This window comes from Pseudomonas sp. E1BtOHC1 (assembly GCF_058744285.1).
This window is the reverse complement of sequence record NZ_CP196023.1, coordinates 730,227-917,500: the sequence shown is the minus strand read 5'-3', so window position 1 is coordinate 917,500 and position 187,274 is coordinate 730,227. Positions and strand designations below refer to the sequence as shown.

185 protein-coding genes and 1 pseudogene (2 of these 186 cut by a window edge) are annotated in these 187,274 nt (G+C 62.2%); 103 read left to right on the top strand and 83 right to left on the bottom strand.

Going from position 1 to position 187,274, the window contains the following annotated elements; all coding sequences use genetic code 11:
* On the bottom strand, positions 1 to 182 hold the start of the coding sequence (locus ACSSVC_RS04325; RefSeq protein WP_492612011.1) for a CaiB/BaiF CoA transferase family protein. It extends 1,039 nt beyond the left edge of the window; only the first 182 of its 1,221 coding nucleotides appear in the window; the start codon lies at positions 180 to 182; the stop codon falls past the left edge of the window.
* Positions 183 to 195: 13 nt separating this feature from the next.
* The gene (locus ACSSVC_RS04320; RefSeq protein ID WP_077933165.1) at positions 196 to 1,377 is read right to left on the bottom strand and encodes an acyl-CoA dehydrogenase; all 1,182 of its coding nucleotides are present in this window, start codon (positions 1,375 to 1,377) and stop codon (positions 196 to 198) included.
* Between the two features lie 158 nt (positions 1,378 to 1,535).
* Between ACSSVC_RS04320 and ACSSVC_RS04315 the strand changes: the two genes are divergently transcribed.
* The 10 genes from ACSSVC_RS04315 (at position 1,536) to ACSSVC_RS04270 (ending at position 11,497) form a co-directional block, all read left to right on the top strand.
* The gene (locus ACSSVC_RS04315; protein WP_346634629.1) at positions 1,536 to 2,435 is read left to right on the top strand and encodes a LysR family transcriptional regulator; all 900 of its coding nucleotides are present in this window, start codon (positions 1,536 to 1,538) and stop codon (positions 2,433 to 2,435) included.
* A gap of 451 nt (positions 2,436 to 2,886) precedes the next feature.
* Complete coding sequence (locus ACSSVC_RS04310) at positions 2,887 to 4,008, top strand: Re/Si-specific NAD(P)(+) transhydrogenase subunit alpha (RefSeq protein ID WP_346634630.1); 1,122 nt, start codon at positions 2,887 to 2,889, stop codon at positions 4,006 to 4,008.
* 15 nt (positions 4,009 to 4,023) lie between these two features.
* Positions 4,024 to 4,347: an NAD(P) transhydrogenase subunit alpha part 2 gene (locus ACSSVC_RS04305; RefSeq protein ID WP_005783507.1), complete on the top strand. Its 324-nt coding sequence runs from the start codon at positions 4,024 to 4,026 to the stop codon at positions 4,345 to 4,347.
* Positions 4,347 to 5,783: an NAD(P)(+) transhydrogenase (Re/Si-specific) subunit beta gene (locus tag ACSSVC_RS04300; protein ID WP_296412596.1), complete on the top strand. Its 1,437-nt coding sequence runs from the start codon at positions 4,347 to 4,349 to the stop codon at positions 5,781 to 5,783. Before ACSSVC_RS04305 ends, ACSSVC_RS04300 begins: the two co-directional genes overlap by 1 nt.
* A 179-nt stretch (positions 5,784 to 5,962) precedes the next feature.
* A complete protein-coding gene (scpC, locus tag ACSSVC_RS04295) occupies positions 5,963 to 7,456 on the top strand; it encodes a succinyl-CoA:acetate CoA-transferase ScpC (RefSeq protein ID WP_346634631.1) in 1,494 nt (497 codons plus the stop codon).
* A gap of 319 nt (positions 7,457 to 7,775) precedes the next feature.
* Positions 7,776 to 7,991 carry a DUF1127 domain-containing protein gene (locus ACSSVC_RS04290; RefSeq protein WP_011058498.1) on the top strand — a complete coding sequence of 72 codons (216 nt, stop codon included), beginning with the start codon at positions 7,776 to 7,778 and terminating at the stop codon, positions 7,989 to 7,991.
* A 473-nt stretch (positions 7,992 to 8,464) separates the two neighbouring features.
* Entirely contained in the window at positions 8,465 to 8,782 is a 318-nt protein-coding gene (locus ACSSVC_RS04285; protein WP_123723799.1) for a DUF2388 domain-containing protein, read from the top strand.
* Between the two features lie 115 nt (positions 8,783 to 8,897).
* Entirely contained in the window at positions 8,898 to 9,191 is a 294-nt protein-coding gene (locus tag ACSSVC_RS04280) for a DUF2388 domain-containing protein (RefSeq protein WP_371826189.1), read from the top strand.
* Positions 9,192 to 9,218: 27 nt separating this feature from the next.
* Positions 9,219 to 9,539, top strand: coding sequence for a DUF2388 domain-containing protein (locus ACSSVC_RS04275; RefSeq protein ID WP_016963715.1), 321 nt, complete (start codon positions 9,219 to 9,221; stop codon positions 9,537 to 9,539).
* A complete protein-coding gene (locus ACSSVC_RS04270; protein WP_346634632.1) occupies positions 9,536 to 11,497 on the top strand; it encodes a DUF7844 domain-containing protein in 1,962 nt (653 codons plus the stop codon). Before ACSSVC_RS04275 ends, ACSSVC_RS04270 begins: the two co-directional genes overlap by 4 nt.
* Positions 11,498 to 11,520: 23 nt before the next feature.
* On the opposite strand, the gene ACSSVC_RS04265 is transcribed toward ACSSVC_RS04270, so the two are convergent.
* Positions 11,521 to 11,922, bottom strand: a complete 402-nt coding sequence (locus ACSSVC_RS04265; RefSeq protein ID WP_492612010.1) for a GFA family protein — start codon at positions 11,920 to 11,922, stop codon at positions 11,521 to 11,523.
* A 319-nt stretch (positions 11,923 to 12,241) separates the two neighbouring features.
* Between ACSSVC_RS04265 and ACSSVC_RS04260 the strand changes: the two genes are divergently transcribed.
* From ACSSVC_RS04260 to ACSSVC_RS04220, 9 genes are all read left to right on the top strand, one after another.
* Complete coding sequence (locus ACSSVC_RS04260) at positions 12,242 to 13,549, top strand: CitMHS family transporter (RefSeq protein ID WP_123723794.1); 1,308 nt, start codon at positions 12,242 to 12,244, stop codon at positions 13,547 to 13,549.
* Between the two features lie 67 nt (positions 13,550 to 13,616).
* Entirely contained in the window at positions 13,617 to 14,384 is a 768-nt protein-coding gene (locus ACSSVC_RS04255) for a TerC family protein (RefSeq protein WP_123723793.1), read from the top strand.
* 216 nt (positions 14,385 to 14,600) lie between these two features.
* Positions 14,601 to 16,259 (top strand): Na/Pi cotransporter family protein, encoded by a 1,659-nt coding sequence (locus ACSSVC_RS04250; protein ID WP_346634634.1) that lies wholly within the window; start codon positions 14,601 to 14,603, stop codon positions 16,257 to 16,259.
* Positions 16,260 to 16,315: 56 nt separating this feature from the next.
* Positions 16,316 to 17,701: a M16 family metallopeptidase gene (locus ACSSVC_RS04245; protein ID WP_492612009.1), complete on the top strand. Its 1,386-nt coding sequence runs from the start codon at positions 16,316 to 16,318 to the stop codon at positions 17,699 to 17,701.
* Between the two features lie 94 nt (positions 17,702 to 17,795).
* Positions 17,796 to 18,839: a DUF5924 family protein gene (locus ACSSVC_RS04240; protein ID WP_346634636.1), complete on the top strand. Its 1,044-nt coding sequence runs from the start codon at positions 17,796 to 17,798 to the stop codon at positions 18,837 to 18,839.
* 54 nt (positions 18,840 to 18,893) lie between these two features.
* A complete protein-coding gene (locus ACSSVC_RS04235) occupies positions 18,894 to 20,042 on the top strand; it encodes an ABC transporter permease (RefSeq protein WP_346634637.1) in 1,149 nt (382 codons plus the stop codon).
* Entirely contained in the window at positions 20,039 to 20,842 is an 804-nt protein-coding gene (locus ACSSVC_RS04230; RefSeq protein WP_346634638.1) for an ABC transporter ATP-binding protein, read from the top strand. Before ACSSVC_RS04235 ends, ACSSVC_RS04230 begins: the two co-directional genes overlap by 4 nt.
* 1 nt (position 20,843) lies before the next feature.
* Positions 20,844 to 21,782: an MlaD family protein gene (locus ACSSVC_RS04225; protein WP_346634639.1), complete on the top strand. Its 939-nt coding sequence runs from the start codon at positions 20,844 to 20,846 to the stop codon at positions 21,780 to 21,782.
* Positions 21,779 to 22,408: an ABC-type transport auxiliary lipoprotein family protein gene (locus tag ACSSVC_RS04220; RefSeq protein ID WP_346634640.1), complete on the top strand. Its 630-nt coding sequence runs from the start codon at positions 21,779 to 21,781 to the stop codon at positions 22,406 to 22,408. The genes ACSSVC_RS04225 and ACSSVC_RS04220 overlap by 4 nt, the downstream gene beginning before the upstream one ends.
* Positions 22,409 to 22,480: 72 nt before the next feature.
* Here ACSSVC_RS04220 and ACSSVC_RS04215 read toward each other — a convergent pair whose 3' ends face one another.
* The 5 genes from ACSSVC_RS04215 to ACSSVC_RS04195 all read right to left on the bottom strand — a co-directional run bounded on the left by ACSSVC_RS04215 (position 22,481) and on the right by ACSSVC_RS04195 (position 26,967).
* A complete protein-coding gene (locus tag ACSSVC_RS04215) occupies positions 22,481 to 23,710 on the bottom strand; it encodes a nucleoside recognition domain-containing protein (protein WP_123723788.1) in 1,230 nt (409 codons plus the stop codon).
* A gap of 177 nt (positions 23,711 to 23,887) precedes the next feature.
* Complete coding sequence (gltP, locus tag ACSSVC_RS04210; RefSeq protein ID WP_346634641.1) at positions 23,888 to 25,219, bottom strand: glutamate/aspartate:proton symporter GltP; 1,332 nt, start codon at positions 25,217 to 25,219, stop codon at positions 23,888 to 23,890.
* Between the two features lie 744 nt (positions 25,220 to 25,963).
* Positions 25,964 to 26,431, bottom strand: a complete 468-nt coding sequence (locus ACSSVC_RS04205; protein WP_404937995.1) for an inhibitor of vertebrate lysozyme family protein — start codon at positions 26,429 to 26,431, stop codon at positions 25,964 to 25,966.
* Positions 26,432 to 26,433: 2 nt separating this feature from the next.
* The gene (locus ACSSVC_RS04200; RefSeq protein ID WP_003170804.1) at positions 26,434 to 26,598 is read right to left on the bottom strand and encodes a DUF1328 domain-containing protein; all 165 of its coding nucleotides are present in this window, start codon (positions 26,596 to 26,598) and stop codon (positions 26,434 to 26,436) included.
* An 84-nt stretch (positions 26,599 to 26,682) separates the two neighbouring features.
* Positions 26,683 to 26,967: a hypothetical protein gene (locus ACSSVC_RS04195; protein ID WP_346634643.1), complete on the bottom strand. Its 285-nt coding sequence runs from the start codon at positions 26,965 to 26,967 to the stop codon at positions 26,683 to 26,685.
* A gap of 439 nt (positions 26,968 to 27,406) precedes the next feature.
* Between ACSSVC_RS04195 and algB the strand changes: the two genes are divergently transcribed.
* Complete coding sequence (algB, locus tag ACSSVC_RS04190; protein WP_346634644.1) at positions 27,407 to 28,753, top strand: sigma-54-dependent response regulator transcription factor AlgB; 1,347 nt, start codon at positions 27,407 to 27,409, stop codon at positions 28,751 to 28,753.
* 10 nt (positions 28,754 to 28,763) lie between these two features.
* Positions 28,764 to 30,548: a KinB sensor domain-containing domain gene (locus tag ACSSVC_RS04185; protein WP_346634645.1), complete on the top strand. Its 1,785-nt coding sequence runs from the start codon at positions 28,764 to 28,766 to the stop codon at positions 30,546 to 30,548.
* A gap of 4 nt (positions 30,549 to 30,552) precedes the next feature.
* Here ACSSVC_RS04185 and ACSSVC_RS04180 read toward each other — a convergent pair whose 3' ends face one another.
* The 7 genes from ACSSVC_RS04180 to ACSSVC_RS04150 all read right to left on the bottom strand — a co-directional run bounded on the left by ACSSVC_RS04180 (position 30,553) and on the right by ACSSVC_RS04150 (position 38,021).
* Positions 30,553 to 32,172, bottom strand: coding sequence for an EAL domain-containing protein (locus ACSSVC_RS04180; RefSeq protein WP_346634805.1), 1,620 nt, complete (start codon positions 32,170 to 32,172; stop codon positions 30,553 to 30,555).
* A gap of 76 nt (positions 32,173 to 32,248) precedes the next feature.
* On the bottom strand, positions 32,249 to 33,028 hold the full coding sequence (locus ACSSVC_RS04175; RefSeq protein WP_446439460.1) for an N-acetylmuramoyl-L-alanine amidase: 780 nt from the start codon (positions 33,026 to 33,028) through the stop codon (positions 32,249 to 32,251).
* Between the two features lie 101 nt (positions 33,029 to 33,129).
* Positions 33,130 to 35,367, bottom strand: coding sequence for a GGDEF domain-containing protein (locus ACSSVC_RS04170; RefSeq protein ID WP_492612008.1), 2,238 nt, complete (start codon positions 35,365 to 35,367; stop codon positions 33,130 to 33,132).
* Complete coding sequence (locus tag ACSSVC_RS04165; protein ID WP_346634648.1) at positions 35,364 to 36,242, bottom strand: endonuclease/exonuclease/phosphatase family protein; 879 nt, start codon at positions 36,240 to 36,242, stop codon at positions 35,364 to 35,366. Before ACSSVC_RS04165 ends, ACSSVC_RS04170 begins: the two co-directional genes overlap by 4 nt.
* Positions 36,243 to 36,253: 11 nt before the next feature.
* Positions 36,254 to 36,883, bottom strand: coding sequence for a thiol:disulfide interchange protein DsbA/DsbL (locus tag ACSSVC_RS04160; RefSeq protein WP_346634649.1), 630 nt, complete (start codon positions 36,881 to 36,883; stop codon positions 36,254 to 36,256).
* A gap of 196 nt (positions 36,884 to 37,079) precedes the next feature.
* Positions 37,080 to 37,685, bottom strand: a complete 606-nt coding sequence (locus ACSSVC_RS04155; protein ID WP_346634650.1) for a c-type cytochrome — start codon at positions 37,683 to 37,685, stop codon at positions 37,080 to 37,082.
* A 45-nt stretch (positions 37,686 to 37,730) separates the two neighbouring features.
* Positions 37,731 to 38,021, bottom strand: a complete 291-nt coding sequence (locus tag ACSSVC_RS04150) for a c-type cytochrome (protein WP_025132045.1) — start codon at positions 38,019 to 38,021, stop codon at positions 37,731 to 37,733.
* Between the two features lie 191 nt (positions 38,022 to 38,212).
* Between ACSSVC_RS04150 and yihA the strand changes: the two genes are divergently transcribed.
* Entirely contained in the window at positions 38,213 to 38,854 is a 642-nt protein-coding gene (gene yihA, locus ACSSVC_RS04145; protein ID WP_123723777.1) for a ribosome biogenesis GTP-binding protein YihA/YsxC, read from the top strand.
* 415 nt (positions 38,855 to 39,269) lie between these two features.
* On the opposite strand, the gene polA is transcribed toward yihA, so the two are convergent.
* A complete protein-coding gene (gene polA, locus ACSSVC_RS04140; RefSeq protein ID WP_404937993.1) occupies positions 39,270 to 42,062 on the bottom strand; it encodes a DNA polymerase I in 2,793 nt (930 codons plus the stop codon).
* Positions 42,063 to 42,136: 74 nt separating this feature from the next.
* On the opposite strand from polA, the gene ACSSVC_RS04135 reads away from it, so the two are divergent.
* Together ACSSVC_RS04135 and ACSSVC_RS04130 are read left to right on the top strand one after the other, a co-directional pair.
* Entirely contained in the window at positions 42,137 to 42,424 is a 288-nt protein-coding gene (locus tag ACSSVC_RS04135) for a DUF2782 domain-containing protein (protein WP_346634652.1), read from the top strand.
* A gap of 65 nt (positions 42,425 to 42,489) precedes the next feature.
* Positions 42,490 to 43,440: a homoserine kinase gene (locus ACSSVC_RS04130; RefSeq protein WP_346634653.1), complete on the top strand. Its 951-nt coding sequence runs from the start codon at positions 42,490 to 42,492 to the stop codon at positions 43,438 to 43,440.
* 84 nt (positions 43,441 to 43,524) lie between these two features.
* On the opposite strand, the gene ACSSVC_RS04125 is transcribed toward ACSSVC_RS04130, so the two are convergent.
* Positions 43,525 to 44,454, bottom strand: a complete 930-nt coding sequence (locus ACSSVC_RS04125; protein WP_346634654.1) for a zinc ABC transporter substrate-binding protein — start codon at positions 44,452 to 44,454, stop codon at positions 43,525 to 43,527.
* Positions 44,455 to 44,511: 57 nt separating this feature from the next.
* Here ACSSVC_RS04125 and zur point away from each other — a divergent pair, with 57 nt between their 5' ends.
* The 4 genes from zur to ACSSVC_RS04105 are packed head-to-tail and all read left to right on the top strand — an operon-like array spanning position 44,512 to position 47,317.
* A complete protein-coding gene (zur, locus tag ACSSVC_RS04120) occupies positions 44,512 to 44,994 on the top strand; it encodes a zinc uptake transcriptional repressor Zur (RefSeq protein WP_016963931.1) in 483 nt (160 codons plus the stop codon).
* Entirely contained in the window at positions 44,994 to 45,779 is a 786-nt protein-coding gene (gene znuC / locus ACSSVC_RS04115; RefSeq protein ID WP_123723772.1) for a zinc ABC transporter ATP-binding protein ZnuC, read from the top strand. The genes zur and znuC overlap by 1 nt, the downstream gene beginning before the upstream one ends.
* Complete coding sequence (gene znuB, locus ACSSVC_RS04110) at positions 45,772 to 46,560, top strand: zinc ABC transporter permease subunit ZnuB (protein WP_102862489.1); 789 nt, start codon at positions 45,772 to 45,774, stop codon at positions 46,558 to 46,560. The genes znuC and znuB overlap by 8 nt, the downstream gene beginning before the upstream one ends.
* 37 nt (positions 46,561 to 46,597) lie before the next feature.
* A complete protein-coding gene (locus ACSSVC_RS04105) occupies positions 46,598 to 47,317 on the top strand; it encodes a PA5502 family lipoprotein (protein WP_346634655.1) in 720 nt (239 codons plus the stop codon).
* Positions 47,318 to 47,375: 58 nt separating this feature from the next.
* Here the strand turns inward: ACSSVC_RS04105 and katE are convergent, their stop codons facing one another.
* Entirely contained in the window at positions 47,376 to 49,589 is a 2,214-nt protein-coding gene (gene katE, locus ACSSVC_RS04100; protein WP_404937990.1) for a catalase HPII, read from the bottom strand.
* Positions 49,590 to 49,785: 196 nt separating this feature from the next.
* Here katE and ACSSVC_RS04095 point away from each other — a divergent pair, with 196 nt between their 5' ends.
* From ACSSVC_RS04095 to ACSSVC_RS04085, 3 genes are all read left to right on the top strand, one after another.
* Entirely contained in the window at positions 49,786 to 50,793 is a 1,008-nt protein-coding gene (locus ACSSVC_RS04095; RefSeq protein ID WP_346634657.1) for a methionine ABC transporter ATP-binding protein, read from the top strand.
* The gene (locus tag ACSSVC_RS04090) at positions 50,793 to 51,467 is read left to right on the top strand and encodes a methionine ABC transporter permease (RefSeq protein ID WP_346634658.1); all 675 of its coding nucleotides are present in this window, start codon (positions 50,793 to 50,795) and stop codon (positions 51,465 to 51,467) included. The genes ACSSVC_RS04095 and ACSSVC_RS04090 overlap by 1 nt, the downstream gene beginning before the upstream one ends.
* A gap of 63 nt (positions 51,468 to 51,530) precedes the next feature.
* Positions 51,531 to 52,304 carry a MetQ/NlpA family ABC transporter substrate-binding protein gene (locus ACSSVC_RS04085; RefSeq protein ID WP_346634659.1) on the top strand — a complete coding sequence of 258 codons (774 nt, stop codon included), beginning with the start codon at positions 51,531 to 51,533 and terminating at the stop codon, positions 52,302 to 52,304.
* Between the two features lie 114 nt (positions 52,305 to 52,418).
* On the opposite strand, the gene ACSSVC_RS04080 is transcribed toward ACSSVC_RS04085, so the two are convergent.
* From ACSSVC_RS04080 to ACSSVC_RS04060, 5 genes are read right to left on the bottom strand one after another with little or no spacing between them, the layout of a single operon-like run.
* Positions 52,419 to 53,054, bottom strand: coding sequence for an SCO family protein (locus tag ACSSVC_RS04080; protein ID WP_346634660.1), 636 nt, complete (start codon positions 53,052 to 53,054; stop codon positions 52,419 to 52,421).
* Positions 53,051 to 53,953, bottom strand: a complete 903-nt coding sequence (gene cyoE, locus ACSSVC_RS04075; protein ID WP_404937989.1) for a heme o synthase — start codon at positions 53,951 to 53,953, stop codon at positions 53,051 to 53,053. The genes ACSSVC_RS04080 and cyoE overlap by 4 nt, the downstream gene beginning before the upstream one ends.
* Positions 53,941 to 55,020, bottom strand: coding sequence for a COX15/CtaA family protein (locus ACSSVC_RS04070; protein WP_346634662.1), 1,080 nt, complete (start codon positions 55,018 to 55,020; stop codon positions 53,941 to 53,943). The genes cyoE and ACSSVC_RS04070 overlap by 13 nt, the downstream gene beginning before the upstream one ends.
* A 10-nt stretch (positions 55,021 to 55,030) precedes the next feature.
* A complete protein-coding gene (locus ACSSVC_RS04065) occupies positions 55,031 to 55,621 on the bottom strand; it encodes a PA_0111/PP_0108 family redox-active disulfide protein (RefSeq protein ID WP_346634663.1) in 591 nt (196 codons plus the stop codon).
* Positions 55,587 to 56,327: an SURF1 family protein gene (locus ACSSVC_RS04060; protein WP_492612007.1), complete on the bottom strand. Its 741-nt coding sequence runs from the start codon at positions 56,325 to 56,327 to the stop codon at positions 55,587 to 55,589. The genes ACSSVC_RS04065 and ACSSVC_RS04060 overlap by 35 nt, the downstream gene beginning before the upstream one ends.
* A 70-nt stretch (positions 56,328 to 56,397) precedes the next feature.
* Here ACSSVC_RS04060 and ACSSVC_RS04055 point away from each other — a divergent pair, with 70 nt between their 5' ends.
* Positions 56,398 to 56,601: a twin transmembrane helix small protein gene (locus ACSSVC_RS04055; protein WP_346634665.1), complete on the top strand. Its 204-nt coding sequence runs from the start codon at positions 56,398 to 56,400 to the stop codon at positions 56,599 to 56,601.
* Positions 56,602 to 56,615: 14 nt separating this feature from the next.
* Here ACSSVC_RS04055 and ACSSVC_RS04050 read toward each other — a convergent pair whose 3' ends face one another.
* From ACSSVC_RS04050 to coxB, 4 genes are all read right to left on the bottom strand, one after another.
* Positions 56,616 to 57,503, bottom strand: coding sequence for a cytochrome c oxidase subunit 3 (locus tag ACSSVC_RS04050; RefSeq protein WP_346634666.1), 888 nt, complete (start codon positions 57,501 to 57,503; stop codon positions 56,616 to 56,618).
* A 33-nt stretch (positions 57,504 to 57,536) separates the two neighbouring features.
* On the bottom strand, positions 57,537 to 58,094 hold the full coding sequence (locus tag ACSSVC_RS04045) for a cytochrome c oxidase assembly protein (protein WP_346634667.1): 558 nt from the start codon (positions 58,092 to 58,094) through the stop codon (positions 57,537 to 57,539).
* A 99-nt stretch (positions 58,095 to 58,193) separates the two neighbouring features.
* The gene (ctaD, locus tag ACSSVC_RS04040) at positions 58,194 to 59,789 is read right to left on the bottom strand and encodes a cytochrome c oxidase subunit I (RefSeq protein ID WP_060836864.1); all 1,596 of its coding nucleotides are present in this window, start codon (positions 59,787 to 59,789) and stop codon (positions 58,194 to 58,196) included.
* Between the two features lie 82 nt (positions 59,790 to 59,871).
* The gene (coxB, locus tag ACSSVC_RS04035; RefSeq protein WP_346634668.1) at positions 59,872 to 60,999 is read right to left on the bottom strand and encodes a cytochrome c oxidase subunit II; all 1,128 of its coding nucleotides are present in this window, start codon (positions 60,997 to 60,999) and stop codon (positions 59,872 to 59,874) included.
* 372 nt (positions 61,000 to 61,371) lie between these two features.
* Between coxB and ACSSVC_RS04030 the strand changes: the two genes are divergently transcribed.
* Positions 61,372 to 62,022, top strand: coding sequence for a hypothetical protein (locus ACSSVC_RS04030; RefSeq protein ID WP_346634669.1), 651 nt, complete (start codon positions 61,372 to 61,374; stop codon positions 62,020 to 62,022).
* A 67-nt stretch (positions 62,023 to 62,089) separates the two neighbouring features.
* On the opposite strand, the gene ACSSVC_RS04025 is transcribed toward ACSSVC_RS04030, so the two are convergent.
* The 3 genes from ACSSVC_RS04025 to ACSSVC_RS04015 all read right to left on the bottom strand — a co-directional run bounded on the left by ACSSVC_RS04025 (position 62,090) and on the right by ACSSVC_RS04015 (position 65,752).
* A complete protein-coding gene (locus tag ACSSVC_RS04025) occupies positions 62,090 to 63,625 on the bottom strand; it encodes a SulP family inorganic anion transporter (RefSeq protein ID WP_404937987.1) in 1,536 nt (511 codons plus the stop codon).
* A gap of 91 nt (positions 63,626 to 63,716) precedes the next feature.
* The gene (locus tag ACSSVC_RS04020) at positions 63,717 to 64,451 is read right to left on the bottom strand and encodes a carbonic anhydrase (protein ID WP_102862473.1); all 735 of its coding nucleotides are present in this window, start codon (positions 64,449 to 64,451) and stop codon (positions 63,717 to 63,719) included.
* 242 nt (positions 64,452 to 64,693) lie between these two features.
* Positions 64,694 to 65,752 (bottom strand): PA0069 family radical SAM protein, encoded by a 1,059-nt coding sequence (locus ACSSVC_RS04015; protein WP_346634671.1) that lies wholly within the window; start codon positions 65,750 to 65,752, stop codon positions 64,694 to 64,696.
* A 193-nt stretch (positions 65,753 to 65,945) separates the two neighbouring features.
* On the opposite strand from ACSSVC_RS04015, the gene ACSSVC_RS04010 reads away from it, so the two are divergent.
* On the top strand, positions 65,946 to 66,302 hold the full coding sequence (locus tag ACSSVC_RS04010) for a hypothetical protein (protein WP_346634672.1): 357 nt from the start codon (positions 65,946 to 65,948) through the stop codon (positions 66,300 to 66,302).
* A 45-nt stretch (positions 66,303 to 66,347) separates the two neighbouring features.
* Here ACSSVC_RS04010 and ACSSVC_RS04005 read toward each other — a convergent pair whose 3' ends face one another.
* Genes ACSSVC_RS04005 through ACSSVC_RS03995 form a run of 3 tightly spaced genes read right to left on the bottom strand, consistent with a single transcriptional unit; the run spans position 66,348 to position 70,204 of the window.
* Positions 66,348 to 67,652: a c-type cytochrome gene (locus tag ACSSVC_RS04005; protein WP_404937985.1), complete on the bottom strand. Its 1,305-nt coding sequence runs from the start codon at positions 67,650 to 67,652 to the stop codon at positions 66,348 to 66,350.
* A 12-nt stretch (positions 67,653 to 67,664) separates the two neighbouring features.
* Positions 67,665 to 69,449: a GMC family oxidoreductase gene (locus ACSSVC_RS04000; RefSeq protein WP_346634674.1), complete on the bottom strand. Its 1,785-nt coding sequence runs from the start codon at positions 69,447 to 69,449 to the stop codon at positions 67,665 to 67,667.
* 2 nt (positions 69,450 to 69,451) lie between these two features.
* A complete protein-coding gene (locus ACSSVC_RS03995) occupies positions 69,452 to 70,204 on the bottom strand; it encodes a gluconate 2-dehydrogenase subunit 3 family protein (protein ID WP_346634675.1) in 753 nt (250 codons plus the stop codon).
* Between the two features lie 295 nt (positions 70,205 to 70,499).
* On the opposite strand from ACSSVC_RS03995, the gene ACSSVC_RS03990 reads away from it, so the two are divergent.
* Positions 70,500 to 71,159, top strand: coding sequence for a phosphatase domain-containing protein (locus ACSSVC_RS03990; protein ID WP_492612006.1), 660 nt, complete (start codon positions 70,500 to 70,502; stop codon positions 71,157 to 71,159).
* Positions 71,160 to 71,277: 118 nt separating this feature from the next.
* Here the strand turns inward: ACSSVC_RS03990 and ACSSVC_RS03985 are convergent, their stop codons facing one another.
* Together ACSSVC_RS03985 and prlC are read right to left on the bottom strand one after the other, a co-directional pair.
* Entirely contained in the window at positions 71,278 to 71,556 is a 279-nt protein-coding gene (locus ACSSVC_RS03985; protein WP_047290196.1) for a YheV family putative zinc ribbon protein, read from the bottom strand.
* Entirely contained in the window at positions 71,553 to 73,631 is a 2,079-nt protein-coding gene (gene prlC / locus ACSSVC_RS03980; protein ID WP_404937984.1) for an oligopeptidase A, read from the bottom strand. Before prlC ends, ACSSVC_RS03985 begins: the two co-directional genes overlap by 4 nt.
* A gap of 75 nt (positions 73,632 to 73,706) precedes the next feature.
* On the opposite strand from prlC, the gene ACSSVC_RS03975 reads away from it, so the two are divergent.
* The gene (locus ACSSVC_RS03975) at positions 73,707 to 74,252 is read left to right on the top strand and encodes a gamma carbonic anhydrase family protein (RefSeq protein WP_123723748.1); all 546 of its coding nucleotides are present in this window, start codon (positions 73,707 to 73,709) and stop codon (positions 74,250 to 74,252) included.
* A 27-nt stretch (positions 74,253 to 74,279) separates the two neighbouring features.
* Entirely contained in the window at positions 74,280 to 74,930 is a 651-nt protein-coding gene (locus ACSSVC_RS03970) for an HAD family hydrolase (RefSeq protein ID WP_346634678.1), read from the top strand.
* A gap of 27 nt (positions 74,931 to 74,957) precedes the next feature.
* Here ACSSVC_RS03970 and ACSSVC_RS03965 read toward each other — a convergent pair whose 3' ends face one another.
* Positions 74,958 to 76,025 (bottom strand): aminopeptidase, encoded by a 1,068-nt coding sequence (locus ACSSVC_RS03965; protein WP_404937982.1) that lies wholly within the window; start codon positions 76,023 to 76,025, stop codon positions 74,958 to 74,960.
* A 282-nt stretch (positions 76,026 to 76,307) separates the two neighbouring features.
* Between ACSSVC_RS03965 and ACSSVC_RS03960 the strand changes: the two genes are divergently transcribed.
* Positions 76,308 to 76,727, top strand: coding sequence for a PA0061/PA0062 family lipoprotein (locus ACSSVC_RS03960; protein ID WP_346634680.1), 420 nt, complete (start codon positions 76,308 to 76,310; stop codon positions 76,725 to 76,727).
* Between the two features lie 6 nt (positions 76,728 to 76,733).
* Here the strand turns inward: ACSSVC_RS03960 and ACSSVC_RS03955 are convergent, their stop codons facing one another.
* Both ACSSVC_RS03955 and ACSSVC_RS03950 read right to left on the bottom strand, forming a co-directional pair.
* On the bottom strand, positions 76,734 to 76,967 hold the full coding sequence (locus ACSSVC_RS03955; protein ID WP_102862463.1) for a DUF1161 domain-containing protein: 234 nt from the start codon (positions 76,965 to 76,967) through the stop codon (positions 76,734 to 76,736).
* Between the two features lie 151 nt (positions 76,968 to 77,118).
* Entirely contained in the window at positions 77,119 to 77,550 is a 432-nt protein-coding gene (locus tag ACSSVC_RS03950; protein WP_123723742.1) for an OsmC family protein, read from the bottom strand.
* 239 nt (positions 77,551 to 77,789) lie between these two features.
* On the opposite strand from ACSSVC_RS03950, the gene ACSSVC_RS03945 reads away from it, so the two are divergent.
* Positions 77,790 to 78,791, top strand: a complete 1,002-nt coding sequence (locus tag ACSSVC_RS03945) for an LLM class flavin-dependent oxidoreductase (RefSeq protein WP_346634681.1) — start codon at positions 77,790 to 77,792, stop codon at positions 78,789 to 78,791.
* A 66-nt stretch (positions 78,792 to 78,857) separates the two neighbouring features.
* Here ACSSVC_RS03945 and ACSSVC_RS03940 read toward each other — a convergent pair whose 3' ends face one another.
* Together ACSSVC_RS03940 and ACSSVC_RS03935 are read right to left on the bottom strand one after the other, a co-directional pair.
* Positions 78,858 to 79,082 (bottom strand): DUF1161 domain-containing protein, encoded by a 225-nt coding sequence (locus ACSSVC_RS03940; RefSeq protein WP_102862460.1) that lies wholly within the window; start codon positions 79,080 to 79,082, stop codon positions 78,858 to 78,860.
* A 134-nt stretch (positions 79,083 to 79,216) separates the two neighbouring features.
* Positions 79,217 to 79,432 carry a dodecin gene (locus ACSSVC_RS03935; protein ID WP_016965134.1) on the bottom strand — a complete coding sequence of 72 codons (216 nt, stop codon included), beginning with the start codon at positions 79,430 to 79,432 and terminating at the stop codon, positions 79,217 to 79,219.
* Positions 79,433 to 79,590: 158 nt separating this feature from the next.
* On the opposite strand from ACSSVC_RS03935, the gene ACSSVC_RS03930 reads away from it, so the two are divergent.
* Positions 79,591 to 79,917 carry an ElaB/YgaM/YqjD family protein gene (locus ACSSVC_RS03930; RefSeq protein WP_346634683.1) on the top strand — a complete coding sequence of 109 codons (327 nt, stop codon included), beginning with the start codon at positions 79,591 to 79,593 and terminating at the stop codon, positions 79,915 to 79,917.
* On the opposite strand, the gene ACSSVC_RS03925 is transcribed toward ACSSVC_RS03930, so the two are convergent.
* Positions 79,914 to 80,807, bottom strand: a complete 894-nt coding sequence (locus ACSSVC_RS03925; protein ID WP_446439452.1) for a LysR family transcriptional regulator — start codon at positions 80,805 to 80,807, stop codon at positions 79,914 to 79,916. The genes ACSSVC_RS03930 and ACSSVC_RS03925 overlap by 4 nt on opposite strands.
* A gap of 130 nt (positions 80,808 to 80,937) precedes the next feature.
* Between ACSSVC_RS03925 and trpB the strand changes: the two genes are divergently transcribed.
* Positions 80,938 to 82,158, top strand: a complete 1,221-nt coding sequence (gene trpB / locus ACSSVC_RS03920; protein ID WP_346634685.1) for a tryptophan synthase subunit beta — start codon at positions 80,938 to 80,940, stop codon at positions 82,156 to 82,158.
* Positions 82,158 to 82,970: a tryptophan synthase subunit alpha gene (gene trpA / locus ACSSVC_RS03915; protein WP_346634686.1), complete on the top strand. Its 813-nt coding sequence runs from the start codon at positions 82,158 to 82,160 to the stop codon at positions 82,968 to 82,970. The genes trpB and trpA overlap by 1 nt, the downstream gene beginning before the upstream one ends.
* A gap of 88 nt (positions 82,971 to 83,058) precedes the next feature.
* Here the strand turns inward: trpA and ACSSVC_RS03910 are convergent, their stop codons facing one another.
* Both ACSSVC_RS03910 and ACSSVC_RS03905 read right to left on the bottom strand, forming a co-directional pair.
* Positions 83,059 to 83,385, bottom strand: a complete 327-nt coding sequence (locus ACSSVC_RS03910; protein ID WP_346634687.1) for a DOPA 4,5-dioxygenase family protein — start codon at positions 83,383 to 83,385, stop codon at positions 83,059 to 83,061.
* Positions 83,386 to 83,546: 161 nt separating this feature from the next.
* The gene (locus ACSSVC_RS03905; RefSeq protein ID WP_492612005.1) at positions 83,547 to 84,497 is read right to left on the bottom strand and encodes a choline sulfate utilization transcriptional regulator; all 951 of its coding nucleotides are present in this window, start codon (positions 84,495 to 84,497) and stop codon (positions 83,547 to 83,549) included.
* Positions 84,498 to 84,611: 114 nt separating this feature from the next.
* Between ACSSVC_RS03905 and betC the strand changes: the two genes are divergently transcribed.
* The 3 genes from betC (at position 84,612) to ACSSVC_RS03890 (ending at position 88,755) form a co-directional block, all read left to right on the top strand.
* The gene (gene betC, locus ACSSVC_RS03900) at positions 84,612 to 86,126 is read left to right on the top strand and encodes a choline-sulfatase (protein WP_492612004.1); all 1,515 of its coding nucleotides are present in this window, start codon (positions 84,612 to 84,614) and stop codon (positions 86,124 to 86,126) included.
* 15 nt (positions 86,127 to 86,141) lie between these two features.
* Positions 86,142 to 87,059 (top strand): choline ABC transporter substrate-binding protein, encoded by a 918-nt coding sequence (choX, locus tag ACSSVC_RS03895; RefSeq protein WP_404937974.1) that lies wholly within the window; start codon positions 86,142 to 86,144, stop codon positions 87,057 to 87,059.
* A gap of 127 nt (positions 87,060 to 87,186) precedes the next feature.
* Positions 87,187 to 88,755 (top strand): SulP family inorganic anion transporter, encoded by a 1,569-nt coding sequence (locus tag ACSSVC_RS03890; RefSeq protein ID WP_346634691.1) that lies wholly within the window; start codon positions 87,187 to 87,189, stop codon positions 88,753 to 88,755.
* A gap of 117 nt (positions 88,756 to 88,872) precedes the next feature.
* Here the strand turns inward: ACSSVC_RS03890 and aroE are convergent, their stop codons facing one another.
* Entirely contained in the window at positions 88,873 to 89,694 is an 822-nt protein-coding gene (aroE, locus tag ACSSVC_RS03885; protein WP_346634692.1) for a shikimate dehydrogenase, read from the bottom strand.
* A 95-nt stretch (positions 89,695 to 89,789) separates the two neighbouring features.
* The gene (hemF, locus tag ACSSVC_RS03880) at positions 89,790 to 90,707 is read right to left on the bottom strand and encodes an oxygen-dependent coproporphyrinogen oxidase (protein ID WP_346634693.1); all 918 of its coding nucleotides are present in this window, start codon (positions 90,705 to 90,707) and stop codon (positions 89,790 to 89,792) included.
* Between the two features lie 168 nt (positions 90,708 to 90,875).
* On the opposite strand from hemF, the gene ACSSVC_RS03875 reads away from it, so the two are divergent.
* Complete coding sequence (locus ACSSVC_RS03875) at positions 90,876 to 91,853, top strand: NADPH:quinone reductase (RefSeq protein WP_492612003.1); 978 nt, start codon at positions 90,876 to 90,878, stop codon at positions 91,851 to 91,853.
* A 64-nt stretch (positions 91,854 to 91,917) separates the two neighbouring features.
* Here ACSSVC_RS03875 and tsaC read toward each other — a convergent pair whose 3' ends face one another.
* Together tsaC and dprA are read right to left on the bottom strand one after the other, a co-directional pair.
* A complete protein-coding gene (gene tsaC / locus ACSSVC_RS03870) occupies positions 91,918 to 92,475 on the bottom strand; it encodes an L-threonylcarbamoyladenylate synthase type 1 TsaC (RefSeq protein WP_346634695.1) in 558 nt (185 codons plus the stop codon).
* Positions 92,476 to 92,529: 54 nt separating this feature from the next.
* Positions 92,530 to 93,636, bottom strand: coding sequence for a DNA-processing protein DprA (dprA, locus tag ACSSVC_RS03865; protein ID WP_346634696.1), 1,107 nt, complete (start codon positions 93,634 to 93,636; stop codon positions 92,530 to 92,532).
* A gap of 399 nt (positions 93,637 to 94,035) precedes the next feature.
* Between dprA and def the strand changes: the two genes are divergently transcribed.
* The 5 genes from def (at position 94,036) to ACSSVC_RS03840 (ending at position 98,640) form a co-directional block, all read left to right on the top strand.
* Positions 94,036 to 94,542, top strand: coding sequence for a peptide deformylase (def, locus tag ACSSVC_RS03860; protein ID WP_102862442.1), 507 nt, complete (start codon positions 94,036 to 94,038; stop codon positions 94,540 to 94,542).
* A gap of 69 nt (positions 94,543 to 94,611) precedes the next feature.
* Positions 94,612 to 95,571, top strand: a complete 960-nt coding sequence (fmt, locus tag ACSSVC_RS03855) for a methionyl-tRNA formyltransferase (protein ID WP_404937972.1) — start codon at positions 94,612 to 94,614, stop codon at positions 95,569 to 95,571.
* Entirely contained in the window at positions 95,568 to 96,893 is a 1,326-nt protein-coding gene (rsmB, locus tag ACSSVC_RS03850) for a 16S rRNA (cytosine(967)-C(5))-methyltransferase RsmB (RefSeq protein WP_404937971.1), read from the top strand. Before fmt ends, rsmB begins: the two co-directional genes overlap by 4 nt.
* 22 nt (positions 96,894 to 96,915) lie before the next feature.
* The gene (gene trkA, locus ACSSVC_RS03845; RefSeq protein ID WP_011058408.1) at positions 96,916 to 98,289 is read left to right on the top strand and encodes a Trk system potassium transporter TrkA; all 1,374 of its coding nucleotides are present in this window, start codon (positions 96,916 to 96,918) and stop codon (positions 98,287 to 98,289) included.
* A 30-nt stretch (positions 98,290 to 98,319) separates the two neighbouring features.
* Positions 98,320 to 98,640 carry a tetratricopeptide repeat protein gene (locus tag ACSSVC_RS03840; RefSeq protein ID WP_167365710.1) on the top strand — a complete coding sequence of 107 codons (321 nt, stop codon included), beginning with the start codon at positions 98,320 to 98,322 and terminating at the stop codon, positions 98,638 to 98,640.
* A 17-nt stretch (positions 98,641 to 98,657) separates the two neighbouring features.
* Here ACSSVC_RS03840 and ACSSVC_RS03835 read toward each other — a convergent pair whose 3' ends face one another.
* The 3 genes from ACSSVC_RS03835 to tag all read right to left on the bottom strand — a co-directional run bounded on the left by ACSSVC_RS03835 (position 98,658) and on the right by tag (position 100,463).
* Positions 98,658 to 98,897, bottom strand: a complete 240-nt coding sequence (locus ACSSVC_RS03835; protein ID WP_346634699.1) for a PilZ domain-containing protein — start codon at positions 98,895 to 98,897, stop codon at positions 98,658 to 98,660.
* Between the two features lie 72 nt (positions 98,898 to 98,969).
* The gene (locus ACSSVC_RS03830; protein ID WP_123723722.1) at positions 98,970 to 99,857 is read right to left on the bottom strand and encodes a lysophospholipid acyltransferase; all 888 of its coding nucleotides are present in this window, start codon (positions 99,855 to 99,857) and stop codon (positions 98,970 to 98,972) included.
* Between the two features lie 42 nt (positions 99,858 to 99,899).
* Positions 99,900 to 100,463, bottom strand: coding sequence for a DNA-3-methyladenine glycosylase I (tag, locus tag ACSSVC_RS03825; protein WP_123723721.1), 564 nt, complete (start codon positions 100,461 to 100,463; stop codon positions 99,900 to 99,902).
* A gap of 81 nt (positions 100,464 to 100,544) precedes the next feature.
* On the opposite strand from tag, the gene glyQ reads away from it, so the two are divergent.
* The 4 genes from glyQ to ACSSVC_RS03805 all read left to right on the top strand — a co-directional run bounded on the left by glyQ (position 100,545) and on the right by ACSSVC_RS03805 (position 104,953).
* The gene (glyQ, locus tag ACSSVC_RS03820) at positions 100,545 to 101,498 is read left to right on the top strand and encodes a glycine--tRNA ligase subunit alpha (RefSeq protein WP_003177094.1); all 954 of its coding nucleotides are present in this window, start codon (positions 100,545 to 100,547) and stop codon (positions 101,496 to 101,498) included.
* Complete coding sequence (gene glyS / locus ACSSVC_RS03815) at positions 101,495 to 103,549, top strand: glycine--tRNA ligase subunit beta (RefSeq protein ID WP_123723720.1); 2,055 nt, start codon at positions 101,495 to 101,497, stop codon at positions 103,547 to 103,549. The genes glyQ and glyS overlap by 4 nt, the downstream gene beginning before the upstream one ends.
* A gap of 17 nt (positions 103,550 to 103,566) precedes the next feature.
* Positions 103,567 to 104,100, top strand: coding sequence for a D-glycero-beta-D-manno-heptose 1,7-bisphosphate 7-phosphatase (gene gmhB / locus ACSSVC_RS03810; protein WP_346634700.1), 534 nt, complete (start codon positions 103,567 to 103,569; stop codon positions 104,098 to 104,100).
* 82 nt (positions 104,101 to 104,182) lie between these two features.
* Complete coding sequence (locus ACSSVC_RS03805; RefSeq protein WP_102862434.1) at positions 104,183 to 104,953, top strand: lysophospholipid acyltransferase family protein; 771 nt, start codon at positions 104,183 to 104,185, stop codon at positions 104,951 to 104,953.
* 181 nt (positions 104,954 to 105,134) lie between these two features.
* Here ACSSVC_RS03805 and ACSSVC_RS03800 read toward each other — a convergent pair whose 3' ends face one another.
* The 3 genes from ACSSVC_RS03800 to ACSSVC_RS03790 form a co-directional block, all read right to left on the bottom strand.
* Entirely contained in the window at positions 105,135 to 107,453 is a 2,319-nt protein-coding gene (locus ACSSVC_RS03800) for a CHASE2 domain-containing protein (RefSeq protein WP_446439445.1), read from the bottom strand.
* 18 nt (positions 107,454 to 107,471) lie between these two features.
* A complete protein-coding gene (locus ACSSVC_RS03795) occupies positions 107,472 to 108,470 on the bottom strand; it encodes a FecR family protein (RefSeq protein ID WP_346634702.1) in 999 nt (332 codons plus the stop codon).
* Positions 108,471 to 108,870: 400 nt separating this feature from the next.
* Complete coding sequence (locus tag ACSSVC_RS03790; RefSeq protein ID WP_346634703.1) at positions 108,871 to 109,161, bottom strand: hypothetical protein; 291 nt, start codon at positions 109,159 to 109,161, stop codon at positions 108,871 to 108,873.
* A gap of 231 nt (positions 109,162 to 109,392) precedes the next feature.
* Here ACSSVC_RS03790 and ACSSVC_RS03785 point away from each other — a divergent pair, with 231 nt between their 5' ends.
* Positions 109,393 to 110,121, top strand: a complete 729-nt coding sequence (locus tag ACSSVC_RS03785) for a response regulator transcription factor (protein WP_446439444.1) — start codon at positions 109,393 to 109,395, stop codon at positions 110,119 to 110,121.
* A gap of 27 nt (positions 110,122 to 110,148) precedes the next feature.
* Here the strand turns inward: ACSSVC_RS03785 and ACSSVC_RS03780 are convergent, their stop codons facing one another.
* The 8 genes from ACSSVC_RS03780 to dnaA form a co-directional block, all read right to left on the bottom strand.
* Positions 110,149 to 110,469 carry an immunity protein Imm33 domain-containing protein gene (locus ACSSVC_RS03780; RefSeq protein ID WP_346634705.1) on the bottom strand — a complete coding sequence of 107 codons (321 nt, stop codon included), beginning with the start codon at positions 110,467 to 110,469 and terminating at the stop codon, positions 110,149 to 110,151.
* Entirely contained in the window at positions 110,466 to 110,951 is a 486-nt protein-coding gene (locus ACSSVC_RS03775) for a DUF4265 domain-containing protein (RefSeq protein WP_346634706.1), read from the bottom strand. Before ACSSVC_RS03775 ends, ACSSVC_RS03780 begins: the two co-directional genes overlap by 4 nt.
* 126 nt (positions 110,952 to 111,077) lie before the next feature.
* Positions 111,078 to 111,554, bottom strand: a complete 477-nt coding sequence (locus tag ACSSVC_RS03770; RefSeq protein ID WP_404937968.1) for a hypothetical protein — start codon at positions 111,552 to 111,554, stop codon at positions 111,078 to 111,080.
* Positions 111,555 to 111,576: 22 nt separating this feature from the next.
* The gene (locus tag ACSSVC_RS03765; protein WP_492612002.1) at positions 111,577 to 111,981 is read right to left on the bottom strand and encodes an Imm1 family immunity protein; all 405 of its coding nucleotides are present in this window, start codon (positions 111,979 to 111,981) and stop codon (positions 111,577 to 111,579) included.
* Positions 111,982 to 112,102: 121 nt separating this feature from the next.
* A complete protein-coding gene (gene gyrB / locus ACSSVC_RS03760) occupies positions 112,103 to 114,520 on the bottom strand; it encodes a DNA topoisomerase (ATP-hydrolyzing) subunit B (protein WP_123723708.1) in 2,418 nt (805 codons plus the stop codon).
* Between the two features lie 4 nt (positions 114,521 to 114,524).
* Positions 114,525 to 115,628 (bottom strand): DNA replication/repair protein RecF, encoded by a 1,104-nt coding sequence (gene recF / locus ACSSVC_RS03755; RefSeq protein WP_123723707.1) that lies wholly within the window; start codon positions 115,626 to 115,628, stop codon positions 114,525 to 114,527.
* Between the two features lie 20 nt (positions 115,629 to 115,648).
* Positions 115,649 to 116,752, bottom strand: a complete 1,104-nt coding sequence (dnaN, locus tag ACSSVC_RS03750) for a DNA polymerase III subunit beta (RefSeq protein ID WP_011058392.1) — start codon at positions 116,750 to 116,752, stop codon at positions 115,649 to 115,651.
* 38 nt (positions 116,753 to 116,790) lie between these two features.
* Positions 116,791 to 118,329 (bottom strand): chromosomal replication initiator protein DnaA, encoded by a 1,539-nt coding sequence (gene dnaA, locus ACSSVC_RS03745; protein ID WP_346634710.1) that lies wholly within the window; start codon positions 118,327 to 118,329, stop codon positions 116,791 to 116,793.
* Positions 118,330 to 118,895: 566 nt separating this feature from the next.
* Between dnaA and rpmH the strand changes: the two genes are divergently transcribed.
* The 30 genes and pseudogenes from rpmH (at position 118,896) to ACSSVC_RS03595 (ending at position 149,194) form a co-directional block, all read left to right on the top strand.
* Positions 118,896 to 119,030 carry a 50S ribosomal protein L34 gene (gene rpmH, locus ACSSVC_RS03740; RefSeq protein WP_003213577.1) on the top strand — a complete coding sequence of 45 codons (135 nt, stop codon included), beginning with the start codon at positions 118,896 to 118,898 and terminating at the stop codon, positions 119,028 to 119,030.
* Positions 119,031 to 119,046: 16 nt separating this feature from the next.
* Positions 119,047 to 119,448, top strand: a complete 402-nt coding sequence (gene rnpA / locus ACSSVC_RS03735; RefSeq protein ID WP_197662869.1) for a ribonuclease P protein component — start codon at positions 119,047 to 119,049, stop codon at positions 119,446 to 119,448.
* Positions 119,441 to 119,686 (top strand): membrane protein insertion efficiency factor YidD, encoded by a 246-nt coding sequence (gene yidD, locus ACSSVC_RS03730; protein WP_003213574.1) that lies wholly within the window; start codon positions 119,441 to 119,443, stop codon positions 119,684 to 119,686. The genes rnpA and yidD overlap by 8 nt, the downstream gene beginning before the upstream one ends.
* Positions 119,687 to 119,688: 2 nt before the next feature.
* Positions 119,689 to 121,389 carry a membrane protein insertase YidC gene (gene yidC / locus ACSSVC_RS03725; RefSeq protein ID WP_041120515.1) on the top strand — a complete coding sequence of 567 codons (1,701 nt, stop codon included), beginning with the start codon at positions 119,689 to 119,691 and terminating at the stop codon, positions 121,387 to 121,389.
* Positions 121,390 to 121,468: 79 nt separating this feature from the next.
* Positions 121,469 to 122,839, top strand: a complete 1,371-nt coding sequence (gene mnmE / locus ACSSVC_RS03720; protein WP_346634711.1) for a tRNA uridine-5-carboxymethylaminomethyl(34) synthesis GTPase MnmE — start codon at positions 121,469 to 121,471, stop codon at positions 122,837 to 122,839.
* 331 nt (positions 122,840 to 123,170) lie between these two features.
* Positions 123,171 to 124,583, top strand: a complete 1,413-nt coding sequence (locus ACSSVC_RS03715) for an amino acid permease (RefSeq protein WP_404937966.1) — start codon at positions 123,171 to 123,173, stop codon at positions 124,581 to 124,583.
* Positions 124,584 to 124,587: 4 nt separating this feature from the next.
* Positions 124,588 to 125,409, top strand: a complete 822-nt coding sequence (locus ACSSVC_RS03710; RefSeq protein WP_404937965.1) for a phytanoyl-CoA dioxygenase family protein — start codon at positions 124,588 to 124,590, stop codon at positions 125,407 to 125,409.
* Between the two features lie 238 nt (positions 125,410 to 125,647).
* Positions 125,648 to 126,346 carry a DUF2167 domain-containing protein gene (locus ACSSVC_RS03705; protein WP_404937964.1) on the top strand — a complete coding sequence of 233 codons (699 nt, stop codon included), beginning with the start codon at positions 125,648 to 125,650 and terminating at the stop codon, positions 126,344 to 126,346.
* A 566-nt stretch (positions 126,347 to 126,912) separates the two neighbouring features.
* Positions 126,913 to 128,805: a tRNA uridine-5-carboxymethylaminomethyl(34) synthesis enzyme MnmG gene (gene mnmG / locus ACSSVC_RS03700; RefSeq protein WP_170001381.1), complete on the top strand. Its 1,893-nt coding sequence runs from the start codon at positions 126,913 to 126,915 to the stop codon at positions 128,803 to 128,805.
* 5 nt (positions 128,806 to 128,810) lie between these two features.
* Positions 128,811 to 129,446: a 16S rRNA (guanine(527)-N(7))-methyltransferase RsmG gene (rsmG, locus tag ACSSVC_RS03695; protein WP_492612552.1), complete on the top strand. Its 636-nt coding sequence runs from the start codon at positions 128,811 to 128,813 to the stop codon at positions 129,444 to 129,446.
* A gap of 18 nt (positions 129,447 to 129,464) precedes the next feature.
* Positions 129,465 to 130,262 carry a ParA family protein gene (locus ACSSVC_RS03690; protein ID WP_317070754.1) on the top strand — a complete coding sequence of 266 codons (798 nt, stop codon included), beginning with the start codon at positions 129,465 to 129,467 and terminating at the stop codon, positions 130,260 to 130,262.
* A 9-nt stretch (positions 130,263 to 130,271) separates the two neighbouring features.
* Entirely contained in the window at positions 130,272 to 131,144 is an 873-nt protein-coding gene (locus tag ACSSVC_RS03685; RefSeq protein WP_047306723.1) for a ParB/RepB/Spo0J family partition protein, read from the top strand.
* A 148-nt stretch (positions 131,145 to 131,292) separates the two neighbouring features.
* Positions 131,293 to 131,700, top strand: coding sequence for a F0F1 ATP synthase subunit I (locus tag ACSSVC_RS03680; protein ID WP_016964883.1), 408 nt, complete (start codon positions 131,293 to 131,295; stop codon positions 131,698 to 131,700).
* A 16-nt stretch (positions 131,701 to 131,716) separates the two neighbouring features.
* Positions 131,717 to 132,589: a F0F1 ATP synthase subunit A gene (gene atpB / locus ACSSVC_RS03675; RefSeq protein ID WP_102862414.1), complete on the top strand. Its 873-nt coding sequence runs from the start codon at positions 131,717 to 131,719 to the stop codon at positions 132,587 to 132,589.
* 133 nt (positions 132,590 to 132,722) lie between these two features.
* Entirely contained in the window at positions 132,723 to 132,980 is a 258-nt protein-coding gene (gene atpE / locus ACSSVC_RS03670) for a F0F1 ATP synthase subunit C (protein WP_002555987.1), read from the top strand.
* A 57-nt stretch (positions 132,981 to 133,037) separates the two neighbouring features.
* Entirely contained in the window at positions 133,038 to 133,508 is a 471-nt protein-coding gene (locus tag ACSSVC_RS03665) for a F0F1 ATP synthase subunit B (RefSeq protein WP_011064385.1), read from the top strand.
* Positions 133,509 to 133,520: 12 nt separating this feature from the next.
* A complete protein-coding gene (locus ACSSVC_RS03660) occupies positions 133,521 to 134,057 on the top strand; it encodes a F0F1 ATP synthase subunit delta (RefSeq protein WP_346634715.1) in 537 nt (178 codons plus the stop codon).
* A gap of 21 nt (positions 134,058 to 134,078) precedes the next feature.
* Entirely contained in the window at positions 134,079 to 135,623 is a 1,545-nt protein-coding gene (atpA, locus tag ACSSVC_RS03655; RefSeq protein WP_102862412.1) for a F0F1 ATP synthase subunit alpha, read from the top strand.
* Positions 135,624 to 135,673: 50 nt separating this feature from the next.
* Entirely contained in the window at positions 135,674 to 136,534 is an 861-nt protein-coding gene (atpG, locus tag ACSSVC_RS03650) for a F0F1 ATP synthase subunit gamma (protein ID WP_011064382.1), read from the top strand.
* A gap of 27 nt (positions 136,535 to 136,561) precedes the next feature.
* Positions 136,562 to 137,938, top strand: coding sequence for a F0F1 ATP synthase subunit beta (gene atpD / locus ACSSVC_RS03645; protein ID WP_011064381.1), 1,377 nt, complete (start codon positions 136,562 to 136,564; stop codon positions 137,936 to 137,938).
* Between the two features lie 45 nt (positions 137,939 to 137,983).
* Positions 137,984 to 138,409 carry a F0F1 ATP synthase subunit epsilon gene (locus ACSSVC_RS03640; RefSeq protein WP_011064380.1) on the top strand — a complete coding sequence of 142 codons (426 nt, stop codon included), beginning with the start codon at positions 137,984 to 137,986 and terminating at the stop codon, positions 138,407 to 138,409.
* Between the two features lie 115 nt (positions 138,410 to 138,524).
* The gene (gene glmU / locus ACSSVC_RS03635; protein WP_346634716.1) at positions 138,525 to 139,892 is read left to right on the top strand and encodes a bifunctional UDP-N-acetylglucosamine diphosphorylase/glucosamine-1-phosphate N-acetyltransferase GlmU; all 1,368 of its coding nucleotides are present in this window, start codon (positions 138,525 to 138,527) and stop codon (positions 139,890 to 139,892) included.
* 163 nt (positions 139,893 to 140,055) lie between these two features.
* On the top strand, positions 140,056 to 140,823 hold the full coding sequence (locus tag ACSSVC_RS03630; RefSeq protein ID WP_102862410.1) for a DeoR/GlpR family DNA-binding transcription regulator: 768 nt from the start codon (positions 140,056 to 140,058) through the stop codon (positions 140,821 to 140,823).
* 10 nt (positions 140,824 to 140,833) lie between these two features.
* On the top strand, positions 140,834 to 142,666 hold the full coding sequence (gene glmS, locus ACSSVC_RS03625; protein ID WP_102862409.1) for a glutamine--fructose-6-phosphate transaminase (isomerizing): 1,833 nt from the start codon (positions 140,834 to 140,836) through the stop codon (positions 142,664 to 142,666).
* A gap of 99 nt (positions 142,667 to 142,765) precedes the next feature.
* A complete protein-coding gene (locus tag ACSSVC_RS03620; RefSeq protein ID WP_346634717.1) occupies positions 142,766 to 143,086 on the top strand; it encodes a hypothetical protein in 321 nt (106 codons plus the stop codon).
* A 70-nt stretch (positions 143,087 to 143,156) separates the two neighbouring features.
* Complete coding sequence (locus ACSSVC_RS03615; protein WP_492612001.1) at positions 143,157 to 144,059, top strand: LysR family transcriptional regulator; 903 nt, start codon at positions 143,157 to 143,159, stop codon at positions 144,057 to 144,059.
* A 126-nt stretch (positions 144,060 to 144,185) separates the two neighbouring features.
* Positions 144,186 to 144,815 (top strand): glutathione S-transferase family protein, encoded by a 630-nt coding sequence (locus ACSSVC_RS03610; RefSeq protein ID WP_404937961.1) that lies wholly within the window; start codon positions 144,186 to 144,188, stop codon positions 144,813 to 144,815.
* 25 nt (positions 144,816 to 144,840) lie between these two features.
* A pseudogene (locus ACSSVC_RS03605) lies at positions 144,841 to 145,716 on the top strand (FAD-binding oxidoreductase); the annotation flags it as partial.
* 156 nt (positions 145,717 to 145,872) lie between these two features.
* Positions 145,873 to 147,075 (top strand): DUF3142 domain-containing protein, encoded by a 1,203-nt coding sequence (locus ACSSVC_RS03600; protein ID WP_492612000.1) that lies wholly within the window; start codon positions 145,873 to 145,875, stop codon positions 147,073 to 147,075.
* Complete coding sequence (locus tag ACSSVC_RS03595) at positions 147,062 to 149,194, top strand: hypothetical protein (protein WP_492611999.1); 2,133 nt, start codon at positions 147,062 to 147,064, stop codon at positions 149,192 to 149,194. The genes ACSSVC_RS03600 and ACSSVC_RS03595 overlap by 14 nt, the downstream gene beginning before the upstream one ends.
* Positions 149,195 to 149,246: 52 nt before the next feature.
* Here the strand turns inward: ACSSVC_RS03595 and ACSSVC_RS03590 are convergent, their stop codons facing one another.
* A complete protein-coding gene (locus tag ACSSVC_RS03590) occupies positions 149,247 to 149,888 on the bottom strand; it encodes a LysE family translocator (RefSeq protein ID WP_492611998.1) in 642 nt (213 codons plus the stop codon).
* Positions 149,889 to 150,020: 132 nt separating this feature from the next.
* On the opposite strand from ACSSVC_RS03590, the gene ACSSVC_RS03585 reads away from it, so the two are divergent.
* Positions 150,021 to 150,494 (top strand): Lrp/AsnC family transcriptional regulator, encoded by a 474-nt coding sequence (locus ACSSVC_RS03585; RefSeq protein ID WP_317070746.1) that lies wholly within the window; start codon positions 150,021 to 150,023, stop codon positions 150,492 to 150,494.
* 151 nt (positions 150,495 to 150,645) lie between these two features.
* Here the strand turns inward: ACSSVC_RS03585 and ACSSVC_RS03580 are convergent, their stop codons facing one another.
* From ACSSVC_RS03580 to ACSSVC_RS03555, 6 genes are read right to left on the bottom strand one after another with little or no spacing between them, the layout of a single operon-like run.
* A complete protein-coding gene (locus tag ACSSVC_RS03580; RefSeq protein ID WP_102881378.1) occupies positions 150,646 to 151,578 on the bottom strand; it encodes a phosphatidate cytidylyltransferase in 933 nt (310 codons plus the stop codon).
* 1 nt (position 151,579) lies between these two features.
* A complete protein-coding gene (locus tag ACSSVC_RS03575; RefSeq protein WP_346634721.1) occupies positions 151,580 to 152,203 on the bottom strand; it encodes a lysophospholipid acyltransferase family protein in 624 nt (207 codons plus the stop codon).
* Between the two features lie 9 nt (positions 152,204 to 152,212).
* Complete coding sequence (locus ACSSVC_RS03570) at positions 152,213 to 152,668, bottom strand: hypothetical protein (protein ID WP_346634722.1); 456 nt, start codon at positions 152,666 to 152,668, stop codon at positions 152,213 to 152,215.
* Positions 152,658 to 154,004 carry a phosphatase PAP2/dual specificity phosphatase family protein gene (locus ACSSVC_RS03565; RefSeq protein ID WP_492611997.1) on the bottom strand — a complete coding sequence of 449 codons (1,347 nt, stop codon included), beginning with the start codon at positions 154,002 to 154,004 and terminating at the stop codon, positions 152,658 to 152,660. The genes ACSSVC_RS03570 and ACSSVC_RS03565 overlap by 11 nt, the downstream gene beginning before the upstream one ends.
* A complete protein-coding gene (locus tag ACSSVC_RS03560) occupies positions 154,004 to 155,761 on the bottom strand; it encodes a bifunctional alpha/beta hydrolase/class I SAM-dependent methyltransferase (RefSeq protein WP_346634724.1) in 1,758 nt (585 codons plus the stop codon). The genes ACSSVC_RS03565 and ACSSVC_RS03560 overlap by 1 nt, the downstream gene beginning before the upstream one ends.
* Before the next feature lie 10 nt (positions 155,762 to 155,771).
* Positions 155,772 to 156,398, bottom strand: coding sequence for a CDP-alcohol phosphatidyltransferase family protein (locus ACSSVC_RS03555; protein WP_346634725.1), 627 nt, complete (start codon positions 156,396 to 156,398; stop codon positions 155,772 to 155,774).
* Between the two features lie 245 nt (positions 156,399 to 156,643).
* Here ACSSVC_RS03555 and hflK point away from each other — a divergent pair, with 245 nt between their 5' ends.
* From hflK to cfaB, 8 genes are all read left to right on the top strand, one after another.
* Positions 156,644 to 158,587, top strand: coding sequence for a protease modulator HflK (hflK, locus tag ACSSVC_RS03550; RefSeq protein WP_492611996.1), 1,944 nt, complete (start codon positions 156,644 to 156,646; stop codon positions 158,585 to 158,587).
* The gene (gene hflC / locus ACSSVC_RS03545) at positions 158,584 to 159,624 is read left to right on the top strand and encodes a protease modulator HflC (protein WP_346634727.1); all 1,041 of its coding nucleotides are present in this window, start codon (positions 158,584 to 158,586) and stop codon (positions 159,622 to 159,624) included. The genes hflK and hflC overlap by 4 nt, the downstream gene beginning before the upstream one ends.
* Complete coding sequence (locus ACSSVC_RS03540; RefSeq protein WP_492611995.1) at positions 159,621 to 160,679, top strand: SPFH domain-containing protein; 1,059 nt, start codon at positions 159,621 to 159,623, stop codon at positions 160,677 to 160,679. The genes hflC and ACSSVC_RS03540 overlap by 4 nt, the downstream gene beginning before the upstream one ends.
* Entirely contained in the window at positions 160,676 to 162,580 is a 1,905-nt protein-coding gene (locus ACSSVC_RS03535) for a heavy metal translocating P-type ATPase (RefSeq protein WP_492611994.1), read from the top strand. Before ACSSVC_RS03540 ends, ACSSVC_RS03535 begins: the two co-directional genes overlap by 4 nt.
* 138 nt (positions 162,581 to 162,718) lie before the next feature.
* The gene (gene bufA2, locus ACSSVC_RS03530) at positions 162,719 to 162,970 is read left to right on the top strand and encodes a BufA2 family periplasmic bufferin-type metallophore (protein WP_123723679.1); all 252 of its coding nucleotides are present in this window, start codon (positions 162,719 to 162,721) and stop codon (positions 162,968 to 162,970) included.
* A 65-nt stretch (positions 162,971 to 163,035) separates the two neighbouring features.
* Entirely contained in the window at positions 163,036 to 163,881 is an 846-nt protein-coding gene (bufB, locus tag ACSSVC_RS03525) for an MNIO family bufferin maturase (protein WP_404937951.1), read from the top strand.
* Positions 163,872 to 164,690, top strand: a complete 819-nt coding sequence (locus ACSSVC_RS03520; protein ID WP_492611993.1) for an HvfC/BufC family peptide modification chaperone — start codon at positions 163,872 to 163,874, stop codon at positions 164,688 to 164,690. The genes bufB and ACSSVC_RS03520 overlap by 10 nt, the downstream gene beginning before the upstream one ends.
* 54 nt (positions 164,691 to 164,744) lie before the next feature.
* Positions 164,745 to 165,932, top strand: a complete 1,188-nt coding sequence (cfaB, locus tag ACSSVC_RS03515) for a C17 cyclopropane fatty acid synthase CfaB (RefSeq protein ID WP_404937949.1) — start codon at positions 164,745 to 164,747, stop codon at positions 165,930 to 165,932.
* Between the two features lie 36 nt (positions 165,933 to 165,968).
* Here cfaB and cls read toward each other — a convergent pair whose 3' ends face one another.
* Entirely contained in the window at positions 165,969 to 167,408 is a 1,440-nt protein-coding gene (cls, locus tag ACSSVC_RS03510; RefSeq protein ID WP_346634733.1) for a cardiolipin synthase, read from the bottom strand.
* A 131-nt stretch (positions 167,409 to 167,539) separates the two neighbouring features.
* Between cls and ACSSVC_RS03505 the strand changes: the two genes are divergently transcribed.
* Complete coding sequence (locus tag ACSSVC_RS03505) at positions 167,540 to 168,064, top strand: DUF3617 domain-containing protein (RefSeq protein ID WP_346634734.1); 525 nt, start codon at positions 167,540 to 167,542, stop codon at positions 168,062 to 168,064.
* A gap of 72 nt (positions 168,065 to 168,136) precedes the next feature.
* On the opposite strand, the gene thrS is transcribed toward ACSSVC_RS03505, so the two are convergent.
* The 8 genes from thrS to folE2 are packed head-to-tail and all read right to left on the bottom strand — an operon-like array spanning position 168,137 to position 175,706.
* A complete protein-coding gene (gene thrS, locus ACSSVC_RS03500; RefSeq protein ID WP_404937948.1) occupies positions 168,137 to 170,026 on the bottom strand; it encodes a threonine--tRNA ligase in 1,890 nt (629 codons plus the stop codon).
* 29 nt (positions 170,027 to 170,055) lie between these two features.
* Positions 170,056 to 171,390, bottom strand: coding sequence for a dihydroorotase (locus tag ACSSVC_RS03495; RefSeq protein WP_492611992.1), 1,335 nt, complete (start codon positions 171,388 to 171,390; stop codon positions 170,056 to 170,058).
* 2 nt (positions 171,391 to 171,392) lie between these two features.
* Positions 171,393 to 171,953, bottom strand: a complete 561-nt coding sequence (locus ACSSVC_RS03490; protein ID WP_102862389.1) for a gamma carbonic anhydrase family protein — start codon at positions 171,951 to 171,953, stop codon at positions 171,393 to 171,395.
* Positions 171,943 to 172,386, bottom strand: coding sequence for a phosphoribosyl-AMP cyclohydrolase (gene hisI / locus ACSSVC_RS03485; RefSeq protein WP_123723670.1), 444 nt, complete (start codon positions 172,384 to 172,386; stop codon positions 171,943 to 171,945). Before hisI ends, ACSSVC_RS03490 begins: the two co-directional genes overlap by 11 nt.
* On the bottom strand, positions 172,383 to 173,267 hold the full coding sequence (locus tag ACSSVC_RS03480; protein ID WP_492611991.1) for a metal ABC transporter substrate-binding protein: 885 nt from the start codon (positions 173,265 to 173,267) through the stop codon (positions 172,383 to 172,385). Before ACSSVC_RS03480 ends, hisI begins: the two co-directional genes overlap by 4 nt.
* 11 nt (positions 173,268 to 173,278) lie before the next feature.
* Complete coding sequence (locus ACSSVC_RS03475; protein ID WP_346634738.1) at positions 173,279 to 174,145, bottom strand: metal ABC transporter permease; 867 nt, start codon at positions 174,143 to 174,145, stop codon at positions 173,279 to 173,281.
* Positions 174,145 to 174,813 (bottom strand): metal ABC transporter ATP-binding protein, encoded by a 669-nt coding sequence (locus tag ACSSVC_RS03470; protein WP_404937944.1) that lies wholly within the window; start codon positions 174,811 to 174,813, stop codon positions 174,145 to 174,147. Before ACSSVC_RS03470 ends, ACSSVC_RS03475 begins: the two co-directional genes overlap by 1 nt.
* Positions 174,813 to 175,706 (bottom strand): GTP cyclohydrolase FolE2, encoded by an 894-nt coding sequence (gene folE2 / locus ACSSVC_RS03465; protein WP_404937943.1) that lies wholly within the window; start codon positions 175,704 to 175,706, stop codon positions 174,813 to 174,815. The genes ACSSVC_RS03470 and folE2 overlap by 1 nt, the downstream gene beginning before the upstream one ends.
* Positions 175,707 to 175,836: 130 nt before the next feature.
* Here folE2 and ACSSVC_RS03460 point away from each other — a divergent pair, with 130 nt between their 5' ends.
* Entirely contained in the window at positions 175,837 to 177,060 is a 1,224-nt protein-coding gene (locus tag ACSSVC_RS03460) for an N-acetylmuramoyl-L-alanine amidase (protein ID WP_492611990.1), read from the top strand.
* Between the two features lie 36 nt (positions 177,061 to 177,096).
* Here ACSSVC_RS03460 and ACSSVC_RS03455 read toward each other — a convergent pair whose 3' ends face one another.
* Positions 177,097 to 177,474, bottom strand: coding sequence for a glutamine synthetase (locus ACSSVC_RS03455; protein ID WP_446439424.1), 378 nt, complete (start codon positions 177,472 to 177,474; stop codon positions 177,097 to 177,099).
* Positions 177,475 to 177,595: 121 nt separating this feature from the next.
* On the opposite strand from ACSSVC_RS03455, the gene dksA reads away from it, so the two are divergent.
* The 4 genes from dksA (at position 177,596) to ACSSVC_RS03435 (ending at position 181,012) form a co-directional block, all read left to right on the top strand.
* On the top strand, positions 177,596 to 178,000 hold the full coding sequence (gene dksA / locus ACSSVC_RS03450; RefSeq protein WP_346634743.1) for an RNA polymerase-binding protein DksA: 405 nt from the start codon (positions 177,596 to 177,598) through the stop codon (positions 177,998 to 178,000).
* Between the two features lie 29 nt (positions 178,001 to 178,029).
* A complete protein-coding gene (gene zigA, locus ACSSVC_RS03445) occupies positions 178,030 to 179,238 on the top strand; it encodes a zinc metallochaperone GTPase ZigA (RefSeq protein WP_446439422.1) in 1,209 nt (402 codons plus the stop codon).
* Positions 179,238 to 179,945 (top strand): DUF1826 domain-containing protein, encoded by a 708-nt coding sequence (locus ACSSVC_RS03440; RefSeq protein WP_446439421.1) that lies wholly within the window; start codon positions 179,238 to 179,240, stop codon positions 179,943 to 179,945. The genes zigA and ACSSVC_RS03440 overlap by 1 nt, the downstream gene beginning before the upstream one ends.
* Positions 179,946 to 180,049: 104 nt before the next feature.
* Positions 180,050 to 181,012 (top strand): CobW family GTP-binding protein, encoded by a 963-nt coding sequence (locus tag ACSSVC_RS03435; protein ID WP_346634746.1) that lies wholly within the window; start codon positions 180,050 to 180,052, stop codon positions 181,010 to 181,012.
* Between the two features lie 21 nt (positions 181,013 to 181,033).
* On the opposite strand, the gene ACSSVC_RS03430 is transcribed toward ACSSVC_RS03435, so the two are convergent.
* A complete protein-coding gene (locus ACSSVC_RS03430; RefSeq protein WP_123723660.1) occupies positions 181,034 to 181,426 on the bottom strand; it encodes a DUF3301 domain-containing protein in 393 nt (130 codons plus the stop codon).
* A gap of 117 nt (positions 181,427 to 181,543) precedes the next feature.
* Between ACSSVC_RS03430 and pdxY the strand changes: the two genes are divergently transcribed.
* Positions 181,544 to 182,416, top strand: a complete 873-nt coding sequence (gene pdxY, locus ACSSVC_RS03425; protein WP_123723659.1) for a pyridoxal kinase PdxY — start codon at positions 181,544 to 181,546, stop codon at positions 182,414 to 182,416.
* A gap of 21 nt (positions 182,417 to 182,437) precedes the next feature.
* Here pdxY and ACSSVC_RS03420 read toward each other — a convergent pair whose 3' ends face one another.
* Together ACSSVC_RS03420 and ACSSVC_RS03415 are read right to left on the bottom strand one after the other, a co-directional pair.
* A complete protein-coding gene (locus ACSSVC_RS03420) occupies positions 182,438 to 183,832 on the bottom strand; it encodes an APC family permease (protein ID WP_346634747.1) in 1,395 nt (464 codons plus the stop codon).
* Positions 183,833 to 184,095: 263 nt separating this feature from the next.
* The gene (locus ACSSVC_RS03415; RefSeq protein ID WP_102862374.1) at positions 184,096 to 184,581 is read right to left on the bottom strand and encodes an acyl-CoA thioesterase; all 486 of its coding nucleotides are present in this window, start codon (positions 184,579 to 184,581) and stop codon (positions 184,096 to 184,098) included.
* A gap of 288 nt (positions 184,582 to 184,869) precedes the next feature.
* Here ACSSVC_RS03415 and ACSSVC_RS03410 point away from each other — a divergent pair, with 288 nt between their 5' ends.
* Positions 184,870 to 186,633: a cation:proton antiporter gene (locus ACSSVC_RS03410; RefSeq protein WP_446439419.1), complete on the top strand. Its 1,764-nt coding sequence runs from the start codon at positions 184,870 to 184,872 to the stop codon at positions 186,631 to 186,633.
* Positions 186,634 to 186,688: 55 nt separating this feature from the next.
* Here ACSSVC_RS03410 and ACSSVC_RS03405 read toward each other — a convergent pair whose 3' ends face one another.
* Both ACSSVC_RS03405 and ACSSVC_RS03400 read right to left on the bottom strand, forming a co-directional pair.
* Entirely contained in the window at positions 186,689 to 187,096 is a 408-nt protein-coding gene (locus ACSSVC_RS03405) for an SMI1/KNR4 family protein (protein ID WP_102862372.1), read from the bottom strand.
* 136 nt (positions 187,097 to 187,232) lie between these two features.
* Positions 187,233 to 187,274 carry the 3' end of a Tim44 domain-containing protein gene (locus ACSSVC_RS03400; protein ID WP_346634749.1) on the bottom strand. 834 nt of this gene lie beyond the right edge of the window, so the window shows 42 of its 876 coding nt (coding positions 835-876); its start codon lies beyond the right edge, outside the window; its stop codon occupies positions 187,233 to 187,235.

Sequence of the window (187,274 nt, the reverse complement as noted above, 5' to 3'; positions counted from 1 at the left end):
GTGGTGTTCTCGCCATAGGCATCTTTAAGGAAGGGCGGCCCCCAGGCGCGTGTATCGTCACCATTGCCCGGACGCTCGACCTTGATGACCTCGGCCCCCAGGTCCGCAAGGATCTGCCCGGACCAAGGCCCGGCCAGTACTCGCGATAAATCCAGTACCCGCAGATGCGATAACGCGCCCATGGCCGCTCTCCTATTAATAGAACGCCTGGATGCCGGTTTGTGCACGTCCGAGAATCAGCGCATGCACGTCGTGGGTGCCTTCGTAGGTGTTGACCACCTCCAGGTTCACCAGATGGCGAGCGATACCAAACTCATCGGAGATCCCGTTACCACCCAGCATGTCACGAGCCATGCGCGCGATATCCAGAGACTTACCGCAGGAGTTGCGCTTCATGATCGAGGTGATTTCCACCGCCGCGGTACCTTCATCCTTCATCCGCCCCAGACGCAGGCAGCCCTGAAGGGCGAGAGTAATCTCGGTCTGCATGTCCGCCAGTTTTTTCTGGATCAACTGAGTGGCGGCCAGAGGACGACCGAACTGCTGACGATCAAGGGTGTATTGACGCGCGGTGTGCCAGCAGAATTCCGCCGCGCCCAGTGCTCCCCAGGAGATGCCGTAGCGTGCCGAGTTCAAGCAAGTGAAAGGACCTTTCAGACCGCGCACATCCGGGAAGATGTTCTCTTCCGGCACAAAGACGTTATCCATGACGATCTCGCCGGTGATCGATGCCCGCAGCCCCACCTTGCCATGGATGGCTGGAGCGCTCAGGCCTTTCCAGCCTTTCTCCAGAACGAAGCCACGGATATCACCAGCGTCATCCTTGGCCCAGACCACAAACACATCCGCGATCGGACTGTTGGTGATCCACATCTTGCTGCCGGTCAGGCTGTAGCCACCTTCCACTTTACGAGCGCGAGTGATCATCGCGCCCGGGTCGGAACCATGATTCGGCTCGGTCAGACCAAAGCAGCCAATCCATTCGCCAGAAGCCAGCTTCGGCAGATACTTCTGCTTTTGCGCTTCGGTGCCGAACTCGTTGATCGGCACCATCACCAGGGACGACTGCACACTCATCATGGAGCGGTAACCCGAGTCCACGCGCTCCACTTCACGAGCGATCAGGCCATAGCACACATAGTTCAGGCCACTGCCGCCGTACTGCTCGGGAATGGTCGCACCCAACAGGCCGACTTCACCCATTTCCCGGAAGATGGCCGGGTCGGTCTTCTCATGGCGGAAAGCTTCCAGAACCCGTGGTGCCAGCTTGTCTTGAGCGAACTGCTCGGCACTGTCGCGGACCATGCGCTCTTCTTCGGTGAGTTGCTGGTCCAGCAAAAGGGGATCGATCCAGTTGAAGCTTGCTTTGCCGCCCATGAGTGAGTCCTCGTGAAGTAGGTCAACTATCGTGGGCTGATCCTAGGCCCAGCAGGAGCCTCCCGGCAAACGAGGATTTTGCATGCTGTTGTGCTAATTTCTCACTTCGTAACGGCAAAAAGTGCCATCCACAGCCACCATTAGTGAGATAGCCGTACATGCGCAGAAAGATCCCCAGTACCGCCGCCCTGATCAGCTTCGAGGCAGCTGCCCGCCACGAGAGCTTTACCAAGGCGGCACAGGAGCTTTCCCTGACCCAGGGTGCCGTCTGCCGACAGATCGCCAGCCTGGAGGAGTTCCTCGGTGTAGAACTTTTCCGACGCTCGCGGCGGGGAGTCAAACTTACCGAAGCCGGCCTTTCCTACAGTCGACGGGTCGCGACTCAACTGGATGCAGTAGAGCGCGACACTCTTTCCGTAATGGGTCAGCAAGGCGCCAATGTCATCGAACTGGCAGTGGTGCCGACCTTCGGCACTCAATGGCTGCTGCCACGCCTCAAGGACTTCCAGCAGCAACACCCCGAAGTCACCGTCAACCTGACCAACCGCACGCGCCCCTTCCTGTTCGCTGATACCCCCTTCGACGCGGCCATCTACTTCGGCGACGCTGACTGGTCCGGCACTCAGTCCCATCGCCTGATGGGCGAGCATCCAGTGCCGGTGTGCAGCCCGGCCATACTGGGTAGCAGCCAGCAACTGAGCGCCAAAGCCATTGCCGAGCTGCCCCTGCTGCAGCAGACCACACGCCCCTATGCCTGGCGACAATGGTTCAACTCACAACAAATGAACGTCCCCCGCGACATGACAGGGCCACGCTACGAGCTATTCTCCATGCTCGCCCAGGCAGCCATGCACGACATGGGCATCGCCCTGATTCCAGCCTTTCTCATTCAACGCGAACTGGCGGAAAAACGCCTGGTGATTGCCAACCCTCAAGCACTGACGAGCATCAAGGCGTATTACCTGATGATTCCCGAGCGCAAGGTGGAGTCAGCCTCTTTACGGGCATTTCGCGATTGGCTGGTGGGCCAGGCGAACAGCTACAACCTCAGTAAATGAAGGCTTCGAGCCAATAGCTGACCCCGTAGTCAAATAATCAAAAGCCCTACAGATATAACTATTTGTCGCATTTAAACAGACTGTACCGACACCTTGGACAATCGTCCTACAAGCGCCTAACCACGCGGCTTGTAGGGTTTACTTAGAGGCGATGTAAGACTATTCACGCCACCGATGAGAAAAATCTTAATTTCATGGATAAAGCCTTGAAAGGCACGGCTTACAAGGGGTTAAGCCTGTACGTTGCGACATTCGGTCACGGGGTGACTTGTAGTTAATTTTCCGTCACTAGTCAGAATCCCTTGAAGGCCTCAAAGTTCGCCTGCAAAATGCCGCGCCCCGCTGTGATTTCAGCGGGATCGTGCTGATCGGCCGCCCCAGCCGCACCCTCCTCAGTGCGCTGGCCTTCTAAGAAAGATCGAAAGCAATAAGATCAAGCAGGAGATTTGACGTGCACATTGGTGTTCCTCTCGAAACCCAGACGGGTGAAACACGGGTAGCTGCAACCCCGGAAACCATCAAGAAGCTGATCGGCCAGGGTCATAAAGTCACTGTGCAAAGCGGCGCCGGCATCAACGCCAGCGTGGTCGACAGTGCCTATGAAGCGGCAGGGGCAACCATTGGCAACGCCAACGATGCCTTTGGCGCCGAACTGATCCTCAAGGTAGTGGCCCCCAGCGACAGCGAGCTGGCTCTGATCAAGAGCGGCACCGTACTGGTGGGCATGCTCAATCCGTTCAGCAATGAAACCATCGCCAAGCTGGCCGAACACGGCATTACCGCCTTCGCCCTGGAGGCAGCTCCACGCACTTCCCGGGCCCAGAGCCTGGACGTGCTGTCGTCCCAAGCCAACATTGCCGGCTACAAGGCTGTGCTGCTGGCCGCCCACTACTACCCGCGCTTCATGCCAATGCTGATGACCGCCGCCGGCACCGTCAAAGCGGCCCGCGTGCTGATCCTCGGCGCCGGTGTGGCAGGGCTGCAGGCCATTGCCACGGCCAAGCGCCTGGGCGCGGTGATCGAGGCTTCGGACGTGCGCCCGGCGGTGAAGGAGCAGATCGAGTCCCTGGGGGCCAAGTTCGTCGACGTACCTTACGAGACCGACGAAGAGCGCGAGTGCGCTGTCGGTGTCGGTGGCTACGCCCGTCCCATGCCGGCCAGCTGGATGCAGCGCCAGGCCCAGGCGGTCCACGAGCGTGCAAAGCAAGCCGATATCGTCATCACCACCGCGCTGATCCCAGGCCGCAAGGCACCGACGCTGCTGAGTGCCGAGACTGTCGCCCAGATGAAACCCGGCTCGGTGGTCATCGACCTGGCAGCAGCACAAGGCGGCAACTGCCCACTGACCGTAGCGGATCAGGTCGTGGTCGAAAACGGTGTAACCATCGTCGGCCCGACCAACCTGGCCGGCGCAGTAGCTGCAGATGCCTCGGCGCTGTACGCCCGCAACCTGCTGGACTTCCTGAAGCTTGTCTTCACTAAAGAAGGGCAGTTCGAAGTCAACCTCGAAGACGACATCGTCGCCGCGTGCCTGATGTGCCGCGACGGCCAAGTCATCCGCAAAAACGCCTAAGCAGGGATTCAGACGATGGAAGAGCTTATCTCCCCCGGTATCTACAACCTGATCATCTTCGTGCTGGCGATCTATGTCGGTTACCACGTGGTCTGGAACGTCACACCCGCACTGCACACGCCCCTGATGGCCGTGACCAACGCCATTTCCGCCATCGTCATCGTCGGTGCCATGCTGGCTGCCGCCCTGACCGTGACCCCGCTGGGCAAGACCATGGGCACCCTGGCCGTAGCCCTGGCTGCGGTCAACGTGTTCGGTGGCTTCCTGGTCACCCGCCGCATGCTGGAAATGTTCAAGAAGAAAGCGCCCAAAGCCGTGAAAGAAGAGGTGCAGAAATAATGAGCATGAACCTGGTAACAACCCTCTATCTGATCGCCTCGGTGTGTTTTATCCAGGCGCTCAAGGGCCTTTCGCACCCGACCACGTCCCGACGCGGCAACCTGTTCGGCATGCTGGGCATGGCCTTGGCGGTGCTGACCACCATTGGCCTCATTTATAAGCTCGGCGCTGAACTGGCGACCGCCGGCATTGGCTACGTGATTGTCGGCCTGCTGATCGGCGGCACCGCCGGTTCGATCATGGCCAAGCGCGTTGAGATGACCAAGATGCCGGAGCTGGTGGCCTTCATGCACAGCATGATCGGCCTGGCCGCGGTGTTCATCGCCATTGCCGCCGTAGTCGAGCCGCAGTCTCTGGGCATCGTCAAGCACCTGGGCGACGCGATCCCCGCCGGTAACCGCCTGGAACTGTTCCTCGGCGCGGCCATCGGTGCCATCACCTTCTCCGGCTCGGTGATCGCCTTCGGCAAGCTGTCGGGCAAGTACAAGTTCCGCCTGTTCCAGGGCGCACCAGTACAGTTCGCCGGGCAGCACAAGCTCAACCTGGTGCTGGGCCTGGCCACCCTCGGCCTGGGTGTGACCTTCATGGTCACCGGCAACCTCGGCGCCTTTGCCCTGATGCTGGCCCTGGCCTTCGTCATGGGCGTGCTGATCATCATCCCGATCGGCGGCGCCGACATGCCGGTGGTGGTGTCGATGCTCAACAGCTATTCGGGCTGGGCAGCGGCAGGGATCGGTTTCTCCCTGAACAACTCGATGCTGATCATCGCCGGCTCCCTGGTGGGCTCCAGCGGTGCAATCCTCTCGTACATCATGTGCAAGGCGATGAACCGTTCGTTCTTCAACGTGCTGCTGGGCGGTTTCGGCAACAGCGCCGATGCGGGCGGCCCGGCCGGTGCACAGGAAGCCCGTCCGGTGAAATCCGGCTCGGCTGACGATGCGACCTTCCTGCTGACCAACGCGGACACGGTGATCATCGTTCCCGGCTACGGCCTGGCGGTAGCGCGGGCCCAGCACGCGCTGAAAGAGCTGACCGAAAAGCTGACCCACCGCGGCGTGACCGTGAAGTACGCGATCCACCCGGTAGCAGGGCGCATGCCCGGCCACATGAACGTATTGCTGGCCGAAGCCGAAGTGCCTTACGACCAGGTATTCGAGATGGAAGACATCAACTCCGAGTTCGGCCAGGCCGACGTGGTGCTGGTCCTGGGTGCCAACGACGTGGTCAACCCGGCGGCGAAGAACGATCCGAAATCGCCCATCGCCGGCATGCCGATCCTCGAGGCTTTCAAGGCCAAGACCATCATCGTCAACAAGCGCTCCATGGCCAGTGGTTATGCCGGTCTGGACAACGAACTGTTCTACCTGGACAAGACCATGATGGTCTTCGGCGACGCGAAGAAGGTCATCGAAGACATGGTCAAAGCCGTCGAATAAAGCTGCTGTAGCGCAATACCCCAAACCTCAGCCTTTAGTAGGCTGGGGTTTTTTATTTACACCATAAAGCCGACAGAAGGCTCTAGATCAGGGCCTTTCATTCGACCTTTGTCGCGGGGCGTTTTTTTTTGAAATCACTAGACTGCGCTTCTTGCTTCCGTTGCCCGAGATAACAATCCATGTACCGTGATCGTATCCGCTTGCCTTCGTTGTTGGATAAGGTGATGAGCGCCGCCGACGCTGCCGCCCTGATTGAGGACGGCATGACCGTCGGCATGAGCGGCTTCACCCGCGCTGGTGAGGCCAAGGCCGTGCCCCATGCCCTGGCCGAACGGGCCAAGGTAACCCCGCTGAAAATCAGCCTGATGACCGGCGCCAGCCTGGGCAACGACCTGGACAAGCAACTCACCGAAGCCGGCGTCCTGGCCCGGCGCATGCCGTTCCAGGTCGACAGCACCCTGCGCAAGGCGATCAACGCCGGCGAAGTGATGTTCATCGACCAGCACCTTTCGGAAACCGTCGAGCAACTGCGCAACCAGCAGCTCAAGCTGCCAGACATTGCGGTGATCGAAGCCGTGGCCATTACCGAGCAGGGGCACATCGTACCGACCACCTCGGTGGGCAACTCCGCCAGCTTCGCGATCTTCGCCAAGCAGGTGATCGTCGAGATCAACCTGGCGCACAACCCGAACCTGGAAGGCCTGCACGACATCTATATCCCGACTTATCGTCCAACCCGCACCCCAATCCCCCTGGTGAAGGTCGACGATCGCATCGGCAGCACCGCGATTCCGATTCCAGCGGACAAGATCGTCGCCATCGTCATCACCAACCAGCCCGACTCGCCGTCTACCGTGTCCACCCCGGACAGCGAAACCCAGGGCATCGCCAATCACCTGATCGATTTCCTCAAGCAGGAAGTGGACGCAGGGCGCATGAGCAACAAGCTCGGCCCGTTGCAGGCGGGTATCGGCAACATCGCCAACGCAGTGATGTGCGGCCTGATCGAGTCGCCGTTCGAGAACCTGACCATGTACTCCGAAGTACTGCAGGACTCGACCTTCGACCTGATCGACGCCGGCAAGCTCAGCTTCGCCTCGGGCAGCTCCATCACCCTGTCGAGCCGGCGCAACGCTGACGTGTTCGGCAATCTGGAGCGCTACAAGGACAAGCTGGTGCTGCGTCCACAGGAGATCTCCAACCATCCGGAAGTCGTGCGCCGCCTGGGCATCATCGGCATCAACACTGCACTGGAGTTCGACATCTACGGCAACGTCAACTCCACCCATGTCTGCGGCACGCGGATGATGAACGGCATCGGCGGCTCCGGCGACTTCGCCCGCAACGCGCACCTGGCGATCTTCGTCACCAAGTCGATTGCCAAGGGCGGGGCGATTTCCAGCGTGGTACCCATGGTCAGCCACGTAGACCACACCGAGCATGACGTCGACATCCTGGTGACCGAGATCGGCCTCGCCGACTTGCGTGGCCTGGCGCCACGTGAGCGGGCCCGGGTGATCATCGACAACTGTGTGCATCCGTCCTACCGCGACGCGCTGAATGACTACTTCACCAAGGCCTGCGCCCTGGGTGGTCACACGCCGCACATCCTGCGTGATGCTCTGAGCTGGCACATCAACCTGGAAGAAACCGGGAAGATGCTCGCCGAGTGATTGATACAGTTGGCAGCTGACGCAAACACAGTTTCGTCAGCTCGCCAGCCGCCCACTAAAGGTCGACAAAAACTGTACTGCTGTACCGGTCTTTTCTTCGCCTGAAACCGTTAATCCCCAATCAAAAACCGCCTAAATGCACCAAAAAGGTGCTGACAGGTACAGTTGCGCCATTTCCGAACAGTACAGCCCCTATAAACAGTTAACTGGTCCCTCACAATACAGGTGAACTGTATCTACAGAGTCTTGCGCGTGAAGAGGATCATGGGCACCAGTTAAACCACTACCTGATCCCGCCACAAGCGGAAGGATGTCAACCATGGAACGTACACTCAGTTCCGAACTGTTCTTCGAAGACAAAGCTGAAAAAACCCAGGCTTCCCTGCCTCTGCGCGTTATCGCCAACCTGATGTTGTGGCAGCGCCGCATCTCCAGCCGCCATCAACTGGCTCGCCTGGATTCGCGTCTGCTGGCCGATGCCGGGATCAGCGAAGCACAACGCTACGAAGAGCTGAGCAAGCCGTTCTGGCGCTAACGCAGCGTCGCTGGCCCTGACCCTCCGGGTCCACCGCCAGCACCCCGAATTGCACACACAAAACCCGTCGTGGGAAACCACGACGGGTTTTGTCGTTCTGGGCCGATGACAAATGTCCAAAGGTAAAGGAAAGCCTGTACCAGACAATGACAGGTACAGTTTTAATAAAATCAAAATACAACCAGTACAATTTAAACCCGGATGTATCTGTCTAGCCGCCGTGAAACCCAACACCACGATGCCGCAAGCCAATCGTTCGACGTATCAACGTGGACTGCGTCATGCACCCATTGTTGGCGGTCCCCAGCCCTGACACAGATCTGTGCGAATAGAACAGCTCAGCCTAATATCTGAAGTGACGTAGCGATTCTCGTCCGAGCTGCGTCAGATCCATCAGACACAGCACCTCGCAGTGGCTGCCCGGCGTCTCACTCAGCGCCCTTTAATTGTCTGTTCATTCACAGGAGTTACCCATGTCCCGTCTTCGCCTGCTCAGCGCTGCCGCACTTCTGGCCCTGGCTACCAATGCCCACGCCACTAGCCTGATCGTGACCACTGATGCCATTGTCGGCGCCCTCAAGGCCACGACCGATGCGACCTCCGACGCCACTTCCTCCCTGCGCGACAACAAGATTGTCCGCGCTGCCCGGGATGACGCCGCTAGCTTCGTCGCCACCGACGGCGCAATTCGTGGGGTAAAACTGGAAAGTGCCTTCGCCCACATCCGCCAACAAGCCCCTCAACTGCAGGCCACTGACACACAACTGGCTCAGGCAATCCTGGCGATCTGACCTGCCGTTTCAGGTGCGTATACGCACCTGAAAGCCTCTGCACTGGCCCTGTCCGGGCCATTGCGCTAGCCTTGGCGCTGGTTTTCAGCTGTCGAGACTCTTGGGTTTGTTCCGAATTTCGCTTTTCGCTCCACTATTGATCGCTGTCTGTTGGGCCTCCTCGGTGCAGGCATTCGACCTGACGACCCAGAGTTCGGTCATCACGGCTTACGCTACAAGCCAGGTGACCTCGGCGCCCTTCGACCATAAACTGCTGCTCGCCGCCCAGGATGACGCCGCCGCCTTCATTGCGACCGACGGCCAACTGCGTGGGGCACGCCTGGAGTCCGCACTGAAATATCTGCGGCAACACCAGGCAAAACTTCATGCCAGCGACCTTGAACTGGCGCAGGCAATTCTCGTCCAATAGCCATCCCTGTTATTCCGGAGTCGTTCCATGCGTAGCCCGCTGATTGCCGCCACCCTTGGCCTGCTGTTGTTGGCCGACGTGGCCCAGGCACACACCCTGGTGGCCACCAGTAATATCATCGTCCGCGCCTCTGGCCGCACGATCGATTTCACCTCGGACACCACCACCTCGATCCGTGACTCCAAAGTCGTGCGCGAAGCCCATGACGATGCCGCCAGCTTCGTCGCCAGCAATGGCGATATCCGTGGCGCACAACTGGAAGCGGCGTTCACTGCCCTGCGTACCCAGCTGCCGGAAGCCCGTGACGCCAGCGATCAGGTCCTGGCCGAAGCTATCCTCGCCCTGTGAAGCCAGTCTTCGCCTGGCTGCTGGCCGGGACCCTGGCGCTGCTCTGTGGCACCGCCCAGGCCGACCTGCAATTGCGCCTCAAGACCGATGGTTTGAGCCCGGCGCAACAACACGCCAGCCAGGCGCTGCTGGATGAAGCGATGCAGGCATTGCCGCCGCGTTTGATCCAGCAACTGGATCGCACCATTGATGTCGGCTGGACCGACCAGATGCCCGACAACGCCTATGGCGCGGCATCCCTGGTTGCGGAACTGGACCTCAACCGCGCTCTGCTGCCCAGCCTGGCCGATGGCTCCGCTGCGAACCAGAAGACCAGTCGCCCTCACGGCACCGTGCGCCGGGAGCTACTCGCCACCGTACTGCATGAACTGACCCACATTTATGATCGTGCGCGTTTATGGCCCAGCGCCGAACGCAGCCTGATCCAGCGCTGCACCCGCAAGACCGGCACCTCCGGCCTGATCGGCCTGCCGGATGAGTGCCGGGGCCAGAACGATCGCCGCTTCACCCTCAGCGACGACCCGCGACTGCTGGACCTGGCCGGCTGGCCGCAATATGTCGGCCGCCGCGGAGAGCGGGAACAGCACAACCGGCAGATAGCTCGCAGTCCGGACCTCTACGAGACCACCAACCCGAAAGAGTTCGTAGCGGTGAACATGGAGTACTTCCTCCTCGATCCGAGCTACGCCTGCCGCCGCCCGGCGCTGTACCGCTACTACCAGGAACATTTCGCCTGGGCCCCGGCCGCCAAGGACAACTGCGCCCAGTCCTTCGCCTTCCTCAACGCCGGCAACGACTTCGCCAAGACGCCCCTGGGCAAGGTGGACCCGGAGCGGGTCTACGCGGTGGACTACCTGCTGGCCGAAGCTAACCAGAACTGGGTCAGTCGCTGGGGCCACAGCATGCTGCGCCTGGTGATCTGTGCCCCGGGCCGGCCCCGTGGCCCGGATTGCCGCCTGGACCTGGACCAGCATCTGGTGCTGTCCTATCGCGCCTTTGTCGGTGATGTGCAGTTGTCCAGTTGGGATGGCCTGGTGGGCAAATATCCTTCGCGGCTTTTCGTCCTGCCGCTGTCGCAAGTCATCGATGAATACACCAAGACCGAACTGCGCAGCCTGGCGTCCGTGCCCTTGAAGCTGTCACGCAGCGAGATCGAGGAAGTGGTGGAGCACGCCGCCGAGATGCACTGGAGCTATGACGGCAACTATTACTTTCTGTCCAACAACTGCGCGGTGGAAAGCCTCAAGCTGCTGCGTAGCGGCAGCAACAACAAACAACTGATCGGCCTCGACAGCATCATGCCCAACGGCTTGCTGGAAGTACTCAAGGGCAGGGGACTGGCGGACACCAGCGTGCTCGACGATCCCCGGGAAGCGCTACGCCTGGGCTATCGCTTCGACTCCTTCCGCGACCGCTACCAGGCAATGTTCGAGGTGATCAAAAAGCACCTGCCGATCAAGCAGGCCAGCGTCGAAGACTGGCTGTCACTGAGCGCCGCGGAGCGCCGCCAGTGGTTCGACCGGGCCGACCTGCGTACCAGCGCGGCCTTGCTGCTCCTGGAGCAGGCCAGCTATCGCCGGCAACTGTTGCTGGCCCAGGACGAGGTCAAGCAGCGCTACCTCGGCGCCCGGGAACTGAAGAATGGCGGCATGGAGAAAGCCAACAAGACCTTGCAGGAAATTCTCGCCAACAGCGGTTTCCTCAGCCGACCGGCGGAGCTGCTGGGCAGCAGCGGCTATGGCTTGCCCCAGCCCGGCGAATGGCAGCGCCTGGAGTCCGAAAGCAGTGAGCGGCAGAAACAGCTGCAATCCCTGACCGGCGAACTGGACAAGGAAGTGCGGGCCCTGCTGGAGCCGGCACGGGCGGCGGAAATTGCCGCCAACGAGGCCAATCTGAAGCAGGTGGGCGAGCATCTGCGGGCTCTGCACAAGGCGGCGGGTGGGTTAGAGCTGCCTTGAAAGCTTCGCCGGCAAGCCGGCTCCTACAATGTTTCCTGCGGCTCCGCGGGCAAGTGCTCATCCAGATGTAGCCAAGGCAGTCGGTTGTCAGTCCAGATGTGTCGCTCGGCCGGCGCCAACTCAGGGTGATCCAGACTGGCAATGGTCACGTCGATGCTCTCGGGACTCAGATGGGTTATCAACGCCAGCTGTGCTCCACAGTTGCCGCAGAAATAACGGGCACAGCTGCTGGAGGAGTCATAGCGGGCGGGAGTTCCCTCCAGCCATGTGAAAGCCCGGGCGGGCAGGGTGATCCAGGTGGTCACCAGACCGCCACTGACCCGGCGGCAGATCGAGCAATGACAGTGGGCAATATCCCGCAGTGGCCCGCTGAACTGGTAGCGCAGCCGCCCGCAGTGGCAGCCTCCGGTGTGCAACTCACTCATGTGCATTCCTCTTGTGGGCCCATGCCCATCACTTTATGCCGCTGGTCGCCTGCAGGAACATCCACCGTTTCCTTTCAATGTCGAAAGCTGGCTGAAAGCTTCCCCGATTAGGATCGCCTCCACTACCGGCAAAAGACCGGTTGGCCACAGCGGGCGTTTCTGGCGCTCCCGGCCCTATTAACAACAACAATGGTGATTCTGATGTCTGCTCGTACCCGCCTGTTCGCTTCGACTCCTCCCGTATGCCTCGTGCTTGCCGTTCTGCGCTGATCCCACCCGGTTCGCCATTCCCTAGCCGCGCTACGCCTGGAGTATTCCCATGCTGACTTTCCTTGGCTTCGCCATGGTCATCACGTTCATGTTCCTGATCATGACCAAGCGCCTGTCCGCGCTGATCGCGCTGATCATCGTGCCGATCCTGTTCGCCCTGTTCGGCGGTTTCGCGCCGAAGATCGGTCCCATGATGCTCGAAGGCATCACCAAGCTGGCGCCCACCGGCGTGATGCTGATGTTCGCCATTCTGTATTTCGCCCTGATGATCGACTCCGGCCTGTTCGACCCGGCGGTGCGCAAGATCCTCAAGCTGGTCAAGGGCGACCCGCTGAAGGTCTCGGTCGGCACCGCCGTGCTGGCCCTGGTGGTGTCCCTGGACGGTGACGGTGCCACCACCTACATGATCTGCGTGGCCGCCATGCTGCCGCTGTACAGCCGCATCGGCATGAGCCCGCGGATCATGGCCGGCCTGATCATCCTCGCCGGCGGGGTGATGAACATGACCCCCTGGGGCGGTCCTACCGCCCGTGCCGCCAGCGCTTTGCACGTGGACCCGTCGGACATTTTCGTCCCGATGATCCCGGCCATGCTGGCCGGCGTGGTGGCGATCCTGGCGATCGCCTATCTGTACGGCAAACGTGAGCGCGCACGCCTGGGTGAACTGCACCTGGCGGGCGATGAGATCGACCACAGTGAAATCAGCGTCTCGCAGTACCCCGACGCTCGTCGTCCGAAGCTGATCTGGTTCAACGGTGCTCTGACCTTCGCCCTGATGTGCGCGCTGATCGCCGGGCTGCTGCCGTTACCGGTACTGTTCATGGTGGCCTTCAGTATTGCCATGATCGTCAACTACCCCTGCCTGCAGCAGCAGAAGGACAGGGTTGCGGCTCACGCCGGCAGCGTGCTGGCAGTGGTCGGGCTGATCTTTGCTGCCGGTATCTTCACCGGCATCCTGTCCGGTACCGGCATGGTCGACGCCATGTCCAAGAGCCTGCTGGCAGTGATCCCTGACGCCCTGGGTCCCTATCTCGCAGTGATCACCGCGCTGGTGAGCATGCCGTTCACCTTCTTCATGTCCAACGACGCCTTCTACTACGGCGTATTGCCGGTGCTGGCAGAAGCCGCCAGTCATTACGGCATCACGGCGGTGGAAATGGCCCGCGCGTCGATCGTCGGCCAACCGGTGCACTTGCTCAGCCCGCTGGTACCCTCGACCTATCTGTTGGTGGCCCTGGCAGGCATCGAGTTCGGCGATCACCAGCGCTTCACCCTCAAGTGGGCAGTGCTGGTCTGTCTGTGCATAATGTTCGCCGCTTTGCTGATGGGGATTTTTCCGCTGTTCAGCACTCTATAAAAGCAATGATTCTTCGCTCGGGCCGGCTTCCCGGCCCGGGCCATAACAACCGCTCAAAGGAATACACATGGAATGGCTGACCAACCCGGAAATCTGGGTTGCCTTCTTTACCTTGACCGCCCTGGAAATCGTCCTGGGCATCGACAACATCATCATGATTTCGATCCTGGTCAGCCGCATGCCCAAGCACATGCAGGCGCGCACGCGGATCTTCGGTCTGGCGCTGGCCATGGTCACGCGGATTCTGTTGCTGCTGTCGATCACCTGGGTCATGCGCCTGACGGCCGACCTGTTCGTGGTCTTCGGCCAAGGCATTTCCGGACGAGACCTGATTCTGTTCTTCGGCGGCCTGTTCCTGCTGTGGAAAAGCTCCCAGGAGATGTACCACGCCCTGGAAGGTGAAGACGAAACCCTGGATGAACCCAAAGGCAAGGGCGGCAACTTCCTCTACACCATCATCCAGATCGCGATCATCGACATCGTCTTCTCCCTGGACTCGGTCATCACCGCGGTGGGCATGGTGTCCCATGTACCGGTCATGGTGGCGGCGATCATCGTCGCGGTCCTGGTGATGATGCTGGCGGCCGGCACCATCAGCGAATTCATCGACAAGCACCCGTCGCTGAAGATGCTCGCGCTGTCGTTCCTGCTGGTAGTCGGTACCGTACTGATCGCCGAGGCCTTCGAAGTGCACGTACCAAAAGGCTACGTCTACTTCGCCATGGCCTTCTCCCTGGCGGTGGAAGCCATCAACATCAAGATGCGCACCGCCATCGCGAAGAAGAAAAAACAGCAGGACCCGGTAAAACTGCGCAAGGACGTTCCTGGTCAATAAACCGCGAACGCACTCAAGCAAAAGGGGCTTTCGGGCCCCTTTTTCACGTCTGCAGGCAGCTGTTTTCATGACAGTTTTGTTTCAATCACCGGTTTAGCTATGCGATGCTGGCGTCCTGTGCGTTAGCCAACTACAGCTTAAATACATAACGTAGAACCTCGCGCAACAACGTCCACTGGCCCCGCTTGGGGCTCTTCACCCCAGGGGGGGCCTCTCATGCTGACCCTGCTCAATCTGCTTTCCGCCGTGGCCCTGCTGATCTGGGGCACGCACATCGTCCGTACCGGCATCCTGCGGGTCTACGGCTCCAACCTGCGCCACGTGATCGGTCAGAACATGGCCAGGCGACCGCTGGCCTTCGTCGCCGGCATCCTGGTGACCGCCATGGTCCAGAGCAGCAACGCCACGGCGATGCTGGTGACCTCCTTTGTCGGCCAGGGCCTGATGGCACTGACCCCGGCGCTGGCAACCATGCTGGGTGCCGATGTCGGCACCGCATTGATGGCCCGGGTGCTGACCTTCGACCTGTCCTGGCTGTCGCCGCTGCTGATCTTCCTCGGGGTGATTTTCTTCCTGTCGCGCAAACAGACCCGCGCCGGTCAGTTGGGCCGGGTTGGCATCGGCCTGGGCCTGATCATCCTGGCCCTGCAACTGATCGTCGAAGCCGCAGCGCCGATTACTCACGCTCAAGGGGTGAAGGTGCTGTTCGCCTCGCTTACCGGCGACATCCTCCTGGATGCGCTGATGGGCGCGGTGTTCGCCATGGTGTCCTACTCCAGCCTGGCAGCGGTGCTGCTGACCGCCACCCTGGCCGGGGCCGGAGTGATCAGCCTGCCGGTGGCCATCGGCCTGGTGATCGGCGCCAACATCGGCAGCGGGGTGCTGGCCTTCCTCAGCACCAGCATGCAGAACACTGCCGGACGCCAGGTGGCGCTGGGCAGCCTGCTGTACAAGCTGATCGGCCTGCTGCTGATCATTCCGGTACTCGACCCGCTGGCCCACTGGATGGACAGCCTGGACTTCAGTCCCCAGGAAGTGGTGATCGGCTTCCACCTGTTGTACAACACCGCCCGCTGCCTGTTGCTGCTGCCCACTGTCGGCCCCATGGCGCGATTCTGCGCGTGGCTGATGCCCGAGCGCCCCCAGGACAACGGCCGTGCACGACCACGGCACCTCGATCCCACTGCCCTGGCCACCCCGAGCCTGGCCCTGGCCAACGCCGCCCGGGAAACCCTGCGCATCGGCGACCTGATCGACAATATGCTGGAAGCCATGCGCGATGTGCTGCGTGGCAAGCAGACCGCCATTACCCAGGAAATGCGCGCCCTGAGCGACGATGTCGAAGCACTGTACAGCGCTATCAAGCTGTACCTGGCGCAAATGCCCCGGGAAGACCTCAGCGAGCAGGACAGCCGGCGCTGGGCGGAAATCATCGAACTGGCGATCAACCTCAAGCTGGCCAGCGACCTGATTGAACGCATGCTGCGCAAGGTCCAGCAGCAGAAAACATCGCAACGCCGCTCCTTCTCCGAAGTGGGTCTGGAAGAACTGACCGGGCTGCACGCGCAACTGATCGCCAACTTGCGCCTGGGGCTCTCGGTATTTCTCAGCGCCGACCCGGAAAGCGCCCGCCAACTGCTGCGGGAGAAACGCCGCTTCCGCGCCCAGGAACGGCGTCTGGCCCACGCCCACGTCAGCCGGCTGCAGCGCAAGATCGTCCAGAGCATCGAGACCAGCTCCCTGCACCTGGAACTGATTGCCGATATGAAGCGTCTCAACTCGCTGTTCTGCAGCAGCGCCTATGTGGTCCTGGAAACCTCGGATACCGGGGCGCTGGAAGTCGAGGACATGGCTGACATCACCCATTCACCCTGAACGTCCAGCGTTATCTGAAGTCTCTAAAACTTACGCACGCCGTAAGGAAGCTTGTTATGCGTTGTCTGTTATTCGCCTGCCTGTTGCTGGGCAGTGCACAAGGATGGGCCCTGGATCGCTTCCAGGTCGAAGGCTACACCCTGCCCAACGGCCTGCAGCTGCTGCTCAAGCCCGGCAGCGAACGCGGCCACGTGGCGATCCGCCTGGTGGTGGGCGTCGGCCTGGACGATTTCGCCTGTGCCGACAAGGAACTGCCGCACCTGCTTGAACACTTGCTGTTCAGCGGCATCGACGCCGACGGCGAAGGCGGCCTGGAAGAGCGCATGCAAGCCTTGGGCGGCGAATGGAACGCCTATACCAGCAATGCCGACACCACCTTCGTCATCGAAGCCCCGGCGAAAAACCAGCGCAAGGTCCTCGACCTGCTGCTGTCATTGCTCACCCGCACCCGCCTTGACGACAACGCCGTGGCCGCCGCCAAACAGGTGGTGGAGCGCGAAGACGGCGGTCATTACTCGCACCTGCAGCGCTGGCTCGACCGCCAGGACCTGGGCCACAAGGCCGGCAACCAGTTGGCGGTGGAACTGGGGCTCAAATGCACCGAGCGCGCCGAAGTCGAGCACCTGACCCTGGCCCAGCTGGAGCAAGTGCGCAAAGACTGGTACGCCCCCAACAACATGACCCTGATCGTCGTCGGCGAACTGGATCGCCTGTTGCCGGCTTATCTGGAGCGCACCTACGGCGCCCTCGAGCCGGTAGAACCCAGCGAGCACCGCGAACTGCCGCAGATCCAGGGTACGGCCGCCGCCGAGCGCGACTTGATCCATGGCTGGGTAGGGCAGAGCGCACAATTGCACTGGCTGTTCCCCGAACCCCTGCTGGAACAGCAGCACGACGAGACCTTCGACCTGCTCAAGGACTATCTGGACTGGGCGTTGTACCGTCAGTTGCGCCTGGAGCATGAGCTGTCCTACGGTCCCTGGAGCGACCGTGAGGTGTTTGGCGGCGTCGGTTTTCTCAGCCTCAATGCCGACCTCGAACGCGATGACCTGCCCCAGGCCCGACAGGTGGTCGAGCAGCTCAAGGCGAAGCTGCTCAAGGACGGCCTCGACCCCGCGACTTTCGAGCGCCTGAAGCAGGCCGCCATCGATCGCCAGGCCTGGGCAGTTCAGGGCAACAGCGCCCTGGCGGACTACTACTGGAGCGCCCTCGGGGACTTCGACAACGGCCGTTTCAGCGACCCGGCCAAGCGTCTGCGGGCGGTGAGCCTGAAGCAGGCCAACCTGGCCCTGGGGCAATTGCTGCAGCAGCCGGGCTACGTGCGAATCGAAAAACCGCTGCTGGGGGACGAGCAACTGCTCTGGCTGACCGGCGGCCTGCTGGCCCTGATCGTCCTCGGCAGCCTGGGCGGCTACCTGCTGCACCGCCGGCGTAACCTCTAGCCGGTGTGGCGAGGGAGCGTGCTCCCTCGCCACAGGCAGCGGCCAACAGGTATCCTGTCGCGGTTTTTTCCTGCCAAGACTGTGACCCCACCCGATGCCTAACCTGACCCACTATATTCAGCGCATTCTGGAACTGATGAAGCGCTACCCGGGGGTCATTGCGCTCGGCGGTTTCATCTCTGGAGTCGGCAGCTTCATCCTGGTGGATCGGCAACAGAGCCTGGCCTCGTGGATCGCCGTGATCCTGCTGGTGAGCTGGGTCTGGCTGATGCTGGAAAACAGCCTGACCCAACTGTTCACCAAGGTCTTCAAGCGCGAGATCCCGCAACCGCTGCTGCGCTACGCGACGCAAATGATCCACCAGGAAAGTCTGTTCTTCGTCCTGCCGTTCTTCTTCATCACCACCAGCTGGAACAGCGGCCAACTGGTGTTCACCGGGCTGCTGGGAGCGGCGGCGCTGATTTCCATCACCGACCCGCTGTACTACAAGTGGCTGGCGCCGCGGCGCTGGCTGTTCCTCGCCCTGCACACCCTGACCCTGTTCGCCGCCTTGCTCACGGCCCTGCCGCTGATCCTGCACCTGACCACGGCCCAGAGCTTCAAGCTGGCCCTGGGCATCGCCATGCTCCTGTCCTTCCCGAGCCTGGCGTCGATCCTGCCGATCCGCAGCGTGCGCAGCGCACTGGCGGTGCTGTGCATCACCCTGGCCATTGGCAGCACCGGCTGGCTGCTGCGCTCCTGGGTGCCGCCGGCCACTCTGTGGTTGACCGAGGACGCCATCAGCACCCAACTCCAGGACCGCACGCCCGGGGACAGCCTGGAGCAGGTGAGCGCCAGCCAGGTACGCAGCAACGGTTTGTACGCCTACACCGCGATCAATGCACCCCGGGGCCTGGACGAGCGCATCTATCACGTCTGGCAGTTCAACGGCAGCGAAGTGGACCGCATCGCCCTGGATATTCATGGCGGACGCAAGGAGGGTTACCGCGCCTGGTCGCACAAGCAGAATTTTCCCGGCAACCCAGCGGGAAAATGGCAAGTGCGGGTGATCACCGAGGACGGCCAGGTAATTGGCGTGTTGCGCTTCGAGATCACCGATCCAGATCAAGACGCCGCCAAGAGCGGCGAGGCAAAGTAGTCGGGATCGTGCTATTACGTAGCACTGCGTAATCGCCACACAAGCTCGGAGCTTATGACTACCAGCGTGACGCCCGGCACCGCTCAACTGGACCTTGCCCTCTCCCCGGCGCAACTGCGCATCTCCGGGGACTGGACGCTGGCGCACTACAGCGAGCTCAAGCGTCTCAGCCAAACCCTCAGCGGCCGCTATGACAGCAGCACCCACATCGACCTCAACGGCCTGGGAGCCCTGGACACCGCCGGCGCCTCGCTGCTGGTAGAACTACTGGGAGCCGAACGCCTGGGGCGATCCGCCGAACACCCTGATTGCACCCTGTCCGCCGCCGACCGCGCGTTGCTGCATACGGTCTACAGCTCGCTCAACGATTTCTGTGTACCGGTCAAGGAACCGGAGATTTCCGTCAGCGTGCAACTGCTCTCACGCATTGGCAGTGCGGTCTACACCGTCTGGCAAGACAGTCTGAAAGTCCTCGGCTTTATCGGCCTGATCCTCGAAACCCTGGCCCGGGGCCTGCTGCACCCCAAGCGCTGGCGCATCACCCCGGTGGTGGCGCATATCGAGCAGACCGGCCTAGATGCCGCGCCCATCGTTGCCCTGCTGACCTTCCTGGTGGGGGCGGTGGTGGCCTTTCTCGGGGCCACGGTACTGGCCAACTTCGGGGCCAGCATCTTTACCGTCGACCTGGTGGCGTTTTCCTTCCTGCGGGAATTTGGCGTGCTGCTGACCGCGATCCTCATGGCCGGGCGCACCGCCAGCGCCTTCACCGCGCAGATCGGCTCGATGAAGGCCAACGAAGAGATCGACGCCATTCGCACCCTGGGCCTGGACCCGATGGAGTTGCTGGTGCTGCCCCGGGTGCTGGCCTTGCTGGTGGCGCTGCCGATGCTGACCTTTCTGGCGATGCTCTCCGGGATCATCGGCGGCGCCGTGGTCTGTGCCCTGTCCCTGGATATTTCCCCGGCGATGTTCCTTTCGCTGCTGCATTCGGACATCGGCGTTAAGCACTTTCTGCTGGGCCTGGTCAAAGCGCCGATCTTCGCTTTCCTGATCGCCGCCATCGGCTGCCTGGAGGGTTTCAAGGTCAGCGGCAGTGCCGAGTCGGTGGGCGCCCACACCACGTCCAGCGTGGTGCAGTCGATCTTCGTGGTGATCGTCATCGACGCCGTGGCCGCGCTGTTCTTCATGGAGATGGGCTGGTGAGCCGCCCGACGCGCCCGCCTGCCGAGGCGGTGATCGAAGTCCGTGGCCTGTGCAACCGCTTCGGCAAGCAGAGCGTGCACGAAAACCTCGACCTGGACGTGTACAAGGGCGAGATCCTCGGCGTGGTCGGCGGCTCCGGTAGCGGCAAGTCGGTGTTGCTGCGCAGCATCGTCGGCCTGCGTCAGCCCAGCGAAGGCTCGGTGCGGGTTTTCGGCCAGGACCTGCCAAGCCTGCCGGAGCAGCAACGCTCACTGATTGAACGGCGCTTTGGCGTGCTGTTCCAGAAGGGCGCGCTGTTCACCTCGCTGACGGTGACCGAAAACGTCGCCCTGCCGCTGATCGAGCATGCGGGCCTGTCCCGCAGCGACGCCGAACACCTGGCGGCGGTGAAACTGGCCCTGGCCGGATTGCCCCTGTCGGCAGCGGACAAGTACCCGTCCTCGCTCTCCGGCGGCATGATCAAGCGTGCGGCCCTGGCCCGCGCCCTGGCCCTGGACCCGGACATCCTGTTTCTCGACGAACCCACCGCCGGCCTCGACCCGGTGGGGGCTGCAGCCTTCGACCAACTGATCCTGACCCTGCGCGATGCCCTGGGCTTGAGCGTGTTCCTGGTCACCCACGATCTCGACACCCTCTACACCATCACCGACCGGGTGGCGGTACTGGCGCAGAAAAAGGTGCTGGTGGCGGACGCCATCGACATCGTCGCGCAAACCCCGGACGAATGGATTCACCAATACTTCCATGGCCCACGCGGCCGCGCGGCCTATCAGGCCGCTACACAGACCAACGAGGGATGACATGGAAACCCGAGCCCATCATGTACTGATCGGCCTGTTCACCGTGATCGTGGTGGCCGGCGCCTTGCTGTTCGGCCTGTGGCTGGCCAAGTCCAGCGTCGACAGCGCCTTCCAGGACTATCAGATCGTGTTCAATGAAGCGGTCAGCGGCCTGTCCAAGGGCAGTGCCGTGCAGTACAGCGGGATCAAGGTCGGCGACGTAGTCAATCTGCGCCTGGACCCCAAGGACCCGCGCCGGGTACTGGCGCAGATCCGCCTGGGCAGTGAAACCCCGATCAAGGAGGACACCCAGGCCAAGCTGGCCCTGACCGGCATCACCGGCACCTCGATCATCCAGCTCAGCGGCGGTACACCGCAAAGCCCGGTGCTCAAGGGCAAGGACGGCCAACTGCCGACCATAGTCGCCTCGCCATCGCCCATTGCCCGCCTGCTGAACAACAGCAATGACCTGATGACCGGAGTCAACCTGCTGCTGCACAACACCAACCGCATGTTTTCCCCGGACAACGTGGAGCGGGTCAGCAGCACTCTGGATAACCTGCAGAAGACCTCGGCCAGCATCGCCGGACAACGTGACGATCTGCGCCAACTGATGCAGCAACTGGGTTCTATCAGCAAGCAGACCAGCGCCATGCTGGAACAGACCACCGCGCTGATGCGCAATGCCAACGGCGTACTCAACGACCAGGGTAAGCAGATGTTCGGCAGCGCCGAGCACGCCATGCGCAACCTGGAACAGAGCAGCGCCACCCTGAACAAACTGCTGAGCGACAACCAGGACTCGCTGAACAATGGCATGCAAGGGCTCAACGGCCTGGCGCCGGCGGTGCGCGAGCTGCGCGAGACCCTGAGCTCGCTGCGAGCCATCACCCGTCGCCTCGAAGCCAACCCTGGCGGTTACTTGCTGGGTAACGAGAAGAACAAGGAGTTCACGCCATGAAGCGTGTCTGTCATCTGCTGGCGCCACTGGCCCTGGGGACCGCCCTGGCCCTGACCAGTGCCTGTTCGATCCTGCCCAAGGGCGAACCATTGGATATCTATCGGCTGCCGGTGAGCCAGAGCACGCCCCCCGCCACGGGCCAGGCGCTGTCGTGGTCGCTGCAGTTGCTCAAGCCCCAGGCCGGCGATGCCCTGAACAGCGCGCGAATCGCGGTGATTCCCCAGGGCAACCTGATCAGCAGCTACAAAGCTTCGCGCTGGAGCGACCCGGCACCGATCCTGCTGCGCAACCGCCTGCTGGACGGCTTCCAGCGCGATGGCCGGGTGCAGCTATTGAGCACCGACGACAGCAACCTGCAGAGCGACCTCGCCCTGGGCGGTGACCTGCAGGCCTTTCAGACCGAGTATCAGGGCTCTGACGCCCAGGTGGTGATTCGCCTGGATGCGCGACTGATTCGCGGCTATGACCAGAAGATCCTCGCCAGCCGACGCTTTGAAGTGCGCCAGCCATTGGCGCAAACCCAGGTGCCGGCGGTGGTGACAGGATTTGGCCAGGCCAGCGATGCGCTGACCCGGCAGGTGGTGGATTGGGCAGTGGGGCAGGGCAACCTGGCGCTGAAACATTGAGGGCCCTTTTGCCGGCAAGCCGGCTCCTACAACGTCTGTAGGAGCCGGCTTGCCGGCGAAGGCTCGGTCAACTCAACCAAAGAACCAGTAGCAAACCGCAATCGCCGCCACCACCCCGGCGAATTCCGCCAGTAAGGCACAGCCCACAGCGTGCCGCACCCGCTGGATACCCACCGCACCGAAGTAGACCGCCAACACATAGAAGGTGGTCTCGGTGCTGCCCTGGATGGTCGCCGCCGCCAGGGCCGGGAAGCTGTCCACGCCTTGGGTCTTCATGGTCTCGATCAGCATCGCCCGGGCCGCACTGCCGGAGAACGGCTTGACCATGGCGGTGGGCAGGGCGTCGACAAAGCGCGTATCCCAGCCGGCCCAGGCCACCAGATGACGAATCCCGTCGAGGCCAAAATCCAGGGCCCCGGAAGCCCGCAACACACCAATCGCGCAGAGCATGGCCACCAGATACGGCAAGAGGTTCTTGGCGACGTCAAAGCCCTCCTTGGCCCCTTCGACAAAGGCCTCGTAGACCTTGACCTTGCGCAGCGCACCGATCACCAGGAACAGCATGATCAGACCGAACAGGGTGAGGTTGCCGAGGATCGATGACAGCGACGCCAGGGCCGTGGCCGACAGGGTCGCCAGCAGTGCCATGAAGGCGCCCAGCGCCAGGGCCCCGGGAATCAGATAGGCCAGCACTACCGGGTCCCAGAGACGCAGGCGCTGCATCACCGCCACCGACAGCAAGCCCACCAGCGTCGAGGCACTGGTCGCCAGGAGGATCGGCAGGAACACCAGGGTAGGGTCCGCCGCGCCTTGCTGGGCGCGGTACATGAAGATAGTCACCGGCAGCAGGGTCAGGGACGAAGCGTTGAGCACCAGGAACAGGATCTGCGCGTTGCTGGCGGTGGTGGCGCTGGGGTTGAGTTCCTGCAGGGCGCGCATGGCCTTGAGGCCGATCGGCGTGGCGGCGTTGTCCAGGCCCAGGCCGTTGGCGGCGAAGTTCAGGGTGATCAGCCCCAAGGCCGGGTGCCCTGGCGGCACTTCCGGCATCAGGCGCTTGAACAGCGGCCCCAGGACCTTGGCCAGCCAATCGACGATGCCGGCCTTTTCGGCGATCCGCAGAAAGCCCAGCCACAGGGTCAGGGTGCCGAACAACAGCACCATCACCTCCACCGACAGCTTGGCCATGGCGAAGATGCTTTCCACCATGGCGGCGAAGATCCCAGCGTTGCCGCCCACCAGCCACTGCGCCAGGGCGGACACGGTCGCTACGATAAAGAAGCCAAGCCACAGGCCATTGAGCATCGGTCATATCCCTCGGAAGATGCGGCGAATGATAGCGGGGCGGGCAGAAACGACAAACCCCGGATTAACCGGGGTCTGTCATCTGTAGGAGCCGGCTGGCCGCCGAAGGCGCGTCTGAGCCGTGTAGAGGACTTGAGGGTCTCTTCGCTGGCAAGCCAGCTCCTACGCAGTAGGCGCTTAGCCTTTGGAAGCTTCGCCAGCCGGCAGCTTCTCTTTGCTGCGCCAGTGCGGCAGGGAATTCCAGTAGCGCTGGCCCTTGGCATCGTCGTACATGCCTTCCCAACGGGAGATGACCAGGACTGCCAGGGCGTTGCCGATGACGTTCAGGGCGGTACGCGCCATGTCCATCACACGGTCGACACCGGCGATGAAGGCCAGGCCTTCCAGGGGAATGCCCACGCTGCCCAGGGTCGCCAGCAGGACCACGAAGGACACGCCCGGAACCCCGGCGATGCCTTTGGAGGTGACCATCAGGGTCAGCACCAGCAGCAGTTGCTGACTGATGGACAGGTCGATGCCGTACAGCTGGGCGATGAAGATCGCCGCGATGCTCTGGTACAGGGTCGAGCCGTCAAGGTTGAAGGAGTAGCCAGTGGGCACCACGAAGCTGCAGATGGCTTTCGGCGCACCGTAGGCTTCCATCTTCTCGATCACCCGCGGCAGCACGGTTTCCGAGCTGGCGGTGGAGTAGGCGAGCACCAGCTCATCCTTGAAGATGCGCATCAGCTTGATCACCGAGAAGCCGAACAGGCGGGCGATCAGGCCGAGGATCACGAAGGCGAAGAAGGCGATGGCTACGTACACCAGGATCACCAGCTTGGCCAACGGCAGCAAGGAGGCGAAACCGAAGTTGGCGACGGTCACCGAGATCAAGGCAAACACACCAATCGGCGCGTAGTTCATGATCATGTGGGTGACTTTGAACATGCTTTCCGAGACGCCCTGGAACATCTTCACCAGCGGCTCGCGCAGATCCGACTGCAGGCTCGACAAGCCCAGGCCGAACAGCACCGAGAAGAAGATGATCGGCAGCATCTCGCCACGGGCCATGGCCGCGAAGATGTTCGATGGGATCAGGTTGAGAATGGTCTCGATGAACGCGTGTTCATGCTGCACTTCGGCGGCGGTGGCCTGGTACTTGGAAATGTCCACGGTCCCCAGGGTGCTCATGTCGATGCCCGCACCCGGATGGAACAGGTTGGCCAGCAGCAGGCCCACGACGATGGCGATGGTGGTGACGATTTCGAAGTAGATGATGGTCTTCAGACCAATACGGCCAAGTTTCTTGGCGTCGCCGACACCGGCAATGCCGACGATCAGCGAGGAGATGACGATCGGGATCACGATCATCTTGATCAAGCGGATAAAGATATCGCCTGCAGGTTGCAGAACGTTGCTGATCCACCAGGCCTTTTCAGCACTGAAATGATTGAGCAGCGCGCCAATCGCAATCCCCAGGACCAGACCGATGAGGATCTGCCAGGCGAGGCTTAATTTTGCCTTCTTCATATCATTACCCTTACTTCAGTTGGACTCGGGCTGATGCGCGAACTGGAACGCTCAATGGCGGAAAAGTTTGTGCATCGGCCCCCGTATAAGGTCATCCCGAACGAGCATTTACGGCTCTCTGCGGGCGAAAAAAGGCGCAACTATTCCGATGCAAGGGAGGCGCGTCTAATGCCGTAAACGCCTACCCTATGCCGAATCGGCATGAGTTTTTACAAACAAAACGAGCGTCCCAACCGGTTCGAATACGACATTTCGGCAGGCAAAAATGCCGTGAAACGGCCATTTCAGGCGGTGTGCAGGCTTGTCGGAAGGGTCAGGAAAAAGTCTAAAAAAGTTTAGGATTGCTCTGATTCGGGCGCCCGGAAAGGTTGCGCAAGTGGCGCAAAGTTTCTCGATATACGGTCGCAGAGAAACACTAGGAAACGTTTGACCGGAGTCAAAGGAAGATTTTTTCCTGGGGGAGTCACGAAAATGACGGACGGATGGCTCTAGGACAAGACTTTGCTCTTCAAGCACGCCGCAAGCTCGTCAAGTCGATGCTCGACCTGGGAGCTTACGCCGCAGCTCTTTCCTGACCCGGCCCTTGCGGAGGCACTCCCTGTACCCCTAGGTCACTCCGATCATCAGTGGATCAGAACGTCCCGACCCCATGGTCATGCACTCACCCTCCTCGGGTGGTGCAACAGTCGAAAGCGCCAGGGCGGCCCTTTCTTCTATCTGTTATGCAGTATCGGCACCTCGAACTCAGTACCAGTTCGGATCTTTGCGCAACTGCTCCTGAAGCAGCGCCTGCATCCCTTCATCGGGTTTGCCGAGGAAGCGGTAGTTCGCGTGACGGGTCGGTGACTTGTCCGCAGGCAAGCCCACAGGCACCTCCACCAGCATCGCGTAGGCATGCTTCTTGTCGAAGCTGAAGGCCAGGATCAGGCGCTGGTTCTGGCAACTCTGCGCAGTCTCGCAAAGTGGTCCCACCAGGTACTGATCGCCGTCTTCAGTCACTGCATTCATCTGTTGCTGAGCATCGCCCGACAGGTTCATCACCCATTCGGGCAAGCGCTCTTCCTTGTGCACAACCCCCTGCCAGGTTTCACGAAACTGCGGGTCCGAACTCAGTAGTTGGTTGGCACGTGCCTGGCCATCATTGGCCGCCGACGCCAGGGCGCTGACGCCCAGCAGCAGCGTGGCAGCCAATGTCTTCAACGAAAGACTCATGGTCAGCCTCGGCCACGACGGCCAAAGAAGAACGAAGCAATGAACATCACCAGGAACACGACAAAGAGAATCTTGGCGATACCCGTGGCGGTGCCCGCGATACCACCGAAGCCCAGGACCGCAGCGACAATGGCAATGATCAGGAATGTGATTGCCCAGCTCAGCATGATGATTCTCCTTACTCTTCTATTAGTGGTGCTGCCTATGAAGCCGGCCGTGCGCCGCCGAATGCGGGCCAGGCCTTGTGGTGCCTAGAACACCCAGCGTTCCTGACGCGGCGCTTCAAGCGCCGGCTGTGCCTGATCGACGGCCATCAGTTGCACTGGTGTTGCATCGTTGAGCTGACTGCTCACCGAACTGAAATGGGTCTGGGTGAAGTGATGAGCCGGTACGCGCGGGGCGGGCACCTGGCTATCCTCCCAACGCTGCAACTGCTGCCCGGCGATCAGGGTGACCAGTAACGCCAGGCTGGCGAACAGGCCTTGCTGGAGATGCAGTGGCGCGATACGCAATTGGGCAAGACCTTGGCGATTCATCCTGAAACTCCTCCCACACTGTGGTGATGTTGTTATGGAAGCCCTGAGTTGCGCTTCACGATGAGAGGGTTATTGCAGTCTGCATGCCAGCTTTTAAACAGACTATAAACTCAATAAAATCAATGACTTAAAACAACACAAAAACACTGACCCATACGCATCCTGCACGATGCCCCCCAGTCAACCGTGCGAAATGCACGATCGGACCGGCCAGCGTCCATGGCTTTTTGATCGGAGGGGGAACTTTGCCCAGTGACGGACAGCCTGATACAGACCCATTCAAGGACTAGCCTTGGCAAAACATTTGGGATTTCAGTCTGTTAGCCATTTCCGGCGGAGATATCTAACCTTCAAGCCGTGGAATGGATCAGAATCAACCTTGCAACTTGCCCGATTTATCCGGGACTAAATAAGATCATTCATTAAAGGAGCCTGGGAAATGGAGTCAGCGCCGGAGAATCAAGGCCGCATCCTTCTGGTGGATGACGAATCCGCCATCCTTCGCACCTTCCGTTATTGCCTGGAAGACGAGGGCTACACCGTAGCCACCGCCAACAGCGCGGCACAGGCCGATGCCCTGTTGCAACGCCAGGTGTTCGACCTGTGTTTCCTCGACCTGCGCCTGGGGGAAGACAACGGCCTTGATGTGCTGGCCCAGATGCGTACCCAGGCGCCCTGGATGCGGGTGGTGATCGTCACGGCCCACTCCGCCGTGGACACGGCGGTGGACGCGATCCAGGCCGGTGCCGCCGATTACCTGGTCAAGCCCTGCAGCCCCGACCAACTGCGCCTGGCCACCGCCAAGCAACTGGAAGTGCGCCAGCTCTCGGCGCGCCTGGAAGCCCTGGAAGGTGAAGTGCGCAAACCCAAGGACGGCCTGGACTCCCACAGTCCGGCGATGAAAGTGGTATTGGAAACCGCCCGCCAGGTGGCCAGCACCGATGCCAATATTCTGATCCTCGGCGAGTCGGGTACCGGCAAGGGCGAACTGGCCCGGGCCATCCACGGCTGGAGCAAACGGGCGAAAAAGTCCTGCGTGACCATCAACTGCCCATCGCTAACCGCCGAACTGATGGAAAGCGAGCTCTTCGGCCACAGCCGCGGCGCTTTTACCGGGGCCAGCGAAAGCACCCTGGGCCGGGTCAACCAGGCTGATGGCGGCACCCTGTTCCTCGATGAAATCGGCGACTTCCCCTTGACCCTGCAGCCCAAGCTGCTGCGCTTTATCCAGGACAAGGAATACGAGCGCGTCGGCGACCCGGTGACTCGCCGTGCCGATGTCCGCATCCTCGCCGCCACCAACCTCAATCTCGAGGACATGGTGCGCGACGGGCGCTTCCGTGAAGACCTGCTGTACCGCTTGAACGTGATTACCCTGCACCTGCCGCCCTTGCGCGAACGCAGCGAAGACATCCTGACCCTGGCCGACCGCTTTCTCGCACGCTTCGTCAAAGAGTATTCGCGGCCGGCCCGAGGCTTCAGCGACGACGCCCGGGAAGCACTGCTCAACTACCGCTGGCCGGGCAACATCCGCGAGCTGCGCAACGTGGTGGAGCGGGCGAGCATCATCTGTCCCCAGGAACGGGTGGAAATCAGTCATCTGGGCATGACCGAGCAGCCCACCAACAATGCCCCGCGAATCGGTGCCGCGCTGAGCCTGGATGAGCTGGAAAAAGCCCATATCGGCGCCGTCCTGGCCACCAGCGATACCCTGGACCAAGCAGCCAAGACCCTGGGTATCGACGCTTCGACCCTGTACCGCAAGCGCAAACAGTACAACCTGTGAGCATCACCCTATGAAGTTAGCGATGAAACTGCGGACCCGGCTGTTTCTGAGCATCTCGGCCCTGATCACCGTGGCCCTACTGGGGCTGGTGCTCGGGCTGGTCAGCGTGATGCAGATGGCCAGTACCCAGGAATCGCTGATCCGCAACAATTTCATCACCCTGGACCTGGGGCTAAAGCTGCGCCAGACCCTGGGTGATCAGTTGATCATCATGCTCAGCAACAAGCCCGACCCCGCGGCCCTGGAAGCCTCGCGGCAGCGCTATCTGGACCTGCTCGACGAGGGCATCGTCCACGAACAGCAGAACCCGTCCGTGGGCGGTTTCAAGCAGGCCCGCAGCGATTACCTGAGCTTCTACCAGGCCTTCGAGCACAGCAACACCGCCGCCAGCCTGAATAACAACGAGGCGCTGACCGAGCGTTTCAATACCTTGCGCAACGGCCTGATCAATGAACACAAGCGCGCCCTGGACAACATCAGCCAGGTCGAGCGCCAGGCCCGGGACCGCGCCTTGCTGGTGGCCGGCTTGCTGGGCCTGGTCGGCCTGGCGGTGCTGATCATCGGCTTCATCACCGCCCATGCCATTGCCCGGCGCTTTGGCGGACCGATCGAAGCCCTGGCCAAGGCCGCGGACAAGATCGGCCAAGGCAATTTCGACGTCACCCTGCCGATCTCGGCAGCAGCGGAAATGAACCTGCTGACCCGACGCTTCGGCATCATGGCCGAAGCCCTGCGCCAGCATCAGGCGACCAATGTCGACGAACTGCTGGCCGGCCAGCAGCGCTTGCAGGCGGTGCTCGACAGCATCGACGACGGCTTGTTGATGATCGACCGCCAAGGCCGCCTGGAACACCTAAACCCCGTGGCCCAGCGGCAGTTGGGCTGGGATCAGGAGCGCCTCGGCCAGGGCCTGGGCAGCGCTCTGCAACGCCCGGAGCTGGATGAACAGCTGCAGCTGGTTCTGCGTGGCGGCACCCTGGAACGAGCCCCGGAAGACCTGAATATCGAGGTCGACGGCGAATCGCGCCTGCTGACCTATAGCCTGACCCCGGTGAGCCACACCCAGGGCCATATTCTCGGCGCGGTGATGGTGCTGCATGACGTCACCGAGCAGCGGGCATTCGAGCGGGTGCGCAGCGAGTTCGTATTGCGCGCCTCCCACGAGCTGCGAACACCTGTTACCGGCATGCACATGGCCTTCGGCCTGCTCCAGGAACGCCTGCACTTCGCCGAAGAGTCCCGGGAAACCGACCTGCTCAATACGGTCAACGAAGAAATGCAGCGGCTGATGCAGCTGATCAACGACCTGTTGAATTTTTCCCGTTATCAGAATGGCCTGCAGAAGCTCACCCTCGCGCCCTGCCCCCTGGAAGAGTTGCTGGAGCAGGCCCAGGGCCGCTTCAACGAACAGGCGCAGCGGCAGGACATCAGCCTGCTGCTGGAGATCCAGGCGCCACTGCCGCGCCTGCACGCCGACCGACCGCAACTGGAACGGGTTCTGGACAATCTGATCGACAACGCCCTGCGCCATACCGCCAGTGGCGGCCAGATCCGCCTGCAGGCGCGACGCCATGGCGAACGGGTGATTGTCAGTGTCGAGGACAATGGCGAGGGCATCGCTTACGGTCAGCAGGGTCGAATCTTCGAACCCTTCGTTCAGGTCGGACGCAAGAAAGGCGGTGCCGGGCTCGGACTGGCCCTGTGCAAGGAAATCGTCCAGCTCCACGGCGGACGCATGGGCGTCTACTCAAGGCCGGGGCAGGGCACCCAGTTCTATCTGGCCCTGCCGCTCTAGAGGTTCACGCCTCATCATCCAGGCGCCGGGCCACCAGACGCCGACCGCGGGTGATCAGCTCGGTGAACTGCAACGCACTCAGGGCGTGGGCAAACAGCCAGCCCTGACCGAAGTTCACCCCCTCGCTGCTAAGCAGCGAGGCCTGGTCCTCGAACTCGATGCCCTCGGCGATCACCTTGAGCTTCAAGGCGTGGGCCATGCGAATGATGTGGGGCGCCACGCCACTGCTGGCAGCATCGTGGCCTAGGGCGTCGATAAAGGCCTTGTCGATCTTCAGGCAATCCACCGGCAGGCTTTGCAGGTAGGCCAGGCTGCAGTAGCCGGTGCCGAAGTCATCGATCAGCACCTGATGCCCGACATCCCGCAGGGCCTGCAGGTTGTCGCGCGCCACCACCACGTCGATCAGGCCGCGCTCGGTCACCTCGAAGGCGATCTGTCGCGCCGCCACCCGATGCAACGCCAGGAGCCGGGCCATGACCAGGCCGATCCGCGGCACCATGACATCGCAGGCCGCCAGGTTGACTGATATGTACAGCTGGGGATTGGCTCGCAGCACGTGTCCCAGTTGCTCCAGCAGGCGTTGCAGGACGAAGTCGGTGATCTGGCGAATCTGTCCGGTGTTCTCCGCCAGGGGGATGAACAGATCGGGGCTGGTCAGAGTGCCGTCCGGACGCCGCCAGCGCAGCAAGGCTTCGGCCCCGACACAGAGCCTGCTGTTGAGGTCGAAGATCGGCTGGTACAGCACCTGCAGCTCACCGCGTCGCAGGGCCCCTTGCAGCTCTGCTCCCAACGACTGGCGCTGCCGCACCAACTGATACACCAGCCCGCCGATAAACAGCGCCATTAGCAGGCTGACCGGCAACAACCACCACCAGCCATCGAGCATTTCCGCCTGCATGCTGGCCCGGGGGCTGATCATCACCAGTTGGTATTCGGGGTTACGGGTCGGCATGCGATAGATCAACAGATCCTGGGTGACCTGCAAGGGACCGTCACGGCCGGCCCGCCAAGGTTCCACCGGTGGCCAGGCCCGAGCCTGACCCAGTACCGGAATCGCCCGAACACCGTGGTCGACCACCACCATAAGGCTGCCACCGGCCGGCAGGTCGACCACGTCGGTCAAGTGCCCACGGGAGGTGGCCACGCGAAAATTGCCTCGTCCCAGCATCAGAGCGGCAAGATTTTCGTTGGGTTGGGTCGAGGTGTTGAGCCAGTAGCTGTAGGTCGGCCCACGGATATCCGGAGCCCTGGGCGAAGGCAGGAGATTCTGCTGCGGCCAGTTTGAGCAGGTCTGGGTGGCATCCATATAGGCCGCTTCATAAATGAAGCGATAGCTGTAGCTAACCTGCTGCAGGGCAGCGATCAGCTCGGCGCTGCACTCGCGCAGCGGCTGGGCCTCCAGTACATCCAGGCCCTCACGCAGTTGCCCGAACAGTTGCTCCAGACGCTCCAGGAAACGCTGGCCCTGGGCGTTCATCTGTTCGCTTTCTCGCTGCTGGACCTGATGCATGGCCACTCCAGCACTGCCCAACAACAACACCGCCGCGCTCAGCGCAGCCGCCAGCATCGCCAGCAACCAGGGGCGATGGAACCAGGTGCGCAGGGTCTGGCGAGCGGCCGGCATCATGAAAGATCCGAAGGATTACCAATGAGTTATAGCAACTGATTGAGTAATCGGCCCGAACCGTCCGGCGGCGTCATTATTTTGTCTGGTTGAGCACCTGGAGCATGGCTGCGCTTTCTGCGTCCGGGGTGCCGTCGAAACGACCCGGGCGATAGTGCATCTGGAAGGCCGCCAGCACATGGCGGGTAGCCGCATCCAGTTCACCAGTCTGCGGCGTGGCATAGCCCAGGACCGCTAACTGTTGCTGGAACCAGCTGATGCTCGGCAGGCTCGCGGCAAAAAACGCCTGCTGGCGTGCCACAGCCTGAGCGTTTGGCCACAAGCCGAGTCCGGCGTCGGCCAGGCGCTTCCAAGGGAACAGCGGACCCGGGTCCAGCTTGCGCTGGGGAGCAATGTCGCTATGGCCGATGATGTGGCGCGGGGAGATGTTGTTGCGCTTGCTGATGTCCTTGAGCAGCACGATCAGATTCTGGATCTGCGCCTCGCTATAGGGATACCAGAGTCGTCCGCTGGGGCCATCACGAAAGCCCGGGTTGACGATTTCAATGCCGATAGAGCTGGAGTTGAGCCAGGTCCGGCCCTGCCACTGGCTCTCGCCGGCGTGCCAGGCGCGGTATTGCTCGTCCACCAGTTTGTAGACAGTGGCGGACTTGTCGTCGCCGATCAGGTAATGGCTGCTGACCTGACCGTGGGTCAGCAAGGCCAGGGAGCGTTCCAGGGATGCCGAGGTGTAGTGGACGATGATGAACTGGGCGCGCTGGTCGTAGTTGACCGAAGGGTGACTGGTGTCGATGCGCGGACCGCTGGCACAACCGGCGAGGACCAGGAGCGAAAAAGCAAGAGCAAGGAGTTTCATGGCAAAGGGCAATACGCTGATGAAAAGAATGCAACAGTGTAACGTACTGCTCCCAACGCCATGGGCAAAACCGAGGTTTCAGACAGGAATCGGCAAGCGTCTCAGCCTGCCTCTACCCGGTTGCGACCCGCATCCTTGGCCCGGTACAACGCCTGATCAGCTCTTTTTATCACCAGATCGCTGCGATCACCGGCCTTGAAGGCGCTCAGTCCGACGGACACGGTAATGGTCACTGGCTCGCCCTTGAAGTGGAACGGACATGCCTCGACCGCCGCTCGCAGCGCTTCCACTATCCGCGCGCCCGCTGGCAACGGGGTATTGGGCATCAGCAGGACAAACTCCTCGCCGCCGAAACGCGCGATAAAGTCGCTGCCACGCAGGCGCTTGCGCAACACGTTGGCGATGATCTTCAACACCTTGTCCCCGGCCAAATGGCCGTAGTTGTCGTTGATCCGCTTGAAGTGATCGAGATCGAGCATGGCCAGCAGCAGACTATTGCCATGTTGCTGCCATTGGCCGACCTCGTGTTCCAGACGCTCGGTCCAGGCGGCGCGGTTCGGCAGGCCGGTCAGCGGATCGATCAGGGCCTTTTGCCGTTGTTCTTCCAGGTGCTCACGGTAGCCTTGGGCCTCCTGCTCCATGCTCGAAACGCGTTCTGCCAGACTTTGCAGGCGGGCCGCCACTTCCTTCTCACGCTCATCGCGCTGTTTCTGGTGGTGGTCCATGGTACCCAGCAGGCCTTCCAGGTGGCTTTCCAGCACCTGCTTGAGGTCATCCAGGTCTGCCGCCTCCTGCACGCTGCTCTGCAGGCCATCGACCTGCTCACGAATCTGGGAGTCCATGGCTCGTGCCGCCGAGCTGCTGTCGGCGTGGCCATCACTGGCCGCCTGCAGATTGCTCTGGAAGGCCTCGAGGCGCTCGTTAAGCTGTTTGAGGTACGTCTCGAACTCATGCTGGCCCGAATCGGTAATTGCCAGCATCAGCACTGCCAGGTCATCGAGGATTGGCAGCAACTCGTACCAGTTCAGGCCATGTTGCAGACGATCACGCATGGCTTCGGCCTGAGGCCGATGGCGTTCCGGCAGACTCAGGTCATCGAGCAGCCCCAGCAGGGTGTGCTCGATATGCTTGGCCACCGAGCTGTAGGAGGGCTCGGGAGAGTCCGGCAGGGCGTAGAGCACATCGTGCTCGGATTGCTCCGGATCGATGGCCGCCAAAGCCTCGGCCATGACCGGCGGCAAGGGCAGGCTGTCGAGCAGCACTGCCGGGGAAACCGCGGGAAGCGGCAGCAACTCATCGGGGTTGAGCGGGACGGGCTCGCTCTGAAGTGCGGCAGGCACTTCTGCCGACGGCTCCGGGGGCGCTAGCGGTAAAGCATCGAAAGGTGCAGAAGCAGGAGGCGCGACCTCGACCTCGACCTCGGTCGGAGCCGGAGTCGGAGCCGGAGCCGGAGCCGGAGAGTCAATCTCGACCTGGGGCACTGGCTCAAGGGGTTTTTCCTGCGCCAGGACTGGCGGCACGAATGCCGTCACCGACGGCGGGACCGGTACGCTGCCGGCTTCGGGCTCAACCTTGGCCGGGGCCTCGGAAACGGGCGGCGCAACGGGAGCTGGCTCGGGCTTGGCCGGTGTCACGGCGACGGGTGCCGGAGGGACCTGGGCGACTTCCGGCAAGTCAGTGGTAGGGGTCTGATAATGCTCGCGAACCACTTCGTCCGCTTCTGCGACCCCTTCAACCTGGGGACGGGAATCCACCGCGGGAACGGGGCCAGGGACCGCAGGCGTAACCGCTTCTGCCTGGGGAACATCGGCGGCGTCACGGGCCCCGAACAGGCGCTGCAGCAGACTCGGGCGACCTGGCTCGGCAGGGGTTTCCAGCTGGCTCAGGGCCTTGCCCTGGAGATTGCTCAGCTCACCCAGCAGCAGGGGGATCTCTCGCGCCTGACTGACCCGGCCGTCCAGTTGCTTGGCGAAGGCCTTCAACGGGCGACTGACTTCCCGGGGCAGGGGCAGGGATTGCAATTGAGTGACCAGTGCCGTCAAGGCGCTGCTCATCTGGTCGACCCGGGTTTCACGCCGCTGCTCGGAGTCCAGCACGGCTTTTTCCAGGCGGGGCAGCAGCGCCGCAAGCCCAGCATCCATGTCATCGGTGCGCACGACCTCGCGCATCTCCTTCATGCACTGGTCGACCGCGCGATCGGTGCCCTCCGCCGCCAGGGTGCTACGCACCAGGCCACGACGCAGCAAGTCCAGGCGAGCGGCCCAACGGCGCTCAAGCTTTTCCTGCTGTTCGATGCTTTTGAGGTATTTCTCTTTCCAGCGTTGGGCGTCGTCGCTCATTCATCGGTTCCGCGAGGTGCAGGACTCAACGCGGGCAATGCATCGGCCGTGAGCGAACCCGGCAGACGAATCTCTACCGCGACCGGCAGGTGATCGGATATGGGTTGGGCCAGGACTTCGACTCGCTCCAGGGTCAGGCTGGGGCTGAGCAGGATATGGTCCAGGCAGCGTTGCGGACGCCAGCTGGGGAAGGTCGCCTGCAGTTGCGGCGCCAACAGGCTGAGGTCACGTAAAGGGGAGTGCTCCAGCAGATCGCTGGCGTGGGTGTTCATGTCTCCCATCAGCACTTGATGCTTGTAGCCACCGATCAACTCGCGGATGTAAGCCAGTTGCCGGGTTCGGGCCCGGGCGCCAAGCGCCAGGTGCATCATCACCACCACCAGCGCCTCGGGGCCTTCGCCAAATCGCACGAGGATTGCGCCGCGCCCCTTGGGGCCGGGCAATGGATGGTCTTCGATGGCCCAGGGGCGCAAGCGACTGAGCACACCATTGCTGTGCTGAGCCAGGCGTCCCAGATTGCGATTGAGCTGTTGGTACCAGTAAGGGAAGGCGCCCAATTGGGCCAGGTGTTCCACCTGATTGACGTAGCCTGAACGCAGGCTGCCACCATCGGCTTCCTGCAGGGCTACTAGATCGAAGTCCCCCAGCAGATTGCCGATTTTCTGCAGGTTGTCCGCACGCCCGTTATGGGGCAGCAGATGCTGCCAGCCACGGGTCAGGTAATGGCGATAACGCTCGGTGCTGATGCCGACCTGAATATTGAAACTGAGCAAGCGCAGGCGACTGTCCGCCGGCAGGCCGGTCGACGCCAAATGGTGCTCGTTGACCTGCGGATCATGCAGGCCAACGATGCGTTCCGAGCCCCAGCGCGGCATGGCGGCGGCGCTTACTTGGCTGCGCGCTCTTTGGCGATCAACTGGTCGGCGACGCTCAGCGCGCCTTCAGGACCACCGGCGGTACCCAGGTCGAAACGGTACTTGCCGTTGACCACCATGGTCGGTACGCCAGTGATCTGATAGGCCTGAGCCTTCTTCTTGGCATCTTCGACCTTGCCTTTGACGGCGAAGGAGTTGTAGGTGCTCAGGAACTTGTCCTTGTCGACGCCTTCGGCTACCAGGAATTCGGCCATCTCTTCTGGAGTGGCGAGTTTCTTGCCGCTATGGATGGCTTCGAATACGGCCTTGTGAACCTTGTGCTCTACGCCCATGGCTTCCAGGGTGATGAACAGTTGGCCATGAACGTTCCAGATACCGCCGAACATCGCCGGGATACGCACAAAGTTGACATCGCTAGGGAGTTTTTCAACCCAGGGATTGATGGTCGGCTCAAAGGCGTAGCAGTGCGGGCAGCCATACCAGAACAGCTCCACCACCTCGATCTTGCCAGGCACGGCAACCGGAACGGCGCTGCTCAACTCGACATATGTTTTACCGGCTTCAAGCGGTTCGGCGGCTTGAGCGGTCACGCCAAACAGGCTGGCGGTGACGAGAGCGGCGCTGAGAATCAGATTACGCATGCTTTACTCCTGGACAATTTTGGCGCCTCGCGCGACCTGAATTCAGACAGATCATGGCGGGCTTGAGTTCGCTAGTGTAGCGGCAGACGCCATAAAAAAGGGCGGCCTGAGCCACCCTTTATGCTTGCACCGTCAGATTAATCGATCATTAACGTTGCCGCGGCTCAACACCCTCGGCAGCTTGATCGAGCTGGCCTTAGTGCAGGCCCTGAATATAGCTGGACACCGCCTCGATGTCTTTGTTGCTCAGCTTGCCGGCGATGCTGCGCATGACCATGGTATCGCCGTCGTTGGTGCGATTGCCTTCGCGGAAGTCGGTCAACTGCTTGGCCACATATTGTGCGTGCTGCCCACCCAGATGAGGGAAGCCGGCCGCTGCGTTACCCGCGCCATTTGGCGAGTGGCAGCCGGTGCAGGCAGGCATGCCCTGGTCCAGTTTGCCGCCACGGAAGAGTTCTTCACCACGGGCCACGACTTTAGGATCGGCGGCGCCGACGCTGCCTTTCTGGCTGGCGAAGTAGGCGGCGATGTCAGCCAGGTCCTGATCGCTCAGATTGGTCAGCAGACCGGTCATTTCCAGCACTTGCCGCTTGCCGGACTTGATATCGTGCAACTGCTTGTCCAGGTACTTTTCCCCCTGACCCGCCAGCTTGGGAAAGTTTGGCGCCATGCTGTTCCCATCAGGGCCGTGGCAAGCGCCACATACTGCGGCTTTCGCCTGACCGGCAGCAGCGTCGCCTGCGGCATGGGCGACACCTGTGATGCCCAAGGTCAACAGCAGACTCACGAGTAATTTGTTCATCAGCTAATCCAACTACGGCTAAGGGTTAAGAGTTATGGACCGGGATCACTCGCTCATCCAATGGATGATGACTCGGTAATCCTCGGCACTGCAGTCCATGCACAAACCACGCGGCGGCATCGCCTTGAAACCCTGGGTCACGTGTTGCACCAGCGTCTCCATACCTTGCGCCAACCTCGGCGCCCAAGCTTCCTGGTCGCCCTTGCGGGGCGCCGTGGGTAGTTGGCCGGAATGACAAGCCCCACAAACACGGTTGTACACAGCTTCCGGATCCTGTGTAGCCTGAGCGCTGTAAAGCGGCATCAAGACACCGGCAGCTAGCAGCCATTTCGTCATAAAACGACCTTTTCAGGGTTGAGAGCGTGCTGCGTTCTAATGCGCATTCAAGGTTTATCGCTCTCGTGAACTTCATCCTACGCTGGGACAAAGCGCACACAAAATCTGCGGCATTATATACTGGCGTTACTGAAACGGAAACGACACCGCTCGCCGCGTCCACTCTCGGCATCGCCCCTATCGGAAATCCCATGCAACTCAAGAACCCCATCCTCGGTCTGTGCCAACAGGCTACGTTCATGCTCAGCGCCGCCAAAGTCGATCAATGCCCTGACGATGACGGCTTTGAAGTGGCCTTTGCCGGGCGCTCCAATGCCGGTAAATCCAGCGCCCTGAACACCCTGACCCACGCCAGCCTGGCCCGTACCTCGAAAACCCCGGGTCGCACGCAGTTGTTGAACTTCTTCAAGCTAGACGACGATCGCCGTCTGGTCGACCTGCCGGGCTACGGTTACGCCAAAGTACCGATCCCGCTGAAGCAGCACTGGCAGCGTCACCTGGAAGCGTACCTGGGGAGTCGCGAGAGCCTCAAAGGCCTGATCCTGATGATGGACATCCGTCATCCGATGACCGACTTCGACTTATTGATGCTGGACTGGGCGGTAGCCAGCGGCATGCCGATGCACATCCTGCTGACCAAGGCCGACAAGCTGACCTACGGCGCGGCCAAGAACACCCTGCTCAAGGTGCAGTCGCAGATCCGCAAGGGCTGGGGCGAAGCGGTCACCATCCAACTGTTCTCGGCCCCCAAGCGCATGGGCCTGGAAGAGGCCTACACCGTGCTGGCAGGCTGGATGGAGCTGGCCGACAAAGGCGCTGAAATCGAGGCCTGAGGGACGTAGGGAAAACTGTCTGGGGGATGATCAGGCAAGGCAAAAGCGCGGTGCGAAAACGGAGTTTACTGGCTGTAAATGAGCATTTCGCGCCGCGCTTTTAACGCCGCATGATCATTTCCCAGGCAATTTTCAGGCAAAAAAAACCCCGGACTTCGTATGGGGAGGGGGAAGTTCGGGGTTCAAGTTCTAGACCGCTAGGGCGGGGTCCAGATATCTGCCAACACTTAACACAACATAGGAGCATCGAAGGGCTTCACCAGCCATTCAGTAACTCTGAGTGGGCTTTCACCGATTTAGTTCCGGCGCGTTGCAAAAACTATTGGCAATAATCGATGAAATTTTCTGTGCTAATAGCCCCTCGCCAGCTTTTACCGCGACACTATGCCGCGGCAAAAACCGCTTAAAAGAGCCCTTAGTGGGCCTCATCCCAGTTATTTCCCACCCCGACTTCAACCAATAACGGCACATCCAGAGTTGCGGCGCCGCTCATGTGCCCGCGAATCTCGTCACGTACTTGGTCCACCAGGTCCTCACGCACCTCCAGCACCAGTTCGTCGTGTACCTGCAGAATGACCCGTGCATCCAGACCCGAGGACTCCAGCCAGTTGTCCACCGCCACCATGGCCTTCTTGATGATATCCGCCGCCGTGCCCTGCATCGGCGCGTTGATCGCGGTGCGCTCGGCTCCGGCACGCTCTTGCGGCTTGTTGGAGTTGATCTCCGGCAGGTACAACCGGCGCCCGAAGATGGTCTCTACATACCCTTGGTCCGCCGCCTGGGCACGGGTGCGGTCCATATATTCGCGAACACCCGGATAGCGGGCGAAATAGGTATCGATGTAGGCCTTGGCCTGCTTGGTATCGACGCCGATATCCTTGCCCAGCTTCTGCGCGCCCATGCCATAGATCAGGCCGAAGTTGATGGCCTTGGCACTGCGACGCTGATCGGACGTAACGTCCTTGAGCTCCACCTTGAACACTTCGGCAGCCGTGGCGGTGTGCACATCCAAGTTGTTGCGGAAGGCATTGAGCAGACCTTCGTCCCGCGACAGGTGCGCCATGATCCGCAACTCGATCTGCGAATAGTCCGCTGCCAGCAGCTTGTAGCCGGCCGGGGCGATAAAGGCCTGGCGAATACGCCGACCTTCCGCGGTGCGCACCGGAATGTTCTGCAGGTTCGGATCGCTGGAGGACAAACGCCCGGTAGACGCCACGGCCTGATGATAGGAGGTGTGGATACGCCCCGTGCGCGGGTTGATCTGCTCCGGCAGGCGATCGGTGTAGGTGCTTTTCAGCTTGCTCATGGAGCGGTACTGCATCAACACCCGAGGCAGCGGATAGTCATCTTCCGCCAGCTTGGCCAGCACCTCTTCAGCGGTGGAAGGTTGACCCTTGGCAGTCTTCTTCAGCACTGGCAGGCCAAGTTTGTCGTAGAGGATCGTCCCCAATTGCTTGGGCGAACCCAGGTTGAACTCCTCACCGGCGATCTCGAAAGCCTCGCGCTCAAGGGCAACCATCTTGTCCCCCAATTCGATGCTCTGAACCCCCAGCAGCTTGTCGTCCACCAGAGCACCCTGACGCTCGATCCGCGCCAGGACCGGCACCAGCGGCATCTCGATATCGGTCAATACGCTGGCCAGGCTCGGAATGGCTGTCAGTTTCTCGAACAGCACCTGATGCAGACGCAAGGTCACATCGGCATCTTCAGCAGCATACGGCCCCGCCTGCTCAAGGGGGATCTGATCGAAAGTCAGCTGTTTGGCGCCCTTGCCGGCGATGTCCTGGAAACTCACGGTGCTGTGGTCCAGGTACTTCTGCGCCAGGCTGTCCATGTCATGGCGAGTGGCGGTGGAGTTGAGCACATAGGATTCGAGCATGGTGTCGAAGGCAATGCCGCGCACGGTGATGCCGCTGGCCTGATCACCACCTATGGCGCAATTGGCCAGGATGTTCATGTCGAACTTGGCGTGCTGACCGACCTTGAGCAGTTTGGGATCTTCCAGCAACGGCTTCAAAGCCAGCAGCACAGTGTCGCGATCCAGCTGCTCCGGAACACCCATATAGGAGTGGGTCAACGGAACGTAGGCCGCTTCCCCGGCCTTGACCGAGAAGGACAGCCCCACCAGTTGCGCCTGCTGTGCATCGATACCGGTGGTCTCAGTATCGAACGCCATCAGCTTGGCGTTTTTCAGTTTCTCCAGCCAGACCGCAAAACGCTCCTGGTCGAGGATGGTTTCGTACTGCAACTCAAGTGGCGCCTGCTCCGCTGCTGCCGGTTGCTCTGCCACCGTCTCAGGCGCCTCGGCAGCGCTGAGCTCGACGCGCTTGGCGTCACGCTGCAAATCATCGAGCCAGCTCTTGAATTCCAGCAGGCTGTAGAGCTCCGCCAGTTTCTCGCGGTCGGGCTCGCGCAGGTGCAGGTCATCCAGCCCCACATCCAGGGCCACATCCACCTTGATGGTCGCCAACTGATAGGAGAGAAAGGCCATCTCCTTGTGCTCTTCAAGCTTGGCCGGCAAGGTCTTGGCGCCGCGAATCGGCAGGGTCGGCACGATATCGAGCTGCTCGTAGAGCTCCTTCAGGCCGCCATTGACCCCAACCAGCAGCCCGGAAGCAGTCTTCGGACCAATACCCGGTACGCCCGGAATGTTGTCGGAAGAATCGCCCATCAGTGCCAGGTAATCGATGATCTGCTCGGGAGCGACGCCGAATTTCTCCTTCACGCCCTCCACATCCATGCTGCTACCGGACATGGTGTTGACCAAGGTAATGTGCCCGTCGACCAACTGGGCCATGTCCTTGTCACCGGTGGAAATCACCACCGGGCGATCCGCCGCCGCGCTGCTGCGGGCCAGGGTGCCGATCACGTCATCGGCCTCGACCCCTTCCACACACAGCAGCGGGAAGCCCAGGGCGATCACACTGGCGTGCAGCGGCTCGATCTGCACCCGCATATCGTCGGGCATGCTCGGGCGGTTGGCCTTGTATTCGGCGTACATGTCATCGCGGAAGGTCCCGCCCTTGGCATCGAAGACCACCGCGAACGGGCTGTCCGGATACTGCTTGCGCAGGCTCTTGAGCATGTTCAACACGCCCTTGACCGCGCCAGTAGGCAGGCCTTTGGAGGTGGTCAGAGGTGGCAACGCGTGAAACGCGCGGTACAGATATGAAGAACCGTCCACCAGGACGAGGGGGGCTTGGCTCATGAGCGCGATCAACCTTTTCGGCGGGTCCGGCGCTAGAATAGCGGGACCGTTGACGACAAAGGGACAAGGTTATCATGCGCACACTAAATCGCTTGCTGCTGACCGGCTTGATTGCAATCGCTCCATTGGCCGCGATCGCCGCAGAAGATGCGCCATCCGCGGACCCGGAAGTGACCATTCGCACGGAAGGCGACAAGACCATCCAGGAATACCGGCAAAATGGCTTTCTGTACGCCATCAAGGTCACGCCCAAGGGTGGTAAACCCTACTTCCTGGTGCGCGCCGATGGCTCCGACGGCAACTTCATCCGTTCGGATCAGCCGGATATGCTGATCCCTTCGTGGAAAATCTTTGAGTGGTAAACCACTCCGACTTCAACTCAATGGCGCTGGCTGGATAGCGGCGCCCGTACTGGCAGTTTTTAACCATGTCTGTGTTCACCCCCCTGGCTCGGCCCGAGCTGGAAACCTTTCTCGCCCCTTATGGGCTCGGCCGCCTGCTTGACTTCCAGGGGATCGCCGCTGGTAGCGAAAACACCAACTTCTTCATCAGCCTGGAACAGGGCGAGTTCGTCCTGACCCTGGTGGAGCGCGGCCCGGTCCAGGAAATGCCATTCTTCATCGAACTGCTGGACGTACTGCACCAGGCCGACCTGCCGGTGCCTTATGCACTGCGCACCACAGACGGCGTGGCCCTGCGGGAACTGGCAGGCAAGCCGGCGCTGCTGCAACCGCGCCTGGCGGGCAAGCACATCAAGCAAGCCAACGCCCAGCATTGTGCTCAGGTGGGTGAGTTGCTCGGGCATCTGCACGTGGCGACCAAGGACAACATGATCAAACGCAAGACCGATCGTGGCCTGGACTGGATGCAGGAAGAGGGCACCCAGCTGCTGTCGCACCTCGATGCTCGCGCTCAGAACCTGCTGCAGCGGGCGCTGGATGAAATCACCGAGCAGAAGATCAGGATCCTCGCCCTGCCCAGGGCCAACATCCACGCCGATCTGTTTCGCGACAACGCGATGTTCGAAGGTACCCACCTGACCGGCCTGATCGATTTCTACAACGCTTGCTCGGGGCCGATGCTCTACGACGTGGCCATTGCCTTGAACGACTGGTGCTCCGACGCCGAAGGCGTGATCGACGGCTCGCGGGCCCGGGCCCTATTGGGCGCCTATGCGGCACTGCGGCCATTCACTGCCGCCGAGGCAGAACTCTGGCCGACCATGCTGCGGGTGGCCTGCGTGCGCTTCTGGCTGTCACGGCTGATTGCCGCCGAAAGTTTCGCCGGGCAGGACGTACTGATTCACGATCCGATGGAGTTCCAGCAGCGCCTGGCACAGCGGCAACAGGTCAGCCTCACGCTGCCGTTCGCCCTGTAACCCCTTCGCGGGCAAGCCCGCTCCTACAGACCGAACCTGTAGGAGCGGGCTTGCCCGCGAAAAACACCCCGCAACAATCCCTGCTTAAAGCTGCTCTAGACAGCCCGCCAGATCGTTCCCCAATTTCTCCAGCACCTGCTCATAGCCCTGAGCGGTCGCGGGCGTATACCCGCCCAGCGCGTCGAGCTCCGCCAGCGTCACCGGCAAGCCGGCCACCAACGTCTCGGCCAGCCGTGGACGCAGAGGTGGCTCGCTGAACACACAGGTCTTGCCCACCTGCTGCAAACGCGCGCGCATGGCCGCCACGTGCTGCGCGCCCGGCTGCACTTCCGCAGCAACGCTGAACACCCCGGTGTGCTTGAGGCCATAAGCGTCCTCGAAGTAATCGAACGCCTCGTGGAACACGAAGTAGGGCTTGCCGGCGATCCCCGCCAGGCGAGCCTTCAAGCGAGTATCCAGGGCATCCAGACGCTCAGTGAACGCTTTCAGGTTGCTCTGGTAACGGGCAGCGTTGGCCGGGTCGGCAGCACTCAAGTCCGCAGCGATACGCGTCGCGATCACCCGGGCATTCAACGGCGACAGCCACAGGTGGGCATCCAGGGTCCCCGGGCGATGATCGTGATCATGTTCGTCGGCTTCTTCGGAATGCGAGTGGCTATCCTCGGCGAAATGGCGAAGCTTCATGCCCGGTAGATCCTGCACCGCCACCGACGGCAGGCTACGGCCCTTCAATACCCGCGGCAGAAAACCCTCCATGTCCGGGCCGATCCAGTACAGCAGGTCCACACTCTGCACCTTGCGTACGTCCGACGGGCGCAGTGCATAGTTGTGCGGCGAAGCGCCCGGCGGCAGTAGCACCTCGGGAATGGCCACGCCATCCTGCACCGCCGCAGCGATCAGTTGCAGCGGCTTGATACTGGTGAGTACCCGGACTTCGGCCTGGGCCGAGCCGATCGCGAACAAGCTGAAGGTAAAAGCGACAAAAAGGCGAAAAAGTGTGGGCACGATGGACACTCGAAGAGGCGAGAACGGGTAACATAATAACGTCTCTCACAAACCTCGTCGCCGCTCATGCCTAAAACACCCCTTGCCAGCCGTCCACACGACCACTCTCACTGCGTACACAGCGCACTGTCTGAGGCCGACGCCCTGTGCGCACGGCAAGGCCTGCGCCTGACCGCCCTGCGTCGGCGGGTGCTGGAGTTGGTGTGGCAAAGCCACAAGCCCCTGGGGGCTTACGACATTCTCGCCGTACTCAGCGAGCAGGACGGTCGTCGCGCCGCCCCGCCAACGGTTTACCGGGCCCTGGATTTCCTCCTGGAAAACGGCCTGGTACACCGCATCGCCTCGCTTAACGCCTTCGTCGGCTGCAACCACCCGGAACACGCGCACCAGGGTCAGTTCCTGATCTGCCGCGAATGCCACGCCGCCATCGAGCTCGAACAGAAATCCATCAGCGACGCCATCGTCACCAGCGCCCGCGACGTCGGCTTCGTGGTCGAGGGCCAGACCGTCGAAGTGGTCGGGCTCTGCTCGGGCTGCCAGGGGGCTTGATGAGCACTGCGTTGATCCGCCTCGAGCAGGTCGGGGTGACCTTTGCCGGGCAGAACGTGCTGGACAACATCCAGCTCAGCGTCGAGCCCGGGCAGATCGTGACCCTGATCGGCCCCAACGGTGCCGGCAAGACCACCTTGGTGCGTGCCGTACTGGGCCTGCTCAAGCCCGACAGCGGCAGCGTCTGGCGCAAGCCCAAGCTGCGGGTCGGCTACATGCCGCAAAAGCTCCATGTCGACCCGACCCTGCCCCTGTCAGTGCTGCGCTTTCTGCGCCTGGTACCGGGCGTGGATCGCAGCCGAGCCTTGGCTGCCCTCAAGGAAGTCGGCGCCGAGCAGGTGATCGACAGCCCGGTGCAAAGCATTTCCGGCGGCGAAATGCAGCGCGTGCTGCTGGCCCGGGCATTGCTGCGCGAGCCTGAACTGCTGGTACTCGACGAGCCGGTACAAGGTGTTGACGTCGCCGGCCAGGCCGAACTCTACAGCCTGATCACCCGCCTGCGGGACCGTCATGGCTGCGGCGTACTGATGGTCTCCCATGACTTGCATCTGGTGATGAGCACCACTGACCAGGTGGTCTGCCTCAACCGCCACGTCTGCTGCTCCGGCCACCCCGAACAGGTCAGCGGCGATCCCGCCTTCGTCGAGCTGTTCGGCAAGAACGCGCCGAGCCTGGCGATCTACCACCACCATCACGATCACGCCCATGACCTGCATGGCTCGGTGGTCACCCAGCCCGCCGCGGGCCACCCCCATGTCCATGGAGAAAACTGCAAGCATGGCTGATTTTCTGCTCTACGCCCTGCTCGCAGGTTTGGCCCTGGCGGTGGTTGCCGGTCCCTTGGGGTCCTTCGTGGTCTGGCGGCGCATGGCCTACTTTGGCGACACCCTGTCCCATGCTGCGCTCCTGGGGGTCGCCCTGGGTTTTCTGCTGGATGTCAGCCCCGCGGTGGCAGTCACCGTAGGCTGCCTGTTGCTGGCGGTGCTGCTGGTGACCCTGCAACAACGCCAGCCCCTGGCATCCGACACGCTGCTGGGGATTCTTGCTCCCAGCACCCTGTCCCTGGGCCTGGTGGTACTAAGCTTCATGCATGAAGTGCGAATCGACCTCATGGCCTACCTGTTCGGTGACCTGCTGGCGATCAGCCCTGGCGATCTGGCGTGGATTCTCGGCGGCAGCGCAGCGGTGCTGTTGCTGCTGGTGGCACTGTGGCGCCCCTTGCTGGCAATCACCGTGCACGAGGAGCTGGCCAAGGTCGAAGGCCTGCCCGTGGCTTCGCTGCGCCTGGCGCTGATGCTGTTGATCGCTGTAGTGATCGCGGTGGCGATGAAGATTGTCGGGGTATTGCTGATTACCTCGTTGCTGATCATTCCGGCCGCTGCGGCACAGCGTCACGCCCGTTCGCCCGAGCAGATGGCCCTGGGCGCAAGCCTGCTGGGCATGCTCGCGGTGTGCGGTGGGCTGGCGCTGTCCTGGTTCAAGGACACCCCGGCCGGGCCGTCGATCGTGGTCACGGCCGCCGCACTGTTTCTGCTGAGTTTTGTTCTGCCCCGTCGAGGGGTGTAGACTTGCTCGTTTTTTGCGCAAATAGAGAGTCGCAGGAATGAAGCCGTTCGCCTCCCGTTATCTGCTCCTTGTCGCATTCTCCCTGCTGCTGGGGGCCTGCCAAAGCACGCCACCGGCGACCACCGAGGTCCCCGATGCGCGGGCTACGGCCATCGCGCAGCTGGAACAAAACATTGCCAGCAGTGAGCTGGCCACCGCTGAAGACCAACTCAGTGCATTGCAGGCACAAACGCCTGACGACCCACAGTTGGTGCAATACCAGCGGCAGATTGCCGAAGCCTATCTGCAGCGCAGTCAGATCGTCCTGCAAAAGGGTGACGTGAATGCCGCCGCCACTGCCCTGAGTCGCGCCCGGGCGCTGATGCCCAAGGCGCCGGCGCTGACCGGCGGAGTCAACAACGCCATCGCTCATGCACGCAAGGCCGAGCTGGACCAGGCCGAAGCCGCCTTGAAGGCCGCCGAGGCGCGCCCACCGGCCAAGCTGATCGATCCTGCGGCCCCGAGCACCACCATCGCCTTGAACGTCACCGATATCCGCAAGCTGCGTCATCAGCTCGATGCCCTGGCCGCCGATGTGGTGAATTATCAGTGCGACGTGAGCATCCAGGTGCCGCGCACCGAGGATTATCCCTGGCTGTCGACCTTGCTCGGCAAGCGGGTGAAGAAGCTCGACCCGGACTTTGAACAGAAGATCAGCCGGCAGATCGTGCGCCACGTGCCGGCGCAGATGGTGCTGACTCCGCGCAAGGCGCAGTAAACCTTCGCCGGCAAGCCGGCTCCTACGGGGGGGAGCGGGCTTGTCGGTGAAGGTGTGTTCAGGCCGGGATTGCCTTGGCCTTTTCCTCCCGACTCCAGACCCGATGCTGAGCGATGGCAGCAAAGAACGCCTTCAGCGCCTTGGCATCCGTCCCCAGGATCAAGCCTTCATCCGCCTCCAGTCTGAGGTTGTGCAACAGCTCCCGGGCCTCACCGTGCAAGGCAATCGCCTTGAGGTGCTTGTACGCCTCCAGCAGGTAATGCAGCGCCACGCCATTGCCGCTCAGGGTCTTGATCGACTGCACGCCTCCCGGCACGAACACCGCGTCGAACGCCACTGACGGCAAGCCTTCCATGGAAGCATCCACCGGCAGGCGCTTGCCATCCGCGGTGGTAACCGGTGCCGAGGTTGGCCCCAACAGCTTGGCGTGTGCCCCTTCGGCCTTGAGAGCCTTCTTCAGCGCATCAATCGCGGCACCATCGACGCCGTTGGCCGCAAGGATTGCCACTTTCCGCGTTTTGATATGACCCGGCAGCAGGTTCGCCTGACTCAGGGCCGGCGAGCGTGTCAGCGACGTCTTGCGCTCTGCCACAGTGGCTTTCGTCGGCGCGGCCAAGCCCAGGTTCTCGGCCACGCGCCCGGCCAGGTGCAGATCGATATTGGCGAGGATCTCATTCACTTGCCGCTCACGAATCCACTGCCGCTCGACCTTGCCCAGCTCGAAGCTGTAGGCCGCGATGATGTGTTCCTGCTCGTGCTTGCTCATGCTGTTGAAGAACAGCCGCGCCTGGGAGAAATGATCGCCAAACGACTCGCTGCGCTGACGGATCTTGTGGGCATCGATGCGCTCGTTATAACTCTCGAACCCACCATCCTGGGCCGCCGGCGGGGTTTCTTTCGGCCAGCCCCCATCAATGGAGTTCGGCTCATAGGCAGCCCGCCCCCTGTCGATGGTGGTGCGGTGCATCGCGTCACGCTGACCATTGTGTAAAGGGGTCAGTGGTCGGTTGATGGGCAGCTCATGAAAGTTCGGCCCACCCAGGCGACTGATCTGGGTATCGGTGTAGGAAAACAGCCGCCCTTGCAGCAACGGATCGTTGGAAAAATCGATCCCCGGCACGATGTGCCCCGGGCAGAAGGCCACCTGCTCGGTTTCGGCAAAATAGTTGTCCGGGTTGCGGTCGAGCACCATCTTGCCCAGAGGCGTGATCGGCACCTGCTCCTCGGGAATCAGCTTGGTGGGGTCGAGTATGTCGAAGTCGAAGCTGTGCTCGTCTTCCTCGGCGATGATCTGCACGCCGAACTCCCACTCCGGGTAATCGCCGGCCTCGATGGACTCCCACAGGTCGCGACGGTGGAAGTCGGTGTCCTTGCCCGCCAGCTTTTGCGCTTCATCCCAGACCAGGGAACAAGTACCGACAGTGGGTCGCCAGTGAAACTTGACGAAGCTCGAACGCCCCTCGGCGTTGATCAACCGAAAGGTGTGCACGCCAAACCCCTGCATGCTGCGCAGGCTTTTCGGAATGGCCCGGTCGGACATGGCCCAGATCACCATGTGCGCCGACTCCGGCTGCAGGGAGACGAAGTCCCAGAAGGTGTCGTGGGCCGAACCGCCGGTGGGGATCTCGTTGTGGGGTTCGGGTTTCACCGCATGCACGAAGTCGGGGAACTTGATGGCGTCCTGGATGAAGAACACCGGCATGTTGTTGCCCACCAGGTCGAAGTTGCCCTCGTCGGTGAAGAATTTCACCGCAAAACCCCGTACATCGCGCACGGTATCGCCGGAACCTCTTGGCCCCTGGACCGTGGAAAAACGCACGAACACCGGAGTCTTTTTCCCCGGGTCACGCAGGAAACCAGCCTTGGTCAGGGCCGAATGATTGTCGTAGCTCTGGAAGTAGCCATGGGCGCCAACGCCCCGGGCGTGGACGATGCGCTCGGGAATCCGCTCATGGTCGAAGTGGGTGATCTTCTCCCGCATGATGAAGTCTTCCAGCAGCGAAGGACCACGAGCGCCCGCCTTGAGACTGTTCTGGTTGTCAGCGACTTTCACCCCCTGGTTGGTGCGCAGGGCCTGGCCCGTGGCGTCGGAGCGGAACGGCTCCAGGCTCTGCAACTTACTGTTGCTGTTGCCTCGGTCCAGGGTATCGGTCCCCGCCATCTGGCTTTTCGGGGTACTGGTTTTTTTCGTACTCATCAGACAAAAACTCCTCGTTGGCGAAATCCCTGGCGTGCCCGGGGCTTCGTGAGCAAAGGCTCCCGGGCACGGCACCTGGGAGCTTTCGAGTGGCTTAAGTAGTGACTGACGAGGAACAGGCACCGTTCCTTTTTTATGACCTTTGATCGCGTTATTGCCAAATGGCAGGATGATTGCGAAATAAATGCTAAGAACCTCTATACGGACAGGCTAAAATGCGCGCCCGGCTAACCGCTGATCCTTTTCTAACGCGCCCCACAAGGTTCGCTACGTGATCGAGTTTCAAAACGTCCATAAAACCTACCGGGTCGCCGGTAAGGATATTCCCGCCCTGCACCCGACCAGTCTTCGGGTCGAGAATGGCCAGGTGTTCGGCCTGATCGGACATTCCGGCGCGGGCAAAAGCACTCTGCTGCGCCTGATCAACCGCCTGGAAAACCCCAGCGGCGGTACGATCATCGTCGACGGCGAAGAAGTCACCGCGCTGGACGCCAACGGCCTGCGCCGCTTCCGCCAGCAAGTCGGGATGATCTTCCAGCACTTCAATCTGCTGTCCTCCAAGACTGTGGCCGACAACGTTGCCTTGCCGCTGACCCTGGCCGGCCAGCTGTCGCGCAGCGACATCGAACGCCGTGTGGCCGAGTTGCTGGAGCGGGTCGGTCTGTCCGACCACGCCAAGAAATACCCGGCACAGCTGTCCGGCGGCCAGAAGCAGCGCGTCGGCATCGCCCGCGCCCTGGCCACCAAGCCGAAGATCCTGCTGTGCGACGAAGCCACCAGCGCGCTCGATCCACAGACCACGGCCTCGGTCCTGCAACTGCTGGCCGAGATCAACCGCGAGCTGAACCTGACCATCGTCCTGATCACCCACGAGATGGACGTGATCCGTCGCGTCTGTGACCAGGTGGCGGTCATGGACGCCGGCCAGATCGTCGAACAGGGCTCGGTGGCCGAGGTGTTCCTGCACCCCAAGCACCCGACCACCAAACGCTTCGTCCAGGAAGACGAGCAGATCGACGAAAACGAGCAACGCGACGACTTCGCTCATGTGCCGGGCCGTATCGTGCGCCTGACCTTCCAGGGCGATGCCACCTACGCACCGCTGCTGGGCACTGTGGCCCGGGAGACCGGGGTCGATTACAGCATCCTCGCCGGACGCATCGACCGCATCAAAGACACCCCTTACGGGCAACTGACCCTGGCCATCACCGGCGGTGACATGGAAGCGGCCTTCGCCCGCTTCACCGCGGCGGATGTCCACATGGAGGTGCTGCGCTAATGAGCGGCTTACTGCATTACTTCGACAACGTTGACTGGGCCGATATCGGGGTGGCGACCAGCGACACCATGGTCATGCTCAGCACGTCCCTGGTATTCACCGTACTGGTCGGCCTGCCGCTGGGGGTCTTGCTGTTCCTGTGCAGCCCAAGGCAGTTGCTGGAACAGAAAAATGTCTATTCGGTCCTGGGCTTTGTGGTCAATGCCATCCGCTCGCTGCCGTTTATCATCCTGCTGATTGTGATGATTCCGACCACTATCCTCATCACGGGCACCTCCCTGGGTGTGGCGGGCGCCATCCCACCGCTGGTAGTGGGCGCTTCCACCTTCTTCGCGCGCTTGGTAGAAACCGCTCTGCGTGAAGTGGATCGCGGCATTATCGAGGCCACCCAGGCCATGGGCGCCACGACCCGGCAGATCATCATGAACGCCCTGCTGCCCGAGGCCTGCCCCGGTATCATCGCGGCGATCACGGTCACCGCCATCGCCCTGGTCGGCTACACCGCCATGGCCGGTGTCGTGGGTGCAGGCGGCCTCGGCGACCTGGCCATTCGTTATGGTTACCAGCGTTTCCAGGACGATGTGATGGTGGTTACCGTGGTGATGCTGATTGTGTTGGTTCAGGTTCTGCAAACCGTTGGCGATAAGCTGGTGGTGCACTTTTCCCGCAAATAATTGCAATCGCCGGCCCTGGCCGGCAGGCGCCCGGGGTCGGGCGACTTACAAGGAGCTTGTTCGATGAAAAAACTACTCGTCGCTTTCGCAGCCGTTGCCGCGTTCTCCGCGCACGCCGCCGAAACCCTGACCGTGGCCGCCACGCCGGTGCCCCACGCCGAGATCCTGGAATTCGTCAAACCGGCCCTGGCCAAAGAAGGCGTGGACCTGAAGGTCAAGGTCTTCACCGACTACGTGCAGCCCAACGTGCAAGTGGCCGAGAAACGCCTGGACGCCAACTTCTTCCAGCACCAGCCGTACCTGGATGAGTTCAACAAGGCCAAGGGTACCCACCTGGTAAGCGTGGCCGGCGTGCACCTGGAACCCCTGGGCGCCTACTCCAGCAAGTACAAGCAACTCTCCGAGCTGCCAGGCGGCGCCACCGTGGTGATCCCCAACGACGCCACCAACGGCGGTCGCGCCCTGTTGCTGCTGGACAAGGCCGGCCTGATCAAGCTCAAGGATTCCAACAACATCCTGGCCACCATCAAGGACATCACCGAGAACTCCAAGGACCTGAAGTTCCGTGAACTGGAAGCCGCCACCATCCCCCGCGTGCTGACTCAGGTCGACCTGGCCCTGATCAACACCAACTACGCCCTGCAGGCCAAGCTCGACCCTTCCAAGGATGCCCTGGTGATCGAAGGCAAGGATTCGCCTTACGTGAACATCCTGGTAGCCCGTCCTGACGACAAGGATTCGGACGCCATGAAGAAACTGGTCGCCGCCCTGCACAGCCCGCAAGTGAAGCAATTCATTCTCGAGAAGTACAAAGGCGCCGTGCTGCCAGCGTTCTGATCGACTGCAGAAATGCAAACGGGGCGCCTTTGGGCGCCCCGTTTCGTTTCAGATGCTCCTACAACACACCGTAGGAGCCGGCTTGCCGGCGAAGAACCACAACCCGCCCCGTCCTTACGGACGCTGCAACATCAGCGGCAGCTGGGCCACCAGTTTCTGGTTGTTCAGCGGTGCTCGGATAAAGCCACGCTGGCTGCCATCCGGACCGATCACTGCGAGGTTGCCGCTGTGATCCACGGTGTAGTTGGGCTTGCTGGTGTCTGCCGGAATGAAGGGGATGCTCACGGCGTTGGCGAGTTTCTGCAGGTCTTCCACCGAGGCGGCGGTCAGGCCCTTGAAGTCCTTGTCGAAGTAGCCCAGGTATTGCTTGAGCTGCTGCGGCGTGTCGCGGTTGGGATCGACGCTGACCAGGATCACCTGCAGCTTGTCCACCGCCTCCTTGGGCAGCTCGCTCTTGATCTGCCGCAGTTGCGCCAGAGTGGTGGGGCAGATGTCCGGGCAGAAGGTGTAGCCGAAGAACAGCAGGGACCATTTGCCCTTCAACTCGTCGATCACCACGGGCTGGCCGTCCTGATCGAGCATCTTCACCGCGGGCAGGGTGCGGCTCTGGGGCAGGAGGATGATGCCGGCGTCGATCAATGCGGTGGGATCGCCCTGACCCTTGCCGGACAGTACTTTGTTGACGGTCAGCCCCAGGACCAGGGCTACCAGCGCAACGAGAATAAAGACGGTTTTCTGAGTTCGAGTCATAGGTTCAACAATAGGTAGTGGTCTACGAGCAGGGCGATGAACAGCAGGAACAAGTAATAAATAGAGTACTTGAAGGTGTTGATCGCCGCGTGCGGCCGAGTGCCACGGTACAGCACCCAGGCCCATTGCAGGAAGCGCCCGCCCAGGGCCAGGGCGCACACCAGATACAGCACGCCGCTCATGTGGATGGCATAAGGCAGCAGGCTCACCGCCAGCAAGGCAAAGGTGTAGAGCAGGATATGCACCTTGGTGTAGTGCTCGCCGTGGGTCACCGGCAGCATTGGGATATCGGCCTTGGCGTACTCCTCCTTGCGATGGATGGCCAGGGCCCAGAAGTGCGGCGGAGTCCAGGCGAAAATGATCAGTACCAGCAGCAGCGGCTCGGCGCTCAAGTGCCCGGTAGCAGCAACCCAGCCCAGCAGGGGCGGCGCCGCACCCGCCAACCCGCCGATCACGATGTTCTGCGGCGTCGCGCGTTTCAGAAAGCCGGTATAGACCACCGCGTAGCCCAGCAGGGAGGCCAGGGTCAGCCAGGCCGTGAGCGGATTGGTGAAAGCCAGCAGTAACGCTTGCCCAGCCAACGCAAGCAACAGGGCGAACACCAAGGCCGCCCGGGGCGAAACCCGGCCTTCGGCCAGGGGCCGTTTGTGGGTACGGGCCATCAGCGCGTCGATGCGGCGGTCCACCACATGGTTCACCGCTGCCGCTCCACCCGCGCACAGGGCAATGCCCAGGTTGCCAAACACCAGCACCGTCCACGGAACCCCGGCGCGGGTGGCGAGGAACATGCCCACCAGGGAGGTGATCAGCATCAGCACCACCACCTTGGGTTTGGTCAGCTCCAGGTAATCGCGCCAGATGGCCTGGGGATGCTGACGTTCGCCAATCAGAGTCGCCATGGCATCTCTCCTTTGATGGTGATGGGACCCGCCATCTGTTTGCGCGGGCTGAGGCGCCAGCCCAGGGGCAGGCGATCCCGGGCCTGTACCAGGCTGGTACGGGCGTGATAGTTGACCAGCACCAGGGTCAGCAGCAGCGCCGCCCCCCCGGCGTTATGCGCCACCGCCACCGGCAGGGGCAAATGGAACAGCACGTTGCTCAGGCCCAGGCTGATCTGCGCCGCCAGTGCCACCAGCACCAGGCCGGCCAGACGGGTCATGCCGGTTTGCCGCAACTGCCAGGCCAGCCCCAGCAATACCAGGGTCACCAGCACCGCGCCCACCCGGTGGGTCATGTGGATGGCGGTGCGGGCGTCACTGTCCAGTTGCCCACCCAGGTAGTTGGGGCCGATGTGCTGAGTCAGGTGAAAGCCGTTGGCGAAATCCATGTTCGGCCACCACTGGCCATGGCAGGTGGGCAGGTCGATGCAGGCCACGGCGGCGTAATTGGAGCTGACCCAGCCGCCCAGGGCGATCTGCCCGATCACCAGTACCAGCCCGGCCGTGGCCCAGTATTGCAGGCGGCGCGGCACGATCAGCGCCGGCAGCACGCCGGACAGGCGCAAGGTCAGCAGGAACAGCAGGCTCAAGGTGGCGAAGCCCCCCAGCAGGTGCGCCGTAACCACTTGCGGCCAGAGCTTGAGGGTGACCGTCCACATGCCGAAGGCCGCCTGGGCAAACACCACCGCCATCAGGAACAGCGGCAGCTTCAGGGGCTGCCCGGGATGCCGCCGATGGGTCCAGGCTCGGGCCGCCAGCAGCACGATCAACAGCCCCAGAGTGCCGGCGAAATAGCGGTGGATCATTTCGTTCCAGCCCTTGTGGGCTTCCACCGGGGTGTCGGGAAAATGCAGTTCGGCATGGGCCAGTTGGGCTTCGCTTTTCGGCACGCTGATAAAACCGTAGCAGCCGGGCCAGTCCGGGCAGCCGAGGCCGGCGTGGGTCAACCGGGTGTAAGCGCCCAGCAGCACCACGATCAGTGCCAGCAAGGTGGCAAACAACGCGAGGCGAAATCCAGGTTTGGCCATGACGATGCCCTTATCCGATGTTCGACAGTTTCAGCAGGTGCCGCAGATCGTTGAGCAGATCCTTGCCCTTGACCCGAGCGTCGTAGCGCAGCACCAGATTGCTGTGGGGGTCGACTATCCACAGCTGCGGCGCATCCTTGTCGTTGGCGCCTTTGACAAAGGTCCCCAGGTCCAGGGGGTAGCGTTGCAACTGCGGGTACTCGCGCTGCAGCCTGGCTTCGTATTCGGCGCTCAGCGGCTGGGCGCTGGCCAAGGCATGGCTGGCCCGCGAAGCATCGCGGCCCAGGGCCACTTGGATCTGCCGCGCCAGGTACACCAGTTGCTGGCAATCGGCATCGCACGCCTTGGGGGCCGTGACCAGGATCTGCCAGCGATCCTCCTCGGACTGCACACCGATCTGCGCCCGGGTCTGGCCGTTGCCGATCAGCTCACCGTGATAACTACGGCTTTCCGGCACCCAGAACTGCAGCTTGTACATGCCCGTGGCAAGGATCATCGGACCGATCACCATCAGCAGGATCAGGATCAGTTGCCAGCGGCCGCGACGCCGGTTGGGCACCTGGGCGTCAGAGATGTTGGGTGGATTCATGGCCGTTCCCATGGCGTTTCTCCCGTGCGTTATGCCAGCCGAAATAGAAATAGAGGAGCAGCAGGGCCAGGGCCATGGCGAACCACTGCACGGCATAGCCCAAGTGTTTTTCCGGCCCCATGGCCACCACCGGCCACGCGGTGAGGTAGGCGCCAGCACCGGACTCCTGGCGCACTTCATGGTTGAAGCCGCTGCGGCCAAGCTCGGCCCAGAGTGCCTCCGGGGCCACCGCGGTGATCAATCGTGGCCAGCGAGCACCGGCCGGGTCGGCATGCAGCTGGAACGCCGCGCCCGGAGAAACGTAGACCCAGGCATCCAGGCTGAGGCTCTGCTCCGGGGTGCTGAATGCCGGCGGCGTGCGCCGATCGGGCCAGGGCAGCCAACCGCGATTGACCAGCAACCAGCGCCCGCTGGCCTGATCGAGGAAGGGTTGCAACAGCTCGACCCCGACCTTGCCGTCGTGCAGGCGGTTGTCCAGCAACAGGCTGTGATCGGCATCGAAATGACCGTGCAGGCGCACCCGGCGAAAGGAAGGGTCCTCGACCGCCAGCAACTCGAACAAAGGCACCGGCTCGGCTACGCGGCGCTCGGCGTAACTGGCCAGCAGTTGGCGCTTCTGCTCGCCACGGCTCAGTTGCCAGCAGCCCAGGGAAACCAGCACAGGCAGCAGCAACAGCACCACCAGGGTCGGTACGACTCCTGGCCGGAAGCCTTTCATGACCGGCCCGCCAGGCTGAGAAATCCACTCGCTATACTGCTGTACATCGCGTTTCCCCCGGAGTCCCACCATGCTCAAAGCAGCCATCGTCCTGACGCTGATTGCCACGGTTATCAGCCTGTTCAGCGGCCTGTTCTTTCTGGTCAAGGACGACAGCCAATCCAAACGCCTGGTGACCGCCCTGAGTATTCGGGTGTGCCTGGCCGCGATCACCGTGGGCTTGATCGCCTGGGGTTTCTTCAGCGGCCAGCTGGTGTCCCACGCGCCCTGGTAGGGCGCAGCAGGTCATCAGAGCACGTAGACAAAAACGAACAGACCGATCCACACCACATCGACGAAGTGCCAGTACCAGCTGGCCGCTTCAAAGCCGAACTGATGTTCGGCGTCGAAATGCCCACGCATGATGCGCATCAGCATCACGAACAGGATCAAGGTGCCGATGGTCACGTGGGCCCCGTGGAAACCGGTGAGCATGAAGAAGGTGGCGCCGTAGATCCCCGAGCCCAGGGTCAGGCCCAGCTCGTGATAGGCGTGGATGTACTCTTCGGCCTGGAAGCCGAGGAAGGCGCACCCCAGCAGCACGGTCAGCGCCAGCCAGATCTTCAGCGCACCACGATGGCCTTTCTTCAAGGCATGGTGGGCGATGGTCACGGTGACACTGGAACTCACCAGCAGCACGGTGTTGAGCAGCGGCAAGCCCCAGGGGCTGATGGTGCCCTTGGGCGATGGAAAGAGTTTTGGATCGGGGTTGTTGAGCAGGGGCCAGACGAACTCGAAGTTCGGCCAGAGCATATGGGCGATGCCCTTGTGCCCCTCACCACCGAGCCAGGGTCCGGACAGGTGCCGCACATAGAACAGCGCGCCGAAGAAGGCCAGGAAGAACATCACTTCGGAAAAGATGAACCAGCTCATGCCCCAGCGGAACGAGCGGTCGAGCTGAGCGCTGTACAAGCCGGCGCGGCTTTCCTTGATCACCGCGCCAAACCAGCCGAACAGCATGTAGGCCAGCAGCAGGCCGCCGACGAAAAAGATCAGCGGGCCATGGGATTCCGGGCGCGCCGCCTTGAGGTCGTTGAACCAGGTCGCCAGGCCGAACACGGTGACGAACATGCCCACCGTCGCAATGATCGGCCACTTGCTCTGGGCAGGAACGTAATAGTGCTCATGAGTCGCCATGGGTTGTTCTCCTTATCGGGCACGCCAGATCGTCTATCCCCCGGTCTTGGCGGTAGCCGCCACCGGTGGATGACGCGCGGTGATATCGAACAGCGTGTAAGCCAGCGTCAGGTGCTTCACATCCTTGGGCATGTCGCGGTCAACGATGAAACGCACCGGCATCTCGATCTTCTCCCCGGGCTGCAGCACCTGCTGGGTAAAGCAGAAGCACTCGGTCTTGTGGAAGTACATGGCCGCGCTGCTGGGGGAAATGCTCGGAATGGCCTGGGCGCTCATCGGGTGGTCGCTGGGGTTGCGGGCGATGAAGACCATCTCGTTAACCGCCCCCGGGTGGACCACGATGTCATCGGACTTGGGGTAGAACTCCCAGACCATGTCGATGGCATTGGTGGACAGGAACTGCACCCGCACCTGGCGCGAAGCATCGATCTGCTGCCCCTGGTCCGCGTACTGCCCGCCGGTCTTGCCATTGATGCCCAGGGCCTTGCACATCACGTCGTAGATCGGCACCAGAGCAAAGCCGAAGACGAACATCGCCACCACCACCAGCAACAGGCGGGTGACCAGCTTCTTCAGCGAGACATCGGCCATCTCAACGTCCTCCCGAACCTGTAGGAGCCGGTTTGCCGGCGAACCGGACACCACCTTCTGGCGCCTTCGCGAGCAAGCTCGCTCCTACAACACAGATGTTCATTTCACTTCCGGTGGCGTGACGAAGGTGTGGTACGGCGCCGGCGATGGAATGCTCCACTCCAGCCCCTCGGCCCCTTCCCACGGTTTGGCCGGGGCCGGTTTGCCGCCGCGAATGCACTTGATGACGATGAACAGGAAAAAGATCTGCGTCGCGCCAAAGGTGAAGGCACCGATGGAGGACACCATGTTGAAGTCGGCGAACTGCAGGTTGTAGTCCGGAATCCGTCGCGGCATGCCCGCCAGCCCGACGAAGTGCATGGGGAAGAAGGCCATGTTCATGCCAACGAAGGACAGCCAGAAGTGCAGCTTGCCCAGGGTTTCGTCGTACATGTGACCGGTCCACTTGGGCAACCAGTAATAGGCCGAGGCGAAGATCCCGAAGATCGCCCCCGGCACCAGCACGTAGTGGAAATGCGCCACCACGAAGTAGGTGTCCTGGTACTGGAAGTCCGCCGGGGCGATGGCCAGCATCAACCCGGAAAAGCCGCCAATGGTGAACAGAATGACAAAGGCCACGGCGAACAGCATCGGCGTCTCGAACGTCAGCGCGCCCTGCCACATGGTGCTGACCCAGTTGAACACCTTGACCCCGGTGGGCACGGCAATCAGCAGCGTGGCGTACATGAAGAACAGTTCGCCCACCAGCGGGATGCCCACCACGAACATGTGGTGCGCCCAGACGATGAACGACAGGAAGGCAATGGCCCCGGTGGCATAGACCATCGAGGTGTAGCCGAACAGTGGCTTGCGGCTGAAGGTGGGGATGATCGAGCTGACGGCGCCGAAGGCCGGCAGGATCATGATGTACACCTCGGGGTGACCGAAGAACCAGAACACGTGCTGGAACAGGACCGGGTCACCACCGCCGGCGGCGCTGAAGAAGCTGGTGCCGAAGTGGATGTCCATCAGCATCATGGTCACGCAACCGGCCAGCACCGGCATCACCGCGATCAGCAGGAAGGCGGTGATCAGCCAGGTCCAGACGAACAGCGGCATCTTCATCAGGGTCATGCCCGGGGCACGCAGGTTGAGGATGGTGGCGATCACGTTGATCGCCCCCATGATCGAACTGATGCCCATCAGGTGGATGGCGAAGATGAAGAAGGTCACGCTTTCCGGGGCGTAGGTTGTGGACAGCGGGGCGTAGAAGGTCCAGCCGAAGTTTGGCCCGCCACCTGGCATGAACAGGGTCGAGACCAGCAGCAGGAAGGCCGCCGGCAGCAACCAGAAACTGAAGTTGTTCATCCGCGGCAGGGCCATGTCCGGCGCGCCGATCATCAGCGGGATCATCCAGTTGGCCAGGCCGACAAAGGCCGGCATCACCGCGCCGAAGACCATCACCAGGCCGTGCATGGTAGTCATCTGGTTGAAGAACGCCGGCTCGACGATCTGCAGCCCGGGCTGGAACAGCTCGGCGCGGATCACCATGGCGAACGAACCACCGAGCAGGAACATGCAGAAGCTGAACCACAGGTACAGGGTCCCGATGTCCTTGTGGTTGGTGGTCAGCACCCAGCGCATCAGGCCCTTGGCCGGGCCATGGGCGTGGTCATCATGGCCGGCGTGGCCGTGGTCATCGATCACTGCACTCATGCCCTGTCTCCTGCAAACGGGTGGGCTGGACGCTCAGGGACACTGCACCCCGAGCGGTTGCGGAAATACCCAATAAGCCGGCTCATTTGCTTTCCGCCTGTTTCAGCGCCAGCACTTCTTTTGGCGTGACCATGTCGCCCTTGTTGTTGCCCCAAGCGTTGCGCTCGTAAGTGACGACCGCAGCGATGTCGACTTCCGACAGCTGCTTGCCGAAGGCGGCCATGGCGGTACCCGGCTTGCCGTGGAACACCAGGCTCAGGTGAGCCTCCTTGGGTCCGGTGGCGATCTTCGAGCCCTTGAGGGCCGGGAACATCGGCGGCAGGCCCTGGCCTTCCGCCTGGTGACAGGCGACACAGGTGGTGTGGTAGATCTTGTCGCCACGGGCCACCAGTTCATCGAGGGTCCATTCCTTGCTGGTGAGCTCCTTGAGCTTGGCGGCCTCGGCCTTGCGCTCGCCCATCCAGGTGTCGTAGTCGGCCTGACTCTTGACCTCCACCACGATCGGCATGAAGCCGTGGTCCTTGCCGCACAGCTCAGCGCACTGGCCGCGGTAGATGCCGGGCTTGTCGACCCGGGTCCAGGCTTCGTTGACGAAACCCGGGATGGCATCACGCTTGACCGCAAAGGCCGGCACCCACCAGGAGTGGATGACATCGGCAGCGGTCACCAGGAACCGCACCTTGGCCCCCACCGGCAGCACCAGGGGCTGGTCGACTTCCAGCAGGTAGTGCTCGCCCTTGACGCTCTTGTTGTGGATCTGCTCGGCGGGGGTGGCCAGGTTGCTGAAAAACTCCACATCCTGGCCGAGGTATTTGTAGTGCCACTTCCACTGGTAGCCGGTGATCTGGATGTCCACATCCGGCTCGCTGGTGTCGTACATCTTGATCAGGGTCGCTGTCGCCGGTACGGCCATGGCCACCAGGATCAGGAAGGGGATGATGGTCCAGAGGATTTCCACGGTGGTGCTTTCGTGGAACTTGGCCGGGACCTGGCCGGTGGAGCGGCGGTGAACGATCATTGACCAGAACATCGCGCCGAAGACGATGACGCCGATCACCACACAGATCCAGAAGATGGTCATGTGCAGGTCGAATACCGCGTGGCTTATCTCGGTAGCCCCAGGCGTCATATTCACCGTCCAGGCGGCTTGCGCCTGGCTGAATATCGACCACAACAGGAGGCCCATCCAGACATGTGGATGTCGCATCATTGCGGGTTCCCCTTATCGTTCTTGTTATCCCGCCGGCTTAACACCTGCGGCAAGGGAGCGGCTGCCTAGACTACGAACTTAAACCGGCCGGGCCTCGCTGCATTTGCAGTCGGGCGTCATCAGCTAACTTCATACAATGGCGAGTATAGACAGCGACTCTCACCTCGCAACGCGAGGGCGTAAATCAGCTGAAACACTGGAAAGGAGGTTTGCAGGCCACGGCACAAAAGGGATCGAGTGCGCTGGATGGCGAAACGATATAACCGTGGTGACTAAGCATGAAATAATTATGACAAATGCGTCTTAAGCATTTTCGTAAGCAGGCTAACTTATGTTCTCCCTATTCAACTGCCCTTGTTCCCTGGAGTTTTCATGAACACCGCCGCATTGCGCGAGCAGATCCAACTGGCCCGGCAACACGAAGCCAGCACAGGCCTTCTGACCCGTCAGTTGGAAACGCAACTGCCTCACCTGCACCCCGCCATCCAGCTGCCCGAAGTCGACGCCAAGGGCGTCATGACCCGTTTCGTCAGCGCCTACATTGACCAGGTTCCGGACCTGCTGGACGCCGCCAATGCGGTGGCCCGTGAAGCCGGCATCGAATCGCAGATCAAACCGGTACTGAAGATCGCCGAGCAATTTTTCCTCCAGCCACCGGCCATCATGGACGGCCACATCGGTCTCGACAGCCTGCTGGACGAAGCCTACCTGGCACTGCGCCTGGTGGAAGAGGTCAACGACCTGTACATCAAGCACTTCGGCCGTCCGCTGATCCCCCTGGACATGACGGTTGCCAATCTCATCGCCCACCAACTGATCGGCGAAACCTTCGCCAACCAGCTGGACGAAGCGGTGCACCACGCGGTCGACGCCATGCTCGACGAAGAAAGCTTCGCTCTGGAATCGGTAGAAGCCTACCGCGACAAACTCAACAGCCCGGACACCGAGGCCGCCTGGAAACGCTGGCCCTGCCTGTCCCGCCAGCTGGGCGTGGAACTGGAGCTCGACCAGCCCGCCGCCTGACCCCACTCCTCGCCAGCAAGGCTCGCAACGAGCCTTGTGGCGAAGGGGCCAAGCCCCGCCCCCGATATCAGACTCTTGCCGACGCCACTCCAACCCCGCCACCGCTACTCAAACGCCCCTCCAGGCGACGCTTCAAGCCCCGCGCCTCGATCACCAACCGCGAACCCTTGGCCTGATTGGCCCGAGTCCATTCCTCCAGCAGTTCCAGGCAGGCGTGATCGATGTAACTGAGGTGGTTGAGAGGCACATGCACCGTCGTCGCCGGTGGAATGCTCGCCAGAACCCGAGTCAGAGCCGGCACCTTGAGAAAGGTCGCCGCCCCCATCAGACGCAACTCCATCTCGCCGGCCGCGGGAAGGTCGATCAGGCTGATCTTCAAGCGCGAGGCCTTGAACGCCAGCTTGGCCAGCGTCAGGGCAAAGCCAATCAGCACCCCGGTCAGCAGATCGCTGAAGACAATCGCCAGGGCAGTCACCGCGTAGGTCAGCATCGGCATCCGCCCGTAGCGCCCGAGGCCGCGAAAGACTTTCAGGTCCACCAGCTTGAAGCCGGTATAGACCAGCACGCCGGCCAGGCTCGCCACCGGAATGCTCTGTAGCACGCTGGACAGCAGCAGGACAAAACCCAGCAGCCAAACACCATGGAAGATCGTCGAATAGCGGGTCTGGGCCCCGGCCTGGACATTGGCCGAGCTGCGCACAATGACCCCGGTCATCGGCAAGGCCCCAAGCAGGCCGCAGAGCATATTGCCCACGCCCTGGGCCGACAGTTCACGATCGAAGTCCGAACGCACCCCGCTGTGCATGCGATCCACCGCGGCGGCCGACAGCAAGGTCTCGGCGCTGGCAATAAAGGCCACGGCGAAGGCCGCGATCAGCAGATTGGGGTCCGCCAGATTGAGCAGATCGGCGGGGCGCAGCCAGTCGATGGCCTCGCTCAGGTTGGCCGGCACCTCGACCCGCTTCACCTCCAGGGCCAGGAACAGGCTGGCCAGGGTCGCCAAGCCCACCCCCAGCAAAGCCCCGGGAATGAAGCGCAGCGATTGCGGCCGCCACTTGTCCCAACCCCACATCACCGCGATGGTCGACAACCCCAGCAAACCCGCCTGCCAACCCAGGCTCGGCAAGGCCTGGGCCAGCGCCTGAGGGAAACCGACAAGGTTAGCCAGCCCCGAGGCCTGGGGCGCGGCATCGAGCATCACATGCATCTGGGACAGCACGATCAACACACCAATCCCGGCCAGCATGCCGTAGACCACCGCCGGCGCCGTGACCCGGAACCAGCACCCCAGGCGCAGACGCCCGGCCAGCAATTGCAGCAGCCCCGCCAACAGCAGGATCGGCCCGAGCATGGCCACACCGTGCTGGCGCACCAGTTCGAACACCAGCACCGCCAGCCCCGCGGCCGGACCGCTGACCTGCAACGGCGAGCCCGCCAGCCAGCCCACCACCAGGCCGCCGATGATCCCGGTGATCAGGCCCTTGGCCGGCGGCAGGCCCGAGGCGATGGCAATCCCCATGCACAGGGGCAGGGCCACCAGGAACACCACCACGGAGGCCAACAGCTCCCGGGGCAGGACATTTTTCAGCTGTGCTGCACGCATGACTTTTCTCCCGACATTTTCTTCAGGCGTGGCAAAGCCGGGCCGCGCGAACGGCGGCCCTGACCACAACCTCACAGGGGTTTAGGAGGATTCAGAAGCGCGCTTTGGGCGTCGCCACGGGGATCGGATGAGTGCCATCGAGCGGCAGGAAACAGCCCTTGTCCGCGTCGTAGGCCTTGATCGAACTGGTCTCGATGTCATAGACCCAGCCATGGATGAACAATTGGCCGTTGGCCATGCGCGAAGCCACGGAAGGGTGGGTGCGCAGGTGCTGCAACTGGGCGATGACGTTCTCCTCGGTCAGCACATGCATGCTGGAGGATTCGTCGGCGCAGTCGCAGTTCTCGTGGACCATGGTCCGCGCCACTTCGGCATGCCGCAGCCAGGCCTTGACCGTGGGCATCTTCTCCAGGCTTTGCGGATTGAGCACCGCACGCATGGCGCCGCAGTCCGAGTGCCCGCAAACGATGATGTGGTGCACCCCAAGGGCCAGCACCGCGTATTCGATCGCGGTGGAAACGCCGCCGTTCATCTGCCCATAGGGCGGCACCACGTTGCCCACGTTGCGGGTCACGAACAGGTCGCCGGGAGAGCTCTGGGTGATGAGTTCGGGAACGATGCGCGAATCCGCGCAAGCAATGAACATCGCCCGTGGCCGCTGGGCGGTGGCGAGTTTCTTGAACAATTCTTCCTGCTGCGGGAAGACTTCATGATGAAAATGCAAAAAGCCGTCAACGATATGCTGCAGCGCTGCATCGGCAGTTTCGGCAACCTCGGTGGGTGCGGGAGCCGACGCAGCCAACGGCTGTTTATCCTTGTCACTCATGATTCAGCCTCTCTGTCGGATTTGGTGAATTTTCCAGAATTATCCGGCACGACGCCAGTAATCGATTAAAAAATAACCGGGCCGCCAACCGCGACCCATCGGTCACTTGATGGACAAGGTAGCGGTAAAAACTTAACTCAAACTGAATGGAACGCTCTAGAACGCCACTATGGTCGATGTCAAAAGGTGACCAGCGTACCTGCGCCAGCAACATCCGCTAGTCAACCATAGGCCAATGTTTCTCACAGCAACGACATCTGCCCACCCGGCGGACAAAAGGCCGAGCAATCCAGATCGAAGCCTTCGCGCCGATCGAGCCCCAGGCGCTTGAGCGCCTTGGCGAAACGCTGGGCCAGCAGATCGGCGAAGGGCCCTTCACCGCGCATGCGGCTGCCAAAACGGCTGTCGTAGAGCTCACCACCCCGGCTCTGGCGGATCAGGCTGAGCACATGGGCGGCCCGCTGCGGGTAATGGGCCGCCAGCCACTCCTCGAACAGCGGCGCCACCTCCAGGGGTAACCGCAGCATCATGTAGGCCGCGCTTTGCGCCCCGGCGGCATGGGCCTCACTGAGCAGGCTTTCCAACTCGCTGTCGTTGATCATCGGAATCATCGGCGAGCACAGCACCCCCACCGGGATGCCCGCTGCGCGCATCACCCGGATCGCCCGCAAACGCGCCTTGGGCGCCGCGGCCCGGGGTTCGAGAATGCGCTTCAACTCATCGTCCAGGGTGGTCAGGCTGATCATCACCGCCACCAGCCGCTGCCGGGCCAGCTCGACCAGCAGGTCCAGGTCCCGCAGGATCAGCGAGCCCTTGGTGACGATGGTCACCGGGTGCCGATAGCGCAGCAGCACTTCCAGGGTACGTCGGGTCAGTTGCTGCTCGCGCTCGATGGGTTGGTAGGGGTCGGTATTGGACCCCAGGTTGATCGGTGCGCAACGATAGCCGGGCTTGGACAGTTGCTGCTCCAGCAAGGCCGCGGTGTTGCTCTTGGCGATCAGCTTGGTTTCAAAGTCCAGCCCGGGAGACATATCCCAATAGGCATGGCTGGGCCGCGCATAGCAATAGATGCAGCCGTGCTCACAACCGCGATAGGGGTTGATCGAGCGATCGAAGGGCAGGTCCGGCGAACTGTTGCGGGTAATGATGGATTTCGCCGTTTCAAAACGCACCTCGGTGCCCTGGGTCAGCGGTACCTCCTGGTACCAGCCGTCATCCTCGGCCACCGAACGATTGGGCGCGAAACGATTGTGCGGGTTGCTCGCGGTACCGCGACCACGGGGAGGCAAGGGGGTGGACATGGGAGCGCTCCATTACTGTATGAACATACAGTAATGGAGTCGGATTTATCTGGCCAGCACCGCCGGACCGAAACCCACCCCCGCAAGTGAACGCTCCCCAGCGCGACGCTGGCCGCACCTTCGCCAGCAAGCCGGCTCCTACAGTTTTGTGGCGTTGGGGTATAAGGCAGGCTCAAAGAACAGGAGCGCAAACATGCCCAGGACACTTGGCAGGCTGGAAAAGATCTTCTACGCGGCGGATGCCTACCTCCCCAGCTACGAACAAGGCGCCGACCTGATCATCGTCAGGGCGCCCGATGGCCAGCTCTGGGGCCTGGCCTGTGAATTCGAGCTGTGCACCCAGGACATCGAAAAGGCCGCGGTGAGCGGCCAGCACCCCTTCGATGAAGCGGACCCGAAGTTCGCCGAGGTGTGCTGGAGCCCCTACCACGACGGCATCGGCCTGCTCCCCGCAAGCTGGGAGGACCTGACGAATGCAGGTCTGGCGGACTGCATCGCCGGCTATCAGCTGGAAAGCCGCTTGGGCATCCAGCGCTTCACCCAGGGCTGAACAGCCACCCCGGACCGGCGCCCGCAGCGAGCGCCGGCCTTGGGGCTAGTGGCGGGTGACCTGCCCCAGATCATCATTGGAGGTGCTCTGCAGGTCGCCATTGCGCAGCGCCGCCACATCCCCGGGCTTCACCGCCGAACCCTGGTTGCCCCAGCTGCCGCGAATGAAATTGACCACATCGGCCACCTCCTGGTCCGACAGGCGCCAGGCAAAGGGCGGCATGGTGAAGGTCGAAGGCGCGCTGTGGGTAGCCGGCAAGGTGCCGCCCTTGAGCACGATGTGGATCAGCGAGGTGGCATCCGCCGATTGCAGCACCGGGTTGCCCGCCAGCGCCGGGAACACCCGGGTGTAACCCTGGCCGTCGGTACGGTGGCAGGCTGCGCAGTTGTCGATGTACACCGCCGCGCCCGGCTGGCTGTCGTCACCTTTCCACAGGGCCTCGGCCACCTGCTTGTCGTACGGGTGCGGCTGGTCCTGGGGATCATTGGCCGGCAGGGACTTGAGGTAGCGGGCGATTGCCGTCAGATCGTTCTCGCTCATGTACTGCATGCTGTGCACCACCACATCGCTCATGCCGCCAAACACCGCACTGCGATCACTGCGGCCGGTCTTGAGGAACTGCACCAACTGCTCTTCGCTCCAGCTGCCCAGGCCATCCTTGTGGTCACCGCGCAGGCTCTTGGCGATCCAGCCCTCCAACGGTGCGCTGCCGGAGAGGAAGGCGCTGCCCTCGCTGGCGCTCAGGGCCTTCTCCTGCATGGTCAGGGCCCGTGGTGTATGGCAGGCGCCGCAGTGGCCCAGGCCCTCCACCAGGTAGGCACCGCGGCTGATCACCGGATCGCTGCCGGTCGCGAGCGCCGGGGTCTCCACACTTGGGGCGAACATCCAGCGCCAGATCGACAGCGGCCAGCGCATGCTCAGGGGCCAGGGAATGTCGCTGTCCTGGTTGTCCCTGACCACTGGCGCCACACCTTTCATGAAGTAGGCGTACAGCGCCTGCATGTCGGCGTCGCTGACCCGGGCATAGGACGGGAAGGGCATGGCCGGATACAGGGTGCTGCCGTTCTTGGCCACGCCATGGCGCACGGCCTGGTCGAAGTCCTCGAAGCTGTAGTCACCGATGCCGGTCTTGTCGGGGGTGATATTGGTGGAATAGATCACCCCGATGGGGGTTTCCATCGGTAGCCCGCCGGCGAACGGCTTGCCGTCCTTGGCGGTGTGGCAGGCCACGCAGTCACCGGCACGGGCCAGGTATTCGCCCTGCTGCACCAGCGCTTGCTGATCCACTTCGGCGGCGTTGACAGAGACGCTGCCCAGCAGCGCCAGGGTAGCGATAACGAGTGCTTTCATGGTCATCGCTCCTTATGCCTGAACCAGCGGGCCGGGGTTTTTCAGGTACTGCTCGCGGATCGCCCGGGCCGACCAGTAGGTCAGCGCCGCCACCAGGCCGGTAGGGTTGTAACCCAGGCCCTGAGGAAAGGCCGAAGCCCCGGGAACGAAGACGTTGTGCACGTCCCAGCTTTGCAGATAGCGGTTCAGGGCGCTGGTCTTGGGGTCGGTGCCCATGATCGCGCCACCGTTCAAGTGGGTGGTCTGGTAGGACGCGGTGTTGAAGTGCTCACCGACCTTCTTGCCCAGCAAGGCAATGGCCTTGGGGTTCATCGCCTCGGCGATCTTGCCCATCTTCTCGACCATGAAACGGTTCATCTTGATGTCGTTTTCCTGCCAGTCGAACGTCATCCGCAGCAGAGGCAAACCGTAGGCATCGCGGTACACCGGGTCCAGATCCAGGTAGTTGCCACGGTAGGACTGATGCGCTCCGTGAGCGTCCATGGATACCTGATGGGTGTAGTAATCGGCGGTGGCCTTCTTCCAGGCGCTGCCCCAGGTCGGGGTGCCCGGCGGGTTGGAAGTCCCGGCGATGGGCCGGCTGCCGGCCTGGTTGACCCAGAACGGCGAACCACCGACGAAACCATGGGGACCGTGGTCGAAGTTGTCGGCGTTGAAGTCGTCCACCGCCACACCGTTGCCGCCGGCGCCGATGAAGTTGTTGGTGTGCACGTCCTTGTCGAAGTAGGCCTTGATGGTGGCCATGTTCTGGTAGGCGAAGTTCTTGCCCACCACACCTTCACCGGTGATCGGGTCGTAGGGCTTGCCGATGCCCGACAGCAGCATCAGGCGCACGTTGTGAAACTGGAAGGCGCCGAGGATCACCAGATCCGCCGGCTGTTCGATCTCCCGGCCCTGGCCATCGACGTAGGTCACGCCAGTGGCGAGGGTCTTGCTGCTGTCGAGATTGACCTTGAGCACGTGGGAATTGGCACGCAACTCGAAGTTCGGCAGCGGTTTGAGGGCCGGCAGAATGTTCACGTTGGGCGATGCCTTGGAATACATGTAGCAGACATAGCCACTGCAGAAACCGCAGAAGTTGCACGGTCCCATCTGCGCGCCATAGGGGTTGGTGTAAGGCCCCGAGGTATTGGCCGACGGCAGGTTGTAGGGTTTGTAACCCACCTCATTGGCTGCTTTCTGAAACAGCTGTGCGGAATAGGTGTTCTTCTGCGACTCCAGGGGGAAGTGGTCCGAGCGATCCGGCGCATAAGGGTTGCCGCCCTTGCCGTCGCCCACCAATTGGCCCTTCACTGTCCAGGCCTGACCCGAAGTGCCGAAGACCTTTTCCGCATAGTCGAAGAACGGCTCCAGCTCTTCATAGCTGACGCCGAAGTCCTGGATGGTCATGTCCTTGGGAATGAAGTTCTTACCGTAGCGTTCTTCGTAGTGGCTGCGCATGCGCAGCTCGATGGGGTCGACCCGAAAGTGCACGCCGGACCAGTGCAGGCCGGCGCCGCCCACACCATTGCCCGGCAGGAAGGCGCCAAGTTGCCGGTTGGGCAGGGCCACGTCATTGACGCTGTGGCGGATGGTCACCGTCTCTTTGGAAATGTCCTGGAAGAGTTTCTTGCGCACGCTGTAGGTGAGTTCGTCGATCACCTGGGGATAACTGCCGTCGGGGTAGGTGTCCTGCATCGGCCCGCGCTCCAGCGCCAGCACGTTGAGCCCGGCTTCGGTCAGCTCCTTGGCCATGATCGCGCCGGTCCAGCCAAAACCGACGATCACTGCGTCGACCTTCTTCATCACTGTTGCCATGCTCAAGCCCTCTCGCCGCGAATCGATACTGCCGGGAAGGGGTATTGCTCGTTGCGTTCCACCCAATCCATGAAATCGGCGCGAGCGCCGGGAAAGCCGATCAGGGTCCAGCCCACCAGGCCTTTATTGCCACCGTGGATCGGATCGCTGAAGAAACCTTCCTTGGTGTTCTGCAGCAGCAGATTGAAGAAAAGCTTGGCCGGGAGCGCATCGAACTGCGGGGTTCCGGCCTCCAGCTGCTTGAGCAAAGCGTCTCGGGTAGCGCTGTCTTGCGCAGCAAAAACATGACCTTTGAGGTCTTTGCACCATGCATCCACAGCGGCAATGCCCAGGCGATAGATCTCCTTGGGCACCAGCTTGCTCTGCCAACCCATCTCCGGCGCGGCGTCGGCCTTGAACGGGCCTTGCATGTACCACAGGGCGCCGGCGGCGTAGGGCGTGTTCATTTGTCGGTCGATGTACTCCGGCACCCCGGCTTCCAGGGCACCTGGCCCCATTTCGTCCGCCGGGATCAGGCGTTCCACCGCCGCCTTGATGAAGGCCCACTCTTCGGCACTGAAGTAACTGGGCTCATAGTTCTGGCTGCCGCTGGGCAGCTTGCCCGACGCCACCGGCCTGGCAGGGGCGGCAGTCTCGGGGGCGGCCGCCAGCATGGAACTGCCCAGGCCGGTACTGGCGACAGTGACCACAGGGATCAAGGTCAAGGATTTACGCAAAAACTCACGCCGCGGGTTGTCTCGATCTTGATCAGACATGGGTGCACCTCATCAGGCATTGATGGAATGGTCAGCCGCGTCATGGCGCGACTTTGTGTTTTGGCAACGCAGAAAGCCGGGCAAGACCCGGTTTTTATCAACACATCAGCAAAATTTGGTTACAAATGGTAGCAGGCTAAGCATTCGGATAAATCGTTTCAGGCGAAAAAAAGATCAGAAGCGGCGGAAAATCACGTATCAGCTTCACGTTTCTTTGACAGTGGGCTCACGGGGCTTTGACCGGACGGACACGACACTGCAGGGCATCGTCCCCCCTCATCAGTGACCCCCGCACATGTCGAGAACCCGCTTCATTCCTGCACTTTGTCTGTCGTTGCTGGCGCTGCTGGCCGGCCCACAGGCGCAGGCCGCCGATGCCCCGTCCAGCCGCCCGGGGCAGTGGGCCCAGCCCGTGGAGAAGCAGTACAACCTGTACCAGATGTCACCGACCCTGTACCGCAGCGCCCTGCCGGACAAAGATGCCGTGCCGCTGCTGGAACAACTCAAGGTAGGGACCGTGATCAACTTCCTGCCGGAGTCCGACGCCAGCTGGCTGTCAGCCCCCGGCATCCATCAAGTGCAGTTGCCTTATCGCACCAACCATGTGGATGACGCCGACGTGCTCAAGGCCCTGCGCGCGATCCAGAGCGCCGAAGCCCAAGGCCCGGTGCTGATGCACTGCAAACATGGTTCGGACCGCACCGGCCTGATGTCCGCCATGTATCGAGTGGTGGTCCAGGGCTGGAGCAAAGAGGAAGCGCTGAATGAGATGACCCAAGGCGGGTTTGGCGACAGTTCCCACTTCAAGGACGGCATTCGCTACATGATGCAGGCCGATGTCGACAAACTGCGCACCGCGCTGGCCAACGGCGATTGCAGCACCAGCGTGTTCGCCACCTGTTCGGTGAAGAGCTGGTTCGAGACGGTGGGGGTCAGCAAACCGCTGAGCCACTGAGCACAACAGCCTGTGTAGGAGCGAGCGTGCTCGCGAAAGCGCAGGGGACGAGGGAAGGGGGCGAGTCGATTCGCCGGCAAGCCGGCTCCTGCAGGGGAGCCGGCTTTTTCTTGCGTGGTCAGTCGGTTTTTTTCTTCAACTTGGGGTTGGGGAAGAACTGCACCGATTGCACCTTGGTGTCAGCCACTTTGGGCGTCGCGCTATTGACCCGGGTCCCGAGTTCCTTGGGCACCGACAGGCCCTGCTCGTTGAGGGTGTCGGAGTAGCCACAGGCCACGCACTCGCGATGGGGTACGTCGTCCTCACTCCACATCATCAGCTTGTCCTGCTCACTGCACGCCGGGCACACCGCCCCGGCGATAAAGCGTTTCTTGGTCTTCACGGGTGCGTCACTCATGCTGCCGCGTCCTCGCTGAGGCCGCTGTGGCGCAAGAGTGCGTCAATCGACGGCGCCCGTCCGCGGAAATCGACGAACAGCACCATCGGCTCCTGGGAGCCGCCACGGGCAAGGATCGCCTCACGGAACGCTCGCCCGGTGGCCGGGTTGAGCACACCGTCTTCCTCGAACTTGGAGAAGGCATCGGCCGACAGCACTTCCGCCCACTTGTAGCTGTAGTAACCCGCGGCATAACCGCCAGCGAAGATGTGGGCGAAGCTGTTGGGAAAGCGGTTGTAGGCCGGCGGACGCATAACCGAAACCTCGTCGCGCACGGTTTCCAGCACTTGCAGCACGCTGCGGCCGTCGCCGTGGGTGGCGTGCAGTTCGAAGTCGAACAGGGAGAACTCCAACTGGCGCACCATCATCAGCCCGGACTGGAAGTTCTTCGCCGCGAGCATCTTCTGCAGCAGGTCTTGGGGCAGCGGTTCGCCGCTTTCGTAGTGGCCGGAAATCAGTGCCAGGCCTTCCGGCTCCCAGCACCAGTTCTCCATGAACTGGCTCGGCAGTTCTACCGCGTCCCAGGCCACGCCGTTGATCCCGGAGACACCGGCATGCTCGACCCGGGTCAGCAGGTGGTGCAGGCCGTGACCGAACTCGTGGAACAGGGTGGTGACTTCGTCGTGGGTCAAGAGTGCAGGCTTGCCGCTATCGGCCGGGGTGAAGTTGCACACCAGGTTGGCCACCGGGCTCTGCAACACACCGTCAACCGTGCGGCGACGGTCGCGGGCACCGTCCATCCAGGCACCGCCACGCTTGTTGGAGCGGGCATAGAGGTCGAAGAAGAAGCGGCCGACGTGCTGGCCGTTTTCCTTGATTTCGAACAGCCGTACATCCGGGTGCCAGCTGTCGAAGCCTTGCTGCTCGGCAATCTCGATGCCGTACAGGCGCTGGACAATGGCGAACAGGCCGCCGAGCACCTTGTCGATAGGGAAGTAGGCCCGCAGGGCTTCCTGGGACACGCTGTAACGTTGTTCCCGCAGCTTCTCGCCGTAGAAGCCACTGTCCCAGCTTTGCAGGTCAGCGCAGCCCTGTTCGGCGGCATAAGCCCGCAGCTGTTCCAGGTCCTGGGCGGCAAACGGCTTGCTGCGCTTGGCCAGGTCCCGCAGGAAACTCAGCACCTGATCGCTGGACTCGGCCATCTTGGTGGCCAGGCTCAGCTCGGAGAAGCTGGCAAAACCCAGGAGTTTGGCCAATTCCTGACGCAGGTCGAGGATCTCTTCCATCACCGGGCCGTTATCGTTCTGACCGGCATTAGGGCCTTGGTCCGACGCTCGGGTGCAGTAGGCGGCATAGACTTCTTCGCGCAGGGCACGGTCCTGGGCGTAAGTCATCACCGCGTAGTAGCTGGGGAATTCCAGGGTGATCAGCCAGCCATCCAGGCCTTTGGCCTGGGCCGCGGCGGCCATCTGCGCCTTGGCCGAATCGGTCAGCCCGGACAGGGCCGCTACGTCGGTGATGTGCTTGGTCCAGGCCTGGGTAGCGTCCAGCAACTGGTTGGAGAAACGGCTGGCCAGCTCCGACAGCTTGCTCTGCACCTCGGCATAACGCTTTTGCTGCTCGGGCGGCAGGTCGATGCCCGACAGGCGGAAATCCCGCAGGGAGTGTTCGAGGATGGTCTTCTGAGCCACGTCGAAACCGGCAGCTTCCGGGCTCTTGGCCAAGGCGTCAAAGGCCTGGAACAGCTCGCGGTTCTGGCCCATTTCCGTGGAATAGGCGCTCAGAGCCGGCAGGCAGGCCTCGTAGGCTTCACGCAGTTCGGCGCTGTTGCACACCGCGTTGAGGTGGCTGACCGGGCTCCAGGCAGCACCCAGGCGATCATTGAGTTCGTCCATGGCCAGCACCAGGCCGGCCCAGGTGGGCTGGGTAGCCTGGGTCTTGAGGATCTCAGCGATAGCGGCGCGGTTGTCAGCCAGGATCTGTTCGATGGCAGGCTGCACATGCTCGGCGCGGATCGCCGAGAACGGCGGCAGGTCGTAGGGCTGCAGAAGAGGGTTGTTCACACTCACGGTGGGCACCTTGGCTGGAAGAAACATTGAGCCATCTTAATTACAATCGACAGCCACCGCAGCTATAGCCCCCATTAATAAATCTCAGAGAGGCATTTGCACTTGGCCATTCGCAGCTACCAGAACCACACCCCGAACCTGGGCGAACGGGCCTTTGTCGACCACTCGGCCGTGGTCATCGGCGATGTCGAGATCGGCGCCGACAGCTCGGTCTGGCCCCTGACCGTGATCCGCGGCGACATGCACCGCATCCGCATCGGCGCGCGCACCAGCGTGCAGGATGCCAGCGTGCTGCACATCACCCACGCCGGCCCCTTCAACCCCGAGGGTTTCCCGCTGCTGATCGGCGATGACGTGACCATCGCCCACAAAGTCATGCTCCACGGTTGCAGCATCGGCAGCCGGGTGCTGATCGGCATGGGCAGCATCGTCATGGACGGCGCGGTGGTGGAAGACGATGTCATCGTCGGCGCTGGCAGCCTGGTACCGCCGGGCAAGCGCCTGGAAAGCGGCTTTCTCTACGTCGGCAGCCCGGTGAAGCAGGCGCGTCCGCTGACCGACAAGGAGCGCGCCTTCTTCACCTACAGCGCCGCCAACTACGTGAAACTCAAGGACCTGCACCTGGCCGAAGGCTACGACCGTCCCTGATCTGCTACTGACTGCCGAGGAATTGCCATGCATTACCAAACCGTCCTGTTCGACCTCGACGGCACCCTGACCGATCCCCGCGAGGGCATTACCCGCTCGATCCAGTTCGCCCTGGGCAAGCTGGGGATCGACGAGCCGGACCTGACCAAGCTCGAGCACTTCATCGGCCCGCCACTGTTGCAGGCCTTCATGCAGTTCTATGGTTTCGACGAAGCCCGGGCCTGGGAGGCGGTGAACTTCTATCGCGAACGCTTCAAGGTCACCGGCCTGTATGAAAACCGGGTCTTCGACGGGGTCGCGCCGCTGCTGGAAACCCTCGGCGGGCAAGGGCGCCAGCTGTACATCGCCACCTCCAAGCCCTGGGTGTTCGCCCGGGAAATCGCCCGCCACTTCGACTTCGCCCGCCACTTCAAAGTGATCTACGGCAGCGAACTGGACGGTACCCGCACCGACAAAGTGGAGCTGATCGCCCATTTGCTGGAGCAGGAACAACTGGACCCCGCCAGCACCCTGATGATCGGCGATCGCAAGCACGACCTGATCGGCGCCAAACGCAATGGCCTGGATGCGGCGGCGGTGGGGTATGGATTCGGCAGCCGTGAGGAGCTGAGTGCAGAAGCTCCGGCCTATCATTTTGAGACGCTGGCCGAGTTGCATCAGGCGTTTTTGCGGCGTTAGAACCGCTGTTCGCCGGCAAGCCGACTGCTACAGCTCCGGTGTGGGTGCCGGCTTGCCGGCGAAGGCGCTCTGCAGCTTCAGCAAATCAGCCTTGCGCTGCGCGGCCGGCAGGCGCCCCAGCTTCTCCACTGCAAGGAAGAACGCCGGCCAGTCGCCATTCACCGCCTTGAACAGCGTGGCAAACGCCGGCACCCATTGGTCGTACAGACCGAAGGGCAGCAGCCGGGCGTTGTTCAACGGTGCGTTGATCCAGGCGTCATAGCGCTTGGAGCCGGCCCACTCGCGGTCCCGCAACTGCCGATAATCCCGGCGCAGTACCTCGAATTCCTGGGCCTTGCGCTGGCGCATCTGCTCGGCGGACAAGGGTTGGGCATACAGCTGCTCCAGGCGTTTGCGAGCCTCCAGTAACAGCTGGATGAACTGATCCCGTTGACGAACATCGGCGTCGTCCTGGGGCGGCAGCCCACGATAGGCCCGCCACTGTCGGGTGCCTTCCTGCTCGACGAAGGTAGCGAAGGACTCATTGAACTCGGTGTCGTCCTTCACATAGAAGCGCTGGTGCGCCAGCTCATGAAAGATCAGGGTCGCCAGACGCTCATCGCCCCAATGCATCATCGAGCTGATGATCGGGTCATCGAACCAGCCCAGGGTCGAATAGGCCTCCACACCGCCGATCGCCACATCCATGCCTTTTTGCTGCTGCAACGCCGCCTCGCCCCGAGCGGCGCCCTGGCTGTAGTAGCCGCGATAGGCCACGCACCCGGCAATGGGGAAGCAATGGGTTTGCGGGCTCAGGGAAAACTCCGGGGTAGCGAACACGTTCCACACCACATAGGGCCGGCCGATGTCGACGTACAGCCGGTAGCTGTTGTTATCCGGCAGGTGCAGATGCTGGCTGGCAAAGGTACGGGCCTGTTGCGACTGGGCCAGATGGGCCCGCAGGGTCGGGTCGCGGGTGGGGTCGGCGACCACCTGGGCCACCGGGGTGCGAGCCCGCAACAGCTGCATCTGGCCACTGGCCAACTGGCTGTAATAGGCAACGCTGCTGCAACCGTTGAGCAGCAAAAGCGTCAGGGCCGAAAACAAAAAGCGCAAAAGAGGATCAAGTAACCCATGGCTTGAACGCGGCCTATTCAATTGGAATCATCCACAGAGAGTCTGCCCGCAAGACTATCTCGCCAGCCTGGAGTTTCGCCATGCGCGTGTTGCTGCTCACTGCCGGAGCCGGCGCAAGCCTGGATCAACCTCACGCCGTCCCAGGACAGCCACCTGCAAGCTGATGAGCAGCACACCCTGCCGGGCAAAGCCCAGCAGACGGGCTGCCAGCGCAGTTGATCGGCGTTATGCTGAGGGCCTTTCGCTGATTCGGCCTCCCTCATGCGCCCACTTCTGCTGATCCTTGCCCTTGCCACCCTCAGTGCCTGCAGCACGCCCCTGCCCAGCGTCGATCCGCAACAGGCCTGGATCGACCTGGCCACGCCGACGCCGGGGGGCAAGCTGGTCATGGCCGAGCGCCTGGACAACCAGCGCCTGCAAGACGGTCGTTTCTTCCAGGTCAGCCCCGGCAGCCACGAGCTGATGGTGCGTTTCGACTTCGAAGTGTTCGGCGGCGGCATGGGCATGACCACCGATCCCCAGGAGCGACTGTGCTACCTGAGCCTGCGCTACGACCATTTTGAAGCCGGCCAGCGCTATCGTCTGGAAGCGCGCAACCTGGCGTTCACCCCCAGCGCCCGGCTGTACAACGCCAGGCGCGAGATCGTCGCCGAGGAGCGCATGGTCAACTGCGTGCCCTGACAGGGCTCAGCGATCATTCTTTTGATAGATGATCTTCTTCGTGCCGTTTTCACAGCTGCCGACCACCATGTTGTTGTCATGGACCTCGTCATTGGTGACGATTTCCAGCGTGTAGGAGGCAACGCCCTGGGCCTGGATCTTGGCTTCGATCTCGGCCTTGAGTTCCTCGCAGGGCTTGGGGGCGGCGAAGGCCGATGTGGCCAGCGCACAACAAACAACCGCCAAGGCAAAACGTTTCATGATCTCAAGCTCCCTTGCTACGGCGCGCACGAGCGTGCGCTGAAGCCGCAGTCGCGTATTCGACCACAGGTTCTTGTCCGCCGCACAGACGCATTCGCCGGCAAGCCGGCTCCTACCAACTGAAGCAGGAGCCGGCTTGCCGGCGCAACGATCAACCCAGCAGCGTCGCTTCCAGGCTGATCTTGGCGTTGAGCACCTTGGACACCGGGCAACCCTCCTTGGCCTTGTTGCTCAGCTCCTCGAACTGCTGCTGGCTGGCACCGGGGATCTTCGCCTTGAGGATCAAGTGCACCGCCGTGATGGCGAAGCCGCCATCGACCTGGTCCAGGGTCACTTCTGCCTGGGTATCGATGCTGTCCGCCTTGAGCCCGGCATCACCGAGAATCATCGAAAACGCCATGGAGAAGCAGCCTGCATGGGCCGCGCCGATCAACTCTTCCGGATTGGTGCCCTTGCCACCTTCAAAACGTGCCTTGAAGCCATAGGGCGCCTCGCGCAATACCCCGGTTTCGGTCGAGATCGAGCCGATGCCGGTTTTCAGATCACCTTCCCAATGAGCCGAGGCTTTCTTTTTGATACTCATCTCTTTCTCCTCAAGAACCGGTGCGAAGGGTCGCACCGCGCTTGTTTCTGTTGCCTAAGGGTTCTGAGGATAGATCCGACGGCAAAGTTCAGCCGGTGTGCGCGACGTCTATTTACCCGACAAATTCACTCTGACTATTGAAACTCGGGTATATGCCCACATTGCATGAGTCTGACTTACAGACTTCGGCAGGTTTTGGCTCATGACAAAGGCCTGCACCCCTATGGAGAAGCAGGCCTATGAAACCGCTGTCCGCTGTTAAATTCTCGACCCTCGATCTGGTGCCCGTCCGTGAAGACGGCAGCCCGGCGCAATCCCTGCGCAATTCCCTGGACCTGGCGCAGCACGTGGAAAAGTTCGGCTACACCCGCTTCTGGGTCGCCGAACACCACAACATGGATGGCATCGCCAGCTCCGCCACCTCAGTGTTGCTGGGTTATCTGGCCGGCGGGACATCGAGCATTCGCGTCGGCTCCGGCGGGGTCATGCTGCCCAACCACGCACCGCTGGTGATCGCCGAACAGTTCGGCACCCTGGAAAGCCTGTACCCGGGACGCATTGACCTGGGCCTGGGTCGCGCCCCGGGCTCCGACCAGATGACCGCCCGAGCCTTGCGCCGGGAACGCTCCGGCAGCGCCGACGATTTCCCCGAGGACGTGGCGGAACTGATGGCCTACCTGGGCCCGCGTACTCCGGAGCAACGGGTGATCGCGGTGCCGGGCACCGGCACCAACGTACCGGTGTGGCTGCTGGGCTCCAGCCTGTTCAGTGCGCAATTGGCCGGAGAGCGCGGTTTGCCCTACGCCTTCGCCTCGCATTTCGCACCGCGCTACATGCATGAGGCGATTCGCGTCTATCGCAATCACTTCAAGCCTTCCGCGGTGCTCGACAAGCCTTACGTGATGCTGGGTGTGCCTCTGGTAGCGGCGGATACCGATGAACACGCGGATTACCTGGCCACCTCGGTGTTCCAGCGGATTCTCGCCCTGATGCGCGGCCAGAGCCTGGTCCAGCGCAAACCGGTCAACAGCATGGACGGCCTGTGGCTGCCCCATGAGAAGGAGGCGGTGTCGAGTTTCCTCGGGTTGGCGATGATCGGCAGCCCAGCGAAGATCCGCGCCAAACTGGAGGTGCTGATCGAGCAGACCGGTGCCGATGAACTGATCTTTACCTGTGACCTGTACGAACACGCCGATCGCCTGCACTCCTATGAGTTGCTGGCACAGGTGATGAAGGGCTAAGGCGGCTTTCGGGCACAAAAAAGCCGACGCTGATGCGTCGGCTTTTCAATGGGCTTCTACAAAGGCTCAACCGCGCTTGTAGACAATCTCCTTGGTGCCGGCTTCGCAGGAGCCAACCACTTTGCCGTCAGCCGCCGCGCCTTTGTCGACCACTTCCAGCGAATAATGGGTGGCGCCCTTGGCATCGATCTTCGCGGCGATCTCGCTTTTCAGCTCTTCGCACGGCTTGCCGGCGGCAAGGGCAGTTCCCGCAAGACTCAACAAAGCAGCAGCTAATACTAGTTTTTTCATCGGTCACATTCCCTGGTCGGATCAAAAGAGGCGGCGTTGAAGCCAGCCTGACAGAGGCTCAAGACAGTTGTAGCGCTTTGCCACTTCCTATGGCACTCGGCCAGCGCACAAGTTCCAGAGCCTAGCCCAAGCTTTCAACTATTGGCAATCCGGAAACCTACCTTGAGGGTGACCTGGAAATGCGCCGCTTTACCGTCCTTGATATGACCCCGGGTTTCGGTCACTTCGAACCACTCCAGGTGCTTGATGCTCTTGTGCGCCTCGGCCAGCGCGTTGTTGATTGCCTCTTCGATGCTGTTCGGCGACGAACCCACCAGTTCGACTTTCTTGTAGGTGTGATGATCGGTCATGGCGCTCTCCTTTTTAGCTGTGAAATACAGCCTAGCAGTGATTTTTCTTATTACTTGGGGCGCCAATGCCAAGGGGTAAGTTCAGATTTTCTGCACTTTCCCAACAGGCCGCAGTCGGAACCTACACAGCCTATTCATCACCCCGCAGGAGAGCCGACATGGCCAACACCTCGTTACGCAAAGCCTCACTGGAAAGTATGGAAGCCGAGATCGAAAGCCTGCTCAAATCCCTGGAAAGCCTCAAGGACGATGCGACTGACGAGTCGCGCAAAACCCTCAAGGCCCTCAAGGGCAACGCCGAGAGCGCGCTGAAGCACTCGCGCAGCCTGCTCAGCGATGCCTATGAAGAAGTCAAAGTCAAAACCCGTGAAACTGGGATCGCCACCCGCGACTACGCCCAGGAACATCCCTGGACCACCGCAGGTGTGGCCGTCGGCGCCATTGGCCTGTTGGCTGCCTACCTGCTGTGCAAGCGCGGCAACTAAAGCGCCTGGCGCAGTTCGTTTTTCAACCACTGCGCCAATTGCCGGGCGCGCCCATCGGCGGCGCGCTTGGGTAACCACAGCGCCAGTTGCCCCGGGGTGTCGGAAAACCCCCACGGGGCAACCAGCCTGCCCGCCAGCAAGTCTTCAGCCACCAACGGCTCTGGAGCGATTGCCACGCCCAGCCCGGCCACGGCCGCTTCCAGCAAGTAATACAAGTGCTCGAAACCCTGCCCGTACTTCAGCCCCTCGGCGCTGATTCCGTTGTGCCGTGCCCAACTGGGCCAGGCCTGTGGGCGCGAGGTGGTGTGCAGCAACGATTCTGCCGCCAGGGCCGCCGCCGGCGCTTCGCGCAAGCGCGAATAACCGGCATAGCGCGGGCTGAGCACCGGCCCGATTCGCTCGCTGGCCAGCTCATAGACCTGCATGTCCGCCGGCCAGGGGGGCTCGGCAAACACCAGCAAGGCATCCAGGCCCGGGCGCCGGGGGTCCAGGTCTCCTTCACCGGCGGAGAGGTGCAGGCGCAGGTCTGGCAAGTCGGCGTTCAGGCGCCCCAGGCGCGGAATCAGCCAGCGCGCCAGCAGGCTGCCGGAGCAGCCGAGAACGAAGGGGGCATCGGCACTGCCCCGTGTCAGTTCGCCACAGACGTCCCGCAGACGCTCGAAGGCCTCGCTGCTGGCATCGCGCAGGCGAATCCCAGCATCTGTGAGTTTAATGCCACGGCCATCCTTGACGAAAAGGCTCAGGCCCAGGTGCTCTTCCAGCACCTTCAACTGCCGGCTGACCGCGCCGTGGGTCACGTGCAGTTGTTCGGCAGCCTGGCTGACACTGTTGAACCGGGCAGTGGCTTCGAAGGCCCGCAGGGCATTCAGGGGGGGCAGGTCGCGGCTCATGGAATAGGTGAGTTTTCCTGACAGGTTGCGGCGATCTTATCGGTTTTCAGGGTCCAGTGTCAGGGGTAGAGTGGGCTCCATTGTCCTTCCACGATTTTGTCATTCCACACACTTCCCCGGGAGCGCTCCAATGACCCAGTCCCAATTGCGTAATGGTCCTGACGACAACGGCCTGTTTGGCGCGTTCGGCGGCCGTTATGTGGCAGAAACCCTGATGCCGCTGATCCTCGACCTGGCCCGTGAATACGAAAAGGCCAAGCAAGATCCCGAATTTCTCAAGGAACTGGCCTACTTCCAGCGCGACTACGTCGGCCGCCCGAGCCCGCTGTACTTCGCCGAACGCCTGACCGAACACTGCGGCGGCGCGAAGATCTACCTCAAGCGCGAAGAGCTGAACCACACCGGCGCGCACAAGATCAACAACTGCATCGGCCAGATCCTCCTGGCCCGGCGCATGGGCAAGAAACGCATCATCGCCGAGACCGGCGCCGGCATGCACGGCGTGGCCACCGCCACCGTGGCCGCGCGTTTTGGCCTGGATTGCGTGATCTACATGGGCACCACCGACATCGAGCGCCAACAGGCCAACGTGTTCCGCATGAAGCTGCTGGGCGCCGAAGTGATCCCGGTCGTGGCCGGCACCGGCACCCTGAAAGACGCGATGAACGAAGCCCTGCGTGACTGGGTGACCAACGTCGACAGCACCTTCTACCTGATCGGCACCGTGGCCGGCCCGCACCCGTACCCGGCCATGGTCCGCGACTTCCAGGCCGTGATCGGCAAGGAAACCCGCGAGCAGATGCAAGCCCAGGAAGGCCGCCTGCCGGACAGCCTGGTGGCGTGCATCGGCGGCGGCTCCAACGCCATGGGCCTGTTCCATCCGTTCCTCGACGACAAAAGCGTGCAGATCATTGGCGTTGAAGCCGCCGGCTACGGCATCGAGACCGGCAAGCACGCCGCCAGCCTGAACGGCGGCGTACCGGGCGTGCTGCACGGCAACCGCACCTTCCTGCTGCAGGACGACGACGGCCAGATCATCGACGCCCACTCGATTTCCGCCGGCCTCGACTACCCCGGCATCGGCCCGGAACACGCCTGGTTGCACGACATCGGCCGCGTCGAATACACCTCGGTGACCGACGACGAAGCCCTGGCCGCATTCCACCAGTGCTGCCGCCTGGAGGGCATCATCCCGGCCCTGGAAAGCGCCCACGCCCTGGCCGAAGTCTTCAAGCGCGCGCCGACCCTGCCCAAGGATCACCTGATGGTGGTCAACCTCTCGGGCCGTGGCGACAAAGACATGCAGACCGTCATGCACCACATGCAACAGTCCCAGCAGGAGAAACACTGATGAGCCGCCTGCAAACCCGCTTTGCCGAGCTGAAACAACAGAACCGCGCCGCCCTGGTGACCTTCGTCACCGCGGGTGACCCGAACTACGACACCTCCCTGGCGATCCTCAAGGGCCTGCCCGCAGCGGGTGCCGACGTGATCGAACTGGGCATGCCCTTCACCGATCCGATGGCCGACGGCCCGGCGATCCAGCTGGCCAACATCCGGGCCCTGGGGGCCAAGCAAAACCTGGCGAAAACCCTGCAGATGGTCCGCGAGTTCCGCGAAGGCAACCGCGACACGCCGCTGGTGCTGATGGGCTACTTCAATCCAATCCACCACTACGGCGTGCCGCGCTTCATCGCCGACGCCAAGGCAGCCGGTGTCGATGGCCTGATCGTGGTGGACATGCCGCCGGAACATAACAGCGAGCTGTGCGACCCGGCCCAGGCCGCCGGCATCGACTTCATCCGCCTGACCACCCCGACCACCGACGATGCGCGCCTGCCGAAGGTGCTCGCCGGCAGCTCCGGTTTTGTCTACTACGTCTCGGTAGCCGGGGTCACCGGTGCCGGTGCCGCCACCCTGGAGCATGTGGAAGAGGCCGTGACCCGCCTGCGTCGCCACACCGACCTGCCGATCAGCATCGGTTTCGGCATCCGCACCCCGGAGCAGGCCGCCGCCATCGCCCGTCTGGCAGACGGCGTGGTCGTGGGCTCGGCGCTGATCGACCACATCGCCAATGCCGAGTCTTCCGAGCAAGCGGTGGATGGCGTCCTGAGCCTGTGCGCAGCCCTCTCCGAAGGCGTACGTCAGGCTCGGGTCAGCTGAAGGTAAAGACCAAACCGCAAGATCAGGGGGGGCGCAACCAAGGTTGCGCCCCCTTTTTGCATTGTGTGCACGAGGAATCACCGGCCCCTTAGAACCCCGTCAGATCCAGCGACCGCATGGCCCCCATCCAGATCGCATGATCGGTGTGATCCAGCAAATCGTCCCCGGTATCCGGGTGCAGGAACACCACCAGCCCCTGGCGATTGAGGGCCAGCCACGGCACTACCTGGGCAAACACCTCGGGGGCGAACGCCAACTGGCAACTCCAGTCTGGATGGGGCCCCACCGGCCGCTCGTGGACCCGGCCCATTTTCAGGTCAAACAGCTGCGCGGCCTGCTCGCACAAGGCCCGCGCCTGGTCGATGGTGCTGGCGTCAAAGTAGACGTGGGCGTGATAGCCCTTGATCCGTTGCATGCAAACCCTCGCGATAAAAGACGAACCCTGAAGGTTCCCTGCCAATGACCAGCGCTGCCTGTGCCAGAAAGACCGAGCGCCATGAAAACACCCTAAACCGCTGATCGAGCGAAGGCGCCATGGTGCCACGACTCCTCCAGGATCGGTTGCGCCAAGGCCGCCTACAAGGCAATGGACGGCAACGACAGCCCCTTGAGGGATTGGGCGCTGCCGGCCTGCTCGCTCATCAGCCAGTCGACGAAACGCTGGATCAACGGGCCACGGCGCTTACGCTGGGGCAGCACCACGTAGTAGCCATAGCGGGAGATCAGGGTCTCGGCGATGGGCCGGCACAGCAGGCCCTGCTCCAGCAGGTTGTCCACCAGATGACGCCAGCCGATGGCCACGCCCTGGCCGCCGATGGCCGCCTGTATCAGCAAGGTGTAGTTGTCGAAACGCAATTGCCCGGGGGCCGGGGCGCTGGCCAGGCCCAGCTCGCGAAACACCCCGCTCCAGTCGAACCAGTGGCTGCTGTTCTCGCCCCGCAGGTGCAGCAGTGGCAACTCCGGCAGGGAATGCACAGACAAGGGCGCGGCGCGGTCCTTGAGCAGCAACGGGCTGCACACCGGAAACACTTCTTCGCTGAACAGCCAGCGACTTTCGCCGTGCTTGAAACGCCCATCGCCGAACAGCACCGCCACGTCGATATCGCTGCGCAGCATGCTGTGACTGCGTTCACTGGTCACCAGGCTGACGTCCACCTGGGGGTTGGCCTGATGAAAGTGATGCAGGCGCGGCATCAGCCAATAGGCGGCAAAGGCGAAGTCCGTGGCCACCTGCAGCACCTCGTGCTGATGCTGCTGGCTGAGGGCACTGAGGCCGGCATCGATGCTCTGCAAACCAAGCTGCACCTGTTCCAGTAGCAAGGCGCCGGACTCGGTCAGTTCGATACCGCGGTAGATCCGGTCGAACAGGCGCACGTTCAACCGCTCCTCCAACCGTTTGATCTGCTGGCTGATGGCCGGCTGGGTCGTACCCAGTTCCACCGCTGCAGCGGTGAAGCTGCGCAAACGGGCCGCTGCTTCAAACACCCGGAGCAGGTCCAGGGACAGGTCACCAAGGGCTTCATACATAAGCTGTGCTTATCCTAGTCATTGCCGTGCATGGGCTTTACCGCCAAAGACATGGAATCCATGCTCGATTGCAGCACTTTCGCATAACCATCGACTATGGAATGCCGCGAATCCATGAAGCGCAAGAACATTCTTTTCATCATGGCCGACCAGATGGCCGCGCCCTTGCTGCCGTTCTACGGTTCATCGCCGATCAAGCTGCCGCACCTCAGCCGCCTGGCCGCCCAGGGCGTGGTGTTCGATGCCGCCTACTGCAACAGCCCGCTGTGCGCACCGTCGCGCTTTACCCTGGTCAGCGGGCAGTTGCCGAGCAGGATCGGCGCCTATGACAACGCCGCGGACTTTCCCGCCGACGTGCCCACCTACGCCCACTACCTGCGGCGCCTGGGCTACCGCACCGCGCTGTCGGGCAAGATGCACTTCTGCGGCCCGGATCAGTTGCACGGTTATGAAGAGCGCCTGACCACCGATATCTACCCCGCCGACTACGGCTGGGCAGTGAACTGGGATGAGCCCCAAGTGCGTCCCAGCTGGTACCACAACATGTCCTCGGTGCTGCAGGCCGGGCCCTGCGTGCGCACCAACCAGCTGGATTTCGATGAAGAGGTGGTGTTCAAGGCCCAGCAGTACCTGTTCGACCATGTTCGCGAGGACGGCGACCAGCCGTTCTGCCTGACGGTGTCCATGACCCACCCCCACGATCCCTACACCATTCCCAAGGCCTTCTGGGACCTGTACCGCGACGACGAAATCCCACTGCCCCAGACCCCACCGCAAAGCGAACTGGACCCACATTCCCAGCGCCTGCTCAAGGTCTACGACCTGTGGGGCAAGCCTCTGCCTGTGGATAAGATCCGCGATGCGCGACGAGCCTACTTCGGCGCCTGCAGCTACATCGACAGCAACGTCGGCAAACTGCTGCAGACCCTGGAAGACACCGGGCTGGCGGACGACACCCTGATCGTGTTTTCCGGCGACCACGGTGACATGCTCGGGGAGCGTGGCCTCTGGTACAAAATGCACTGGTTCGAAATGGCCGCTCGGGTGCCGCTGTTGATCTGCGCACCGGGGCAGTTCGCCGCCGGGCGAGTCAGCGCGGCCGTCTCCACCGCCGACCTGCTGCCGACCCTGGTGGAACTGGCCGGCGGCCGCGTAGAGGCGGACCTGCCCCTGGACGGCCGCTCCCTGGTCCCCCATCTGCTGGGGCAGGGCGGCCACGATGAGGTGTTCGGCGAATACATGGCCGAAGGCACCATCAGCCCGCTGATGATGATTCGTCGGGGCGCCTACAAATTCATCTACAGCGAAGACGACCCCTGCCTACTCTTCGATATAGCCAACGACCCGCAGGAGCACCGCGACCTCAGCCAGTCGGCCGAGCATCGAGCGCTGTTCGACGCTTTCCTCGCCGAAGCCCGGGCCAAGTGGAACATCCCCACCCTTCACCAACAGGTCCTGGCCAGCCAGCGCCGGCGCCGCCTGGTGGCCGACGCACTGGGCCGGGGCACGCGCAAGAGCTGGGATCACCAGCCGCTGGTAGATGCCAGTGCGCAATACATGCGCAACCACATCGACCTCGACGATCTGGAGCGCAAGGCTCGTTATCCACAACCCTGCCAAAACCAATAATCCAAGGGGAAGAGCATGCAAAAGTTATCCACAGCGCTGGCAGTCGGGTTCCTGGCTCTGGGCAGCACAACCGTCTGGGCCGACTCGTGCGCAACCGTGAAGATGGCCGATCCGGGCTGGAGCGACATCGCCGCCACCAACGCCATCGCCAGCTTTCTGCTGGACGGCATGGGCTACAAAGCCAAGATCGACACCCTGGCGGTGCCGATCACCTACGGCGGCCTCAAGGACGGCCAGGTGGATGTGTTCCTGGGCAACTGGATGCCGGCGCAGCAGGGCTTCTACGACAAGTTCGTGGCCAATGGCGAGGTGATCCAGCTGGCGAAGAACCTGGAAGGCACCGAGTTCACCCTGGCGGTTCCGGACTACGTGTGGGACGCCGGGGTGCATGACTTTGCCGACCTGAGCAAGTTCGCCGACAAGTTCGACAAGAAGATCTACGGCATCGGCTCCGGTGCTCCGGCCAACCTGTCGCTGCAGGAGATCATCAAGCACAACGAGTTCAGCCTCGGCCAGTGGAAGCTGATCGAATCCAGCGAGCAGGCGATGCTCGCCGAAGTGTCCCGGGCCACGAAAAAACAGCGCTTCGTGACCTTCCTCGGCTGGACCCCGCACCCGATGAACGTGCAGCTGAAAATGCATTACCTGACCGGGGGCGAGAAGTACTTCGGCGCCAGCGGCAGCGTCTACACCCTGACCCGCAAGGGTTATGCACAGGCCTGCCCGAACGTCGGCAAGCTCCTGACCAATCTGCGGTTCACCCAGGACATGGAGAACGCCATCATGGCCGAGGTGGTGAACAAGAAGGTCAGCAACGCCGACGCCGCCAAGGCCTGGATCAAGGCCAATCCGGCGGTGCTGGAGCAATGGCTGGAAGGGGTCCGGACCATCGATGACAAAGAGGCCCTGGCGGCGGTGAAGGGCAAGTTGTAGCCCGAGGTGCACCGGCCATTCGCCGGCAAGCCGGCTCCTACGGGATGAGGGGCCGGCCTCGCCACATGCCCAAGGCCGGACAATGCTTTACCCTGGCCCCCCTGAATCTAACCACCCGCGAGTAACCATGGCCTGGCCCAACCGCCATTCACTCCTGCCTTTTCTGAGCTGGCTGCCACGGCAGACCCGGGCCAGCGTGGGCCGGGATCTGCTGGTGGGCCTGAGCGGCGCGATTCTCGCCCTGCCGCAATCCATCGCCTATGCGCTGATCGCCGGCCTGCCGCCGGAGTACGGGCTGTACGCGGCCATAGTCCCGGTGCTGATCGCCTGCCTCTGGGGCTCGTCCTGGCACCTGATCTGCGGGCCCACGGCAGCGATCTCCATTGTTCTGTATGCCAGCGTCAGCCCTCTGGCGGTGCCGGCATCCGAGGACTACATCACCCTGATCCTGCTGCTGACCCTGCTGGCGGGGATCTTCCAGTGGCTGTTGGGGCTGCTGCGCTTCGGCGCCCTGGTGAACTTCGTTTCGCATTCGGTGGTGCTGGGCTTCACCCTCGGCGCAGCGGCGGTGATCGCCCTGGGGCAATTGCCCAACCTCCTGGGCCTGGACCTGCCGAACCAGGCCACCGCCCTCAATAGCCTGACCTCGCTGCTGGAACACCTGGACGCTGTGGACAAGCCTTCGCTGTTGCTGGGGCTGGGCACGCTGATCGTCGGCCTCGGCCTGAAGCTGCTGGCGCCACGCTGGCCAAGCCTGTTGCTCAGCCTGGTCCTCAGTGCACTGGTGGTCTGGCTGCTGCCGGGGGTGTTCGGCCACGTCAAGCTGGTCAGCGCCTTCGTGGGCCGGCTACCGCCCTTGAGCCCGTTGCCACTGGACCTGGAACTGATCCTGCGGCTGCTGCCCAGTGCCGTGGCGGTGGGGATGCTGGGGCTGGTGACCAGCCTGTCGATTGCCCGCTCACTGTCGGCACGTTCGGAACAACTGCTGGACGCCAACCAGGAAGTCCGCGCCCAGGGCCTGTCGAACATGCTGGGGGCGTTTTTCTCCGGCTACCTGTCCTCCGGCTCCTTCACCCGCTCGGGCTTGAGTTATGAAGCCGGTGCCCGCTCGCCCCTGGCCGGGGTGTTCTCGGCGCTGTGGGTGGCGCTGTTCGCGGTGGCCGGCGCCGGGCTGATCGCCCATATCCCGATTCCGGCCATGGCCGGGAGCATCCTGCTGATCTGCTGGGGCCTGGTGGATCATCGGGGCATTCGCGCGCTGTTCCGGGTCAGCCGCGCCGAATTCGTGGTAATGAGCCTGACCTGCATCGCCACCTTGCTCCTGGAGTTGCAGACGGCGATCTATGCCGGGGTCCTGGCGTCGCTGTTCTTCTACCTCAAGCGCACCTCCCAACCCCGGGTGCAGCATTCCAGCGAGGGCGATGAAGACATCCTGCGGGTGGGCGGCTCGATCTTCTTTGGCGCCAGCCATTACCTGCAGGTGCGCATGCAACGCTGCCACGCACCGAGACTGGTGATCGACGCCCGGCAGATCAACTTCATCGACTATTCAGGGGTGGAGATGCTGCACCAAGAGGCGCGCCGGCTGAAACGCCAGGACCGCAGCCTGACCCTGCGCCGGGCGCGGCAGACGGTGAAAGAGGAACTGATCAAACTCGAAGGGCCGGAGCACTGCCCGATCCACTTCGAAGACTGAATCCGCAGGCGCCTTGCCCACAGTCGACGTAGGAGCCGGCTTGCCGGCAAAGAGGACCTTGAGCCTGGCGCCAGCCCTGAAGCCGCTTTCGCTGGCAAGCCAGTTCCTACGCGGGGGTTACTGCGCCAACTGGCGACGCAGTTCGGCCAGCACCGGGGCGCTGTCCGGGCGCACGCCACGCCATAGGTAGAAGGCTTCCGCCGCCTGTTCGGCCAGCATGCCCAAGCCATCCAGCACCAACGCCGCGCCATGTTCACTGGCCCAACGGCAGAACGGCGTCGGCTCCTTGGCGTACATCATGTCGTAGCACACCGTCTTGCCCGGTTCGATCAGGCTGCTGGCAATCGGCGGCAAGTCCCCCGACAGGCTGGCGGAAGTGGCATTGATGATCAGGTCCACCGACTCCTCCAGCCAGTCAAAGCCGCTGGCCGACACCGGCCCCAAATCGGCGAACAGTTCCGCCAGCAACTCGGCTTTTTCCACGGTGCGGTTGGCAATCACCACCGACGCTGGCCGCTGCGCCAACAGGGGCTCCAAAGCTCCACGCACGGCGCCACCGGCTCCCAGCAGAAGGATGCGCTTGCCTTTGAGGCTGACCCCGGCGTTCACCGTCAGGTCGCGTACCAGACCGGCACCGTCGGTGTTGTCCCCCAACAGGCGGCCGTCGGCCTGCTTGCTCAGGGTGTTCACCGCACCAGCCCGCTGCGCACGCTCGGTCAGGCTGTCGCACAGGCGATAGGCGTCTTCCTTGAACGGCACTGTGACGTTGGCACCACGGCCCTGGACGAAGAAACTGCGGGCAGCGCCGGCGAAGTCGTCCAGGGGCGCCAGCAGGGTGTTGTATTCCAGCTGCTGGCCGGTCTGCTGGGCGAACAGCCGATGAATCAGCGGCGACTTGCTGTGGCCGATCGGATTACCAAAGACAACGTACTGATCCATCTCTCATCCCATTTGCTCAACACACACTGCCAGGAGCCGCGTCCGCCTTGAAGGCCTCTTCGCCGGCAAGCCGGCTCCTGCACAGCGGGTGCGGTTTAGTTGCTGGCCGCCAGCCAGTCGCGGTCTTGCAGGAAGTACTCGGTCAGGCGCGCCTCTTCTGTGCCCGGCTCGGCCTTCCAGTCGTAGCCCCAGCGCACTTGCGGCGGCAGCGACATGAGGATCGATTCGGTGCGACCGCCCGATTGCAGGCCGAACAGGGTGCCACGGTCGTAGACCAGGTTGAACTCGACGTAGCGACCGCGGCGGAACTCCTGGAACTCGCGCTGCTGCTCGGTGTAGGCGGCAGCCTTGCGGCGCTGGACGATGGGCAGATAGGCCTCGATGTAGGCATCGCCGATGGCGCGCATGAAGGCGAAGCTGGTGTCGAAGTCCCATTCGTTGAGGTCGTCGAAGAACAGGCCGCCGATGCCCCGCGGTTCGTTGCGGTGCTTGATATGGAAATAGCTGTCGCACCAGGCCTTGTAGCGTGGATAGACGTCGGCGCCGAACGGCGCACAGGCGCGCTCGGCAACCCGGTGCCAGTGCACGCAGTCATCGATGTTGCCGTAGTAGGGGGTCAGGTCGAAACCGCCACCGAACCACCAGACCGGCTCTTCACCTTCCTTCTCGGCGATGAAGAAACGCACGTTGGCGTGGGACGTCGGCACATGGGGGTTGTGGGGGTGGATCACCAGGGACACACCCAGGGCCTCGAAACCCCGGCCGGCCAGTTCCGGACGGTGGGCACTGGCCGAAGGTGGCAGGCCGCTGCCGAACACATGGGAAAAGTTGACCCCGCCCTTTTCGATCACTGCACCGTCGCCGATCACCCGGGTGCGTCCGCCACCGCCGGCAGGGCGGGTCCAGGCGTCCTCGATAAAGCGTGCGCCGCCGTCTTCGGTTTCCAGTGCAGCGCAAATGCGGTCTTGCAGGTCGAGCAGGTAGGCTTTTACGGCCTCGGTGCGGGTAGTCATGGCATCACCTTGAATCGGGCAAAGCTACGCGGCGCTAGGGATGGAGCAGGGGACGCGCGCAAATGGGCGCGTAGCATAACACCGCGTCGGGGCGCTCCGCAGTTGACGAAGGTCAAGCACAGGAGTCCGATAGAGCACTTTCACGACACGACCAAGGAGAGAGTGCAGATGGCCAAACGTATCCAGTTCCGCGCCCATGGCGGCCCCGAAGTACTCGAGTATGTGGATTACCAGCCCGGCGAACCTGGACCACAACAGGTTCGCGTCAGCAACAAGGCCATCGGCCTGAACTTCATCGACACCTATTTCCGCAGCGGCCTGTATGCCCCGCCGGCGCTGCCGTCCGGCCTGGGCGCCGAAGGCGCCGGGGTGGTGGAGGCCGTGGGCAGCGCGGTGACGCGCTTCAAGGTGGGTGATCGCGTGGCCTATGGCAGCGGCCCACTGGGCGCCTACAGCGATGTGCATGTACTGCCGGAAGCCAACCTGGTGCACCTGCCGGAGGCCATCAGCTTCGAGCAGGCGGCCGGGGTGATGCTCAAGGGCCTGACCGTGCAGTACCTGCTGCGCCAGACCTATGAACTCAAGGGTGGCGAAACCGTACTGTTCCACGCCGCAGCGGGGGGCGTCGGTTCCCTGGCCTGCCAGTGGGCCAAGGCCCTTGGGGTAAAACTGATCGGTACCGTCAGTTCACCGGAAAAGGCCGCCATCGCCAAAGCCCTCGGCGCCTGGGAAACCATCGACTACAGCCACGAAGACGTAGCCAAGCGCGTGCTGGAACTGACGGATGGCAAGAAGTGCCCGGTGGTTTACGACGGTGTCGGCAAAGACACCTGGCTGACCTCCCTGGATTGCCTAGCACCGCGCGGGCTGATGGTCAGCTTCGGCAACGCCTCGGGAGCGGTGGACGGGGTGAACCTGGGGATTCTCTCGGCCAAGGGCTCGCTGTACGTGACCCGGCCGACCCTCGCCAGCTACGCCAACAATGCCGAAAACCTGCAGCTCATGGCCGACGATCTGTTCGGCATGATTGCCAGCGGCAAGCTGAAGATCGATATTGGCCAGCGCTTCGCCCTGGCGGACGCGGCCAAGGCCCATATCGAGTTGTCGGCACGGCGTACGACCGGCTCGACCGTGTTGTTGCCTTAAACGCTTTCGCCGGCAAGCCGGCTCCTACAGATCATCGTGGGAGAGGGCTTGCCGGCGAAGCGGTTCAGGAAGGCCGCACCACCTTGCCGGTGGCCAGATCCCGAATCAGGCTCGGGTTCTTGCGCCCGCCCAGGCTGCCGGTGAGCACCAGATCCAGTTGCCCACGGAAGTACTGCTCGATACGAAGCCGCGTACGCGCCGCCGGCCGTCCCTGGGGATTGGCCGACGTGGAAATCAACGGCCCCACCAAGGCGCACAGTTCACGTACCAGCGGATGGTCGCTGACCCGCAGCGCTACCGTGTCATGGACCCCGGTCACCCACTCCGGCAGCAGGTTCTGATGGGGCACCAGCCAGGTATTGGGCCCCGGCCAGGTGCTGGCCATGCGCTCGATCCAGGTATCCGGGAAATCCTCGAAGAGGAAATCGAACTGGTGGATGTTGTCGGCGATCAGGATCAGGCCCTTGTCCACCGACCGTGACTTGATTGCCAGCAGGCGATCCACCGCCTCTTCATTCCACGGATCGCACCCCAGGCCCCAGACCGCTTCGGTTGGATAGGCAATCACCGCCCCTGCGCGAATCTCTCGTGCGGCTTGCTGCACACGCCAACTGCTGACCATTGCCGAATCTCCAGATAAAAGCTGTGCGCAGTTTACCGATCCTGCCTATAAAACCTAGCTCAGACGCGCAAACCAGCGGCCGTTTTCATTGACTGCCCGAGCCTCGATTTCAAGCTCGGTCAGCGCCGCCAACACCCGGGGCAGGGACCAGCCGCTGGCAAGCGCCAGGGCCTCGCTGCTGTGGGGGGCCGCCTGGAGCAGGGCCAGTAGCGGATGTTCACTGACCTCCACCGGCACCGCAGCGGGCGGCGGCAGGTGTTGCCAGCCTCGCAGGGTTTCCAGGATGTGCTGCACGCTTTCCACCAGCACCGCGCCGTCACGGATCAGTTGGTGACAGCCTCGGGCACCGGGGTGATGAATCGAACCGGGGATCGCGTACACCTCGCGGCCCTGCTCGGCCGCCAGACGGGCGGTGATCAGCGAGCCACTGGCGACACTGGCTTCCACCACCAGTACCCCCAGGGACAGGCCACTGATGATCCGATTGCGCCTGGGGAAGTGCTCCGGACGTGGCCCGGTGTCCAGGGGGAACTCGGAAATCACTGCGCTGCCCTGGTCGATCATCGCCCTGGCGAGGGCCCGATGCCGCTGTGGATAACAATTTTCCAGGCCCGTGCCCAACACGCCCACAGTACGCCCCCCAACGTCCAGGGCCGCCTGGTGCGCAGCGCCATCGATTCCCAGGGCCAGGCCGCTGGTGATTACGAATCCGGCGGCGGCCAGACTCCGGGAAAACGCTGCGGCCGTGTCCAGTCCCGGACGCGAAGCCCGACGGCTGCCCACCAGCGCCAGCTGCGGCCGTTGAAGAATCGACGGATCGCCGGCCACGAACAACAGCGGTGGCGCATCCTCCAGTTGCGCCAGCAGCGGGGGATAGTCGGGCTGGTCCCACATCAGCAAATGCTGGGCCTGGTTGTCTATCCAGGCCAGTGCTCGGCGGGCGCCCTCCCGGACTTCGACGCTGCGCCGGGCATCGCTACAGGCCGTCGGCAAACCCAGGGAGTGCCAGGCGCGGGCCGGAGCACTGAGGGCCTTGGAGGCTGAACCGAAGGCCTGGAGCAAACGCCCAAAGCGCATGGCCCCTAGGGCGGGCAGGCCATGCAAACGTAAACGGGCTTCCAGTTCCGCGGGGGAAATGGCAGCACTGATCGAGTGCGACATGGATCATCCTTGATCGTCATCGGTCCGGCGAAAGCCGGAACAAGCTGTGGATAAGTCTGTTGGTAACTTGTTGAGGAAAGGTGTGTTGCTGCACCGTGGGCGCGATCTATCAACCTCGGCCATGCTCTGCCCGGCAACCCGTGCAGCCAACCGCAAGCCCGCCAATCAGGCCTGACGCAGCCGCTTGCAGGTCCGACCGATGGCGGTCCAGCCCAAGAGCAGCAAGGCGAACAGACATTTCCTCAGGGGCTGAATCCCTTTATTATGTGCGTTCGCGTAAAACGCCAGAGCCTGCACGGCTCGCTCCTTTGCAGAGCACGTTTTGCATCGGCGGCCCAGGTCCAGGACCTGCCAGGACGCCGACTCCGCCCTTACTTCACACGTGTAGCAATTACGCTTATGGCCATTTTAAACATCCTCGAATTCCCCGATTCGCGCCTGCGCACTATCGCCAAACCAGTGGCCGTAGTGGACGACGAAGTGCGTCAGTTGGTCGATGACATGTTTGAAACAATGTATGAGGCCCCAGGCATTGGTCTGGCGGCGACCCAGGTCAACGTGCACAAACGCGTCGTGGTCATGGACCTGTCCGAAGATCGCAGCGAGCCCCGGGTGTTCATCAACCCCGAGTTCGAAGCCCTGACCGACGAGATGGACCAGTACCAGGAAGGCTGCCTTTCGGTACCGGGCTTCTACGAGAACGTCGACCGTCCGCAGCGGGTCAAGATCAAGGCTCTGGACCGCGACGGCCAGCCCTATGAGCTGATCGCCGAAGGTTTGCTGGCGGTGTGCATCCAGCACGAATGCGACCACCTGAACGGCAAGCTGTTCGTCGACTACCTGTCCACGCTCAAGCGTGACCGGATCAAGAAGAAGCTGGAAAAGCAGCATCGCCAGCAGGCTTGATGACCGTCTTGCAAAGGCTTGCTACGGCAAGCCTTTTTCTTTTCCGCATGTTTAACATCGAGAATTCCCATGACTGAGCCACTGCGCATCGTCTTTGCCGGCACCCCCGAATTCGCCGCCGAACACCTCAAGGCCCTGCTCGACAGCCCTTACCAGATTGTCGCGGTCTACACCCAGCCGGACCGTCCGGCGGGGCGCGGGCAGAAGCTGATGCCAAGCCCGGTCAAACAGCTGGCCCTGGAGCACCAGATCCCGGTGCTGCAACCGCCCACCCTGCGCAATGCCGAGGCCCAGGCCGAACTGGCGGCGCTCAAGCCGGACCTGATGGTGGTGGTGGCCTACGGCCTGATCCTGCCTCAAGTGGTGCTGGATATTCCGCACCTTGGCTGCATCAACAGCCACGCCTCCCTGCTGCCGCGCTGGCGCGGTGCCGCGCCGATCCAGCGCGCCGTAGAAGCCGGTGACGCGCAAAGCGGGGTGACCGTGATGCGCATGGAAGCCGGCCTGGACACCGGGCCGATGCTGCTCAAGGTCAGCACCCCGATCAGTGCCCAGGACACCGGCGGCAGCCTGCACGACCGTCTGGCCGAACTGGGCCCGCCCGCGGTGCTGCAAGCCATCGAAGGCCTGGCCGCCGGCACCCTGGAAGGCGAAGTCCAGGACGACAGCCTGGCCACCTACGCCCACAAGTTGAACAAGGACGAAGCGCGCATTGACTGGAACCGTCCAGCCGTAGAGCTGGAGCGTCTGGTCCGGGCCTTCAATCCCTGGCCGATCTGCCACAGCATGCTGAATGGCGAAGCCCTGAAAGTCCTGGCCGCCACTCTGAGCGAAGGCACAGGCGTCCCGGGGGAAATCCTCGGCGCCAGCAAGGACGGCCTGATCGTCGCCTGCGGTGAACAGGCGCTGTGCCTGACCCGTCTGCAACTGCCCGGGGGCAAGGCGCTGAACTTCAGCGACCTGTTCAACAGCCGCCGCGAGAAATTCGCCATCGGCACCGTCCTCGGCCAGACGGCGGACGCCCAATGAACCCGCGCCTGGCCGCCGCCAAGGCACTGACTGCGGTCCTCAACGGCAAGGCCTCGCTCAACAGCTCGCTGCCGATCCAGCTGGACAAGGTCGAGGTCCGTGATCGCGGCTTCACCCAGGACCTGGCGTTCGGCACCGCACGCTGGCAGCCCCGGCTGTCGGCGCTGGCGACCAAGCTGCTGCAGAAGCCGTTCAAGGCCGCCGACGCCGATGTCGAGGCGCTGCTGCTGGTGGGGCTCTATCAGTTGCTCTACACCCGAGTGCCGGCCCACGCCGCCATCGGCGAAACCGTGGGCTGCGCCGACAAATTGAAAAAACCCTGGGCCAAGGCCCTGCTCAACGCCGTGCTGCGCCGTGCCCAGCGTGAAAGCGAGTCCCTGTTGGCCGAGCTGGAACATGATCCGGTGGTGCGCACCGCCCACCCACGCTGGCTGCAGAAATCCCTCAAGGCCTTCTGGCCCGAGCAGTGGGAGGCCATCTGCGCCGCCAACAACGCCCACCCGCCGATGATCCTGCGGGTCAATCGCCGTCACCACTCCCGGGATGCCTACCTGAAGCTGTTGAGCGAAGCCGGGGTTGCGGCCAAGGCCTGCGTCTACAGCCAGGACGGTATCGTCCTCGACGAAGCCGGTGATGTGCGCAGCCTGCCAGGCTTTGCCGAAGGCTGGGTCAGCGTCCAGGACGAAGCCGCACAACTGGCTGCCGATCTGCTGGAGCTGGCCCCGGGGCAACGGGTGCTGGACGCCTGCTGCGCTCCGGGCGGCAAGACCTGTCACATCCTTGAAGTGCAGCCGGAGCTGGCCGCTGTGGTGGCAGTGGACCTGGAAGCCAAGCGCCTGGTGCGGGTGCGGGAAAACCTCGACCGCCTGGGGCTCGATGCCCAACTGATCGCCGCCGACGGCCGGGATACCCAGGCCTGGTGGGACGGCAAGCCGTTCCAGCGCATCCTGCTGGACGCTCCCTGCTCGGCCACCGGGGTGATTCGTCGCCATCCGGATATCAAGCTGACTCGCCAAGCCGAAGACATCGCCGCCCTGGCGCAATTGCAAGGCGAACTGCTGGACGCCATGTGGCAAGCCCTGGAAGTGGGCGGCATCCTGCTCTACGCCACCTGCTCGACCCTGCCCACCGAGAACACCGAAGTGATCGAGGCCTTCCTGGCCCGCACCCCGGGTGCTCGTGAATTGGACATCGGCGGCCAACTGGGGCAGCCTGCGGCCGGCCTCAAGCAGCCTCACGGGCGCCAGTTGCTGGCGCAAGAAGGCGGCCACGATGGCTTCTACTACGCCAAGCTGATCAAGATCGCCGCGGCTCGCGGCTAAACGGTTTTAAGGGAGTGACTGGATGAAAATCATCATCCTCGGCGCCGGGCAAGTGGGCGGCACGCTGGCGGAACACCTGGCCAGCGAAGCCAATGACATCACCGTGGTGGACACCGACGGCGAACGCCTGCGCGACCTCGGCGATCGCCTGGACATCCGCACCGTGCAGGGCCGCGCCTCATTCCCGACGGTGCTGCGCCAGGCCGGCGCCGACGACGCCGACATGCTGGTGGCGGTCACCAACAGCGACGAAACCAACATGGTCGCCTGCCAGGTTGCCCACACCCTGTTCCACACCCCGACCAAAATCGCCCGGGTACGCGAGGCCGCCTACCTGACCCGCGCCGGGCTGTTCGACAACGACGCGATCCCGGTGGACGTGCTGATCAGCCCCGAACAGGTGGTGACCAACTACATCAAGCGCCTGATCGAACATCCCGGCGCCCTGCAGGTGATCGACTTCGCCGAGGGCAAGGCGCAACTGGTGGCGGTCAAGGCCTACTACGGCGGCCCGCTGGTGGGCCAGCAATTGCGCCAGTTGCGCGAGCACATGCCCAATGTCGATACCCGAGTGGCGGCGATCTTCCGTCGCGACCGGCCGATCATGCCCAAGGGCGATACGGTGATCGAGGCCGACGACGAAGTGTTCTTCATCGCCGCCAAGGCCCACATCCGCGCGGTGATGAGCGAGATGCGCCGTCTCGAAGAGTCCTACAAACGCATCGTCATCGCCGGTGGCGGGCAGATCGGCGAGCGCCTGGCCGAGGCCATCGAAAGCCGCTATCAGGTGAAGATCATCGAGATGAACCCGGCCCGCTGCCGCTACCTGTCCGACACCCTGGACAGCACCGTGGTGCTGCAGGGCAGCGCCTCGGACCGCGATCTGCTGCTGGAAGAGAACATCGCCGACGCCGACATCTTCCTGGCGCTGACCAACGACGACGAGGCCAACATCATGTCCTCGCTGCTGGCCAAGCGCCTGGGGGCGAAGAAGGTCATGACCATCATCAACAACCCGGCCTATGTCGACCTGATCCAGGGTGGCGATATCGACATTGCCATCAGCCCGCAGCTGGCCACCATCGGCACCCTGCTGGCCCACGTGCGCCGCGGCGATATCGTCAGCGTGCACTCCCTGCGGCGCGGTGCGGCGGAAGCCATCGAGGCCATCGCCCACGGCGACGCCAAGTCGAGCAAGGTGATCGGCCGCGCCATCGAGAACATCGGCTTGCCACCAGGGACCACCATCGGCGCGATCATTCGCGATGAAGAAGTGCTGATCGCCCACGACGACACGGTGATCGAAGCCGGCGACCACGTGATCCTGTTCCTTGTGGATAAAAAACACATTCGCGACGTGGAGAAACTGTTCCACGTCGGCCTGAGCTTCTTCTGACGCGCTGCGCCAGCCAACGATGAGGAATCGCTGATGCTTGAATCGCTGGAAAAAATGCTCGCCAAGGGTGTGGATAACGCCCTGCTGCGCTTTGGTCTGGGCAAGGGCTATCTGGATCAGGCCGAGTACGCCAAGGCTGTTGAGCACCTGCAACGCTGTGTGGCCTTCGATCCCAAGTATTCAGCGGCCTGGAAGCTGCTGGGCAAGGCTTGCCAGGGGCAGGGCGACCTTCAAGGGGCGCGCCAGGCCTGGGAGCAGGGGCTGGAGGCCGCCCGCGGCCATGGCGACAAGCAGGCGGAAAAGGAAATGACCGTGTTCATCAAGAAGCTCGAGCGCCAAGCCGGGGCCTGAGCACCAGTCGCTCCTGCTCAGAGATAGCGCAGGGCGATCCCTTCCGCATCCACTTGCACCACTTCCATGCGCACCCGTGGTGCGATCACCGGCAGGCCTTGCACCTGGCCATAGACCACCGCGCCCTTGGGCAGTGTTGCCAGGGCCGGGCTTTGCACATAGACGCCGCTGGCAGACAGGTTGCGGGTCTGCCCCAGGCATTCGCCGATGCTCTCGTGGGAAATCTTGATACGGAACGACTTGCGGTGCTCGGACATCATCTGCGCCCTTGTTCTGTGTGCTGTGGATAACGCCCTACGCGAGGTTATCCACAGATCGTGCCAGCTCAGTCAGTACCAGCGCGCCTCACCCGGCGGGCGCTTCTTGAAGCGTTTCATGCTCCACATGTACTGGCTCGGGTACGCCCCGACATAGCGTTCGACCACCTTGCTCATGGCCGCACAGGAGGTTTCGGTGTCGGTGCTGTACATGTCTTCCGGGGCCGCTTCGAGGATCACCTTGTAGCCCGAACCGTCCGGCAGGCGCAGGGCGTGAAGGAAAACCCCCACCGCCTTGCCGCCGGCCAGCATGTTCGGCACGAACTTGCTGGTGAGCGCCTGGGTGGCGAAGAAGGGGACGAAGATCCCCGCGGATTCGGCCGGTTCCGGGTCGGCGGGAATGCCCACCGCACCGCCTTTGCGCACTTCCTTGATGACGCTGAGGATGCCTTCCTTGGTGGAGGCCGCCACGCGGTTGCCCAGTTGGACCCGCTGCTTGCGCAGCAACTCGTCCACCGCCTTGAGCTTGGGCGGACGATAGAAAATGATCGGTTTGCACTGGCTGCAATAGAAGTGGTTGAGCACTTCCCAGTTGCCCAGGTGGCTGGTGATGCCGACCACGCCCTTGCCCGAGGCCAGGGCATCCTTGAGTACGTCCAGGCCCTCGACCTCGCGCACCAGGGCGATGGAGCGCTCCGCCGGCCAGATCCAGGCGCAGGCGCTTTCGGTCAGGGACTTGCCGATGTCTTTCAGGCTCTGGCCCACCAGACGCTCGCGCTCGGCGGGGTCCATCTGTGGAAAACACTTGGCCAGGTTGATGCGCACTACGTCGCGGGAACGGTTGGGGGTCTTCCACATGATCCAGCCGATGGCCGCGCCGACCGCCTGCACCGCGCGCCAGGGCAGCAGGGCAAACAACCGCAGAGCACCCACCAGCAGGGCGCCTTTGAACTTATCCACAAATGACTCCTGATCTGTCGGTCATGACCTAGTCGCAGCCGGCTATTCTAACCGCGCGTTGGCGAGGATGGCGTAGCGATCACAATCCTGCGTGTGATCCATGACCATGCCCGAGGCTTGCATCAGCGCGTAGCAGATGGTCGGGCCAACGAAGGTGAAACCGGCTTTCTGCAGGCCGCGGCTCATGGCTTCGGCCTCCGGGGTCACCGCCGGGACTTCGCTGCGGTCGCGGAAATGATTGATCTTGGGCACGCCGCCGACGAAGGACCAGAGAAAGGCCACCGGGTCTTCCAGCTCCAGCCAGGCCTGGGCATTGCGCCGGGCGGCGTTGAGCTTGAGGCGGTTGCGGATGATGCCCGGGTCCTGCATCAGGTCCTCGATCTCGGCATCGCTCATCTGCGCCACGCGCTGCACATCGAAGCCAAACAGCACCTGGCGATAACGCTCGCGTTTCTTCAGTACGGTGATCCAGGACAGGCCGGCCTGGAACCCTTCGAGCAATAACAACTCGAACAGACGCTGCCCATCGCGCAGCGGCACGCCCCACTCCTGATCGTGATAAGCCATGTACAGCGGATCTTCGGAACACCAAAAGCAGCGTGGCATAAGGCTCCAGGGGGCGTGCGCAGGACTGAATCGGGTATACTCCCGCTCCTTAAATCGCAGCCCAAGTAACAGGTGAATTTCGTGAGCCAGCCTACGCCAGCCGTGCGTACCTTCCAAGACTTGATCCTCGCCCTCCAGCAATACTGGGCCGAGCAAGGTTGTGTGGTACTTCAGCCCTACGATATGGAAGTAGGCGCCGGCACTTTCCACACCGCAACCTTCCTGCGGGCCATCGGCCCGGAAACCTGGAACGCCGCTTATGTGCAGCCCAGTCGTCGCCCGACTGACGGCCGCTACGGCGAAAACCCCAACCGCCTGCAGCACTACTACCAGTTCCAGGTGGTCTTGAAACCCAACCCGGAGAACTTCCAGGAGCTGTACCTGGGTTCCCTGAAGCACGTGGGCCTGGACCCGCTGGTGCACGACATTCGCTTCGTCGAGGACAACTGGGAATCGCCGACCCTGGGCGCCTGGGGCCTGGGCTGGGAAGTCTGGCTCAACGGCATGGAAGTGACTCAGTTCACCTACTTCCAGCAAGCCGGTGGTATCGAGTGCTACCCGGTGACCGGCGAGATCACCTACGGCCTGGAACGCCTGGCCATGTACCTGCAGGGCGTGGATTCGGTGTACGACCTGGTCTGGGCCGACGGCCCGTTCGGCAAGGTCACCTATGGCGATGTGTTCCACCAGAACGAAGTGGAGCAGTCGACCTACAACTTCGAACACGCCAACGTCGAGAAGCTGTTCGAACTGTTCGATTTCTACGAAAGCGAAGCCAAGCGCCTGATCGAACTGGATCAGCCGCTGCCGTTGCCGAGCTATGAAATGGTGTTGAAGGCCTCCCATACCTTCAACCTGCTGGATGCCCGCCGTGCCATCTCGGTTACCGCGCGCCAGCAATACATTCTGCGTGTCCGCACCCTGGCGCGTTCCGTTGCGCAAGCCTACCTGCTGGCCCGTGCCAAGCTGGGCTTCCCGATGGCGACCCCGGATCTGCGTGATGAAGTGTTGGCTAAGCTGGAGGCGGCACAATGAGTGCGCAAGATTTTCTGGTTGAACTGGGCACTGAAGAACTGCCACCCAAAGCCCTGAACACCCTGGCCGAAGCCTTCCTGGCCGGCATCGAGAAAGGCCTGCAGAGCGCCGGCCTGAGCTTTCAGGCCAAGCATGTCTACGCCGCGCCACGGCGCCTGGCGGTGCTGATCACCCAGCTGGACACCCAGCAGCCGGATCGCAGCATCAACCTCGACGGCCCGCCACGCCAGGCGGCCTTCGACGCTGAAGGCAACCCGACCCAGGCAGCCCTGGGCTTTGCCAAGAAGTGCGGCGTCGAACTCAGCGAGATCGACCAGAGCGGCCCGAAACTGCGCTACAGCCAGAGCATCAAGGGCAAGCCGACCGCCAGCCTGCTGCCGACCATCGTCGAAGACTCCCTGAACGACCTGCCGATTCCCAAGCGCATGCGCTGGGCCGCGCGCAAGGAAGAGTTCGTGCGTCCGACCCAATGGCTGGTGATGCTGCTGGGTGACGACGTCATCGACTGCACCATCCTTGCCCAGAAGGCCGGCCGCGACTCCCGTGGTCACCGCTTCCACCACCCGGACAGCGTGCGCATCACTTCGCCAGCCAACTACCTCAACGACCTGCGTGCCGCCTACGTGCTGGCCGACGCCAACGAGCGCCGCGAGCTGATCAGCAAGCGCACCGCGGAACTGGCAACCCTGCAAGAAGGCACGGCGATCGTCCCGGCAGACCTGCTGGACGAAGTCACTGCTCTGGTGGAATGGCCGGTGCCGCTGGTGTGCTCGTTCGAGGAACGCTTCCTCGAAGTGCCGCAAGAAGCCCTGATCACCACCATGCAGGACAACCAGAAGTACTTCTGCCTGCTGGACGTGGACGGCAAGCTGCTGCCGCGTTTCATCACCGTGGCCAACATCGAGAGCAAGGACCCGCGCCAGATCATCGAGGGCAACGAGAAAGTCGTGCGCCCACGCCTGACCGACGCCGAGTTCTTCTTCAAGCAGGACAAGAAGCAGAAGCTCGAAGACTTCAACCTGCGCCTGCAGAACGTGGTGTTCCAGGAAAAACTCGGCAGCGTCTACGACAAGGCCGAGCGGATTTCCAAGCTGGCCGCCTTCATCGCGCCGCGCATTGGCGGCGACGCTCAGCGCGCAGCCCGTGCCGGCCTGCTGTCCAAGTGCGACCTGGCCACCGAGATGGTCGGCGAGTTCCCGGAGATGCAAGGCATCGCCGGCTACTACTACGCCCTCAATGACGGCGAGCCGGAAGATGTGGCCCTGGCCCTCAACGAGCAGTACATGCCACGTGGCGCTGGCGCCGAGCTGCCAAGCACCGTGACCGGTGCCGCCGTGGCCATCGCCGACAAGCTCGACACCCTGGTGGGGATCTTCGGCATCGGCATGCTGCCCACCGGCAGCAAGGACCCCTACGCCCTGCGTCGCGCGGCCCTGGGCGTGCTGCGTATCCTCATCGAGAAGAAGTTCGACCTCGACCTGAACGACGCCGTGGCCTTCGCCGTCAGCGCCTTCGGCAGCAAGGTCAAGGCCGCCGGCCTGGCCGACCAGGTGCTGGAGTTCATCTTCGATCGTCTGCGTGCCCGCTACGAAGACGAAGGCGTGGATGTGGCCACCTACCTGTCGGTACGTGCCCTGAAGCCGGGCTCGGCCCTGGACTTCGACCAGCGCGTGCAAGCCGTGCAGGCCTTCCGCAAGTTGCCGGAAGCCGCCGCCCTGGCCGCCGTGAACAAACGCGTGTCGAACCTGCTGAGCAAGATCGAAGGCAATGTGCCGACCACCGTCGAAGCCAAGTACTTCGACAACGCCAACGAGTTCTCCCTGTACTCGGCGATCCAGCAGGCGGACCAGGCGGTACAGCCCATGGCCGCAGCTCGTCAATACAGCGAGACCCTGGCCCGCCTGGCCGCCCTGCGCGAACCGGTGGACGCCTTCTTCGAAGCGGTGATGGTCAATGCCGAGGACGCCAAGGTGCGGGCCAACCGCTATGCGCTGCTGGCGCGTCTGCGGGGCCTGTTCCTGGGTGTGGCGGACATTTCGGTACTGAGCTGATCAGGTAAGGAACTGCTGTGAAACTGCTGATACTCGACCGTGACGGCGTGATCAATCACGACTCCGATGCCTACATCAAATCGGTGCAGGAGTGGATTCCACTCCCCGGCTCGATCGAAGCCATTGCGCAGTTGAGCAAGGCCGGCTGGACGGTGGCGATCGCCACCAACCAGTCCGGCATCGCTCGCGGCTACTACGACCTGGCCACCCTCGACGCCATGCACGCGCGCCTGCGCGAGCTAGTGGCGGAGCAGGGCGGCGAGGTCGGGCTGATCGTCTATTGCCCCCATGGCCCCGACGAAGGGTGCGCCTGCCGCAAACCGAAACCGGGCATGCTGCGAACCATTGCCGAGCATTACCAGGCAGATCTGACAGGTCTATGGTTTGTCGGTGACAGTCTCGGTGACCTGGAGGCCGCAAAAGCCGTCGACTCTCAGCCAGTATTGGTAAAGACCGGGAAAGGCGAAAAGACCCTGGGGAAAACCCTGCCGGTAGGCACCTTGATTTTTGACGACCTGGCGGCCGTTGCCGCTGAACTTATCCACAATTAGGCCCCTTCTGGCATCCTGACCAAGGACTGTTCGGGAGAGCGCTTTTTAACAGGCGGGCAAGCCCGCAATGGTAAATGCCGCTATGTCGATCCTGCAGGCCATCAGAACCTTCTTCTTTTACCTGCTGTTGGGCACCAGTTCCTTGCTGTGGTGCTCCCTGAGCTTTTTTATCGCGCCGTTCCTGCCATTCAAGGCGCGCTACCGCTTTATCAACGTCTACTGGTGTCGCTGCGCGCTGTGGCTGACCAAGGTATTTTTGAACATTCGCGTGGAAGTGAAGGGCGCTGAAAACGTCCCCGAGCGGCCATGCGTGATCGTCTCCAATCACCAGAGCACCTGGGAGACCTTCTTCCTCTCGGCCTACTTCGAGCCGCTGAGCCAGGTCCTCAAGCGTGAGTTGCTGTATGTGCCGTTCTTCGGCTGGGCCATGGCCATGCTGCGCCCCATCGCCATCGACCGGGACAACCCCAAGGCGGCCCTCAAGCAGGTGGCAAGCAAGGGCGACGAGCTGCTCAAGGACAATGTCTGGGTGCTGATCTTTCCGGAAGGCACCCGCGTGCCCTATGGCACCGTCGGCAAGTTCTCCCGCAGTGGCAGCGCCCTGGCGGTGAACGCCGACCTGCCGGTGCTGCCAGTGGCCCACAACGCCGGCAAGTTCTGGCCGAAGACCGGCTGGGCCAAGCGGCCCGGTACCATCACCGTGACCATTGGCGCCCCCATGTACGCCGAAGGCAGCGGCCCGCGAGCCATCGCCGAGCTTAACGACCGGGTAGCCGCCTGGAACGAACAGGCCCAGCGGGATATGGGCTCATTGCCACCATTGGCGACTTCCACGGATAAGATTGCTGTATGAGCTTCTGTGGATAACCTGTGTACGACTATTCGTACAACAGCTGAAATCGACGTATAAATCACTGATTTATATGTATATTTCCTAAGCTAATAAAATGTGGAAAAACGTGCATAAGTTTTACCGCTACCCAAAAAACCGGCCTTGATGCCGGTTTTTTTTCGCCTGGAATATCCCCGCGCTCTTATTCCTCCAACAAGGGCAGCTCAAGGATGAAACATGAGCCCTGGCCCACCTCGCTGCGGCAACTGATCCGCCCTTGATGCCGGTCCACCACCGCCTTGACCATGGACAGTCCCAGGCCCAGGCCATCGATGCCCTTGGCTGAGGCAAACCGCTGGTACTGACCGAATAGCAGGGGCAGGTCCTGGGCCGCAATGCCCCGGCCCTGGTCGATGATTTCGCAACGCAGCCAGCCCTCGGCACAACTCACCTGAACATTGACGGTGGAATTCGCCGGGCTGTACTTGATGGCGTTTTCCAGCAGATTGAACAGGGCCCGGGTCAGCAGCGACTGATCCGCCAGGATCATGCTCTCGCCTTCCTCATCGAGATCGTGCACCAGGTGGATATTCTTCAACTGGGCCAGGGTCGTGGCCTGGTCGAAGGCATCCAGGACCAGCATGGCAAACATGCTCGGTGCAAACTGATAGGCCTCCGACTCGGCCTTGGCCAATTGCACGAATGCCTCGGTCAGCCCCAGGGCTCGACGCACCTGTTGCTCGATCTGGCTGTAGACCTGCCTGGGCGGCGAAGGCTGGCGGCTCTGCACGTCCAGCAGCGCGAGGATCGCCGAATGGGGCGCGCGCAGATCATGGGATAGAAATCGCAGCAGTACGCCACGTTGCTGTTCGGCGTCCCGCTCGACGCTGAGGTCGGTGAAGCTCAATAACCAACCGATGGCGTTGTCACTGTCCACCGGCAACAGCGGCGCCAGTTCCATGCGCAGGCTACGTTGCTGGATGTCGCGAAACTCCAACGCCGTCAGTTGCTCAAGACTGGGATACAGCGCAGGTTCGGTCAGGCCTGGATAGCCCAGGGCGGCCAATTGCGCGATCAAGGGCTGCCCGACCAGTGAGTGGGCGAACACTTCCCGGGCATTGCGGTTGGCCAGCAGAATCTTGCCGTCCGGATCGCTGATCAGGGTCGCCACCGGCAGGTATTCCAAGCCATCGGCGATAAAGCGCCGGGTATCCCGGGTCCGGCTCAGGGCCTGTTCCAGAGCAACGATCTGCCCTTGCAGCACATCACCGACAGGGGTCTGGCTACGACGGCGCTCCGGCAACACCTTGGGCTCGCTGTCCAGGCGCTCCAGCTCCCAACCGAAATAGGCCAGGATCACGCTGAGCCGACGCCAGTTCCAGATCAGGTACGCCAGCAGCATGCCCAGCAGGCTAGCCACCGGCGACCACCAGTAGCCCAAACGCAGCATCAGCACCGATCCCAACAGGGCCAGGCCCATGCAACCCAGGGTTATCCACAAGGCGTGGCGCGGACGCCACAGCAACAATCCGAGCAAGGCTGCGGTCAGGGCCATGGACCACAGCATCCCCGACCACTGGCCCAGGGCGACGATGCTGCGATGCTGCAACAGGCCATTGAGCAGGTTGGCCTGGATCTCCACGCCCGGGGTGGTGCCCTGACTGCCGGATTGCGGGGTGACGTAACGGTCGCCCAGCCCCGGTGCGGTGGACCCCACCAGGATCAACCGGTCACGCAGCAACTCGGCCGGCACTTCGCCACGCAGCACGCTGACATAGGGCACGCTGGGAAAACCCGCCGCCTTGTCGATAAAGCCAATACGTACCGGGTTGGCTCGCAGCCAGCCCCTGGCGATCTGCGCAGTTCCGGGGCCCGGCATCAGCGGCGACAGCGGGTCGGCTTCGGTGAGCTGGTAGAGCAACCAGGTCAGCTGCGCTCGCGGCGCCTGCTGCGGACCTTCCCGCAGGTAGACACTGCGCACCGTACCGTCGGCATCCGCTTCAGCGTTGATGTGCCCCAGGCCCCGAGCACAGTGGCGCAGCACCGGCACCGGAGGGATCTCCTCCAGGTCCTGGCCGTAACGAGCGGCACCCTCGCGCAGCACCGGCAGGAACACCGTGCCGGCGCGACACAGGGCGGCGGCCAGCCGCGTGTCGTTTTCCACAGTGCTGCCGGGCTCGCTGAGGATTACATCGAACAGCACGCCTTTGACCTTGGCGTCCGTCAGCCGGTCCAGCAACTGTCCATGGATCGCCCGCGGCCAGGGCCAGCGCCCCAATTGCTGCAGGCTGTAGTCGTCGATGGTCACCAACAGAATGCGCGGGTCTACCGGCAGCGGGGTAAAGCGTCGCAGGTTGTCATAGAACAGGTTGTTCAAAGCCAGGCCGTGGCTCAGGGACAGTACAGCGGTCAGGGGCAGAAGAATCAGGCCAACCCACAACCATTCACGTACCAGGCGGCGAAACAGGCGCTGGGCCTGGGTCGGTTCACGGCCGTTGGCCCGTTGCTTCCAGAGACTCATCGACGGCCCGCCGACGGGTTATTGAACACGGGTGGTCCTGGGGTAGTAGAAGATGTCATAGACCCCGGTTTCTCCTTCCAGGCCATGCTCGTCGAATGCCGAGAGCCGTACATGATAGAAAAACGCCTTCAGGCCAGTGAAGTTCACTTCCGGGGTGCTGGAGAACTGTTCCTGCTTGATGTTCAGGAAATCCTTGTCCGTGGCCACCTGTGCCCGATAGCGACGGGCACCCGGCAAAGGTTGCAGGATCAGTTGCCAGACGGGCAGGGCGCCGGTTTGTCCGGCCTGTCCCAGCAGCCGGGGCGCGGCTAGCAGTTCCACCGGTTTGAGGTCGCCCTGCTTCTGAATGCGCAATCCCTGGCGTGCCATGACCTGGACTTCCCCCGGCAGCGGACCTGCCGGTTTATCCACAGCGCGCTTGCCGGAACGCCGAGCTGCCTTGCTCGGCGGCTCGTCTTCGCGGCTCACCGCCACCTGACCGTTGAGCACCTCCACCAGGGATTGCTGATCATCATTACGCACCCGGAAGTGCGTACCCCGTACCCCCAACACGCCTACGGGGGTCACAATCTGGAAGCGGTCGTGGTCGCTGTTGCGCTTGATCACATAGGATTCGATCTGGCCTTGTTCCAGGACCACCTGAGGAATGCTGTATTGCGTATTCAGTTGCAGGGTGACCTGGGAACTGGAGGGCAACACCACTCGCGAACCATCGCCGAGGGACAGGCTGACGAAAGCCGATGGCGAGGTTTTCACCCCTTCTTTCTCATCGATGCTCATGCCTTCTTCCAGGGCCACCTCGCGGCCCTTGGCATCCAGTTTCCAGGCGTCACCGGTCAGGTGCTCGACGGTAGCCGGCAAGGGCTGGCCACGGCATTGCTGGTTGTCATCTATATAGGGAAGGCGTTGCGGGGCGGCCTGCACGGCACTCAGTGGCAGGCTCAGGCCCACTAGCAGCAATGCGGCGCACGCCACCTGCAACCGGCCAACGGACGGAGAAGGGCAGAGGTCATTCATGAATATGCTTTGAGCCTTTGGGGAAACCACGGCGAAATCCTACGCACCATACCTGAGGCAGCGCATGGGCAGAAAGCCGGACGCTGCGGGGCGTCGCCCAAGGAGAGGGGGCGAGTCGGAACCGGGAGGGAAGAACACAGGGACAGAAGAAAGTGACACGTCCCTGTGTCGGAACCGAGGCGACAGGTCGCCCGGCCCAAAGTCCTGAGGAGGCACTCCCTGTATTCCCCTTCAACGACGCACGCAAGCGCGCGTTGTGCCGCCAGCCTGGCGGTTGACACTCCCTGTGTCGGAGCACTTCCAGGTGCCCCCGTGTGCCACTCAGCGGGAGGCAATGTAACGCTGGCCGGGAGGCTGCGACGGATTTGCAATATTTGTTCAGAATCATCGCCGTGCCCTCTTAGAAGACCCACCGCGGCGCGGGTTGCTGCTGACCCGAAGGTAGCGCTATCCGTCCTATAACCGGTTCGGCGTCCAGGGTCAGGGTCGATTCACTGCTGATGGGCAAGACTGTCGTCGGGTGGTAGCCCTCGACGCTCGGTGCCTGATAGCGAGCATTGGTCAACGAAGGCAATGCACTGGCACTTATCCCCAGATAAGCAGCCAGCATCAAGCTGAAGAGGCGCACCGGGTCGTCGCCACTGAACATTCTGACAAGCGCGACCTGGCCTTTCCTGAGCATGTTCCCCATGGTTCTTTTCCTTGCTTGTGCGAGCCGGTATCGTGCTGTTGCAGTAGCCCGCAGGCACCCGTGCTCCGGGTGCCTTACCGGCTATTTGATATCAGCGTACCGAGGGACCAGGGGCTCAAGAGCAATTCGCCACAATTGTTCAGAATCAGGCAAGGCGCCTAAACTTCCCCTCTGCCTGAAGCGCACAAGCGGCTGCTTCGGGCACTCTCGAACCATAAGGAACAGCCTCGCATGCGTGTCGCAATACTGGATGACGAACCCGCAGAACTGGCACGGGTGGAACAGACACTGCGAGAAATTCCCGGCCCGGGCGAACAGTCCTGGACCCTGCACAGTTTCGAACGGGGGGAGGACCTGTTACGCCAACTGCGGCGGGAAACCTTCGACTTGCTGATTCTCGACTGGCAAGTGCCGGACCTCAGCGGCCTGTCGTTGCTGCGCTGGACCCGGGAGCACATGGACTCGCCTCCGGCGGCCATCATGCTCACCAGCCGTGATGCCGAGAGCGATATCGTCCAGGCCCTGAACACCGGCGCCGATGACTACCTGAGCAAGCCTTTTCGTCCCAACGAACTCAAGGCCCGGGTCAATGCGGTGCTGCGCCGCCACGGCCTGCAGCGCAGCAACAGCGAGGAGGTCCTGACCTTCAATGACCTGAGTTTCGATGACGCCGAACTGACCGTCACTCGTGCCGGTGCCCCCATCAGCCTGACCGAGCGCGAATACCGCCTGGCCCGCTGCCTGTTCGCCAACCTGGGTCGCCCGCTGTCACGGGAGTACCTGTACGAGCGTTTCTGGACCCACGAGGAAATCGTCTCCTCACGGCCCCTGGATACCCACATCTACCGTCTGCGCAACAAGCTCGGACTGACCGCGGATCGTGGCTGGCAGTTGCTGACGATCTACGGCTACGGCTACCGGCTGGAAAGTGTCACGTCGCCTGACGAGCAGGGTAACTGACTGCTTGCCGTCAAAAGCGGCTTGATATCATTGCGGGTCCTGCCAGACATCTTCATAGCCGGCGCGGTCGATGATGAAACGCGTCCCGCTCGGCAGATACAGGTAATCGATCACCTCCGGCAACAGCTCGAGCAGATGCTCGGCGCACAGAGGCTGGTAGAAATCCACGGCTGTGGAATGTTCGCCGCAGTGGATAAACCAACTGACCGTGCCGTTCTCCGGCAACTCGATCCGGGTGCCATAGATGGGCGACTGCGCAAGGGAGCGGGTGGCCAGTGCAATCATCGGCTCCGGTGCCTGGGGAGCAAGGTCGTAGCGTTCACAGATAAGCTGCTGTGTTTCGTTCATTGGGCCAGCCACCAATTGAGCAAGGTCTCGTCATCGGTGTCATCGAGGTTTTTGTAGATGTTGGCGTAGTACCACTCGATGCCCGTGGTCTCGCGGAAGCGGTTGAAGAACAGGGCGATGTTGTCCATGCCGTTTCGCGCCGGCACCGACAATGTCAGATTGCCCTTATGGCGCCCGTCGAGCATGCCGCCCAATTCGCTCGCCACATCCGCCGCCAGGGCAACAATGTATTCCTCAGGGATGTGATCCGCATAAATATGGATGCAGAAGTTGCCGCCACGCTTGAGCACCACGGCGGGGGCCTGCGGGTCCTTGATCGAGATAATGTCGCCCTTGGCCAGGTTCAGCGTCAGCCCCGGTGAATAGAGAATCTCGTAACTGTCTTCATCGATCCGCCGTACATGCAGCGGCTCATAGACCGGGCCGTGGCTGTTCTGCCCCGCAACAACCCGGATCGATATTTCCTGGTTTTCATCATCCATAACAAATTTCCGAGCGATTGCTGTTTTTACCAAGGGTGAAAAGAGCCGAGTTCAGCCGCGTAGCGGGGTCAACGGCCCGACAAACACGTCTCGAAGCATGTGCTGCTGTCGAGTCTCCATCCCATCTCACAAAGGCGCCGCCATGGGCCTCACAAACTGTCCGTAAAAGAGGTTTTCCTCGAAGGAAAACATGACCTCTGCACTGCCCGGCATGACCAGGGCCGTATTCTCATCGGACGGATAGAAAAAGTCGTCCCAGCATTTTATAAAAATATCCCTGGGCACCTGTGCTGCGCAGCACCTGCCCCAGAACAGCCAGAACAGGCCTGCCTCCGGGCTTAGCCGCCGCTCGAAGAACAATGACGACTCACCGCGCTGGGCAAAATCCAGCGTGGTTTTTTCATGGCATTGAAACAGGCTGGGCAGCCCAGTGATCAGACTGGGCACAGGAATGAACCGGTCCCACAGCACCTGTGACTCTGCCTGATCAAACAGCACAACGCGCTGTTTGTCGTCAGCACTCAGACCACAATCTGCGGCATTGAACCGCCAGGCGATGGGGAAGCGTGCTTCATCGAATAGGTGGCTGCTTGTACCTGCCAAGGTCAACGTCCTTATTGTCCAGTTAGCTTTCCACTTCCCAGGCCAGATCGGGATCAGCCGAGCCGTAGGCCGAGAAATAAGCCAGGGCCTGTCTCGCTCGCTCTTTAACCACACACTGATACCGAGGGTAACTGCCGGACTGGCCGCCTGCGACCAATTCAACCCGCTGATCGTCAGGACTGTCTGCGCTGAGCAGGGTCTGCAACGATTGGTCGACGTCCTGGGCGATAAAGACCACATACTGATCGGCCGCACCGCCCCCGATATGCATCAGGGTCTCGTCGCTGAAGAAAAAAACCGTCGAGCTGAAAGCCTTTCCATCCAGGCGGTTGAGCGCGGACAGCACCTGCGTCGAATCGGGGTTCAACCACTCATGAGTGTGGCAACGATTACCGGCATGTTCATCTTCAATGATTTTCTTGAGCATTCGCCATGACTGCCTTGTCCGGATAAAAACGTAAATCGTTATGGATGAGGGATTGAACAATCTGCCAATAAAAAAGGCCAACGCAAGCGTCGGCCTTTTTATTTTCAGCTGTGTCCCTGGATCAGAAGTCCAGGTTGGACACCGCCAGGGCATTGCTTTCGATGAAGTCGCGACGTGGCTCGACCGCATCCCCCATAAGGGTGTTGAAGATCTGGTCGGCGCCGATGGCGTCTTCGATGGTCACCTTGAGCATGCGGCGCATGCTTGGGTCCATGGTGGTTTCCCACAGCTGGTCAGGGTTCATCTCGCCCAGACCTTTGTATCGCTGGATGGTGTGACGCTTGGTGCTTTCCGCCATCAGCCAGTCCAGGGCTTCCTTGAACTCGGTCACGGCCTTCTTGCGCTCGCCGCGCTGAACATACGCACCCTCGTCCAGCAGGGTGCTCAATTGAGCGCCCAGGGAGACCACGGTCTTGTAGTCGTTGCTGCCGAAGAAGTCGCGGTTGAAGGTGACGTAGTTGGACAGGCCGTGGGAGATCAGCTCGACCTCTGGCAGCCAGACATTACGCTCACGGTCTTCCCGCAGGCTGGCCTTGTAGACCAGGCCCGACTTCTCGGAGGTGCGCAGGCGGGCGTCGTACTTGGCCAGCCAATCCTGCATGGCGGCGTGATCGGACAGTTGCTCCATGGTCACGGCCGGCAGGTAGATGAAGTGCTCGGTCAGTTCCTGCGGGTACAGGCGCGACAGGCGTTTGAGGGTTTTCATCACCATGCGGAAATCGTTGACCAGACGCTCCAGCGCCTCGCCGGAGATCCCCGGAGCTTCGTCGTTCAGGTGCAGGCTGGCATCTTCCAGAGCCGACTGGGTCATGTAGTCTTCCATGGCCTCGTCGTCTTTGATGTATTGCTCTTGCTTGCCTTTCTTGACCTTGTACAGCGGAGGCTGGGCGATGTAGATGTAGCCGCGCTCGATCAGCTCCGGCAGCTGACGGAAGAAGAAGGTCAGCAGCAAGGTACGGATGTGCGAACCGTCGACGTCAGCATCGGTCATGATGATGATGTTGTGATAACGCAGCTTGTCGATGTTGTACTCTTCGCGGCCGATGCCGCAGCCCAGTGCGGTGATCAAGGTGCCGACCTCTTGCGAGGAGATCATCTTGTCGAAGCGGGCTTTCTCTACGTTGAGGATCTTGCCCTTGAGCGGCAGGATCGCCTGGGTCTTGCGGTTGCGTCCCTGCTTGGCGGAGCCGCCAGCAGAGTCACCTTCCACCAGGTAGAGTTCGGACAGGGCAGGGTCTTTTTCCTGGCAATCCGCCAGTTTGCCCGGCAGGCCGGCGATATCCAGCGCGCCTTTACGACGGGTCATTTCACGGGCTTTACGCGCCGCTTCACGAGCACGAGCAGCGTCGATCATCTTGCCCACCACCAACTTGGCTTCGTTGGGGTTTTCCAGCAGGAAGTCGGAGAAGTACTTGCCCATCTCCTGTTCAACAGCGGTCTTCACTTCGGAAGAGACCAGCTTGTCCTTGGTCTGGGAGCTGAACTTAGGGTCCGGCACCTTCACCGAGATGATCGCGGTCAGGCCTTCACGAGCGTCGTCACCGGTGGTGGCAACCTTGTGCTTCTTGGCTAGGCCTTCGGCTTCGATGTAGGTGTTCAGGTTACGAGTCAGAGCAGAACGGAAGCCCACCAAGTGGGTGCCACCATCGCGCTGTGGAATGTTGTTGGTGAAGCACAACAGGTTCTCGTTGAAGCTGTCGTTCCACTGCAGGGCGATTTCCACGCCAATGCCGTCTTCACGCTGGATGTTGAAGTGGAACACCTGGTTGACCGCTGTCTTGTTGGTGTTCAGGTATTCAACAAACGCCCGCAGGCCACCTTCGTACTTGAACAGCTCTTCCTTGCCGCTGCGCTCATCCTTGAGGATGATGCCGACGCCGGAGTTGAGGAAGGACAGTTCACGAATCCGCTTGGCCAGGACGTCCCAGCTGAAGTGGATGTTCTTGAAGGTTTCAGCCGAAGGCTTGAAGTGGATCTGGGTACCGGTGGTTTCGCTGTCGCCAACGATCTTCATCCGCTCTTGCGGAACACCGTGGACATAGGTCTGTTCCCAGATCTTGCCGCTGCGGCGCACAGTGAGGATCAGCTCTTCGGACAGGGCGTTCACTACCGACACACCTACGCCGTGCAGACCGCCGGAGACCTTGTAGGAGTTATCGTCGAACTTACCGCCAGCGTGGAGCACGGTCATGATGACCTCTGCCGCCGAGACGCCTTCTTCTTTATGCACATCGACCGGGATACCGCGACCATTGTCGCGAACGGTGATGGATTCGTCCGGGTGGATGATGATGCTGATGTCGTCGCAGTGGCCGGCCAGCGCTTCGTCGATGGAGTTATCGACCACCTCGAACACCATGTGGTGCAGACCGCTGCCGTCATCGGTGTCGCCAATGTACATACCGGGACGTTTGCGTACGGCATCCAAACCTTTCAGCACCTTGATGCTGGTCGAGTCGTACGTATTTTCTTCGCTCATGCCTTCACTCCCGATGGTCGTGGGTCTGGGTGATACGGCCTTGTTCCACGTGGAACAAAGCGACTGGCGTTTCCGTCTGCCAGCCTTCCCTCAATAATTCGTGGTCTACACAGGTGATAAACACCTGGCAGCGTAAGTCTTCCAACAAGCGACAAAGTGCGCGGCGATGCTGCTCGTCCAACTCGGACGGCAAGTCATCCACCAGATAAATACACTGACCGCGACGGGCCTGGCTCACCAAGTGCCCCTGGGCAATGCGCAAGGCACAGACCACCAACTTCTGCTGGCCACGGGACAAGATGTCCGCGGCGTTGTGTCCGCCTAAGCGCAGACGCAAATCAGCACGTTGTGGACCGGCCTGGGTATGACCCATTTGCTGATCGCGGTGCAGGGCGGTCGCGAGGACTTCACTGAGCTCTCGTTCCTTGTCCCAACCGCGGTAATAGCTAAGCGTCAGGCCCTCGAGCTGCAACAACTCGCCTAAGGTCCGCTCAAAGACTGGTTTCAAGGCTTTGATGTATGCGCGGCGGTATTCATCGATTTCAGCGCTGGCCTGACACAGTTCCCGGTCCCAGGCCGCTTGCGAAGCGGCGTCAAGTGTACCATGCCGCAGCCATGAGTTCCGCTGCCGCAGGGCCTTCTGCAAGCGCTGCCAGGTGGACATGAAGCGAGGTTCCACATGGAACACTCCCCAGTCCAGGAACTGCCGGCGGATCTTTGGAGCGCCTTCCAGCAGGCGAAAGCTGTCCGGGTTGATCAGTTGCAGCGGCAGGATCTCTGCCAGCTGCGCCGCGCTGCGGGCATTCTGACCGTCGATACGGATCTGGAACTCCCCCTGACGATCCCGAGATATCCCCAGGCTACTGTGCCCACCCTGAGCCAACTCCACCTGGCCGAAGACCGTACAGGCCAGCTGCTCATACTGGATCACCGGCAACAGGCGGGCACTGCGAAACGAGCGGGCAAGCCCCAGCAGATGGATGGCTTCCAGCACGCTGGTTTTGCCACTGCCGTTGGCGCCATAGAGAAGGTTGATGCGGGGAGAGGGGGAGAAGGTCACCGGGTGCAGATTGCGCACCGCGGTGACCGAGACGCGACTGAGGGACATCTAGCTTCTGCTGAGCATGATTACAGGCGCATCGGCATGACAACGTAAGCCGAGTCGTCGTTGTCGGATTCCTGCACCAGCGCACTGCTGTTGGAGTCGGAAAGAATCAGGCGCACCTGTTCGGTGGTCATCACCCCCAGCACGTCCAGCAGGTAGCTGACGTTGAAGCCGATTTCCAGCGAGCCGCCGTTGTACTCCACGCCCACTTCTTCTTCCGCTTCTTCCTGCTCCGGGTTGTTGGCCTGGATCTTCAACTGACCATTGGCCAGTTGCAGACGGATGCCGCGGTACTTCTCGTTGGACAGGATCGCGGTACGGCTGAAGGCTTCACGCAGGGCCTGACGGTCACCCAGTACCAGCTTGTCACCGCCTTTTGGCAGCACGCGCTCGTAGTCAGGGAACTTGCCGTCCACCAGCTTGGAGGTGAAGGTGAACTCGCCGGTAGTGGCGCGAATGTGGTGCTGACCCAGGACGATGCTGACGTTGCCATCCGGCTCGGTGAGCAGACGGGCCAGCTCCAGGATGCCTTTACGCGGCACGATCACCTGGTGGCGATCCGGCTGGCCGATATCCGCCTGCATCGAGCACATGGCCAGACGGTGACCATCGGTGGCCACGGCGCGGATGATACCGGCGGACACTTCCAGCAGCATGCCGTTGAGGTAGTAGCGCACGTCCTGCTGGGCCATGGCGAAGCTGGTGCGTTCGATCAAGCGACGCAGACGGCTTTGCTCCAGCTGGCAGGTCAGCGAGCCAGGGCCTTCTTCCACGGTAGGGAAGTCGTTGGCTGGCAGGGTCGACAGGGTGAAGCGGCTACGCCCGGCCTTCACCACCAGTTTCTGCTCGTCGACCTTGATATCGATCAGCGCGTCGTTGGGCAGGCTCTTGCAGATGTCCATCAGCTTGCGCGCGGGAACGGTGATTTCCCCCGGCTCTGCGGGCTCTTCAAGTTGCACACGACCGACCAGCTCGACTTCCAGGTCGGTACCGGTCAGCGACAGTTGCTGGCCTTCGACAACCAGCAGCACGTTGGAAAGTACCGGCAAGGTCTGACGGCGTTCGACGACGCCGGCGACCAGTTGCAGGGGTTTCAACAGGGCTTCGCGTTGAATGGTGAAATGCATGGTCTAGTCCCTTGCCTTAATAAGCTGCGTTGGAGTCATCAAGTGGTCAGAGTACGCAGCAGGTTCTTGTAGTCCTCGCGGATGTCCGCGTCGGATTCCTTAAGTTCATTGATCTTGCGGCAGGCGTGCAGAACCGTGGTGTGGTCGCGACCGCCGAACACATCGCCGATTTCCGGCAGGCTGTGGTTGGTCAGCTCCTTGGACAGGGCCATAGCCACCTGACGTGGACGAGCCACCGAACGCGAACGTCGCTTGGACAGCAGATCGGAAATCTTGATCTTGTAGTACTCGGCGACGGTGCGCTGGATGTTATCCACAGACACCAGTTTGTCCTGCAGGGCCAGCAGGTCCTTCAGGGATTCGCGAATCAGCTCGATGGTGATGTCGCGCCCCATGAAGTGCGAGTGGGCGATGACCCGCTTGAGTGCGCCTTCCAGTTCACGGACGTTGGAACGAATCCGTTGAGCAATGAAGAACGCCGCATCGTGGGGCAGTTCGACCTTGGCCTGGTCGGCCTTTTTCATCAGGATCGCCACCCGGGTTTCCAGTTCCGGAGGTTCTACCGCCACCGTCAGGCCCCAGCCGAAGCGGGACTTGAGGCGTTCTTCCAGGCCTTCGATTTCTTTCGGATAACGGTCGCTGGTGAGAATCACCTGCTGGCCGCCTTCGAGGAGGGCGTTGAACGTATGGAAGAACTCTTCCTGGGAACGCTCCTTGCGGGCGAAGAACTGGATGTCGTCGATCAGCAATGCGTCGACCGAACGATAGAAACGCTTGAATTCGTTGATGGCATTGAGCTGCAGCGCCTTGACCATGTCCGCAACAAAACGCTCGGAATGCAGGTACACGACCTTGGCATTCGGGTTCTTCTTTAATAGGTGGTTACCCACGGCGTGCATCAAGTGGGTCTTACCCAGACCGACGCCGCCATAAAGGAAGAGCGGGTTGTAGCCATGCTTGGGGTTGTCCGCCACCTGCCAGGCCGCAGCCCGGGCCAGTTGGTTGGACTTACCCTCAACGAAGTTTTCAAAGGTGAAGGTGCGGTTCAGGTAGCTGGTGTGCTTGAGCGCACCTTCTACCTGGACGGTACGCTGCTCGGCGCGTACCGGTGCCTGCTGCGAGCTGGCGCCCGCCATCGGGTCGAAGCTGTCACGAGAGGGTTCTTCACTGACTTCGGCTGCCTTCTGCGCCGCGGCTTTCTTGGCCGGGGCAGAGCTGGTGGCCTGAGTCGGCGCGGGAGCGGCCGGGACTGCATTGGCGGCCGCTGCCTGCAACGCCTGGGAGGCGGCTGCGGCCAGCGGCGCATTAGGCGCGGCTCGCGGCGCCGAACTGCGTTTGCTGCCTATTAATAAGGAAAGAACCGGCGCCGTGCCGTTGCCGTGTTCATCCAGCAGCTCGAGCACGCGGCCCAGGTACTTTTCGTTGACCCAATCGAGAACAAAACGATTCGGTGCGTAAACACGCAACTCGTCGCCTTCGGCTTCGACCTGTAGCGGACGGATCCAAGTGTTGAATTGCTGGGCAGGCAGCTCATCACGCAGAAGCTCCACGCACTGCTGCCAAAGTTCCACTGACACGGATATCCCCTAAGTTGAAAGCCGGTGAGGCAAAAACAAGCGGCCATTGTAGCGATCAGCCGTCCACTTATCCACATGTAGCGTGCCCTGAGGACACTAAGAATCAACGCCTTACCCCGAATAAACACGACCAATGGTATGTGCATAAGCTCTGTGGATAACCCCACTTGAGGTCGTTGTACAACTCGGGGTGAAACTCAGTGGATAACTCGCCTGTGGATAACCTACCTTTCCACACACAGCTTTTCCGATAGCGCAGCACAGGCAGAGCACGGCTTCTCAACCGTGTTGTCATTCTCTGTACAGCACGGAATATAAGGGCTAAAGGCAGTTATCCACAGAAGGTAGCGTCCCTAGCCTTTATAAGCTTTACAGAAAAGCTTTAAATACTTTCCTTCTTTATTTTTATATCTAGCCAACCCTGAGTCACAACCCTGGACCCGGACATACATAGATAAAGGAAAAGCTGGTTGGAAATTGACCTAGAGGCTTGCTTTCTCTAGAATCGCCGGTCTCTTAAAACGGGGGCCATTCCGGCCCGTTGTGGACGAACCAGGTAACACGACATGAAACGTACTTTCCAACCAAGCACTATCAAACGCGCTCGTACCCACGGTTTCCGTGCTCGCATGGCTACCAAGAACGGTCGTGCCGTCCTGTCGCGTCGTCGCGCCAAAGGTCGTGCGCGTCTGGCAGTTTGATAATCCGGCACTGGAGGTGAGTCAGGACTTCAGTCGGGAAAAGCGTCTGCTTACCCCCCGGCACTTCAAGGCGGTCTTTGACTCCCCTACCGGCAAGGTTCCGGGGAAAAATCTCCTGCTCCTTGCGCGCAACAACGATCTTGATCATCCCCGTTTGGGGCTCGTGATCGGGAAAAAGAGCGTAAAACTCTCCGTTGAGCGCAATCGCCTCAAGCGTCTGATGCGCGAATCGTTTCGTCTCCACCAGGACTCACTGGTCGGATGGGATATCGTTATCGTCGCGCGTAAAGGTTTGGGCGATGTAGAAAACCCCGAATTGATTCAGCATTTCGGCAAACTCTGGAAACGTCTGGCGCGCAACAAGCCGGAACCAGCAGTCAAATCCGAAACTGTAGGGGTAGACAGTCCCGATGCGTAAACTGGCCCTCGTTCCGATCCAGTTTTACCGCTATGCCATTAGTCCTCTGATGGCCAATCACTGTCGTTTCTACCCCAGTTGTTCCTGCTACGCGTTGGAAGCCATCGAAAATCATGGCCTTCTACGCGGTGGCTGGCTGACCTTTCGTCGTTTAGGTCGCTGTCATCCGTGGAATCCCGGTGGTTATGACCCGGTTCCACCTATCCCTACCTCCCGTTCTTCTTCGATGGCCGAGTAATCATGGATATCAAACGCACGATCCTGATCGTCGCCCTGGCAATCGTGTCCTATGTCATGGTTCTTAAATGGAACCAGGATTATGGCCAGGCTGCCCTGCCGACTCAGAATGTTGCTTCCAGCACGACCGCTCCGGGCTTGCCGGATACGCCAACTGGCACTCCCGCTGCCAACGACGACATTCCACGCGCCGCAAGCGATACCACTGCACCCGCAGAAGCGCCGGTTGCTGCAAGCAAAGATCTCATTCAGATCAAAACGGATGTGCTCGACCTGGCTGTCGATCCACAAGGTGGGGATATCGCGCAACTGCGTTTGCCACTGTATCCACGTCGTCAGGACCACCCGGAAATTCCTTTCCAGCTGTTCGATAACGGCAACGAGCGAACTTATCTGGCACAAAGTGGCTTGATTGGCAGCAACGGCCCGGACGCCAACCCGGCCGGTCGCCCGATCTACTCGGCAGAGAAGAAAAGTTATCAACTGGCTGAAGGTCAGGACCAATTGGTCGTCGACCTGAAGTTCAGCAAGGACGGCGTCAACTACATCAAGCGCTTCACCCTGAAGCGTGGCCTGTATGACATCACCGTTTCCTACCTGATCGATAACGAAAGCGCGCAACCTTGGACCGGTGCGATGTTCGCCCAGCTCAAGCGCGACGCCAGTTCCGATCCGTCCTCCAGCACCGCCACCGGCACCGCGACTTACCTGGGCGCAGCCCTGTGGACAAGTTCCGAGCCGTACAAAAAAGTGTCCATGAAAGACATGGACAAGGTGAACGAGGATAAATCCAAGGCCCCAATCACTGAAAACGTTCAGGGTGGCTGGGTAGCTTGGCTGCAACACTACTTCGTGACGGCCTGGATTCCGCCAAAAGGCGAAAATAACCAGGTCCTGGCGCGTAAAGACAGCAAAGGCAACTACATCATTGGCTACACCGGCCCTTCGATGACTGTTGCTCCAGGTGCCAAGGCTGAAACCAGCGCCATTCTGTACGCCGGTCCGAAAAGCCAGGCCGTGCTGAAAGAGTTGTCCCCAGGTCTTGAACTGACTGTGGACTACGGTTTCCTGTGGTTCATCGCCCAACCCATCTTCTGGCTGCTGCAACATATCCACAGCCTGGTGGGTAACTGGGGCTGGTCGATCATTTTCCTGACCATGCTGATCAAAGGGATCTTCTTCCCTCTGTCGGCCGCCAGCTACAAGTCCATGGCACGTATGCGTGCAGTGGCACCTAAACTGGCCGCGCTGAAGGAAAAATTCGGCGACGATCGTCAGAAAATGTCCCAGGCGATGATGGAGCTGTACAAGAAAGAGAAGATCAATCCGCTGGGTGGCTGCTTGCCGATCCTGGTGCAGATGCCGGTCTTCCTGTCCCTGTACTGGGTACTCCTGGAAAGCGTGGAAATGCGCCAGGCACCGTTCATGCTGTGGATTACCGACCTGTCGATCAAGGATCCGTTCTTCATCCTGCCGATCATCATGGGCGCCACCATGTTCATCCAGCAGCAGTTGAACCCGACTCCTCCGGATCCGATGCAGGCCAAGGTGATGAAAATGATGCCGATCATCTTCACCTTCTTCTTCCTGTGGTTCCCTGCAGGTCTGGTGCTGTACTGGGTAGTGAACAACTGCCTGTCGATCGCACAACAGTGGTACATCACTCGTAAGATCGAAGCGGCTACCAAGAAAGCAGCTGCCTGACCTACGCTGTGGATAACCACACAAGACGCCCCCTAGTGGGGCGTTTTGCTATCTGTCACTTTTGTCTGGATGTCGGGTTATGAATGTCCCTCGTGAAACCATCGCCGCTGTCGCCACTGCCCAAGGTCGCGGTGGCGTGGGCATCGTACGGATTTCCGGGCCCCTGGCGAGCCTGGCCGCCAAGGCCATCAGCGGCCGCGAATTGAAACCGCGATTCGCGCATTACGGCCCCTTTCTCAGTGAACAGGGAGATGTGCTGGATGAAGGCATCGCCCTGTATTTCCCTGGGCCGAACTCCTTCACCGGCGAAGATGTGCTGGAGCTCCAGGGCCATGGCGGCCCCATCGTTCTCGACATGTTGTTGCAGCGTTGCCTGGAGCTGGGCTGCCGCCTGGCCCGACCTGGAGAGTTCAGCGAGCGCGCCTTTCTCAATGACAAGCTCGACCTGGCCCAGGCCGAAGCCATTGCCGACTTGATCGAAGCCAGTTCCGCACAGGCAGCGCGCAATGCCTTGCGCTCGTTGCAGGGGGCATTCTCCCAGCGTGTGCATAACTTGACCGAACAGCTGATTGCCCTGCGGATCTATGTCGAAGCGGCGATCGATTTTCCCGAGGAGGAAATCGACTTCCTCGCCGATGGCCACGTGTTGAGCATGCTCGATGCGGTACGCGACGAGTTATCCACAGTACTGAGGGAAGCCGGGCAGGGCGCCTTGCTCCGTGACGGCATGACGGTGGTGATCGCTGGCCGCCCGAACGCCGGCAAGTCCAGTCTGCTCAATGCCCTGGCCGGGCGCGAGGCGGCCATCGTCACCGATATCGCCGGCACCACTCGAGACATACTCAAGGAACATATCCACATCGACGGCATGCCGTTGCACGTGGTGGACACCGCCGGCCTGCGGGACACCGAGGATCAAGTGGAAAAGATCGGCGTCGAACGTGCGCTAAAAGCCATCAGTGAAGCCGACCGGGTACTGCTGGTGGTGGACGCCACTGCAGCAGAGGCGGCTGACCCCTTCGCCCTGTGGCCAGAATTTCTTGAGCAGCGTCCGGACCCGGCCAAGGTGACCTTGATCCGCAACAAGGCCGATCTGACTGGCGAGCCCATCGCTCTGGAAACCTGTGACGATGGTCACGTCACCATCAGCCTCAGTGCCATGTCCGCGGGTGTTGGCCTGGACTTGTTGCGTGAGCATCTCAAGGCTTGCATGGGTTATGAACAGACTTCCGAAAGCAGCTTCAGTGCTCGCCGCCGGCACTTGGAGGCCCTGCGCTATGCCAGTGCCGCACTGGAACACGGCCGGGCCCAGCTGACCCTGGCCGGTGCCGGAGAGCTGCTGGCCGAGGATCTGCGCCAGGCACAGCAGTCCCTGGGAGAAATTACCGGGGCATTCAGCTCCGATGACCTGTTGGGACGGATCTTTTCCAGCTTCTGCATCGGCAAGTAGCTGACGATCGACCCCGGTGCTCGGCGCCGGGGCGATTGGCCTGTGGGTAACTCCTGTCAACGCAGGGCTTTCAGCCGTTACCTTTATCCCCCCCGCCATGGATCTGCGACCTTGGGTAACAGCTTCAAGTTGCAGATCGTCAATTTATCGTTATCAAAGCGATAGATAGCGGCTAGATCGCCGAAGTTAACCGAATTCGAAAAGTGGTTCCTGATTTGCATCGATGATTCTGTACAGGTTCGTACATCTGGGAAAACTGACCTTGATGTGCGGCCTGGGCCGGCTGACGGACGCCGGCTGATCCCGATGAATCTGCATTCAAGGAACAGACATGGCAAACGCGGGCTCTGCTTTACACCGTGGCTTGAGCACTCGGCACATCCGCTTCATTGCTCTGGGTTCAGCCATAGGCACCGGGTTGTTCTACGGCTCGGCGGCCGCTATCCAGAAGGCTGGCCCCTCGGTCCTGCTGGCTTACCTGATTGGCGGCGCGGCAATCTACCTGACCATGCGCGCCTTGGGTGAAATGGCTGTCAGAACCCCGGTTTCCGGCTCCTTCGGGTATTACGCCAGCCACTATCTGGGGCGCTACGCCGGGTTTCTCACCGGTTGGAGCTACGCCTTTTCAATGCTCATGGTGTGCCTGGCGGACGTCACCGCCTTTGGTGTCTACATGGGCCTTTGGTTTCCCGATACACCGAGGTGGATCTGGGTACTGAGCATTGTCCTCGGCATCGGCGCCTTGAATCTGTGCAGCGTGCGGGTATTTGGCGAGATGGAGTTCTGGCTGTCGCTGCTCAAGGTCTGCGCCATCCTCGCCATGATCGTTGGCGGCTTTACTCTGTTGTTCTTCGGTATCCAACTGGGAGAGGGCCAGGCCAGCATGGGGCCGAGCAACCTCTGGGAGTACGGCGGCTTCTTCCCCAATGGCCTGGAGGGAATGATCGCCTCCTTCACCATCGTCATGTTCGCTTTCGGCGGCATCGAGGTGATCGGCATCACCGCCGGCGAGGCCAGGGACCCGCAGCGCATGATTCCCAAGGCCATCAACTCGGTGCCGCTGCGGATCCTGATCTTCTATGTCCTCACCTTGCTGATCCTACTGATGTTGCTTCCCTGGTCGAGCGTCGGTAACCAGGGCAGTCCATTTGTGCAGATTTTCAGCAGCCTGGGGATAGGTTCGGCGGCCACAGTGCTGAATATCGTGGTGATATCAGCGGTGGTTTCGGCGATCAACAGCGATATCTTCAGTGCCGGCCGCATGATGTATGGCATGGCCGCCATCGGTCAGGCGCCGGCCATTTTTGCCAGCACCTCGCGATTCGGCGTGCCCTGGATGACGGTGCTGGTGATGTCTGTGGCATTGCTGCTCGGGGTGCTTCTCAACTACTGGGTACCGGAAGAGCTGTTCCTGATCTTTGCCTCTCTGGTGACCTTTTCGGTGGTCTGGGTCTGGCTGATGATCCTGTTGTCGCAGATGGCCATGCGTTGGGCCATGACAGCCGAAGAGATCCAGGCGCTGCACTTTCCGGTTCCCCTGGGGAATGGAGGCCAGCTCTGCGCGGCAGTCTTCATGTTGTTCATCTTCGGTGTACTGGGCGCATTTCCCGATACTCGCCTGGCATTGTATGTGGGGTTGGGTTGGCTAGCGTTGTTGTCGTTGGCCTATTGGATATGGATCAGACCAGGTTCCTTCAGCAAGGCAGGGATCGAGCCCGGTATTGAAGCTCATGAAAAAGGATAAGCCCATGGGATCGTTCGAGTTGCCGTTATCTACCGTCGAAGCCTTCCAGCGCGATGGCGCGGTGTGCATTCGCCAATTGTTCAGTGCTGCTGAAGTTGCCTTGCTGGAGCAGGGCATCGAACGCAACCTGGCGCAACCCAGTGAACGGGCCAAGGTCGCCAGTGGCCCTGATGATCCGGGTTGGTTCTTCGAGGACTTCTGCAACTGGCGTGAGAATCCCGACTATCGACGGTTCATCTTTGAAAGCCGAGTCGGCCATGTCGCCGCGCAACTGATGGGTAGTGCGCAAGCGCAGCTTTATCACGACCATCTGCTGGTCAAGGAGCCCAATACCCGGCAGCGCACACCCTGGCATCAGGATCAGCCTTACTACAACGTTGAGGGGCGGCAGAACTGCAGCATGTGGATGCCCGTGGACCCGGTTGCCCGGGAGTCGACCCTGGAGTTCGTCGCCGGGTCACACCTGGGGCCCTGGTTGATGCCCCGCACCTTTCTGGATAACCAGGCCAAGTGGTTTCCGGAAGGCAGCCTGGCGGATCTTCCGGACATCGAGGCCGATCGCGAGGAGTGGAGCATTCTTGGCTGGGAGCTGCAGCCCGGCGATGCCGTTTTTTTCCACATGCTGACCTTGCACGCCGCCGGTGGCGTCAGCGGAGATCGGCGGCGGCGGGCCTTTTCCCTGCGCTTTCTGGGGGAAGACATGCGACATGCACCAAGGCCCTGGCGAACATCTCCCGAGTTCCCCGGCTTGAGCGAGCAACTTCCGGCCGGTGCGCCTTTGCAACATGAGTTGTTTCCACAGCTCTGGCCTCGGCAACGGACCTGAGCAAAGGTTATCCACAGTTCGGTTCGGGGCTCTCGGACCACTGTGGACAAACAGCCCAGTCGCAGGAGTATCCATCGTGTTTCAGGCTTGAAAATCAGACGTATCCGATATGCCTTCCCTGAAAAGCAGACCACCATTGCCGGTTGCTGTATTTGGATGGACCCGCGCTCATCCGGAAGTAGTGCCCGGATGAATCTGTCGCCGGCCAGTGTATGAACCAACTGTGTGGAAGGTGTTTATGCGCTTCAGTCGTTGTGTCGCAACCTTTGGTCTGGTCCTTGTATGGCAAGGCGCCCTGGCCCAAACCTCGCCCGAACAGGTGTCGATGACGGAGCGCGGCAATGTCTTCGAGCAGGCCAGCCGCTCCGCAGTCGTTGGCCCGGCGAGCATCGAGCTGCTGGGCAAGGCGACTCTGGAACTGGCCCAGGACTATGTTTTCGTCGGACCGCCGGAAGCCTTTCGGATTCTGCAGACGTTCGACTCCAGTGCGCTAGCCTCCGAAGTCCTGGGCCTGGTGTTTCCCAAAGATCATTCCCAGCAGTGGTTCGTTTCGGTGGATGCCCATGATCCACAGGGAACCGCCTACAACGCTGGTCATGTCCAGGCCAGCAATGCCCAGGAATTGGGTTTTACACCTCTTCAATCATCACATTGGATAAATGAGTCCGGCGCTGAAGCGAGAAATCCCATAGTGGCTCTGCTACAGGGTGACAGCTCGGTCGACAGGCCTTTCGCGTTGAGCGTTACAGCAACGGCTGCCGGCAATGATTCCGGCCGGCTCAATGCTCAAGCGCTGGCCAATGCCTTTGAGTACACCCAACGCAGCCTGCCGGAGACCGGTATCGCATTGTTGAAAAGGTACTGGATCGCCCTGGCAGTGTTGCTACTGGGACTGAGCTGGTGGATTCAGGGACGGCTGACACGCATCGCCTCATAAACCCGCTTAAGTCCGCTCGATTATCCAAAGACAGGTCTGCTGAGGCCTGTCTGTTTCGCTTATCAGACATTTTTTGATTGCACCTTTGCCGGAATCGGCTTCAGCGAAGAGCTTCTGCGTGGGCGTCTTTTAGCCAAGGCTACGGATTTCTGTGGATTAAGCCCTGTGAATAACTGGCCCTCAGCTCAGTTGATAACCGGGCTTCAAAGCTGAGGAAAACCACGCCTGTGGATAACCACCTCATTCATCCACAGGTTTAAAGCGCTTATCCAAGGGCCTCACGGGCACCTAACCACAGAGTTTAAAACCTCTGTACATATTGAATATAAAGGCCTGTAGCAATCTATCCACAGAAGTGGTGCTGCATAAGAATAAACATAAAAACAAAGATTTAATAAATTTCTCTCTTTTAATTTCTATTGTCTGTCAGTCATCCACAGCTGGTTAAATTTTGTGCAAAGGGTTCTTTAGAAAGGTCGAAGTCCCTATACTTGCCGCCTTGGTCCAAAAACCAACCCGACAACTACTCCTAATTACTCCTACTTGAAGCAGGCACGAGGTGCGTGGTGGATTTCCCTTCCCGTTTTGAAGTGATCGTCATCGGCGGCGGTCATGCCGGTACCGAGGCAGCACTTGCATCAGCACGCATGGGGGCAAAAACCCTGTTGCTGACGCATAACGTGGAAACCCTCGGAGCAATGAGCTGCAACCCCGCGATTGGTGGGATCGGCAAGAGCCACCTGGTCAAGGAAATCGATGCCCTGGGCGGCGCGATGGCCATGGCTACCGATAAAGGTGGTATTCAGTTTCGTGTCTTGAACAGTCGTAAAGGCCCAGCCGTGCGCGCTACTCGCGCCCAGGCCGACCGCGTTCTGTATAAGGCCGCTGTTCGCGAGATTCTCGAGAATCAGCCCAACCTGTGGATATTTCAGCAAGCAGCCGATGACCTGATCGTCGAGCAGGATCAGGTGCGAGGCGTGGTGACTCAAATGGGTCTGCGGTTCTTCGCTGAATCCGTGGTCCTGACGACAGGGACCTTTCTCGGCGGACTTATCCACATCGGGATGCAGAACTATTCCGGTGGTCGAGCCGGCGATCCACCTTCGATCGCCCTGGCCCAACGTCTACGGGAGCTGCCGCTGCGCGTTGGTCGGTTGAAAACCGGTACTCCACCGCGTATCGATGGCCGTTCTGTGGATTTCTCGGTGATGACCGAGCAGCCAGGAGATACACCTATTCCGGTGATGTCGTTCCTGGGCTCGAAAGAACAGCATCCACAACAGGTCAGTTGCTGGATTACCCACACCAACGCCCGCACCCACGAGATCATCGCCTCGAACCTCGATCGTTCGCCGATGTATTCCGGGGTAATCGAAGGCATTGGCCCGCGTTACTGCCCGTCGATCGAAGACAAGATCCACCGCTTCGCCGACAAGGAAAGCCATCAGGTGTTTATCGAACCCGAAGGCCTGACCACTCACGAGCTGTATCCGAACGGGATATCCACATCCTTGCCGTTCGACGTGCAGTTGCAGATCGTGCAATCGATCCGCGGCATGGAAAACGCCCATATCGTGCGCCCGGGTTATGCCATCGAGTACGACTACTTCGATCCGCGGGACTTGAAATACAGCCTGGAAACCAAAGTCATCGGCGGCTTGTTTTTCGCCGGTCAGATCAACGGCACCACCGGGTACGAAGAAGCCGGTGCCCAAGGTTTGCTGGCCGGTGCCAACGCCGCACTGCGTGCCCAGGGCAAAGACAGCTGGTGCCCGCGCCGCGATGAAGCCTATATCGGTGTGCTGGTCGATGACCTGATTACTCTTGGCACCCAGGAACCGTACCGGATGTTCACTTCCCGGGCGGAATATCGCTTGATCCTGCGTGAAGACAACGCCGATCTGCGTCTGACCGAAAAAGGTCGCGAGCTGGGTCTGGTGGATGACGTGCGCTGGGCCGCCTTCTGCAAGAAACGCGAAGGTATTGCCCAGGAAGAACAGCGCTTGAAGTCGACTTGGGTTCGGCCTGGAACCGAGCAGGGCGATGCGATTGCTCAGAAATTCGGCACCCCGCTGACTCACGAGTACAACCTGCTGAACCTGCTGAGCCGTCCAGAAATCGACTACGCTGGTCTGGTCGAAGTGACCGGGCATGGCGCTGAAGATCCACAAGTCGCGGAACAGGTCGAGATCAAGACCAAGTACGCAGGCTATATCGATCGCCAGCAGGACGAAATTGCTCGTCTGCGGGCCAGCGAAGACACCAAGTTGCCTGTGGATATCGATTACACCGGCATTTCCGGGTTGTCGAAGGAAATCCAGAGCAAGCTTGGCGCGACTCGTCCGGAAACCCTGGGCCAGGCATCGCGAATTCCCGGCGTGACCCCCGCGGCAATTTCCCTGTTGATGATTCACTTGAAAAAACGCGGCGCGGGCCGTCAGTTGGAGCAAAGCGCTTGAGTTCTATGGTCACCCCACAACACGCGGATGAGTTATCCACAGGCGCTCGCCAGCTCGGTGTCAATCTGAGCGCAACCCAGCACGAATTGCTGCTGGGTTACCTGGCCCTGTTGATCAAGTGGAACAAGGCTTACAACCTGACGGCGGTGCGCGACCCGAATGAAATGGTCTCCCGCCATCTGCTCGATAGCTTGAGCGTAATGTCGTTCATCGAAAACGGCCGCTGGCTGGATGTCGGCAGCGGTGGCGGGATGCCGGGGATTCCCCTGGCGATCCTGTTTCCCGAGTCGCAAGTCACTTGTCTGGACAGCAATGGCAAGAAAACCCGTTTCCTGACCCAGGTAAAACTCGAACTCAAGCTGGATAACCTGCAAGTTATCCACAACCGGGTCGAAGCCTTCACCCCTGAGCTGCCATTCAATGGGATCATTTCCCGGGCGTTCAGCAGCATGGAGAACTTCACCAGTTGGACCCGCCACCTGGGCGACCGCGATACACGCTGGCTGGCAATGAAGGGCGTCCATCCCTCTGATGAGCTGTTAGCATTGCCGGCAGACTTCCACCTCGATAGCGAACACGCCTTGGCCGTACCCGGTTGCCAAGGCCAACGCCATCTGCTGATACTGCGCCGCACGGCATGATTGGGAACACAAGCAAGAATGGCTAAGGTATTCGCGATAGCGAACCAGAAAGGTGGCGTGGGCAAGACCACCACCTGCATCAACCTCGCAGCATCCCTGGTAGCGACCAAGCGCCGGGTGCTGTTGATCGATCTCGATCCACAGGGCAACGCCACCATGGGTAGCGGTGTGGATAAACACGGTTTGGAAAACTCGGTCTACGACCTGCTGATCGGCGAATGCGACCTGGCCCAGGCCATGCACTTCTCCGAGCACGGCGGTTATCAATTGCTGCCGGCCAACCGCGACCTGACGGCCGCGGAAGTGGTGCTGCTGGAAATGCAGATGAAGGAAAGCCGTCTGCGCAGCGCCCTGGCACCGATCCGTGAAAACTACGACTACATTCTGATCGACTGCCCGCCGTCGTTGTCGATGCTCACACTCAATGCCCTGGTGGCCGCCGATGGGGTGATTATCCCCATGCAGTGCGAGTACTACGCATTGGAAGGCTTGAGCGACCTTGTGGATAACATCAAGCGCATCGCTGAACTGCTCAATCCGCAGCTCAAGATCGAAGGCTTGTTGCGCACCATGTTCGACCCGCGGTTGAGCCTGATGAACGATGTTTCCGCCCAGCTCAAGGAACACTTCGGTGAGCAGCTTTACGACACCGTGATTCCGCGCAACATCCGTTTGGCCGAGGCGCCGAGCTACGGCATGCCGGCATTGGCGTACGACAAACAATCCCGTGGCGCGCTGGCCTATCTGGCCCTGGCGGGCGAGATGGTTCGCCGGCAACGTAAACAATCCCGCGTCGCAGCCGCCCAGCCAACTTAAGGAATCCCCATGGCCGTCAAGAAACGAGGTCTCGGACGTGGACTGGATGCACTGTTGAGTGGTCCGACTGTCAGTGCCCTGGAAGAACAAGCGGTGCAGGCCGACCAGCGTGAGCTGCAGCACTTGCCCCTGGACCTGATCCAGCGCGGCAAGTACCAGCCGCGCCGGGATATGGACCCACAGGCGCTGGAAGAGTTGGCGAACTCCATCAGGACCCAGGGCGTGATGCAGCCGATCGTGGTGCGCCCCATTGGTGGTGGGCGCTTTGAAATCATCGCCGGTGAACGCCGCTGGCGTGCCAGCCAGCAGGCTGGCCAGGAGACCATCCCGGCGATGGTCCGCGATGTGCCGGATGAAACCGCCATCGCCATGGCGCTGATCGAGAACATCCAGCGCGAAGACCTCAATCCCATCGAGGAAGCGGTGGCTCTGCAGCGCCTGCAGCAGGAATTCCAGTTGACTCAGCAACAGGTCGCCGAAGCAGTGGGCAAGTCCCGTGTCAGCGTGGCCAACCTGCTGCGCCTGATTGCCTTGCCTGAGGTGATCAAGACCATGTTGTCCCACGGCGACCTGGAAATGGGTCATGCCCGTGCTTTGCTCGGATTGCCGGAAAATCAACAGGTTGAAGGGGCGCGACACGTTGTCGCACGAGGTCTCACTGTGCGTCAGACCGAGGCACTGGTTCGCCAGTGGCTGAGCGGCAAACAGGAGCCTGCTGAACCGGTCAAGCCGGACCCGGATATCGCCCGTCTCGAGCAGCGCCTGGCTGAGCGCCTGGGCTCTGCGGTGCAGATTCGCCACGGGAAGAAGGGCAAGGGACAGCTGGTGATCGGCTATAACTCCCTGGATGAGCTGCAAGGCGTCCTCGCTCACATCCGCTGAAACATTTCCTTATGTAGCGCGCAGTCGGAAATCACTACCCGGCAGTTGAATAGGGGCTGAACCGCCCCTATACTCTGCGCGCATTTTGTCGGCACAAATTATGCCAAGTTATTGAATTCTGGCAGCCGACCCTTGAGGAGCAAGAGCGATGGAAACCCGCACGCCAAACCGCTTGCCGTTTCATCGCTTGGCGGTTTTTCCGGTTTTACTGGCTCAGTTGGTCATTCTACTGATAGCCGCTCTGGCGCTTTGGCAATGGCGTGGAGTCGTTGCCGGATACTCAGGCCTTTGCGGAGGACTGATAGCCTTGCTACCCAATGTGTATTTCGCTCACAGGGCATTTCGGTTTTCCGGCGCCCGAGCGGCCCAAGCCATCGTCCGGTCTTTTTATGCCGGCGAGGCGGGCAAACTGATTTTGACGGCGGTGCTGTTTGCACTGACGTTTGCAGGTGTGAAGCCATTGGCGCCGCTGGCTGTATTCGGCGTCTTCGTGCTGACCCAACTGGTCAGCTGGTTCGCTCCCCTGCTAATGAGAACAAGACTTTCGAGACCTTAGGGCGTTTGAGGCAACCATGTCAGCAGAAACAACCGCTTCGGGCTATATCCAGCACCACTTGCAGAACCTGACCTTCGGTCAGCTACCCAATGGGAGCTGGGGCTTTGCCCACTCCGCAGCAGAAGCCAAGGAAATGGGCTTCTGGGCATTCCACGTCGATACCCTCGGCTGGTCTGTCGCACTGGGTGTGATCTTCATTCTTCTGTTCCGCATGGCGGCCAAGAAGGCGACTTCCGGCGTGCCGGGCGCTTTGCAGAACTTCGTTGAAGTCATGGTTGGCTTCGTCGATGGCAGCGTGAAGGACAGCTTCCACGGCCGCAGCCCGGTGATCGCACCGCTGGCGCTGACCATTTTCGTCTGGGTGTTCCTGATGAACGCCATCGACCTGGTACCGGTGGATTGGATTCCGCAACTGGCCATGTTGATCTCGGGCGATCCGCACATTCCATTCCGTGCCGTTTCCACCACTGACCCGAACGCCACCCTGGGCATGGCCCTGTCGGTGTTCGCGCTGATCATTTTCTACAGCATCAAGATCAAGGGCATCGGCGGCTTCATCGGCGAACTGACCCTGCATCCGTTCGGCAGCAAGAACATCTTCGTTCAAGCGCTGCTGATTCCGGTGAACTTCCTGCTGGAGTTCGTGACCCTGATTGCCAAGCCGATCTCTCTGGCACTGCGTCTGTTCGGCAACATGTATGCCGGCGAACTGGTGTTCATCCTGATCGCTGTGATGTTCGGCAGCGGTCTGCTGTGGCTCAGCGGCATGGGTGTGGTTCTGCAATGGGCGTGGGCTGTGTTCCACATCCTGATCATCACCCTGCAGGCCTTTATCTTCATGATGCTGACCATCGTCTACCTGTCGATGGCGCACGAAGAGAACCATTAAGACCAGTCTCGACTAGTCTGATGTCCCTCTCGTTGCGGCGAGAGGGAGCCCGTCTCGGGCTCGATGAAACGATTTGTTTTACCGCTTTAATCTAAAAAACCTAAACCATACGACGTAAAAGTCGGGAGGAAAGATGGAAACTGTAGTTGGTCTAACCGCTATCGCTGTTGCACTGTTGATCGGCCTGGGCGCACTGGGTACCGCAATTGGTTTCGGCCTGCTGGGCGGCAAGTTCCTGGAAGGCGCTGCGCGTCAACCAGAAATGGTTCCAATGCTGCAAGTTAAAATGTTCATCGTTGCCGGTCTGCTCGACGCCGTAACCATGATCGGTGTTGGTATCGCTCTGTTCTTCACCTTCGCAAACCCCTTCGTTGGTCAACTCGCTGGCTAATCACTCGAGTATTCGAGTTGATTGGTGTGACGGACAACGAACGAGCGAGGTGTTGGCGTGAACATTAATGCAACCCTGATTGGCCAGTCCGTTGCGTTCTTAATTTTTGTATTGTTCTGCATGAAGTTCATTTGGCCTCCGGTCATTGCTGCTTTGCACGAACGTCAAAAGAAGATCGCGGATGGACTGGACGCTGCCAGCCGAGCAGCTCGTGACCTGGAACTGGCCCAAGATAAAGCGGGTCAGCAACTGCGCGAAGCTAAAGCTCAGGCAGCTGAAATCATTGAGCAAGCCAAGAAGCGCGGTTCTCAGATCGTCGACGAAGCCCGTGAACAGGCTCGTGTCGAAGCTGAACGTGTGAAGGCTCAGGCTCAGGCCGAGATCGAACAGGAACTGAACGGTGTCAAAGACGCGCTGCGTGCCCAACTGGGTAGCCTGGCAGTCAACGGCGCAGAGAAGATCCTGGGTGCCACAATCGATCAAAACGCGCACGCAGAGCTGGTTAACAAACTGGCTGCTGAAATTTAAGCGAGGGCGATCATGGCAGAACTGACCACGTTGGCCCGACCTTACGCTAAGGCGGCCTTCGAGCACGCTCAGGCCCACCAGCAGCTGGCCTCTTGGTCAGCCATGCTCGGCCTGGCTGCAGCGGTGTCACAAGATGACACCATGCAGCGCGTGCTTAAGGCCCCGCGACTGACGAGCGCAGAAAAGGCCAGCACTTTTATCGAAGTGTGTGGCGACAAGTTTGATGCACAGGCACAGAATTTCATTCACGTTGCCGCCGAAAACGACCGTCTCCTGCTGTTGCCGGAGATCTCCGCTCAGTTCGACCTGTACAAGGCCGAGCAAGAGAAATCGGTGGATGTGGATGTAACCAGTGCGTTCGCATTGAACCAAGAACAGCAAGACAAACTCGCCAAGGTTCTCAGTGCACGGCTCGGCCGGGAAGTGCGACTGCACGCTGCGGAGGATGCCAGCCTTATTGGTGGCGTCGTAATCCGCGCCGGCGACCTGGTTATCGATGGCTCGATTCGCGGCAAACTCGCGAGCCTTGCCGAAGCATTGAAATCTTGAGTTTGAAGGGGCAGCAGAGCAATGCAGCAACTCAATCCTTCCGAAATAAGTGAAATTATCAAGGGCCGCATCGACAAGCTCGATGTGACCTCCCAAGCCCGTAACGAAGGCACTGTCGTCAGCGTATCTGACGGCATCGTGCGGATTCACGGTCTGGCCGACGTCATGTACGGCGAGATGATCGAGTTTCCGGGCGGCGTCTACGGTATGGCCCTCAACCTGGAGCAAGACTCCGTAGGTGCCGTTGTATTGGGCGCGTACACCAGTCTGGCTGAAGGCATGAGCGCCAAGTGCACTGGCCGCATCCTCGAAGTTCCTGTTGGTAAGGAACTGCTGGGTCGCGTAGTCGACGCACTGGGTAACCCAGTTGACGGCAAAGGTCCGCTGAACAACACCGAGACCGACGCGGTCGAGAAAGTTGCTCCAGGCGTGATCTGGCGTAAGTCGGTAGACCAGCCTGTACAGACTGGCTACAAGGCTGTCGATGCCATGATCCCAGTCGGCCGTGGCCAGCGTGAGCTGATCATCGGTGACCGTCAGATCGGTAAGACCGCTCTGGCGATCGACGCGATCATCAACCAGAAAGACAGCGGCATTTTCTGCGTCTACGTAGCGATCGGTCAGAAGCAATCGACCATCGCCAACGTGGTTCGCAAGCTGGAAGAAAACGGTGCACTGGCTAACACCATCATCGTTGCAGCGAGCGCTTCGGAATCTGCAGCACTGCAATTCCTGGCTCCGTACTCCGGTTGCACCATGGGCGAATACTTCCGCGACCGCGGTGAAGACGCGCTGATCGTTTATGACGATCTGTCCAAGCAAGCAGTGGCTTACCGCCAGATTTCCCTGCTGCTGCGCCGTCCACCAGGCCGTGAAGCCTACCCAGGTGACGTGTTCTATCTCCACTCCCGTCTGCTGGAGCGCGCTTCCCGCGTCTCCGAAGAGTACGTAGAGAAGTTCACCAACGGCGCAGTGACTGGCAAGACCGGTTCCCTGACCGCTCTGCCGATCATCGAAACCCAGGCTGGCGACGTTTCCGCGTTCGTTCCGACCAACGTGATTTCCATCACCGACGGTCAGATCTTCCTGGAATCGGCCATGTTCAACTCCGGCATCCGTCCGGCTGTGAACGCCGGTGTTTCGGTATCCCGTGTGGGTGGTGCCGCTCAGACCAAGATCATCAAGAAGCTGTCCGGTGGTATCCGTACCGCTCTGGCTCAGTACCGTGAACTGGCGGCATTCGCCCAGTTCGCTTCTGACCTGGACGAAGCGACCCGTAAGCAACTTGAGCATGGTCAGCGCGTTACCGAGCTGATGAAGCAGAAGCAATATGCGCCGATGTCCATCGCCGACATGTCCTTGTCCCTGTACGCCGCTGAACGTGGCTTCCTGACGGACGTCGAGATTGCCAAAGTTGGTAGCTTCGAACAGGCCATGATTGCTTACTTCAACCGCGATCACGCCGACCTGATGGCGAAGATCAACGTGAAGGGTGACTTCAATGACGAAATCGACGCTGGCCTGAAAGCCGGTATCGAGAAGTTCAAAGCCACCCAAACCTGGTAAGCCGCAGCGGGAGCCGCAAGGCTCCCGCTTGCTAACCTGATAGGTGTTACATGGCAGGCGCAAAAGAGATTCGCAGTAAGATTGCGAGCATCAAAAGCACGCAAAAAATTACCAGCGCCATGGAAAAAGTGGCGGTCAGCAAAATGCGCAAGGCACAAATGCGCATGGCTGCTAGCCGTCCTTATGCGGAGCGCATCCGCCAGGTTATTGGTCATCTGGCCAACGCCAACCCGGAATATCGTCACCCGTTCATGATCGACCGTGCTATCAAGCGCGTCGGTTACGTTGTGGTGAGCAGTGACCGTGGTCTGTGTGGTGGCTTGAACACCAACCTGTTCAAGGCCCTGGTCAAGGACATGGCGGTAAACCGCGAACAAGGCGTCGAGATCGATCTGTGTGTGGTCGGTAGCAAGGGTGCGGCCTTCTTCCGCAACTTCGGCGGTAACGTCGTTGCAGCTATCAGCCATCTGGGTGAAGAGCCGTCGATCAACGATCTGATCGGCAGCGTCAAGGTGATGCTGGATGCGTACCTGGAAGGCCGGATTGACCGCCTGTCCGTGGTATCCAACAAGTTCATCAACACCATGACCCAGCAGCCGACCGTGGAGCAGTTGATTCCACTGGAGGCAACCCCGGATCAAGAACTCAAGCACCACTGGGACTATCTCTACGAACCGGATGCCAAGGAGCTGCTGGACGGCTTGATGGTCCGTTACGTGGAGTCGCAGGTCTACCAGGCGGTGGTCGAGAACAACGCAGCTGAACAAGCGGCGCGGATGATCGCAATGAAGAACGCTACCGACAACGCCGGTGATTTGATCAGCGATTTGCAGCTGATCTACAACAAGGCGCGTCAGGCTGCGATCACCCAAGAGATCTCGGAAATCGTCGGCGGCGCTGCCGCGGTTTAACGGTTCAAATATTCAGAGGATCCAGCTATGAGTAGCGGACGTATCGTTCAAATCATCGGCGCCGTTATCGACGTGGAATTTCCACGCGACAGCGTACCGAGCATCTACGACGCCTTGAAGGTTCAAGGCGCCGAAACCACTCTGGAAGTTCAGCAACAGCTGGGCGACGGCGTGGTGCGTACCATTGCGATGGGCTCCACCGAAGGCTTGAAGCGCGGTCTGGACGTCAACAACACTGGCGCAGCCATCTCCGTACCGGTCGGTAAAGCGACCCTGGGCCGGATCATGGACGTACTGGGCAACCCAATCGACGAAGCCGGTCCTATCGGTGAAGAAGAGCGTTGGGGCATTCACCGTCCAGCGCCTTCCTTCGCAGAACAGGCAGGCGGCAACGACCTGCTGGAAACCGGGATCAAGGTAATTGACCTGGTTTGCCCGTTCGCCAAGGGCGGTAAAGTCGGTCTGTTCGGTGGTGCCGGTGTAGGCAAGACCGTAAACATGATGGAACTGATCCGTAACATCGCCATCGAGCACAGCGGTTATTCCGTGTTCGCCGGTGTGGGTGAGCGTACTCGTGAGGGTAACGACTTCTACCACGAGATGAAGGATTCCAACGTTCTGGACAAAGTGGCACTGGTCTACGGCCAAATGAACGAGCCGCCGGGAAACCGTCTGCGCGTAGCCCTGACCGGCCTGACCATGGCCGAGAAGTTCCGTGACGAAGGTAACGACGTTCTGCTGTTCGTCGACAACATCTACCGTTACACCCTGGCCGGTACCGAAGTATCCGCACTGCTGGGCCGTATGCCTTCCGCAGTAGGCTACCAGCCGACCCTGGCTGAAGAGATGGGCGTTCTGCAAGAACGTATCACTTCGACCAAGCAAGGCTCGATCACCTCGATCCAAGCGGTATACGTACCTGCGGACGACTTGACCGACCCGTCGCCAGCGACCACCTTCGCCCACTTGGACGCCACCGTCGTTCTGTCCCGTGACATCGCTTCCCTGGGTATCTACCCAGCGGTAGACCCACTGGACTCGACTTCCCGCCAGCTGGACCCGAACGTGATCGGCAACGAACACTACGAGACCGCTCGCGGCGTTCAGTACGTACTGCAGCGTTACAAAGAGCTGAAGGACATCATCGCGATCCTGGGTATGGACGAGCTGTCGGAAACCGACAAGCAGTTGGTATCCCGCGCTCGTAAGATCCAGCGCTTCTTGTCGCAGCCGTTCTTCGTGGCTGAAGTCTTCACTGGTTCTCCAGGCAAATACGTTTCCCTGAAAGACACCATCGCTGGCTTCAAAGGCATCCTCAACGGTGACTACGACCACCTGCCAGAACAAGCGTTCTACATGGTCGGCGGCATCGACGAAGCGATCGAGAAAGCCAAGAAACTGTAATCCCGGCGCCCGGCAACGGGCGCTAATTTAGGTTGAGGCAAGCAGATGGCTATGACAGTCCATTGCGATATCGTCAGCGCGGAAGGGGAAATCTTCTCCGGTCTGGTGGAGATGGTGGTTGCGCACGGTGAACTGGGTGATCTTGGTATCGCTCTGGGTCACGCACCGCTGATCACCAACCTGAAGCCAGGTCCGATCCGCTTGATCAAGCAGGGCGGGGAAGCCGAGGTGTTCTACATCTCCGGTGGTTTCCTCGAGGTTCAGCCGAACATGGTCAAGGTTCTTGCCGACACCGTGCAACGTGCTGCCGACCTGGACGAAGCCTCCGCTCAGGAAGCCGTCAAGGCTGCTGAGAAGGCCCTGAATGAAAAAGGCGCAGATTTCGACTACGGTTCTGCTGCTGCACGTCTGGCCGAGGCCGCAGCTCAGCTGCGTACCGTCCAGCAGATCCGCAAGAAGTTCGGCGGCTAAGCCGCAGGCTTTCTGTGTGATTGATTAAAAAGGGTAGCCTCGGCTACCCTTTTTATTTTCCGCCATTCACCCCCTCTGGTCGCAGTCGCCGACCACCCAGGATTGGTAGCCAGTCATGTCTCTCGAAATCGTTATCCTCGCCGCGGGTCAAGGGACTCGCATGCGCTCGGCGCTGCCGAAGGTGCTTCATCCGGTCGCCGGCAATTCCATGCTCGGGCATGTTATCCACAGCGCCCGGCAACTTGATCCACAGCGCATCCACGTGGTGATCGGCCACGGTGCGGATGCGGTGCGTGAGCGTTTGGCGGCCGATGACCTGAATTTCGTGTTGCAGGACAAGCAACTGGGCACCGGCCACGCGGTGGCCCAGGCCGTACCTTTTATCACGGCTGACACAGTGCTGATCCTCTACGGCGATGTACCACTGATCGAAGTCGAGACCCTGCAGCGCCTGCTCAAGCAGGTGGGACCGGAACAACTGGGTCTGTTGACCGTCGAGCTGGACGACCCCACCGGTTACGGTCGCATCGTCCGCGACGCAGCCGGCAAGGTGAGCGCTATCGTCGAGCAGAAAGATGCCAATGAAGCCCAGCGCGCCATTACCGAAGGCAACACCGGAATCCTCGCGGTGCCCGGCAAGCGCCTGGGCGACTGGACCGGCCGTCTGTCCAACAACAACGCCCAGGGCGAGTATTACCTGACCGACGTGATCGCCATGGCGGTCAGCGACGGCCTGATCGTCGCCACCGAGCAGCCCCATGACGCCATGGAAGTGCAGGGCGCCAACGACCGCAAGCAGTTGGCGGAACTGGAGCGTCACTACCAGCTGCGCGCGGCGCGCCGGCTGATGGCCCAGGGCGTGACCCTGCGCGACCCGGCACGCTTCGACGTGCGCGGTGAGGTCACCGCCGGTCGCGACGTGCTGATCGACATCAATGTGATTCTCGAAGGCCGAGTGGTGATCGAGGACGACGTGATCATCGGCCCCAACTGCGTGATCAAGGACAGCACCCTGCGCAAGGGCGTGGTGATCAAGGCCAACAGTCACCTCGACGGCGCGGTAATGGGTGAGGGCAGCGATGCCGGCCCGTTCGCCCGCCTGCGTCCCGGCACGGTGCTGGAAGCCAAGGCCCATGTGGGTAACTTTGTCGAACTGAAGAATGCCCACCTGGGGCAGGGCGCCAAGGCCGGTCACCTGACTTACCTGGGCGACGCTGTGATCGGCGCCCGCACCAACATCGGCGCCGGGACCATCACCTGCAATTACGACGGGGTGAACAAGCACAAGACGGTCATGGGTGAAGACGTGTTCATTGGTTCCAACAACTCCCTGGTGGCCCCTGTGGATATCTTGTCCGGTGCCACCACGGCCGCCGGTTCCACCATCACCCAGAACGTGGCGCCCGCCCAACTGGCGGTAGGTCGGGCCCGGCAGAAGAACATCGACGGCTGGAAGCGGCCAGAAAAGATCAAGAAGGACTGAGGTTATCCACAACCGTGGAACCCTGTTCGTCGGCAAGCCGGCTCCTACACCCATCGGTAGGAGCCGGCGTGCCGGCGATTTTTTTCACTTCCCCCGCTTGACGAAGTTTCGATCATAGGTTTTTATTGCGCCTGTTATCTTTCGAATCGAAACTTAAGCCGCCATGTCGAAGCGCAACACCCCCCAACGTCGCCACAACATCCTTGCCTTGCTCAATGAACAGGGCGAAGTGAGCGTTGATGCCTTGGCCAAGCGTTTCGAAACCTCTGAAGTTACGATTCGAAAGGACTTGGCCGCACTGGAGAGCAATGGCCTGCTGCTGCGGCGTTACGGCGGCGCCATCACCATGCCCCAGGAACTGGTGAGCGATCTTGGCCAGCCTGTGTCCCTCTACAAGCAGGCGATTGCCCGGGCCGCAGTACAGCGCATCCGTGAACACGCACGGATCATCATCGACAGTGGCAGCACCACCGCCGCCATGATTCCCGAACTGGGCCAGCAACCGGGCCTGGTGGTCATGACCAACTCCCTGAATGTGGCCAACGCCCTGAGCGAGCTGGAGCATGAGCCGGTGCTGTTGATGACCGGCGGCACCTGGGACCCCCATTCCGAGTCCTTCCAGGGCCAGGTGGCTGAACAGGTTCTACGCTCATACGACTTCGACCAGCTGTTTATCGGTGCCGACGGTATCGATCTGGCCCGCGGCACCACCACCTTCAACGAATTGCTGGGGTTGAGCCGGGTCATGGCCGAAGTGGCTCGTGAAGTGGTGGTGATGGTCGAATCCGACAAGATCGGCCGCAAGATTCCCAACCTGGAGCTGCCATGGAGCAGCGTCCATACCCTTATTACCGATGATCGCCTGCCCTTTGAGGTCCGCGACCAAATCCAGGCCCGCGGCATAACTCTGATTTGCGCGGCTGTCAGCTAGGAGAGAAACCATGTGTGGAATTGTTGGCGCCGTTGCTGAACGCAATATCACCGCCATTTTGCTGGAAGGCCTCAAGCGCCTCGAATACCGCGGCTACGACAGCGCCGGTGTAGCGGTCTACACCAACGCCGGCAAGCTTGAGCGCATGCGGCGCCCGGGCAAGGTCAGCGAACTGGAACAGGCCCTGGCCAGCGAGCCGCTGGTCGGCCGTCTGGGCATCGCCCACACCCGCTGGGCCACCCACGGCGCCCCGTGCGAGCGTAACGCCCACCCGCATTTCTCCGGCGACCTGGCGATCGTGCACAACGGCATCATCGAGAACCACGAAGCCCTGCGCGCGCAGCTCAGCGCCCTGGGCTACGCGTTCACCTCGGACACCGACACCGAAGTCATCGCCCACCTGCTGAACCACAAACTCAAGGACCTGGGCGACCTCACAGTGGCTCTCAAGGCCACGGTCAAGGAACTGCACGGCGCCTATGGCCTGGCCGTGATCAGCGCCAGCCAGCCGGATCGCCTGGTGGCAGCCCGCAGCGGCAGCCCGCTGGTGATCGGTCTGGGCCTGGGGGAAAACTTCCTCGCCTCCGACCAACTGGCCCTGCGCCAGGTCACCGACCGCTTCATGTACCTGGAAGAGGGCGACATCGCCGAGATCCGCCGCGACAGCGTGCAGATCTGGGACATCGACGGCCAGGCCGTCGAGCGTGAAGCGGTGCAGTACCGCGACGGCGCCGAAGCAGCGGAGAAGGGCGAGTTCCGTCACTTCATGCTCAAGGAAATCCACGAACAACCTTCCGTGGTACAGCGCACCCTGGAAGGTCGCCTGAGCGCCAATCAGGTGTTGGTCCAGGCCTTCGGTCCACAAGCCGCCGAGCTGTTCGCCAAGGTGCGCAATGTACAGATCGTCGCCTGTGGCACCAGCTATCACGCCGGCATGGTCGCCCGTTACTGGCTGGAAGAACTGGCCGGTATTCCGTGCCAGGTGGAAGTGGCCAGTGAGTTCCGCTACCGCAAGGTGGTGGTGCAGCCCGACACCCTGTTCGTGACCATCTCCCAGTCCGGCGAAACCGCCGACACCCTGGCCGCCCTGCGCAATGCCAAGGAATTGGGCTTCCTCGCCAGCCTGGCCATCTGCAACGTCGGCATCAGCTCCCTGGTGCGTGAGTCCGACCTGACCCTGCTGACCCAGGCCGGTCGCGAAATCGGCGTGGCCTCCACCAAGGCCTTCACCACCCAACTGGTGGGCCTGCTGTTGCTGACCCTGTCCCTGGGTCAGGTACGTGGCACCCTGGCCGCCGGCGTCGAAGCCGAGCTGGTGGAAGAACTGCGCCGCCTGCCGATCCGCCTGGGCGAAGCCCTGGCCATGGACGGTGTGGTGGAGAAGACCGCCGAGCTGTTTGCCGACAAGCACCACACCCTGTTCCTCGGCCGTGGCGCCCAGTACCCGGTGGCAATGGAAGGCTCGCTCAAGCTCAAGGAGATCTCCTACATCCACGCCGAAGCCTACCCGGCTGGTGAGCTCAAGCACGGTCCGCTGGCGCTTGTGGATAACGACATGCCGGTGGTCACCGTGGCGCCGAACAACGAGCTGTTGGAAAAACTCAAATCCAACCTTCAGGAAGTGCGTGCCCGTGGCGGCGAGCTGATCGTGTTTGCCGACGAACAAGCCGGCATGACCAATGGCGAAGGCACCCACGTGATCCAGATGCCGCACATCCACGACATCCTCTCGCCGATCCTCTACACCATCCCGCTGCAGTTGCTGTCCTACTACGTCGCCGTGCTCAAGGGCACCGACGTCGACCAGCCGCGCAACCTGGCCAAGTCGGTGACGGTGGAGTGAGTTATCCACAGCGGTCCGCCGGGCGGCTGTGAACCCATCCCCCAGAAAGTCCCGGCTTGTGCACAGGCCGGGGCTTTTTTATTGAGCTGTGGAAAACCTATGAAGCTGCGCTTGATTCATGGATGGACGATTGTCCTGATGCTGCTTGTCCTGCTGCTGGGCGGGCTGACCCCGGTGCTGTCCAACAGCCTGTTGCTGCTGAAGGACCGGGCCAACTTCATTCCCGCCGAATCCTCCATCTGGACCTTTGAACCGACCCTGATTAATCAGGGTTCTTCTTCCTATTGGTTGTACGGGGAAGATCGGCATTACTACTTCTATTTTTCCTACGCCGAAGATCAGCCCTACCGGCTGATTGCCAAGAACAACCCGTGCCCGGGATTCGATCGGCATGACGTCGGCACCTGGTGTATCCCCTGAAGCCAGGCCCCTGGATTATGCTGCTGGCTCGCGGCGCTCACCGGGCAGGCGCCGGCAGCTGAGGTAGGGCATGGACAGGTTCCAGGAAATGCAGGTGTTCGTTTGCGTCGCTCAGGAGCAGGGCTTCGCTGCTGCCGCCCGGCGCCTGAGCCTGTCGGCCGCCAGCGTGACCCGAGCCGTCGCCGCGCTGGAGCAGCGCATCGGCACTCAGTTGTTGATCCGTACCACCCGCAGCGTGCACTTGAGTGAAGCCGGGCAAGGCTACCTGGAGGATTGCCGGCGCATTTTGGCCGAGGTCCAGGACGCCGAGGCTTCGGCCGCCGGCATCCATGCCCAGCCCCGGGGCCAACTGACCCTGACCGCGCCGCTGTTGTTCGGTGACCTTTTCGTCACCCCGCTGCTGGTGCGCTACCTGCAACGTTATCCACAGGTCAGCGTCAACGCGCTGCTGCTGGACCGGGTGGCGAGCATGGTGGAGGAGGGGATCGACGTGGCGATACGCATTGGCGAGTTGCCCGACAGCGGCCAGCACAGCGTCCGAGTCGGCGAGGTGCGCCGCGTCGTCTGCGCCGCGCCGGAGTTTCTTGCCGTCCATGGACGTCCCCAGCATCCCGATGACCTGCGCCAGGCGCCAGTGATCGCACCGTCGTCCGTCGGCCAGGCGCGTAACTGGCAGTTCAACGATGGCGGTCGGCCCTTGAGCATTCGTCCCGAGCCGCGCTTGCTGGTGAGTGCCAACCAGGCGGCCATCAGCGCTGCCTGTCTGGGGTTGGGCCTGACCCGGGTGCTGTCCTATCAGGTCGCCGACCAGGTCGCGGCCGGGCAGTTGGAAATTGTCCTCCAGGCCTTCGAGCTGGCGCCCTTGCCGATCCATGTGGTGTACCAGGGCGGGCGCAAGGCACCGGCGCGGGTGCGTAGCTTCGTCGACTTCGCCGTGCAGGCCCTGCGTGAGCATCCATCGCTCAATCCTTGATCAGCGTTATTGCGTTGGATGAAATGATGGATTGCGATTTCTGGTGATTCTGTTGTTTTTCCCCAGGGATCAAGATGGGGCTCCCAGCGCGGCACTTCGACCGCGCTCCTGCTCGCGGAGTCCACCATGTCCCTGCTGCCCATCAAGTTCTACAACTTTCCCCGTTCCGGGCATGCCCATCGGGTCGAGCTGATGCTGTCCCTGCTGGACCTGCCCAGCGAAACCATCTTTGTCGACCTGGCCAAGGGCGCTCACAAGCAGGCGGATTTCCTGGCCCTCAACCCCTTTGGCCAGGTGCCGGTGATCGATGACCAGGGCGTGGTGGTGGCGGACTCCAATGCGATCCTGGTGTATCTGGCGCAACGCTACGGTCGTGGCCGCTGGTTGCCCACCGACCCGGAGGGGGCAGCCCAGGTACAGCGCTGGCTGTCGGTGGCGGCGGGGCCGATTGCCTTCGGGCCGGCAGCTGCGCGGCTGATCACGGTGTTTGGTGCCTCCTTTAATGCCGAGGAAGTCATCGCCCGTTCCCATGTGCTGCTCAAAGTCATGGACCAGGAGCTGGCCAGCCGGCCCTTCCTGGTGGGGCAGCAGGCGACCATCGCCGATGTCGCGGGCTACAGCTACATCGCCCACGCTCCGGAGGGCAATGTGTCCCTGGCCGATTACCCCCATGTACGGGCCTGGCTGGAGCGTATCGAAGCCTTGCCCGGCTTTGTCCCCATGCCATCCACGGCGGCGGGTTTGAAAAGCGCCTGAAGAACCACTCAGCGGAGGCCGCCACATGAGCACCCATTCACCTTGGCATGCCGGGGAACGGCAACTGCAGATCCAGGCAGGGGTGGCCGAGCGCATGGAGGCCTTCGGCGCCAAAGTCATTCGCCCGGCCATGCCCGAGCAGCACCAGCAGTTCTACGGGCAACTGCCGTTCATCCTGGTGGGCGCGGTGGATGCCCAGGGCGATCCCTGGGCGAGCCTGCTTGAAGGTCCGCCCGGTTTTGCCTGGGCCCCGCAAGCCACCCTGTTGCGCCTCGACAGCCTGCCGGCCGCCGATGATCCGCTGCAGTTGCAGGAAGGCGCGGCTGTGGGCCTGTTGGGGATCGAGCTGCATACCCGGCGACGCAATCGTCTCAACGGCCGCATCGGCGGGCTCGATAGCCGGGGCTTTGGCGTCAGGGTGCAGCAGTCGTTCGGCAACTGCCCGCGCTACATCCAGTTGCGCGATCTGCAGCGGGTGCCCTTGAGCGATCCGGCCAGCCGCCCGGCTCAGCACCGGCAGGATCTGGACCCGGCGGCCCGGGCCCTGATCGGCGCCGTCGATACCTTCTTCGTCGCCAGCTATGTCGATGTGCAAGGCCAGCGTGCGGTGGATGTCTCCCATCGTGGCGGCCCGGCCGGGTTCGTTCGGGTCGAAGGCAACTGCCTGATCATCCCGGATTTCGCCGGCAACCTGCACTTCAATACCCTGGGCAACCTGCTGCTCAATCCCCGGGCGGGTTTGCTGTTCATCGACTTTCACAGTGGCGAGTTGCTGCAACTCAGTGGGCGCACCGAGATCATCTTCGACGGCCCGCTGGTCCACACCTTCCAGGGGGCCGAGCGCGTGTGGCGCTTTACCGTGGAGCGGCTGGTGCGGCGGCCGGCTGCCCTGTCCCTGCGGGGCTTGTAACGGGCCTTGGGCGCCTGCAGAAAAAATCGCTCGCCAGCGATTGCCGCCAGCCTCGGCCCTGCGTAGGCTGGCGCGATCTCAAGGCTGATCATCTGCAGAGCGCCCGGCATGCCAGGGCTGTGTTGCGTTAAAGGGAATCAACGATTCATGCTGCCCCGGGTCTTGCTCCGCCTCTTCGCGTTATTGCTCTGCCCGGTGCTGCTCAGCGCCTGCCGCAACCAAGACGCTCCCCCCCTGGATCAACAACTCTACATCTGGCAACGCCAGTGGACTCCGGCCCACGCCGACGCCCTGGCAGGCTCGCGGGCCGACTTTTCCACCGTCCGGGTCCTGGCCCTGCAGGCTTTTCCACAGGCCGGCTGGAGCCGCGCGCGGATCGACGCCGCCTTGCTCAAGCAGGATGCTCGTCCGCTGATTGCGGTGATCCGCCTCGATGGGCAACTGCCGTCCCTGGATCAGGACGAGATCATCCGTCAGGTCCAGCAACTGCTGGCGCACTGGCAGGAGCAGGGCCTGACCCTGGCCGGGATCGAGATCGACCACGATGCCGGCACCGCGCGATTGCCCGCCTACGCCACGCTGCTTGAGCGCTTGCGGGCTGTGCTACCGAGCCAACTGGCCCTGAGCATCACCGCCTTGCCGGCCTGGCTCGACAGTCGCGAGTTGCCGGGCCTGCTGGCCAAGGTCGATAGCAGCGTGCTGCAGGTGCACGCCGTGAGTGATCCTCGGCACGGCCTGTTCGATCCGCAACAAGCCGAGCAATGGGCCAGGCGTTGGGCGCGCGTCAGCGACAAACCCTTCTATCTGGCCTTGCCCGCCTATGGCGTCGCCTTGCTCCCCGGTACCGAAGGCGCGCCCCTGGTGGAAAGCGAGGCGCCGCTGCGACGAAGCGGTCAGCGCCAGGAGCTGATGGCCGCCCCCGAGCAACTGAGCCAGTTGGCCAGGACCTTGCGCAACGACCCGCCGCCGCATCTGGCCGGCCTGATCTGGTTTCGCCTGCCTCTCAAGGGCGATCTGCGGGCCTGGAGCCTGGACACCCTGCGGGCGGTGGCCCGGGGAGACGTCCTGGCCGGCCGGCTGGACATCCGCCTGGAGGAGCAGGACGGCCTCGTGGATATCCGCTTGAGCAACGCGGGCAACCTCGATCGGCCCCTGCCTGAACAACTGACCCTGGCCGTTGCCCAATGCGACGGATTCGACGGGCTGGGCGGTTATTCCGCACAGCTGCGCGACGGCCAACTGCTGTTGACCCGCCAACAGACCGGCCGCCTGGCCGCAGGCGCCAGCCGCGCCGTGGGCTGGGCCCGCTGTACAAAAATTGACCAAGGAGCTGCGCATGTTCGTCCCTAGATCCCGTCACCTGCTGTGCCTGAGCCTGTGCCTGCCCCTGGCTCCGGCCCTGGCCTGCGGACCGTCTTTCCCCATGCGCCTGCTGAACGACCGTCCACAGACTCTTGCGCAGTTGCCCGAAGGCAGTTTCCAGTTCGAAATCAGCCGCCTGGGTCAGCCCATCGCCGGGCTCATGCCGGTCGCCGACAACGGCTTCAGTGCCGATTACAGCCTGCCTGACAGCTACTCGGTGCAAGAGCGTAACTGGGCCGAACAGCAAGGGCTGGATCAGGCTCAGCAAACCCTGGTCGGCCAGTTGCGCAAGCTCAACGACGCACGCGTGGCGGAGCAACAAGGGGCCAGCTTGCCGCTGGAAATCAACCTCTACACCGCGGGCGCCGTGGCTTTCAGCGCCGGGGATCATGAGCTGGCGGCGGAGTATTTCCGCAAGGTGCTGGCGCTGCCCGCCGAGCAGCGTGCCTTGCGCAGCACCTGGGCTGCCTATTCCCTGGGGCGGGCTCTGTCCTTTATCAGCGAGCAAGCCAACGAGCTGGACGACCAGGGTCGGAGCGACATGCGACAGGCGGCGCGCCAAGCATTCGCCCAGACCCGTCAGCTGAGCATCGACGCCTTCAGCGACCCCCTGAGCCTGGGCGTCGCCAGCCTGGGAGAGGAGGCCCGCATCCTCAAGGATCAGAACGACTGGAGCCAGGCCATCGATCTGTATGCCATCCAGAACCAGCTGGGTTCGGACGTCGGCTACAGCTCACTGAAGCAGGTGGTGGGCGAACTGAGTGGCCTGCCAGCCGCGCAATTGCTGGAGCAGCTCAAGCATCCTTCCGTAGCCCGCTTGCTCACCGCCTCGTTGATCTCGCACCAGGCCTGGTCCTTTGGCGAGCGGCCCGAGTCCGAGGTGAAACTGATCAAGCTGCTGAGCCAGGGCACTGCGGGCAGCTTCGACAACGCCGACCGGCTGGCGGCACTGAATTACCAGAATGGCGATTTCACCACCGCCAAGCAGTTGCTCGAGCATGCCGACGATGGCGGCCTGGCCTGGTGGCTGCGGGCCAAGATGGCCCTGCGTGATGGCGACAAGGTCGCCGCCGCCGCGGCTTATGCCAAGGCTGCCGGCGCCTTTCCCCGAGACGAGAGCTGGGGCTTTCGCGGCGACTATGACGGTAACTATGAAGACCTCAAGCCCGGTTGCCGGGTAGAAGGCGAAAGCGCCCTGCTGGCCCTGGATCGGGGCGACTATGTGCAGGCGTTCGAGCTGCTCTACCGCAGTGGCGAGATCTACTGGCACGACGCGGCCACGGTGGCGGAGCGGGTGCTGACCCTGGATGAACTCAAGCAATTCATCGATACCCAGGTACCGGCGCCGCCGCCGACGCCCAAGCCGGAATACTCCTACTACGAGAGCCTGCCGCTCGCCGCCCAGCTGCGTGAAGTGCTGGGTCGCCGCCTGCTGCGCGAAGGCCGCTACGAAGAGGGTTGGGGCTACTTCGACAGCCCGGAGCGCAAGGCCATCGCCAAGGCTTACGGCGAATACCGGCGCAGTGCCGAGTCGGCCTGGCTGCCCACACGCCGGGCGGAGGCCTATTACCAGGCCGGCAAGCTGGCCCGTGCCTCGGGGATGGAGATCCTGGGTTACGAAATGGGCCCGGACTACCACAGCCTCTGGGGCGCTTACAGCCTGGAGGTCCCACCGGTGCAGGTCGGGCCCTTTATCAGTGCCGACGAAGTGCAGCGTCAGCAAGCCACCAGCGCCGAGCCCGACGTGCGTTACCACTACCGCTACCTGGCCGGAGAACTGGGCAACCAGGCTGCGGACTTCCTGCCTCACACCAGCCAGGCCTATGCCGCGGTGCTGTGCAAGGCGGCGCGCTGGACCCGTGGCAGCGATGCCGAGATCGCCTACTACCAGCGCTACGTGAAAAACGGTCCCTTTGTGGAATGGGCCGGCAACTTTGGTATGAATTGCCAGGAGCCGGACTTCGCCAGCGCCAACAAGCGCTACCTGACCCAGTGGCTGGACGCATCCCGTTCGGCCCTGGTGCAGCACAAGCTGGCAGCGGCCGGTGGCGCTGGCGTCCTGCTGGCTGGCGCCTACCTGCTGTGGCGCCGACGCCGAACGGCCTGATGGTGCCTCGGGAGCTTTCAGTGGCGCGCGCGCCACTGAGGTGGGGCTGGGCTCAGGCCTGCTGGACGAAGGTCAGGCGCAAGGCAAAGCCGATCAGCAGGCTGCCGAACAGCCATTGCTGCAAGCGCTGGGCCGAGGGGCTGCGCTGCATCCAGCGGCCCAGCCCGGCACCGGCCAGGGCGTAGCAGCAGTCGAACAGTCCGCCCACCGCCACCAGCAGCACACCCAGAGTGACGAATTGGGGGACTACCGCGCCGGCCAGGGGATCGATGAATTGCGGCAGCAGCACCGAGCAGAACAGCAGCGCCTTGGGGTTCAGCAGGTTGGTCAGCAGGCCGCGCTGGATCGCCTGGCGCCAGCGCAGGGGCGTGGCCGCCGTGCTGGCGCTGTCGAGGTTGGGCAACAGGTTGGCCCGCAGGCACTGGATACCGATCCACAGCAGGTAGGCGGCGCCCGCCAGGCGCACCACATCGAAGGTCCAGGGCGCGGCCTTGAACAGCGCCGCCAGGCCCAGGGCGGCCAGGGCCACATGGCAGCCGCGGGAGACAGCCAGCCCCAGGGCCGTGGCCAGCGCCTGGGCCTTGCCCTGGCGGGCTCCGGTCTGCAGCAGCAGGATCATGTCGGGCCCGGGCAGCAGGTAGACCACCGCCAGAGCCAGGAAATACATCCACAGTTGCGCCACCTTGCACCCCATTCGTTGTCGAGTCGGTGCGCCCAGTTTAGAGCCGCAGGGGCGAGCAGGTGCTTGCGTAATCAACCAGCAAGACAGTGGAAATTGGCATAATCTTCCAACTTTCAATGGACTGACCCTGCAGATATGCCAAACATGAAACTCGATGCCTACGACCGCAAGATCCTCGCCGCCCTGCAGCGCGACGGCCGCCTGAGCAATGTGCAGTTGGCGGAGGAAATCGGTCTGTCGCCGTCACCCTGTTTGCGCCGGGTGCGGATGCTGGAGGAGGCCGGGGTGATCCGTGGCTATCAGGCGACCCTGGACCGGGATGAAGTGGGGTTGGGGCTGACGGTGTTCGTCGGGGTCAAGGTGGAGCGGCACAACGACGCCGAGGCCGAAGCCTTCCGCCAGGCGGTGTTGCAGTTGCCGGAGGTGATCTCGGCGTTCCTGGTGTCCGGCGAATCGGATTTCCTGCTGCAGGTGGTGGTCCCGGACCTGCGCGGTTACGACCGCTTCCTGACCGGCCACTTGCTGAAGATCCCCGGGGTCAGCGATATCCGCAGCAACTTCGCGATTCACACGGTGAAAACCCCGGGCCCCCTGCCATTGGGGCACCTGCCCAACTGAGGGGCTGTTGTGGCGAGGGAGCTTTCCCGCTCGGTCGGCCGGCGCGCAGCGGGCGCAGAACCAGGCTACGCAGTGTGTCAGGCACTCAGTGCTGGCAGGTTTTGGGGCTGCGTTGCAGCCCAGCGCGAGCAAGCTCGCTCGCCACGGTGGGTCAGGTCCACCAGTAGCGCACGAGGTGGAAGAAGATCGGCGCGGCGAAGCACACCGAGTCCAGGCGATCGAGCATGCCGCCGTGGCCCTCGATCATGTGCCCCCAGTCCTTGACCCCGCGATCGCGCTTGATCGCCGACATGACGATGCCGCCGGCAAAACCCAGGAGGTTGATCAGCAGGGCGATCAGGAACGACTGCCAGATGTTGAACGGGGTGATCCAGAACAGCGCGCCGCCGATCAAGGACGCCAGGAGGATGCCGCCGACAAAGCCCTCGACAGTCTTGGACGGCGACAGGTTGGGGGCGATCTTGCGTTTGCCGAAGAGTTTTCCACAGACGTACTGCAGCACATCCGAGAGCTGCACCACGATCACCAGATAGGCGATCAGCAGCAGGTTGCGGCCTTCGTAGCCGGCGATGTCCAGGGTCAGCAGGGCCGGCACGAAAGACACGCAGAACACCGCGATCATCAGCCCCCACTGGACCTTGGAGGCCCGTTCCAGAAAGTGCGTGCTGTCGCCCCCCAGGGACGCCAGGATCGGCAGCAGGAGGAATACATAGACCGGGATGAAGATCGAGAACAGTCCGTACCAGTCGGAGTAGATCAGCAGGTACTGCAGGGGCAGGGCCAGGTAGAAGGCTGCCACCAGGGCCGGGTAGTCGCTGCGCCGGGTCGGGGTCAGGGTGAGGAACTCGCGCAGGGCGTAGAACGACACCGCGTAGAACAGCAGGATCACCGCTGCCGTGCCGAGCCAGAAGGCGATGCCGATCACCAGCACCATCACCCACCAGGCATTGATTCGCGCATTGAGGTTGTCGATCACCGGGTTGGGCGCGCCGCGGGTGCGCCACTTGAGGATGAAACCGATCAGCGAGGCCAGCACCAGAATGGCGCCGATGCCGCCGAACAACATCAGGGTCTGCTTATCCATTTCAGCTGTGCTCCGGAGCCATGGCCAGCAGCGCGGCGCGGCTGCGTTCGAGGAAGTGTTCCTTGCTTTCATCCTCTTCCAGGGTCAGCGGTGCACCAAAGCGTGTGGTGCACAGCAGCGGCAGGGGCAGGAAGCGACCCTTGGGCATGACCCGATTGAGGTTGTCGATCCACACGGGAATCACTTCCACCTGTGGATAACGTTTGGCCAGGTGATAGATCCCGCTCTTGAACGGCAGCAGGCCGTCCTCCGGATTGCGCGTGCCCTCCGGGAAGATGATCAGCGAGTCGCCGTTCTCCAGGGCATCGAGCATCGGCTGCAAGGGATTGTTATCCACAGCCTCCTTGCGCTCGCGGTCGATCAGCACCCCATGGAACACCCGGTTGATGATGTAGCGGCGCAGGCCGCTTTTCTGCCAGTAGTCGGCACCGGCCACGGGCCGGGTCAGCTTGCGCAGGGCCGGTGGCAACGAGGCCCAGAGCAGCACGAAGTCGCCGTGGCTGCTGTGGTTGGCGAAGTACATCCGTTGCACCGGCTGGGGTGTCGAGCCGAGCCACAGGCTACGGGCGCCAGTGATGCTACGGGCGGCGGAGGTGATGAGATTGGCAACCAGGGGTTCGAACATGGGCATTCCTTATCCGGCGAAGGTCAGCCAGGGGCTGGCCAGGATCAAGCTCAACAGCACCAGCACTTGTGCCGCCAGCAGCAACGCCTGGCGGCGCAGCAGGCCAAGGGCACCGCGGCTGCGTTCGTTCCAGGGCCGGCCGCCACGCTGCGCAGGCTGCAGGCCGAGCGCACTCAGGGCCTGATCCAGGGCCTGGGTGCTGTGTTCAAGGGGCACAGGCGCATCGGCCACTCGTTGAAACAGGTCAGCGTCGAAGGCCACCCGCAGCGCCAGGTACTTTTCCACCAGCCCCAGCAGCACCAGGGCGAGGCTGACGATCAGGCCCCCCAGGCTGACACTGGCCAGCAGGTACTGGCCCAGGCCATACAGGGCACCCAGCAGGGTCAGGCCTGTGGATAACTGATCCAGGGCCCGGCCCCGACGCAGCAGACTGGCGACGCTGTACAGCTGCATCTCACTGGACATGGGCCGGCCTCTTGGCGCGGATCAGGGTTTCCAGTGCCTGCCGATGGGCCGCTTGCAGGACGATCTGCGGGCGTGCCCGCTGGATCTGCACCACGGCCGCGTCCACCGTGGCGGCGCGGCCGCTGTGCAGCAGCCAGGCGGCAATGGCCGTGGCACTGCGGGAATAGCCGAGGGCGCAGCACACCAGCAGCGGGCCTTGCTGGCGCAGGCGTTCAACGGCTTGCGCCGCGGCCAGGCACTGCTCCGGGCTCGGAGCGCACAGATCCAGCACCGGCAGGCTCTGGTAGCCCTGCAGGCCACGGCTGTCTAGGGACAGTTCGGCGCACAGGTCGAGCACCGCGACAAACGGGCTGTCCTTGAGCTGTGCCGGGGTTGGCAGGCGGCCGAGCCAGACGTTATCCACAACCTGATCCGGTTGTGGATGTTTTTTTGTCCACAGCCGTGAGTTGATCCAGGCCGCCGCCAGATAGGGCGCCAGCAACCAGCGGGCGGCCGGGCTCAGGCGTCCGTCCTCGCGCTTCTGGAACCCTGCGGCGCCCAGCAGCCCGTAGTTCAGGGCCACCAGCAGCAGGGCCACCGCAGGCCAGATCAGCCACAGCCCGGTGCCGCCCCAGCTGAAGGCGGCCAGCGCCAACAGCGCCGCTCCCAGGCCGTAGCGCCAGGCCAGCTGACGGCGCCGCGGGTCTTGGGCTCGTTGTGCGCTGAACAGCGGGCTGGGGCGATCCAGCGGCCACAGCCAGACGCACAGCCAACCGGCCAGGGCGCCGGTGGGCACATCGACAAAGTGGTGTTGATAAGTGGTGAGTACCGAAACCCCGATCAACCCGAACCAGCCATGCACCAGCCAGCGCCAGAAGCCCTGGCTATGCCGTGCGTAGCAGACCCAGAGCACCACCAGCAGGGCGATGTGCAGGGAAGGGGCCTGGTTGAAGGGTTTGTCGAAGCCGGCCAGCACCTCGAACAGCCAGCCGAAAACCCCGTCCAGCTCCGGCCGGGGGAAGGTGAAGCGCAGCGGCCAGAGCAGGAAGCAACTGACCGCGATCACCTGGGCGGTGAGCAGGCGCAGGGCGTGGCGCTTGAGCTCGTCCCGGCTGCGGGGCAGCAGCAGGGAGAAGCCGTAGAGCAGGTCGATGGACCAGTAGGGCACGATGGTCCAGGCCCAGAACGGCATGTGCCGCTCCCAGTCGAAGACCAGGCTGCCGACGTCGTCGCGCTGGGCAGTGACCCAGGTGGCGAAGCCGTAGGTGCTGAAGAACAACGGTGCCAGCAACAGCAGCCAGAGCACCGCGGGCTTGAGCAGGCCCGACTCCCGCGCCGGCAAGGCGCCAGCGGCCATCATTGCACCCGTTGCGCCAGGGACACGCTGAAGATCCCCCATTCATCCACCCGCATGGTGATCTTGCGAAAGCCTGCGGCCTCCACTAACTGATCCATTTCCGCCTGAGTCCGGCGGCGCATGACCCAGGCCTGGCCTTCGCGGTGGCTGGTCAGGGCGCGAGCGATCAGTTCCAGTTGCGGGTGCCACGGCTGGCCGGTGTACACCAGGTAGCCGCCGGGTTCCACGGCGCTGGCCAGGCCGGCCAGGGAGCCGCCGACCATCTGGTTGTCGGCGAACAGTTCATAGAGCCCGGAGACCACCGCCAGGGTCGGCTTGGGATCAAGGGCGGCGAGGTCCTCGCGGTCGAAGGCGTTGCCTTTGACGAAGCGGGCAATGTCACCCAGGCCTTTCTCCTGGATCAGGGCACTGCCGTCGCGCACGTTGATGTCGCTGTAGTCGCGCAGCAGGATCGACTCCGGCAGCGGGCTGACCCCCTGCAGGGCTTCGAGGATATAGCGGCCATGGCCGGCGGCGATGTCGACGATGCGTACTGCGCTGTCCTGCTCACGGAGCTTTTCCATGGCCTGGCGCAGCAGCTCTTCCACGTGCAGCTTGCGCTGGCGAATGCCGCGCCAGCCGATGGAGTTCAGGTAGTTCTGGTCGATCATCCGACCCAGGGCGGAGTGCCCGGTGGGCTGGTTGCGGTAGACGTAGTCCAGGGTGCTGCCGGAGTCGAAGCCGGTGTCGAAGCCCAGCTTGACCCCCGCCGACAGCTGGCTGCCCAGGCGCATGCTGGCGCGGGTGGCGCGCCAGTACAGGTCGCGCAGGGAGTTGTGGGGCAGTGGCGCGGCCAGGGCCTCGGATTCGGCGCATGTCACGCCCAGGCGGTCGGCATCCAGCAGGGCAGGGCGGTTCAGCGGGCGTGCGAAGTTCTGCAGGATGAAGCGGCGGATGCTGGCCATGGCCGGCGCCCGGTTCTTTTCCCCCAGGGTGTCGTGGAAGAAGCCAGGAAGGATGTGTTTTTCCTTGTGCAGGCTGCCCAGGCGTTCGAAGAACTGCTCCTGGGGCTTGCGGTGCACCACGAAGTCCGAGCCGGAGATCAGCAATTGGGTCGGCACCTGGATGGCCTGGGCGTCGGCCACTACCCGGTCGGCGGCTTCATACAGGCCCAGCAGCACGTTGACCGAGATGGCCTTGGTGATCAGCGGGTCGGCGTCGTAGCTGTGGACCCGTTCCGGGTCGTGGCTCAAGAAGCGCGCCTTGACGTAGCTGTTGACGAAGAAGTTGCCGCGAAAACGCCGCATCAGGGCCAGGCCGGGGCGGGCGAAAGGTACGTACAGCTTGACCTTGAACGCCGGGGACGCCAGCACCAGGGAGCGAATCCTTGGGGCGTAGTCGTGGACCCAGGTGGAGGCGATCACCGCGCCAACGCTCTGGGCCACCACGGCGATGTTTTCTTCGTCGATCTGGTGAGCGCTGCCCAGGTGGTCGCAGAAGGTCTGCACGTCACGCACGCTGGTGGCGAAGCTCGGGCTGTCGCCCCGGGCGCCCGGCGATTGGCCGTGGCCGCGAGCGTCCCAGGCGAAGAAGTCGAACTGCGGCAGGTTCAGCTCGTCCACCAGATGGGCAATGCGCCCGGAGTGTTCGTGACCGCGATGGAACAGCATCACCGCCTGACGCGGTTCGCCAGGGACCACTTCAGTGGCCGGCCAGTGGCGGTAAAACAGTTCGACGCCGTCATGGGTCCGGAACGTCTGGTGTTGAGCGTCGCGCATTACCATTTCCTTATGCAGAGGGAGCGTTGTGCTGAACTTCTTCTTTGAGGCCCTGGCGGACCCGATTGATCAGGGTGTAGACCAGCAGTGCGGCGACCAGCGCCAGCACGCCGTTTATCCACAGGGCGCTGAGCCAGCCCAGGGCGATGCCGGTGGCCAGCACGCCGAGGATGAAGGCCCGGTCGCTTTTGCCCATGGGGCCGTCGTAGCGCCGCGAGGCCCCAACCATCGGCCCGAGCACTCCGGCGTATTCGCTGAACAGCGCCAGCAGGGTCACCGCCAGCACCAGCAGCAGGCTGACGCCGGGGAGCAGGGCGAAAGGCAGGATCAGGGCGCTGTCGGCGATCACGTCGCAGAGTTCATTGAGGTAGGCGCCCAGGCGCGATTGCTGGCCGAATTCCCGGGCCAGCATGCCGTCGATGGCGTTCAGCGCCATGCGCAGGATCATCCACAGGGGGATCAGGACGAAGAGCCAGGTGTGGCTGGCGAACAGGGCGATCAGGGCGCCCACCAGCAACGAGATGACGGCGGCCAGCACGGTGATCTGGTTGGCCGTGGTGCCGTTGTCGTACAAGCGCTGCACCAACGGCCGCAGCAAGTTCTGAAAGCGCGGTTTGAGCTGGTAAATCGAGAGCATGATGGGACGGTTCCTTGTCGCACGCGGTGAGCAGGGCTGGATTATTGCCTTAAATGCCAGGGGGCTGACATCAGAAGTTTTTGCACAGATCAAACAGCTGTCTCTGTGTCTACGACGCACGCACCGGATGAAAAGGCATGGAGTGCGACAAAAATTTCACCTGCTGCGTTATAAAGTAACGAATTATTTCGATTTTCTTCGGCCGCGGATTTATCCACAGGGCCGGACTAGAGCGGCGGGGTGGTATGCAAGTCGATCTTGAGACGCAAGGGGCCGAAGTGGCGACCTTGCCACGGTTTCAGCGGGCGGCGTTCCACGCCGGTCGACTACAGCGCTGGGGGACGGTCTTGCTCGGGCTGGCGGTGCTGGGGCTGGTGTCGGCGGTGTTTGTCGACCTGTTCGCGGCGCTGACGATCTGGCCGGCGGTGTTGGTGAACCTGTCCTGTGCCTTGCTGGTGGCGGTGGCAGGCCTGCAATCGGCCTGCTGGGTCAGTCGCTGGCGGGAAGAGGCGATCAACCCTTCACCGGCGCTGGCGCCACCGACTACAGAGCCGCCGCACGAAGGACTCTCGGCAGCCCTGGCTGTGCGCTGGCGCCGCGTGTTGCAGCAGATCGGTGCACCGACCTTGTGGCTCGCCGGCTGGTCGCTGCTGATCCTCTTCAGCGTGGTGCAGGTGTTCAACCTGGCGTTGCCGGCCGCGGGCCTGGGTTTGAGTGCCAGTGTCGCGGCGGTGCTGGGGTTGCTGCTGGCCTTCGCCCTGCTGGTGCTGGAGCGTCAGTTGGCTCAGGAACACTCAGGGGCGTGGCCGGAAGCCGCGGCCCTGGCGCAACTGCTGCGGGTGGCCATTGTGTGTTTGCTGGTCAGTGCCCTGTGCCTGTTGTTCAGCAGTGAGACGGCGCTGTGGCCGGCGCGCCTGGCGGTATTGATCGGCGTGCTGCCGGCGCTGGTGGCGGGTGAACTGCTGTTGCGCGCACTGTTGTCGCTGTTCAGCCCCCAGCGGGAACAGCTTGAGCCGCGCTTGCTGGCCCACAGTTTTATCGCCGATATGTTGCGTTGGCCGCCCCAGCCCCTGCTCAGCCTGCAACACGAATTGCACAACCGGTTCGGCATCGACTTGCGGCAGATCTGGGCCTTTGCCTATATGCGCCGGGCCTTCGCCCCGGTATTGGCCCTGGTGCTGCTGGTGGGTTGGCTGTTGACCGGTGTTCATGAGTTATCGATGCAAAATCGCGGCATTTACGAGCGCTTTGGCAAGCCGGTCGAAGTCTTCGGTCCCGGCTTGCATGTGGGGCTGCCCTGGCCTTTGGGGCGGGTCTTGAGTGTGGAAAACGGGGTGGTTCACGAGCTGGCCACCAGCGTTGCCGAGAGCCCGCAACCGCTGCAGCCGGCCTCGGCCGAAGGCCCCGCCCCCTCGATTGCCAATCGCCTGTGGGACGCCAGCCATGTGAATGACAAATCCCAGGTGATTGCCAGTGGTAGCGCCCAGCAACAGAGCTTCCAGATCGTCAACATGGACGTGCGCTTCGTCTATCGCATCGGCCTGGACGATCAGGCGGCATTGGCCGCCACCTATAACAGCAGCGATGTGCCGACCCTGATTCGCAGCACCGCCAGCCGGGTACTGGTGCACGACTTTGCTTCGCGCACCCTCGACGGTTTGCTGGGCGCGGATCGCACGGCGTTGGCGGACGACATCGGCAGGGCCGTGCAGACCGATCTGGCCAGGCTCGACAGTGGCGTGGAGATTCTCGCCACGGTGGTGGAGGCCATTCATCCGCCGGCCGGCGCCGCCAACGCTTACCACAGCGTGCAAGCGGCACAGATTGGCGCCCAGGCGCTGATTTCCCGGGAGCGCGGCGCCGCCGCCGAACAGACCAACCAGGCGCAGTTGCAGGCCAGCGTTGTCAGCGACAAGGCCCGGGCCGCTGCCCGGGAAGTGCAGGCCACCGCCGAGGCCGCCGACCTGCGTTTTGCTGCCGAGCAAAAAGCCTATGCCAGCGCAGGGCAGGCCTTCGTCCTGGAGCAGTACTTGAGCCAACTGAGCCAGGGCCTGAGCCGGGCCAGATTGCTGATCCTCGATCACCGTTTGGGGGGCGACAGCGCGCCGACCCTCGACCTGCGTACATTTACCTTGCCGGCCGACCCGTTGGCGCCGCGTAACGCCGCTCAGCCAGGAGCCGTCCATTGAGCCAGTCTTCTCACTCTCACGATCACGCCGCTCACGACCATGGGCATGGCCATCATCACCATCACGGGCATCACCACCATCATCAGGGTGCGCCGGCCGAGGCGGGGCCTTTTCCCTGGCGGCGCATGGGCTGGGCGTTGCTGCTGGTGCTGTTTGCCGTGGCAGCCGCCAGCCTGGTGCAAGTGCGCTCGGGCGAGGCCACGGTGATCACCCGCTTTGGCAACCCGGCGCGAGTGCTGCTGGAGCCGGGCCTGAGTTGGCGCTGGCCGGCGCCTTTCGAGGCGGCGATTGCGGTGGATCTGCGCCTGCGCACCACCTCCAGCGGTTTGCAGGATGTGGGCACCCGCGACGGTTTGCGCATCATCGTCCAGGCGTATGTGGCGTGGCGGGTACAGGGCGATCCGGACAACGTGCAGCGCTTTATGCGCGCTGTGCAGAACCAGCCCGACGAAGCGGCGCGGCAGATTCGCACCTTTGTCGGCTCGGCCCTGGAAACCACCGCCAGCAGTTTCGATCTGGCCGATCTGGTGAACACCGATGCCGGCAAGGTGCGGATTGCCGATTTTGAAGCGCAACTGCGCAAACAGATCGACCAGCAATTGTTGGCCACTTACGGCGTGCGAGTGGTGCAGGTGGGCATCGAGCGTCTGACCCTGCCGTCGGTGACACTGACCGCCACCGTGGACCGCATGCGCGCCGAGCGGGAAACCATCGCCACTGAACGTACCGCCATCGGCAAGCGCGAAGCGGCGCAGATCCGCTCTGCCGCTGAACGCGACGCGCGAATTGTCCAAGCCGATGCCACGGTGAGGGCTGCGGACATCGAAGCGCAATCCCGGGTGGAAGCGGCGCAGATTTACGGTCGCGCCTACGCCAGTTCACCCCAGCTGTATAACCTGCTGCGTTCCCTGGACACCCTGGGAACCGTGGTCACTCCGGGCACCAAACTGATCCTGCGCACCGACGCGGCGCCGTTCCGGGTGCTGGTGGATGGCCCGCCGAGCCTGCCGAACAAAGCATCCGGATCGCAACCATGAGTAAGGTTCCACGTGGAACAAATGAACTCAGTAGCCCGTGGATTCAGGCCGGTCGTCTGGCATTTATCGCTCTGTACGCGGTTACGGTAGTGGCTGCGGTGGTGTGGGCATTCTCCAACGTGCGGCAAATCGATCCGCAGAATCGGGCACTGGTCCTGCACTTTGGCGCGTTGCAGCGCGTGCAGGACGCTGGGTTGCTGCTGGCCTGGCCCCGTCCTTTTGAACAGGTGGTATTGCTGCCGGCAGCCGATCGGGTTTTAGAGCGCCGGATTGAAGGCTTGTTGCGTTCCGACGCCGCTCTGGAAGGGGACCGGGTGGCCACGCTGGCCACCCCCTTGAACGATGCTCTGGCCGGATCGGGTTACCTGCTCACCGGTGACGCCGGGGTGGTGCAGTTGGATGTGCGGGTGTTCTACAAGGTCAGCGAGCCTTACGCCTATGTGTTACAGGGCGAACATGTGCTGCCGGCCCTGGATCGCCTGGTGACCCGCAGTGCCCTGGCCCTGACTGCCGGTCGGGATCTGGACACCATTCTGGTGGCCCGTCCGGAATTGATCGGCAGTGACAATCAAGCTGCTGAACGTCGTGAACGGCTGCGGGGCGATTTGCTGCAAGGCATCAATCAGCGCCTGGCGGACCTCACCGCCAGTGGCCAGGGAATGGGTGTCGAAGTGACGCGGGTGGATGTGCAGTCGAGCCTGCCCGGCCCGGCAGTGAGTGCCTTCAATGCGGTGTTGACCGCCAGCCAGCAAGCCGACAAGGCGGTGGCCAATGCCCGTACCGAGGCGGAGAAACTGACCCAGGGCGCCAATGAGCAAGCTGACCGCAGCCTGCAAGTGGCCCATGCCCAAGCCAGTGAACGACTGGCCCTGGCCCAAGCCCAGACCGCCACGGTGCAGAGCCTCGCCCAAGCCCAACGCGATGGCACCGATCCGCAAATGCTCCTGCGCATCTACCGCGAGCGCTTGCCGAAGATTCTCGGCCAGGCCGGCTCGGTGACCACGGTCAACCCTAAAGACGATTCCCGCCTGATCATTCAGGGAGCCGAACAATGACTGCTTCTACCCCGGCTGCGGCCCCCGCGAGCATGCTGACCAGCGCCGAGCAACGCAGCGCCGCGCGCCAACTGACCCTGGCCATGCTGGCCCTGGGGTTGCTGGGTCTTGGCCTGGTGTGGCGCTGGCTGGCCCCGGAGCAGGTGGGCGTCAGCCAATTGCTGCTGGGCGTGGCCTCGCTGCTGGTGGCCGTGCCGGTGATGCGTTCGGCCTGGTTCAGCCTGCGTTACCCCAGCCTGCACGGCATCACCGACCAATTGATCGCCCTGGCCATGCTCGGCGCCTGGGCCACCGGTGATCTGCTGACCGCCGCCTTGTTGCCGATCATCATGATCTTCGGCCACGTGCTGGAGGAGCGCAGTGTGATTGGCTCCCAGGAAGCCATCGATGCTCTGGGCCGATTGACCCGCAGCCTGGCGCGTCGGGTCCAGGCCGATGGCAGCGTGCTGGAGGTGGACAACGCCAGCCTCAAGGCCGGGGATCGGGTGGAGGTGCGCGCCGGTGATCGGGTGCCCGCCGATGGCCTGGTGATCTCCGGCCAGGCAAGCCTGGACACGGCGCCGATCACTGGCGAGTCGGTGCCCTTGGAAGCTTCAGTGGGCATGCAGGTGTTTGGCGGGGCGATCAACCTCGATGGCTTGCTGCGGTTGCAAGTGACCCGCACGGGCGAAGAGTCGACCCTGGGCAAAGTGATCGCCCTGATGCAAAGCGCCGAACGGGCCAAGCCGCCCATCACCCGTTTGCTGGAGCGTTATGCCGGCAGCTATCTGGTGCTGGTGCTGCTGTTGGCGGCGGTGACCTGGTTCATCACCAACGATGCCCAGGCCATGCTCGCGGTGCTGGTGGCGGCGTGTCCCTGTGCTCTGGTGCTGTCGGCTCCGGCCACCGCCATCGCCGGGATCGCCGTGGCCGCACGCCACGGCATTCTGATCCGCAGCTCGGCGTTCCTCGAAGAGCTGGCGGACCTGACCTCCCTGGTGGTGGACAAGACCGGCACCCTGACCTTCGGCACCTTGCGCCTGCAGGCCATCGACAGCCCCCTGGACGATCAGCTGGGCATGCTCAGTCTTGCCGCCAGCCTGGGCTCCGCCAGCAGTCACCCGGTGAGCCGGGCTTTGGCGGGGCTGGTGCCCCAGGAGGCGCAATGGCCGTTGAGCGACATCCATGAGCGTCAGGGCCTGGGGGTGGTGGCGCGCACCGCAGAAGGTGAGGCGGCATTGGGCCGACCGGAGCTGTTCGCTCAGTTGCGGATCACTACCGGCGCGGTGCCCAGCCATGACGGGCCGATTGCCGGCCTGGCGCTCAATGGCGAGTTTCTCGGCTGGCTGCTGCTGGCGGACAGCGTCAAACCCGAGGCCCATCAAGCGCTGGAGGAGTTGCGCGAACTGGGGCTGGGTCGTCAGTTGCTGCTGACCGGCGACCGCCAGAGCGTGGCGGACAGCTTGGCTCTGGAGGTGGGCATCAGTGATGTCGAGGCCCAGGCCTTGCCGGAAGACAAGCTCAAGCGCGTGCTGGGGGAGATCGACAAGGGGTTCCGGCCGATGGTGGTGGGGGACGGCATCAACGATTCCCTGGCACTGAAAGCCGGGGTCGTGGGGGTGGCCATGGGCGCCGGTGGTGCGGACATCGCCCTGGCATCGGCGGATGTGGTGCTGATCGGCAGCGACCTGCGGCGCCTGGGCACCTGTGTGCGCTTGAGCCGCGAGTGCCGGCGGACGTTGCAGGTCAATGTGATCATCGGCCTGGGCTGGACTTTGGCCATCGTCGCCTTTGCCGCCTTTGGCTGGCTGGGGGCGGCGGGGGCGATGATCGCGGCGCTGCTGCATAACCTCAGTACGCTATTGGTGCTGGGCAATGCCGGACGTCTGCTGCGGTTCCAGGAACCGCTGTTGAAGCTGTAGGCGCCGGTTTGCCGGCAAAACCCGGCTGCGCAGATATTTTTCATCCCGGCTGTAACGCCGGGATGGCTCCTCTCTCTAGTGCTATGACGGGATTGCACACGCCTCCCGTCTCCCCCTGCGACTATTGAGGAACAAAACATGAACATGAAGAAAACCGCTGCCGGTGCTGCCCTGGCTTTCGCTGCCGCTACGCTGTTTGCCGGTGTTGCCACTCAGGTGTCGGCGGCCGATGCCCAGGTTCATTGTTACGGCGTCAACGGCTGCAAAGGCCAGAACGACTGCAAGACCAAGGACCACGCCTGCAAGGGCATGGGCGCCTGCAAAGGCCAGGGCTTCAAGGCCATGACCCAGTCGGCGTGCGAAAAGGCCGGCGGCAAAGTCGGCGAGTAAGCGGCGAATCCGTGCTGCCGCAGTGGGGCTGACGACCACTGCGGCTACTTTGCGAGGAGTTCGCGATGTCTGACCATTCTTCCTGTCTGGGCTACGGCCTGGGTTTGCGCAGTGCCTACTATCAGCAGATTCTCGATGAAGCGCCGGACGTCGACTGGTTTGAAGTGGTGTCCGAGAACTTCATGGTCGAAGGCGGCAAGGCTCTCTATTACCTGGACGCCATTGCCGAGCGCTACCCCATCGTGATGCACGGGGTGTCGTTGTCCATTGGTGGCCCCCATGCCCTGGACCTGGACTACCTCAAGCAACTCAAACAGTTGGCCCGGCGGGTCGGTCCGGCCTGGGTCTCCGATCACCTGTGCTGGAGCCGGGGCAACGCTCATCAGTTGCACGATCTGCTGCCCTTGCCCTACACCGAGGAAAGCCTGGAATACGTGGCAGGCCGGGTGCGCCAGGTGCAGGAGGTGCTGGAGCGTCCCTTGGTGCTGGAGAACGTCTCCAGCTATGTACGGGCTGCGGCGGATCAGTTCAGCGAGTGGGAGTTTCTGGCCGCCTTGAGCCAGCTCAGTGGCTGCGAGCTGTTGCTGGACGTGAATAACGTCTACGTCAGTTCGCGCAATCACGGTTTCGATCCCTGGCAGTTCATCCAGGGGCTGCCGGCGCAACGGGTGCGGCAATTGCACCTGGCCGGGCATCAGGATCATGGCGACTATGTGATCGATACCCATGACCAGCCGGTGTGCGATCCGGTCTGGGAGCTGTACCAGCGCACCCTGCAACACCTTGGGCCGGTCGCGACCTTGCTGGAACGTGACGATCATTTTCCACCGTTGAGCGAACTGCTCGGCGAACTGCACAAGGCTCGCGCACTGGGGCAGCGGACGCTGTCCGGGAGGCTGCAATGCGCCTGAACGAATGGCAGCTGGCCTTTGAGCGCTACCTGCTGGCCGAGCAGCCCCAGGCCGATAGCCTGCTGGGCAACAGCCTGATCGGCGGGCCGACCCTGAATGTCGCCACCGGTCTGGCGATTTACCACAACGCCTACCAGGCGCGGCTGCTGGAAGTCATGGTGGCGGACTTTCCGACGATCCTGCATTGGCTCGGCGATGAGGAGTTCGCGTCACTGGCCGCTGCTTATATACGCCAATCCCCCTCCCGGCATTTCAGCCTGCGCTGGTTGGGGCAGGGCTTTGCTGAATTCATCCAGGGCCATCTGGTGCCGGAGCAGGGCCAGCCCCTGGCGGAACTGGCGCGCCTGGAGTGGGCGTTCACCCTGGCCTTCGACGCTGCCGAGGCCGAGGTGCTGACGGTGCCGGACATGGCGGGCCTGGACGCCGAAGAGTGGCCGCAGCTGCAATTGCAGCTGGCCCCTTGTGTGCAGTGGCTGGACTGCCGTTACAACAGCGTCGCCCAGTGGCGTGCGGTCAAGGATCAGGCGGACTTCCCCGAGAGTGCTTTACTCGAACAAGAGCAACCTTGCCTGGTATGGCGGGTGGATCGGGTCTGCCGCTATCGCAGCCTGTCGGTAGCAGAAGCCCGAGGCCTGCAAGGCATGATCGAGGCGCAGTGGAGTTTCGCGGAACTCTGTGCCGAGCTGGCCGTCACTTACTTTGAGGGGGCCCCGTTGCAGGCCGTTACCTGGCTCAAACAGTGGGTCGAAGACGGCCTGGTGGTACGCCGCGAGTCCTGGAAAACCGCTGGAAATTCGATAGCCAGCTAATTTTCCAAGATGGTCTACCCTCATTTCAGACGTCTGAAACAGGGGGGATTTTCCATGCTCGCGCAACTTCCACCGGCCTTACAGAATCTGCAATTACCCTTGCGCCTGCGGCTCTGGGATGGCCATGAGTTCAATCTTGGGCCGGAGCCCAGCGTCACCATTGTGGTCAAGGACCCGCAACTGGTCGCGCAATTCACCCGTCCCAGCCTGGACGCTCTGGGGGGCGCCTTTGTCGAGGGCAAGCTGGAACTTGAAGGTTCCATCAGTGAAGTCATCCGGGTGTGCGATGAACTGAGCCAGGCCTTGCTGGATGAAGATGACGACGATCAGCCGGTGCGCACGCAGCACGACAAGGCCACGGACGCGGCGGCCATTTCCTACCATTACGACCTTTCCAACGCCTTCTATCAGCTCTGGCTCGACAGTGACATGGCCTATTCCTGCGCCTACTTCGAGACCGGCAGCGAATCACTGGAACAGGCCCAGCAAGCCAAGTTTCGTCACCTGTGCCGCAAGCTGCGCCTGCAACCGGGGGATTACCTGCTGGATGTCGGTTGCGGCTGGGGCGGGCTGGCCCGCTATGCCGCCCGCGAGTTCGGCGCCAAGGTATTGGGCATTACCTTGAGCAAGGAACAACTGGCCCTGGCTCGTGAACGAGTCAGTGCCGAAGGCCTGGACGATCTGGTGGAGCTGCAGCTGCTGGATTATCGCGACCTGCCCCAGGATGGTCGCTTCGACAAGGTGGTCAGCGTCGGCATGTTCGAGCATGTGGGCCATGCCAATCTGCCCGAATACTGCCGGACCCTGTTCAATGCGGTGCGCGAGGGCGGCCTGGTGATGAACCACGGCATTACTGCCAAGCACATCGATGGACGGCCCGTGGGCCGGGGCGCCGGGGACTTCATCGAGCGTTATGTGTTCCCCAATGGCGAGTTGCCGCACTTGGCGATGATTTCGGCGCAGATCAGCGAGGCGGGGCTGGAAATCGTCGATGTTGAAAGCCTGCGCCTGCATTACGCCCGCACCCTGGATCACTGGAGCGAGCGCCTGGAGGACAACCTGGAGGCGGCCGGTCAGCAGGTTGCGCCGCAGGCACTACGGATCTGGCGGCTGTACCTGGCAGGTTGCGCTTATGCGTTTGCCAAGGGCTGGATCAATCTGCACCAGATCCTCGCGGTCAAGACCCATGCCGATGGCAGTCATGAGTTGCCCTGGACCCGGGACGACCTCTATCACCCCTAGGCCCGGCGCGTTTTCCTTCAGACCTTGAGTGGGTCCCTACAGAATCGGTGAAATCAGCCGCGCGACCCGCATGCCCAGTTGTTGCAGGCGGTGGGTCTGGCGGCTTTCTTCCCGGGCGATTTCCCGGGCCTTGGCGAAGTCGGCTTCCAGCATCTGTTCCACCTCGGTGGCGAAGTCGTCATCCACGGTCAGCAGCATCACTTCGAAGTTCAAGCGAAACGAACGGTTGTCCAGGTTGGCGCTGCCAATGGCGCTGATCTCGTTGTCGATCAACACCACCTTTTGATGCAGGAACCCCGGTTGATAACGGAAGACCCGGACCCCGGCGCGCACCGCCTCGAAGGCGTAGAGGCTGGAGGCGGCGTAGACGATGCGATGGTCCGGGCGCGACGGCAGCAGGATGCGCACGTCCACGTCCCGCAACACGGCCAGGCGCAGGGCGGCGAACACCGCTTCATCGGGAATGAAATACGGACTGGTGATCCACACCCGTTCGGTGGCGGCGTGGATCGCCTCGACGAAGAACAGCGAGCACGTCTCGTAGGCATCGGCGGGGCCGCTGGCCAGCAATTGGCAGAGCACGCCGTCATCCGGGTAGGTATCGGGAAGGATCAGCGGCGGCAGTTCCCGGGCCGCCCAGAACCAGTCTTCGGCAAAGGACTCCTGCAGGCAGGCCACCACCGGGCCGCTGACCTGGACGTGGGTATCGCGCCACGGCGCCAGGGGCGGTTTCTTGCCCAGGTATTCGTCACCGACGTTGTGCCCGCCGACAAAACCGAGCAAACCGTCCACCACCACAATCTTGCGGTGATTGCGGAAGTTCACCTGGAAGCGGTTGAGCCAGCCGCTGCGAGTGGCGAAGGCATGCACCTGGACCCCGGCGTCACGCAGGGTCTGCACATAACCGGCGGGCAGGGAGTGGCTGCCGACGCGGTCGTAGAGCAGATGGATGGAGACGCCTTCGGCGGCCTTTTCCAGCAGCAGGCGTTGCAGGCGCCGGCCCAGCTCGTCGTCGTGAATGATGAAGAACTGGATCAGCACCGCCTTGTGGGAACGGCGGATGGCATTGAAGATCGCTTCGAAGGTGGCGTCGCCGTTGACCAGCAGGCGCACCTGATTGTTGGCCAGGCATGGCATGCGTCCCAGCTTGGGCATGGCCCGCAGCGAGGCATAGGCCTGGGAGGCGCGGGCGGTGAGCGCCTCTTCGACCCAGGGCCGCCAGTTCAGCTCATTGATGGCCTTGTGCATTTCCACGTTGGCCTGGCGCCGGGCCTGGATGTAGGCATCGAAGGTGCTGCGGCCGAATACCAGATAGGGAATCAGGGTCAGGTAGGGCATGAACATCAGCGACAGGGCCCAGGCAATGGCGCCTTGAGCGGTCCTGACGGTGAGCACCGCGTGGATCGCGGCGATCAGCCCGAGAAAATGCAACAGCGCAATGAGATAGCCGAAGATGTGCGGGCCAAAATAATCCATGGGGCAACCTTGCTCCTGAAGATTCAATGCCTAACAGACCATGTTCCACAGCGAATGTCGCTATTTTATTCTGCATGCAACGCCGTGCCTTGGCCGAAGTCTAACGGCCACTATTGTCTAGGAGTCATTCGATGAAACTTCGTTTACTGGGTTGTGCCTTGGCGGTGGGATTGGCGCTGCCACTGGCTGCGCAGGCGCAGATGCTGCAACCGGGCTTGTGGGAACTGACCAGCAGCAACATGAAGGTCGATGACCAGAACTTGCCGGACCTGTCGCTGATTCTTGGCCAGTTGCAGCAACAGATGACCCCGGAACAACGGGCGATGCTGGAGAAACAGGGCGTGACCATGGGTGGCAAGGGTATTCGCGTGTGCTTGACGCCGGACCAGGTGAAATCCGACACCATTCCGCTGCAGGACCCGCAATCGGGTTGCCAGCAGCAGGTCACCGAGCGCAACGGCAATCAATGGAAGTTTCGCTTCAGTTGCCCCAAGGCTCAGGGCAACGGGGTGGCCAAGTTCATCAGTGATCGCGAGTTCACCACCAACGTGATCGGCACCTTCAATGCCACCGGCATGCAGCAGAAGGGCAGCATGGACACCCGCGCCGTATGGCTGGGCCAGGACTGCGGCACGGTCAAACCCCGCGCCTCCTGACCGACCTTGTGCGCTTGTCGGCGAAGCGGCCCTGCAGACACCAGGGCTTTCGCCGCCAGGCCCGGGCACCGGCTAGGCAATCCGTTCCACTGCCTGCTCCAGCGTCAGCTGTCCCAGATCCTCACCATTTCTGCTGCGCAGGCTGACGTAGCCTCCCGCTTTCTCCTTGTCCCCGATTACCAGCAGGTAGGGCACTTTCTGCAGGCTGTGCTCACGGATCTTGTAGCCGATCTTTTCGTTGCGCAGGTCGGCACTGGACCGCAGCCCCTGACGGCGCAGGCGCTCGCTGATTTCCCAGGCATAGTCCGCCTGAGCCTCGCTGATGTTGAGCACCACCACTTGTTGCGGCGCCAGCCACAAGGGCAGGGCGCCGCCATGGTGCTCGATGAGGATGCCGATGAAGCGCTCCAGGGAACCGAACAGCGCGCGGTGCAGCATCACCGGTTGCCGGCGTTCGCCGTTGTCGGCGATGTAGCTGATGGCGAAGCGCTCGGGGAGGTTGAGATCCACTTGCAGGGTGCCGCACTGCCAGTCGCGGCCGATGGCGTCGCGCAGCACGAACTCCAGTTTCGGACCGTAGAAGGCGCCTTCTCCCGGGTTGAGCCGATAGTCGATCTGCATGCTCTGCAGGGCACCGACCAGGGCGCTTTCCAGCTGATCCCAGACCTCGTCGCTGCCGATGCGATTGGCCGGGCGCGTGGAGAGCTTCACCGCCACCTCGTCGAAACCGAACTCCTTATAGATGTCGAACACCAGGGCGATGGTGCGGGCGCATTCGTCCTGCATCTGTTCCGGGGTGCAGAAGATGTGGGCGTCGTCCTGGGTGAAGTGGCGTACCCGCAGCAAGCCGTGCAGTGCCCCTGAAGGTTCGTAGCGATGGACCTTGCCGAACTCGGCGATGCGCAGGGGCAGGTCGCGGTAGCTCTTCAAGCCGTGGCCGAAGATCGCCACCGCGCCGGGGCAGTTCATGGGCTTGAGGGCGAAGGTGCGCTGGTCCTCGGTGCTGGTGGTGAACATGTGGTCGCGGTAGTTCTGCCAGTGCCCGGAGGTTTCCCAGAGGCTGCGGTCCATCACATCCGGGGTGTTCACTTCCTGGTAGCCCGCCTGTTCCTGACGCTGGCGCATATAGCCGATCAACTGCTTGAACAGGGTCCAGCCCTTGGCATGCCAGAACACCGACCCCGGCGCGCAATCGTCGAAGTGAAACAGGTCCAGTTGCTGGCCCAGCTTGCGGTGGTCGCGCTTGGCGGCCTGTTCCTGACGAAGCAGATGAGCGTCCAGATCCTGGCGGGTGGCCCAGCAGGTACCGTAGATCCGTTGCAACGGTGCGTTGCTGGCGTCGCCGCGCCAATAGGCGCCGGCCACCTTGGTCAGCTTGAAGGCCCGCAATTGGCCAGTGGTACGCACGTGGGGGCCGCGGCACAGGTCTTCGAAATCGCCCTGGCGGTACAGCGACAGCACAGCCTCCGGGGGCAGGTCGCGGATCAGCTCGACCTTGTAGTGCTCGCCCTGGTCGGCAAAGTGTTCCAGTGCCTGCTCCCGGGACAGCTCGCGGCGGCGCAAGGTGTGGTTGGTGGCGGCAAGGCTGTGCATGCGCGCCTCGATCAGTTCCAGATCCTCGGGGGTGAAAGGGCGCTCGTAGGCGAAGTCGTAGAAGAAGCCGTCCTCGATCACCGGGCCAATGGTGACCTGGGCCGAGGGGTACAGCTGCTTCACCGCCATGGCCAGTAGGTGGGCGCAGGAGTGACGCAGGATTTCCAGGCCATCGGGGTCGGTCGCGGTGACGATACTCAGGCGGGTGTCGCTGTCCAGCAGGTAGTCACAGTCCACCAGCCGGCCATCGACCCGCCCGGCCACGGCGGCTTTGGCCAGGCCGCTGCCAATGCTGGCGGCCACCTCGAACACGGACAACGGCTGGTCGTACTCACGGCACGCGCCATCAGGCAGGGTGATGCGGATCATCTTCGGTGGTCCTTGGTCAGGCTTGGGGATTAGCGGTTGAAGCGCAGGGGCAGGCCCTGACAGTGGTCGTACAGACGCCCCCGGTGCCAGGCGAGTTGGCCCGATACCAGGGTGGTGGCGACGCTATGGCGAAAGCGCTGGCCGGCAAACGGGGTCCAGCCGCATTGGGCAAGAATCGGCTGGCGGTCCACGGGCAGGCCTTCGGGCTCGGCACGGATCAGCACCAGATCGGCCCAGTAGCCTTCGCGCAGGTAGCCGCGGTCGGGGATGGCGAACAGGTCGGCCACCCGGTGGCTGGTCTTGGCCACCAGGGTGGTCAGGGGCAGGACCCGGTCCGCCACCAGTTCCAGCAAGGCCGGCAAGGCGTGCTGCACCAGAGGCAGGCCGGCGGGCGCACGGGTGTAAGGCTGCTGTTTCTGCTCCCAGGTGTGGGGTGCGTGGTCGCTGCCGATGATGTCCAGGCGCTGGCTGTTGAGAGCCTGACGCAAGGCATCGCGATCGGCCTGGGTCTTGATGGCCGGGTTGCATTTGATCAAGTGACCGAGGCGCGGGTAGTCGCGGTCATCGAACAGCAGGTGGTGCAGGCAGACTTCGGCGGTGATGCGTTTCTCGGCCAGGGGCCGGTCCTCGAACAGGGCCAGTTCCCGGGCGCTGGTCAGGTGCAGGACGTGCAGGCGGGTGCCGTGTTTCTTCGCCAGTTCCACCGCCAGGGACGAGGAGCGGTAGCAGGCCTCGGCATCGCGAATGCGCGGGTGAGCCGCGGCGGGAATCTGATCGCCATAGAGTTGCTGCCAGCGTTGCTGCTTGAGCTGGATGCTCGGGGTGTGTTCGCAGTGGGCCAGGAGGATGGTCGGTACCTGGCGAAACAGCCGGTCGAGCACCTGGGGATCGTCCACCAGCATGTTGCCGGTGGAGGCGCCCATGAATACCTTGACCCCGGCGACCTCGCTGGGATCGAGGGCGGCGACGGTGTCGAGGTTGTCGTTGCTGACGCCGAAGTGAAAGCCGTAGTTGGCCACCGAGGCGACGGCTGCGCGGCGTTTCTTGTCGGCCAGGGCGGCCAGGGTCAAGGTCGCCGGCGAGGTGTTGGGCATGTCCATGAAGCTGGTGATGCCACCGGCCACTGCGGCGCGGGACTCGCTATGGATGCTGCCTTTTTCCGGGGCGCCGGGATCGCGAAAGTGCACCTGGTCGTCGATCATCCCCGGCAGCAGCCATTGGCCCTGGGCGTCGATTTCCAGTTCGGCGCTGAGGTGGTTGAGGCTGCCGATGGTCTCGATTCGGCCCTGATTGACCAGCAGGTCGGCGTCGAACTCGCGTCCTTCGTTCACCAGGCGGGCGTTGCGGATAAGGATTCGGCTCATGCTCAAAACTCGTTCTGCAGGGCCTTGTAGCCGCGGACCAGATCGACGTTGGTGCGGGCCACGTCTTCGGAAAACTCCGAAGCGCTGATGCTCACCGGAGGGAACTGCGCCAGGTCGGTCTTGGGGCCGATGCGGGTGGTGGAGGGCACGTAGAAGCCTGGTGGCAGGTCACGACCGTCCACCACTGAGTTGTGTCGGACCACGCTGCCGTCACCCACCACGCAGTTGAACAGCACGCTGTTGAAACCGATGAACACCCGGTCGCCGACCACGCAGGGGCCGTGGACGATGGAGCGGTGGGCGATGGAGGTGTGCTGGCCGATGGTGACGGCGGCACCGGATTTGGAGTGGATCACCACGCCGTCCTGGATATTCGAATTGGCGCCGATGGTGATGGCTTCCATCTGGCCGCTGGCGTCGACCTCGTCGGCGCGGATCACCGCGTAGGGGCCGACGAACACGTTGTCGCCGATCACCACCTTGCCGCAGATGATGGCGGTCTTGTCCACGTAGGCGGATTCGGCGATTACCGGCAGATCGCCGGAGGGGTTTTTACGAATCATGGCGCGAGTCCTTCAAGGGGGAACTGATGACTTCCACCGCGCCATCGCGAATGGCGTTGTAGAAACAGTTGGGGCGACCGGTGTGGCAGGCGGGGCCTTGTTGCTCCACTTGCAGCAACACCGCGTCGCCATCGCAGTCCAGGCGCGCTTCGATCAGACGCTGGCGATGCCCGGAGCTTTCGCCCTTGCGCCACAGGCACTGGCGCGAGCGCGACCAATAGCAGACCTGGCCGCTGGCCAGGGTTTCGGCCAGGGCCCGGCGGTTCATCCAGGCCAGCATCAGCACCTCGCCGCTGTCGTGTTGCTGGGCAATGGCGGCGATCAGTCCGTCGCTGTTCCAGGGCAGGGCGTCGAGCACGGCGGTCAGCGGCCAACGACTGCCCAGGGCGGCGGTTTCCAGGTCCAGCAGCGACAGCGGCGGGCGCTGGATCATGGTCGGCTCAGGGCGTCGTACAGGGTGTTGAGGTTGTATTCGAACAGCCCGATGAAGGTGCTGGCCGGGCCCGTGGCCGACAGGGCGTCGGAGTACAGGGTGCCGCCAATATGAGCGCCGCTTTCCTCGGCGATCTGCTTGAGCAGGCGGGCGTCCTTGATATTTTCCATGAACACCGCCTTGACCTTGGTGTTACGGATCTGGGTGATCAGCGCCGCGACTTCGGCGGCTGAGGGCTCGCGTTCGGTGGACAGGCCCTGGGGTGCCATGAAGTCGATGCCGTAGGCCTGGCCCAGGTAGCCGAAGGCGTCGTGAGAAGTGACGATCTTGCGGTTGCCCGGAGGCAGGGCGCCGAGCTTGGTCTTGGCCTCGGCCAGCAGGCGGTAGATCTGTTGCAGGTAGGCCTGGCTGTTGCGCTGGTAGTCGGCCTGGTGAGCCGGGTCGGCGGCAATCAGCGCCTTGGTGATGTTGTTCACATAGAGTTCGCTGTTGGCCAGGTTGTGCCAGGCATGCGGGTCGGGCACCTGTTCGCCGTCCTCGTCCAGGGTCCGTGGAATCACCCCGCGACTGGCGGTGATCACTGGCGTCTTGGTGGCCGAGCTGGCAACCAGACGATCCAGCCAGGGTTCGAAGCCCAGGCCGTTCTTGATGATCAGCCGGGCTTTGAGCAGGGCTTTGGCATCGTCCGGTGTGGGTTCGTAGGTGTGGGCGTCTTCGTCGGCGCCTACCAGGTTGGTGATCTGTACATGCTCGCCGCCGACCTGGCGGGTCATGTCGGCGAGGATGCTGAAGCTGGTGACCACCGCCAGCTTGTCCGCGGCCTGGGCGGTGGACCACGACAGGGGCAGCAGCAGGCTGAACAGCACGAGTAGAACGCGCATCGGGAAACACCTCATGGGGATGTGAGCAAAGGCGGGCGGTGCAACAGGCCGTGCACCGGCCCGAACACCACGGAGAGCAGGTACAGGCTGCCCGCCACCAGCACGATGGCCGGTCCGCTGGGCAGCGAGTAATGGAACGACAGCAACAGGCCGAGCCAGACCGAAAGACAACCCAGCAGCGCAGCGATGCCCATCAACCGCGGCAGCCGACGGCTCCAGAAGCGCGAGGCGGCGGCCGGCAGCATCATCAGCCCCACCACCATCAGGGCGCCGATGGCCTGGAAACCGATCACCAGATTGAGCACCACCAGGGTCAGGAACAGGCCGTGGGCCAGGGGACCCAGGCGGCTGACGCTGTGCAGGAACAGGGGGTCGAGGGTGTCCAGCAGCAGGGGTTTGTAGATCAGGGCCATGGCCAGCAGGCTGAAGCCCGAGACCAGGAGCATGCCGTTGAGGGTCGGGCCGTCCACCGCCAGGGCCGAGCCGAACAGCAGGTGCAGCAGGTCCAGGCGTTTGCCCGCCAGCCCGAGGATCAGGACGCCGCTGGCCAGGGAGATGGGGTAGATCGCCGCGATGCTGGCGTCTTCCCGCAGGCCGGTGCGGCGGGTGATCCAGGCCGCGAGACCGGCCATGCCCAGGCCGGCGCCCAGACCGCCGAAGGTCAGGGCCGGCAAACTGAGACCGGCGAACCAGAAGCCCAGGGCTGCGCCGGGGAGAATGCCGTGGGCCACCGCATCGCCGATCAGGCTCATGCGCCGCAGGATCAGGAATACGCCCAGGGGAGCCGTGCTGCAGGCCAGTACCAGACCGCCGAGCAAGGCCCGACGCATGAACACGAATTCGCTGAAGGGTTGCCAGAAATGCGCGGCGAACTGCATCAAGCCACCTGCGTCCGGGATGGTGGGGCGATCAGTTCCCGGCTCTGGCCCAGGACACAGCCGCTGCTTTTGATCCACAAGGTCTGGGGGATGTGCTGGTGCACGGCGGCTAGGTCATGGCAAACCACCACCAGGGTCCGGCCCTGGGCGTGCCAGCTGTGCAGGTGTTGCCAAAGCAGGCTCTGGCCTGCTTCGTCGAGGGCGGCGTGGGGTTCGTCCAGGAGCAGCAGCGGTGCTTCGGTCAGGCTCAGTCGGGCCAGCAGCGCGCGCTGCAATTCTCCACCGGAAAGGGCCATCAACGGGCGACTTTCCAAGCCACTCAAATGCCAGTCTTCGAGCACCGCCTGCAGTTTTTCTGCCCGGGCCCTGGCCGTTTCGCACTTGCCCCAGAAGCCACCGGCCACCAGCGCTTCCAGGCTGATGGGAAACTGGCGATCGAGGTGTTGCTGTTGCGGCAGGAACGAAAAGCCGCCCCGTTTGGGCAATGTCAGATCGACCTTGCCGGCCAGGGGCTTTTGCAGCCCGGCCAGGACTTTCAGCAGGCTGCTTTTGCCCGAACCGTTGGCGCCGATGACGGCGCTCAGGCTGCCGCTGGGCAGGTGCAGATCCAGGGCCGGAGTCAGGGGTTGGCCCGGCGCGCCCCAGCGTAAACCTTGGCAACGGATCATCAGGCCTCCCAGTTCCAGCGGCTTTGCGCCACGGCGTCGTGGGCGTGCAGGCTTTCTGCATGCACAACCCGCAGCTGGAAGGCGTTGACGCCAGGAGAGCGGCGCAGCGCCAGGTTCAGGCGGCGGGCGGCGTCTTCGCAAAACATCAGGTTTTGTCCGTTGGCCAGAGCGAAGGCCTGCTCATCGGCGCGCTTGACCGCCGTTTGCACGGCGGTGCCCAGGGCACTTTCAGCGTCGTTGATCAGGGCAATCAACGGCAGCTCGTCGAGGAATTCGTCCAGGCGCAGGTGCAGTTCGGCGTTGCTGCGTTGGCTATGGGGCGTGGCGACTATGCCTTGGGTCGAGCCCAGCCAAGCCAGAATGTCGGCGTGCTGCAGTGGTTGGTTGGCGAAATCGTTGACGAATTGCTGTTGGATCAGTTGACGGGAAAGGGCGGCCGAGCAAGGGCAGGTTGAGGAATAAGGCACGACGATTTTTAGTTCCACGTGGAACATCGCGTTTTTCAGCCGCGCTTCAATGCTCAACGGATAGCTCTTCCAACCGGCCAAAGGACTGACCAAGGCCGGACGTTTGAGCAGCAGATCGAAGTGCAGCCGTAGGTAGGCGCTGTGGGCCAGGCCCTCGTGACTGTCGAGAAAGCGCTGTAGCACCTGGCGCAGCAGAGCAGGCGTGAGGTTGTCCTGTTCGAGCATTTCCAGGGCCAGATACAAGCGCGACATATGAATGCCTCGCGCTTCGCCATCGTCGAGGCTGACTCCGGCATCGGCTTTGGCAGCGATCCGTTGGCTGTCCATCACTACAGGTAAGGCAATGCCGCACATGCCCACCCATTCCAGGGGCAAGGCTTGGCGTGAGGCCTGCGCGGCAATATCCGGCAGAGTCAGCGCGTTCATGAACAGGTCCGTCGTTAGGAATATTCCGACATGTTATATTATAACAATACATCCGATGAAACATTTTTCCTCGGCGGTTCTCTGGCCTGTTCTTGTGAGTACGGACACTCCCTTCACTGCGGTATTTGTCATGCACAGACGTCAATTGCTCAACCTGCTGTTGGCCGGCACGGCCCTGATGTTGCCCTGGACTGTTTCCGCCGCGCAGATCCGTAATGCGCGGCTGTGGAAAGACGCCGACAAGCTGCGGCTGGTGCTCGATCTGAGTGGGCCGGTGCAGTACAAGACCTTCACCCTGAGCGCGCCGGAGCGCTTGATCATCGATGTGAACGGCGCTCGCCTGAGTGGCGATTTCAGTCAGTTGCCCCTGGCCCATACGGTGATCCGCGCGATCCGCTCCGGGCATTTTGGCCAGGGCGATACGCGGATCGTCCTCGACCTGAACAAGCCGGTGCAGCTCAACAGCTTTCTCCTGCCGCCCCAGGATGGACAGGGCCACCGACTGGTGCTGGACCTGTCCGAGGCCGGCAAGGCGTCGCTGCAGATCGCCGGGGGCGCTGCGCCTCTGGCCAAGCCCGAGGCGTCGCCGGGCAAGCCCCATCCCAAGCGCGACATCATCGTGGTAGTGGACCCCGGCCACGGTGGCAAGGACCCGGGCGCCGTGGGGGCCAAGGGGGAACGGGAGAAGGATGTGGTGCTGTCCATCGCCCAGTTGCTGGCCAAGCGGCTCAAGCGCGAGAAGGGGTTTGACGTGAAGCTGGTACGCAACGATGACTTCTTCGTGCCGCTGCGCAAGCGGGTGGAGATCGCCCGCAAGCACAAGGCCGACATGTTCATCTCGGTGCACGCCGATGCGGCGCCGCGTCTTACCGCCTCCGGTGCCTCGGTGTATGCCTTGTCCGAAGGCGGGGCGACTTCGGCCACCGCGCGCTTCATGGCCCAGCGGGAGAACGATGCCGACCTGCTGGGGGCCAGCAGCCTGCTCAATCTCAAGGACAAGGACCCGATGCTGGCGGGGGTGATTCTCGACATGTCGATGAACGCCACCATTGCCGCCAGCCTGCAGCTAGGGGGCACGGTGCTGGACAGCCTGTCGGGGATTACCACCCTGCACCAGAAGCGCGTGGAACAGGCCGGATTCGCGGTGCTCAAGTCGCCGGATGTGCCATCGATCCTGGTGGAAACCGGCTTTATCTCCAACAGCCGCGACAGTCAGCGGCTGGTCACGACGCGGCATCAGCAGGCGATTGCCGACGGCCTGTTCAAAGGCTTGCAGCGCTACTTCGAAAAGAACCCGCCAGCCAACAGCTACATGGCCTGGCTCCAGGAAACCAGGAACAACCGCGCTGTGTAGCCGCCGGCGCCTGCACCGGGCGCGGTGTTGGCGCGTCTAGCAGCCGCTGATACGGCTGCAGGTGAACTTGGCGCTGCTGCCGCCGGAGCTGGAGAAGCGATTGCGGGTGGTCCAGCCCACGCGCTGGCTGTAGCCCACCCAGGCTTCGCCGTCGGAGGCCAGGCCGGTGAAGAAGGTCAGTTGCCCGTAGCGACTGTTGGTCTGCGCCCAGTAGCGTTTGCCGATTACCTCGAACCCGCGCAAGTAAGTGGTGCTGCCCGCCGTGGCGACGCTGTAGGCGTTGCCCAAGGGATCGACACAGGCCAGCAGGGTGGCGCTGCGGGTGCAGGTGGCCAGGGTGCTGGGCACGCCGGCTGTAGCGTGGCCGGCCAGCAGCATCAGGCTTGAAAGCAGGGTGGGCAGGACAAGGCGCATGGCAGTTCTCGTGGCGACAGGGGCGCAGCATCGCGCCCTTCGTCGTGGGCGGCAAGGGAGTGTTGGCTAATGTGCATTGTTATAATATAACATCAAATAAAGCCTGACCCGTGACCCCGCCATGACTGAACAAGAGCTCCTCGCCGAACCCCCGGCGCATTACATGAACGACGCCCAGCAGGGCTTCTTCCGCGATCTGCTGCTGGCCCAGCGCAGCGAATTGCAGGAGCGCATTGCCGCTGAGTTCGACCAACTGCGCGAGCAGGAACCCCACAGCGACCCCGCCGACATTGGTAGCGCCGAAGAACAGCGGCAATGGCAACTGCGCCTGCTGGAACGGGAAAAGAAGCTCCTGGACAAGATTGACGAGGCCCTGGAGCGCCTGGCCCGGGGCGAGTACGGCTGGTGCCGCGACACCGGCGAGGCCATCGGCCTCAAGCGCCTGCTGCTGCGGCCCACCGCCACCCTGTGTATCGAAGCCAAAGAACGCCAAGAGCTGCGCGAACGCCACCAACGGGCGCTTTGACCCAGCCGCGAACCTGATGAGGCCCCCCCATGACCCAGCGTCTTCCCGTTACCGTGCTGTCCGGATTTCTTGGCGCCGGCAAAAGCACCCTGCTCAATCACATCCTGCGCAACCGCGACAACCTGCGGGTAGCGGTGATCGTCAACGACATGAGCGAAATCAACATCGACGGCAGCGAGGTGCAGCGTGATGTCAGCCTCAATCGTGCCGAAGAGAAGTTGGTGGAGATGAGCAACGGCTGCATCTGCTGCACCCTGCGCGAAGACCTTCTGGAGGAGGTGGGCAAGCTGGCCCGCGACGGGCGCTTCGATTACCTGCTGATCGAGTCCACCGGCATCTCCGAGCCGCTGCCGGTGGCGGAAACCTTCACCTTTCGCGATGAGGCCGGGCAGAGCCTGGCGGACATCGCCCGCCTCGATACCATGGTCACCGTAGTCGACGGCATGAACTTCCTGCTGGACTACCAGGCCGCGCAAAGCCTGGCCTCCCGGGGTGAAACCCTGGGCGAGGAGGACGAACGTTCGATCACCGACCTGCTGATCGAACAGGTGGAGTTTGCCGACGTTATCCTCATCAGCAAGATCGACCTGATCAGCAGCGCCGAGCGCCAGGAGCTGATGGCGATCCTGGCGCGGCTCAACGCCCAGGCAGAGATCGTTCCCATGGTCATGGGCCAGGTGCCCTTGGCCAAGATCCTCAACACCGGACGCTTCGACTTTGAACGCGCGGCCCAGGCGCCGGGCTGGCTGCAAGAGTTGCGCGGCGAGCACGTGCCGGAAACCCAGGAGTACGGAATCGCCTCGACCGCCTATCGAGCGCGCCGCCCCTTTCATCCCCAGCGTTTCTTCAACTTCATCAACCGGCCCTGGGTCAACGGCAAGCTGCTGCGCTCAAAAGGCTTCTTCTGGCTCGCCAGCAAGTACCAGGAGGCGGGCAGTTGGTCCCAGGCCGGCGGTTTGATGCGCCATGGCTTTGCCGGGCGCTGGTGGCGCTTCGTGCCCAAGCAGCACTGGCCCCAGGACGAGGAAAGCACGGCGGCGATTCTGCACAACTGGACCCCGGCCACGGGCGACTGTCGTCAGGAACTGGTGTTCATCGGCCAGAACATCGACTTTACCCGGCTCAGTGCCGAGCTCGACCTGTGCCTGCTGGATGACGATGAAATGGCCCTCGGTGTCGAGGGCTGGAGCCTGATGACCGACCCTTTCGGTTCCTGGCATGAAGAGGAGGCGGCCTGATGCTGACCCTGAGTTCCCCGGTGACTCCACTGAGCATTCCATTGACGGCCAAGTGCTTGCTGCTGCCTTGTGCGGTGCCGCTGGTTTCCCGGCGCGCGGCCATTGGCCAGGCCCCGGCAGTGCTGGCCGAGGTGCTGGACGATGAGGTCAACCTCGGTCTCTGGCAGCGCCAGTTGCCGGCGCACATCGAGGACTTCGGCGAGTTGCTGTTGTCCCTCAATGAGCCCTTGGCGGAGTCCCTGTCCCTGGAGTTGCCGGATGAGGATTGCCCTCCGAACCTGCGGGGTTTGGCCGCGCGCTTCAGCGACTTGCAGGGTTATGACGGCTTTATCGCCGACGTTTCCTGGTTGGTCAGTGCCTTTGCCTGCCTGTTGGGCGCCAAACGCGTGGGCTTGCGCTTACGGGTGCTGGACAAGGCCATGTGCCCGCGGTTTCACGTCGACCATGTGCCGGTGCGCCTGATCACCACCTATGCCGGGATTGGCAGCCAGTGGTTGCGGGAAGGGGCGATGGACCGTCGGCAGTTGGGGCAGGCTGCGGCCGAACCTCGGGAATCAGAGCTGATCCAGCAGATTGGCCGCGGTGAAGTGGCGCTGTTCAAGGGTGAGAAATGGCATGGCAACGAGGGGTTTGGTCTGATTCATCGTTCGCCGCAGCCGGCGCCGGGGGAGCGGCGTTTGATACTGACTCTTGATTGGCTGGGGTGAGCGGCGAGCGTTCGCGGGCAAGCCCGCTTCTACGGCGGTCGGCGGATTTTCGTCGCGACGGGGAAGGGCGTAGCATCAGCGCACAAGCTTGCGGAAATCCTTCCATGCTGCAGAACATTCCTACCCATGTGATCGCCGGCCCTCTGGGGGCCGGCAAGACCAGCCTGATCCGTCATCTGCTGAGCCAGCGCCCGGCCCATGAGCGCTGGGCGGTGTTGATCAATGAGTTCGGCCAGATTGGCCTGGACGCGGCCTTGCTGACTCGGGATGACGATGGCATCGCTTTCGGCGAAGTGGCCGGCGGCTGCCTGTGCTGTGTCAACGGCGCACCGTTTCAGGTGGGGTTGGGGCGTCTGCTGCGTAAGGCCAAGCCGGATCGTTTGTTCATCGAGCCGTCCGGCCTTGGTCACCCGGCGCAATTGCTCAAGCAACTGAGCGTTGCGCCCTGGCAGGGGGTGCTGGCGTTGCAGCCCTGCGTACTGGTGCTCGACGCCCAGGCCCTGGCGGCCGGCAAGCCGCTGCCCCAGGCCCAGCAGGATGCCCTGTCCAGCGCCGGCTTGCTGGTGTTGAACAAGGACGAACTGCTCAGCGACAGCGATCGACTGCGGGTGCTGGAGCAGTTGCCGGACCTGCCCTTGTTCTGGACGCGCCACGCCGCCTTGCCCTTGGCCGAGCTACCGGGTCTGGAGGCCAGTGCCGGGGCGGCGCTGGAGCAACTGGATGTTCCCCAGGGCTTGGCACAGTTGCCGGCAGTGTGGAGCGATCCGGCGCTGCCGATCTGCCTCAGTCAGTCTCAGGAGGAGGGCTGGAGCATCGGTTGGCGCTGGCACCCGAGCCAGCAGTTCGACCTGGCCCGGGTCGATCACTGGTTGCAGAACCTCGACTGGCGTCGGGCCAAGCTGGTGATCCACAGCGATGAGGGCTGGCGCTCGGGCAATGGCTTGGATAATTCACCGCTGAACTGGCTGCCCAGCGAATGGCGACGGGATTCGCGCCTGGAATTGATTTTCAGTGCCCCTCAGGACATGGCCGCCCTGCAAGCCAGCCTCAGCGCTTGCCGCCTGTAGGCGCAGGCTTGCCTGCGCATTTCACGGCTTGAACTTGCGGTGCTCTTCGCGCCACTGACTCAGTTCGATCACCTCGGCGCTGGGCAACGGCTCTTTCACTTCGAATGGGTAGGGCGCCAGCTCGATGTGCGCGCTGTGGGCTCCAAACTGAGTGATGGTCCCGGCGTGGCGGGTTTCACCGGTCACGGTGAATTCGAAGTTGTAGATTCGCGCCAGGCGCCGGCGACCGTTGGCGTCCTTGACCAAACCGATGCGCTTGAGTGCGACGTTGCCGTCCAGCAGCTCGATGTCGAGCCGTGCGCAGTGCTGCTTGACCCGCTCCAGCGCCCGCTCCCGCAGGCCGTGGTTGTGCCATAGCCAGGCGGCGCCGGTCGCCAGCAGCATCAGCACAAAGATGTTTCCAAGGGTCAGCATGAAGGTTTGCTCCAACGAAGTGGCGTCAGCTTAACTGCGTCTCCGGTCTGTCGTACAGGCTGCGTTTAGTCGCATACTGCGCGGCTTGAATTCCACCGGTTTTATGGAAAATCCTGCATGAAACGTACGCCCCACCTGCTTGCGATCCAGTCCCATGTGGTTTTCGGCCACGCCGGTAACAGTGCTGCGGTGTTTCCCATGCAGCGGGTCGGGGTGAATGTCTGGCCCCTGAATACCGTACAGTTCTCCAACCACACTCAGTATGGTCAGTGGGCCGGAGAAGTGTTGGCGCCCCATCAGATTCCCGAGCTGGTAGAAGGCATCGCCGCCATCGGCGAGCTGGGCAACTGCGACGCGATTCTCTCCGGTTACCTGGGCAGCGCGGCCCAGGGCCGGGCGATTCTCAGTGGCGTGGCGCGGATCAAGGCGACCAACCCCAAGGCCTTGTACCTGTGCGACCCGGTGATGGGCCATCCGGAGAAGGGCTGCAGCGTGCCGGCGGAGGTCAGCGACTTCCTGCTGGATGAGGCGGTGGCCATGGCCGACTTCCTGTGCCCCAACCAGCTGGAGCTGGACAGCTTCTGCGGACGCAAGCCGCAATCATTGTTCGATTGCCTGGGCATGGCTCGCTCGCTGCTGGAGAAGGGCCCCAAGGCGGTGCTGGTCAAGCACCTGGACTACCCGGGCAAACTGGCGGAAGGCTTCGAGATGCTGCTGGTGACCGCCGAGGGCAGTTGGCACTTGCGCCGCCCGTTGCTGGCGTTCCCGCGGCAGCCGGTGGGGGTGGGCGACCTGACGTCGGGTCTGTTCCTGGCGCGGGTGTTGTTGGGCGACAGCCTGGTGGCGGCGTTCGAGTTCACCGCCGCCGCAGTGCATGAAGTGCTGCTGGAAACCCAGGCCTGCGCCAGCTACGAGCTGGAGCTGGTGCGGGCCCAGGACCGCATTGCCCATCCACGGGTGCGGTTCGAAGCCACGCCGATCGGCTTCTGAGGGCGACCGGCGTGCAGTGACTCAGGCCTGCTCGGAGAACTGCACCGTCGGCGCCTGCTGACTAAAGCCCCGGGTGTGTATGCCCAGGTACACCAGGCCCAGGGCGAACCAGGCCAGACCAATCCCCAGGGTCAGGGCCGAGAGGCTGGTCCACAGCCAGACGATCAGGCCGAAGCCGATCAACGGCAGCAGGCCGTACTGCAGCAGTCGCGCACTCGTGCGCGGCTGGCCCTGTCCCAAGTGACTCTTGATCACCGCCAGGTTGACCACCGAGAACGCCACCAGCGCGCCGAAACTGATCATCGAGGCCAGGGTGGTGAGGTCGATGACCACCGCCAGCAAGGACACCAGCGACACCAGGACAATGGCGATCACCGGGGTTTTGTAGCGCTCCGACAGGGTGCCGAACACTCGCCGTGGCAGGATGCCGTCGCGACCCATGCTGAACAGGATGCGCGACACCGAGGCCTGTGACGCCAGGGCCGAGCCCGCAGCGCCGGCGACATAGGTGGCGGTGAAGAACATCTCCAGGAAACGCCCGCCGGCATGCAGCATCACTTCGCTGGCTGCCGAGTCGGCGTCCTTGAAGCTGCTGCCGGGGAAGGCCAGTTGGCTGGTCATGGCCAGCAGGATGAACAGCAGCCCTGCGCCCAGGGTGGTGATGACAATGGCCCGTGGGATGTCCCGGCGCGGGTCACGGGTTTCCTCGGCCAGGGTCGACACCGCGTCAAAGCCCAGGAACGACAGGCACAGCACCGCGGCCCCAGCCATCAACGGCAACAGTCCGCTCTGGCTGCCGTCGCCGACCCAGGGTGCACTCAGGTCCAGGCTTGCGGCCCCGGCCAGCTGGCGAATCACCAGGGCTACGAACACCACCACGAACACCATCTGCGCGCAGACGATCAGGTTGCTCATGCTCGACACCGAACCGATGCCGCGAATGTTCAGCAGCGTCACCAGGCTGATGGTCGCCACCACGAAGACCCAAGCCGGCACGGCGGGAAAGGCCAGGTTGAGAAACAGGCCGATCACCAGGTAGTTGATCATCGGCAGGAACAGGTAATCCAGCAGCAGCGACCAGCCGGCGAGAAAGCCGATGCCCGGTCCGAAACTGAGGCTGGCGTAGGAATAGGCCGAGCCGGCAATCGGGTACTTCCTGACCATGACGCTATAGGACAGGGCTGTGAAGATCATGGCCAGCAGGGTCACGACATAGGCTGCGGCGGTACGCCCCCCGGTGATCTGGGTGACCACGCCGTAGGTGGTGAACACGGTCAGGGGCACCATGTACACCAGGCCGAAGAACACCAGGGCCGGCAGCCCGAGGATGCGTCGCAGGGAGGTGCCTTGGGCGCTGTGGGTGAAGTCGCCGGAGGCGAGGGCGGGACTGTCGGACAGAGTATTGGCGCTGGGCATTGTTATTGTTCTCACGCGTTCGTTGGCTCGAAGGCTCCCCGGACGGGGAGTGCGTTTGTGCCTTGCTCAATGATTCTGGCAGCGGTGCCCCCTGGGCATAACTCTCTATGTGGTCAAAAAGGGATGAATCCGGCCAATCGGGATGACCGCAGAAGACTGCCTGGAGCGGCGGGGGGAGAGGCTGGTCGAGCGCGCAAGGCGCTGCCGGGGCGTGGCGAGGGGACCGTCCGTGGTCCTGCTGAATCAGCGTATCTGCCTGAGGATCAAGGGCCGTCGGCCTTGATTTCCTGGTAGCGCTTTTCCAGCTCCTGGCGGATCTGCCGGCGCTGCTGGGCTTGGATATAGCGGCGCTTGCCGTCGGCAGTCTCGGGTTGCAGCGGCGGCACCTGGGCCGGTTTGCGCTGGTCGTCCACCGCCACCATGGTGAAGAAGCAACTGTTGGTGTGGCGCACCGAGCGCTCGCGGATGTTCTCGGTCACCACCTTGATGCCCACCTCCATGGAGGTGTTGCCGGTGTAGTTGACCGAGGCCAGGAAGGTCACCAGTTCGCCGACATGCACCGGCTCGCGGAAGATCACCTGATCCACCGACAAGGTCACTACGTAGCGGCCGGCATAACGGCTGGCGCAGGCATAGGCAACTTCGTCGAGGTACTTGAGCAGGGTGCCGCCGTGGACATTGCCAGAGAAATTGGCCATGTCAGGGGTCATCAATACCGTCATCGACAGCTGGGCGTTTCCGGGTTCCATAGCACACTCACGGTTCAAGGCAGGGGTTGCTTGAGCACCTCTGCGGGTGCTGGTTTCAAGGATTTTCAAACCATCGATAACGGGACGCCGGGCCGCGTCGTGCCGTCACGCTCCGGTGGATCTGTTTCCTAATATTGCACCGCCTTTCTGCCGGAAGTCCCGGTGTTAACCTGCAAAACACCCGTTCCAGGGCTTTTTCCGCTCCTATTTTTGGATATTTCTTTGTACTGATCAGATTTTTCTTTTTAGGCGATCTGCGCCGCCCAGCTTTCAAGGAGAACCCCGGCCATGCATGCCATCAGTTTCATTCAGGACCTGGCCGTGATCATGCTGGTCGCAGGCGTCGTGACCATTCTCTTTCACCGACTCAAGCAGCCGGTGGTGCTGGGCTACATCGTCGCCGGCTTCATCATCGGCCCCCACACGCCGCCGTTCGGCCTGATCCACGACGAACAGACCATCAAGACCCTGGCCGAGCTTGGGGTGATTTTCTTGATGTTCTGCCTGGGGCTGGAATTCAGCCTGCGCAAGCTGTTCAAGGTGGGTGCCACGGCGTTTATCGCGGCCTTCCTGGAAATCGTCCTGATGATCTGGATCGGCTACGAGATCGGTCGCTGGTTCGATTGGAACACCATGGATTCGCTGTTCCTCGGGGCGATCCTGGCCATCTCTTCCACCACCATCATCGTCAAGGCGCTCAACGACCTGAAGATGAAGAACGAGCGCTTCGCCCAGCTGATCTTTGGTGTGTTGATCGTCGAGGACATTCTCGGCATCGGCATCATCGCCTTGCTGTCGAGTATTGCGGTCAGTGGCACCGTGAGTTCCGGCGAAGTGTTCTCCACCGTCGGCAAGCTTTCGCTGTTCATGATCGTGGCGCTGGTGATCGGCATTCTGCTGGTGCCGCGCCTGCTGGCCTACGTGGCCAGGTTCGACAGCAACGAGATGCTGCTGATCACTGTGCTGGGGCTGTGTTTCGGCTTCTGTCTGCTGGTGGTGAAGCTGGAGTACAGCATGGTCCTGGGGGCCTTCCTGATCGGCGCGATCATGGCCGAGTCCCGTCAGTTGCTGAAGATCGAGCGGCTGATCGAGCCGGTTCGTGACCTGTTCAGTGCGATCTTCTTTGTCGCCATCGGCCTGATGATCGACCCGCAGATCCTTCTGCAATACGCCTGGCCCATCGCTGTGATCACCGTGGCAGTGGTGCTGGGCAAGATGTTGTCCTGCGGCATGGGTGCCTTTATCGCCGGCAACGATGGACGGACCTCTCTACGAGTCGGGATGGGCCTGTCACAGATTGGCGAGTTTTCGTTCATCATCGCCGCCCTGGGCATGACCCTGCAGGTCACCAGCGATTTTCTCTATCCGGTCGCGGTTGCCGTGTCGGCGATCACCACTTTGCTCACGCCCTATCTGATTCGCGCGGCCGATCCTTTGTCGCACAAGCTGGCCGGGGTTTTGCCTCAACGTCTGAGCCGGGTGCTGGGCATGTATGGGGAGTGGTTGCGCAGTATCCAGCCTCAGGGCGAGGGTGCGTTGCTGGCGTCGATGATCCGCAAGATCCTGCTGCAGGTGGGAGTGAATCTGGCGCTGGTGGCGTCGATCTTCTTTTCCGGCGGCTATTTCGCCAAGCGCATCGGCGCTTATCTGGAGGACTGGGTCAGTGATCCGAGCTGGCAGAAGGCACTGATCTGGGGTGGAGCGCTGCTGCTGTCGCTGCCATTCCTGATTGCCGCCTACCGCAAGCTCAAGGCGCTATCGATGCTGCTGGCGGAGATGGGGGTCAAGGCGGAAATGGCCGGGCGCCACACCCAGCGGGTACGTCGGGTGATCGCCGAGGTGATTCCGATCCTGTCGCTACTGGTGATCTTTCTGCTGTTGGCGGCGCTGTCGTCGAGCATCCTGCCGACCCTGGAGTTGCTGGTGCTGATTGCCGTGGTGGCGGCTGTGGTGGCTGCGGTGTTGTGGCGCTGGTTCATCCGCGTGCACACGCGGATGCAGGTGGCGCTGATCGAAACCTTCGAGCACAGCAAGGACAACGGCGGGCATTGACCTTGCCGCTCGCCAGCAGGGCGCTGGCGAGCCGGTTGCAACGTCGGGAGTTGGCTCAGCTTTCCAGCCAGACGTCCCGCGCCCAGTGCCACACCGATTCCCAGGACTCTTCGGTGATCAGCTCTTCTTCGCCGGACCACAGCACCACGGTGCCGTCTTCCTCGACGCAGTAGTAGTCGTCGCCGTCCTGGCAGATCGGGATCAGCTCGCGAGGCACGCCCAGGTCCCAGGCGGTCGCGGCCACTTCCGGCAGGTAGGTGTGGGATTGCGGGTCGGTGACGGTGACCGGTTCCAGGCTGCCGTAAACCACGTCGCTGACCGTCAACAGGAACTCTTTGAAGACGAACGGAATATTGATGAACAGCTGTTCTTCAATTTCCACCAGTTGGTCTTCGTCCGGCAGTTCCAGGGGGACGGGTACCGGTTCGTTGGCTTCTCGGAGTTGTTCGATGACTTCTTCCACGGCCTGGGTCCTCTTAGCTCTATGGCGCGGTTGTTTGACGGCGGTTTATACAGTAGCTCGCTATAAGTGCAATCGTGAAATGCAAAACCCCGACTTGAGTCGGGGTTTTGCCTTACTGCTGTGACAACGGCATGAATCAACCGTTCTGGCGGATACCTGCCACCAGCCATGGCTGGTT

Coding starts and splice junctions, on each gene's coding strand:
- ACSSVC_RS04320 (WP_077933165.1), bottom strand. CDS start 1,377: ATGGGCGGCAAAGCAAGCTTCAACTGGATCGATCCCCTTTTGCTGGAC.
- ACSSVC_RS04315 (WP_346634629.1), top strand. CDS start 1,536: ATGCGCAGAAAGATCCCCAGTACCGCCGCCCTGATCAGCTTCGAGGCA.
- ACSSVC_RS04305 (WP_005783507.1), top strand. CDS start 4,024: ATGGAAGAGCTTATCTCCCCCGGTATCTACAACCTGATCATCTTCGTG.
- ACSSVC_RS04300 (WP_296412596.1), top strand. CDS start 4,347: ATGAGCATGAACCTGGTAACAACCCTCTATCTGATCGCCTCGGTGTGT.
- scpC (WP_346634631.1), top strand. CDS start 5,963: ATGTACCGTGATCGTATCCGCTTGCCTTCGTTGTTGGATAAGGTGATG.
- ACSSVC_RS04290 (WP_011058498.1), top strand. CDS start 7,776: ATGGAACGTACACTCAGTTCCGAACTGTTCTTCGAAGACAAAGCTGAA.
- ACSSVC_RS04285 (WP_123723799.1), top strand. CDS start 8,465: ATGTCCCGTCTTCGCCTGCTCAGCGCTGCCGCACTTCTGGCCCTGGCT.
- ACSSVC_RS04275 (WP_016963715.1), top strand. CDS start 9,219: ATGCGTAGCCCGCTGATTGCCGCCACCCTTGGCCTGCTGTTGTTGGCC.
- ACSSVC_RS04265 (WP_492612010.1), bottom strand. CDS start 11,922: ATGAGTGAGTTGCACACCGGAGGCTGCCACTGCGGGCGGCTGCGCTAC.
- ACSSVC_RS04260 (WP_123723794.1), top strand. CDS start 12,242: ATGCTGACTTTCCTTGGCTTCGCCATGGTCATCACGTTCATGTTCCTG.
- ACSSVC_RS04255 (WP_123723793.1), top strand. CDS start 13,617: ATGGAATGGCTGACCAACCCGGAAATCTGGGTTGCCTTCTTTACCTTG.
- ACSSVC_RS04250 (WP_346634634.1), top strand. CDS start 14,601: ATGCTGACCCTGCTCAATCTGCTTTCCGCCGTGGCCCTGCTGATCTGG.
- ACSSVC_RS04245 (WP_492612009.1), top strand. CDS start 16,316: ATGCGTTGTCTGTTATTCGCCTGCCTGTTGCTGGGCAGTGCACAAGGA.
- ACSSVC_RS04240 (WP_346634636.1), top strand. CDS start 17,796: ATGCCTAACCTGACCCACTATATTCAGCGCATTCTGGAACTGATGAAG.
- ACSSVC_RS04235 (WP_346634637.1), top strand. CDS start 18,894: ATGACTACCAGCGTGACGCCCGGCACCGCTCAACTGGACCTTGCCCTC.
- ACSSVC_RS04225 (WP_346634639.1), top strand. CDS start 20,844: ATGGAAACCCGAGCCCATCATGTACTGATCGGCCTGTTCACCGTGATC.
- ACSSVC_RS04220 (WP_346634640.1), top strand. CDS start 21,779: ATGAAGCGTGTCTGTCATCTGCTGGCGCCACTGGCCCTGGGGACCGCC.
- ACSSVC_RS04215 (WP_123723788.1), bottom strand. CDS start 23,710: ATGCTCAATGGCCTGTGGCTTGGCTTCTTTATCGTAGCGACCGTGTCC.
- gltP (WP_346634641.1), bottom strand. CDS start 25,219: ATGAAGAAGGCAAAATTAAGCCTCGCCTGGCAGATCCTCATCGGTCTG.
- ACSSVC_RS04205 (WP_404937995.1), bottom strand. CDS start 26,431: ATGAGTCTTTCGTTGAAGACATTGGCTGCCACGCTGCTGCTGGGCGTC.
- ACSSVC_RS04200 (WP_003170804.1), bottom strand. CDS start 26,598: ATGCTGAGCTGGGCAATCACATTCCTGATCATTGCCATTGTCGCTGCG.
- ACSSVC_RS04195 (WP_346634643.1), bottom strand. CDS start 26,967: ATGAATCGCCAAGGTCTTGCCCAATTGCGTATCGCGCCACTGCATCTC.
- algB (WP_346634644.1), top strand. CDS start 27,407: ATGGAGTCAGCGCCGGAGAATCAAGGCCGCATCCTTCTGGTGGATGAC.
- ACSSVC_RS04185 (WP_346634645.1), top strand. CDS start 28,764: ATGAAGTTAGCGATGAAACTGCGGACCCGGCTGTTTCTGAGCATCTCG.
- ACSSVC_RS04180 (WP_346634805.1), bottom strand. CDS start 32,172: ATGCCGGCCGCTCGCCAGACCCTGCGCACCTGGTTCCATCGCCCCTGG.
- ACSSVC_RS04175 (WP_446439460.1), bottom strand. CDS start 33,028: ATGAAACTCCTTGCTCTTGCTTTTTCGCTCCTGGTCCTCGCCGGTTGT.
- ACSSVC_RS04170 (WP_492612008.1), bottom strand. CDS start 35,367: ATGAGCGACGACGCCCAACGCTGGAAAGAGAAATACCTCAAAAGCATC.
- ACSSVC_RS04165 (WP_346634648.1), bottom strand. CDS start 36,242: ATGCCGCGCTGGGGCTCGGAACGCATCGTTGGCCTGCATGATCCGCAG.
- ACSSVC_RS04160 (WP_346634649.1), bottom strand. CDS start 36,883: ATGCGTAATCTGATTCTCAGCGCCGCTCTCGTCACCGCCAGCCTGTTT.
- ACSSVC_RS04155 (WP_346634650.1), bottom strand. CDS start 37,685: ATGAACAAATTACTCGTGAGTCTGCTGTTGACCTTGGGCATCACAGGT.
- ACSSVC_RS04150 (WP_025132045.1), bottom strand. CDS start 38,021: ATGACGAAATGGCTGCTAGCTGCCGGTGTCTTGATGCCGCTTTACAGC.
- yihA (WP_123723777.1), top strand. CDS start 38,213: ATGCAACTCAAGAACCCCATCCTCGGTCTGTGCCAACAGGCTACGTTC.
- polA (WP_404937993.1), bottom strand. CDS start 42,062: ATGAGCCAAGCCCCCCTCGTCCTGGTGGACGGTTCTTCATATCTGTAC.
- ACSSVC_RS04135 (WP_346634652.1), top strand. CDS start 42,137: ATGCGCACACTAAATCGCTTGCTGCTGACCGGCTTGATTGCAATCGCT.
- ACSSVC_RS04130 (WP_346634653.1), top strand. CDS start 42,490: ATGTCTGTGTTCACCCCCCTGGCTCGGCCCGAGCTGGAAACCTTTCTC.
- zur (WP_016963931.1), top strand. CDS start 44,512: ATGCCTAAAACACCCCTTGCCAGCCGTCCACACGACCACTCTCACTGC.
- znuC (WP_123723772.1), top strand. CDS start 44,994: ATGAGCACTGCGTTGATCCGCCTCGAGCAGGTCGGGGTGACCTTTGCC.
- znuB (WP_102862489.1), top strand. CDS start 45,772: ATGGCTGATTTTCTGCTCTACGCCCTGCTCGCAGGTTTGGCCCTGGCG.
- ACSSVC_RS04105 (WP_346634655.1), top strand. CDS start 46,598: ATGAAGCCGTTCGCCTCCCGTTATCTGCTCCTTGTCGCATTCTCCCTG.
- ACSSVC_RS04090 (WP_346634658.1), top strand. CDS start 50,793: ATGAGCGGCTTACTGCATTACTTCGACAACGTTGACTGGGCCGATATC.
- ACSSVC_RS04085 (WP_346634659.1), top strand. CDS start 51,531: ATGAAAAAACTACTCGTCGCTTTCGCAGCCGTTGCCGCGTTCTCCGCG.
- ACSSVC_RS04080 (WP_346634660.1), bottom strand. CDS start 53,054: ATGACTCGAACTCAGAAAACCGTCTTTATTCTCGTTGCGCTGGTAGCC.
- cyoE (WP_404937989.1), bottom strand. CDS start 53,953: ATGGCGACTCTGATTGGCGAACGTCAGCATCCCCAGGCCATCTGGCGC.
- ACSSVC_RS04070 (WP_346634662.1), bottom strand. CDS start 55,020: ATGGCCAAACCTGGATTTCGCCTCGCGTTGTTTGCCACCTTGCTGGCA.
- ACSSVC_RS04065 (WP_346634663.1), bottom strand. CDS start 55,621: ATGGGAACGGCCATGAATCCACCCAACATCTCTGACGCCCAGGTGCCC.
- ACSSVC_RS04060 (WP_492612007.1), bottom strand. CDS start 56,327: ATGAAAGGCTTCCGGCCAGGAGTCGTACCGACCCTGGTGGTGCTGTTG.
- ACSSVC_RS04055 (WP_346634665.1), top strand. CDS start 56,398: ATGCTCAAAGCAGCCATCGTCCTGACGCTGATTGCCACGGTTATCAGC.
- ACSSVC_RS04050 (WP_346634666.1), bottom strand. CDS start 57,503: ATGGCGACTCATGAGCACTATTACGTTCCTGCCCAGAGCAAGTGGCCG.
- ACSSVC_RS04045 (WP_346634667.1), bottom strand. CDS start 58,094: ATGGCCGATGTCTCGCTGAAGAAGCTGGTCACCCGCCTGTTGCTGGTG.
- ctaD (WP_060836864.1), bottom strand. CDS start 59,789: ATGAGTGCAGTGATCGATGACCACGGCCACGCCGGCCATGATGACCAC.
- coxB (WP_346634668.1), bottom strand. CDS start 60,999: ATGATGCGACATCCACATGTCTGGATGGGCCTCCTGTTGTGGTCGATA.
- ACSSVC_RS04030 (WP_346634669.1), top strand. CDS start 61,372: ATGAACACCGCCGCATTGCGCGAGCAGATCCAACTGGCCCGGCAACAC.
- ACSSVC_RS04025 (WP_404937987.1), bottom strand. CDS start 63,625: ATGCGTGCAGCACAGCTGAAAAATGTCCTGCCCCGGGAGCTGTTGGCC.
- ACSSVC_RS04020 (WP_102862473.1), bottom strand. CDS start 64,451: ATGAGTGACAAGGATAAACAGCCGTTGGCTGCGTCGGCTCCCGCACCC.
- ACSSVC_RS04015 (WP_346634671.1), bottom strand. CDS start 65,752: ATGTCCACCCCCTTGCCTCCCCGTGGTCGCGGTACCGCGAGCAACCCG.
- ACSSVC_RS04010 (WP_346634672.1), top strand. CDS start 65,946: ATGCCCAGGACACTTGGCAGGCTGGAAAAGATCTTCTACGCGGCGGAT.
- ACSSVC_RS04005 (WP_404937985.1), bottom strand. CDS start 67,652: ATGAAAGCACTCGTTATCGCTACCCTGGCGCTGCTGGGCAGCGTCTCT.
- ACSSVC_RS04000 (WP_346634674.1), bottom strand. CDS start 69,449: ATGGCAACAGTGATGAAGAAGGTCGACGCAGTGATCGTCGGTTTTGGC.
- ACSSVC_RS03995 (WP_346634675.1), bottom strand. CDS start 70,204: ATGTCTGATCAAGATCGAGACAACCCGCGGCGTGAGTTTTTGCGTAAA.
- ACSSVC_RS03990 (WP_492612006.1), top strand. CDS start 70,500: ATGTCGAGAACCCGCTTCATTCCTGCACTTTGTCTGTCGTTGCTGGCG.
- ACSSVC_RS03985 (WP_047290196.1), bottom strand. CDS start 71,556: ATGAGTGACGCACCCGTGAAGACCAAGAAACGCTTTATCGCCGGGGCG.
- prlC (WP_404937984.1), bottom strand. CDS start 73,631: ATGTTTCTTCCAGCCAAGGTGCCCACCGTGAGTGTGAACAACCCTCTT.
- ACSSVC_RS03970 (WP_346634678.1), top strand. CDS start 74,280: ATGCATTACCAAACCGTCCTGTTCGACCTCGACGGCACCCTGACCGAT.
- ACSSVC_RS03960 (WP_346634680.1), top strand. CDS start 76,308: ATGCGCCCACTTCTGCTGATCCTTGCCCTTGCCACCCTCAGTGCCTGC.
- ACSSVC_RS03955 (WP_102862463.1), bottom strand. CDS start 76,967: ATGAAACGTTTTGCCTTGGCGGTTGTTTGTTGTGCGCTGGCCACATCG.
- ACSSVC_RS03950 (WP_123723742.1), bottom strand. CDS start 77,550: ATGAGTATCAAAAAGAAAGCCTCGGCTCATTGGGAAGGTGATCTGAAA.
- ACSSVC_RS03945 (WP_346634681.1), top strand. CDS start 77,790: ATGAAACCGCTGTCCGCTGTTAAATTCTCGACCCTCGATCTGGTGCCC.
- ACSSVC_RS03940 (WP_102862460.1), bottom strand. CDS start 79,082: ATGAAAAAACTAGTATTAGCTGCTGCTTTGTTGAGTCTTGCGGGAACT.
- ACSSVC_RS03935 (WP_016965134.1), bottom strand. CDS start 79,432: ATGACCGATCATCACACCTACAAGAAAGTCGAACTGGTGGGTTCGTCG.
- ACSSVC_RS03930 (WP_346634683.1), top strand. CDS start 79,591: ATGGCCAACACCTCGTTACGCAAAGCCTCACTGGAAAGTATGGAAGCC.
- ACSSVC_RS03925 (WP_446439452.1), bottom strand. CDS start 80,807: ATGAGCCGCGACCTGCCCCCCCTGAATGCCCTGCGGGCCTTCGAAGCC.
- trpB (WP_346634685.1), top strand. CDS start 80,938: ATGACCCAGTCCCAATTGCGTAATGGTCCTGACGACAACGGCCTGTTT.
- trpA (WP_346634686.1), top strand. CDS start 82,158: ATGAGCCGCCTGCAAACCCGCTTTGCCGAGCTGAAACAACAGAACCGC.
- ACSSVC_RS03910 (WP_346634687.1), bottom strand. CDS start 83,385: ATGCAACGGATCAAGGGCTATCACGCCCACGTCTACTTTGACGCCAGC.
- ACSSVC_RS03905 (WP_492612005.1), bottom strand. CDS start 84,497: ATGTATGAAGCCCTTGGTGACCTGTCCCTGGACCTGCTCCGGGTGTTT.
- betC (WP_492612004.1), top strand. CDS start 84,612: ATGAAGCGCAAGAACATTCTTTTCATCATGGCCGACCAGATGGCCGCG.
- choX (WP_404937974.1), top strand. CDS start 86,142: ATGCAAAAGTTATCCACAGCGCTGGCAGTCGGGTTCCTGGCTCTGGGC.
- ACSSVC_RS03890 (WP_346634691.1), top strand. CDS start 87,187: ATGGCCTGGCCCAACCGCCATTCACTCCTGCCTTTTCTGAGCTGGCTG.
- aroE (WP_346634692.1), bottom strand. CDS start 89,694: ATGGATCAGTACGTTGTCTTTGGTAATCCGATCGGCCACAGCAAGTCG.
- hemF (WP_346634693.1), bottom strand. CDS start 90,707: ATGACTACCCGCACCGAGGCCGTAAAAGCCTACCTGCTCGACCTGCAA.
- ACSSVC_RS03875 (WP_492612003.1), top strand. CDS start 90,876: ATGGCCAAACGTATCCAGTTCCGCGCCCATGGCGGCCCCGAAGTACTC.
- tsaC (WP_346634695.1), bottom strand. CDS start 92,475: ATGGTCAGCAGTTGGCGTGTGCAGCAAGCCGCACGAGAGATTCGCGCA.
- dprA (WP_346634696.1), bottom strand. CDS start 93,636: ATGTCGCACTCGATCAGTGCTGCCATTTCCCCCGCGGAACTGGAAGCC.
- def (WP_102862442.1), top strand. CDS start 94,036: ATGGCCATTTTAAACATCCTCGAATTCCCCGATTCGCGCCTGCGCACT.
- fmt (WP_404937972.1), top strand. CDS start 94,612: ATGACTGAGCCACTGCGCATCGTCTTTGCCGGCACCCCCGAATTCGCC.
- rsmB (WP_404937971.1), top strand. CDS start 95,568: ATGAACCCGCGCCTGGCCGCCGCCAAGGCACTGACTGCGGTCCTCAAC.
- trkA (WP_011058408.1), top strand. CDS start 96,916: ATGAAAATCATCATCCTCGGCGCCGGGCAAGTGGGCGGCACGCTGGCG.
- ACSSVC_RS03835 (WP_346634699.1), bottom strand. CDS start 98,897: ATGTCCGAGCACCGCAAGTCGTTCCGTATCAAGATTTCCCACGAGAGC.
- tag (WP_123723721.1), bottom strand. CDS start 100,463: ATGCCACGCTGCTTTTGGTGTTCCGAAGATCCGCTGTACATGGCTTAT.
- glyS (WP_123723720.1), top strand. CDS start 101,495: ATGAGTGCGCAAGATTTTCTGGTTGAACTGGGCACTGAAGAACTGCCA.
- ACSSVC_RS03805 (WP_102862434.1), top strand. CDS start 104,183: ATGTCGATCCTGCAGGCCATCAGAACCTTCTTCTTTTACCTGCTGTTG.
- ACSSVC_RS03800 (WP_446439445.1), bottom strand. CDS start 107,453: ATGAGTCTCTGGAAGCAACGGGCCAACGGCCGTGAACCGACCCAGGCC.
- ACSSVC_RS03795 (WP_346634702.1), bottom strand. CDS start 108,470: ATGAATGACCTCTGCCCTTCTCCGTCCGTTGGCCGGTTGCAGGTGGCG.
- ACSSVC_RS03790 (WP_346634703.1), bottom strand. CDS start 109,161: ATGGGGAACATGCTCAGGAAAGGCCAGGTCGCGCTTGTCAGAATGTTC.
- ACSSVC_RS03785 (WP_446439444.1), top strand. CDS start 109,393: ATGCGTGTCGCAATACTGGATGACGAACCCGCAGAACTGGCACGGGTG.
- ACSSVC_RS03780 (WP_346634705.1), bottom strand. CDS start 110,469: ATGAACGAAACACAGCAGCTTATCTGTGAACGCTACGACCTTGCTCCC.
- ACSSVC_RS03775 (WP_346634706.1), bottom strand. CDS start 110,951: ATGGATGATGAAAACCAGGAAATATCGATCCGGGTTGTTGCGGGGCAG.
- ACSSVC_RS03765 (WP_492612002.1), bottom strand. CDS start 111,981: ATGCTCAAGAAAATCATTGAAGATGAACATGCCGGTAATCGTTGCCAC.
- gyrB (WP_123723708.1), bottom strand. CDS start 114,520: ATGAGCGAAGAAAATACGTACGACTCGACCAGCATCAAGGTGCTGAAA.
- recF (WP_123723707.1), bottom strand. CDS start 115,628: ATGTCCCTCAGTCGCGTCTCGGTCACCGCGGTGCGCAATCTGCACCCG.
- dnaN (WP_011058392.1), bottom strand. CDS start 116,752: ATGCATTTCACCATTCAACGCGAAGCCCTGTTGAAACCCCTGCAACTG.
- rpmH (WP_003213577.1), top strand. CDS start 118,896: ATGAAACGTACTTTCCAACCAAGCACTATCAAACGCGCTCGTACCCAC.
- yidD (WP_003213574.1), top strand. CDS start 119,441: ATGCGTAAACTGGCCCTCGTTCCGATCCAGTTTTACCGCTATGCCATT.
- yidC (WP_041120515.1), top strand. CDS start 119,689: ATGGATATCAAACGCACGATCCTGATCGTCGCCCTGGCAATCGTGTCC.
- mnmE (WP_346634711.1), top strand. CDS start 121,469: ATGAATGTCCCTCGTGAAACCATCGCCGCTGTCGCCACTGCCCAAGGT.
- ACSSVC_RS03715 (WP_404937966.1), top strand. CDS start 123,171: ATGGCAAACGCGGGCTCTGCTTTACACCGTGGCTTGAGCACTCGGCAC.
- ACSSVC_RS03710 (WP_404937965.1), top strand. CDS start 124,588: ATGGGATCGTTCGAGTTGCCGTTATCTACCGTCGAAGCCTTCCAGCGC.
- ACSSVC_RS03705 (WP_404937964.1), top strand. CDS start 125,648: ATGCGCTTCAGTCGTTGTGTCGCAACCTTTGGTCTGGTCCTTGTATGG.
- rsmG (WP_492612552.1), top strand. CDS start 128,811: ATGGTCACCCCACAACACGCGGATGAGTTATCCACAGGCGCTCGCCAG.
- ACSSVC_RS03690 (WP_317070754.1), top strand. CDS start 129,465: ATGGCTAAGGTATTCGCGATAGCGAACCAGAAAGGTGGCGTGGGCAAG.
- ACSSVC_RS03685 (WP_047306723.1), top strand. CDS start 130,272: ATGGCCGTCAAGAAACGAGGTCTCGGACGTGGACTGGATGCACTGTTG.
- ACSSVC_RS03680 (WP_016964883.1), top strand. CDS start 131,293: ATGGAAACCCGCACGCCAAACCGCTTGCCGTTTCATCGCTTGGCGGTT.
- atpB (WP_102862414.1), top strand. CDS start 131,717: ATGTCAGCAGAAACAACCGCTTCGGGCTATATCCAGCACCACTTGCAG.
- atpE (WP_002555987.1), top strand. CDS start 132,723: ATGGAAACTGTAGTTGGTCTAACCGCTATCGCTGTTGCACTGTTGATC.
- ACSSVC_RS03660 (WP_346634715.1), top strand. CDS start 133,521: ATGGCAGAACTGACCACGTTGGCCCGACCTTACGCTAAGGCGGCCTTC.
- atpA (WP_102862412.1), top strand. CDS start 134,079: ATGCAGCAACTCAATCCTTCCGAAATAAGTGAAATTATCAAGGGCCGC.
- atpG (WP_011064382.1), top strand. CDS start 135,674: ATGGCAGGCGCAAAAGAGATTCGCAGTAAGATTGCGAGCATCAAAAGC.
- atpD (WP_011064381.1), top strand. CDS start 136,562: ATGAGTAGCGGACGTATCGTTCAAATCATCGGCGCCGTTATCGACGTG.
- ACSSVC_RS03640 (WP_011064380.1), top strand. CDS start 137,984: ATGGCTATGACAGTCCATTGCGATATCGTCAGCGCGGAAGGGGAAATC.
- glmU (WP_346634716.1), top strand. CDS start 138,525: ATGTCTCTCGAAATCGTTATCCTCGCCGCGGGTCAAGGGACTCGCATG.
- ACSSVC_RS03630 (WP_102862410.1), top strand. CDS start 140,056: ATGTCGAAGCGCAACACCCCCCAACGTCGCCACAACATCCTTGCCTTG.
- glmS (WP_102862409.1), top strand. CDS start 140,834: ATGTGTGGAATTGTTGGCGCCGTTGCTGAACGCAATATCACCGCCATT.
- ACSSVC_RS03620 (WP_346634717.1), top strand. CDS start 142,766: ATGAAGCTGCGCTTGATTCATGGATGGACGATTGTCCTGATGCTGCTT.
- ACSSVC_RS03615 (WP_492612001.1), top strand. CDS start 143,157: ATGGACAGGTTCCAGGAAATGCAGGTGTTCGTTTGCGTCGCTCAGGAG.
- ACSSVC_RS03610 (WP_404937961.1), top strand. CDS start 144,186: ATGTCCCTGCTGCCCATCAAGTTCTACAACTTTCCCCGTTCCGGGCAT.
- ACSSVC_RS03600 (WP_492612000.1), top strand. CDS start 145,873: ATGCTGCCCCGGGTCTTGCTCCGCCTCTTCGCGTTATTGCTCTGCCCG.
- ACSSVC_RS03595 (WP_492611999.1), top strand. CDS start 147,062: ATGTTCGTCCCTAGATCCCGTCACCTGCTGTGCCTGAGCCTGTGCCTG.
- ACSSVC_RS03590 (WP_492611998.1), bottom strand. CDS start 149,888: ATGGGGTGCAAGGTGGCGCAACTGTGGATGTATTTCCTGGCTCTGGCG.
- ACSSVC_RS03585 (WP_317070746.1), top strand. CDS start 150,021: ATGAAACTCGATGCCTACGACCGCAAGATCCTCGCCGCCCTGCAGCGC.
- ACSSVC_RS03580 (WP_102881378.1), bottom strand. CDS start 151,578: ATGGATAAGCAGACCCTGATGTTGTTCGGCGGCATCGGCGCCATTCTG.
- ACSSVC_RS03575 (WP_346634721.1), bottom strand. CDS start 152,203: ATGTTCGAACCCCTGGTTGCCAATCTCATCACCTCCGCCGCCCGTAGC.
- ACSSVC_RS03570 (WP_346634722.1), bottom strand. CDS start 152,668: ATGTCCAGTGAGATGCAGCTGTACAGCGTCGCCAGTCTGCTGCGTCGG.
- ACSSVC_RS03565 (WP_492611997.1), bottom strand. CDS start 154,004: ATGGCCGCTGGCGCCTTGCCGGCGCGGGAGTCGGGCCTGCTCAAGCCC.
- ACSSVC_RS03560 (WP_346634724.1), bottom strand. CDS start 155,761: ATGCGCGACGCTCAACACCAGACGTTCCGGACCCATGACGGCGTCGAA.
- ACSSVC_RS03555 (WP_346634725.1), bottom strand. CDS start 156,398: ATGCTCTCGATTTACCAGCTCAAACCGCGCTTTCAGAACTTGCTGCGG.
- hflK (WP_492611996.1), top strand. CDS start 156,644: ATGCAAGTCGATCTTGAGACGCAAGGGGCCGAAGTGGCGACCTTGCCA.
- ACSSVC_RS03540 (WP_492611995.1), top strand. CDS start 159,621: ATGAGTAAGGTTCCACGTGGAACAAATGAACTCAGTAGCCCGTGGATT.
- ACSSVC_RS03535 (WP_492611994.1), top strand. CDS start 160,676: ATGACTGCTTCTACCCCGGCTGCGGCCCCCGCGAGCATGCTGACCAGC.
- bufA2 (WP_123723679.1), top strand. CDS start 162,719: ATGAACATGAAGAAAACCGCTGCCGGTGCTGCCCTGGCTTTCGCTGCC.
- bufB (WP_404937951.1), top strand. CDS start 163,036: ATGTCTGACCATTCTTCCTGTCTGGGCTACGGCCTGGGTTTGCGCAGT.
- ACSSVC_RS03520 (WP_492611993.1), top strand. CDS start 163,872: ATGCGCCTGAACGAATGGCAGCTGGCCTTTGAGCGCTACCTGCTGGCC.
- cfaB (WP_404937949.1), top strand. CDS start 164,745: ATGCTCGCGCAACTTCCACCGGCCTTACAGAATCTGCAATTACCCTTG.
- cls (WP_346634733.1), bottom strand. CDS start 167,408: ATGGATTATTTTGGCCCGCACATCTTCGGCTATCTCATTGCGCTGTTG.
- ACSSVC_RS03505 (WP_346634734.1), top strand. CDS start 167,540: ATGAAACTTCGTTTACTGGGTTGTGCCTTGGCGGTGGGATTGGCGCTG.
- thrS (WP_404937948.1), bottom strand. CDS start 170,026: ATGATCCGCATCACCCTGCCTGATGGCGCGTGCCGTGAGTACGACCAG.
- ACSSVC_RS03495 (WP_492611992.1), bottom strand. CDS start 171,390: ATGAGCCGAATCCTTATCCGCAACGCCCGCCTGGTGAACGAAGGACGC.
- ACSSVC_RS03490 (WP_102862389.1), bottom strand. CDS start 171,953: ATGATTCGTAAAAACCCCTCCGGCGATCTGCCGGTAATCGCCGAATCC.
- hisI (WP_123723670.1), bottom strand. CDS start 172,386: ATGATCCAGCGCCCGCCGCTGTCGCTGCTGGACCTGGAAACCGCCGCC.
- ACSSVC_RS03480 (WP_492611991.1), bottom strand. CDS start 173,267: ATGCGCGTTCTACTCGTGCTGTTCAGCCTGCTGCTGCCCCTGTCGTGG.
- ACSSVC_RS03475 (WP_346634738.1), bottom strand. CDS start 174,145: ATGCAGTTCGCCGCGCATTTCTGGCAACCCTTCAGCGAATTCGTGTTC.
- ACSSVC_RS03470 (WP_404937944.1), bottom strand. CDS start 174,813: ATGATCCGTTGCCAAGGTTTACGCTGGGGCGCGCCGGGCCAACCCCTG.
- folE2 (WP_404937943.1), bottom strand. CDS start 175,706: ATGAACGCGCTGACTCTGCCGGATATTGCCGCGCAGGCCTCACGCCAA.
- ACSSVC_RS03460 (WP_492611990.1), top strand. CDS start 175,837: ATGCACAGACGTCAATTGCTCAACCTGCTGTTGGCCGGCACGGCCCTG.
- ACSSVC_RS03455 (WP_446439424.1), bottom strand. CDS start 177,474: ATGCGCCTTGTCCTGCCCACCCTGCTTTCAAGCCTGATGCTGCTGGCC.
- dksA (WP_346634743.1), top strand. CDS start 177,596: ATGACTGAACAAGAGCTCCTCGCCGAACCCCCGGCGCATTACATGAAC.
- zigA (WP_446439422.1), top strand. CDS start 178,030: ATGACCCAGCGTCTTCCCGTTACCGTGCTGTCCGGATTTCTTGGCGCC.
- ACSSVC_RS03440 (WP_446439421.1), top strand. CDS start 179,238: ATGCTGACCCTGAGTTCCCCGGTGACTCCACTGAGCATTCCATTGACG.
- ACSSVC_RS03435 (WP_346634746.1), top strand. CDS start 180,050: ATGCTGCAGAACATTCCTACCCATGTGATCGCCGGCCCTCTGGGGGCC.
- ACSSVC_RS03430 (WP_123723660.1), bottom strand. CDS start 181,426: ATGCTGACCCTTGGAAACATCTTTGTGCTGATGCTGCTGGCGACCGGC.
- pdxY (WP_123723659.1), top strand. CDS start 181,544: ATGAAACGTACGCCCCACCTGCTTGCGATCCAGTCCCATGTGGTTTTC.
- ACSSVC_RS03420 (WP_346634747.1), bottom strand. CDS start 183,832: ATGCCCAGCGCCAATACTCTGTCCGACAGTCCCGCCCTCGCCTCCGGC.
- ACSSVC_RS03415 (WP_102862374.1), bottom strand. CDS start 184,581: ATGGAACCCGGAAACGCCCAGCTGTCGATGACGGTATTGATGACCCCT.
- ACSSVC_RS03410 (WP_446439419.1), top strand. CDS start 184,870: ATGCATGCCATCAGTTTCATTCAGGACCTGGCCGTGATCATGCTGGTC.